Annotated in this window: 167 protein-coding genes, 6 riboswitches and 2 other annotated features; of the genes, 37 read left to right on the forward strand and 130 right to left on the reverse strand. The window is 29.5% G+C overall.

The window, feature by feature from the left end:
* Nucleotides 1-213: 213 nt before the first annotated feature.
* Entirely contained in the window at nucleotides 214-621 is a 408-nt protein-coding gene (locus tag B2694_RS09710; protein ID WP_346885557.1) for a hypothetical protein, read from the forward strand.
* Nucleotides 622-769: 148 nt separating this feature from the next.
* Here the strand turns inward: B2694_RS09710 and B2694_RS09715 are convergent, their stop codons facing one another.
* The 6 genes from B2694_RS09715 to B2694_RS09740 all read right to left on the reverse strand — a co-directional run bounded on the left by B2694_RS09715 (nucleotide 770) and on the right by B2694_RS09740 (nucleotide 8,798).
* Nucleotides 770-2,182: a DUF4179 domain-containing protein gene (locus B2694_RS09715; protein ID WP_346885558.1), complete on the reverse strand. Its 1,413-nt coding sequence runs from the start codon at nucleotides 2,180-2,182 to the stop codon at nucleotides 770-772.
* 18 nt (nucleotides 2,183-2,200) lie between these two features.
* On the reverse strand, nucleotides 2,201-2,737 hold the full coding sequence (locus B2694_RS09720; protein WP_346885559.1) for a sigma-70 family RNA polymerase sigma factor: 537 nt from the start codon (nucleotides 2,735-2,737) through the stop codon (nucleotides 2,201-2,203).
* Between the two features lie 294 nt (nucleotides 2,738-3,031).
* Complete coding sequence (locus B2694_RS09725; protein ID WP_346885695.1) at nucleotides 3,032-3,535, reverse strand: threonine/serine exporter family protein; 504 nt, start codon at nucleotides 3,533-3,535, stop codon at nucleotides 3,032-3,034.
* A gap of 5 nt (nucleotides 3,536-3,540) precedes the next feature.
* On the reverse strand, nucleotides 3,541-4,302 hold the full coding sequence (locus B2694_RS09730) for a threonine/serine ThrE exporter family protein (protein ID WP_035135828.1): 762 nt from the start codon (nucleotides 4,300-4,302) through the stop codon (nucleotides 3,541-3,543).
* Nucleotides 4,303-4,657: 355 nt separating this feature from the next.
* Complete coding sequence (locus B2694_RS09735) at nucleotides 4,658-6,544, reverse strand: ABC transporter ATP-binding protein (protein ID WP_346885560.1); 1,887 nt, start codon at nucleotides 6,542-6,544, stop codon at nucleotides 4,658-4,660.
* Nucleotides 6,537-8,798: an ABC transporter ATP-binding protein gene (locus tag B2694_RS09740; protein ID WP_346885561.1), complete on the reverse strand. Its 2,262-nt coding sequence runs from the start codon at nucleotides 8,796-8,798 to the stop codon at nucleotides 6,537-6,539. Before B2694_RS09740 ends, B2694_RS09735 begins: the two co-directional genes overlap by 8 nt.
* Before the next feature lie 341 nt (nucleotides 8,799-9,139).
* On the opposite strand from B2694_RS09740, the gene B2694_RS09745 reads away from it, so the two are divergent.
* Nucleotides 9,140-9,583, forward strand: coding sequence for a MarR family transcriptional regulator (locus B2694_RS09745; protein WP_346885562.1), 444 nt, complete (start codon nucleotides 9,140-9,142; stop codon nucleotides 9,581-9,583).
* Between the two features lie 75 nt (nucleotides 9,584-9,658).
* Here B2694_RS09745 and B2694_RS09750 read toward each other — a convergent pair whose 3' ends face one another.
* The 5 genes from B2694_RS09750 to B2694_RS09770 all read right to left on the reverse strand — a co-directional run bounded on the left by B2694_RS09750 (nucleotide 9,659) and on the right by B2694_RS09770 (nucleotide 13,274).
* The gene (locus tag B2694_RS09750; RefSeq protein ID WP_346849117.1) at nucleotides 9,659-9,964 is read right to left on the reverse strand and encodes a hypothetical protein; all 306 of its coding nucleotides are present in this window, start codon (nucleotides 9,962-9,964) and stop codon (nucleotides 9,659-9,661) included.
* A 37-nt stretch (nucleotides 9,965-10,001) separates the two neighbouring features.
* Nucleotides 10,002-10,793 carry a hypothetical protein gene (locus B2694_RS09755; RefSeq protein ID WP_346885563.1) on the reverse strand — a complete coding sequence of 264 codons (792 nt, stop codon included), beginning with the start codon at nucleotides 10,791-10,793 and terminating at the stop codon, nucleotides 10,002-10,004.
* Nucleotides 10,786-11,424 (reverse strand): HD domain-containing protein, encoded by a 639-nt coding sequence (locus tag B2694_RS09760; protein ID WP_346885564.1) that lies wholly within the window; start codon nucleotides 11,422-11,424, stop codon nucleotides 10,786-10,788. The genes B2694_RS09755 and B2694_RS09760 overlap by 8 nt, the downstream gene beginning before the upstream one ends.
* 121 nt (nucleotides 11,425-11,545) lie before the next feature.
* Nucleotides 11,546-12,235, reverse strand: coding sequence for an HAD family hydrolase (locus B2694_RS09765; protein ID WP_346885565.1), 690 nt, complete (start codon nucleotides 12,233-12,235; stop codon nucleotides 11,546-11,548).
* A 70-nt stretch (nucleotides 12,236-12,305) separates the two neighbouring features.
* Nucleotides 12,306-13,274: an NAD-dependent epimerase/dehydratase family protein gene (locus B2694_RS09770; protein WP_346885566.1), complete on the reverse strand. Its 969-nt coding sequence runs from the start codon at nucleotides 13,272-13,274 to the stop codon at nucleotides 12,306-12,308.
* A gap of 423 nt (nucleotides 13,275-13,697) precedes the next feature.
* On the opposite strand from B2694_RS09770, the gene B2694_RS09775 reads away from it, so the two are divergent.
* Both B2694_RS09775 and B2694_RS09780 read left to right on the forward strand, forming a co-directional pair.
* The gene (locus B2694_RS09775; protein WP_346885567.1) at nucleotides 13,698-15,254 is read left to right on the forward strand and encodes an ABC transporter permease; all 1,557 of its coding nucleotides are present in this window, start codon (nucleotides 13,698-13,700) and stop codon (nucleotides 15,252-15,254) included.
* A gap of 14 nt (nucleotides 15,255-15,268) precedes the next feature.
* The gene (locus tag B2694_RS09780) at nucleotides 15,269-15,919 is read left to right on the forward strand and encodes an ABC transporter ATP-binding protein (RefSeq protein ID WP_346885568.1); all 651 of its coding nucleotides are present in this window, start codon (nucleotides 15,269-15,271) and stop codon (nucleotides 15,917-15,919) included.
* A 185-nt stretch (nucleotides 15,920-16,104) separates the two neighbouring features.
* On the opposite strand, the gene B2694_RS09785 is transcribed toward B2694_RS09780, so the two are convergent.
* The 4 genes from B2694_RS09785 to B2694_RS09800 all read right to left on the reverse strand — a co-directional run bounded on the left by B2694_RS09785 (nucleotide 16,105) and on the right by B2694_RS09800 (nucleotide 21,156).
* Entirely contained in the window at nucleotides 16,105-18,114 is a 2,010-nt protein-coding gene (locus B2694_RS09785) for an ABC transporter permease (protein ID WP_346885696.1), read from the reverse strand.
* Nucleotides 18,104-18,871 carry an ABC transporter ATP-binding protein gene (locus B2694_RS09790; protein WP_346885569.1) on the reverse strand — a complete coding sequence of 256 codons (768 nt, stop codon included), beginning with the start codon at nucleotides 18,869-18,871 and terminating at the stop codon, nucleotides 18,104-18,106. The genes B2694_RS09785 and B2694_RS09790 overlap by 11 nt, the downstream gene beginning before the upstream one ends.
* A gap of 460 nt (nucleotides 18,872-19,331) precedes the next feature.
* Nucleotides 19,332-20,342: a sensor histidine kinase gene (locus B2694_RS09795; protein ID WP_346885570.1), complete on the reverse strand. Its 1,011-nt coding sequence runs from the start codon at nucleotides 20,340-20,342 to the stop codon at nucleotides 19,332-19,334.
* A 139-nt stretch (nucleotides 20,343-20,481) separates the two neighbouring features.
* Nucleotides 20,482-21,156: a response regulator transcription factor gene (locus B2694_RS09800; RefSeq protein ID WP_346885571.1), complete on the reverse strand. Its 675-nt coding sequence runs from the start codon at nucleotides 21,154-21,156 to the stop codon at nucleotides 20,482-20,484.
* 247 nt (nucleotides 21,157-21,403) lie between these two features.
* Between B2694_RS09800 and B2694_RS09805 the strand changes: the two genes are divergently transcribed.
* The gene (locus B2694_RS09805) at nucleotides 21,404-22,876 is read left to right on the forward strand and encodes a S41 family peptidase (RefSeq protein ID WP_346885572.1); all 1,473 of its coding nucleotides are present in this window, start codon (nucleotides 21,404-21,406) and stop codon (nucleotides 22,874-22,876) included.
* A 47-nt stretch (nucleotides 22,877-22,923) separates the two neighbouring features.
* Here B2694_RS09805 and B2694_RS09810 read toward each other — a convergent pair whose 3' ends face one another.
* Complete coding sequence (locus tag B2694_RS09810; RefSeq protein WP_346885573.1) at nucleotides 22,924-24,096, reverse strand: MalY/PatB family protein; 1,173 nt, start codon at nucleotides 24,094-24,096, stop codon at nucleotides 22,924-22,926.
* A 230-nt stretch (nucleotides 24,097-24,326) separates the two neighbouring features.
* On the opposite strand from B2694_RS09810, the gene B2694_RS09815 reads away from it, so the two are divergent.
* The 3 genes from B2694_RS09815 to B2694_RS09825 all read left to right on the forward strand — a co-directional run bounded on the left by B2694_RS09815 (nucleotide 24,327) and on the right by B2694_RS09825 (nucleotide 29,549).
* Nucleotides 24,327-25,478 (forward strand): double-cubane-cluster-containing anaerobic reductase, encoded by a 1,152-nt coding sequence (locus B2694_RS09815; protein WP_346885574.1) that lies wholly within the window; start codon nucleotides 24,327-24,329, stop codon nucleotides 25,476-25,478.
* Between the two features lie 179 nt (nucleotides 25,479-25,657).
* Nucleotides 25,658-27,826: a helix-turn-helix domain-containing protein gene (locus B2694_RS09820; protein ID WP_346885575.1), complete on the forward strand. Its 2,169-nt coding sequence runs from the start codon at nucleotides 25,658-25,660 to the stop codon at nucleotides 27,824-27,826.
* Between the two features lie 346 nt (nucleotides 27,827-28,172).
* On the forward strand, nucleotides 28,173-29,549 hold the full coding sequence (locus B2694_RS09825; RefSeq protein ID WP_346885576.1) for an MATE family efflux transporter: 1,377 nt from the start codon (nucleotides 28,173-28,175) through the stop codon (nucleotides 29,547-29,549).
* Between the two features lie 114 nt (nucleotides 29,550-29,663).
* On the opposite strand, the gene B2694_RS09830 is transcribed toward B2694_RS09825, so the two are convergent.
* The 4 genes from B2694_RS09830 to B2694_RS09845 all read right to left on the reverse strand — a co-directional run bounded on the left by B2694_RS09830 (nucleotide 29,664) and on the right by B2694_RS09845 (nucleotide 32,887).
* Nucleotides 29,664-30,185 carry a hypothetical protein gene (locus tag B2694_RS09830; RefSeq protein ID WP_346885577.1) on the reverse strand — a complete coding sequence of 174 codons (522 nt, stop codon included), beginning with the start codon at nucleotides 30,183-30,185 and terminating at the stop codon, nucleotides 29,664-29,666.
* 278 nt (nucleotides 30,186-30,463) lie between these two features.
* Complete coding sequence (locus B2694_RS09835) at nucleotides 30,464-31,063, reverse strand: hypothetical protein (RefSeq protein ID WP_346885578.1); 600 nt, start codon at nucleotides 31,061-31,063, stop codon at nucleotides 30,464-30,466.
* Between the two features lie 130 nt (nucleotides 31,064-31,193).
* Nucleotides 31,194-31,820 carry a response regulator transcription factor gene (locus tag B2694_RS09840; RefSeq protein ID WP_346885579.1) on the reverse strand — a complete coding sequence of 209 codons (627 nt, stop codon included), beginning with the start codon at nucleotides 31,818-31,820 and terminating at the stop codon, nucleotides 31,194-31,196.
* The gene (locus B2694_RS09845) at nucleotides 31,817-32,887 is read right to left on the reverse strand and encodes a sensor histidine kinase (protein ID WP_346885580.1); all 1,071 of its coding nucleotides are present in this window, start codon (nucleotides 32,885-32,887) and stop codon (nucleotides 31,817-31,819) included. Before B2694_RS09845 ends, B2694_RS09840 begins: the two co-directional genes overlap by 4 nt.
* Before the next feature lie 153 nt (nucleotides 32,888-33,040).
* On the opposite strand from B2694_RS09845, the gene B2694_RS09850 reads away from it, so the two are divergent.
* Genes B2694_RS09850 through B2694_RS09860 form a run of 3 tightly spaced genes read left to right on the forward strand, consistent with a single transcriptional unit; the run spans nucleotide 33,041 to nucleotide 36,250 of the window.
* Nucleotides 33,041-33,973, forward strand: coding sequence for an ABC transporter ATP-binding protein (locus B2694_RS09850; RefSeq protein ID WP_346885581.1), 933 nt, complete (start codon nucleotides 33,041-33,043; stop codon nucleotides 33,971-33,973).
* Between the two features lie 14 nt (nucleotides 33,974-33,987).
* Nucleotides 33,988-35,103: an ABC transporter permease gene (locus B2694_RS09855; RefSeq protein WP_346885582.1), complete on the forward strand. Its 1,116-nt coding sequence runs from the start codon at nucleotides 33,988-33,990 to the stop codon at nucleotides 35,101-35,103.
* Nucleotides 35,090-36,250 (forward strand): ABC transporter permease, encoded by a 1,161-nt coding sequence (locus tag B2694_RS09860; RefSeq protein ID WP_346885583.1) that lies wholly within the window; start codon nucleotides 35,090-35,092, stop codon nucleotides 36,248-36,250. Before B2694_RS09855 ends, B2694_RS09860 begins: the two co-directional genes overlap by 14 nt.
* A gap of 56 nt (nucleotides 36,251-36,306) precedes the next feature.
* On the opposite strand, the gene B2694_RS09865 is transcribed toward B2694_RS09860, so the two are convergent.
* From B2694_RS09865 to B2694_RS09910, 10 genes are all read right to left on the reverse strand, one after another.
* Nucleotides 36,307-37,119, reverse strand: coding sequence for an ABC transporter permease subunit (locus B2694_RS09865; protein ID WP_346885584.1), 813 nt, complete (start codon nucleotides 37,117-37,119; stop codon nucleotides 36,307-36,309).
* A gap of 1 nt (nucleotide 37,120) precedes the next feature.
* Nucleotides 37,121-38,008, reverse strand: a complete 888-nt coding sequence (locus B2694_RS09870) for an ABC transporter ATP-binding protein (RefSeq protein ID WP_346885585.1) — start codon at nucleotides 38,006-38,008, stop codon at nucleotides 37,121-37,123.
* A gap of 10 nt (nucleotides 38,009-38,018) precedes the next feature.
* Nucleotides 38,019-38,465 carry a hypothetical protein gene (locus tag B2694_RS09875; protein ID WP_346885586.1) on the reverse strand — a complete coding sequence of 149 codons (447 nt, stop codon included), beginning with the start codon at nucleotides 38,463-38,465 and terminating at the stop codon, nucleotides 38,019-38,021.
* 12 nt (nucleotides 38,466-38,477) lie between these two features.
* Nucleotides 38,478-38,915 carry a LytTR family DNA-binding domain-containing protein gene (locus B2694_RS09880; protein WP_346885587.1) on the reverse strand — a complete coding sequence of 146 codons (438 nt, stop codon included), beginning with the start codon at nucleotides 38,913-38,915 and terminating at the stop codon, nucleotides 38,478-38,480.
* Between the two features lie 273 nt (nucleotides 38,916-39,188).
* Nucleotides 39,189-40,478 carry a dicarboxylate/amino acid:cation symporter gene (locus B2694_RS09885; protein ID WP_346885588.1) on the reverse strand — a complete coding sequence of 430 codons (1,290 nt, stop codon included), beginning with the start codon at nucleotides 40,476-40,478 and terminating at the stop codon, nucleotides 39,189-39,191.
* 169 nt (nucleotides 40,479-40,647) lie between these two features.
* Nucleotides 40,648-40,882: a binding site (T-box leader), on the reverse strand.
* Between the two features lie 144 nt (nucleotides 40,883-41,026).
* Nucleotides 41,027-42,235: an AfsR/SARP family transcriptional regulator gene (locus B2694_RS09890; protein WP_346885589.1), complete on the reverse strand. Its 1,209-nt coding sequence runs from the start codon at nucleotides 42,233-42,235 to the stop codon at nucleotides 41,027-41,029.
* Nucleotides 42,236-42,252: 17 nt separating this feature from the next.
* Entirely contained in the window at nucleotides 42,253-43,806 is a 1,554-nt protein-coding gene (locus tag B2694_RS09895) for an amidohydrolase (protein ID WP_346885590.1), read from the reverse strand.
* Between the two features lie 143 nt (nucleotides 43,807-43,949).
* A complete protein-coding gene (locus B2694_RS09900; RefSeq protein ID WP_346885591.1) occupies nucleotides 43,950-45,158 on the reverse strand; it encodes an ArgE/DapE family deacylase in 1,209 nt (402 codons plus the stop codon).
* 16 nt (nucleotides 45,159-45,174) lie between these two features.
* Nucleotides 45,175-46,611: a Na+/H+ antiporter NhaC gene (nhaC, locus tag B2694_RS09905; RefSeq protein WP_150845757.1), complete on the reverse strand. Its 1,437-nt coding sequence runs from the start codon at nucleotides 46,609-46,611 to the stop codon at nucleotides 45,175-45,177.
* A 331-nt stretch (nucleotides 46,612-46,942) separates the two neighbouring features.
* A complete protein-coding gene (locus B2694_RS09910) occupies nucleotides 46,943-48,103 on the reverse strand; it encodes a GerMN domain-containing protein (protein WP_346885592.1) in 1,161 nt (386 codons plus the stop codon).
* 213 nt (nucleotides 48,104-48,316) lie between these two features.
* On the opposite strand from B2694_RS09910, the gene B2694_RS09915 reads away from it, so the two are divergent.
* On the forward strand, nucleotides 48,317-49,663 hold the full coding sequence (locus B2694_RS09915; protein ID WP_346885593.1) for a Na+/H+ antiporter NhaC family protein: 1,347 nt from the start codon (nucleotides 48,317-48,319) through the stop codon (nucleotides 49,661-49,663).
* A gap of 137 nt (nucleotides 49,664-49,800) precedes the next feature.
* Here the strand turns inward: B2694_RS09915 and B2694_RS09920 are convergent, their stop codons facing one another.
* Together B2694_RS09920 and B2694_RS09925 are read right to left on the reverse strand one after the other, a co-directional pair.
* Nucleotides 49,801-50,883 carry a hypothetical protein gene (locus B2694_RS09920; protein ID WP_346885594.1) on the reverse strand — a complete coding sequence of 361 codons (1,083 nt, stop codon included), beginning with the start codon at nucleotides 50,881-50,883 and terminating at the stop codon, nucleotides 49,801-49,803.
* Between the two features lie 147 nt (nucleotides 50,884-51,030).
* Entirely contained in the window at nucleotides 51,031-51,990 is a 960-nt protein-coding gene (locus B2694_RS09925; protein WP_346885595.1) for a ribonuclease Z, read from the reverse strand.
* Nucleotides 51,991-52,186: 196 nt separating this feature from the next.
* Between B2694_RS09925 and B2694_RS09930 the strand changes: the two genes are divergently transcribed.
* The 3 genes from B2694_RS09930 (at nucleotide 52,187) to B2694_RS09940 (ending at nucleotide 54,703) form a co-directional block, all read left to right on the forward strand.
* Complete coding sequence (locus B2694_RS09930; protein ID WP_346885596.1) at nucleotides 52,187-53,215, forward strand: GntG family PLP-dependent aldolase; 1,029 nt, start codon at nucleotides 52,187-52,189, stop codon at nucleotides 53,213-53,215.
* Nucleotides 53,216-53,438: 223 nt separating this feature from the next.
* Complete coding sequence (locus B2694_RS09935) at nucleotides 53,439-54,569, forward strand: sodium ion-translocating decarboxylase subunit beta (RefSeq protein WP_346885697.1); 1,131 nt, start codon at nucleotides 53,439-53,441, stop codon at nucleotides 54,567-54,569.
* Nucleotides 54,569-54,703, forward strand: a complete 135-nt coding sequence (locus tag B2694_RS09940) for an OadG-related small transporter subunit (protein WP_341349072.1) — start codon at nucleotides 54,569-54,571, stop codon at nucleotides 54,701-54,703. The genes B2694_RS09935 and B2694_RS09940 overlap by 1 nt, the downstream gene beginning before the upstream one ends.
* Before the next feature lie 57 nt (nucleotides 54,704-54,760).
* On the opposite strand, the gene B2694_RS09945 is transcribed toward B2694_RS09940, so the two are convergent.
* The 31 genes from B2694_RS09945 to B2694_RS10095 form a co-directional block, all read right to left on the reverse strand.
* Nucleotides 54,761-56,056, reverse strand: coding sequence for a TldD/PmbA family protein (locus B2694_RS09945; protein WP_346885597.1), 1,296 nt, complete (start codon nucleotides 56,054-56,056; stop codon nucleotides 54,761-54,763).
* A 1-nt stretch (nucleotide 56,057) separates the two neighbouring features.
* Nucleotides 56,058-57,440 (reverse strand): TldD/PmbA family protein, encoded by a 1,383-nt coding sequence (locus B2694_RS09950; protein ID WP_346885598.1) that lies wholly within the window; start codon nucleotides 57,438-57,440, stop codon nucleotides 56,058-56,060.
* Between the two features lie 76 nt (nucleotides 57,441-57,516).
* The gene (locus tag B2694_RS09955) at nucleotides 57,517-58,272 is read right to left on the reverse strand and encodes a nucleoside phosphorylase (protein WP_346885599.1); all 756 of its coding nucleotides are present in this window, start codon (nucleotides 58,270-58,272) and stop codon (nucleotides 57,517-57,519) included.
* A 106-nt stretch (nucleotides 58,273-58,378) separates the two neighbouring features.
* Complete coding sequence (locus tag B2694_RS09960; protein WP_346885600.1) at nucleotides 58,379-58,900, reverse strand: GNAT family protein; 522 nt, start codon at nucleotides 58,898-58,900, stop codon at nucleotides 58,379-58,381.
* A 24-nt stretch (nucleotides 58,901-58,924) separates the two neighbouring features.
* Entirely contained in the window at nucleotides 58,925-59,488 is a 564-nt protein-coding gene (locus B2694_RS09965; RefSeq protein ID WP_346885601.1) for a GNAT family protein, read from the reverse strand.
* Between the two features lie 141 nt (nucleotides 59,489-59,629).
* Nucleotides 59,630-60,391: a GNAT family N-acetyltransferase gene (locus tag B2694_RS09970; RefSeq protein ID WP_346885602.1), complete on the reverse strand. Its 762-nt coding sequence runs from the start codon at nucleotides 60,389-60,391 to the stop codon at nucleotides 59,630-59,632.
* Between the two features lie 64 nt (nucleotides 60,392-60,455).
* Nucleotides 60,456-61,025: a GNAT family N-acetyltransferase gene (locus tag B2694_RS09975; protein ID WP_346885603.1), complete on the reverse strand. Its 570-nt coding sequence runs from the start codon at nucleotides 61,023-61,025 to the stop codon at nucleotides 60,456-60,458.
* Nucleotides 61,026-61,142: 117 nt separating this feature from the next.
* Complete coding sequence (locus tag B2694_RS09980; RefSeq protein ID WP_346885604.1) at nucleotides 61,143-61,682, reverse strand: GNAT family protein; 540 nt, start codon at nucleotides 61,680-61,682, stop codon at nucleotides 61,143-61,145.
* 61 nt (nucleotides 61,683-61,743) lie between these two features.
* Nucleotides 61,744-62,241, reverse strand: coding sequence for a GNAT family N-acetyltransferase (locus B2694_RS09985; RefSeq protein ID WP_346885605.1), 498 nt, complete (start codon nucleotides 62,239-62,241; stop codon nucleotides 61,744-61,746).
* Nucleotides 62,242-62,251: 10 nt separating this feature from the next.
* Nucleotides 62,252-63,253 (reverse strand): S66 peptidase family protein, encoded by a 1,002-nt coding sequence (locus B2694_RS09990; protein ID WP_346885606.1) that lies wholly within the window; start codon nucleotides 63,251-63,253, stop codon nucleotides 62,252-62,254.
* Between the two features lie 59 nt (nucleotides 63,254-63,312).
* Complete coding sequence (locus B2694_RS09995) at nucleotides 63,313-64,164, reverse strand: DUF2268 domain-containing putative Zn-dependent protease (protein WP_346885607.1); 852 nt, start codon at nucleotides 64,162-64,164, stop codon at nucleotides 63,313-63,315.
* Nucleotides 64,165-64,267: 103 nt separating this feature from the next.
* On the reverse strand, nucleotides 64,268-65,116 hold the full coding sequence (locus B2694_RS10000) for a GNAT family N-acetyltransferase (RefSeq protein WP_346885608.1): 849 nt from the start codon (nucleotides 65,114-65,116) through the stop codon (nucleotides 64,268-64,270).
* A 59-nt stretch (nucleotides 65,117-65,175) separates the two neighbouring features.
* Nucleotides 65,176-65,538 (reverse strand): divalent cation tolerance protein CutA, encoded by a 363-nt coding sequence (gene cutA, locus B2694_RS10005; RefSeq protein ID WP_414632728.1) that lies wholly within the window; start codon nucleotides 65,536-65,538, stop codon nucleotides 65,176-65,178.
* Nucleotides 65,539-65,720: 182 nt separating this feature from the next.
* On the reverse strand, nucleotides 65,721-66,677 hold the full coding sequence (locus B2694_RS10010) for a serine hydrolase (RefSeq protein WP_346885609.1): 957 nt from the start codon (nucleotides 66,675-66,677) through the stop codon (nucleotides 65,721-65,723).
* A 76-nt stretch (nucleotides 66,678-66,753) separates the two neighbouring features.
* Entirely contained in the window at nucleotides 66,754-67,275 is a 522-nt protein-coding gene (locus B2694_RS10015; RefSeq protein ID WP_346885610.1) for a GNAT family N-acetyltransferase, read from the reverse strand.
* A gap of 30 nt (nucleotides 67,276-67,305) precedes the next feature.
* A complete protein-coding gene (locus B2694_RS10020; RefSeq protein ID WP_346885611.1) occupies nucleotides 67,306-68,103 on the reverse strand; it encodes a class I SAM-dependent methyltransferase in 798 nt (265 codons plus the stop codon).
* Nucleotides 68,104-68,173: 70 nt separating this feature from the next.
* On the reverse strand, nucleotides 68,174-69,055 hold the full coding sequence (locus tag B2694_RS10025) for an aminoglycoside 6-adenylyltransferase (protein ID WP_346885612.1): 882 nt from the start codon (nucleotides 69,053-69,055) through the stop codon (nucleotides 68,174-68,176).
* Nucleotide 69,056: 1 nt separating this feature from the next.
* Nucleotides 69,057-69,641: a 5'-methylthioadenosine/S-adenosylhomocysteine nucleosidase gene (mtnN, locus tag B2694_RS10030; RefSeq protein ID WP_346885613.1), complete on the reverse strand. Its 585-nt coding sequence runs from the start codon at nucleotides 69,639-69,641 to the stop codon at nucleotides 69,057-69,059.
* A gap of 57 nt (nucleotides 69,642-69,698) precedes the next feature.
* Nucleotides 69,699-70,526, reverse strand: coding sequence for a DUF2785 domain-containing protein (locus B2694_RS10035; protein WP_346885614.1), 828 nt, complete (start codon nucleotides 70,524-70,526; stop codon nucleotides 69,699-69,701).
* A gap of 48 nt (nucleotides 70,527-70,574) precedes the next feature.
* Nucleotides 70,575-71,126 carry a GNAT family N-acetyltransferase gene (locus B2694_RS10040; RefSeq protein WP_414632729.1) on the reverse strand — a complete coding sequence of 184 codons (552 nt, stop codon included), beginning with the start codon at nucleotides 71,124-71,126 and terminating at the stop codon, nucleotides 70,575-70,577.
* A 32-nt stretch (nucleotides 71,127-71,158) separates the two neighbouring features.
* Entirely contained in the window at nucleotides 71,159-72,349 is a 1,191-nt protein-coding gene (locus B2694_RS10045; protein WP_346885615.1) for a hypothetical protein, read from the reverse strand.
* A 104-nt stretch (nucleotides 72,350-72,453) separates the two neighbouring features.
* Entirely contained in the window at nucleotides 72,454-73,323 is an 870-nt protein-coding gene (locus B2694_RS10050; RefSeq protein WP_346885616.1) for a hypothetical protein, read from the reverse strand.
* Between the two features lie 94 nt (nucleotides 73,324-73,417).
* On the reverse strand, nucleotides 73,418-74,260 hold the full coding sequence (locus B2694_RS10055; RefSeq protein WP_346885617.1) for an MBL fold metallo-hydrolase: 843 nt from the start codon (nucleotides 74,258-74,260) through the stop codon (nucleotides 73,418-73,420).
* Nucleotides 74,261-74,271: 11 nt separating this feature from the next.
* On the reverse strand, nucleotides 74,272-74,703 hold the full coding sequence (locus B2694_RS10060) for a GNAT family N-acetyltransferase (protein WP_346885618.1): 432 nt from the start codon (nucleotides 74,701-74,703) through the stop codon (nucleotides 74,272-74,274).
* Between the two features lie 361 nt (nucleotides 74,704-75,064).
* Nucleotides 75,065-76,852 carry an ABC transporter ATP-binding protein gene (locus B2694_RS10065; protein WP_346885619.1) on the reverse strand — a complete coding sequence of 596 codons (1,788 nt, stop codon included), beginning with the start codon at nucleotides 76,850-76,852 and terminating at the stop codon, nucleotides 75,065-75,067.
* A 20-nt stretch (nucleotides 76,853-76,872) separates the two neighbouring features.
* Nucleotides 76,873-78,618: an ABC transporter ATP-binding protein gene (locus B2694_RS10070; protein WP_346885620.1), complete on the reverse strand. Its 1,746-nt coding sequence runs from the start codon at nucleotides 78,616-78,618 to the stop codon at nucleotides 76,873-76,875.
* A gap of 392 nt (nucleotides 78,619-79,010) precedes the next feature.
* Nucleotides 79,011-79,169 (reverse strand): hypothetical protein, encoded by a 159-nt coding sequence (locus B2694_RS10075; RefSeq protein WP_167403122.1) that lies wholly within the window; start codon nucleotides 79,167-79,169, stop codon nucleotides 79,011-79,013.
* Between the two features lie 262 nt (nucleotides 79,170-79,431).
* Nucleotides 79,432-79,938: a GNAT family N-acetyltransferase gene (locus tag B2694_RS10080; RefSeq protein ID WP_346885621.1), complete on the reverse strand. Its 507-nt coding sequence runs from the start codon at nucleotides 79,936-79,938 to the stop codon at nucleotides 79,432-79,434.
* A 97-nt stretch (nucleotides 79,939-80,035) separates the two neighbouring features.
* Nucleotides 80,036-80,449, reverse strand: coding sequence for a hypothetical protein (locus B2694_RS10085; protein ID WP_346885622.1), 414 nt, complete (start codon nucleotides 80,447-80,449; stop codon nucleotides 80,036-80,038).
* 154 nt (nucleotides 80,450-80,603) lie between these two features.
* Nucleotides 80,604-86,750 (reverse strand): S8 family serine peptidase, encoded by a 6,147-nt coding sequence (locus tag B2694_RS10090; RefSeq protein WP_346885623.1) that lies wholly within the window; start codon nucleotides 86,748-86,750, stop codon nucleotides 80,604-80,606.
* Nucleotides 86,751-87,012: 262 nt separating this feature from the next.
* Nucleotides 87,013-91,665, reverse strand: coding sequence for a cell wall-binding repeat-containing protein (locus tag B2694_RS10095; RefSeq protein ID WP_346885624.1), 4,653 nt, complete (start codon nucleotides 91,663-91,665; stop codon nucleotides 87,013-87,015).
* A gap of 516 nt (nucleotides 91,666-92,181) precedes the next feature.
* Between B2694_RS10095 and arsM the strand changes: the two genes are divergently transcribed.
* Nucleotides 92,182-92,973 (forward strand): arsenite methyltransferase, encoded by a 792-nt coding sequence (arsM, locus tag B2694_RS10100; protein ID WP_346885625.1) that lies wholly within the window; start codon nucleotides 92,182-92,184, stop codon nucleotides 92,971-92,973.
* Between the two features lie 95 nt (nucleotides 92,974-93,068).
* Here the strand turns inward: arsM and hisS are convergent, their stop codons facing one another.
* Both hisS and B2694_RS10110 read right to left on the reverse strand, forming a co-directional pair.
* Complete coding sequence (gene hisS, locus B2694_RS10105) at nucleotides 93,069-94,385, reverse strand: histidine--tRNA ligase (protein WP_346885626.1); 1,317 nt, start codon at nucleotides 94,383-94,385, stop codon at nucleotides 93,069-93,071.
* Nucleotides 94,386-94,737: 352 nt separating this feature from the next.
* Nucleotides 94,738-95,796 carry a P1 family peptidase gene (locus B2694_RS10110; RefSeq protein WP_346885627.1) on the reverse strand — a complete coding sequence of 353 codons (1,059 nt, stop codon included), beginning with the start codon at nucleotides 95,794-95,796 and terminating at the stop codon, nucleotides 94,738-94,740.
* A gap of 189 nt (nucleotides 95,797-95,985) precedes the next feature.
* Here B2694_RS10110 and B2694_RS10115 point away from each other — a divergent pair, with 189 nt between their 5' ends.
* Together B2694_RS10115 and B2694_RS10120 are read left to right on the forward strand one after the other, a co-directional pair.
* A complete protein-coding gene (locus B2694_RS10115; RefSeq protein ID WP_346885628.1) occupies nucleotides 95,986-96,210 on the forward strand; it encodes a DUF1659 domain-containing protein in 225 nt (74 codons plus the stop codon).
* A gap of 58 nt (nucleotides 96,211-96,268) precedes the next feature.
* Complete coding sequence (locus B2694_RS10120) at nucleotides 96,269-96,490, forward strand: DUF2922 domain-containing protein (protein ID WP_346878246.1); 222 nt, start codon at nucleotides 96,269-96,271, stop codon at nucleotides 96,488-96,490.
* Nucleotides 96,491-96,604: 114 nt separating this feature from the next.
* On the opposite strand, the gene lysA is transcribed toward B2694_RS10120, so the two are convergent.
* The gene (lysA, locus tag B2694_RS10125; RefSeq protein ID WP_346885629.1) at nucleotides 96,605-97,912 is read right to left on the reverse strand and encodes a diaminopimelate decarboxylase; all 1,308 of its coding nucleotides are present in this window, start codon (nucleotides 97,910-97,912) and stop codon (nucleotides 96,605-96,607) included.
* A gap of 140 nt (nucleotides 97,913-98,052) precedes the next feature.
* Nucleotides 98,053-98,224, reverse strand: a riboswitch (Lysine riboswitch).
* Nucleotides 98,225-98,467: 243 nt separating this feature from the next.
* Between lysA and B2694_RS10130 the strand changes: the two genes are divergently transcribed.
* Together B2694_RS10130 and B2694_RS10135 are read left to right on the forward strand one after the other, a co-directional pair.
* Nucleotides 98,468-99,202 (forward strand): DUF3784 domain-containing protein, encoded by a 735-nt coding sequence (locus B2694_RS10130; protein ID WP_346885630.1) that lies wholly within the window; start codon nucleotides 98,468-98,470, stop codon nucleotides 99,200-99,202.
* Nucleotides 99,203-99,316: 114 nt separating this feature from the next.
* A complete protein-coding gene (locus B2694_RS10135) occupies nucleotides 99,317-99,472 on the forward strand; it encodes a hypothetical protein (protein ID WP_167403121.1) in 156 nt (51 codons plus the stop codon).
* Nucleotides 99,473-99,542: 70 nt separating this feature from the next.
* Here B2694_RS10135 and B2694_RS10140 read toward each other — a convergent pair whose 3' ends face one another.
* The 10 genes from B2694_RS10140 to nrdD form a co-directional block, all read right to left on the reverse strand.
* Entirely contained in the window at nucleotides 99,543-100,853 is a 1,311-nt protein-coding gene (locus B2694_RS10140) for an ABC transporter permease (protein ID WP_346885631.1), read from the reverse strand.
* 8 nt (nucleotides 100,854-100,861) lie between these two features.
* Nucleotides 100,862-101,752 carry an ABC transporter ATP-binding protein gene (locus tag B2694_RS10145; RefSeq protein ID WP_346885632.1) on the reverse strand — a complete coding sequence of 297 codons (891 nt, stop codon included), beginning with the start codon at nucleotides 101,750-101,752 and terminating at the stop codon, nucleotides 100,862-100,864.
* 260 nt (nucleotides 101,753-102,012) lie between these two features.
* A complete protein-coding gene (locus B2694_RS10150; protein ID WP_346885633.1) occupies nucleotides 102,013-102,546 on the reverse strand; it encodes a DUF5317 family protein in 534 nt (177 codons plus the stop codon).
* A gap of 55 nt (nucleotides 102,547-102,601) precedes the next feature.
* Nucleotides 102,602-103,894 carry an HD-GYP domain-containing protein gene (locus B2694_RS10155; RefSeq protein ID WP_346885634.1) on the reverse strand — a complete coding sequence of 431 codons (1,293 nt, stop codon included), beginning with the start codon at nucleotides 103,892-103,894 and terminating at the stop codon, nucleotides 102,602-102,604.
* A 267-nt stretch (nucleotides 103,895-104,161) separates the two neighbouring features.
* Nucleotides 104,162-104,770, reverse strand: coding sequence for a hypothetical protein (locus B2694_RS10160; RefSeq protein ID WP_346885635.1), 609 nt, complete (start codon nucleotides 104,768-104,770; stop codon nucleotides 104,162-104,164).
* A gap of 222 nt (nucleotides 104,771-104,992) precedes the next feature.
* Nucleotides 104,993-106,177 (reverse strand): AI-2E family transporter, encoded by a 1,185-nt coding sequence (locus B2694_RS10165; protein ID WP_346885636.1) that lies wholly within the window; start codon nucleotides 106,175-106,177, stop codon nucleotides 104,993-104,995.
* A gap of 229 nt (nucleotides 106,178-106,406) precedes the next feature.
* Nucleotides 106,407-106,937 carry a hypothetical protein gene (locus tag B2694_RS10170; RefSeq protein ID WP_346885637.1) on the reverse strand — a complete coding sequence of 177 codons (531 nt, stop codon included), beginning with the start codon at nucleotides 106,935-106,937 and terminating at the stop codon, nucleotides 106,407-106,409.
* 89 nt (nucleotides 106,938-107,026) lie between these two features.
* Nucleotides 107,027-107,482: a dUTP diphosphatase gene (locus tag B2694_RS10175; protein ID WP_346885638.1), complete on the reverse strand. Its 456-nt coding sequence runs from the start codon at nucleotides 107,480-107,482 to the stop codon at nucleotides 107,027-107,029.
* A 37-nt stretch (nucleotides 107,483-107,519) separates the two neighbouring features.
* Nucleotides 107,520-108,014: an anaerobic ribonucleoside-triphosphate reductase activating protein gene (gene nrdG, locus B2694_RS10180; RefSeq protein ID WP_346885639.1), complete on the reverse strand. Its 495-nt coding sequence runs from the start codon at nucleotides 108,012-108,014 to the stop codon at nucleotides 107,520-107,522.
* A 14-nt stretch (nucleotides 108,015-108,028) separates the two neighbouring features.
* On the reverse strand, nucleotides 108,029-110,272 hold the full coding sequence (nrdD, locus tag B2694_RS10185; RefSeq protein WP_346885640.1) for an anaerobic ribonucleoside-triphosphate reductase: 2,244 nt from the start codon (nucleotides 110,270-110,272) through the stop codon (nucleotides 108,029-108,031).
* Nucleotides 110,273-110,644: 372 nt separating this feature from the next.
* Between nrdD and rbr the strand changes: the two genes are divergently transcribed.
* Both rbr and B2694_RS10195 read left to right on the forward strand, forming a co-directional pair.
* Nucleotides 110,645-111,253 (forward strand): rubrerythrin, encoded by a 609-nt coding sequence (gene rbr, locus B2694_RS10190; protein WP_346885641.1) that lies wholly within the window; start codon nucleotides 110,645-110,647, stop codon nucleotides 111,251-111,253.
* A gap of 100 nt (nucleotides 111,254-111,353) precedes the next feature.
* Nucleotides 111,354-111,512, forward strand: coding sequence for a DUF1540 domain-containing protein (locus tag B2694_RS10195; RefSeq protein WP_084178046.1), 159 nt, complete (start codon nucleotides 111,354-111,356; stop codon nucleotides 111,510-111,512).
* Between the two features lie 138 nt (nucleotides 111,513-111,650).
* Here B2694_RS10195 and B2694_RS10200 read toward each other — a convergent pair whose 3' ends face one another.
* From B2694_RS10200 to B2694_RS10210, 3 genes are all read right to left on the reverse strand, one after another.
* The gene (locus B2694_RS10200; protein WP_346885642.1) at nucleotides 111,651-112,520 is read right to left on the reverse strand and encodes a cation diffusion facilitator family transporter; all 870 of its coding nucleotides are present in this window, start codon (nucleotides 112,518-112,520) and stop codon (nucleotides 111,651-111,653) included.
* Nucleotides 112,521-112,756: 236 nt separating this feature from the next.
* Nucleotides 112,757-114,958 (reverse strand): type IA DNA topoisomerase, encoded by a 2,202-nt coding sequence (locus B2694_RS10205; RefSeq protein ID WP_346885643.1) that lies wholly within the window; start codon nucleotides 114,956-114,958, stop codon nucleotides 112,757-112,759.
* A gap of 314 nt (nucleotides 114,959-115,272) precedes the next feature.
* A complete protein-coding gene (locus tag B2694_RS10210; protein ID WP_150845699.1) occupies nucleotides 115,273-115,695 on the reverse strand; it encodes a carboxymuconolactone decarboxylase family protein in 423 nt (140 codons plus the stop codon).
* A gap of 137 nt (nucleotides 115,696-115,832) precedes the next feature.
* On the opposite strand from B2694_RS10210, the gene B2694_RS10215 reads away from it, so the two are divergent.
* Nucleotides 115,833-116,279, forward strand: a complete 447-nt coding sequence (locus B2694_RS10215) for a winged helix-turn-helix transcriptional regulator (protein ID WP_150845698.1) — start codon at nucleotides 115,833-115,835, stop codon at nucleotides 116,277-116,279.
* Between the two features lie 146 nt (nucleotides 116,280-116,425).
* On the opposite strand, the gene B2694_RS10220 is transcribed toward B2694_RS10215, so the two are convergent.
* The 5 genes from B2694_RS10220 to B2694_RS10240 all read right to left on the reverse strand — a co-directional run bounded on the left by B2694_RS10220 (nucleotide 116,426) and on the right by B2694_RS10240 (nucleotide 119,414).
* Complete coding sequence (locus tag B2694_RS10220; protein WP_346885644.1) at nucleotides 116,426-116,776, reverse strand: zinc ribbon domain-containing protein YjdM; 351 nt, start codon at nucleotides 116,774-116,776, stop codon at nucleotides 116,426-116,428.
* A 134-nt stretch (nucleotides 116,777-116,910) separates the two neighbouring features.
* Nucleotides 116,911-117,357: an MOSC domain-containing protein gene (locus tag B2694_RS10225; RefSeq protein WP_346885645.1), complete on the reverse strand. Its 447-nt coding sequence runs from the start codon at nucleotides 117,355-117,357 to the stop codon at nucleotides 116,911-116,913.
* Between the two features lie 18 nt (nucleotides 117,358-117,375).
* Nucleotides 117,376-117,855: a cyclic pyranopterin monophosphate synthase MoaC gene (gene moaC, locus B2694_RS10230; RefSeq protein WP_346885700.1), complete on the reverse strand. Its 480-nt coding sequence runs from the start codon at nucleotides 117,853-117,855 to the stop codon at nucleotides 117,376-117,378.
* Nucleotides 117,856-117,876: 21 nt separating this feature from the next.
* A complete protein-coding gene (gene moaA, locus B2694_RS10235) occupies nucleotides 117,877-118,887 on the reverse strand; it encodes a GTP 3',8-cyclase MoaA (protein WP_346885646.1) in 1,011 nt (336 codons plus the stop codon).
* Between the two features lie 23 nt (nucleotides 118,888-118,910).
* Nucleotides 118,911-119,414 (reverse strand): MogA/MoaB family molybdenum cofactor biosynthesis protein, encoded by a 504-nt coding sequence (locus tag B2694_RS10240; RefSeq protein ID WP_346885647.1) that lies wholly within the window; start codon nucleotides 119,412-119,414, stop codon nucleotides 118,911-118,913.
* A gap of 373 nt (nucleotides 119,415-119,787) precedes the next feature.
* Here B2694_RS10240 and B2694_RS10245 point away from each other — a divergent pair, with 373 nt between their 5' ends.
* Complete coding sequence (locus tag B2694_RS10245) at nucleotides 119,788-120,846, forward strand: hypothetical protein (RefSeq protein ID WP_346885648.1); 1,059 nt, start codon at nucleotides 119,788-119,790, stop codon at nucleotides 120,844-120,846.
* A 48-nt stretch (nucleotides 120,847-120,894) separates the two neighbouring features.
* Here B2694_RS10245 and B2694_RS10250 read toward each other — a convergent pair whose 3' ends face one another.
* Nucleotides 120,895-121,485, reverse strand: coding sequence for an MgtC/SapB family protein (locus B2694_RS10250; RefSeq protein WP_346885649.1), 591 nt, complete (start codon nucleotides 121,483-121,485; stop codon nucleotides 120,895-120,897).
* Nucleotides 121,486-121,626: 141 nt separating this feature from the next.
* On the opposite strand from B2694_RS10250, the gene B2694_RS10255 reads away from it, so the two are divergent.
* Complete coding sequence (locus B2694_RS10255) at nucleotides 121,627-121,881, forward strand: hypothetical protein (protein ID WP_346847504.1); 255 nt, start codon at nucleotides 121,627-121,629, stop codon at nucleotides 121,879-121,881.
* 66 nt (nucleotides 121,882-121,947) lie between these two features.
* On the opposite strand, the gene B2694_RS10260 is transcribed toward B2694_RS10255, so the two are convergent.
* The 4 genes from B2694_RS10260 to B2694_RS10275 all read right to left on the reverse strand — a co-directional run bounded on the left by B2694_RS10260 (nucleotide 121,948) and on the right by B2694_RS10275 (nucleotide 125,588).
* Nucleotides 121,948-122,589, reverse strand: coding sequence for an HAD family hydrolase (locus B2694_RS10260; protein WP_346885650.1), 642 nt, complete (start codon nucleotides 122,587-122,589; stop codon nucleotides 121,948-121,950).
* Between the two features lie 35 nt (nucleotides 122,590-122,624).
* Entirely contained in the window at nucleotides 122,625-122,951 is a 327-nt protein-coding gene (locus tag B2694_RS10265; protein WP_346885651.1) for a hypothetical protein, read from the reverse strand.
* Nucleotides 122,952-123,095: 144 nt separating this feature from the next.
* Nucleotides 123,096-124,742: a methionine--tRNA ligase gene (metG, locus tag B2694_RS10270; RefSeq protein WP_346885652.1), complete on the reverse strand. Its 1,647-nt coding sequence runs from the start codon at nucleotides 124,740-124,742 to the stop codon at nucleotides 123,096-123,098.
* A 471-nt stretch (nucleotides 124,743-125,213) separates the two neighbouring features.
* Complete coding sequence (locus B2694_RS10275; protein WP_035129974.1) at nucleotides 125,214-125,588, reverse strand: YbaN family protein; 375 nt, start codon at nucleotides 125,586-125,588, stop codon at nucleotides 125,214-125,216.
* Nucleotides 125,589-126,243: 655 nt separating this feature from the next.
* Between B2694_RS10275 and B2694_RS10280 the strand changes: the two genes are divergently transcribed.
* The 3 genes from B2694_RS10280 (at nucleotide 126,244) to B2694_RS10290 (ending at nucleotide 129,752) form a co-directional block, all read left to right on the forward strand.
* On the forward strand, nucleotides 126,244-126,870 hold the full coding sequence (locus B2694_RS10280) for a TrkA C-terminal domain-containing protein (protein ID WP_346885653.1): 627 nt from the start codon (nucleotides 126,244-126,246) through the stop codon (nucleotides 126,868-126,870).
* A gap of 181 nt (nucleotides 126,871-127,051) precedes the next feature.
* Nucleotides 127,052-128,176 (forward strand): ABC transporter ATP-binding protein, encoded by a 1,125-nt coding sequence (locus tag B2694_RS10285; RefSeq protein ID WP_346885654.1) that lies wholly within the window; start codon nucleotides 127,052-127,054, stop codon nucleotides 128,174-128,176.
* Between the two features lie 4 nt (nucleotides 128,177-128,180).
* Nucleotides 128,181-129,752, forward strand: coding sequence for a glycine betaine ABC transporter substrate-binding protein (locus tag B2694_RS10290; RefSeq protein ID WP_346885655.1), 1,572 nt, complete (start codon nucleotides 128,181-128,183; stop codon nucleotides 129,750-129,752).
* Nucleotides 129,753-129,869: 117 nt separating this feature from the next.
* Here the strand turns inward: B2694_RS10290 and B2694_RS10295 are convergent, their stop codons facing one another.
* The 5 genes from B2694_RS10295 to B2694_RS10315 all read right to left on the reverse strand — a co-directional run bounded on the left by B2694_RS10295 (nucleotide 129,870) and on the right by B2694_RS10315 (nucleotide 134,991).
* A complete protein-coding gene (locus tag B2694_RS10295; RefSeq protein WP_346885656.1) occupies nucleotides 129,870-131,015 on the reverse strand; it encodes a LysM peptidoglycan-binding domain-containing protein in 1,146 nt (381 codons plus the stop codon).
* 179 nt (nucleotides 131,016-131,194) lie between these two features.
* The gene (locus B2694_RS10300) at nucleotides 131,195-132,151 is read right to left on the reverse strand and encodes a siderophore ABC transporter substrate-binding protein (protein WP_346885657.1); all 957 of its coding nucleotides are present in this window, start codon (nucleotides 132,149-132,151) and stop codon (nucleotides 131,195-131,197) included.
* A gap of 181 nt (nucleotides 132,152-132,332) precedes the next feature.
* Nucleotides 132,333-133,088, reverse strand: coding sequence for an ABC transporter ATP-binding protein (locus tag B2694_RS10305; protein ID WP_346885658.1), 756 nt, complete (start codon nucleotides 133,086-133,088; stop codon nucleotides 132,333-132,335).
* A complete protein-coding gene (locus B2694_RS10310) occupies nucleotides 133,089-134,048 on the reverse strand; it encodes an iron chelate uptake ABC transporter family permease subunit (RefSeq protein WP_346885659.1) in 960 nt (319 codons plus the stop codon). It abuts the gene before it with no gap.
* Nucleotides 134,038-134,991, reverse strand: coding sequence for an ABC transporter permease (locus B2694_RS10315; RefSeq protein ID WP_346885660.1), 954 nt, complete (start codon nucleotides 134,989-134,991; stop codon nucleotides 134,038-134,040). Before B2694_RS10315 ends, B2694_RS10310 begins: the two co-directional genes overlap by 11 nt.
* 473 nt (nucleotides 134,992-135,464) lie before the next feature.
* On the opposite strand from B2694_RS10315, the gene B2694_RS10320 reads away from it, so the two are divergent.
* Nucleotides 135,465-136,391, forward strand: a complete 927-nt coding sequence (locus B2694_RS10320) for a DMT family transporter (RefSeq protein ID WP_346885661.1) — start codon at nucleotides 135,465-135,467, stop codon at nucleotides 136,389-136,391.
* 82 nt (nucleotides 136,392-136,473) lie between these two features.
* Here the strand turns inward: B2694_RS10320 and B2694_RS10325 are convergent, their stop codons facing one another.
* The 11 genes from B2694_RS10325 to B2694_RS10375 form a co-directional block, all read right to left on the reverse strand.
* Nucleotides 136,474-137,025 (reverse strand): GNAT family protein, encoded by a 552-nt coding sequence (locus B2694_RS10325; protein ID WP_346885662.1) that lies wholly within the window; start codon nucleotides 137,023-137,025, stop codon nucleotides 136,474-136,476.
* Nucleotides 137,026-137,241: 216 nt separating this feature from the next.
* Nucleotides 137,242-137,757 carry a hypothetical protein gene (locus B2694_RS10330; protein WP_346885663.1) on the reverse strand — a complete coding sequence of 172 codons (516 nt, stop codon included), beginning with the start codon at nucleotides 137,755-137,757 and terminating at the stop codon, nucleotides 137,242-137,244.
* A 1-nt stretch (nucleotide 137,758) separates the two neighbouring features.
* Nucleotides 137,759-138,160, reverse strand: a complete 402-nt coding sequence (locus B2694_RS10335; protein WP_346885664.1) for a DUF4430 domain-containing protein — start codon at nucleotides 138,158-138,160, stop codon at nucleotides 137,759-137,761.
* Nucleotides 138,161-138,513: 353 nt separating this feature from the next.
* Complete coding sequence (locus B2694_RS10340) at nucleotides 138,514-140,085, reverse strand: putative ABC exporter domain-containing protein (protein WP_346885665.1); 1,572 nt, start codon at nucleotides 140,083-140,085, stop codon at nucleotides 138,514-138,516.
* Nucleotides 140,085-140,792, reverse strand: a complete 708-nt coding sequence (locus B2694_RS10345; RefSeq protein WP_346885666.1) for an ABC transporter ATP-binding protein — start codon at nucleotides 140,790-140,792, stop codon at nucleotides 140,085-140,087. Before B2694_RS10345 ends, B2694_RS10340 begins: the two co-directional genes overlap by 1 nt.
* A 240-nt stretch (nucleotides 140,793-141,032) precedes the next feature.
* A complete protein-coding gene (locus tag B2694_RS10350; RefSeq protein WP_346885667.1) occupies nucleotides 141,033-142,013 on the reverse strand; it encodes a cation transporter in 981 nt (326 codons plus the stop codon).
* Nucleotides 142,014-142,296: 283 nt separating this feature from the next.
* The gene (locus B2694_RS10355) at nucleotides 142,297-143,544 is read right to left on the reverse strand and encodes a hypothetical protein (protein WP_346885668.1); all 1,248 of its coding nucleotides are present in this window, start codon (nucleotides 143,542-143,544) and stop codon (nucleotides 142,297-142,299) included.
* A gap of 65 nt (nucleotides 143,545-143,609) precedes the next feature.
* Nucleotides 143,610-144,332, reverse strand: a complete 723-nt coding sequence (locus tag B2694_RS10360) for an HD-GYP domain-containing protein (protein ID WP_346885701.1) — start codon at nucleotides 144,330-144,332, stop codon at nucleotides 143,610-143,612.
* 6 nt (nucleotides 144,333-144,338) lie between these two features.
* Nucleotides 144,339-144,665 (reverse strand): hypothetical protein, encoded by a 327-nt coding sequence (locus B2694_RS10365; protein WP_346885669.1) that lies wholly within the window; start codon nucleotides 144,663-144,665, stop codon nucleotides 144,339-144,341.
* A 675-nt stretch (nucleotides 144,666-145,340) separates the two neighbouring features.
* Nucleotides 145,341-145,517: riboswitch (cobalamin riboswitch) on the reverse strand.
* A gap of 168 nt (nucleotides 145,518-145,685) precedes the next feature.
* A complete protein-coding gene (locus B2694_RS10370; protein WP_346885670.1) occupies nucleotides 145,686-147,353 on the reverse strand; it encodes an ABC transporter permease subunit in 1,668 nt (555 codons plus the stop codon).
* 25 nt (nucleotides 147,354-147,378) lie between these two features.
* On the reverse strand, nucleotides 147,379-148,323 hold the full coding sequence (locus tag B2694_RS10375) for an ABC transporter ATP-binding protein (RefSeq protein WP_346885671.1): 945 nt from the start codon (nucleotides 148,321-148,323) through the stop codon (nucleotides 147,379-147,381).
* Between the two features lie 461 nt (nucleotides 148,324-148,784).
* On the opposite strand from B2694_RS10375, the gene B2694_RS10380 reads away from it, so the two are divergent.
* Together B2694_RS10380 and B2694_RS10385 are read left to right on the forward strand one after the other, a co-directional pair.
* Complete coding sequence (locus B2694_RS10380; RefSeq protein ID WP_346885672.1) at nucleotides 148,785-149,207, forward strand: hypothetical protein; 423 nt, start codon at nucleotides 148,785-148,787, stop codon at nucleotides 149,205-149,207.
* A gap of 304 nt (nucleotides 149,208-149,511) precedes the next feature.
* Nucleotides 149,512-150,939, forward strand: a complete 1,428-nt coding sequence (locus tag B2694_RS10385; protein ID WP_346885702.1) for an alanine/glycine:cation symporter family protein — start codon at nucleotides 149,512-149,514, stop codon at nucleotides 150,937-150,939.
* A gap of 150 nt (nucleotides 150,940-151,089) precedes the next feature.
* Here B2694_RS10385 and B2694_RS10390 read toward each other — a convergent pair whose 3' ends face one another.
* The 3 genes from B2694_RS10390 to B2694_RS10400 all read right to left on the reverse strand — a co-directional run bounded on the left by B2694_RS10390 (nucleotide 151,090) and on the right by B2694_RS10400 (nucleotide 153,507).
* Nucleotides 151,090-151,656, reverse strand: coding sequence for a folate family ECF transporter S component (locus tag B2694_RS10390; RefSeq protein WP_346885673.1), 567 nt, complete (start codon nucleotides 151,654-151,656; stop codon nucleotides 151,090-151,092).
* 57 nt (nucleotides 151,657-151,713) lie between these two features.
* A riboswitch (THF riboswitch) is annotated at nucleotides 151,714-151,809 on the reverse strand.
* A gap of 131 nt (nucleotides 151,810-151,940) precedes the next feature.
* Complete coding sequence (locus B2694_RS10395) at nucleotides 151,941-152,084, reverse strand: hypothetical protein (protein ID WP_156964350.1); 144 nt, start codon at nucleotides 152,082-152,084, stop codon at nucleotides 151,941-151,943.
* Nucleotides 152,085-152,190: 106 nt separating this feature from the next.
* Nucleotides 152,191-153,507, reverse strand: a complete 1,317-nt coding sequence (locus B2694_RS10400) for a nucleobase:cation symporter-2 family protein (protein WP_346885674.1) — start codon at nucleotides 153,505-153,507, stop codon at nucleotides 152,191-152,193.
* Between the two features lie 237 nt (nucleotides 153,508-153,744).
* Between B2694_RS10400 and B2694_RS10405 the strand changes: the two genes are divergently transcribed.
* Nucleotides 153,745-154,671 (forward strand): hypothetical protein, encoded by a 927-nt coding sequence (locus B2694_RS10405; RefSeq protein WP_346885675.1) that lies wholly within the window; start codon nucleotides 153,745-153,747, stop codon nucleotides 154,669-154,671.
* Between the two features lie 186 nt (nucleotides 154,672-154,857).
* On the opposite strand, the gene B2694_RS10410 is transcribed toward B2694_RS10405, so the two are convergent.
* Entirely contained in the window at nucleotides 154,858-155,712 is an 855-nt protein-coding gene (locus B2694_RS10410) for a DegV family protein (protein ID WP_346885676.1), read from the reverse strand.
* 119 nt (nucleotides 155,713-155,831) lie between these two features.
* On the reverse strand, nucleotides 155,832-157,220 hold the full coding sequence (locus B2694_RS10415) for a PLP-dependent aminotransferase family protein (RefSeq protein ID WP_346885677.1): 1,389 nt from the start codon (nucleotides 157,218-157,220) through the stop codon (nucleotides 155,832-155,834).
* A gap of 204 nt (nucleotides 157,221-157,424) precedes the next feature.
* Between B2694_RS10415 and B2694_RS10420 the strand changes: the two genes are divergently transcribed.
* Nucleotides 157,425-158,198: an ECF transporter S component gene (locus B2694_RS10420; protein ID WP_346885678.1), complete on the forward strand. Its 774-nt coding sequence runs from the start codon at nucleotides 157,425-157,427 to the stop codon at nucleotides 158,196-158,198.
* 136 nt (nucleotides 158,199-158,334) lie between these two features.
* On the opposite strand, the gene B2694_RS10425 is transcribed toward B2694_RS10420, so the two are convergent.
* The 14 genes from B2694_RS10425 to serS all read right to left on the reverse strand — a co-directional run bounded on the left by B2694_RS10425 (nucleotide 158,335) and on the right by serS (nucleotide 172,633).
* The gene (locus B2694_RS10425) at nucleotides 158,335-158,526 is read right to left on the reverse strand and encodes a hypothetical protein (RefSeq protein ID WP_035133786.1); all 192 of its coding nucleotides are present in this window, start codon (nucleotides 158,524-158,526) and stop codon (nucleotides 158,335-158,337) included.
* A gap of 28 nt (nucleotides 158,527-158,554) precedes the next feature.
* Entirely contained in the window at nucleotides 158,555-159,544 is a 990-nt protein-coding gene (locus B2694_RS10430) for a dipeptide ABC transporter ATP-binding protein (protein ID WP_346885679.1), read from the reverse strand.
* Nucleotides 159,522-160,544: an ABC transporter ATP-binding protein gene (locus B2694_RS10435; protein ID WP_346885680.1), complete on the reverse strand. Its 1,023-nt coding sequence runs from the start codon at nucleotides 160,542-160,544 to the stop codon at nucleotides 159,522-159,524. The genes B2694_RS10430 and B2694_RS10435 overlap by 23 nt, the downstream gene beginning before the upstream one ends.
* Nucleotides 160,545-160,553: 9 nt before the next feature.
* Nucleotides 160,554-161,471: an oligopeptide ABC transporter permease gene (gene opp4C / locus B2694_RS10440; RefSeq protein WP_346885681.1), complete on the reverse strand. Its 918-nt coding sequence runs from the start codon at nucleotides 161,469-161,471 to the stop codon at nucleotides 160,554-160,556.
* A gap of 14 nt (nucleotides 161,472-161,485) precedes the next feature.
* Nucleotides 161,486-162,469: an ABC transporter permease gene (locus tag B2694_RS10445; RefSeq protein WP_346885682.1), complete on the reverse strand. Its 984-nt coding sequence runs from the start codon at nucleotides 162,467-162,469 to the stop codon at nucleotides 161,486-161,488.
* 77 nt (nucleotides 162,470-162,546) lie between these two features.
* Nucleotides 162,547-164,274, reverse strand: coding sequence for an ABC transporter substrate-binding protein (locus B2694_RS10450; RefSeq protein WP_346885683.1), 1,728 nt, complete (start codon nucleotides 164,272-164,274; stop codon nucleotides 162,547-162,549).
* Nucleotides 164,275-164,779: 505 nt separating this feature from the next.
* A complete protein-coding gene (gene thiD, locus B2694_RS10455; protein WP_346885703.1) occupies nucleotides 164,780-165,559 on the reverse strand; it encodes a bifunctional hydroxymethylpyrimidine kinase/phosphomethylpyrimidine kinase in 780 nt (259 codons plus the stop codon).
* An 82-nt stretch (nucleotides 165,560-165,641) separates the two neighbouring features.
* On the reverse strand, nucleotides 165,642-166,283 hold the full coding sequence (thiE, locus tag B2694_RS10460) for a thiamine phosphate synthase (RefSeq protein WP_346885684.1): 642 nt from the start codon (nucleotides 166,281-166,283) through the stop codon (nucleotides 165,642-165,644).
* Between the two features lie 72 nt (nucleotides 166,284-166,355).
* A riboswitch (TPP riboswitch) is annotated at nucleotides 166,356-166,464 on the reverse strand.
* Nucleotides 166,465-166,722: 258 nt separating this feature from the next.
* Nucleotides 166,723-167,184, reverse strand: a complete 462-nt coding sequence (gene ribE, locus B2694_RS10465) for a 6,7-dimethyl-8-ribityllumazine synthase (RefSeq protein WP_346885685.1) — start codon at nucleotides 167,182-167,184, stop codon at nucleotides 166,723-166,725.
* A 128-nt stretch (nucleotides 167,185-167,312) separates the two neighbouring features.
* Nucleotides 167,313-168,515 carry a bifunctional 3,4-dihydroxy-2-butanone-4-phosphate synthase/GTP cyclohydrolase II gene (locus B2694_RS10470; RefSeq protein ID WP_346885686.1) on the reverse strand — a complete coding sequence of 401 codons (1,203 nt, stop codon included), beginning with the start codon at nucleotides 168,513-168,515 and terminating at the stop codon, nucleotides 167,313-167,315.
* 27 nt (nucleotides 168,516-168,542) lie between these two features.
* On the reverse strand, nucleotides 168,543-169,199 hold the full coding sequence (locus B2694_RS10475) for a riboflavin synthase (RefSeq protein ID WP_346885704.1): 657 nt from the start codon (nucleotides 169,197-169,199) through the stop codon (nucleotides 168,543-168,545).
* Nucleotides 169,184-170,293, reverse strand: coding sequence for a bifunctional diaminohydroxyphosphoribosylaminopyrimidine deaminase/5-amino-6-(5-phosphoribosylamino)uracil reductase RibD (ribD, locus tag B2694_RS10480; protein WP_346885687.1), 1,110 nt, complete (start codon nucleotides 170,291-170,293; stop codon nucleotides 169,184-169,186). The genes B2694_RS10475 and ribD overlap by 16 nt, the downstream gene beginning before the upstream one ends.
* Nucleotides 170,294-170,626: 333 nt before the next feature.
* A riboswitch (FMN riboswitch) is annotated at nucleotides 170,627-170,742 on the reverse strand.
* A gap of 191 nt (nucleotides 170,743-170,933) precedes the next feature.
* Nucleotides 170,934-171,164 (reverse strand): hypothetical protein, encoded by a 231-nt coding sequence (locus B2694_RS10485; RefSeq protein ID WP_035133802.1) that lies wholly within the window; start codon nucleotides 171,162-171,164, stop codon nucleotides 170,934-170,936.
* A 194-nt stretch (nucleotides 171,165-171,358) separates the two neighbouring features.
* On the reverse strand, nucleotides 171,359-172,633 hold the full coding sequence (gene serS / locus B2694_RS10490; RefSeq protein WP_346885688.1) for a serine--tRNA ligase: 1,275 nt from the start codon (nucleotides 172,631-172,633) through the stop codon (nucleotides 171,359-171,361).
* 80 nt (nucleotides 172,634-172,713) lie between these two features.
* Nucleotides 172,714-172,913 (reverse strand) — a binding site (T-box leader).
* A 211-nt stretch (nucleotides 172,914-173,124) separates the two neighbouring features.
* Here serS and B2694_RS10495 point away from each other — a divergent pair.
* The 4 genes from B2694_RS10495 to B2694_RS10510 all read left to right on the forward strand — a co-directional run bounded on the left by B2694_RS10495 (nucleotide 173,125) and on the right by B2694_RS10510 (nucleotide 175,969).
* Nucleotides 173,125-173,418, forward strand: coding sequence for a metallophosphoesterase (locus tag B2694_RS10495; RefSeq protein WP_346885689.1), 294 nt, complete (start codon nucleotides 173,125-173,127; stop codon nucleotides 173,416-173,418).
* Nucleotides 173,415-174,638 carry a bifunctional metallophosphatase/5'-nucleotidase gene (locus B2694_RS10500; protein WP_346885690.1) on the forward strand — a complete coding sequence of 408 codons (1,224 nt, stop codon included), beginning with the start codon at nucleotides 173,415-173,417 and terminating at the stop codon, nucleotides 174,636-174,638. The genes B2694_RS10495 and B2694_RS10500 overlap by 4 nt, the downstream gene beginning before the upstream one ends.
* Before the next feature lie 127 nt (nucleotides 174,639-174,765).
* A complete protein-coding gene (locus B2694_RS10505; RefSeq protein ID WP_035133808.1) occupies nucleotides 174,766-174,975 on the forward strand; it encodes a cold-shock protein in 210 nt (69 codons plus the stop codon).
* A 211-nt stretch (nucleotides 174,976-175,186) separates the two neighbouring features.
* A complete protein-coding gene (locus B2694_RS10510; protein ID WP_346879635.1) occupies nucleotides 175,187-175,969 on the forward strand; it encodes a 3'-5' exonuclease in 783 nt (260 codons plus the stop codon).
* A 3-nt stretch (nucleotides 175,970-175,972) separates the two neighbouring features.
* Here B2694_RS10510 and B2694_RS10515 read toward each other — a convergent pair whose 3' ends face one another.
* The 6 genes from B2694_RS10515 to thiS form a co-directional block, all read right to left on the reverse strand.
* Nucleotides 175,973-176,806, reverse strand: coding sequence for a deoxyribonuclease IV (locus B2694_RS10515; RefSeq protein WP_346885691.1), 834 nt, complete (start codon nucleotides 176,804-176,806; stop codon nucleotides 175,973-175,975).
* 159 nt (nucleotides 176,807-176,965) lie between these two features.
* Nucleotides 176,966-177,556 carry a thiamine phosphate synthase gene (locus tag B2694_RS10520; protein WP_346885692.1) on the reverse strand — a complete coding sequence of 197 codons (591 nt, stop codon included), beginning with the start codon at nucleotides 177,554-177,556 and terminating at the stop codon, nucleotides 176,966-176,968.
* The gene (gene thiH, locus B2694_RS10525; protein ID WP_346885693.1) at nucleotides 177,541-178,644 is read right to left on the reverse strand and encodes a 2-iminoacetate synthase ThiH; all 1,104 of its coding nucleotides are present in this window, start codon (nucleotides 178,642-178,644) and stop codon (nucleotides 177,541-177,543) included. The genes B2694_RS10520 and thiH overlap by 16 nt, the downstream gene beginning before the upstream one ends.
* Nucleotides 178,645-178,683: 39 nt before the next feature.
* On the reverse strand, nucleotides 178,684-179,454 hold the full coding sequence (locus tag B2694_RS10530) for a thiazole synthase (protein ID WP_346847546.1): 771 nt from the start codon (nucleotides 179,452-179,454) through the stop codon (nucleotides 178,684-178,686).
* 1 nt (nucleotide 179,455) lies between these two features.
* Complete coding sequence (thiF, locus tag B2694_RS10535; protein ID WP_346885705.1) at nucleotides 179,456-180,262, reverse strand: sulfur carrier protein ThiS adenylyltransferase ThiF; 807 nt, start codon at nucleotides 180,260-180,262, stop codon at nucleotides 179,456-179,458.
* 73 nt (nucleotides 180,263-180,335) lie between these two features.
* Nucleotides 180,336-180,530, reverse strand: a complete 195-nt coding sequence (gene thiS, locus B2694_RS10540) for a sulfur carrier protein ThiS (protein WP_346885694.1) — start codon at nucleotides 180,528-180,530, stop codon at nucleotides 180,336-180,338.
* A gap of 215 nt (nucleotides 180,531-180,745) precedes the next feature.
* Nucleotides 180,746-180,844, reverse strand: a riboswitch (TPP riboswitch).
* Nucleotides 180,845-180,932: the final 88 nt, after the last annotated feature.

The raw sequence follows: 180,932 nt of genomic DNA on the forward strand, positions 1-180,932 counted from the left end.
AACTTCACGTGCTAAACTTCTGTTAATTTATTATTATCCACATTTTTAATGGAAAATTTTTAATAACATATTTTTTCTTTCTAAGGATAAACTAAAGTCGAGTTTTCTTAAACCTTTTATTTTTCAATAGCTTATCCTTATTCTTGTTATTCTCATCAAATATACTCATACTTAAGAATTTAAGTAAATACTTTAAAAGGACGGTGTATTACAATGAAAAAATCTTTAATTATGCTAACATTAGTTGGTGCCATCATGACTTCTTCTACTATAGCCTTTGGATATGATAATATAGCAATGGATTCTAATAGTGAAAAAATGACTACTATAGAGACTCCAGCAGAAAAATCTAAGGATGAAAAACCCACTGAGGAAAAGAAACCAACTATGATTGAGGAAGAAGAAAAGACAAAAAAAACTGATGAAAAGAAGCAAACTATAAGTGAGTCTAAGCCTGAGAATGAAAAAGCTCCTAAAGAAGAGGAAAAGAAACCAACTCTAAACGAAACTGATGAGAAAAAACAAAATACAAAGACTCCTGGAAACCATATGAGAAAACCAGAGTGTGATGATAAGTGTAACCCTGAAAATAACAAGGCAAACGAAAAGAAGGCTCAATAATTAAGTATAAATTTAAACTTAATTTAAATATAGGCTATGTTTTAACAACAGTTTAAAACATAGCCTAAATATTCCCCTTATAATTTTAATGGCTACTAATAAATTTTGTTCTATAACAATCAAATTTTCAGCTAACTTTTATGTTAGCTTATTTTAATCTTACACTAAACTCTTCGGTTTTCATTTTATTGTTATACATAGAATCTATATTGATAAATAGCTTTCCTGCCTTTAAAGTATATTTATCAAAATATAGTGATACTTCTCCACCTGTTCCATCAGATCTTTGAGATGATGAGCTTCTTGTAGCATCTGGATGACTAATAGAAATATTCTCAATATCATATGGTGGTAAAACAGTGAACTTAACCTCCATTGCTTCATATACTATATCTTCAGTTGAAACCTCATCATTTTCCTCATCAGGGTATACTACCTTATAACTATTATCTTCATCTGGATTTTTTACCTCTTTATAGTCTTTTATATGCTCTAATTTAAGTCCAAACTCTCCACCTTGAAGTAATAATTCATTTCCAACATCAACTACAAGCTGCCTTTCTTTTATGGGATTATAAAATATTCCCTTACTATAAAGAGTTAATTCTTTAGATCTACCGTAAGCTCCTCCATTAAAAGTTAGTATATAATCTTCACGCCCTTCACCTTTCGATGTGCCTGAAGATAAAGTAAAGGTCCTTCCTTTTTCATCTTCCAAATAACAGTTATCAAGCCACCCAAATTTACTTTCCTTATCTACTAAATTACTCACAACTATTTCTGTACCCATTGGATAAATCCTCATTTCTTTAATAAAAAGACTTTGCTCTCCCAACTCTACATTTTTATTAATACTATATATCTCTGGTTCTACAGAAACAATTTTTTCATTTAGCTCTATAGGTATTTTTCTTTCTCCACTGCTTATTATGCCATCATATTTACTATGATTTACTACACCATTAAAGGTTAATATAAGATTTCTCGGAATATCTTTTACATTCATGCTTTCAATAGAAAAATATTTTTCTCCTTTTAATGGCTTTAATCCGTCCTTTTTATAGTCTCCATATCCATAACTGAGGATTCCTTCCATAAACTTATTTCCATTATAATCCTTAATTTCCCAATCTTTTAATCCATAGTAATCTTCTTTATTAATACCTTTTCCTTCTATGGTATACCCCAAAATAAGTTGTTTACTATCTCCTATAACTCTAGTGATTGTAACCTTAATTCCATCAATGTCTACTGATTTATTAATAGGTTGAATATATCCCTCTTTTAAAGCATATTTAATCCCTTCATTTATGATAACTATATCTGCAAAATCTCTAATTATAGGAATATTGTTTACAGCCTGTGCAAAAACTACCGAAGTATTTATACAAAGTATAAATGCAATAAACATAACTGTTATACTATATATTGGTCCTTTACTTCTTATTTTACGTTTTCTTATACCACTCTTCATTCCTATCATTAAATTTGTGTCTAAATCCTCTGGCATCACTATAGAGTTATACTGCTCTTTAGCTTTATTAAAATCTATATTACTCAAAGTCGTTCCTCCTTTTTACTATATTTTACTTAACTTTATTTCACAATTTAAGTTTGGCTCTACACATTCTAGTTCTATACGCAAATCTTTTAACCCTTTATGAAGATAATTCTTGACTCTACTTTCTGAAATATCTAATATTATAGCTATATCTATAATTCTATAATCTTCAAAATATTTTAATATAATAACTGTTTTTTCTAATCCTTGTAGCTTATCAACGGCTTCATATAAATCAATATAGTCTTCATCTGTAATAGAACATTTTTTTAATACGTCTTCACCTTCATATACAAATCTATTTTTCTTTTTTAAATGAGTCCTAGCTGTATTTACTAGAATTCTTGTAATCCAACTATTAAATTTTTCTACTTCTTTAAGCTTCTTTATATTCAAAAATCCTTTGTATATAGTTTCTTGAACAATCTCCTTAGCATCTTCCTCATTTTTAACATATACATAAGCAATCCTATAAAGTCTATCTTTATCTACTTCAATTAAGTTCAAAAGTTTTCTGTCATTTATTTGCTTTTCTCTGAAATTCAAAAATTTCATCCTCATCCCCCTTCCTTTTATCGAGTAATATCTATATTTTAATGAGAGCTTTATAAATCACAATTTACTATAATAAAATACTTATTATTCTATTAGCCTTTCTTAGTATATACCTTCTATATTCTATAGAGTATTTTCACATCATTTTTGTTTTTTGAAATTAATAAAATTACTTATTTTTTACTAAAAATATTCATTTGTTCCAGAGAACATTTTAAACCTTTTATGTTACATTTCACATTTTATATAGTAATTTAATATTAATATCTGATAAATAAAGGAGATGAACTCCATTTAGTTCATCTCCTTTATTTTATTTTGTGCTGCTTTCTTTATTTCTATATCTCTTTGAATTTTGCTAAAAAATTTATAAGTAGTTGAAGATAACATCATTCCAAAGGCAATAGCTCCACCTACTATAATAGTTTTCATTGCACTGCTATAAGCAAGGTCATAATTTTGAGCTACTATATATAATACTGTGTTGTAGGCCATAACTCCTGGTACTAACGGGAATATTCCTGGTATTGAAAACTGCATACTTGGAGCCTTTAACCTTCTTGCCATTACTTCACTATAAACTCCTACTACAAATGCCCCCATGAAAGTAGCAATAATTACACTTCCTCCATAGTTGAACACTATTAAATAGCTTATCCATGCAAGAGTTCCTGAAATCCCAGCCCAAACTAATTTTTTTCTATCTATATTAAATAATATGGCCGGAAATACACTTCCAAAAAACGCTAAAACAATTTGTCTAATCATAACATAGCCTCTACTTTCACTTAAATATATTATATCTAAAAGATTCCTAGAAAATTTCTAAAGGCTAATGCAGTACCAATTCCTGAACCAATTGCTGTAATTATTAAAACTGCCTCACCTACCTTTGAAATTCCTGATGTAAAATCACCATAAATTATATCTTTTATTCCATTAGTAAGGGCTACACCAGGTAATAGTACCATAATAGACCCTAGTATAATCTTGTCCTTGTTCACTATAGTTATAATATTTTCAAATAAAATACTTATACTAGCTATAAGAAATCCTGAGAAAAAGAAGATAAAAAATTGGAAAAATCCTACGTTGGATACCTTATCTACCATATAATATATTATCATACCAATAATCGCAGATATAAATGCTGCAAAAATTGTTCCGTTGAAAAATAATGAATAAATAAAACAAGTCATTCCACCAGCTAACACTCTAATAGGTAATTTAAAAGTAGGCGTTTTTCTTATATCTTCTAGTCTTTCCATTGCTTCCTCATAGGAAATCTTCTCTGACTCGATGCTTCGAGAAAAACTATTTACTAGCTCTATGCTATATAAATCAACACTCTTGCTTCTAACCTTTTTTAGTGATGTAACCTTTTCTTGATCCTCATCTAAAATAGATATAAAAATTCCTTTTCCTGTAGTTATGCATTCACTTTTATAATTATATGCTTTACATATCCTTTCAATAGTTTCCTCTACTCTATAGGATTCTGATCCATTACTAATAAGTAGTTCGCCTGCTGAAAGAGCTATATCTAAAACCTGTTTTGCTTTCATGATAAATCTCCTTCTAATATTCCATATATTTAATAAACATGAATTTTATTCAGTTTACTATAATTATTTTTTAGCATATTTAATATTACACATTTATTAATGGTAATTATATCATCTTTTTCATATTTGTCTATTAATTATTTATATATTAAATGAACTTATATTTATTATATATTTAATTAATTACTTTATTATTATTTCCTAAATACTAGGTTATACTTATCTCTAAAATAAAAAGAACTAACTCAAATTAATTTACTTAATTTAAGCTAGTTCTTAAAAACTATGTCAATAAACTTCAGATGGAATAAACTCTATCCTAGTCAAAAAACTCTACTTACTTTTTATTTAGTTATTAAACTATATCTTCTTTAATGTCTTCAAATTGACTATTATATAAGTTTGCATAAAAGCCATTAGCTGCAAGTAACTCATTATGATTTCCTTGTTCTACTATATCTCCATCTTTCATTACAAGGATTAAATCTGCATCCCTTATAGTAGATAATCTATGAGCAATTACAAAACTAGTTCTACCCCTCATCAAATTATCCATTGCCTTTTGTATTAAAACCTCAGTACGAGTATCTACAGAACTAGTGGCTTCATCTAAAATTAGAATCTTAGGATCTGCAAGAATTGCACGAGCTATAGTAAGTAATTGCTTTTGACCTGCAGACACGTTATTAGCTTCTTCATTTAAAATCATATCATATCCATCAGGTAAAGTTTTTACAAAGTGATCCACATTAGCAGCCTTAGCTGCAGCAATAACTTCTTCATCATTGGCATTTAATCTACCATATCTGATATTTTCCTTAATAGAGCCATTAAATAACCAAGTATCTTGAAGTACCATACCAAATATACTACGTAAATCTTGACGGTTGAAATCTTGAATATTATGACCATCTATTAAGATAGCTCCACTATTCACATCGTAAAATCTCATAAGCAATTTAACCATGGTAGTTTTTCCTGCTCCAGTAGGTCCAACTATAGCAACCTTCTGTCCTGGTTTTACATGTGCTGAAAAATCATTGATAATAATCTTATCTTCTTTATACCCAAAGTGAACATTTTCAAAGTTTACTTCACCTTGAATTTCTTCTCCCTCATCTTCTGACAATAACAGATTTTTTATTTTAACAGGGTTTTCTGCAAATTGCACTTCCTCTTCTTCTGCTAAGAATTCAAAAACTCTTTCTGCAGCCGCTGCTGTAGATTGCATTAGATTTGCTATCTGAGCTGACTGAGCTATAGGTTGATTAAAAGATCTTACATATTGAATGAAGGATTGAATATCTCCAACTTCAATAGTTTTCTTAATAGCCAGCCATCCACCTAAAATAGACACTACTACATAGCCTAAGTTTCCCACAAAGGTCATAATAGGCATCATCATTCCAGATAAAAATTGAGACTTCCAAGCTGAGTCGTATAATTTATCATTTAACTTATTAAATTCTCTAATTGCCTCTTCTTCTCCATTAAAGGCCTTAACTATATTATGACCTCCATAAACCTCTTCTACTTGCCCATTAACATTTCCTAAATATTTCTGTTGATTTCTAAAGTGTTTTTGAGATTTCTTAACTACTACCGATATTAAAAACATAGATATTGGCAATATAAGGAGAGTTGCCCCTGTCATGATACCACTTATTGAAATCATCATTATTAGTACTCCAATTAATGTAGTAATTGAAGTTATAACTTGAGTCATACTTTGGTTTAAGTTTTGACTTACAGTATCTACATCATTTGTTACCCTAGATAAAACTTCACCATGAGTCTTATTATCAAAATATTTAAGAGACATTCTATTAATTTTTTCAGAAATCTCTTTTCTAAGATTATATGAAACCTTTTGAGTAACTCCTGACATTATAAAACCTTGTACAAAAGAGAATAATGTACTAATTATATATAAAATCAAAAGTATTAATAAAATTCTTCCTATATATTCAAAGTCTATGCCTACTCCTGAACCTGTTATCTTACCTACAAGTCCCTTAAAAATGTTAGTGGTAGCTTTACCTAAAACCTTAGGTCCAATAATAGAAAAAGCAGCACTTCCAATGGCAAATATTATAACAATTATTATGGATGCAGTAAAAGGTTTAAGATAACTAATAAGCTTTTTCATGGTGCCCTTAAAGTTTTTAGCTTTTTCTCCAGGACCTCCCATAGGTCCTCCACCACCCATAGGTCCTTTTTTCATATTTTGCTCCTTACTCATTAGCTAACTCCTCCTTTGAAAGTTGAGATAGTGCTATTTGTTTATACACATCACAAGTTTTCATTAACTCATTGTGAGTTCCAATACCTGCAATTCTCCCTTCCTCTAAAACTATTATCTGCTCTGCATGTAGAATCGTACTTATTCTTTGAGCTACAATTAGAACTGTACTATTTAATGTTTCTTTTTTAAGGGCTTTTCGTAATGCCGCATCAGTCTTAAAATCTAAAGCTGAGAAGCTATCATCAAAAATATATACCTCTGGTTTTTTAGCAATAGCTCTTGCAATAGAAAGTCTTTGTTTTTGGCCCCCTGAAACATTAGTACCCCCTTGAGATATTTCAGTATTATAACTCTCCTTAGTACCTTTAATAAAGTCAGTGGCTTGTGCAATCTCTGCAGCCTTTATCATATCTTCGTCTGTAATACTTTTACCTGAATATTTTAAGTTACTTTCAATGGTACCAGAGAATAGCACTCCTCTTTGAGGTACATAGCCTATCTTTTCTCTTAAATCATGTTGACTTACTTTTCTAATGTCAATTCCATCTAAAAGTATTTCTCCCTCAGTCACATCATAAAATCTCGGTACAAGATTAATAAGGGTGGATTTACCGCTTCCTGTACTACCAATAAATGCGGTAGTCTCTCCAGGCATAGCAGTAAAAGTTATATTACTTAGAACATTTTCTTCAGCATTTGGATACTTAAAGGAAACATTATTAAATTTAAGAAATCCCTTTTTATCTTCTTCAAGTTTTATTGGAGCTACAGGATCCTTAACTACATATTCAGTGGATAATACTTCATCTATACGCCCAGCTGAAACTGTAGCACGAGGTAACATCACTGAAACCATAGATATCATTAAGAATGCCATTATAATTTGCATTGTATATTGAATAAATGCCATCATATCTCCAACTTGCATGGTTCCTGCATCAATGCTATGTGACCCATTCCATACTATTAAAATAGTAATTCCATTCATAATCAGCATCATAGTTGGCATCATTAAAGCCATAGTTCTATTGACAAATAAATTATTCTTAGTTAAATCATTATTTGCTTTATCGAATCTTTTTTCTTCATGTCTTTCTGTACTAAAGGCACGAATTACCATCATACCAGTCAAAATTTCTCTAGTTACAAGGTTAATCCTATCAACTAGTTTCTGAACCCTCTTGAATCTTGGCATAACTACTGTAAATAAAACAATTACTACTGCTGAAATAGCAACTACTGCAACAACAATAATCCAAGCCATTGAAGTTTCTGTATTTAAAACCTTTATTACTCCACCAATTCCTAAGATTGGTGCATAGAATACTACTCTTAGAAGCATTACCATAAGCATTTGAATTTGCTGAATATCGTTGGTACTACGAGTTATAAGTGACGCAGTAGAAAACTTGTCTAACTCTGCATTAGAAAAGCCTATAACTTTAGAAAATACTTTACTTCTAAGGTTTTTACCAAGGTTTGCCGCCACTCTAGCCCCAATAAATCCAACAGTTACTGTAGCAGCCATACTTAGTAGGGCTATAAGTATCATTAATCCTCCGGTATAAAGAAGATAGTTAGTTTGCATTTTGTCTATATTCAAACCAATATTATTATACTCATTTTTTACATAACTAATAGCTGCTTGGTCTATCATAGTATTAGGTAAGTTCTCAAAATTTTTATCTATATCTTTCATCATAGTATCTCGCTGTTCCTGCGGTAACTGTGACATCACTTCCAATATATCTGCATTTTCATCTATACCCATATTAGGAGGAAACTCCGCTATAATTGCAGCTTTCATAGCCTTACTTTCTTCACTGTCACTTTCAAAGCCTTGCACTACTAGCATTGGCCTTGCAAATATTCCATTTAACTTTTCAATGGTTTCTTTATCCTTTTTCTTAGTTGTAAGCTTATATACACCTTCATTTTCTAAAGAAGGATACTTCTTCACATATTTATTGTATTCTTCATCACTAAGAGAATCTTTATCTAACAAAGTATAATTACTCTTAATTTCTATTCTATCCTCTTCACTAATAAATAGTTCTAACTTTTCTAATTGACTCTTTCTAATTACTTCTGGTGTAACTTTTTCTACTCCCCCCTGCTGAATTCCAACATTTACTATATTAGAAGTATAGTCAGGTAAAGAAAGGTCACAGACTGCTTGAACAATTAGTAATCCAATTATGATGATAATTGGCACCACTGAGTTCTTTAAATATTTAATTAACTTGAACATATTCCTCTACTCCCTCTTATAATAATGAATCACTAAGAAATAAACTAAAAACAAAATACTTTATTACCTATGATATATGAACATAGATAACAATAGTATTTACGATTTATTAGTTTATTTGCAATTTAAAAAAAATTTATTTATAATAATCTTATAAAATACTTATTAATTTATATAAATTATGATATTATATTATTTATAAGTACATAACAGTTATAAACATATATTAATTATAGTTTCATAACTATTATAAGTCAATAACTATTTTATTGTGGATTTTTTAATTTTTAATTAACGATTTTAATATAGAAATTCAATACTACAGCAAAAGGAGATATATTATGGATGAAAAAAATTTAACTAAACTATCTGAGGACTTTTTCCTTCTTATGATGCTACTTCATAAAAAGATTGTAAAATTAGAAGACTTTATGAAAAATACAGTTGTTCCACCATCTCATGTAAAAGTGGTTTTTTACCTAGCTCAAAATGGACCTTCATCAGTGTCTAGTATAGCCAGAGACCTTTGTATATCTAAACCCAATATGACCCCAATAATAGATAAACTCCTTGAGTGTGGTTATGTTAATAGATATGAAGATCCAAAGGATAGAAGAGTTATTAGAATTGAAATAACAGAAAAAGCCCATGAAGTCTTTAAAATCAAAAAGGATTTAATGAAAAGCTTTCTTAAGGAAAAGTTATCTGTGCTACCAGATGAAGATTTAATTTCTCTTAGTGGTGCAATATCCGAATTTAAAAGAGTTATGTCTAAAATAAATTAAAATAAAAGGTATAAAGCTATCATAAAACTAGCTTTATACCTTATTAATACTATAAAATTTTTTACTTTAATATTATTATAGATTGTCTATTCTCTTCTCAAATACTCCTCTCTCAAAGATTATGTCATTAAGAGACAATAAAACTCCAATTAATATACCATACCAAATGTAATGTAGTTCAAAACTATCCTTAATTGTCAAAGCAATAAAAACAGCAATACCATACCCTATAGCACTCCATATTTTCTTCTTCTTAGATTTTGATACAAACTTCTGCATCGGTTTAAAAAGTCCAATAATGCTATCATTAACTCCTTTAAACAATATTGAACATATAAACTCCGCAACTATAACCCCTATAACAATATATAGAAAATCCATATAACACTCCCCCTACCCTTTATCTAAAGTTCATCCATTATATATTAATTTTATCATATATACATTTAATATTTCCCTTAATCTCAGGATTTTCTTTTAATATAGCACTTATTGATCTACTACCTAGCTCATAAAAGCTTACTCTACTAAAAGGTTTTTCTAATTTATTAGAATTTAATTTTACTTGTAACTTTTCTCTAATAAGATTTTCAATATATCTAGCAAATCCTTCTATAAACTCTTGCCATACCATATATTCAAAGTCTATTTGATTTAAATGTTTCTTCATAACTCTATGATAATCCACCATATCTTTATATTGTAGTTTTTTATCCACAAATTCTAATTTAAAAGTTTCATTTATCAACACCTTATCTTCATAAGGAAATGGATGATTTATCTCCCACATAAAATCTTTTTTCTCTTTAGCTATTTTAGCAATTTCTAGTTCTTCCCTAATTTCACTATTTCCTTGTTCCCATTGATAGCAGTGAACAAACTCATGAAATATAACTATATATCCCTCTAAGGTATTAAATGTATCCTTAGATACCACAGCTGCAGGCTTCATATCATAAAAATCTAGTGGAAAGGAGGCCAACACTTTTTCTGGTACAATCATAGGTGCTTTATATTCACCTTTAAATTCATAGCTCGTACCATTATCAGATAAATCAAAAATAAAAAAATACCCAGCTTCTACTACAGCTACTGTATAAAGCTTTAATAAAGATGTATCTATATCCTTTATTTTTTCATGAATTGAGAATATCTTATTTACCTTAGCTATGGTATCTACTATAAACTGATTCTTTTCTTCTTTATTCATAACCACTTACCTCCTTCCTTATATTACAATGCCTTTCTATCCATTGTTTTCCTTCTATAAACCATTTATGTGGATATAATATTAATTTATTATCTACAATATAATTCATATACGCTAAAGCTGCATGATATAATGACTTGTCTAATTCTTCTTTTACCAAATCATAAAAAGGAGGTCTTCCATCTTGATCCCATGAAAGTTTGTCAGCTATAAATAAAGTCATCTCATATGGTGTAGGATTTAATTTTAAAGTAGTATGACAACCTATTGCACCTAGTATATTATTATCTTCTATGTTAAAAACTTCCTTTGCTAATTCAACTGAACAACGTTGATGTAATAAAAATGGGTACTTTTCTTCAGCTTTATCTATATACCAATTATTATCCTTAGCATACTGTAGCATGTCTTCAGGGCTAATAATTGCACTAATGTCATGAAGATATCCAGCAATTTCACAAACATCTTTATCTAAGTTATATTTTTCTGCAATTATAATACTAGTTTTAGCAACATTAATACTGTGCTCTAAGGTCTTTTCTCCATTATTCCCCATGAATATTCTTTCAATATTTTCTTTTATTGCTCTAGACATATCTAAATTATTTAAATTTGTGTATTTTTTTATCATAGCTATCCTCCAATGTATTTTTAATTATCACAGTATAATAAATAGTTTTTCTAAATCTAATGATTATCTTATCGTGTATGAACTCAATAGCTTATTGCTAACCATTTTCAATATTAATTTTCTATACTATTATTTCTTTCACTCCTAATAAATCCTTTGAGTAATATCTAACATTTTCTTCTGTATTAGATCTTACTAATACTGCTTTAATTCCAACATGTTCTGGACCTCTTACATCAGCTAAAATACTATCTCCAACCATCCATATATCCCTATAATTGCAATGCTTTTTCAAAGCATAATGATATATTTTAGGATTAGGCTTCTCATATCCAACATTAGCAGATGATATACAATCGATTATATACGGTGATAATCCTAATTTCTCTACTATCTTAGGTAATTCAGGAATATGATTTGAGAGTATTACGTTTGAATAACCCTTTTTCATAAAGTACTGTAATACTTCTATTGTATCTTCATATAGTTGAAAACTTTCTCCTGATGCAAGTACTTGTCTAATTTCTTTTGAGTAGATAGCTGCTTTTTCTTCTGATATATTTAACTTTATATATCCCTTTATTAATATATCTTCAGCATGGTTCCACCAAGCATCACTAGAAGTGAGATTCACATATTCCTTTTCAGGTTGTTGCCAAGGAAATCCCACTAATGAGATTTTCTTAAAATCTTCAATATCTATTTCCGTATATGGTTCATACTTACATAAAACCTTATATAAGGCTTTACTAAACATCCACTCATTATGAGCTAATGTACCTTGAAAATCCCAAAATATTAACTTATCCATTTTAATCTCCATATCGTACTAAATAAATTACCAAATTCATAGTTATACATCCATATTATAAAACTATGAACTATTTTCCTAATAACTTATAAATTTCTTCTTCCTTTTCTACTACATGTTCTTTCATCATAACCATGGATTCATTATGAAGATACCATTGATAACACTTCTTTAAGCCTTCCTCCATAGAAGTTTCTTCTTTAAATACACTATGGATTTTTTTTACATCCAGCACATTGTCATAATTAAAGAATGAAAAGAAGTCTCTTTCATTATACCCCTTCTCCTCATAATAAAAATGATACTTTATTGCCTTTTTACCAGCAGCCTTCTCACATAATTCTATCCATGTATTAAAGGTCACTGCCTCACTATTCCCAACATTATAAATAGATAGATTATCTTGATTTGTCTCTAAAAATCCTTCTACTAAATTGCCTAGGTCATTAGAGTAGATAAATTGAATATTAGTCTCTCCATCATTAGGAATTAGGATAGGCCTATCATTGATAATATGATGGAAAATAAAGCCTTCCCTCGCTGCATAATTATTTTCTCCATAAACATAAGGAGGGCGTAGTATTATAAGTTGAACATTACTATAGTTATACTTATCCTCTAAAAACTCTTCACACTCTATTTTGTTTGTTCCATAATCTCCCCAATATTTATTTTTACCTAACATAAATGATTCCTTAAAAGGTATTTTATAATTTTCTACATCATAGACAGCACTTGAACTTATAAAAATATATTTCTCTAACTTTTCATAATTTAAGGCTTCATGAAGAATTTCTAACTGATTTACATTAAGTCCAGACACATCAATTATATAATTAAATTCATGCTCACTAAGACACTTTTTCATTTTATTTAAGTCTTCTCTGTCACAAATTATATTAGTAATTCTTTTATCTTCTGTTTTTCTGCTTCCTCTATTTAAGGTGTAAATTTCATAATCTTTCTGAGAACCTAATAAAGCTTCTACAATGGCTTTTCCTATAAAATAGCTTCCTCCAAGAACTAAGACTTTTTTCATTTTCTCCACCTCTGCATCTATAAATTAAAAGCTTTTATAAAAACTTTCCAAAAACCGCCTTAATATTTTTTTTAATAAATTTTTATATTTTCCATTTGGCTATTATAATATTATTTTACAGGATTAATCTGTATAAGTATATAATTAATGTAATATCATTTAAATATAAATAAATTTTATATTAGTTAAAATCTTTACTAGCTAATAATTTTTCAAGAATAGAGTGAAGCTAAAATTGGAATAAACTTTTTAATATTTTCGTTATAATAATGTTTCTATATTCTAATATATAATTAAACTATTAGAGTGTAGAAATTTTATTTATATATTACATTTTTAAGATTATTTTAAGGTAAGTATTTCATAATTAATCTCACAGGTAACCACTTAGAAAATTTAATCTCTGTTAGAAAGGAAGATTTTATGTACATCTTTAAAAATGCCTTAAAAAGTATTACAAGAGCAAAAGTTAGAAATATTTTAATTACAATTATAACAATAATTATTTCTGTTTCCGCTTGTATTGCCCTTAGTATTAGACAAAGTGCAGAAACTTCAAGGGAGGCCTCTCTTGATTCATTGGAAATTACTGCACAAATATCCGTAGACCGACAATCACTAATGAAAAATGCTGAATCCTCTAATGATAAATTAAAAACATTACAAGGTTCACAAAATTTATCATTAGAGGAAATGCAAATTTATGCACAATCTAAATTTGTAAATGATTTTTACTATACTATTACCTCTTCTCTTAACGGCGATATCACTTTATCACCCGTAGATACCTCTACTACAAATGAAGAAGATTCTATTAATTCAAATGGAATGCCAGTGAATAACGCAAATGGTAATAAGGGATTTGGTAAAATGGGGAGTCAGGGAGATTTCACTATTATTGGATACAGTTCCCACGATGCAATGACATCATTTAAGAATGGTACAAAAAAAATTACAGATGGAACTGTGTTTGATTCAGAGACAACGGAACCACAATGCATTGTTAGTGATGAATTAGCCATTCTTAATGAATTGAAGATTGGAGATAGTATCACATTAGTAAATCCAAATAATGAGGAAGAAAATGTAGCAATGACAGTTTGCGGTATATATAACAATAGTGAATCTTCTACCTCTCAACAAGGAAACATGATGGGTTTTAATGCTTCATCTGATCCTGCAAATCAAATTTATGTAAGTTTCAATGCCTTAAACTCAATTGTTGATAAATCTAAATCAAATGCAACAGTTGAGACTGATGAAACATCAGGAATAGAAATCTCTACAGCTTTACGTGGTCAGGAAAGTGGTACATACGTGTTCTCTAATATTGAAAACTATAAGGCTTTTGAAACAGACGTTGTTGCTCTTGGTTTAGATGATACAATCTATACAATTTCATCACAAGATGTTGATTCCTACGAACAAAGCCTAATACCACTAAATAACTTAAGCAATTATTCAGTGTATTTTCTTTTAGTTGTTTTAATAATAGGTGCAGCTATACTAATTATTTTCAACCTATTTGCTGCAAGAGAAAGAAAATATGAAATTGGGGTATTAGCTGCTATTGGTATGAATAAAGTAAAAATTGCAACTCAATTTATATCTGAAGCATTTATAATTACATTTATCTCCATAGTAATAAGCATTTGTATTGGTGCTACTATTTCTGTTCCAATCGCAGATAAGTTGTTAGAAAATCAAATTGCTTCTGTAGAAACATCTAACCAAACAACTAAAGAAAACTTCGGTGGTGAATTTCAAGGTAGAATGGACAGTAGTAAAGGTAGCATGTCAAGGCCGTCTAATAGTAAAACAAAAATTAATTATGTTAAAGATATTACAGCAAGTATAGATGTTGTTGTTTTATTCCAACTATTAGGACTAGGTATTTTACTTGCCTTGATATCAAGTGCAACAGCAGTAATATCTATTCTTAGATATGAACCATTAAAAATCTTAAGTAATCGTACTTAAAGGGGGCCGTTATTATGAGTTCTTTTATACTAAAAGATTTATGTTATTCTTATGACAATAAGCAACATGAAATTATAAGTCACATGAATTATGAATTTAAAGATAATAAAGTTTATTCTATTGTAGGAAAATCTGGCGCCGGTAAAACAACCCTTCTCTCCTTATTATCTGGACTTGCCAAACCAACACAAGGTTCCATTTTATTTGATGGAAAAGATATAAGCAAACTCAATTCTTGTAAATATAGAAGTAATTTTATTGGAGTTGTTTTTCAAAGTTTCAATCTCTTAACTCACTTAACAGCCATTGAAAATGTTATTCTTTCAATGGACATATCAGGTAAAAAAATATCAAATAAAAAAGAAAAAGCCTTAGAACTATTAAATAGTGTAGGATTGGATGAAACTACAGCTAATCGTAGAATATTAAAGTTATCCGGTGGTGAACAACAACGTGTTGCTATTGCACGAGCATTATCCTATGATCCTGCAGTAATCTTAGCAGATGAACCAACGGGAAATCTTGATGGTGAAACAGAAAATAGTATTATAAAAATATTTCAAAAATTGGCACATGATCATGGCAAATGCATAATTTTAGTTACCCACTCTCCAGAAGTTGCTAATATGTGTGATGTAGTTTATAAACTCTCATCTAAAAATTGATAGTAGTTATGTAATATAACCTTATATGTAAATATAAAGGTAGCTTTACGGCTACCTTTATTACTAAAAAATATATTCATTTCATTCCCTGGAGTAACTAACACTTAGCCAAATCATAGATTTGGAGTGGGAATAATGAAACTCCGACTCATTTCATTCCCTGGAGTAACTAACACTTAGCCAAATCATAGATTTGGAGTGTTAGTTACATTCTTATAGCCTATATAGGTGGCGTAGAAATAGCCTCCATATATAGCTATTATCAGTAGTGCTGTTATAGTGGCTGAAGCCCCTATCTCTGCATTGCCGTAAAGAGATATAAATTCATTAGCTACACTAATTCCAACTATGGAGTGAATTATAGCTAATACTAATGGCATTGCAAAGTATATTAAAGTTTGAATAAATATGGTTTTATTTATCATCTTTCTTGAAGCTCCAATCCTTCTTAGAGCTTTATATCTATCAATGCTCTCACTAGCTTCTGATAACTGTTGAAGAGCAAGGACTGCTGCACTAGAAATTAAGAATACAATCCCTATATATATACCTATATATAAAATTGTTGTAGTAGCTCCTTTTGTCATACTATATATGCCAGTCTTAGTATCACCTAATATTATAAAGTCTTTACCCGAAGCATTTTCATCTCTGCTGTTTTTGAATATTTCTCCTATTTCTGATTCTCGTTTTTCTCTATCTTCACCTACAAAGTTACAATTTAATATAGAGTCATAGGGCTTAAGGTTTTCTAAAGCTTTATCTGGAAGTATTACTGTAAAGAAATTATTAGCAAAGCCTGTGCTTTCATAAGCTTCTGTAATAAGCTCTTGATTTTTTATGTTATAGTTTATATTATTTATTTTAATTACTTTGTTTTCCTTCATATAGCTTTTAACTAAAGGCACTAATTTACTAAAGTTAGAGGTTATTAATACTTCATCTTCTTTTAAGTCTATGGAACTTTGTCCATTTAACTCTCTTAGTTTATTATAATCACTTATTTTTAGAGCTGACATGTTACTATAATCGTTATCAAGAAATTTATCTTCTTTACCGTATCCTTTTAATATATCACCATAACTTTCTTCTAGTCTATACTCTTGTAATACTACATACTTTTCTTTATCTGTGAAATTGAACCCTAATTCTTTAATGGCCTGTTCTATAGTTTTGTTTTCCGAACCTTCAAAATTTATAATTCTAGCTGAGACATCAAAAGGTACTGTATCCTTAAGACTACTTTCTAAAGAATTTTTAAAACTCAATCCCGTAGATAATATAGAAATAGTTATAAAGAGCATTAAACATATAACTGTTATAGATACAAAATTTGTGTTAATTTTACTACTTATCTGTCTAGTAACAAATATATTTAGTTTTTTAAGATATATATTTTTACTATTCTTGATTACATACAATATAAATCCAGCTAATCCATAATAAAATAATATAGTTCCTAGAATCCCCAGTATTATCGAAATAGTAAATCTAGAATCAGTTATGTTTAATCCTACTTCTATTATAAACTTATAAGCAGTTATAAGTATTCCTACTCCTAAAATAAAAATAATAATTGATACTATAGGATTTTTAATCTTTATATTTTCACTTTTCTTACTAGCATTTATCATATCTATAAGTTTGTATTTTGAAATTACAAAGGTATTAAATATCATTATAAGTAAAAACATTATTCCAAAATAAGCTATAGTCTTTACAGCAGCATTTTGCGAAAATACAAATTTGTATTCACTCATGCCTACCTGAAATAACTTCGCTGTAAAAAGAGATAATCCTTGTGATAAAACTATACCAAAGATTAACCCTGCTACTAAAGACATAAGGCCTATGAAAAAAGATTCAGACACTAAAATACTTGAGATTTTTCTTTTACTCATACCCAATGTCATATATACACCAAGTTCTTTTTTTCTTCGTTTTATCATAAAGTTATTTGCATAAACAATGAGTCCACCCAAAATTACTGACACAAATACAGATACCCAAGAAATAACTGTAGTTAACATATCTATAAAACTAGCTTCCTTCTTACTTATTTCAAACATTGCCTTTTGTGATTCTATAGAGTTAAAGCTATAAAATATACAAACGGCAAAGGTTAAAGTTAAAAAATATATGGTATAGTCTTTAAAACTTTTCTTTACATTATTTAATGCAATTTTAGAATACATCTCCACTGTCACCTCCAAGTAATGTCACTACCTCAATAATTCTATTGAAGAATTCTTTTCTACTATCATTTCCTCTAATTAGTTCATTAAATACTTTTCCATCTTTTATAAATAAAATCCTATGAGCATAACTAGCTGTAAACGCATCATGTGTGACCATAAGTATAGTAGCTTCTAGTTCTTCGTTTAATTTCTCAAAGGAGTCTAGTAATAATCTAGAGGACTTAGAATCTAATGCTCCTGTTGGTTCATCAGCTAAAATTAGTGATGGATTAGTAACGATAGCTCTAGCTGAAGCAACCCTTTGTTTTTGACCACCAGACATTTCATAAGGATATTTATTTAAAATTTCACTTATCCCTAATTTGTTTGCTACTGCTTTAATTCTTCCATCTATACTTTTAGGTTTTACATCTTGTATAGTAAGTGCCAATGCAATATTTTCACAAGCAGTTAATGTATCTAAAAGATTAAAATCTTGAAATATAAACCCAAGCTCATCTCTTCTAAACTTTTCAATATCATTATTCTTAAGACTAGTTATATCTTTATTATTTATAATAATATTTCCTGTAGTCACTGTGTCAATGGTAGATATACAATTTAAAAGTGTAGTTTTACCACTTCCAGAAGGTCCCATTATTCCAAGGAACTCCCCCTTATCTACCTCAAAACTTATATTATCAATAGCTTTAGTCACATTTCCCTTTCCACCATAATATTTTTCTATATTTACAACCTTTAAGACATTTTCCATAATTCATCCTCCTAAAATACATTTTAAGTTTTGCCTTAACTTTATGAGCTTATTATATATTTTTCTAAAAGTATGTTGTATTTAATTTCATGTCATTAATCTTTCATTTTCGTAAGATAATAATGAAAGTCTAAAAGTTAATCTATAAACTTAGGAGTAGTCCAGTTTATGAAACTATTGAAGCCCTAGGTATAAGTACATTGTAATCAAATGTTTATCCGATGACTACCAGCTCTAATACTCCCATCTTCTTCAAAGTGATAGTAAAGATCTGCTACGTCCCTGGATAACGATTTCCCATAAAGGACAACGAATTCTAAGTATCGAAAATACTGATACTTAGAATTTTGTTAGTAAGCTTCAGTAGGAGTAAAAACTTCCTCTGAAGCAAAGAACTCTGTTTACCACAAAAAAACTGATTGAGATTAATTTTTATCCAATCAGTTTATTTTAGCTATTATTAGAAACTAGTAAATCTTCCTAGGGGAAAATTTATATACACCTTAGTTCCATATTCTAACTTTGACTCAATACTTATCCCCAATCCAAGTCTATTACAAAGTTTTTTACACAGATATAATCCCATTCCTGTGGATTTACCAAACTTTCTTCCATTTTCCCCAGTAAAACCTTTTTCAAAAACCCTAAAAATGTCTCTTTCTGAAATTCCAACACCATTATCTTCTATAGTTAAAGTTATTTTATTTTCTGTAGAAGTTGAATGTATTTTTATTATTCCATTTGATTCCTTAGAGTACTTTATGGCGTTTCCTAAAACTTGATTTAAAATAAATTCCACCCATTTTATATCACTGAAAATTTTACCTCCCATCTCTCCTATCTCTAAGGATATTTTTTTATTTATGAAATCTCTAGAATTCTTTCTTAAAATCTCCATAACAGCTTCTTCTAAATTAAATTCTCTTATAATATAGTCTTTACTTACATCGTTGCTCTTTGAGTAATAAAGGACTTGTTCTATGAAATCTTCTACCTTCTTCAATTCATGTCCAATTTTATTTGTTACCGTACTTTCGTTATTATCTATAATAAGTCTAGCAGAAGCAATAGGAGTCTTTACTTCATGAACCCACATTTCTATGTATTCTCTATATTCTTTTTGGGTACATTCATACTTTTTTACATTTTCATGCATATTTTTATTACATTCCTTAAGAACTTGATAAACTATTTCACCTTCTAAAAAATTAGGCTTTTCCATAACCTCTGGAAGCAAATACTTTTTATCCAAGTTATCTATAGTTCCTGTAATATTGTCTAAAAATTTCTTATGTTTAATAACTTCAAGGGTTAAATATGTACTTAATGGAGTAAACCATAATATGAAAGATAAAAATATTAGTCCACTCCCTACATTTAAAAATATTAAAATAGATACAAAAATCATAAATAGGACTCCATTAATTATTAAAAAGCCAATTCTTGATTTAAGATAATCCCTAACTTTCATTTTATCTATTCCTCTCTACTATTTATAGTAGAAAACTCCTTCAAACCCGCATAAACAGAACAACTATTTAAATAGTTTTATTTTTCTATATTTAAATAGTTTTATGTATAAATAGTTCTCTACATAAATATTTATATATTTATGGCATTATATATCCAAGTCCCCTTCTTGTTTCTATAATATCCTTAATTCCAATTTCCTCTAATTTTTTTCTAAGTCTTGTCACATTTACTGACAAAGTGTTATCATCTACAAACAAATTAGACTTCCATAGATAATCCATTAGATCCTCCCTAGATACAATATTTCCTTTATTCTTTATAAGGTAATAAAGAACTTTTAATTCGTTTTTAGTGATTTCTAAAGCATTATCTCCACAGTTTATGGTTCCATTAGATAGGTTTAACTTTAAATCATTATACACTAATACTTCTTGATTCCCTTCATTCCCTTGATTTACTCTCTTTAGTACTGAATTTACCCTTGCTAAAAGTATTTGTGTATTATAAGGCTTAGTTATAAAGTCATCTGCTCCTAAATTCATACTCATTAGCTCATCCATATCACTATCTCTACTTGTAACCACAATTATAGGTACTTGAGAAGTTTTCCTCACTTCTCTACAAATGTAGAATCCATCAAATACAGGTAAGTTTATATCTAAGAGTATGAGATTGGGCTCTTCTTTTTCAATAATAGATATTATATTTTCAAAATTAGTAGGGGCTATGACCTCATATCCATATCTATTTAAAAATGTTGCAAGCTCCTGCCTAATAGTTTCGGTATCCTCTATTATAATAATCTTTGCCACTTTATCACTCCCAAATTTATTTTTTATATTATATATTTGCATTAATGTAGAATTAAGATTTATCTATGCTAAAACTAGTTGAAATACTTTTCCGATTCTTATTAATAACATTATAACCAAAACATAGTATAACTAAAAGGCCGTCAATTATTAATTTGTTTCATTTTTATTCATAAGGTCTTTATATTTTTACATTTTATGGTATAATAACCTTATTTAATAGAATTATAGGGAGGTGGATTTTAATTTGAAAAAAATTTTTAAAATTCTTTTTATTATAATTTTAGGTTTAATTTTAATTTATTTGCCTTATTATAAAAAAGATATTTCCTTTGAAAAAGCTTTAGAAAATATAAATCATAAAAATTTAAATATTCCCATATCTAAACTAAATATTAGAGAATTTATATCCGAAATTCCAAATGAAGATATACTAACTGCTAAAGAGCACACTCTACTATTTTTAACACCTCACGTAATATCTCCTACTGCTATAACCAGAAAAGAAGCTATTTATGATGTAGAACTATATTTTAAGGCTTTAAAATCTAGCTACGCACCATATAATTATTATGGTAGTGATAAATTGTTTTCACAGGCTAAAGAATCAGTTTTAAGTTTTATTGGTGATAATGATGTAATTAATGTAGCTGAACTAACAAAAACCTTAAAAGATAATCTTGCTTTTATACCTGATAGACATTTTTATATAGGTAACAATGGCTTTGACTTAGAAAATACCTCCAGATATTATACAAATTCAACTCTAGGAATTTTCAAAAACAGAATAGGGTATTATGTAGAATATGGAGGTGTTTTTTACTACATTAAATCTATAAATAAAGATGAAAACATCGAAAATTATTTATATCTTTCAATAAATACTGAAGGTAAGCTATTATACAATTTAGGTGTTTTAGAAAAATGTTCTGGACAAGCTTCAAGGAACATAAATGTTGTTTTTTATAGAGGTGAATCAGAATATACTAAAGATATTGAACTGAAATTATCAAATACTCTTTCAGATGAGTCTATTTCATCTTTAAACTACACAACTATAGATGATGTTCCTATAATATCTTCCAGAGAAGTTCCCTATAATATAGGTTTAGAAGGAATAGATTTCATTAATACTGCTTCTAAAGTAAAGGATTCTCCTGTAAGTATATTAGATTTACGTGGTAATAATGGTGGCGATATATTGACCGCTTTAAACTGGATAAATGAATATTTTGGAGTTTCATCTCAAGGGAAGGGTCTTTTTCTACTTCTTTATGGAAGATCTAATGATGCCCTGTCCTACTACGATTTTAACACCTTTCATAAGGACCTAAAAATTTTACAACTTAAAAAAATTCATGCTTATTATTATGAACATATACCTAAATCTAAAAAAGAGCTTAATAAAAATTTAAATACTATCTTTGTTCTTACAGATAAAAAAACCTCCTCAGCTGCTGAATTCTTTGTAGAGCATCTAAAGGATTTTGAAAATATTGTAGTAGTAGGTACTAATACTCATGGTACTCTTGAAAGTTCTAATGTAGAACTGGGTTATCTTCCCAATTCCCATATTGAATTTTCCTATGGAAACTGGTTAAGGCTATATGATGAAAATTTCTTTAAGGAAGGTGAAGGTATCAAACCTGATATATGGGTAAATGGAGAAGATGCTTTAAAACTAACTCTAAAACTTATTGAAAATTATAATTTAAAGTAACTATTTAAGAGGTTGCCTAATTTTTTAGGCAACCTCCTATTATAAACCTATAATTTATTTACTTCTCTTTCTATTCTTTCTAAAGCTTCTTGAAGAACAACTCTACTAGTTCCTATATTCATTCTTTGGAACATGGCTCCATCATGTCCAAACATGCCACCATCATTTAACCATACTTTACATTTTTTAAGGAAGAAATTACTTAATTCTTCTGGCTTCATATTTAATCCTGAGCAATCAAGCCACAATAAATAGGTTCCTTCTGGTTTTCTAATCTTAATTTTAGGAATTCTTTTATCAAAGAATTCTAATGTAAAGTCTATATTTCCCGCTAAATATTCCATAAGTTCTTGATACCATTCTTCTCCTCTAGTGTATGCTGCTTCTTGTGCTACTGCACCTAAAGTAGTTGCTCCTTCTATACAGTCTTTTTCCATTTGAAGTATATATTGATTTCTTAATTTTTCATTTTTAATAATTATATTTGCAGTTTTAAACCCTGCAATATTAAAGGTTTTATTTGGTGCTGTGCATATTATAGAATTATTAGCAAATTCTTCATTGATAGATGCAAATACTGTATGTATATTAGGTTTATAAACTATATCTGCATGAATTTCATCTACTACCACTAGTACATTATTCTTTATACATATTTCTCCAACCCTTTTTAATTCTTCTACAGTCCATACTCTTCCTACTGGATTATGAGGACTACAAAGAATTATCAACTTAGTTTTTTTAGTAATTATCTTTTCTAAGTTATCAAAGTCCATTTCATACCTACCATCTTTACAAGTTAAGGGATTTTCTACAACCTGACACCCATTATTTTTTATAATACTATAAAAAGGATGATATACCGGCGTTTGAATTATAATTTCATCTCCTGGTTTTGTGTAAGCAGCAACTATAGTTTTAAGACCTGGTACAACTCCCGGAGCAAACTTCATCCATCCCTTTTCAACTTTCCATTGAAATCTTTTATCAAACCAATTTATAGCAGCTTTATAGTATGATGGTGGTGTAAGGGAATATCCAAAAATAGGATGTTCTAACCTTTTTCTTATAGCATCTCCTATTTCTTCTGGCACTTTAAAATCCATATCTGCTACCCATAGAGGTATAATTTCACTATCATTGTATGTTCGATTTATTAAGTCCCACTTTAAACAGTTACTGCCTACCCTGTCCACTTTTTCATCAAAACTGTATTTCATTTTCCTTACCTCCTATAAATCCTAATAAATTAATAATAATTTTTACTACTTAAACTACTATATATAATATAATTTTATCACTATTTTTATCAATGTAGTATTATAACATTCTATAGATAGATGTAAATGTATAAAATAACACTATAATTCATAATATTACATAATTTCTATGTATAATCTTATTAGATAGATTATTTTTCAATACCACGTAAAATGATAGGAGAATTAAAATGAAAATAAGAAAAGAACTACCTGAAATATTTGAAGACTTTGCAGAGGCTAGGAGAAACTCCTTTATTGCAGCCAAAAAACTTAAAGATGAAAATATACCTTTAGTAGGAGTATTTTGTACTTATATGCCACAGGAATTACCTCTTGCCATGGGTGCAAGTGTTGTATCTCTTTGTTCTATGTCTGATGAGACAATTGCAGAAGCTGAAAAAGAATTACCGCGTAATCTATGTCCACTTATCAAATCAAGTTATGGATTTGCTAAAACAGATAAATGTCCATTCTTTTATTTTTCTGATTTAGTTGTAGGTGAAACTACTTGTGATGGAAAGAAAAAAATGTATGAATATTTAAGTGAGTTTAAGCCTGTTCATGTTATGGAACTACCAAACTCTCAAAGTGAAGAAGGTTTAAAGCTTTGGAAGAAAGAAGTAATAAAATTTAAGGAAGTTTTAGAAAAACAATTTGAAACTACTATAAGTGATGAAGATATTAAAAAGGCTATTAAATTAAAAAATGAAGAAAGAAAAGCTCTTAAAGCATTCTACAGTCTTGGACAACTTGATCCACCCGCGATATTAGGACAAGATATGTTTAAAGTTCTTTATGGTACTACATTTAAATTTGATAAAGCAGAGGTGCCAAAAGAAATATATGCCCTAAGTGAGAAAATTAAAGGTGAATATGAAGTAGAAAAAAAATATGAAAAGAAACCTCGTATTCTTATAACTGGATGTCCTATTGGTGGAGCTACAGAAAAAGTTATAAAAGCAATAGAAGATAATGGAGCTCATGTCGTGGCTTTTGAAAACTGTACTGGTGCTAAAGCTATCGATGAATTAGTAGATGAAAATAATCCTGATATCTATGATGCTATTGCTCGTAAATATTTAAATATTGGATGTTCTTGTATGACACCTAATCCTAACCGTACAGAGCTACTTAATAGAATGATAGATGGATATAAAGTTGATGCAGTTGTGGATGTAGTACTTCAAGCTTGTCATACTTATAGCGTAGAAACATTGCAAATTAAAAGATTTGTTAATAACACTAAAAAAATACCTTACATCAGTATAGAAACAGATTACTCTACTGCTGACATTGGACAACTTAACACTAGAATGGCAGCTTTTATAGAAATGTTATAGAGCCTTAAAATATTGCTTAGGTAAAAATTATCTATGCAAGTTCATAATAAATCCAAAAACCTCAAGAAAAATAGTTTCTTGAGGTTTTCCCCTTTCTCCCTTTTATTCTCCTAGCATGTTTTTTCTAATTAATGCTATAATACTATTAATACTGAAGAAACTGACAAGGAGAGTTTATAATGCATAGACAATACATTAACTATTCTGCAAATATGCCTATATCTATTTCTTTTAATACCATTAAAAACTATCCACTCCATTGGCATTATTGCATCGAAATTCTTTATGTTATAAAAGGCACAATCAATCTATATATAAATACTGAAAAATATGTAATAAGTGAAAATCAAATTGAAATTATAAATATAGATGAAGTTCATAGCATTGAAAGTGATGATCCTGACAATAAAGTACTCATATTTCAAATAGATCCCTACTTTTTTCAAAAGTACTATAACGATATTGAGAATATGTTTTTTTATACCAACTCTTCTAGTAAGGCTTCGCAATTAGGTGAAGAGTATGAAGATTTAAGAGTATTTCTTTGTCAAGTGCTTTGTGAAACAGTGCAAAAACAAGATAATTATGATGAAGAAATTGAAGATATTCTTGTAAAACTTCTTTATCATCTTATAAATAACTTCAACTATTTAATTCATGAAAAACAAGAGCTTAAAGAAAATAAAGATCAACTTCAAAGATATCATAGTATATCGAAATATATTTATAATAATTATCAAAACAATATAACTCTTAAAGATATATCAAGTAATGAATATCTAAGTACTCATTATTTATCAAGAGAAATAAAATATGCTACAGGATATTCCTTTACTGATTTTCTAAATCTTATTAGAGTTGAAGAATCTATAAAATTAATTTTGGATACAGATATGACACTATCTGAAATCTCTGAGGAAATTGGTTTTTCTCATACTAGATACTTTAATAAGCACTTTAAACTTCATTATAAGCTTACGCCTTTACAATTTAGGAAAAAATACAAATCTACTCCTGAAGTCCTAGAAAAGTTGACTAAATATATAACTCATCCTTTAGAAGAAAGTCTAGATGAGGTAATATATTATCTGGAGGACTACGATAGGTTTAACTATGAGGACAAAATTCACCAGTTAAATATTAATATGGAAAATTGTATAGGTGAATTTGATAAGAATTTTAATAGAATTATAACCATTGGTGATGCCTTTGACCTTTTAATTGAAGACAATAAAGATACACTAGAAGAACTTCAAAGGGAAATGGATTTTGAATATGGACGGATCCTAAATTTATTTAGTACTGATATGGCTATTTTCCCTGGCTCTAAATTTCATAACTGGAATAGAGCAAAGGACGTACTAGAGTTTATAGAACTTTTAGATATAGTGCCTATAATTGTTTTAGATATGGATAGCACATATGAAGAACATATAAATGACATTAATGATGAAAGCTATGAAGTTGCCTCTAAAAATATATTACCCCTTAAAAATTCTATAGATATACATGAAGACTTTAAAAATATTCTTCTATCCTTCATGGAATATTTCAGTGCAATAGAAACTCTTAATTACAAAAATTTTAGATTTGAATTTTCCTCTACCTTTCCTGAAACTTTAAGGACTTCAATTGAAGAAATATTGATTTACAATAAATTAGCTTTTGAAGAAGAACCTTTTATGATAAATAATGAAGTAAATAATATATATGATACAGCCTATATGATTCCATTTATTATTGATAATGTAGTAAATCATAAGGGAGATTTAAGCTTTATAAGAGCCTTTGACGTCCTTGATAAGCAAGTAAATATAACCAATGAACTATTCTTTGGTTATCCTGGTCTTATAAATGATAAGGGAATAAAAAAACCTGCCTTTTATGCCTATTCACTTTTAAATAAATTAGGTAATACATTAGTAGCTAAAGGTGATGGATATGTAGTTACCAAAACTAACAATCAATATGAGATTTTACTTTATACTTATCATGATAAAATCAATGATTTAATTTCTATGGCAAGTTTTTCAAAGCTTAGAGGTATAAAAAATGCGACTTCGAAAAAACTTTCTCTTAATATAACTAATATTCATTCAGATATTAATGTAACTACCTATGAAATAAATGAAAAGATTGGTTCATCCTATAACTATTGGATTGATATGGGGAGACCAACTAGACTTAACAAAGATGAAAATGGTATTCTTCATAAAGCTTCTTATCCTAATATTAGATTTAAATACTTTAAGAAGAGTACAGTTATAAATATTTTAGTTACCCTAAAAACCTATGGAGCTACATTAGTTATAATTAATGAAGTTCAGAAGCCTATTAAGATTAATTAATTTTACCTCAATTTATATGAATATAGGTATACTTTCAGTTAAAATATATTATGTTATGTATAAAATATATTGATTTTAAGTACAAAAGCATCCTAATTAAGGTGCTTTTGTGCTTTTTCCTATTTTTAACCAATGACTATTTGGGCAGAATAGTACTTTTTGATGGACACTTAAGTGAATGTTTATTTAATTGTTTTCAACTATAATATTAATATAAGATAAAATATTTTAATATTAAATTAAACATGAAGACAAAACGTATTTTTCTATAAAAAACAAAGAGAACTTTTTATAAAATAAACTCAAGAAAAATATGCAGAATTTTCAAATAAATGAGGTGAAACTAATGGGAATTAACCCTAAAATATTTTCGGATGGAAGGACATACAGAGTATTATTTAAATTTGCCATACCTGCAATTTTTTCTTTGCTAGTAGCAGAACTCTATAACATGGTAGACACAGTTTTTGTTGGTAGATATATTGGTCCTAATGCTATCGGTGCCTTAACAGTTGCGTTTCCAATTCAACGCTTTCTTATAGCAATCGCTTTCTTAATTGGTGTAGGAGCTTCAACCTATGTTTCAAGATATTCCGGTGAAAAACAACCTGAAAAGATTAAATCTACAATAATTAATTCAATATCTGTTACCATAGTATCTTTAACAATAATCCCTCTACTTTTATTCTTATTTAAAGGTGGATTATTATATAAACTTGGTGCAAGTGACGTTACTTTTGGGCTAACTAATGATTATATATCTATAATTTTTATAGGAGCAATATTTCAAGGATTAACTATAGTATGCTCTCAAGTAATGACAGCTTTAGGAAACTCTAAAATAGGTCTTTATGCTAACAGTATCGGTGCACTTCTAAATATTGTAGTTGACTACATATTAGTAGCTCATTTAAATATAGGTATAGCTGGTGCAGCTATTGCTACTGTAGCTTCTCAATTTGTAGGCTTAATTTTTGTTCTATACAAGTTTAAAGATGTAACTAAACACTTTAAAATTAAACTTTCAATAAATAATATTCTACCAAATATAGATATTACATTAATTAAAGGATTAATTGCTGTGGGATTTTCAACCTTTGTTATTGAAATATCAGATGCAATAGTTTCTGTAGTTTTAAATAACTTATTAATTTCTAGAGGTGGCAATGAAGCTATAATAATAGTAGGTGTTATTACTAAAATATCTATGTTTATGTTTATTGCAATAATTGGTATAAGTTCTGCTATGCAACCAATTGTAGCCTTTAACTTTGGTGCAAGAAACTTTGATAGAGTTAAAAATACAGTTAAAGCATCTATAAAAACTGTAACAATAATCTCTTTAATATTTGGAGTATTTATTATGTATTTTGCTCCAAAAATGATAGGCTTGTTTTTAACTGATGCAAAGTTATTACCTGAGGCTGTTAAGGCCCTTAGAATATGTATATTACTACTTCCTTTAGTTGGTTTATATTATATAGGTATATACTACTATCAAGCAATTGATGAAGCTAAAAAAGGATTTAGATTATCTTTATTTAGACAACTAATAGTATTCATTCCTTTAGCTATAGTTTTTGTAAATATTTTTGGTACCATAGGTGCATGGATTGCATATCCTGCTTCAGATTTAATTTCTGCAGTAACATCTTTTTATTTATTAAATAGTACTTGGAAAAAGGATGGAAAAGAAGAGACTACTAAAACCGTAATAGCTTAATAAAAAACTCCTTAGAAAATTATATTCTAAGGAGTTTTTGTACAATATTTATAATCCAAGCGCTAGGATGTATATCTTAGTGCCTTTTTCAATTTAAAGCTACTTCACCGTATTTTAAAATTGTAAGTTACAAGCGCCTATATAATTATCAATAATATCAATACCTATATATTGTCCAGAGCATAAAGGTTCTTTAATAGCTAATTGGAAATAAACCGTGTCTGTTCCACAATTTTCGCATCCTGTATACTTAGCAATTTTAAAATTTTCTGCAATAGGAACTTTAACCCATTTACAAGGCCAAACACAAACCCACTTATATAATACTACACCAACTATATATTCTTTATTTCTGCAAAGATTTTTAACTTTAATAGAAAACTTTACTATTCTACCTGCAGTTGTAGCATCTATTACCCCCACTTGTCCAAAATCTTGCGGACAAGTACATGGTATTAGAATTGGCCCTATTCCACACTTTGTAGCTTCACCTTTTGGACCTTTATCTTCTTGAGCTTCATATTTTGTAGGCATTTCAAAATCTTGACCTTCCTCTGGTATTGAATCCATATCTTTTGGTGTTGGATTAAAACTTTCATCTGCCATATCTCTTAATTCTCTCTCAATTGTATCCATATATTACACCTCATACACTAATATATTTTGTTTTAATTACAGTACTTCCTTCGATTATATATTTAATATCATCTGTAATTTTCGAATAATTTTTTATCCTTAATTTTATTCTATTAGTATATTATATGTATATAGAATTTCAATGTTACTCTATTTTTGTATAAATAGCATTTTAATATCATTAAACTAAAAAACTATCTCAAAATAAGCTAAACCTTAATGTAAAGTTTAGTAATTCATTTTGAGACAGTCCCTTTTTATTACCAATCTAATATATATTATTTATTAGTACCATTAGTAGTAGAATATACACCTCTATTTAAAGCATCATGTATAGCTGATGTCACCTTACCTACTTCAACTTTTTGATCCATATCCTTAACTATAGAAGAAGGGTTATATAAATCATTAAGGCTTTGTCTTATATCTTTATCCTTTAAATAGTTTATCAAAGCTTCGTAATGATTTTTCACATTCTTGAAATTACTATCTTTTAAATAATTATCATCATTATTAGATAATGCTATAAATTTAATATCCTTAATTTGATTATTAGCTAAAGTAAATTCAACTGTTAATTCGTCCTCATCTATATATGAACCACGATATATACCATTAGAATAATTATTGTTGGTTAAATCAATACCGAAGAGTGTATTGTCATTACTATTCTTGTCATTAATGCCTAAAACTCCACTATCATTAGTTCCATTCCCGTCTAAGGTTGTATTCTCACTATTTGCTGTTCCATTTTCAGTTTGATTTTGAGCAACTTCACTACCCGTATTTCCTTTATTACCTGCAGTGTCATTATTAGTACATCCTACAAGTCCTGTGGTTAATGCTATTGTTGCAATTAAAAGCGCTATTTTTTTCATAATAAACCTCCTGTGTACATTTTTATGATTATAGTATAAGCATATACACAGTTATTATTCTTATATTCACTTTCTTATTATTTTTTCTTTTTTCTTTCTACAACATACAAAAGTTAAATACAAAAATGCTTTACTTTATATTGTTAAAATAAAATATTGCAAGTTGTGTTCTATCTCTAAGATTTAATTTTTCTAAAATACTACTTATATAGTTTCTTATTGTACCTTCACTCAAAAATAATTTTGCTGATATTTCTTTATTAGAAAGCCCTTTGGAAACTAAAGTGATTATTTCAATGTCTCTATCAATTAAATCATACTTTGATATATCTTTTTTATTTTCAGTACTATTTAACATGGTAGGAATTTTAGATATAACTTCTTGTCCAAAAACACTTTGTCCAAGTTCTACTGCTTTTAAAGCAGGTACTATGCTTTCAAAATGTTGTTTTAAAATATATCCCTTAGCACCAACTTTTAATGCAGTTATAATATATTCATCATCCTCAAAAGTGGTTAAAAATAATATTCTCCCCTCATTATGAGATTTTAAAATTTTCTTTGCAGCCTCTAGACCTGATATTTCCCCCATACGAATATCCATAAGTAATATATCTGGAGTATACTTATTATACAGCTCTATAGCTTCTTCACCACTATATCCAAGAGATATAACTTTTATATCACTTGATGTCTCTATGATTGTCTTTAATGATGCTGCTATAAGCTTATCATCATCTATAATAATTATTCTCATAGTTTCCCCTCCTTCATAATAGAAATAAATATTTTAAACCCTTTTGAATTATCAAAATTCACAATACCATTTAAGCTATTTACTCTCTTTTCAATGCTTTGTAATCCCATTCCACCATCCATACTTGCCTTCTTTTTACTTCCATCATCTAAAATAATTACTTGATATAATTTTGGATGTTCATATAAACTTACAGTTACTGTGGTTGCATTTGAATGTTTTATTATATTAGATAGTGCCTCTTTTACAATAGCAATAATAGCATATTTAATCTTAACATCTGGATTAGAAGAAAACTCATAATTTAAAGTAGCCTTACAAAACTTAAATTCATTTATAAGCTTTGAAAGTTGTACATATAAGTCAATAGAATCTTCATGTAAATTATGAACACTACTTCTAATAGAATCCATACCTTGGTCCAAGGTAGATTTAATGTCCTCTAGAAGCCTTTTTGTTTGCTTCTCTTTAGTAATTGCCATAATAGCACCGATTTGCAATATAGAGCTAGTTAAAAGGTGTCCTACATTATCGTGAATTTCTCTTGAAATACGATTTCTCTCCTTTAATGTTGCAAAATTCACTTCAAAATCTTGTTTATATTGTAATTCCTTTACCTTCTCTTCCAATACTATAGATATCTCAGTTAAATCATCTCTTTGTTTTATAAATTTATCATGCAATTTTTCATATTTCACAGTATTAAACTTTAATATTGCTGACGTACTAAGAAGTCCAATAATCATTATACTAATAATATGTGAATATTTATGTATATTCATAAGGTACGGAATTAAAGTTAAGATGCATATATATTTATACTTTGAAAAAATAGTATCATAAAATATTATAGGAATGCCCATAAGAAATTCAGGATATAAAATGCAAAGGATACTATATATTATTAATACTATTACATTCAATTTATCCTGGCTAAAATATTCTAGAAAACAAGTTATTGCCACTGTAACTAAAATGGGTAAGATTGATTTTTCTATACTATAATTTTCTATAAGTAATAATGCCGAACCTATAAACAAAATAATTTTATTTAATATATTATTCATCTATACTCCCTCACTTTATATATCTATAATAACATATACAAATTTCTTAATGTGACAAATGTAATGTAATATTCATGACAAATAGCACTTACCTACAAAGAGATTCTCTAATAAACTATAAGTATAAACTAAATAAAGTAAGGAGTATTAACTATGATTGTAAAAATAGAAAACCTAGTAAAAAGATATGGTGAACTAATTGCTTTAGATCACTTAAATTTGGACATTAAAAAAGGTGAAATATTTGGTCTTTTGGGTCCAAATGGTTCTGGTAAAACTACTACTATAAACTGTATGCTATCTCTACTTAAATATGATAAAGGGACTATTGAAATCCTAGGAGAGGAAATGACTCCAACAACTTATAAAGTAAAAAAAGATATTGGAATCGTCATGCAGAATGTAGCCGTCTTTGATGAATTAACAGTGTATGAAAACATTGATTATTTCTGTGGATTATATGTAACCAATAAGAAGGAACGAAAAGTACTTGTGGAGAGGGCTATTGATTTTGTTGGTCTTTCAGATTACAAAAAATTTATTCCTAAAAAATTAAGTGGAGGACTTCTTAGAAGATTAAACATTGCTTGTGGTATAGCTCATAATCCAAAACTAATCATTTTAGACGAGCCAACGGTAGCTGTTGACCCTCAAAGTAGAAATCACATTTTAGAGGGAATAAAAAAATTAAATGCTGAAGGCGCCACAATTATATATACCTCGCACTACATGGAAGAAATTGAACAGCTTTGTACTTCAATCGCTATTATGGACAAGGGAAAAGTCATTGCTAAGGGCACAAAGGAAGAACTAAAGTCAATTATTGATTTAGGTGAGAAAATAACTATTGAGGCCTTTAATTTAAATGAAAATCATATAAAAAATATAAATATTCTCCCTAATGTTATATCAGTAGCCTATAAAAATAATTTACTAAACATTAGAACAAAAAGTGGACATAGTTCTCTTGGCGACATTGTTAGTTATATTGGAGATAATAAAATAAGTTATGGGAAAATTTACTCAGAGCAACCTACCTTAAATGATGTATTCTTGGAAATTACAGGTAAAGAGCTTAGAGATTAAAGGAGGAATATAGAATGTTTTGGCATATTTTTAAGTATCAACTTAAATGTCGTTTTAGAGATAAATTAAGTGTCTTTTGGACCTTATTATTTCCAATTGCATTAGCTACAATTTTCAATTTAGCCTTTTCAAATATACTCACCGGTGAAGAGTTTGAGAATGTTAATATTGCTCTTGTAAGTAATAGCAATATACCTGAAAGCTTTTCTACAGCTATGAAGGAAAGTGATTTATTTAATATAGAAAATACTGATGAGAATAGTGCGAAAGAATTGCTTTCTAAAGGTAAAATTTCAGGGTATATAACCTTTGTAAATAATATTGAAATAACCGTTGCAAAGTCTGGTATTAACGAGTCCATAATAAAAACCTTTGTAGATAGTTATAGTCAAAAGTATTCCACTATATCAAATTTAGTATCCATAAACCCAAGTATTATGAATGAAGATTTTATGAATAATATTGCTCTTTATAATAACTACACTAAAGATAAAGAATTGAATAGTTCTACAAACGTTGTTGTAATTTATTTTTATACCCTTTTAGCTATGACTTGCATTCTAGCTTCAACCCCTGGTTGTACTGATGTTATAAATATCCAAGGAAATCAATCTCAAAGAGCAGCAAGAATTAATATAGCTCCTGTGAATAAAATAAAAACCTTTTTAGCTGCAATAAGTGCTACTTTATTATTTTATTTTTCAACAGTGCTAATAGTTATACTATATATTTCTCAAGTTTTAAAAATAGACTTTGGTAACTCCATAGGTTATGTAATTTTACTTTGCTTTGTAGGCTGTTTTAATGGAATAACTTTGGGTGCCATGGTAAGTTCTTTAATTAATAAAAAAGCTAGCGTAAAAGAAGGAATTTTACTGGCATTTACAATGGTATGCTCTTTTTTGTCTGGAATGATGGCAATTCAGATTAAATACTTCATTCAAGATAAATTTCCTATCTTATCCTATATAAATCCTGTTAACTTAATTACTGACGGATTTTATTCATTATACTATTATAGTACCTATGATAGATATTTTCTTAATCTAGGTCTTCTATCCTTGTATGGAGTTATATTCTCAATAGTTACTTATCTAGTTTTAAGGAGGCAAAAGTATGCAAGTATTTAAACAGTATTTTAGAATAGTAAAAAAAAGTGCCTTTTCCTCTTTATTGCTTTATATGGCTATATTTATATTTATGACAATTATTTTTAGTAATGTTGGGAATTCTACAGATTCAACCTCTTTTGAAACTGAAAAATGTAAAGTAGCTGTTTTAAATAATGATAATTCCCCTCTTTCAAATAATTTAGAAGCATACATTGAAGAAAATTCTAAATTGGTAAAAATTAAAACTACCGATGAAGGAATAAGAGATGCATTATTTTTTAGAGAAGCAGAAATTGTAATCACCATCCCTAAAGGATTTGAAGATAGTTTTCTTAAAGATAATTCCTATACTTTAGAAACTCAAAGTATACCTAACTCTTCCAGTAGTATTTTTATAAAATCAATGATAAATAATTATCTTAACACAACCAAAGTTTACATTGATAATACTAAGAACTTAGACTTTCAAAAAATAAGTGATCTAGTAAATAAAGATTTATCTATAGATACAGAAGTTACTTTAGCAAAGGATAATAAAGAAGATACTAAAAGTAGCGTTACCTATTACTTTAACTATTTAGCTTATCCTATGCTATGTATGTTAATACTTGGAATATCTATAGTATCAAATATTTTCAATTCTCCAGACTTAAAAAGGAGAAATTTATGCTCACCTATTAATTCCTATAACTTCAACATGCAGATATTTTTAGGAGATATGGTTTTAGCATTATCTACTTGGACTATATTCATGGCACTAGCAATAGTAATGTATCCTAAAGACATGTTTTCTTTTAGTGGAGTGTTACATGGTATAAACTCTCTAATATTTACAATAACTTGTTTATGCCTTAGCTTCTTAATTAGCAATATATCCACTAAAAATTCCATAGGTCCAATTTCTAACCTTGTGTCTTTAGTTTGTTGCTTCTTAGGAGGTGCCTTTGTTCCTCAGCAACTTCTCAGCGAAACAGTAAAAAGTACTGCTATATTTAATCCAGTATATTGGTTTATAAATGTAAATGATAAACTTAATGCCCTATCAACATTTAATATGGATACTCTAACTCCACTCCTATTTGAAATGTTAATAATGTTAGCTTTTTCAGTAGCTTTCTTAGGAGTAGGTTTAGTTATCATGAAGCAAAGAAGAACTAAATATTAAATGAAAATAAATACCTAGCTCTTTAATTAAAGTGCTAGGTATTTATTTATATAAGTTTAGGCTAAATCCTTTTTATTATAAATAGCATAAGTAGTTACAATAGATATAGCAATTATTCCTAATCCTAAAAGTACATATTTCACTTCAAACCCATTCTTTAGCAGCTTAGCTGGAACTACATAATCAAAGGGTGATAAATATAAAAATCCTTCTAGTTCATCTTTCATCTTACCTATAATTCCAAATATATAAGTTGTAAAGAATACTCCTAGTGCAATGGATGTCCCTTGTTTGCTAGATTTTATTATAACCGATAATAAAAATCCTATGGCCATAAATATATATCCGAGAAAAGCCATTCCTATAAATAAAGTTTTTATATCCATTAATAGTGTCATAGTCTCAACCTCTTCTGGCTTTACAGCCATAGAAATTCCCATAGTTACAACTCCAACTATAACAATAAATAGGTAAAATATAATTGCTGAGGAAATTAATTTTGAAGTTACTATTTTTTTTCTCGTAATTGGCTTAGAATATAAAAACTCAATGGTACCTTCACTTTCTTCTTTTACTAAAGCAGATATTCCAAGAATTATTCCATATATTCCAGCTGCCATAGAAATATATTGAATTGCATAGGCTAAATAATCTGAAATGTTTCCAAAATCTACAGCATCTTCAAGATTAAACGCCTCTAATAGTGCAGGTGGCAACGCATCTAATTTTGTAGCAACAATTTCTTGCATTCCACTATCCTTCATGCTAGGGAATAATGCCATAAACATTATTACTAGTCCTACACATACCACAGACCAAATAATGGCAGATTTTAATAGTCTTCTAAACTCAAACTTGAATATATTCATCCTACTTCTCCCCTTCCCTCTTATAATAATCCATAAATGTATCCTCTAAAGTATGCTCACCTATAAGTAACTTCTCCACATTAAACTTAGCAATTTCTTTAATTAATTTATCAATATCTCCTATAAAACTAAAAGTTATTTCACCTTTATTATTTTCTATAACTTCTCCCCTAAACTCTTCAACCTTCTTATTATCAATCCCCTCAGCTTTTAAGGTAATTTTTACTCCCGTTTTTCTGGCAAGCTTATCTATTTCAATTACATCAATAATCTTTCCATCTTTTATTACTGCAACTCTATCACATAGATTTTCAACTTCAACTAAATTATGAGAAGATAAGAATATTGTAGTTCCCTTAGCTCTCTGTTTTTCTAGTATATTGAAAAGTTTTTTTTGTATAAGTGGATCTAGTCCATTAGTAGGTTCATCAAGAATTAAAAGCTTAGGATTATGAATAAGTGCTTGTACTATAGCTACCTTTTTCTTGTTTCCAAGACTCAATTCACTCATTTTTTTCTCTAACTCTACCTCTAGTTCTTTACATAGTTCATCAGTATCTTCCTTATTAGTGTTTTCGTAAAAACTCTCAGCATATCTTATAATATCTTTAACCCTTGATTCATCATAAAACTTTACTTCACTAGGTACATACCCAATATACTTTTTTATTTCACTACTTTCTTTAACTATATCCTTTCCAAGAATTGTTCCATACCCTGAAGTCGGAAAATTAAAATTTAAAAGAGTTCTAATAGTAGTAGATTTTCCTGCTCCATTTGGACCTACAAATCCAAAAATTTCTCCTTCTTTAACCTGCAAGTTCACATCTACTATTCCTCGATTTTTTCCATAACTCTTTGTTAATTTGTTAGTTTCAATTATATTCATTACTATCCCCCTATTTATCATCAAATTTTGAACTTTTATACAGTTTCAATTTTTCATTAAATCTTTCTCCTGAAACCTTATTGTATAATGCAATAGACCCAGTAAAGGAAATAAAACATACAGTAAATATACTTAATGCAATAGTAAAATTATTACCGCTACTTAAGTCAAACCAATTAAAGATTATAGCTAATATATAACCTATAAAAACAAGCAACAAATAATGAATAATTATCTTAATCCAAATCTTTACCTTCATAAATATATTAGATGCATATATAACATATTGGAGAAGAGTTAAAATTATAGATATAAATATCATCTGCCATATTAAACTTAAATGAATACTTTTTTCTCCTAAAAAAGGAGCAATAAGAGTATAAATAACAACCTGAGACGTAAAGAACATACATGTTATTATCTTTATTTCTAATGTGTTCTTAAAAAATTCTTTCATACAATACTCCTCCTATAAATCTAATTTATTTTTTAAGATAGGTACATACTGTCTTGAAACTACTAATTTTTCATCATTATCTAGAAGTATCTCTATTCGTCCTCCAAACATAGGGACTATATTTTTTACCTTTCGCAGATTTATAATAGTAGATTTAGAAGCTCTAAAAAAATCTGTATTTTTAAGTCTTTCTTCTAATTCATAGAGTCTTAAATGTGTCTGGAAAACCTCCTTATCCATATAAATAAAGGTTTTCTTATCAACTGACTCAAAGTAAAATATCTCACTTGTATCTAGAATAAATATCTTTCCATCCTTATTCCCTGTTATTTTTTCTTCTAAGGCTTTAAGTTTAGATATAATTCTTGTCACATTTTCATCTATTGTTTTGCAGTTAATTACTATTTCTACATCTTCAATATCTTCAACTTCATTTATTATAATCTTCATTTAATGCCTTCCTTTCTATTCAAATTCTTTAACCAGTTAAAAAATTCAAATTATCTATAATCTATAATTTAAGTATATTCTTTAAAATTTATTAAGACAATCATATCCTTCTAAGCTGCATAAATCCCATGCTAAGTTGCATATAAAAAACTTCATCCTAAAGCTAATTATCTTTAGGATGAAGTTATTTTGAATTTATTATTATCTGTTTTCAGAATTTAGTTTAACTCACTGTTAAAATGTGTTTAAATATTATAATGATATATTCGTTTACTATTTGTTCCTTTTGGCAACTTTTCTCTTTTCTGTTTCATCCACTACTAAAGCTGCCACTGCAGAGCCTGTAACATTAGTTGCTGTTCTCATCATATCAATTATAGAATCAACGGCAATTATCATTGCCATACCTTCTATAGGTAATCCTAATGTTGCTAATACTGCTGTTGTAGACATAGTTGCTGAACCTGGAACTCCTGCAATACCTATTGAAGATACTATAGTAGTTAAGACTATTAAAGCATATGAGTAAATTGTCATATCCACATTAAATACATTAGCAACAAATATAGCTACTATAGCTGGATATAATCCTCCACAACCATTCATTCCTATAGTCGATCCAAGAGGTGCTACAAAGCTAGCTATATTTTCAGAAACTCCAGCTCCTTCAACTAAAGATTTTATAGTTACTGGTAGTGTTCCATAGCTACTTTGACTTGTAAAAGCCATTGTTTGAGCTGGAAAGATTCCCTTGAAGAATTTTAAAGGATTTTTCTTCGCTACAAAAGCAATAAGTGGAGTATAAACCACTATAAACTGAAGTATAGCTGCTATATAAACTGCCGCAATAACCCATATTAAGGATTTAATAGTTTCTAATCCATTGCTTGCTACAGCCTTTGCAATTAAAGCAAAAACTCCATAAGGTATAAATTTTAATACTATTTGAGTTATTCTTGATACTATAGTATGAGCTGATAACACAAAATCTTTAAAAGGTTTTGCTTTAGTTGGATTTATATTATCTTCTGTAACTAAAGCTATAGCTACAAATAGTGAGAATATAACTATTGGAATTATTCTATTATCTACTATAGCTGCTATTGGATTTGATGGTAGCATGTCCACTAACACTTGAGTAAATGTAGGTATTTCTCTAGCTACAAAGTCTTCTGCTCCCGGAAAAGTTAATCCTTGTCCTAAGTTAAATACCTTAGCTACTACAATTCCTATAGCTGCTGCTATACCTGTAGTTCCTAATAAAATTCCTAGTGTTTTAATTCCTATAGACTTTAATGTATCTAAATTCTTTAGTCTAACTATACTTGTAATTAGTGAAACCATAACTAAAGGTACAACTATCATTTTAATTAAGGACATATATCCTTTTCCAACTATATCTAAAAACAAAATGTTTTCTTTAAATATCGCTCCTAAAATAACTCCTAAAGCAAGTGCTGTTAATGTAGTATAAGTAAATTTATTAGTCTTTTCTTCAACTGCATATATGGTAAACACTGCTAGTAATGATAGTATTACTGCTAATATTAAATTTATATTCATTTTAAAATCTCCTTTTATTTTTTATTTTGTTTAGTAATTTTGAATTTACTTATAAGCATTTTAGTAGAGCTTCCTTATTTCATTTGTTCTTTGCTGGCCAGCAAAATTCTATAAGCTACTAATTTTCCGCGTAAACTTATAGAACAAAAAACCTTCTGCCCCTGTAATATACAGAGGCAGAAGGTATACTTCCGCGGTTCCACTCTTATTAGATATAAAAATATCCATCTCATTTTAGGTACTACATACCATAACTCTGTAATGGGAGTTCCCATAAAAACCTACTTGCTTCGGCTTTTCTGCTCCAAGGGGCACTTCACTAATACTTATTATAGGTTATCTCAGCAAATTAACCCTCTCTGTAATAACTAATACTAATTACTTTCCCTTTTCGTTGCATTTGTAAATTCATATTTAACTGTTATCATAGTATCCTATTTTAATTTAATAGTCAACATCTTTTATTCATGAAATTTTTTCCTATAGATTTAAATATATCTGATAATACTCATTTTATTCTTCTTGTTAAAGTCTTATTTTGATTCTATCTATAATATAATTTTATTACCATCTACTAAGATTTTTATTTTACATTCTGGGTTTTTTAAACTAAATAATTTAAGTATATTGTGCGATACATCATCAATATTACTAACATTTTTAATATGAATTTCTATAGGATAAACTTTCTCAATATATAAAAGTAAACTTTCGAAAGAAAAATAAATTCTATTCTCTTCGTTATAATGGTTTAAATTATCTTCAATTCTTAGATTTTTATTTATTAACAAAACTTTTGGCTGTATTCTTAACAGATCCTTTAGAATAAACTCATCTAAATCCATTAACTGCTCAATTGAATACCTCTGCATAATTTTTTCCACTATACATGCTATACCAAAATATTTAATCTTATTTATAGGATAACACTGTACAATTATACTAGTTTTTTTAACGTTATTCACCTTAACTTTATCTACCCTATAAAAATTTGTTTTTGTATTTTCACTATTACAAATGATGTTTTTGTAATAGTTTATAACTTCTTCACTAGGACGTATGTTTAACTCTTCTCTTAAAATATACTCGCATTTCTTATACTCCTTTAAAGCAGCTTGTATATCATTAGTTTGTATATGTAAATTCATTAATTCCAAATAAATATCTTCTCTATAGGGGTTAAGTTTTAGTACTTCATTTAATACTATAATAGAATCATTATACATACTATTTTCTGAATATAGATTAGCTAATTTAAATAACAACGTGCTATAACACTCCTGATATTTTTCTCTCTCAAAGAAAATCCAATCATTAAAATCAGGACAATTCTTCAAATAAAATCCTTGAAGAAATTCACCATTATAAATATCTTTACATCTTTCTAAAGATAATATGGGATTTTCTTCATTGATTAAATTTTCCATTATAAAATTTATTTGTAGAACATCTATATAATAATCAAATTCTGGATTTATCATACAACTATCCTTTGAACTAATAAATAAATCACAATTTTCACGATTAAATATTTTACGTAATACCCAAAGGCTATATCTTAGATTATATCTAGCATTTTCAATAGTTGTATTATTCCAAAAAAACGTACAAAGCCTATCTCTAGTAAATTTTTTACCTTTATTAGCACATAAAAAACAAAGTAATCCTATAGCCTTATTGCTAAGCTTATCCGTTACACTTACACCATCTACTTTGATATCTACTTCACCTAAAACACATATATGAACTCTACTCAATATTTATCACCTACTAACTAATAAGTATCCGGTCTAAGTCGGCATTCATATAGTATGTTACCTTCTTTAATAGTTGCCACAACACCTATATCGTTAATTTCCTTGGAATCTATGCTAAGGGGATTTTTGTCTAATATAACTAAATCAGCATATTTTCCGACTTCTATAGATCCCTTTTTATCCTCTTCAAATACAGCATAAGCACTATTAATAGTAAAAATCTTTATAGCTTCTAACACAGTTATTCTCTCATTTTCATTAGGATGATTTACTGCAGAATAAATACCTAATAATGGATTAATAGGAGTTACATCACTATCAGAGCCTCCACAAACTATAAGATTATTATGAATCATAGTTCTATATGGATTTGTCTTTCTAGTTCGTTCTTTTCCCAATCGCTTCTCATACATCTTCCCTTTTCCCCCCCAAAAATATTCATAGGTAGGTTGAACAGATACAATCAATCCTAACTTTTTTGCACGATTAATATGCTCATTAGATGGAAGTTCAAAATGCTCTATTCGATGACGAAGATTTTTATTTGGATATATACTATTTGCAAATTCATGGGCAGAAATTATTTGTTCAATAGCTAATTCACCTATAGCATGAGTACCTAACTGAATATTATTTTCATAGCATTTCAATACAAATTCATTTAATTCTTCTTGGGTATAATATAATATACCTGATTTAGTAACATCATCCTCATATGGTTCACATAACGCTGCTGTTCTTGATCCAAAAGATCCATCTAAAAAAATACTTCCACCAATTCTATTTAAATTTTTCTCCATCACCTTATCTACATTAATAGTTTGATAAAATAATATAACATCTATTGGATAATCATCCTTTGTATCATAAATAAACTCTGCATCCTTATCATGGAAAGTATATCCTCCCTCCATGGCATTAATTGTAGTTACACCTTTAGCAATAGCAATTTTTAAAGTATTATTTACTGCAGAAAACCTTGCTTTATTACTAATACTTTCCAATATCTGCTTTCTAACTAATGCATTAGCAGTATGGGTAAGGACACCAGTTGGAATATTAGCTTCATTCTTTACTACACCTTTAAGATTTAAAGGTATAGTAAATTTATGTAATGCTAAGGAATTTAAAATACTAGTATGATACTCTTTTCTATTTATCCAAACTGGATGATCTGGAGAAACTTTATCAATTTCATATCTTGTTGGAAGTCTCTTCTCTTTAAGTTTAGTTTCATCTAGACCTGCTGCTCTAACTAATGTATCCTTTGGTGCAGTATCACAATACCTTTTAATAAGATTAAAAATCTCATCAAAACTTGTAGCATTGCTTAAATCAACACTGATAGAATTCAATCCTGTTTGAACAAGATGAACATGGCTATCATAAAATCCTGGAAGCACAGTCATTCCTTTTAAATCTATTAGTTCTGTGTTATTATCTGCTATATGTAAGTAATCTTCTTCAAATCCTATTTGTGTTATTATTTTATTTTTAATTGCAATCCACTGAAAGCATTGCATCTCTGAAAAAGTTATAATATTTCCATTATACAAAATTAAGTCAGCCATATTAACAACCTCGAATTCTCATTATATACTCCATTATAACACTTATAATTTTATTAATACATATTTAAAAGAGGCCGTTAAAATGTTTTGATAAAACTTTTAACGTTACCTCTCCTTAAAATCTTTTAACAATCTATAGAATTCTAATTACATAGAAGATTACATAAATAATTGTAAATAGACAAAGCTGTTTCTGTTACAGTATCTATTATCACATATTCATTACTTGTATGATAGTTACCTCCATCAGGACCAAATATTATAGTTGGAACCTTTAATCTTGAACCTACATAATTAAAATCTCCTATACTTTTAAAATAGTCAATAGTGCACTTCTTCTTAGAAGCTTCTTCTACGCTTTCTATGAATTTCTCAACATATGGATTATTTTCATCAATAGTATATGGAAGAAACCCCTTAGTCTCTTCATTAGGATGTTCTCTTAATGAATATTCGACCTTAGAACTAATACCAGCTCTTGCTACTGCATTAAATAATTCTTTCTTAACATAATCTTCATCCTCACCATTAACTACATGTCTAAATACTGTAAAAGATGCTTCATCTGGTACACTACAAGCTTCATTTTTGCTATTGCATCCTAAAATACATATTGAACCCGTTCCTAACTTTTCATCTTCAATAAGAGATGACTTTTCAAGCTCTATCATTAATTTTGCAGAATCCACTAATGCATTTATTCCTCTTTCAGGATTTGCCGCATGCGATGATTTTCCCTTTAAAGTTACAATATAATTGAATCCACCTCTTGCCCCTAAACAAACACATGGAAAAGGTTTCTTACAAAATCCACTACTAGGTTCTGTTACTATTGCCACATCAACATTGTCTGTAATACCATCCCTTATAACTGCATCTGTACCTAATCCGTATGGTCCTTCTTCATCAGAAACAATTGAATAAACAATTTCTCCACTAAAGTCATTATGAAGTGACTTGAAAGCTTCAATGGCAAGCATTATAGCTACTACTCCGGATTTCATGTCTAAAGCTCCTAATCCATAAAGCTTATCCTCTTTAATTACAGCTTTAAATGGATCTGTATCCCATCCATTACACTTATTCACAGTGTCTATATGTCCATTGAAGTAAACTTTAGGACCATGTTTTTTTCCCTTAATAGTACCTATAACATTTAGTCCTTGGAATTGAGTAATTTTCTTTTCATTGTAGTGATGAAATTGCGGGCTTAGGTTATGCTCTTCTAGCCAGGTATAAACAGTAGCCATAATTTCCTTTTCATGAAAGTAAGGACTCGGAATATTAACAAGTGTTTTTAAAAGACTTGTAACACTTTCTTTATTTATATAATCTATTGCTGTTCTTTTCATAAGTACATACCTCTAACTATACAGATTTATTTTCATAAGTGCTCGAAGATTTTATATCGCCTTCTTTAAATACAAATTTATTAGTATATGCATATATAATTGTAATTAAAGGACAAAGTAATGCTAAAAATACATAAGGTATATATTCAAGGGTAGAGACTCCTAAAACTCCTGAAAAATATACTCCGCATAATCCCCATGGAACCAATGGTGAAGTGACCGTTGCAGAATCTTCACAAGTTCTTGAACAAACTTGAGGAAGAATTTTAAGTTTTTTATAAGCAGGTACAAGCATTCTTCCTGGAATTATTAATGCTATATATTGACTTGCAGAGAATAAATTAACTGCAATAGATGAAATAACATGTGTAGTGATTAATCCTCCCTGTTTACTAACTAGCCCTGACATCTTTTCTAATAAAACTCCTAAAACTTTAGTCTTTTCTAGTAGTCCACCAAAACTTATTCCAATAAAGCCTAGAGATATTGTCCACATCATGCTTTGAAGTCCTCCTCGACTTAAAAGTGCATCGATCTCTGCAATTCCCGTGCTAGAAACGAATCCATCATTCATAAATCCAAGCATTTCTCCAATTCCAAACCCCTGAAATGCCACAGCAAATATTAATCCCACAATAGATGCTATAACCATTACTGCAAGTCCAGAAACTTTTTTTACTGCTAAAATAACAACTATAATTGGTGGAATTAACATTATTGGATTTAATGTAAAGTTATCTTTCAATCCGTTAAGTATAATATTAATTTGTGAAGCATCTATAGCATCCGCTTTAAATTGAAACCCTATAAATGCATAGAGCACTAATGATATTATAAAAGCTGGTCCTGTAGTATAACACATAGATTTAATATGATCAAAAAGGTTAGCTTCTGCCACACCAGCTGCCAAATTAGTAGAATCTGATAATGGAGACATTTTATCACCAAAAATAGCTCCTGAAATTACTGCACCTGCTGTTAATGGTGCTGGAATTCCTAATCCCATTCCTATTCCCATAAATGCAACTCCAAAGGTAGCTCCTGTAGTATAACTGCTTCCTGTTGAAACTGAAGCTATAGAACAAACTAATGCTGATGTAACTAAAAAGAATGATGGCGATATTATTTTTAATCCATAATATATAAGAGTTGGTATAGTTCCAGCTGCAATCCAAGTAGCAATAAGAACTCCTACAAGCATAAGAATAAGCATTGGTACTAATGCAATATTACATCCATACACAATTCCATCTTCTATATCCTTCCACGAAAATCCAGACATTAATGCTACTACTGCAGCAACAGCCGTTACTATTATAAGTGTAATATGGGTAGCATAGTTTTGTTTAAAAACAAAAATTTGTAAAGCCATTGCAATACATAAGAAAAGAATTATAAATATTGCTGCTCCAAAGCTAGGTCTTTTTTCCTGAGAACTGTTATTCGTTTTCATTATCTTTATATCCCCCTTGACTTATATAATAATTATCTTAATATCATCTTAACTTTTCTATGTTTATTTTACTGTTTGATATAATGTTTTATAATTTAATAAATTTTCTGAATTTATTAAATTGATTTTCTTTTTATAATAAATTATTATATTTATGTGTCTATTGTTGGTTTTTCTGTTGTTATTATATTTTACATAAAATAAACAATTCCACCTAAAAGATACCATTGAGTAATCTTTTAATGAAATTGTTTATCTAATATACTACTTTTTAAATAGCCTTTATATCATTTTAATATTCAACACATTTTTTATAAAATTTTTTCCTAACTTATTCACATGTTATTTTAAAATATTCACCCTTAGCTTTTACTATATGACCTGAACTATAAGGCTTATTATCTATAGTGATATAAACTTTATTAACTCCGTAGTATTTTCCTATAGTATTTACAATACTCTCTAAGATAGCACTTTCAAATCCTGAGCCTGCATTCATTTCTTTTACAAAATTACTGCTGAAATCTATATATACCATACCATCATCATTTAAATATAAACTATTTATAGTTACATTTTTCCCTAATAATTGACCCTTGTTATTTCCTGGAAAGTTCTTAAATAATTTTTGAATGGTAATTTTAGTTATATCATTAGTATAAAAAGTAAGAATCTTATCTTCATAATGAATTTTATAATTTTCATCTGGATAATAACATCTTATACTTTGATTTAATCTCATATTCTCTTCTATACTTTTTAAAGTTGAAGTAACTTTCATGGTTTTAATATCATAAATAGATTTGATTAACCCCTTGTTAACAGCGTAATACTGTAAATCAATTTGGCCATTTGTATTTTCTGTGGTAACTTCAATAGCACTACAATCTCCACTGCCTATTGAAATCTTTACATCTAACTTTGAAATATATCTTTTACTTCCATCTGATAATTTCCATGTAGTACCTACCACTAGTGGTTCCTTTAGTAATACTTCACTTACGTTATATGGTTTATTGGTGAAATTTTCTCTATAATAACACTCATTTCTTTGAAATATTTTTGCAATTTCTCCATTATTATTTTGTAAAACTGTGACCGTTTCTGTTCCTCCATTATTACTTCTTAGTTGAACCTTATTACCATTTATATAATCAACGTAGGTAACATATTCTGCATACTCTGAATTCGTACCAGCATAATTGTATTTTACATTCTCCTTAAATTTAAAATAGTCATCTATACTATAACTTGACTTATGGTTATTATTACTTTCCTCTGGTTTAGTAGTGCTATTCTCTTTAGTAGTTTCTTTAGAACCTGTATTTTTTTCTTCTTTTAAGGTATTATCAGTGTTGTTTGTTACAACATTATTATTATTTATATTAATATCAGCATTAGTATTCTTATTTTCTTCACTATTTTTATTACCACAACCTGTAAGAAAAACTGCTACTGTAAAAATTATCACAAGAATCACTTTTCTCTTCACAACAATCACTTCCTAAAATATTCTCTATATAATATACGTAAATATAACCAAATAATCTCATGAAATAAAAATAAATTTATCCCATAGAATCCCATTTTCTAAATTTGCTATATTTTTAAAATGAGTAGACTATAAATTTATCTCTTTTTATATTGTAAATTCATAATATTAAAGATAATATATAAGTGAAATTTATTTATATGGGGGGTTTTTATGGACGTGATTTTAGGGCTAATCATTTCTACAATTATATTTATAACAGGAGTAATTAGAAATATAGATACTGTTATATCTTTATTCATGGTACTATGTATATTCTTTATTATAGCAATAAAAAGAGGCGTCTCCATTAGGGATGGATTTAGATATTTAATTGAAGGAGGCAAAGAATCCTTAGGGGTATTAAAGATATTTATTCTAATAGGAGCAATCGTTTCTCTTTGGATGATTTCTGGTACAGTTCCTTCAGTTGTTTATTATGGAATTAATCTTATTCATCCAAGCTTCTTTGCTGTAAGCGCCTTTATTTTGTCAGCTTTTATATCCATGCTCCTTGGAACTTCCTTTGGTACCATTGGTACTGTAGGTATTTCTTTGATAGTAATGGCTAGAGCTGGTGGTGGCAATATCCTTATAATAGCTGGAGCAATTCTTTCTGGTGCCTATCTTGGAGACAGAGCATCACCTATGTCTTCCAGTGCAAATCTAGTTGCATCTATTACAAATACCAATCTCTACGATAATATTAAGAGAATGACTAAAACTTCTTTAATGCCCTTAATATTATCTCTAGGTTTATATTTAATTCTATCCTTATTCATGCCTGTAAATTATAGTAACTCAGATATATTATCTCAGATAACTGAAACTTTTAATATAAATATAATAGCATTGCTTCCTGCATTAATTATAATTGTACTATCATTCTTTAAAATTGAAGTGAAAATTTCTATGTTTATCAGTATAACTGTAGCTGCTATTATATCCTTCATTTTTCAACATGCTACCTGTAGTGAAATTATTAAAACTGCCATCTTTGGTTTCCAATTACCTATTGATAACCCTCTTTACAGCATCATAAAGGGTGGAGGTATAATATCAATGATAAAGTTAGCCTTTATAGTATTTCTCTCTTCAGCACTTACCGGAATATTTCAAGGGGCTAATCTGCTAGATTTTATAGAAGAATATTTAAATAAAATAAAAAGACCTGATACTTTATTTCTCACTACAATAATAACCAGTATCATTAGTTCCATGGTTGGCTGTACTCAAGTATTGGCAGTAATGCTTACAAAAATGACTATGAATGATACCTATATTAGATTAGGTTATGATAAAGAACACTTGGCACTTGATCTAGAAAATTCAGCTATTGTAATAGCTCCATTAATACCTTGGAATGTAGCTGTATTAGTACCTTTAACCACTTTAAGTGTAGATGCAAGGGCTATTTTATTCTCTTTTTATTTAATTTTATTACCACTAATAAGTCTAATGTCTACATATTTAAAAAGTCATAAAGAATTTAATTTTATGACATATAATATTGAAAAATAACTTAATAAAACAATACCTATGGACTAGGCACACAACAGTGTTTTAATCCATAGGTATTTATTATAATTATTATTAATATTTATTATTCATAAGTTCATCTTACATATTATTAAAATTTATTGAAATATTTTATTAACTTACTCCATAATCTCAATTTCTATTCCTTTTGCTTTAGCTGCTTCTATAAGCTCTTCATTAATACTAAGTGGTGAACATAATGATATTTTCTTCAATGTAGGTATACTAAGCAATTTATCATAATTCTCAATAACTTTGTCATGTAGTGTAATTTCTTTTAAATTAGTAAGGTTTTCTATACCATCCAAATTGGGAACCCCTGTAACAGATAGTGAAAACTTCTCAACTTCTGGGAAATTTTTTAAACCTGAAAGGCTAGTAGGCTTCTTAGTCTGAATATCAAGCTTTTTTACATTTGGAAAATATGGCATATCTTCTAAAGAACCTTTCTTAGGAAAAACAATTTCTAAGTCTTCTAATTTTCCAAAAGTATCAAGCTCTCCTAATTTATTTAAATATCCATACCAAATAGACATTCGTTTTAGATTTTTGCATTGCAAAAGAGGCCTATAATCCATAATAAAACCTTCATCATCTATAAAAAGTGTATTAAGATAATTCATATGCTCAATACCATTTAAGCTCTTTACCTTGCTAACAGTACTAATCCAAATACTTTCTATTTCATCTAATTCACGTTGATTTAAAGAAAGAAATGCAGGCTTTTTTATTTCCTGTGAACGTTTTATTTCTGCCTCTAAATTTCCATCCTTTATTATTCGATTAGAATAAAGATAGTAGTTTGTGGAAAATAACAATATACCTAGAACTATAACTAAAGCAATCTTTATTTTCTTTTTATGGGAATTCTCTTTAACTGCATAAAAAATAGTTAAAACTGATAATACCATAAAAATTATAATATAGTTAGGAATATAAATATAAAAAAATCTAAATATAAAATAATTTAATATTGGAAAAATCAATATCATATATTCCTTCCAATTCTTCCTATGAAACCCAATACCGCTTACCATAAGTATAATCCAAAACACTGGTGAATCATCATAAATATCATGAAATCCTGAAACAAATAATTGAAGAAATATAAATCCTATTAAAATACATATCCCTATTAAGTACTCCTTTTTATAGTTTTTAGGTTTATCTTTAATTTTATCATTATTAATAATATTATCCATTTTAGACCTCCAGCAATAATTAAAACTACATTTACATCAATTTCAACTTACTCATATTTACAGTTTATCTTTACGTAATATAACAGTATACTCTACATTTTACAATATATAGAGTTATAATACTATAAATTTAATGGATAATTCTTTTTAGTCCATATAAGTTAACGTCCTAACCATCCTATCTTCTCCTATGACACTATTATCAAATATCTCTTTAGCATTATCTATAAACTGTGCTGGTTCTCCCATAATAGGACTAAAATGAGTTAATATAAGTTCCTTAACTCTCCCTTCCTTAGCTAGTGTGGCAGATTCTCTAAAAATCATATGCTTATTTTTGATAGCCTTGTCTATATCCTCATCCTTACCATAGGTACCTTCACAGATAAACAAATCACTTTCTGCAATGAATTCTACCATTGAATCCATTGGTCTGCTATCAGTTATTAAACTAATCTTAACTCCTCTTCTCTCATCTCCTAATACCATATCTCCAGTATATGTTTTCCCTTCAAAAGCTACTTCTTCCTGCCTTTGTAGCTTACTCCATAGACTTTTAGGAATGTTATTTGCCATAGCCTTTTCTACATTAAACTTTCTTTCCCTTTTAAAATAAAAACTATATCCCTTGCAAGGTGATGAATGGTATACATCTATAGCATTTAATATTATTTCACTACTATGAATTTTTCTATGCTCATTATTCTCTGCCACATGTATCCCATCCTTTGATACATTAAGCTCCACCTTTGAGGGGGCTTCTATAATATTTACCTCATAGGGTAAATATTCTGCAACAACCCTTAGGCCATTTACAACCCTAGTAATTCCCTCAGGACCTATTATAGTTAAAGGCTCAGTTCTACCACTATTACCTATAGTTGAAAGAAGCCCTGGAAGTCCTATGACATGATCTCCATGGGTATGGGTAATACATATAATATCAATGGACTTAAACCCCCATGCCACCATCTTCATAGAAACCTGAGTCCCTTCACCACAATCTATAAGTATCTTTCTCCCTTTATAATTAATTAAAGTGGCAGAAAGATTTCTTTCCGGCATTGGCATAGAGCCTCCACAGCCTAATAAACACACCTCTATCATTGTTTTCCTCCGTTATTTTATAAGTTATAATCTAATGTAATTTAAAATCTATAATTGATTTTAAACCATATTAAGTATATTTACAAAAACTCCATAAATAATACTATAGTCTTAGATATTTATTTAACCCTTCACATATTCTAGACTTTTAATCCCTCTCATAGTACAATTTAATTATGACGTAGGGGGGATATGTATGAAATTTATCGATTTAAGAAGTGACACCGTAACAGAACCAACGGAAGCTATGAGAAAGGCTATGTACAAAGCTACTGTAGGTGATGATGTATATGGAGATGATGAGACTACTGTAGAACTTGAAAAATATGCTGCAGAACTTGTAGGCAAAGAAGCTGCACTATTTGTTCCTAGTGGAACCTTTGGTAACCAACTTTCATTACTTACTCACTGTAGACAAGGGAATGAGGTTATTCTAGGAAATGACTGTCATATAGTTTGTCATGAAGTTGGAGCAGCATCAATTATTGCTGGAGTTCAACTTAGAACCTTAAATAGCAATAAGGGTGAACTTTCACCTAGTGAAATAGAAGCAACCATAAGAAAAGAAGAAGATATCCATTATCCTGATACAGCCTTAATATGTCTTGAAAATTCTCATTCAAATGGAAGAGTTATTTCTCTAGAAAATATGGCTGAAATACGAAAAGTGGCTAATAAATATAATTTACCTATTCATTTAGATGGTGCAAGATTATTTAATGCTGCTGCTTATCTTGATGTAGATGTAAAGGAAATCACTAAAAATGTAGATACAGTAATGTTCTGCTTATCAAAAGGACTTTGTTCTCCTGTTGGATCTATTTTAGCAGGTAGCAAAGAATTTATTGATAGAGCTAGAAAATATAGAAAACTAATGGGTGGTGGCTTAAGACAATGTGGTGTAATAACTGCTGCTGGGCTTGTGGCATTAAAAGATATGAGAGAAAACCTAAAAGTAGATCATGAGAAAGCTGTATACTTATCTAAAGAACTAGCAAAACTTCCTGGATTTAAAGTAATGGAAGATAACCTACACATAAATATGGTATTCTTTGAACTACCTACTTCTATAAATTCTCAAGACTTAGTTCAATACCTTTTAGAAAGATGTATAAAGGTTTGTGATATAGAAGATGGCTTAATGAGATTTGTTACTCACTACTGGATTAGTTATGAAAACATAGATTTTATTATAAAAACACTAAAAGATTACTTAACTACTTAATGATTATATTTTAACCTAAGGTTGTAGGTTAAGTGCTTATTCTATTCACTTTTAACTATAACCTAGGTTGTTTTTATGTTATATAAATACAATTATAGAAATTATGTATACGTTGTAGTAAAATTATGTTGTTGTAATAAATATATTGGGGAATACTATTTTATTATAATTACACTCACTAACTTCAATGGCAAAATATTTAACTTATATGGGAGGATTAATCATGGAATTTCTACTGAAGGGCATAATGTCCCTCACCTGGCAACAACTAATAATGTGGTGTATAGGTGCAGGGCTAATATGGCTTGCTATTAAAAAAGGTTTTGAACCGGCACTTTTACTACCAATGGGGTTTGGTGCTATTCTTGTAAACTTACCCCTCTCTGGAGCTGTAACTCAACTTATTAATGGTCATGAAGAAATTGGTATAATAGATAATTTATTCAATATGGGTATAGCTAATGAATTGTTTCCACTTATTTTATTCATAGGTATTGGAGCTATGATCGACTTTGGTCCATTGCTTACAAATCCGAAAATGCTTTTATTTGGCGCTGCAGCTCAGTTTGGTATATTCTTTACCATTTCTTTAGCAGCGCTATTAGGGTTTTCATTAAAAGATGCAGCTTCCATCGGAATTATAGGAGCTGCTGATGGACCTACTTCTATCTTTGTTGCAAACTATTTTAAAAGCAACTACATAGGACCCATAACCGTGGCCGCCTATTCTTATATGTCTTTAGTACCAATTATTCAACCAGCTGCTATCAAGCTAGTAACTACTAAAAAAGAGAGACAGATAAAAATGAAATACAATCCTAAATCTGTTTCTAAAACTACAAAGATATTATTTCCAATAATAGTTACTGTTATAGCTGGTCTTATTGCACCAACCTCTGTAGCTTTAATAGGTTTCTTAATGTTTGGTAACCTAATTAGAGAATGCGGTGTTTTAGAGAGGTTATCCAGCACTGCACAAAATGAATTAGCTAACTTAGTAACCTTACTTTTAGGAATTACTATAGCTTCTAAGATGAAAGCTGAATTCTTTGTAACCTCTCAAAGCTTTATGATTATAGGTCTTGGTCTAATTGCCTTCATATTTGATACTATTGGTGGAGTTTTATTTGCTAAATTTATAAATCTATTTGCAAAGGATAAAATCAATCCAATGGTTGGTGCAGCTGGAATATCAGCATTTCCTATGTCCGCTAGAGTAATTCAAAAAATGGGTCAAAAAGAAGATCCTCAAAACTTTCTATTAATGCATGCAGTTGCAGCTAACGTATCTGGACAAATAGGATCTGTTATAGCTGGTGGATTAGTTCTCTTCTTAATCGGAGGTGGCCTGTAATGAATATAAATATAGAGGCATTCATGGAAAGTTTAATTGTAATGGGTAAAGGTATGGGCGGAATATTTGTAGTAATGCTTATAATATTTTTAGCTATTAAAGGATTAGGCTCCATATTTAAAGGTGAAGAATAAACAATATATAGCAAAGCTCTATGGCTAAAAATCTTCAGTCATAGAGCTTTTATGATTTTAATTTCCTGAAATAGTCACACCCTTAATCTTCATCCAAGGAGTTACGTATTCTCCAGTATTTAAAGTTTCTATAGAGATTTCTTCTATATTATTAAACATATCCTTTAAATTTGAAGTTATCATAGTTTCAGTTATGGCATACTTAATTTCTCCATTTTCAACATAAAAACTGTTTTTAGCTACTCCTGAAAAATCTCCATTTGATGATGGCATTCCCCCTGAAAACCTGCCTAGAATTATTCCTCTTTTAGTCGATTTTATTATATCTTCTATGGATTTATCTCCATTTTCTACAACTATGTTAAAGGAAGTTTTAGTAACAGGCCTTCCAGTTTTCTTTGCAGCGTATAAATCTATAATAAAAGATTTTAAAATCCCATTTTCTATGATACTTATATTCTCTGTTTTATATCCATCTGCAGTTATGAAGTTTTTATTAGCTATCTCATCACATAATGGCATACATTTAACCGTAAAATTATGATTAGCAACCTTCTCATTTAATTTATCCTTTAAAATACTTGTACCACTAATTAGTGATCTATCTCCAAGGAAACTTATATTATATAAGTATAACATTTCCCCAACTAACTCTGGAGTTAAAATTATATCTCCAATAAATTTACCCTTTATTCCATTGCAAGTAAGTTGACTAACTATATCTTTAAACCTTTGCCTAATATCAGCATACTCCATAAAATCTAAAGGTAATTCATTAAATACATAACTAAAACCTGTAAAAGATGTAGACTTTTTCCCCTCCTTTGCTAAGAAAATTATATTAGCTCTATAAATACCTTCTACTATTTTAAAATCTACACCGTTGGAATTTACAAAATTAGTTTCCTTACTATTAAACTCTAAGGTAGTTCCATCCATAAATTTAACCTGTGGAAACTCTTTCTTTAACTTCTTTAAAAAAGTACTTGTAAATTCATGCATTTTATCTAAGTCTGGCTCGGCATCTCCATTACTAAACTCTTCTTTCAGTTGATTTTCTGCAATATCATTACACTGATCACTCTCCGCCGACTCACACATTTCCATTAACTCTTTTATTTTCTTATTTATTTCATCTTCATCTATTTTATTTGAAGATATGGTAGATTTTTTATTGTCTTTTATGGCAACTAAATCTATATTCGTATCAATTGTTGTTCTTAAAAGATTAATGTCTTCATTTCCAAAATTCAATTCATATTTCTTACTATGAGTAAAAACACATTGAGCCTTATCAGCTCCCTGATTAACTATATTACTAATACAATATAAGGCTATTTCTCTATTTCCCATACTATTTTCCCCCTATATTTATCTTACATTTCATTGCTGGACCACCCATACCTACAGTTATAGGTTGTTTCTTTCCACACATTCCGCCATTTAACCATGTAAGGTCATCAGACACCATAGTAACAGTCTTTAACATATCGAAAGCAACTCCTGATATAGTGGTATCCCTTATAGCTTTACCTAGCTTTCCATTCTTTATTTCATAACCCATGGTTACTCCAAACATAAACTCACTAGTAGCATCAGCTTGACCATTACCAGGATTCATTAAATAGTAACCATCTTCTACAGATGCAATCATATCTTCAAGTTTATCCACTCCAGGAAGTATACATGTATTTCTCATTCTTATTATAGGCTCATCTGAAAACTCATAGGCTCTTGCATTTCCTGTTGGTGCTGCATTAAACATATTTGCACTTTCCTTATTATGCATATATCTCTTTAAAATACCATTCTCTATTATAGTTACGTCCTCAGCCTTGGTTCCTTCATCGTCTATATATATAGGTACTGGACATGTATTTCCAAAAGCCGTATTTGCATAGTCTACTAAAGTTACTAATGGACTAGCTACCTCCTTGTCCATATACTCACCTGCTATTGATCCAGATAACACAAAATCTGCCTCTGTAGTGTGTCCAACTGCTTCATGGGCTAGTATTCCAGCTAAATCTGGAGCTAATATACACTCTTTTAATCCACCACTTGCATATACGCCTTCGGCCTTTTGCCTTAAGCTTCCATAAATCTTATCTATTTTCTCATACAAACTCTGCGGACTCATAAAATTATCTTCAAATTGTCCTAATCCACCTATAACCTCATATAAATCAACTGGTATCCCATTATTATCATTAACCACTAACTCAACCATTATATTTGCTCTTGGTAAAAATGAATATAACTCAGCTCCTGAAGATGTAATAAGACTTTTTTCCATATTTAATTCATTAATTCTTATACTTCTGCTAATTAGATTGTTATATTTTTTTAGAATATAATTATCTATTTCTTTAGTAAATTCTATTAACTGTTTTTGAGTTAATCTTGCCTTCTTTGTAGCAAAAGATTTTTCTATAGAATAGTTTGAAGTTATTAACTCTCTATGCCTACTCACTGACTTAGAATTTAAAAATTCCCCATTTTGTCTTGCAATATTTAGTACTTGTCTAATACTTTCATCATTAACATTAGAATTAGAAGCAAATCCCCATGCTCCATTTACATTTACTCTTGCAGAAATACCACTAGAAGATGATTTAATATTCTGAATCAAATTGCCATTTGTCATCATTATACCTATGGATGAATTATCTTGGCATCGCAGTTCTGTATACCCCTTTAGCAAATTAGAATATTTACTGAAATTTGATATATTCATAAACTTCCCCCCTAAAATTAGCATTTTTATACTCATGTTATTATTATACATTAGTTACATTTATTTTGAAATGTTTTTATATATTACTTGCAATTTCAAAGGCTATCATCATATATCTTTCTCTTTCACTTAAGTCTAAATTACCAAGAATTCTTTTTTCCCACTTTTCACTATCTAAGTTATCTGCTGAGTATAGAAATTGAAAAAACTCTACTCCTCTAAACTTGCACATAGCTGCTAGTGATGCACATTCCATATCCACAGCAATACATCCTTCAGCCTTTCTTTTTTGCATATTTCCTATGGTTTCTCTATAAATTGCATCAGTTGTCCAAATCTTTCCTTTAACATAGGGAATTTTTAAATCATTTAATATACTTGCCAATTTATCAGCCTTTTCAATAGTAACATAATCACTCGGTTTCATATAGTGATAACTTACCCCTTCATCTCTGTATGCATCAGTTGGAACAATTAAATGCCCAGCTGTAATATTCTTATCTAATGAACCACAAGAGCCATATACTATAACCTTCTCTGCTCCCATAGCTATAATTTCTTCAAGGGTACCTGTTGCAAAGGAGCCTCCTACTGGAGTCATATAAAATCCTATATTCTTGCCCTTGTAATCCATTTTATAAATAATTACGTCACCATTTACTGACCTTGTAACTCCTACTTGAACTACACCTTCTAACTTTGAAAAAACATCCATTACTTTATGAGAAAAAGTGGCTATTACTACTTTAGGAAAGCCTTCAATTCTCTCTATTACTTCCTTTGGATTTATTATGGACTCCATGCACTCATCAAAACTATGAATTATACTCATTCCTTCATCTCCCTTACACTCTTATCAACTTTACTCACCATTCTGATTTTCTTTTAAATTCTTAAGAAGCTCATCTACGTCTCTTTGATTATTAAGCACTATACTATTAAATGCCCTTATCTAAGGATAAATAAACCAATTCTTTATCTTCTCTAACCTTAGTCATTCCAACCTTATTTAATAAGTTAATAGAGGGCATATTATCTCTTAAGCATTCTGCCGTAATTACCTTCACAGATTCCTGAGAAAATGCCCATTCTATCAAAGCATTAACTGCTTCATAGCCATACCCAAGCATTCTTTTGCTTTCAACTATGTTATAACCAATTTCAATTTCTCCAATATCATTTGGAGAACCTTTAAATCCACCATCTCCAATTATGGTATTGTCCGCCTTATCAATAAAAATCCAAGGTCCATATCCATCAGGAAGTTTCTTTTCTAGCTGAGCCTTAAATATTGGTAAAGCAGGCATTATATCGGAGCTTGGCCATTCTTCATTAAAATTTACACCTATATGATCATATGCATTTATATCATTTTTTAAGACTTCTGTTATAAATCTAAGTGACATTGTTCTAATAATTAATCTCTCAGTTTCAATTCCTATAACTTGGTTTAAAATCATAATTATCTCCTTCTGATGTATCTGTTACAATACTTCTTCTCTAATATCAATCCATTCCCTTTTCAACAAATCCATGTACATTACATCTGAAAACCTTCCTGTTCTACTATCAAAGAACCCTTCCCTTATAATTCCAATTTCTTTAAAGCCTAAAGCTCTATATAAACTGTGAGCGCGTTTATTATCTATCATGCTAGTAAGTTCAATCTTATTTAAATTTAAAAATCTAAACATAAAATCTATAAAATGACTTAAAGCATCCTTTCCATAACCCTTTCCTTGCTCTTCCTTCCAAATCTTTATTCCAAATTCGCATTTTTGTTCTCTTTTATCCCAGCCACAATAATTCATCTCACCTATAGGAGTCATATCCTCTTTTTTACAGATTATAAATCTTTTACTTGTAGCATATAACTGTGAATTTAAGACTTCCTTCTCTATACTATTTCTTATTGAAGTCTTACTCTCTAAAGTACCATAGACTAAGGCAGCATGAGACATAAAGCTTCCATCATTCCACCATTTATATAAAAATTCTTCATCACCTATTTCAAGTTGCCTTATAACTACATTTTTACCATCTATCATAAATATCTCCTTTAATACTTTATAAAATCAAAACCAAAAACTTCTATGTGCTCATTCTTATCTAAGGATTTATCATAATTTTTTCTAAGCTGTATCATGTTTAAGTGATCAAAACCACATTCCTTATATAGTTTAATATCACTAACTTTCCTTAGAATTACTTTTCGAATAAAGTTCTGCCCATGCTGGGAAAAATCCTGAATTTATAGCAATATTTTGTGAGTGAAAATGGGATTCTGCCGTTCCATAAAAAGGAACCTTTCCTCTCTTTAAAATTTCATTCTTTAAAAGTTTAACTAAGGTTGTTCCTATTCTCTTACCTCTATATTCTGGCAGAATATCAATACCTATTTGCCACATAGTTTTACTATCTGCACTTGCACCCGCCATGCCAATTATTTCATTTCCATCCCAAGCAGAAACTGCAAGCATATCTGGATGATTTTTATCAAATAAAAAAGCTTCTCCAAATCTCTTATCACCCTCAAACTTCAAAATTTCTTCTTGCTCGTACCATTTTATATCATAAATAGGTTTATCCATCTCTTGCACATCAGGATTTGGTAGATAATAATGGTGAGCATCTGCTATCTCATGTCCAACCTCCTGTAGCTTTTTATCAATAGCCCTAAGTTTAGGATATTCAAATAGCCATGCCGCACTTGCATTAATAAATTTTTCTTCAAACCATGGTATCAATGTAGGGGTTGTACTAATAATTGCTTTGTTTCCAAAACATAGTATCTTAAGAGCACATCCATCATTATCATAAATTCTTCTACCTTCAATAAGTTTATTCTCAACTATTGTATTTACTTCTTTTTCAAAATCAGATACCTCACAGTTATAATCCAGAGCTAGCTGAGCCTTAGCAATTTCTATAATTTCATTTTTTGTATACATATCATCTTCCCCTTTACTTTCCTTTTAGTATTGTTTTACTACCATAATATATAAAGTATAATTATTATGAATGACTATTATATAATTTATAATAATTAAACTTACACATTTCACCATCATATAGTACTACTCTGTCGTCAACATAATTAAATCCAAGTTTATTAATCACAGTTTTAGATGAAGTGTTCTCTGGCTTTACGATTGCAGTTAAAGACTTTAATTCAGTATTTTCAAAAACCCACTGAATTAGCGCTTTAGCTGCTTCTGTTGCATATCCATTCCCTTGGTAGCTATCAGAAATACCATATAAAATCTCAACTTCATTATCTATTTCAGCTTTTGCATGAACTCCCACAACACCAATGCATTTATGCTCCACCTTATATTCAATTGCCAATATTATAAAAGGCTCATTTATATTAAACTTTTCATTTAGCCAATTTATCCAAGAAAGTGCTTCTGACTCATTATGCAAAACCATATCAGACAGCCAGTAAGACACATTGGGTTGTTGACTATAATATACTGCATCCTTTACATCGGATGGTAAAAAAGGTCTCATAATTAGATTATCTGTTTCTATACTAATATTTATCATTTTAAAATCTTCTTTCTTTATTGTAATTCTCATCATTATCTTTAGTTGAACTTGTACAATAAGTGCATAAGCTTAACTAAAACTTATCTATTTTATTTTTTTACTACTCCATCCTTATAATTCGTCAAATAAGAATATTGTTTATTTATATGATTAACACTTGAAGTCATTCCAATTTACTGAGGTAGTTTTTCCATTTTGCCAATCTTCTCTTGTAATACCATAACCAATTGCATCATATAGTTTTCCATTTTTACTTCCCCATGCCTTTCGATAGTGTGCCTCTTTAACAAAACCGCACTTATGGAATACACATCTCATTGCATAATTATCTTGTCTTGTATTTCCCTCTATCCTTTCATTATCAGAGTAATTATTAAATATATAATCAACAAGCCAATTCACTGTAATTGTCCCGATTCCCATACCTTTGTACTTGCTCAAAATTTTTATGTCAAACAATGGGCTATCATCTTGTAAATCATAAATTCTTATCATTCCTACTTTTATGCCTTCATCTAAAATAACCCAAAATGTTTTGCAGTCATCCCCAGTATAATAATGGTTTTTATAGCTCTCTCTAATTCTTTCAGGGTTTTGGTTCGGTGTTCCATAAAATTCCCAAGTATCTGATGTTAAAAATCCTACAAGAGTATCAATTTCATCTTTAAATTCTTCAAAGCATATTTTCATGATTTTATTCCCTCCTTTAAATTTATTACAATTGAATCTTTTCTTTTAATCTCTCCTTTGGTTATTCTTCATTTATTTTTGCATAGAGCAAATTATCATAATAGTTATTCTCAAACTTCATAACCTTTTTTAATAAACCTTCTTTTTTGAAGTTATTCTTTATAGGAACTCTTTCACTCGCTCTATTTTGCGGATCCATACGGATTTCAAGTCTTATTAACTTTAAATCATTAAAAGCAATGTTTTCTAACTTCTTTACAACTTCTGTTGCAATACCTCTATTTAAAAATTTTCTATCTATAAAATAGCCTATTTCTCCAATGTGAGGACTTTCTTGAAATACTTTTATATTACATCCACCTATCACAGTACCTTCGTAGATGATTGAATAATTGTATTCAAGATTATTTTCTCTTTTATACTCTCGCCTCTTAATCCATTCTCTCTCCAATTCAATACTTTCTGGAATGGTAGCATAATAAAATTTAAACTTTCCTTCTGTAAGTATTCTAAAGAAATCCTCAGCATCTTCTATTATTGGATAACGCAGCTCAACCATAAAATTCCTCCTATAATCCCCATTCCTCAATAATGCTTACTTTCTTGTTTGTAGCATCAAGTTCAATCTCACATCCTATTGGTAGTGTAAACATAGGATGTGTATGACAACAATCAAAATCTGCAATGAATGGTAATTTTTTATTACCTAATACTTCTAACAATATTTCATATGGTTTTCTACCTGTATTTAAGTCATCAAACAACTCATGCTTTCCAAGGATTATTCCTGAAATTCTATCAAAAACACCATTTACTTTTAAAAAAGAAAAACTTCTTTCTATTGTTGCAGCATCTTTTAAAGAATCTTCTATAAAAAGTATGTCTCCATCCTTTATTTTAGGCATGTACTTGCTCCCCCATATACCTTGCATTGTATTCAGATTTCCACCTATTACTCTACCTCTAGCAACCCCTTCATAGATCGTAATCCATTTATTTTCTCTTTCTTCTTTACTTCTATCTTGTGTTTCCCAATTAACATATTCATCTGTCCAATATTGTGGAATTTCAAAAACATAAGGAATTTTTGTTTTATCAATTGCAATTTCTTTAAAATATCTATAAGTAGAATCAACAAAGGGTGATAATTCCCCAAATGAAGCTACCAATGCAGGTCCATAATAAGTACTTATCCCTGTTTGTTCATAAATAGCAAGTAGAATTGCTGTAACATCAGAATAACCTATTATTATTTTAGGATTCTTTTTAAATGCTTCATAATCTATATAAGGAAGGAGTGAATTTGAGTTCATTCCTCCAATAGTGGACATTATACATTTTACTTTGGGATCTCTAATTAAATTATTTAACTCCTCTGCCCTCTCTTTGATACTACCTGCCCTATAGAAATCGTACTTTCCTGTTAAGTTTCCTTCTACTATTTTAAATCCTTTATCTTGTAAATATCTCTTTGCTCTTTCAAATCTTTTAGGACATGAATATGTTATTGGTGATGATGGCGAAAAAATACCAATATAATCACATTTTTTTAATTTCTCTATCTTACTCATATAATTTCCTCTCATAATTAAATTAAAATTCATTTATTTTTCTATACATTTATTAAAAATTACTTATTATTGTGACCATACCCGCTCATAGCATAAATTTCATCTGAATTCATTTCAATCATTTCCTTTGCACTAGTAAGTGGATAGTTTCTTTTAAAATATTCAACAATTCTATATCCAAAGAAATATCCTGCACACCAAGGTATTCCCACTTCATCATCACCAAACATGTATTTACAATAATCTACATCCGTCTCATTTAACAATTTAGAATAATGCTTATTCCATAATTCTTTTTCTTGTTCTCTACTTATTTGAGAAATCCACTTAGGATTTAAAGACGGATTAAAACTTTTTGCGAAGGCATCTGCTTGCCCATCGATTAACATAGATTCTATAAACTTTCCTGTACGTCCTCCATGTACCACGTGCCAATAATTTCCCCACACACTATGATGATACTCATGAGCAAATACATAAGGTATCCACTCTAAATAATTTTTAGCTAATGGATTAATATTTAATAAAATGTTACCAAACACATTAACTCCCCACACACCATTTTGATTTTTCTTAACAATCAAATTGTCATCATCAACGGGATAGATGGCAATCACTATAGGATCATCATCATAATTAGGAAGTGCATTTACTATTTGCATAAATTTATGTTTAATATCATTAAGATCTATATTTCTCATTACTTCAATCTGTTGTTTTAATTTAGATATATCCTTGATTGGCCGTGGTTTTCTATCAGACATATCAAATGGTGCCCATTGGCTAATTTTATCCCAATAAGGCTGAATAGCATATTTATCCCATAACATCTCACAATCTGCATTTTCTTTTTCCATCTCTAACAAGTAGCCATCCAAATTTTCGTAAACAGCTATTATATCTAACTTCATTGCATTCTCCTTTTTAACATAATTATCATGAATTACCGTTATATAATTTATAATAACCAAACTTACACATTTGACCATCATATAGTACTACTCTATTGTTATCTTAATATTTAAAACAGTATTCCTTGTAATCGCATATTGGTTTATACCCAATCCTCATATAAATACTATTTGATATAGGATTTGATAAATCAGTAACTAGTGAACAAAACTTATATCCTGTATTAAGTAAATGCTGACTTAAGGACGCTACGCATGATGATGCATATCCTCTTCCTCTTAATTCTGGTGGCGTATACACCATATTAACAACGATACCATTATTGGTAGGGCGTGCAGTACAAGCCATTGATACTGGAGTTTTATCTTCCCATATATATAGTTCTCTATTAATTATCTTGTTTTTAGACATCTCGTATGCTTTCTCATATGTTATATTTGAACCTTCACTATTTTCTAGATTATATATCCATGTAGAAACAGTTTTTAAATCTTCTTCTTTTGCAACTCTAAAATTTCCATTACTATACTCTGGATGCTTGACTTTAGTCAATTCATATACTCTCATATCAATTCCATCCACAGTATTACAATTCTTCATTTTACTCCACATTAAGCTAAACACTTTAGCAATTTCTATTGGAGCTATCACACCGTTAACATCTATATTATTATTAATCAAATCTTTAATTAATAAATCTATCTCATTTTCAAGAGTTAATCTATTACCATATATGACAATGGGAAATGGTGGAGTAATCATTGCAACAAGTACTATATTTTCATTTTCTTTAATAGACACAAAATATGGATTATTTATACTATCAGTCTTCTTATTTCTAAGTCTTAAACTCGTACCTAAAATTATATTATTAGTAGATTCACTTTCTTCAAGGAACTTTTGTGTTTCAATTAAGAAATCATTTGCATTATCATATCCTTTTATTAACATTGTTACCCCTTCTCCCCTAAAATTATTTTCAAATTTCATGACCTTTTTTTATTTATTCTTTATTCAAATAATTCATTTATAATTGGAATTATATTAATTAGTGGTTCTTCATAGGGATGAATTTTTTTAATAACCTTAATAGCATCCCTAACATATTCTTTTTTACATCTTATCTCAATCTTACATTCCTGACCCTCACACACATTGTCTATTTCGCCATTAAAAGGATTTGACCCTTCTAACGGTCTCCAATATCCTCTGACATTTGTTATAGAGATAACATTATCATAGTTTCCAATCTTGCAAGCATTCACTTTATTAAGTTCATCTCTTAATTCTATTACATATTCTTCTGGAACATATATTTCGATTTTTGCTTCTTTAAATTCCATAATTATTGAACTATTATACACTTCACTCATATAAATTTTCCTCTCAAACTTTAAGTTTTCATAGTATTCTCATTATTACATTTGCTCCTGTATGCTGTTCATATTTATACCTAACTACTACGGTAACTGATTTACAACTGTTTACAGAATTCAACAAAATCTTTTGAAGGTAATTTCGTTAATATTTCAATAGAATATCCTTCACTAAGATATTAAACAATATACTTTTCCATAGCTATCTGTGGTAAAAAGAAATCTTCTCCAAAAGCTTCTCCTGTGAATACCACTACTAAATCTAATTCTGGAACTACAAACGTATACTGGCCTCCAAATCCATTAGCATGAAATCCTCCAAAATTATTTTTCCACCATAGGTATCCATATCCGGCTCCAAAATTGGTGACTTCATTTAAATTATTAGGGGTATCTATATGCTTAGCAGTTGAAGCCTTAGTCCACTGTTCATTAATGATTTCTTTTCCTTTCCACATCCCATTTTTTAGATACATATAACCCACTTTAGCCATATCTAGCGGTGCTATTTCTATACTTCCTAATATACCATTGTCTTCCTTTTCCCATAAAATATCTGATATATCTAAAGGATCAAATAATATTCTTTTACTAAAAGAAAGCACGTCCTCTCCAGTAACCTTTTCTAATATAAACTGAAGTATATGAACTACTCCACTACAATAATTAAACTTATTTCCTGGAATACACTCTAAAGGTCTACTAAAAAAATACTTCACAGGATCATCACTTTCCCACATTTCATCATAGTTTTCATTATCATACCACTTCAATCCTGTAGACATAGTTAAAAGATTTTCTATAGTCATCTTCTCTATATCTCTATTTTCCTTATTAATCATTATTTCTGGAAAATAGTCTAGTACCTTTTGATTAATATCTTTGATTAAACCTTGTTCAATCGCCTTTCCAATTAGTATGGATGTTATACTCTTAGAGCAAGAGTATATGGGATGTTTATCTTCATTGCTATATTTATTAAAACCTATATTTCTCACTAAATTACCGTTTTTTATAATTACTAAATCATGTATGGGTTGGTCTTCTGTTTCAATAAGATTTATAAATTCATTAATCTTACCTTCATCCATTCCTTCTTTTTCTAGGGTAGATAAATTCCAATTATGATTTTTCATTTTTCCATACCTCTTTCCTAGATATTAATTTATTTCTAGCAACCAACTTGATGTTATAGTAAATTACTTTAATATTCTAAATCTCTATCCAATATCTTAAAACTTCTTTACCTGACTCTTTTGAAATTATGGTATTCTCTAACCTTCCACCATTGTACTCAATTATCTTTTTAGAACCAATATTATCAAAGTCACATGTTACTAAAACTGTTCTATGTCCTAGCACCCTTGCTTTTTCCAATATTAAATTTAATATTAACTTTCCATATCCCTTTCTTCTATACCTTGGTGATATATCATAACCAATATGTCCACCTTCTTCATAGTTTATCTCATTAAGCTCATATCTTAATCTAACAGTTCCTAAAATATCCTTGTTTTCATTTAAAAGCCACCATTCTGATGATGCAACGTGTCCCACTTCTAGATTAACTCCCTTTTCCCTATTCTTAAGATAATCTAAATAACTTTTAAAATCATAATTTGCTCTAGAATACCTTCTCTCAATCACATCTTCGTCATTTTTATTATAGTCATTAAACATTTCAATAAATTTTTCCTCAAGACAGAGTTCTGGCTGTACCAAATCAATCATCATTTACACCTCAATTCACAATGAATTTATTATTTACTTCTCTGCTACAAACAAAAGGTGATTGCTTGCACCTAAGAATTCAGGCTTTTCACAGCAATAATAGTGATAGTTAAGCCACTTACTATAACTTTCTTCATCCATATTATTTATTTTATCTGCCAAAAGTTCACTTAATCCATCTGTAGCAATCTCTGACGTAATTTTTAAGTCAGATTCTATTAATAGCTTTCTACACTGGTCTACTGTATGGAAAACAAAAGGAAAGTCTACAACTTTAAAGGTGTCATGATTATAGTTATCTTCCTCTAAAAACCCCTCATCATAGAGCATGGTTTCCGTAGTAATCACCATGTCATTGGATATAAAGGCAAATAACATCTTTCCATCATCCTTACACACTCTTTTTACTTCTGCTATGCACTTCATTCTATCTTCAATACTGCTTAAGTGATATAAAGGACCAAAGCATAGCACTATGTCATATTCCTTGTCTTTAATCCAAGATATATCTAGAGCATTACCTTGAAATACTTCAATTGACATGTTACCTTTAACCTTTTCTTTAATTTGCATAACATGTTTTTCAACTAACTCAATAGCTGTTACCTGAAATCCCTTGCTTGCAAAATATAGGCTATACTCTCCTGTTCCAGCTCCTAAATCAAGTATTTTCATACCTGGCTTAAGATGTTTTTCAATCTGTCTTACTGTTGTTAAAAACTCCACTTGAGTTGCCTTTGTAGACAATCTTGATACTTCATTAAAAATATTATAAAGAGCCGAAACTCTATCATCTTCCTTTTCTATCTTTGAAATATCCTCTATCTTCATCTAAATACCACCTTACCTAAAATTGTGAGTCTGCCCCTTTGTGATTTTAAAAATTAAGGCTAACTTATAATTAATATATTTCTGCAGCATCCCTAGGTAATTCCTTGATATGCTTTATAAACGCAAAGCTTCTTTTAGCTTCATCATAATTATATTCATATCCAAATATTTTACCTACTTCAGGCGCAATCTCTTCAAACAATTGGCATGTTGTAATCAGCGCATTCCAAGAAAAATCATAATCACTCATATTAAAGGTACTCATTAGCCTTGTCCATACATCTAAATCTAAATATTCTTTTAAATGTTTATCTGCTTTTCCTATACTTACCTTAAATTCTGTTTGAATACCAACCTTCCAAGATAGCATGGTTAATAATTCTTGTCGTACATAACTATTCATTACTTCTATTGTAAAAAGAATTTCTTCCCTCCAAAGTCCTTTTGCACAGTATGGTGCTACCCACCAAAAATTATTACATCGACTAAAATATTGTCCATAGGTAGGTCTTTTAACCCAATAATCTTCATCAGTTGTTGCTGGTATTTGTGGTAAACAGTTGTCTTTATCAAGTAAAGGAACAGTTAACTTATCTTTTCCATATTCCTTTATTAGCATCTCCATAGGCTGAATATGCAAGTCAATTCTATTTCCATCTGTAAACTGTATTAAATAGGTGTAGCCATTTTTAAAATCAACATCTCTACCTTGCATTTTGTCAAGCTTATCAGGTTCTTGAAAAATAATTGGATCACCAAAAACACTTATCCAATCCTCATCTCTCAGAAAAGATTCTGTATCAGTAACTACATAAACAATGTCATAGTCCTGAAAAATGTCTTTTTTTACATTAGGGTTTGCCCGATAACCATTCATATAAACAGCTCTAATTCGGCTATCTCTATTTGCAACACTCAATATTAAATCAAACATTTCCTTTTCAGTTCTCATGTTACATCCACCTAATCTCTAATATTTTTTTAACAATATTAATAGAATTATTTGATACTGATATACAGTTATTTTCAAATACTTCTACACCACATTCTTCTTCCGTATCTGTTATGGACCTTATTGCTATGAATGGAACATTATTCACGTAACACACATGAGCAATACTTGCCGTTTCCATATCTACACAAAGTGGATGATATTTAGAAATTATTTCAGTACGACCATTATCACTTATAAAGGCTTCTCCAGTAACAATTCTTCCAAAGAATATTTTTTGAGTGAATGTATTTTTATCTATCACTGCTCTACATAATTCAACCAGCTTACTGTCTGCTTTAAAGTATATACTTTCCATCCATGGATGATATTCAGTCAAGATACCTTCATCCACATCATGATATGTTATTTCTGTTGAAATAACAGTATCTCCAATATTTAATATATTATCTATTCCTCCTGCTACCCCTGTCACAATAATATGAGTAACATTGAATTTATCTATTAATATTTGAGTTGCAATGGCTGCATTAACTTTACAAACCCCACAATACAATGCAACAACATTACTGTTTTTGTATATCATGGACAACATCTGCAATGTCGCTTGAAATCTGCATTACCTTTAGCATTTCTACTCCCCTTATTTAAATCTACTTATTTTATTCAATACTTCTCTAGCTGTATTTGCAATATTCTCATATTTAGGTATATCAATTAGTCTAAAGTACAGGCTTTTTAAGAACATATTCACATTAAATGCAATGACTAAATCTTCTGGATACTTTCCTACTTTTTCTATTTTATTAAAACTTTTTATCCATTCTTCAATTTCTTCTATTGGTATTATTTCTCTTTCCAATATAGATTTAACAGCTGTTATCATACGTTCATCTTCAAAATGAATGTATCCATAGTAATTTATATTTAACTTTTTATAAAATGCATCTAGTATGTTTTTTAATCTCTCATATCCAATTTCTTCACACTTAGCAAATTCATCTAGAGCATCAGCACCATGGGCAGCTCCATGAGCCCATCCTTTAACTTCTACATATCCTCTAATATCCTTATCTTCATTATAAAATTTCAAAAGAATATCAAAGGCCTTTTCAATATCACTTTTAGATAAGAACTTATCCATTCTATGTCTATAGATGCATGCTGCAACTATTTCACTTGAAAAGGTTCTACCGAAAACCGAATCATCAATGTTACCTAAACCCTTAAGAATATGATTTTCATCTAAAGCTATCCACAATAGCTCATTAACCTGCTTTTCTGATAGCTGATTTCCATCTATCCACGTAAATAAATTGGAAAGTATAAGATCATCACGTAATTCACTATCAATATCCCCTATATTGTCCATCATTTTCAAAGATAACTCATATGGATTTACCCCTTCTGGTACTTTATAATCATTTTCCTTTATACTCTTTAACAATTCTTTTAATTCTTGCTTTTCCAACTTATATTTCTCCCCTTTAACCTTTTATTAAATCCCCGTAATACGCCTTTATTCTATATATAAATCCATAAGAATTTCATCATCATAATTTCCATCTATGTTAAAGAAGTTTCTATGAACTCCCACTTTTTCAAATCCAAGCTTCTCATAAAGATGTTGAGCTTTTTTATTGCTAGCTTTAACACCTAAACTTATAGTTTTTATAGTTTCATGATTTTTAGCAAAGTCTATTAATACTTTCATAACTGTAGTGCCAATTCCCATGCTCCAGTATTCCTTTTTTACTGAAATAGCTAATTCACTATTATGGGCTATTCTTTTTCTATTCGGAGCACTAACTTGAGAAACACTAACTATTTGATTATCTATAATACCTAGGAGCATAAGAGCATTATTATTTTCATTTATATTTTTAATATATTCCCTCTCCTGTTCTACAGTAAGTCTAAACTCATTCTTACCAAATAGAAGGTTATCACTTTCTCCACCAACTATATTTAGATACTCAATCATAGCCTCTGAATCCTCTTCAGTTGGTTTTCTTAATATAAGCACCTTGCCATTTTCTAATTTTACTAGCTTTAATATGTCATCCTTCATACTCATCACTTCTTTCTATAAACCTATTTTTATTAATCATATACCCTCATGCTCTTTAAGTATCTTCCTTCTTTCTTACTCTCATATGGTTTAGCTACAATTCCTTCTTTTATTAATTCCTCATTGGCACGTCCAAATATTTGATGCCAAAGTTCATTTCCTACTTCCTTTATACTCACTTTATGCTTAATTGCCGTTAAACCCTTGGAATATTTCTCTATGCTACTTAAGGTATTTTTTACTGTTTCAAGGATCTCTATAAGAATAATTTCACCTATTTCGGTGACTATTTTCATATCTCTTTCTTGAAATATAGGTACATTACAATATAATTTATTATCTGTTTCATCTATGTTTATGTAGTCCATCTCTTTAAGAAAAATTGCTAACTCTTTATCTTCATTTGACAACTCATTATAATTAATTGCTTCACTAAAAATTCCCCACATTAGTTGGCCACATTTTTCCGCAATATTTTTATTAACCTTATCTATAATTTTTATATATGGTAGATTTAAATCTTGGAAAGGAGTTGAATTTCTAATACTCTGTTGTGTCATTCTAAAAAATCTATACATATCTTTACGTACTCCATTAGAATCTCCAAAACTATTAAAGATAAACTTATTACTTCCATAATTATTACTACTGCATAAAGGTTTATTGCTATAACTATCAACAATATAGCTGTCTTCATATCCAATTATCATATAATTCCTATTACCTGGCTGAAGCTTAGAGCTAGTAAATACATTTCTTTCTTCAAAAAAATCAAAGGCAATTCCATCAAAAATCATGTCGCAAATTATATGATATAGTAATCTTTCTTCATCAAAAATCTTATAACTTGATAAATTTTGAAGCTTCTCAACTACTAAAGGTTTTATCTTAATAATTCTATCTACTATTTGCTCTCCCACATTCTTTAGATATACATCCATGATTTCAATATCACTCTGTAAAAATATAGGGAAGTTTATTTTAAATTTTTCTTTATTTTCTTCTATTGCATTTATTCTTTTCAAATTACTTATAATACTATTTAACCTATGATTATCAATATCTATAAATTTACTTATATCCTCCTGTGTTAATGAAAACGCCTCATTTTCTGCAATGATATATAATATTTCTGATGCAAAATTTTCATCACACACATATGCAGGGTTATATTTATCATAAACTTCTATATCACCAAAATAATATAAGTTTAATCTTTTCATATTATTCCTCTTTTCTTTTACGCCTTTAATAAATCCTTATTTTTTACTTTTTAGCATATTGTAAAAGCTATTTCCTTCTCTTGTGATTGTTACTATTTAAAAACTTAACTTTTTAAATAGCTTAAAACTTCTTTTTCTATAAGATTAAAATCCATAGCTGCTATATCTTCCACGGTATATCTCTTACTTAACTCACCTATCAGCTTAGCTCCTAAGAAATACCCCACATCACTGATACCTAAAACTTTGAACCAATCACCATAAAAGTCTCTAGTTCCTTTTTCTTTGTCCTTTAAAGCTTCTACATATTTTAATTTAAGTTCTTTTTCTAACTCTTCACAGTCAATGCTCCACTGCTCTCCCCTAGAATCAAAACTACTCTCTCCTAATACTTGTTGAAAATATTGGGCAAAGCCTTCCTCATATATATTCCAGATTCCTTCATTATACTTACTCTGCTCTACCTGCTTTGGTAATTTTGATTCACCTCTTATTTGAAAGTGAACTACATGACAAAGTTCATGACAAACTAAAGCATCTATTTTCTCCTCCTGTTGCCATCCAAGCTTTGCAATCTTATCAACACCAAAGAGCATAGCTCTTTTCCCCTCATATTCATCTACCCATCCAGCAGAATTTAATAATCCCCTATATAACACTATATTTATATCCATTTCAATATGAAATATAGCCTTAACTTTTTCTTCTATACCATTAAAAGTCTTTAAAAGATTCTTATAGCCTTCTATCATATTAGGAAAGTCCTCCTCAGACCTATTAAATACCATAGTTAGTCCTATTTCCTTCCAGTTATACCCTTCTGATTCATAGTCTTCTTTACACTTTCTCCCCATCTCTGGAAAATTACTATTGTAAAACTTCTCCCATAACTCCATCTTTTCCTTAGGCTCTTTATTTAAGTTTTCTTCCATAAATCCATTATAATCCTTAAAAGTATCTATAATGTTTATCATCATAAGTCACCTAGCTTTCTAAAAATTCTAAAAATTACTCTTTCTCTTTAATCCCTACTGAACAATTCTATAATCAAAATTATCTTCAACAATTTTATAACTCTATTACCATTCCATCATAGGCAAAGCTAATATCTTCATAATGATTTTCTAGTTCTAAATAATCATCATAGGATTTTCCCCAATCTTCCTCAAGATGTGTCATTATAACCTTTTTTATATTATATTTATTCTTTAACTCCACTATCTCATCCATTACAAATAATTCTTCCCTTAAAGGATTGTCCTCTTCTAACTTAAAGTCACCCTTTAAGACATCACCAATAACTGTATTACCTATAATCATTACATCACCATCCTTAAAGATTCCATTCACTGGGAAAGGTTTTACATCACAAGGAGCATATATAAGCTTCTTTTCTCCTTCTTCAAAAACAAATACTGTAGCAGATTCAGCCTTAATTAGAGTTATTTTTATTTCTCCTATTTGTATTGAATCATTAATTACATGTCTTTTTATTAAATTTCTTATTTTTTCATAGTAGTGAAAATATGAGCCATGCTTTGAGCATATGGAATTTAAATCTTCCATTACATGATCCATAGCTATAACTTCTATGGGATTTTCACATTCTATTCCTTGGGAAATATTTAGCCAATTTAGTCGAAGCTGTTCAAATACCCTCATACCAAGGGTATGATCTGGATCCATATGACTATATAAAACTCTATCTATTTCCTTAATTTCTCCATAATTTAAGCTTTGAGCAATATCCTCTGGAGTATCTATTAGTAGCTTAGCTTCTTCTAGATATAAGCTACATCCAAATCTTGCATAAGGATTTCCCTTCTTTCTTGCCTCCATACATACTCTACAGCAGCAAAGTGGCTTTGGTAGAGCAACACATCCTCCACTACCTATTATTTTAAAAATCATAGTAATCCCTCCTATAGCTTCTTAGTTAAAAAATACTCCTTATGTCCTTTAGGGCTATCCTCTAAAATTCCAAAAACCTTATATCCATTCTTCATATAAAAGTCCGGGCCTTGAAAATCGAAGGTATCTAGATGTGCTATATGACATCCTTGACTCCTTGCTGCATCCTCTGCCTCTTTCAAAAGTATTGAACCATACCCTCTATTGCGATAATCATCCTTAACCCACAATGTGTCAATATAGAAAATGTGCCAAAACACAGAGTAAGCTAATATGCCTCCCATAACTTCACCCTTTTCATTTTTAATACAACGATTTATCTTAATGTATGGCTCCTCTTGTTCAAAGGGTTTAGACAGTTTGTTATGTTCCGTAAGCATTTCATCAATATAATCTATTTCTTCCTCATTAGGTATTTCTATTTTAATACTTTCTTCATTCATATTTATTTCCCCTTAATATACAAAATTGGAAATAAGATTAATTAATATTTATTCAATCTTATTTCCTAATTAAAGAATTTAATCCTTGTATTTTAATACCATTTACCATATAGAAAAATGCTGAAACCCGCATGAACAGAACAACTAGTTAACTAGTTAACTAGGAAACTAGTTAAATATACAAATAGTTTCCTATGAAGCTATATAACTATTTACATAGCTCATAGGTAAAATTTAATTTTAAATCATGCATTGAATCAGCAATAAATTTTATTTTCTTATATTATTCACAAGGAAACTCCTTTTCACTTTGTTCAAATGAGTAAGTTCTCAGATCTAAATCGTAGATTTAGATGGTCACTTATGCTCCTTCATTTAAGAAGCTGTACTGAGCCATGTATAAGTTATAGTAGAATCCTTTAAGTTTTAATAATTCTTCATGGGTTCCACTCTCTACAATTTCACCATCATCTACTACCATAATTTTGTCACAGTCTCTTATGGTTGAAAGTCTGTGGGCAATTACAAAGGAAGTTCTTCCATGAAGTAATTTATTTATACCTTTTTGAACTAATATTTCTGTTGCCGTATCTATATTAGATGTTGCTTCATCAAGGATAAGAATTCTTGGATTTGCAAGTAATGCTCTTGCAAAGGATATAAGTTGTCTTTGTCCTACTGAAAGCCTTGAACCTCTTTCGTTAACTTCTGTGTCATATCCTTTTTCTAATTTCATAATAAAATCATGGGCATTAACTGCCTTTGCTGCTGCTATGATTTCTTCATCAGTAGCATCTAATTTTCCATATCTAATATTTTCCTTAATAGAAGTTGAGAATAAGAAAGTATCTTGAAGCATTATTCCCATTTGGCTTCTTAAGGAATAAAGATTGACCTTAGAAACATCCTTACCATCAATTAAAACTTCCCCTTCAGTAGTATCGTAAAATCTACTGATTAAGCTAGTTATTGTAGTCTTTCCTGCCCCTGTTGGTCCAACTAAGGCGATATTTTCACCTGGTCTTATTTTAAAGTTTACATTGTGAAGTACCTGAACATCTTTCTCATATTCAAAGGAAACATTTTTAAACTCTACCGCTCCCTTAATAGTTGGCATATCTTCACTTCCCTCCATCTCATCAATGGTTGGTACTACATCCATAATTTCAAATATTCTCTCTGCTGCTGCAAAGTTAGTAACTAATGTATTGTAGTAAGAAGCTATATTTATGATTGGTCTCCAGAACATACTTGTATATGATATAAAAGCTATTATGGTTCCTATAGAAACTTCTCCACGTCTAGTTAAGGTTGCTCCATACCAAAACACTATGATGGAACTTATTCCAAAGGACATATCTATAAAAGACCAAAGCCAGTCATTATATTTAACTGCTGATAAAAATCCATCTCTAACCTCACCTACAGCTTTTTCAAATTTCTTAGTAGTTTCTCCTTCAAAGGTGAAGTTTTGAATAATCTTTATCCCTGAAAAAGATTCATGGGTAAAGCCATTTAAATTAGAACGTTTTTGTCTAAATACCTGCCATTTAGCTCTAGCTTTTACCATCATTGTAGATACTACAACTGCAAGTACCGGTAAAATTATTATAGAAACTATAGCCAATTTTGCATTCATTACAAAAAGTATTACTCCTATAGCTATAAGATTTAGTGCCTGTGGTATAACTGTAGTAACAGATTTTGAAAACAGCTCTGAAAGAGAGTTTACGTCTCCAACAACTCTCGCTAAAATCTTTCCTACTGGTCTATCGTCAAAAAAGGAAAATGAGAGTTTTTGTATATGAATATAAAGCTCTTGCCTTATAGTATGCAGTATACTGTGAGTGGTTTTATTCATTTGATAGGTAGATAATTTACTAGCATACATACCTATAACATTTATTCCTACTAACCCTAGACTTATAACTATAAGTCCTACTACATCTTTTACTTCAATATAATTATCTATAGCAATTTTTAAAAGCATAGGGCTTAAAAGCCCTGTACCCATTACTATAAGCATAAGAAAAAGTACTAAAGATACTTTTAACTTATAGGGTTTTACATATTTCACTAATCTTAATAGTATATCCCGACCCTTTAAACTATTAATTTTTTCGTCTTGATTAACTGAATTTTTAGCCATTCTAGCACCTTCTTTCTCTCTTAAAAGTTAGCCACATCTTCATCTGACAACTCTAAGAAATCTTTAAATTGAGTTTGATATATCTCAAAATACTTACCTTTTTTATTTAAGAGTTCTTGATGATTTCCTCTCTCTACTATCTTTCCATCCTCCATATATAAAATCATATCTGCATTTTTTACAGCTGATATTCTATGGGCAATGATAAAGGTAGTCTTCTTCGTGTCTCCATGATATAGATTTTTAAGCAATTGATACTCTGTTTCCATATCTAAAGCAGAAGTTGAATCATCTAAAATTAAAATTTTGCTATCTCTTATCAAAGCTCTAGCTATACATAATCTTTGCTTTTGACCTCCTGAGAGTCCAAGACCTCTCTCACCGATTAATGTGTCATATCCATCCTTAAGTCCATCTACAAATTCCTTTGCACATGCAAGCTCTACAGCCTTTTCTAGTTCTTCTTTAGTAGCATTGTTCTTACCATATCTAAGGTTATTCTCAATGGTATCAGAGAATAGAAAAGAATCCTGTGGAACTATAGAAATACTATCTCTTAAGGCTTTTAAGTTTACATCCTTAAGATTTATACCATCTAAAGTTATTTGTCCCTCTGTAGCATCATAGTTTCTTCCTAAGAGTGCCATTAATGTTGACTTTCCTGAACCTGTAGTACCCATAATAGCTACTGTAGATCCAGCTTTAATATTAAGATTTATATTATCTAATACATTCTTTTCTCCATAGGTAAAAGATACATTTTTAAGGGATAATTCACCTTCTATATTCTGTGGAACAATTCCCTCTTTAGAATTTTCAATAGTAGTGCTTACCTCTAAAATGTTGTTTATCTTTCCTGCTGAAGCCTTAGTTCTAGAGAATAGATTCATAAGCCATCCAAATTCTCTCATTGGCCATATAAGCATCCATAGATAACTAGTGAATGCTACCAATTGACCTACAGTAATCTTATTGTAGATTACTAAAATACCACCTACACAAGTTACAAGAACTACAGAAAGATTCCCTAAGAACTCCTCTAATGGGAAGAACTTAATCCATATCTTTGTATGTTCCATTTGTAAGTCAAAGTTTTTAGAATTGTATTTTAAGAATTTAAGAATTTCATGTTTTTCTCTTCCAAAAGCTTTAACTAGCTTAACTCCAGCAATATTTTCTTGTGCCGTAGTATTTAGCTCTGCAATGTGGTCACTTATTCTGTCATATACATCATCAATCTTCTTTTCAGATTTTATGGTGATATATGCTATTATTGGCATAGTAGAAAGAGCTACTAAGGTAAGTGTTGGACTTATCCTTAATAATAGAACTGAAGCTATACCAAAGTAGGCTATATTTTCTATTAAAAGTCTAAATCCAAAGCCCATAATGTCCATTATATTATCTGCATCTTCCCCAACCCTTGACATTAATTCACCGGTGTTTACTTTGTCAAAGTAAGAGAAGGACAGTCCTTCAATATGCTTAAATAAAGTTTCTTTTACTTCCTTAGAAATAGTTATTCCTAAATAATCAAATAAGTACTCCTTTAAATATCCAAAGAAAAACTTTATTAATGATATACATCCTATAATAAACAATATTTTATTTATAATTTCATAGTTTTTACCACGAAGTACATCATCTATAAATATTTCAGTTACATAGGGAATTGTTAAATCTGCTGAAATTACCAGAATCATTGAAACTATACCAAATATAGCTACCCCTAAATGATTTTTTACATAGCTCAAGATTTTTTTCACTTGAATCCCTCCTTCAATGTGGTTATTATTATTAACCTCTTATGTTTTAATGTGTAAAATTAGTATCTGCAAGCCACCTCTTAGTCATAATACTTCCTCCCTTTTGTCATATAATCCCCAATCATGTTAAACTCTGCTGTCTATAAATTTGCTATAGATATAATTAAAAATAAAAAAGTCATAGTCCTATACCTCTTGGTATATAGGACTATGACTTAAATCATCTATAGCGTGAATAATACTAAGGATTTAATCCTTAAATATTAAAATTCATTTTAGGCTTATGTATATCTTACTTATCTTAGTATAAATAATTGTATTAAAAGCCTTATAAATATATAAAAAGTCCCGGGTTACCCTAGGACTTTTCTCACAAAATAGTTTGTTAAAAATCAATCTTTTAAACCTATATTCTGAGGCAGGGTAATATTCCAAATATTAAATTGTAAAATGTGATTATATGCACCATTAATATTGCCAGCGCCAACATTGACTCTAGCATTAACTCTATTTCTATTCATTTCACTGATTACTAATAAATTGTTTAACATTTTCCTACCTCCTTTTTTAAAATTTATTTTCTAGTTTTATTTAGTTTTACTAATTTTTACTACCCTTTTATTATATACAATTACTATAAATAATGTCAATAACTTTTTCTAAATTTTTTGAATTTATAAAATATAACCTCTATTCAATATAACCTTATGAAAAATAGCCACTATTAAATAGTGGCTAAGAAATCAAAATTTTAAATGTATAAACCATATTATATATTAAAATTTTACCTATCATTTAAAATACAATTATAAATTAAAATTCTGATGCTAAATCAGTTAATGCTTTATCACATACTCTATATACAGTCCATTCATCCATTGGTATTGCACCAAGCTGCTTATAGAATTTTATTGATGGTTCATTCCAATCAATACACCACCATTCAAATCTACCACAATCTCTCTCTACAGCTAATTTAGCTAAGAATGAAAGAAGTGCTTTTCCCATTCCTTTTCCTCTCATTTCAGGTCTCACATATAAATCTTCTAAATATAAACCTGGTTTACCTGTGAAGGTTGAGAAGTTGTGGAAAAATAATGCAAAACTTACTGGTATACCTTCATACTCACCAATTACTACTTGAGCTGCCTTTCTAACAAATAATGATTCCATTAAAATTTCTTCAGTAGCAACTACTTCATTTAAAAGCTTTTCATAATCAGCTAATTCCTTTATAAATTTTAGAATTAAAGGTATGTCCTTCTCTTCAGCAAATCTTAAAGTATAATTTTCTACTTTAGTTTTTATTGTACCTTCCATGTTAAAAATCCCCCTATAATACATCTTTGTATTTTGAAAGTTAATAAACCTTCTATAATTATATTAACCCTTTACATAGGAGTTTGTAAATATGCTTTTATTTATACTTAGATAAGTCCCATTTGCTTGTAGTAGGTCTTTCCCTTATTTCTTTTGAAATATTCTTTGTTAATAACACAAAGAATACAAAGGATATTCCTGAAATTAAAAAATATTTCTTAACATATTTTTTATCTTCTTCAATAGTTGATTTAACAAAATTTACATCTAATTCTTCATATTCCTCTTTTTCATTATTAACCATGTACTCTAAAGTATCCTCTGCCTCTATTATTTTTATACCAATAAGTGCTCCATTTCCAGCAAACCATACCATTATACAAATAAGTATTGCAATACATCCATTTTTTAGTCCACTTTCAGATAATCTGTAGTTAATAAGTATATTTTTCACCATATAAATTACCGCTATGAAAACTAACAATATATTTAGTCCTGCTATTATATACATGATATCCCCCTTAACATTTTAATACAATTATACCATATATATAATAATATGAATATTAAATCATATTAAAAGACTGAAATAGTTAATTTGTCTATTTCAGTCTTTTGGTTTTATATTATAATTATATCTTCTTTTGTTTATTAGTTAATTTTAATTATTTTTTTCTTTTTAAAACTAGTGACCCAATTGCAACGGTAATTATACCTCCTAATGCCATTACACCACTTCCAACCATACCACCTGTTTGTGGTATCTTACCTGTTGGTTTGCTTGGAGTACCTGGATTACTTGGTTTTCCTGTACTTGGATTACTTGGTTTTTCTGGATTTTCTGGATTCTCTGGTTTTTCTGGTTTTTCCGGATTTTCTGGCTTTTCTGGTTTCTCTGTCATTTTATATTCTACTACTGCACTTACATTACCAGCTTCATCTATAGCTCTTACATAAATTGTTGCCTTTTCCTCAACCTTTACTGGTTCTTTATAGATAGTCCAAGTTTTATTGTTTAAGCTATATTCCATTTTTGCTGTATCTTTATCTGCTGCTGTTAATGTTACTAACCCATCCTTCTCTGTTATAACTGGAGACCTAGGTGCTGTTCTATCTGGAACTGTATACTGTGCTAATTCACTTATATTACCTGATTCATCTACAGCTCTTACATATATTGTTGCTTTTTCATCAACTTTTACTGGTTCTGTGTAAATAGTCCAGTTTTTGTTGTCTAAACTATATTCTATTTTTGATGTATCTTTATCTGCTGCTTTTATTGTTACTACACCTGATTTTTCAGTTATAATTGGAGACTTAGGTGCTGTTACATCTGGAGATGTATAGGATACTATGGCACTTACATTACCACTTTCATCAACAGCTCTAACATATATAGTCTCTTGTTCTTTTAATTCTACTGGTTCTGTATAGGTATTCCAGTTTTTATTGTCTAAGCTATATTCCATCTTCACTGTATCTTCATCTGCTGCTGTTAATGTTACTAAGCCATTCTTGTCAGTAATAACAGGAGCTTTCGGTGCTGTTATATCAGGCATTGTATAAGTTATTACCCCACTAATATTACCAGCTTCATCTATAGCTCTTACATATATAGTTGACTTTTCCGGTACCTGTACTGGTTCACTATATTCTTTCCATTCCTTACCATCTAAACTATATTGTATAACTTTAGTGTCTTCATCTGCTGGTGTTAATGTTACCAAGCCTTTTTCTTCTTTTATTTTTGGAACTCCTGGTGCTGTCCTATCTGGTACTGTATACTGTGCTACTTCACTTATATTTCCAGCTTTATCTATAGCTCTTACATATATTGTTGCTTTTTCATCAACTTTTACTGGTTCTGTATAGACAGTCCAGGTTTTATTATCTAAACTATATTCCATTTTTGTTGTATCTTCATCTGCTGCTGTTAATGTTACTAACCCATTCTCTTCAGCTATAGTTGGAGTTTTTGGAGGAGTAATGTCTATTTCTTCAACACTAGTCTTACCATCCTTTACTGTTACAAGGAACATCTTATTTACACCATCTGCTAAAACTTCTACTTTGTATGGCTCAGTTTTATCTACTAGATATAAATAAATATTTTCGTCTTCTTCATGTCCTTTTGTTATATTCCAATCCACACCATCAACCTTAACATTTGTTACATTAGGTGCTGAAATTGTTGCTATATAAGGAGTTAAGTCATTTATTCCTTTTAATGTGCACTCTTCTCCACCTTCACCTTTACCTATTGCTTGTCCTTTATCTGTTGCTGTAGCTTTTATTGTACCTTTTAATATGGTTATATCTTGTTTCTTACCACTATAACCACTACCTATAGCTGCACCATAACTACTTGAAGTTGCAGTAATGGTACCACCTTCAATATTTATAGTTCCAGCTTCACTTTTAGAGCCTCCACCTATGGCAGCACCTCTACTTGTAGTTGTAGCATTTACTACACCACCTGAAATATTTATTGATATTTTACCTTTAGCTGAAACACCTGAACCTATGGCTGCTCCAGCAGTTAAGGTACTCTTGCTATTTGATTCAGCGCTTAAACTACCACCTGAAACTAATATATTGTAATCTGTCTTACCCATACTACAATCACCTATAGTCGCGCCATTACTACAGTTAATTGCTTTAATTTCACCACCAGTAACTTTAATTGTTCCAGGTAATTTATCAATATTTTCAGCTCCTGATCCACTACCTATAGTTGCTGATCCATTATAGCTCTTAACATCTGCAATAGCTGTTACCTTACCACTACTTATATTTATATTAGTAGCAATACCTCCATATCCACCGCCTATGGCTGCACCTACTCCATAGGTAGTAGCATTAATAACACCATCACTTATATTTATTGTACCAGAATCCATAATTTCCTCTGAACTTCCGCCACCAATACATGCTCCATAATTATTTTTTGATGCTATTACGTTTAATGTACCCTTACCTAATATTTCAAGCTCTGTACCATAAGCTGCACTTATAATAGCTCTATCTGAGTACTCAGATACACTTGTAAGGGTATTATCACCTTTTAATGTTAAAGTATTCTTAGCTCCTTTAAATTCAATTGCATTTTTAAAGAATGAAGTTACTTTTGTATTGAAATTATTTATTACAAGGTCTACATTTCCCTCACAGCTTATGTCTACGCCAGAATATGGATTCATATTTGTATTTGTATTATTTCCAACAATAGATACTGATTTTGCTGTATCTTTTATTACAACTGTTTTATCTAATAAATCTACTGGAAGTTTATAATTACCATCATTATAAATTATATATGGCGCTTTTAATTCAGTAGTGAGTTCATCTTTATCTACAACTTTTAATGTAGTAGAATCTGTTTTTCCATTTACTGTAGAAACTGTAATTGTGGTTTCACCTTTAGTCAGAGCCTTAACATAACCAGTTTCACTTATTGTTGCAACATCTTCATTAGAAGAGGACCATGTTAAAGTCTTATCCTTTGAATTATAAGGATTTACTTTAGCACTCATTTGAAATTCTGAACCTTCTGCCAATTCAAGATTTCTATCCTTCAAGGTTACACTTTCAGGGGCAATATTTCCCTCAGATAATGCAATAGAATCAGTTTCTAGGAAATTCATAGCATAATCCACGGCTACGACTTTTACTGATTCCATATTTAAGTCACCTATCTTAAATATTTGTTCATATTCACTTCCTGTTTTATCTTTATCTAACACAATAATTTCTGTTAAAGGATCTCCTTTTTCATCTACTAATTGCATACCTTGTAAGTAATGATTATCTTTTAAAGTTATAGTTAGATATTTTACTCCATCAATTATTTGAATTTTTGTATTTATCAATTCTGGTTCTTGTGTATCAATTGTAACTGGGAATTTAATCTCTTGTAAATCCTTTTCATCTCCCCCTACTGGTATTCCACTTATTTTATAAGTATAAACTCCATCCTGAAGAGGCTTATTTCCCTTACTATTCATACTATCCCAACCAGCACCATCTACTGCATAGGTAATGCTACCACTATTTCCATCGTAGAAGGATTTAGTTTCTTTTCCAGCCTTATTTTTATAAACTTCATTGCCTTTGCTATCAGTTACTGTGTAACTTACTTCTTCTGCATTTCTCAATAATCCAACTACTGCATTTACAGAATAAGAGCCGTTAATATTTGGTCCTATAGCAATCTTATTTTCATCAGCTATTACAGGTTTATCCTTCCCATTGAAAAGATTTACCCCTAGGTAACTTCCTTTCCAAGTAGTTCTATTGAAATATCCAAGAGTAGTTTCATACATAGCTGCTGTTTCATCATCGTATAAATCGTTATCAAATATTGGTATAGCTTGCCAATCTCCATAGAAACCTACAAATGGCAAATTCAAATTAATCTTATCCGCATTTTCAGATATAAGTGTAACAAAACCATCAATGAAAGTTCCATTATTACAGACTTTTAAATCTTTCTTTGCACTATCAGTAAGTTTTAAAGAAATACTTATAGATTCTGTTTTTCCTCCATCTACTGTTATAATATTTCCCTCTACTCCTTCTAATGTAACACTTACCTTAGATGCATCTAATTCTTCAGAAGTTTGTGCAAAGAATTTCCCTTCATCTGTAGCCAATATTTTTTCTGTTAAAACTGTAGTATCTACAGTATACTTAACTGGCAAATCTGATGTGTTCTTTACACTAAATTTGAAAGAATATTCACCAGATGTACTATCACCCAATTCAGCCTTTGGTTTTCCATCACTTTCAATTAAGTATGCTGATGTTTTTACAGCACTATAAATATTAGCAACTCCAGAACCTTGTTTACGTGGTGAATATGCAACGCCATCTGGATCAGTTGCAGGAATTGCTGTACTCATCAACAATTGTGTTGCTAATAATTCTTTCTCCTTCATTGTTAAAGAAGGAAATTTTTCATTTATATATTGTCTCACTAAGCTAGAAGCACCAGCCATATGAGGGGTAGCCATTGATGTACCACTCATTGAACCATAAACTCCTCCTGGTAATGTAGAGTATATGTCTCCTCCCGGAGCTGTTATTTCTGGTTTTAATTTCAAATCTGGACTTACACCCCAAGATGAAAAGTCAGACATTTGACCTTTGGAAATTGAATCAAAGGCTTCCTTATATGATTTTGATATGGAAATGTTTTTTACTAACTGATTAACGAGAATTTCACCATGTTCCTTTGAAATAAAAATAGCTGGTATTTTACCATCAGTCTTCATATTTAATAGGTTTCCTGGAGCATTATCATAAACAATAATTCCTGATGCTCCTGCGGTAACAGCATTAGTCTCTTTCTCTGTAAAAGTTACGGTTCCACGTTTTACTAAAGCTATTTTACCCTTTACATCAACATTTTTAAAATCATCTACTGTGCCAATACCTGGAATAACTACATATTCTCCTGATTCGCCTTCAAGAGAATTAAATTCTTTACTATTTCCCTCATTTGCATCTGTATATCTTATTTTTGTTTCACCTGCTAATATATATGCTCCAGTTATTTTGCTGTTATTAATACTTGCAACTGATGTGGCAGCATTATAGGTTGATGGAGATCCCACCATAGAATTATCTGGATTAGATACTAATGGAAGATCTATTCCTAAATTAGAATTATAACTTGAGCTATAGTCATTTCCTGCTGCACACATTAAATTTATTCCTGCTTCTGCTACTCTATCATAGGTTTTATTAATTACCTCTTCAGCTTCTGCTGTAAATCCAGCCCCTGAGCCAAGACTCATATTAATTGCATCTGCACCTAATGCTACTGCATCGTTTAATGCTGCTAAAATATCACTATCTCTTGCCCCACTAGACTTATCACTAAATACTTTCATAATCATAAGTTGTGCATCTGGAGCAACTCCAGTTAAATTTTCACCATTAGCCCCTACTGTTCCAGCTACATGAGTACCATGACTTTGTAAATCCTTTACATCATTATCTTTATCTGCATAATCATAGGCAAAAGGAATCTTCTCACTTTTATATATCTTACCCTTTGCATTTGTATATTTAGAATTCATAAGGTCAGTAATTTCAGTTTCTGTGTACTTTATGTCTTCTGGACTATTTTTAAAGGCTTCGTGATTAACATCTAGTCCAGTGTCTAACACTGCAACAATTATATTTTTACCTGTATATCCTGCTTTATTAGCCTCAGTAGAACTAATAATTTCACTACTATTTTTCATAGTTGGTTCATGCCCAACTTCTGGTTCTGGTAAATAGTGAATTGTTGAAACAAATGCATTTTTTACTCCTTTAACTCCCTTAATGGTATCTAAATCACCGTATTTAGCAGTTACGGAAAATCCATTCATTACCACAGTGTATTCTTGTTCCACAACTATAGGAACTTCTTTCAAAATTCTTTTCGTTACAACTTCTTGTTCTTTCAATAATTTGTTATTAATTCTTTGAGATTTTGCTGACGTGATAAAAGATGATACATTATCAGATGTCTTCTCTGCTGAATAATATTCAATTAAAGGCTTGTCCTCTAATTCAACAATAATAGTTACCTCATCATCAGATTTATATAGTGAATTCAATTCACTGCCTGACTGAGAATCTGTTATAGTACTTAATATTGTTTTTTCCCCTCTAGTAATTGAATGCGCTCTACTGACATCAATATGCAATTCATTATTATCTGCATATGCTACAAATCCATTTGTAGTAAATACAGAAGTGGTCATTACGCTAATAGTAAAAATTCCTGCCATGATACGCCTTAACCTATCACTTTTCATACATATCCCCCCTATACATTTTTAATGTAAATTTTTAAACTTACAAGAATATTTTAACATTTTATTCATTTATTTCAAGAAGATTATTTCTTTGTATTTCTCACTTTTACTACAAAAAAATATTTATATCTTATGCGATTTATATTTTGAGATTTTTAAACATATATGTGTACTAAAATATAAATAATTGCAATATATTCATATTTTACATAAAAAATATCCTAGGCATTACTACCTAGGATATTTTACTATTATCTTTATTTTACTTATTATTTATTCTATTTACTAAATCTTGCACAGCAGTTTTACTAACTTCTCCACCAACTTCTACTACTTTCTTAACTAACATCTTATCTGCTAAAGACTTTTGTTTATCAGATAAATTAGAATTAGTTATTATAACTGGTGAACCTGTTTTAGCTGCTAGAGGTGCAACTACTAGAGAATCTACTAACTTCATACTTTCAGTTACATACATATTTTTTTGCTCTTTTGCAAATAATTTTTCTGTAACTAATGCATTAGTTTCGTATCTATCTGCTCCTCCTATTCTATTTTTAGCTATATCCTCAGATGTGATTTTATTTAAATCTTTCATAACTGAGTTCTTAACTACACCTTCTCCACCTATAACATAAGCTGATTTAAGTTTCTGATTTTTAAGCCATGATAATACTTTCTCAGGAATCTTTTTAGCTTCAACTAATATTATTGGAGTCTTATCTGTAGCTGCTTTAGATGAAATAGTTAATGCATCTGCTGGAGCATATCCACCTACTACATAGATATTTTCAACATTCTTTTGTCTATCTATCTGTGTAGCCACTGCTAGTGAAGTTTCATATCTATTTGCTCCACCTAATCTTACTACATCAATTCCCATCTTAGCCATCTCTTTAACTGTAGCTTCAGATACAACACCTGTTCCCCCTACTACATAAACCGTTTTAACACCTAATCTCTTTAATTCAATCTTTGTAGCTTCAGTTAATTTACTAGCTTCAGTTAATAGTATTGGTGCATCGTAGTTTGCTGCAAGAGGTGCTGCTACTAAAGCATCAGCATATGCTATTCCATTAGCTATTACAGCCATATCAGACTTTTTCCAACCAGTCTTACTAACTTCTACTGCTGTTGCATATCTATCTTTTCCATATAATCTACCACTAGACTCAACAATCTTTTTAACCTTTTTAATAGTTATTTCCTTAACGGTTGTATTTCCTGCATCATCTATAGCTTCAACAGAAATTTTATTTTCACCTTCAGCTAATTTTACTTCATAAGCTAAATCATATTTAGCACTTTCTAAATCATTAAAGTATGACCAATCTGGTGCTATTGTTTTAACAACATTACCATTTACCTTAACTTTTAAGCTTGGTAGGTTATCGTTTATTTTACCAGAAATAATTACTGAATCTTTAGTAGTTTCAGATGGTACAGCTTCAAGGTTAACTACTGGTGCTGTAGTATCTACAAATATTTTATGAGCAAATTCTATTTTATTATTTGCAGCATCTCTAGCAGCAACCATAATGCTATGATATCCATCTTTTAATTCTACTTCAGTTGAGAAATTCCAAAGACCACTATGAGTATCAAAGGTTAATGGTACATTCTTTCCATTTACAGTAAACTCTGCTATAGCTGAAGCATCCTTTACAGTACCTTCAACAACTACTTTACCACTCTTTGATACTCCAAAGAATTCTGGTCCTTCAACCATCACTGTAGGAATTGTAGTATCTCCTTGTGCTGCTCCTGTAGGCTCCTTATATTCTCCTGTAGTTGCTTCTGTTACTTTAGTAGACGTTTTATTTTGTGCATAATCATAAACTTCTACAGAACACTTTTTATAATCCAACTTGCTTAAATCAAATTTTCCTGTTGCATTTTCTTCTACTGCTTTACCATCACTAATAAGTACATATTTATAAACATGTCCCTTATTATTATCTTCTGCAATTACTTCTAGTTGTTTAGTATCTTTATCATAATTAACTTTATTAACTGCAGGTGCCTTTGTATCAACATTTACCTTAAAGTCAAAGTTTTGCCATTTAGCATTATCATAATCTACTTTTGCTTTAACTCTATAAGTATATGCACCATCTGCAACTACCTTATTGTTAACAGTTCCATCCCAAGTAGCATCTTTGCGGATACTATACTTATCGTATTTTCCATCATGGTAATGCTTTCTTACATTGAAATCTTGAGTTAAATTTCTTATAACTTTTCCATCTTTATCTAATACTTCTATATCTAATTCCTTCATATTTCTTAAATAAGAAATAACAGGTAATATTGCATCATTTGCACCATCACCATTTGGTGAGAACGCAACTTTATTACCATCTGTATTTTTACCTGATAAATCTACACCTAGGAAATCTAAATCACTATTTACTATAGATGTAACTCCATAGAAAGAATCTCTTTTTGTTTCATAGATTGATGCATCTATAGCTGGAGCTTTATCCCACGCTCCCTTAAATCCTAGATATGGAATACTTAAAGTTGGGTTTGTATCTGTAGGATCAGATAAAGTTACAAATCCCTCAACATATCCACCATTTACAAAAACATCTTCAATGGATGCTTTATTAAATGCTGTTATAGTATTGCTTAAATCCACAGTAGCAGTAAGTTGAGCTTTTCCATTTTTAGCTACTTTAATTGTATTATTACTAAAAGATATTGGGAATTTTTTAGTATCTTTATTAATTATATTTTGTGCTTCTAGAAGTGTATATCCTTTATACATTAAATCTGTTTGAACAGTACCTGCCACATTATAAGTTAATTCTTTGTCACTAAAGTTCTGAACTTCTATAGTAAATGTAGCTTTATTATCTTTAATTTCTTTTAAATTAACCTTACATTCACCAGTAGTTGTATCTGTAACTATAGCTGGTGTAGTAGTAGACGCTTGAAGATCCATAATTCCAGCACCCTGTCTTCTAGGTGATGTATAGTTAGGTCCTGCAACAACTCCTTCTGCCTGATTTGCTCCATTGTCTACATGAGCTACAGCTGTACTCATCATTAACTTTTTAGCCATTTTAGCTCTTGCTTCACCAGTTAATTTAAAGTCTTTATCTACTCTTTGAAGTACTAATGCTGATCCACCTGCTACATGTGGTGAAGCCATAGATGTACCACTCATGTTTCCATATTTATTATTATTAAGTGTTGACCATATATTACCACCAGGTGCAGTAATTTCAGGTTTAAACTCTAAATCTGGAGTAGTTCCCCAAGATGTAAAGTCTGACATGCTTCCTTTAACTGTATTAGGAACTGATATAGTATTACCATTTGCTACAACCTTAACTTCTGAAGTTTTTAGTTGTGTAGCAATTTTAGCACCAAATGAATTTCCTATAAACAACGCTGGAATTGTACCACCCTCTGGATACATCATGCTTATAAGTCCTTCTCCACCACTAGCATTATTATAAACTATAACCGCAGTAGCACCTGCTGCTTCAGCATTAGCTATTTTATCTGTAAAATTATAACCACCACGCTCGATCAAAGCTAAATTACCTTTTACTTCTGCTGGGAAGTGTTCTGGTAATCCCCCTAATCCACAATCTACAGCTTTAAGTTCTTTCCCTTTAAATACAGATAAAATATCTGTTCCTGATGAAGTATATGGAGCTATATTCTTTTCTCCACCAATTGAAAATTCTAGTCCATATCCAGTAACAACATTGTTTTCTATAGATGCAACTTGAAGAGAATCTGTCGCTAACCCTGGAGAACCAACAACACCGTAATCAGGATTCTCAGCATATGGATTATCATGCCCATTTCCAAATACATTAGAGTTTCCTGCTGATATTGCCATAACTACACCATTATCTACAGCTCTATTAACAGCAACTTGTTCTAAATCTGTATCATCTACAAAGGATGCTGTTGAACCTAAGCTCATATTAATAACATCTGCGCCAAGAAGTACTGAATCATCTATAGCCTTAACTATAACATCACCAAAAGTAGAAGCCATAGCTGGGTCATTACCAAATACCTTCATAGCAAGAATTTGTGCTTCCGGAGCAACTCCCTTAATTCCATCCTTGCTAGTATCTCCATTAGCTCCTACTGTTCCTGCAACATGCATTCCATGCATTGAAGCATCTGGACCTAAATCTAAGATTTCTTGATTATTATCCATGTAGTTGTATCCATAAGGAACCTTTGAGGTTCTATAGGTACCTGGTAATTTCTTTTCCTTAGATATAGCTTGTACTTCATCTGCTTGAAGTTCAGCTTTATTTTTATCTGTAAGAACCATATCTTTATGTGTTGAATCCACACCAGTATCAATAACTGCTACTACTGTACCTTCTCCATTGTATCCACTAGCCCAGGTTTGCTCCGTTTTTATGATTTCACCACTATTATTCATCATAGGCTCTGGTCTTTCATATTCATTAGCAATAGTAACTGACTTAATTCCAGCCATACTTTCAAGATTTTTAGCTTGTCCTAATGTAGTTTTCATACTAAATCCATTAGCTACATTAGTAAAGCTATTTATAACTTCAAATTTAATTCCTTTAGAACTGATTTTACTTTGTAATGATCGTTGTTCTTTTAAAACTTGGCTTTGAAGTTTACCAACTTCAAATTTACTCATTTCATCAAGTTTTATCCCCTTTTTAGTAGCCTTTTCAAGTACTGCCTCACTGTCTAACTCTACTATAACTCTAACTTCATCAGAGTCTTTAATTGTTTGAAGTGCTGGCTCTTGTTTTATCTGAGCCTGTAATACCATTAGTTTTTCTTTACTTTCTCCCAAAGACTTAACTAGTTCATTAGGAGCAGCAAACGCTGTCATTGTTGAACCTAACACTAAAGATAGAGCTAGTCCAACAGATATGCCCTTTTTAAAGTTCATTAAATTACCCCCTTGATATATAATTTTCTTAACCTTATGTGATATGTATATAAACTTATTAACTTATGTTAATTATTTTATATACTTTTAAGAATATATTAACAGTATAAGAATTTATTTCAATAAAAAAATTATCTGATTTTTCTTCCATAAACACTAATATATTACATAAAAATACTTTTTATTGATTTTTTATCCATATACTCTGTATTTTTTCAACATGTAAATCCATAATAATCCAAATATCTACATTATTTCAAAAATAAAGTATAACAAAATTTTTAATTTCGTATACCTAATTATTCTTAATTTTATTTAAAATTTATATTTTGTTAACTATATATTCATTGATTTTATAATCAAATTATGATTTAAGATCACATTGATTTATTATATATTAATCCATTTTATCTACTACTAAGTATAAATAAGCCATTTTATATAGTATAATAAAATGCATAATATACTAATTATTGCTTACCCTACTATTTAATAAATAATTAAGGAGAGTTTTATATGAATCCAAGTAAAAACCTACTAATAAAAAATGCTGTTCGTGAAAGCTATAAAAACATAGCTCTCGGAAAGACAGATAAAAATAGTTGCTGTAGCACTAGTAAAATATCTCTTAAAAAGTCCGCAGTAGAAATTTCAAATAAAATAGGGTACTCTGAAGAAGAAATAAACTCTGTACCTTCAGGAGTAAATATGGGACTTGGCTGTGGTAATCCTCTTTCTATATCTAACTTAAGTCCTAATGAAACTGTTTTAGATTTGGGAAGTGGCGGTGGATTTGATTGTTTTCTAGCTTCAAAAAAAGTTGGTCCTACTGGTTTTGTAATTGGAGTTGATATGACTCATGAAATGTTAAGAAAAGCTCGAATGGCAGCCTCTCAAAACGGCTATAAAAATATAGATTTTAGACTTGGCGAGATTGAAAACTTACCTGTAGCAGACAACATTGTGGATGTAGTTATTTCTAACTGCGTTATAAATCTATCTCCAAATAAACAAAGGGTTTATGATGAAATATATAGAGTTCTAAAACCTGGTGGACGTATTGCAATTTCTGATATAGTTTTAATGAGGGAACTTACAGAGGACATGAAGGCGGATGAATCCTTATATTGCGGGTGAGTTACCGGTGCTTCTTCAGTTGAAGAATTAGAAGTATACTTAAAAAACTCAGGTTTTAAAGAAATTAATATAACTACTAAAGCCGTTCCTAAGGAATATGAGGAAAAGTGGGGACATAATCTTAAAGTTGGAGAATACATAATGTCTTCATATATAAAAGCATTTAAATAATACTTAAATAAAAAATGATTAGAGTTAATTGACTCTAATCATTTTTATACTAAAAATGTTATATCATTTATTAGATTTTAATACCACCATTATAATTATCTACTATTTAAAATTGAAATACATTCTTCTATAGATACTAATTGTTGCTCACCATTTTCCATATTTTTTAAAAGTATTTTATTAGATGTTTTCTCATCTTCACCAATGATAATAACATATGGTATAGCTAATTTATTTGCATATTTCATTTTTTTAGCAAACTTTCCACCTTCAAGGTAAATATCAACTTTAATCTCAGATTGTCTTAATTGATTACAAACTTCAATACCATAATCAAAATCTTCGTCCATTGGTATCACTAAAACATCTATAAGTGAATTACTATTTAAATCTATAATATTGCTTTCCATAAAACTCCAGAATAATCTTGTTAATCCAATAGATATACCAACTCCAGGAAGCTTCTTATCCGTATAGAACTGGGCTAAATCATCATATCTACCACCTGAACACACTGAACCAAATTCTGGATAATCATCTAAGAATGTTTCATATACTGTTCCAGTATAATAATCTAATCCTCTAGTTATCTTAAAGTCAACTACATAATTTTTATCAGGAATTCCAAAAGCTTTTATATACTTATTTACAGTTTCTAATTCTTCAACACCTTCTAAAAATCTTTCGTTGGTCACTGAACTATTTTTTAAGAACTGAATCTTCTCCTCATTGCTACCTTCTATAGTTATAAATTTAATAACCTCATCTATTCCTTCACTGGTTTTTATATATTCCTCTAATTCTTCTCTGACCTTGGCTTCTCCAATCTTTTCAATTTTATCTACAACTCTTAATACCTCTATATAATTATCTATATTTAAACTTCTTAAAAATCCATCTAGGATTTTTCTATTATTAATTCTTATTTTAAAGTTATCAAAGCCTAACTCTTTAAATATTTTATATATAGTACTAGGAATCTGAGCATCATTTACTATGCTTAATGCTCCATTTCCAATTACATCTACATCACACTGATAAAATTCTCTAAATCTACCCCTCTGATTCCTCTCACCTCTATAGACTTTTCCAATTTGATATCTTTTAAATGGAAAGGCTATTTCTTCCATGTGTTGAGCTACATAACGTGCAAGTGGTACTGTTAAGTCAAATCTTAATGCCATCTCTGTACTACCCTTAGTTAAAGTATATATTTGCTTTTCTGTATCTCCACCAGTTTTAGCAAGTAGTACTTCACTTTTTTCAATTATAGGAGTGTCTATAGGTAGAAATCCAAAAGACTCATAATTTCTTCTAATGACATCATAAACATTATTAAAGGCTACTTGCTCTCTTGGAGTAAGCTCCATAAATCCTGGCAATATACTAGGCTTTGTTATTTTTGTACTCATATCAATCTCTCCTTAATTTATAAAACTTATATAATATTCATCTGAAAATCTGAAGCTTTCATACTATAAAAAAATCTCTAAAGACAACTAGTATCCTTAGAGATATAAACTCAATAACTCCATAGATACAATTGCCTTCGCACAAATAGGCCCTATCTATGGCTTAATTTTAAAACCATAATTATAAGACCTTGCATCTATGATGATGTTCATATTTTCTATTTGACAAGTATTTCACTACAACCATCTCCTGTGTAAATAAATCCTATTATAAATAATTTATCATTTAATATATTTCATGTCAATAATTTTAAGTGACTTATGCTCTAATTCTTATATACAATCCTGTTTATTAATCTAAAGATTTAGACAATCCATCTCTTCTATTTCCATTTCGACCAATAACTGTGTCGGCTGTAATTAGAGAATTTAGAACTGACTCCTCTACAGCTTCTGCAGCTGCTCTAAAAAAGAAATCGATATAATTTTCATTAATTACTTTAACTTTACTAGTTACACATTCCTCATAATGTTTAATTTTATTAGCTGTACTAAAAGCAATTGCTATATCACCACTTCCATTTCCAAGATAAGAACCTAATCTTGTTATACCCACAATACTTCTCTTTGCCACTCTTTTCAATTGTCTTGGGGATAGCGGAGCATCTGTAGCTAAAATTATCATAATAGATCCCTTTTCCAAATTATCTATATTACAGTTTGAGTTAGTCACATTTATATCTATGTTATTACCATATAACATGGATATTATATCATTGTTATTAAGTATAAAATCTTCCTTGATTCCAAAATTGGATAGTACCAATACACCTAGTGTATATTCTTCATCTTTTATATTTATTTTTCTAGAAGAAGATCCTATGCCACCCTTATACCCAAAGCAACTCATTCCAGTTCCTGCTCCTACTGCTCCTTCTAAAAAATCTGTAGATGCATTATTTATACTTTCAAATACGTGCTCTTCTTTAACATGAAGTCCTCTAATATCATTTAGATATCCATCATTACATTCTCCAACTATAGGGTTAATAGTTCCTGTTTCAACACCTATATCAGTGTTTATTGAAAGCATATATCTGACTAATCCTTGACTTACTGTCCCTACATTTAAAGTATTTGTAAGCATAATTGGTGTTTCAATTGTTCCAAGCTCCTCTAATTGTATGGTTCCTACAGTCTTTCCAAAACCATTTATTACGTGAACAGCTCCATATACTTTATCCTTGAATAGATTTCCATCATGGGGTAATATAGCTGTTACTCCTGTGTTTACATCTCCATCTTTTAATGTAACATGACCTACCCTTACTCCTTTTACATCAGTAATTTTATTTTTTTCTCCCCTTGGTAATTTTCCTACAGTAACTTCATAATCTCTAATTCTCTTCATTATTTCCTCCTAAATTCAAATCACTTATTATAACACTCTATACACTTATCTATATATTTTTAAATAATGACTTATTAAATATTCATCTTCTTAATTTTACTATATTATGTTTCTAAATTTCAAAGTTTTATAATTATTTTCCACTTTTATCTTCAAATGCATATATGTTCATTGAAAGGAGTTGATACTATGGCAATAACAAATACTAAAAATAATACAGCCTTAGTTATTAAATATACAAAGGGACAAAACCAGGATGGTAGTCCGAAAATTCAAAGTCAAAAATTTTCAAAGGTAAGTGGATCTGCTACTGATGAAGAGGTCTACAATTTAGGCATAGTAATTGGATCTGTACTAATAAGTCAACCTACAGAAATTAAAAAACTAGATGATTATACTTTGAATGAAGGCTAAAGATAAAAAATTTCTACTCTCTCATAATTATAATTCTAAAAAATAAGGAGGATTAATAATGGAAAAAAAATTAGTTATGACCTTTAAGGATGAAACGGAAAATAAATTTAATCTTACAGTTAACTCTGTTAAAGATAGTATATCACCTACAGAAATTAACAATATAATGGACTATATTATATCAACTGAAATATTTAAAAGCAAAAATGGAAAATTAGTTTCTAAAACTTCTGCTGTAACTGTAGATACTAGCGCTACTGAACACCCAGTAGGTAACTAAAAAGGAGTGATAAACACGAGGATACTTTTTTAGTATCCCCGTGTTTATATCACTCCCTTTTTATATTTTCATTTCCTTTCACCTGTATCTCTTGTTATAAGCTAAAATTAATTACTATATAATGTCTAAATCTAATTCATTTCTTAACATATCTTCGTAGGTTTCTCTTTTACATATGAGCCTTGGTCCTAATTTTCCAACTAAAACCACTGGTGCCTTAGGAATCTTATTATAATTACTACTCATGGAATAGCAATAGGCTCCTGTAGAAAGCACTGCTAATATATCACCTTTTTTTACCTTTGGAAGACTTATATCATTAATTAATACATCTCCTGATTCACAACATTTACCAGAAATAGTAACCATAGCTTCTTCATTATTTTCTACATTATTGGCTATTAATCCTTGATACTGTGCACTATATAATGATGGTCTTATATTATCTGTCATTCCCCCATCTACAGATACATATTTTTTAATATTAGGAATTTCTTTAACTCCTCCAATAGTATATAAAGTGATTCCACTATTTCCAACTATACTTCTACCTGGTTCTATTATTATATTAGGATTTTTCATCTGTAATTTTCTACTACAACTCTCTACTTCATTTAAAATTCCAGCACAATATTCCTCTATAGTTTTGGGATCGTCACCTTCACCATAATATATACCAAAACCTCCACCTAGGTTAAGTTCTGTCATAGTAATTTCAAAATGATTATTAATATTATTCATTAAATTAATCATAATCCTTACAGCTTCTCTATATGGTTCTATATCAAATATCTGAGATCCTATATGACAGTGAAGTCCTTTTAAATTTATATTCTCAAGCTCACTTATACTCTTTACTACTCTAAATATATTATCCTCCAAAAGAGTAAATCCAAACTTAGAATCAATCTGTCCAGTCTTGATATATTCATGAGTATGTGCCTCAATTCCCGGAATTATTCTAAGTAATATATCCTGAGTTTTTCCATAAACCTCACATATATTATTAATATTCTCTAATTCCATCATATTGTCCACAATAAAGGTTCCAACACCCGCTTTTATTCCTAGTTTTATCTCTTCCATAGTTTTATTATTTCCATGAAAATATACTTTATCCATAGGAAATTCACTGACTATCGCAGTGTAAATTTCTCCTCCTGATACAACATCCAAGCATAGTCCTTCATTCTTCATAACTTGAACAATAGCCTTAGTTAAAAACGCCTTTCCAGCATAAGCTACTTTGTTATTATTTATTTTTGCACCCATAGCTTTCATATATCTTCTACAGTTATCTCTAATTTGCTCTTCATCCATGACGTAAAGAGGAGTTCCAAATTTCTTAACCAGCTCTAAAGTATTAATTCCACCCACAAAAAGATTGTTTTCTCTAACATTCATTGTTCCAAATAAGTTCATAGTAAATTCTCCTTTCAGCTCCCCACTATAAGTTTATGAGAGTAATATTTATTTGGGTACTTATGTACCAAAATAAAAAAAGGCGGACAAAGGAACACCTTTGTCACGCTCATTTTAATTCACTATGAACACAACAGGTGTTACTTTGTAGCTCTCCACTATTTTCATAGTGGCAGTATAGCACATATTTTGTACTATCCCAGAGAATATCCTTGCCAGGTTATTTTCTTCGGCTTTTCTCCCCTTTCCTCTTGTATCATCGTGTGCCCACTTCTCAAGAATACTTTTGGTAAAAGCTCCTCTACCCTAAATAACATCTCTTAATTATCTAAATTTAATTTTAATACTTATTGGGATAAATATTTTAATTTTCTTAATAATATAATACTCAACAAACATAGTCAATACTTATTTAACATATTTTTTAATGTAACATATACATTTTAAATTCTACTTCTCATATTTTGTAATTATTACATTATTTTCTTGATATAATTCTTAACTAATCATATAATTTGTATATAATATTATATACTATATTTAGGAGGTGTTTCTATGGGAATAAGTATTGCACTTTTAATTGTTGCATCCTTATTCTTTGGTATTGGAATATGCATAAGTAAATTAAAGTGGTATTGGCTAATCTCAGGATACAACACTATGAATAAAGAAGAAAAAGCAAATGTGGAAATTGAAACCTTAGGAAATTATATGAGTAAAACATTCTTTTTTATCTCTAGTTTGAATATTATTGGATTTCTATTAAATTATTTTTTTAATATTTCTTTAGCTATTTTTATAGTTCTAACTGTAATTGTACTACTGCATTCTATTTATTATTGTCAACGCTTTGACCATAATCCAAACTCTAGTAAAGAAACAAAAATTGTATTAGTAATAGTTATATTTATTATGCTGATAACTTGTATACCTATAATGGCTATTGGTTATTTCTCAACTAAAGTAACAATCACTGATACTTCTATAAAAATATATAGTGGAGTTAATGCTTCAATTCCAAAGGATAAAATAAAAAGTATTTCTCTAGTAAATGAAATGCCTAAAACTCTTATTAGGACAGGCGGCATAGGCATGGGTAGAATCCAAAAAGGAAATTATAGTCTAGAAAATAATATTAAAGCTAAGCTATTCTTAGCTAGCAAAGAGGGTCCCTTCATTGAAATCATATTGGACTCAAGCCCTTCCCATTATTACATTAACTACAAACATTCAAAGAATACTAAGACAACCTATGATGATATTATAAATAAATTAGACTTAGATAAATAATACAATAACATGAATTTTTATTATAACACTACTACCATATATACAATATATTACTAGTATTATTTTATGTAATTCTACAAATGATAATATTACTTATATTAAGGAGGAAGTATTATGTCTAAAAATTCTTGTAAAACTAAAAATAAAAAAACCACTTCACTAAAATCTGATCCAATATCCCCTAAATACCAAGAAGGTGTTAAAAATAAAGCTAATGAGCATTCTCCATACGGAGAAAATGAACCGTCTACTCATACTACATTTAGATAAGATAAGCTAACTAGGAATAATCTTTTACAATTTTATTCTTAGTTAGCTTTAAACTTATAATTTTGTTATATTATTTTTCATTATTAAATATGGTGAATAGATCTTTTATTTTTAGTCTATTACCTGTATGAAGTATTACTACAGAGTATACTCTAGCTGTAAATAGAGTCAACACTATAATTGTTGCTATTAATATTAATAATGAAACTCCCATTTGAACTATACCTACTGTTTCTGACAAAATCATAGATGGTATATAAAATGGTGCTGAAAATGGTACATAGGTTGCAATGGTTCCTATCACTGATTCTGGTGACATTATTGCTGCATATGCTAGGTAAAAACCTATTATTGAAATAAATGATACTGGCATTATAGCTGTATTTAAATCTTCTAACTTACTTATAGTTGCACCAACTAAAGCATTTATAATAGCATACAATACATATCCTAATATGAAGAACAGTATTATTAATACCACTTGTATCACCGGAATTTTTCCAAGTACTGCTGATATATCAAATATATTTGCAGATGTATCTATAAACTTCTTAACTATAGCTCCACTTCCTACAAAGGATATATAGGCAGTTAGTAATATAGATGCAAACTGAGTTATTGCTAAGAATCCCATACCAACACACTTACCTACAACAAGTTCCATTGGTTTAGTTGATGTAAGTAATAATTCCATTACTCTTGAGGTTTTCTCTGCAACTATAGAGCTGGCAACCCAATATCCATAAAAATAAATTATATAGAATAGTAGCATACATGCTACCATAGGAAATACCATTTTTATTATCATATCTTCCAAGGTATCATCCTCATCACCTGCAGTAAATACTTGAGTGTTTATAGGTGTAGATAATTTTCCTAGCTCTTCTTGTGATACTCCAGCCTTAATTAATCTACTATTATTTAAAATACTAGATATAGTTTCCGCTAGTATTTGTCCATCATCTGAAGACACAGCATCACTAGTGGGTGTTATTACCTCCACGTAATATCCTATGTTTTCATTACTAATAGAAACTAAAACCATCTTATCTTCTAAAGTTTTAAGTTTTTCTAATATAGCCTCTCTACTTTCTGTAGCCTTTTTAAATTTTAAATTTGGAAAAGCTACTTTTAATCCTGACTCTAAATCTACCTTCAGGTCAGAGTCATCCATATAATAAGCAGTCTCTATTCCTATTTCTTTGCTACCATTAGTTGCCTCTTTACTGTCATCATCCTTACCAAAAATTGCGGGAATAAAGTTTACTAATGATGTTAATATAAGCACCGCTATCAATATTATGGTGGTAGAAATCTTAAATGCCTTACCCTTAACTTGTTGAGCTACAGTGAATTTTGTAACCTTCCAGAAATTATCCATACTCAATTCTACTCACCTACCTTTTCAATAAATATTTCATGAAGAGTTGGTTCCCTAAGCTCAAATCTAATAACTTGAATATTTCTACTTAATATTTCTTTAAGTAAACTCGTAGCTTCATCTTCACTATTAATACTTAACTCTATATAATCTTGATTTTCATTTAAAATTTTCATATTAGCTTTTTCCAATAGTTCTTTTATATCTCCATCACAACTTAAAATTAAGTGATTTCTTCCATAAGTTTTTTTAATCTCTTTTAAGTTACCACTTAACACAGTTTTGCCTTTATTAAGTATAACAAGATTCTCACAAAACTCTTCTATAGTACTCATTTGGTGACTTGACATTATTATATATTTACCTCTTGCTATTTCTTCCTTAATTATATCTTTAAACAAATCTGTATTTACTGGATCAAGTCCACTTAAAGGTTCATCTAAAATTAGTACTTCTGGATTAGATATTAAGGCTGCAATAAATTGTATTTTCTGCTGATTACCCTTAGATAATTGCTCTGCTCTTTTATTTCTATATTCAGTAGCTTCTAATCTTTCAAGCCAATATTCAATACTTTTTAACGCCTCCTTGCGAGTCATTCCTTTTAACTCACCAAAGTATATTAATTGATCTAACACAGTAAATTTTGAATATATACCACGCTCTTCTGCTAAATACCCTGTTGAAACTTCTTTAGAATTATACGATTTCTCATTCCAAGTAATGGTACCATTATCTTTTTTCAACATTCCTAGCATCATTCTTATGGTAGTAGTTTTTCCTGCACCATTAGTTCCTAATAATCCAAAAACTCCCGGTTCTTCTATGGAAAAATTTAAATTATCAACTACCAGTTTATCACCATAGCTCTTAGCAAGATTATTTACCTTTAACGCCATATTTCATCCCCCTTATCAATTTTCTCAATTGAGTTATGTTATAACTTTATGTAAATCCTTTTTTACCCATGGTATAAATATATATTATTGTTAATTTGTAGTCAATACACTTTTTTAAATATAACTTGAATTTTACTTGAAACTGCTTGAATTTATACCCATTTTCTTCTTCAACGATTATATTTTACTATTCTATGTAATATGCAAAAAACACCTAAAAGGTGTTCTATAAGAATTAAATATATAATTTTATATTTATTTTAATCTGCCCTAAGCTTCATTCCCTTTACTATAATACCAATGATACCTATAGATAATACAATATCTCCAATACTGGCTATCCCCCCATACTTCCATAACTTATATGGTATTACATCTGCTAGAAATTTAAACTTTGTTTCTGCACTAATAATAGAATATAAACCTTTAGTTTCTACTGGTCCACTTACATTTAATATATCCATAGCCTTTGTACTAATAGGCATAGTACATCCATTTCCGAATATAACCACTATATTCAATAAAAGTCCTATCCCAATCACTAAAATCATTTTATATTTTCTATTGATATATATAAATGCCATTATACAACTATACATTACTATATTTAAAACATAAGTTAAACTTCCAATTTGAAGGTTTCCTGATTTAAGAAAAATCTTCATTATAAATTCCACTAAAAACCCTAGGGCTATAAGCCACCATCCTTTAATTTCGAGATTATTTAAATTTTCTATATTTCCTTTTAGCAAATATCCTAATACTACTCCAAGAATCACTGAAAATAAGAACATAGCTATCCCCCATATATGTAAAATATTTTAAGTTAAATTATTTTTAATTATTATATTAAGGCAACTTTCCACCATTCTTTTCTACAATTCTTAAATAAGTTTCTGCCACCTTAGGATGAAATTGAGTACCTGAATATTTTTTAATTTCCTCTAAAATAATACTTTCCGAAAGTCCTTTCCTATAAGGCCTATCAGATGCCATAGCATCCACCGTATCTGCTAGTTGAACTATGTAAACATTTAAAGGTAATTCATTACCTTTTTTACCATCTGGATATCCTTTTCCGTCATACCTTTCATGATGGTTTCTAACTACAGGATAAACATAATCAATATTTTTAATATCCTTAATTATTTTAATTCCTATCTCCGGATGCTCCTTTATTGCATCAAATTCCTCATCCGTTAACTTTCCTGGTTTATTTAAAATAGCATCACTAACTCCAATTTTACCCACATCATGCAGCATAGCAGCTATATTTAATTCTTCAATACTCCACTGATTATATTTTAACTCTTTTCCAATGGCTACAGATATCTCTGCAACCCTTCTAGAATGTCCTTCTGTATATTGATCCCTAGCATCAATTGCATTCATTAAGGCTTCAACAGTATCAATAAACTGAGATTTTGAATCTGAATATAGTAATAGAGTATATCTAATTAACAATAATGGAAATGTTATGAATGCTATGCCTAAATAACCATACTTAATAAATACTAGTGCTAATAAAATTCCTACTGGAATCATAACTACAGAATTTAATATTCCCATTCTTATATTACCCGTAAAACAGAATACTACATTCTTATTTGTAACTATAGACATTAATATAGACATTATTAAACTATTAACTATTATGAAAGCAAAACAAAATACTATCAATGGTCCTATATTTCTAACTATAAAGCTTAGACTAAATTGTCCACCTAAGGTTTTATAAAAAAAATTACCAACTACAACTGGTAATATTAACGCACAACAATTAAATATTGTTCCATATAATGGAGTATTAAATACATGTTTATATTTATATCTATATATATTTTCATCAACCTTAATTACTCTACATAAAAATCCTAATATAAGAATTATAATGCATTCAAACGTTCCAAATAACACAAAGGAAGCTATAGTTACAGCAAAACTTGTACTAAAAGACATATTCTTAAATGATACTGTAAATGATTCTGTAATTGCTGTTAAAATTATGAATACTATAATATTTGTAAAATTACCAACTTCAATTTCCATTTTCCCATTCATTATAGGAATTATAAAAGAAATTACAGTAACTAAATAAATTAAAATAAAAAATCTTTTTTGTTTTAAAGATATACTATTCATCTTATTCCTCCGATATATTTAAGGCCGATTATTTATTAATCTTAACTATTAAAATATCCAAGTGATAGTTGAACCACCACCCATTGCTAAAGCTATTAAAGCTATTAAAGCTGGCATAACTTTTTTCATGTTTTTCATTATAAAATCCCCCTTATATGCAAATTAACAAAGATCCGCTAAAAATCTGTCATAATTTCCACTCCGCTAAGGGAAGATAAATAAAACTTAAATATAATTTAAATATAATCGGCCATTAAACCAGTTTAACTATTTTTCTATTCTTCTGTTTATTGCATCAAGAGTGGCCTTTGCTATTGCCTCATTTACATCATTTCTTACAATGGCAGTTCCTATAAGAACTTCTTCTGCAATGTCATTTATCATATTTACAATAACGGTTACATAGGATATATTTCTAATTGAATTTACTACTATATCCTCTACATCAAAAACAGAGACTTGTCCAATTATTTCTTCTACAGCTGACACAGTAGCTTTAGCTACTACCTTAAGTCTATTAATACTTGTTCCAATTGCAGTTTGCGTAGACGTATACTCATCATCATCCATATTTAATCTAATTTCACATCTTACGTTATTATCTTTAACTTCTAAAGAAATACCTTCATATCTAATTCTCTTTATAGACTTCGTTTCCCCAGTATCTATTTGAGCTATACTAATTAATTTTCTATCTATTCTATAATTAAATATCGCAAGAAGTGCTGATTCGATGTCTCTTACAATCTGTTTAGGTGATCTTGTAGTATTTGCAATTATATGAACCTCTTCTACTTCATCCTCATTATATACTACTTTACTATGAGTTACACCTTGAATTTTAGCTATAACATCTTCAAAGGACATAAAATCCATAATTAACACCTCATTTTTATATTTTCAGTTAAATTATACATCATATTTCCTTTATTAACAATATTAATATCTGTAATTATTTTGAAATGTGTTCTTTACATTATATTATTATTGAAATATGGATTATTTTTCACTAGAATTTGTAACAAACTTAAGACTATAAAATAAAAATATGTTGAGATGTAGATCTACCTCATATCTCAACATATTAATGTACATTTTCTAAAATTTAATTTTATTTTCTGGAGCTGCATACTCCTTAGCTTCTACTGGCAATCCCTTTTCCTTTAGTGCATTATTAATTACACTTACTATAATTGAATAAATCACAGCAAATGTTGGAACTCCTAATATCATTCCTACCACTCCAAATAATCCATTTCCTAAAAGTATGGCAAACATTACCCAAAATGCAGTCAATCCTGTGGAGTTTCCTAAAATCTTAGGCCCTAATATATTTCCATCAAACTGTTGAAGCACTAAAATAAATAATATAAACCATAATGCCTTAATTGGACTAGCAATAAATATAATTATAACACTAGGAACTGCTCCTATAAATGGTCCAAATACCGGGACAATGTTAGTTATTCCTATTATAAAGCTTACAAGAAGTGGATATGGCATTTTAAATATCTTCATACCCACAAAGCATATGATTCCTATAATTAATGAATCTAACAACTTACCACCAAGAAAACCTATGAAAGTTTTATGACTAGACCTAGTTAGCTCTATTACATATTTTACAGGTTTCTCCGGTAACATAGCATATAAGAATTTTTTAATCTGTGCAAAAAATTTTTCTTTTCCTGCTAATAAATAAATAGATATAATTGTTGCTATAAATATGTTTAGTATATATTGAGTAATATTAGCAGAGAATTGGAATAAATCTAACACTGCTGTGCCCGCAATACTTGTTATATACTTAGATATGCTATTAAAATCTTTTACTATATCTTCTACCATATCACCATTTAAATTTAAAGCTATAACTATATTATTTATGTATTCCTCTAGAGCCTTAATATAGTCAGGTATATTTTCTAAAAGTGTATATATACTACGACTTAGCTCTGGAACTAATATAGAAAATACAATACTAATTAATATAGCTGCAGATATATAAGTAATAGTTATTGAAATAAACCTTTTTGCTTTGTACTGATTTTTCTTGTCCATAAATTTAAGAACTTTATTTTCTAAAAACTTTAATGGTATAGCTAATAAATATGCCATAGAAAAACCATATATAAATGGCATTAATAATTTAATTACTTCTCCTACTTTATTAAAAATACCTCCTAGATTTTTTATTATAAAAAACAGTATAATCCCTACTGAAACTACAATAATATTAGATATAGTTCTTTTAGCAATATTGGAGTTTAGTTTTATTTTCATAATTATCTCCCTTATTTTACATTTTAAATTTTTCTATGTTCTAAATTATATATCAACATTACTTATTTAATACTTAAGTTTATTGTTTATTTCCACATTATTAACTTATGCTACACAATTATACTATTTTTTAAGCTTATTTACTACAATAAACCTCGAAACAAAAGAAGTTCTTATATATCGCCATAAATAAGAACTTCTTTATAATATATTTAGCTACAAAGTTAATCTACCTTATACTTGAAATAGCCCATTTATTATTATTATTATTGTACATTATAGTTAATGTGTTATAGACTGGTTTCTCATTGCCCTCTGCTGTAGTTAAATTGAATTTTATCTTATACAATTTAACCTTGCTACTTACATCAACTTGGTCTATGATTTCATAGCTAGTAATCCATGGACTTGAAGTCCCTGTTACCCATGATGTATTATTTTCATTAGAAAGATGATTTTTAAAATCTTGCTGAAGTTCCTCATTCATAACAGCGTATTGAAGTACTCCATTTCTAGTCATCATTCCCTTTGCCCAAAGCTTTGCAGCTTCTTCACTACTCATAGCCCCGAACTCCCTTAAAGCTTCTTCTGCTAAGCCTATATGCTCAATGATTTTATTATTAACTAATAAATTATCACTTACCATAGCTTCTACAAATGGTTCATTTTCTTTTTTTTCAATAATGTTAAAAAAATATACCATAGAAATAGCTGAAATAATTAAAGTCCAACTTACTACTGTTATCATAGTTCTTTTCATTTACTATATCCCTACCTTTATAAGCGTTAATAAAAGATTAAGAATATAGTGCCCTTGTTCTAAAAAATAAATACACCAATTAAAACTTATTATTTACCTGTACTACCAAAACCTCCAACTCTTTCCTCTTCAGTATTACAGTTATCACTTACTAAGAAAGGTATAAACATAGCTTGAGCTATTCTATCACCTTTTTTAATTATATAAGGCTCTTTTCCTAGATTTAAAAGATTTATTCCCAAATTTCCATCATTCTTAGGATTGTTATAATAGTCACACTCTACCCAGCCTTGAGCATTAGCCATTAAAACTGGATGACTTCCCATAGAACTTCTAACATTAATAATCAAAGCTTCCCCTGGTTGAAAATATGACTTTACATCTGTCCATATTAATTGCTTACCCATAGGCTCTATAACTACATCTATAGGTGAATATATATCATAGGCTATAGCATGCTTGCTTCCCCTTGTTGGTAACTGTATGTCTTCCTGTGGATGCTTTCTTTTCTCACCTGTAACTATTTCAAATCCTCTTGTTCTCATTGCGTCTCTCCTCTTTCTAATGCTCTTATATTAATTTTTATAACTTAAATTCTTTAACATTATTTTCCCTAAGGCTTTCTTTAACATCTATAATTCTTTGTGAGCTACTTCCTCGAAATTTTAGAGTTACATCCCTTTCGCTTATTTCAAATCTTCCATCTACAATTACATCTATATATTTTAAAACTTCAGCTTTATTCAATGAAAATAACTGCTCCCAAGTATATCCTGTATATAACCATATATTTTTATTACATTTTTCTTTTAACCTCTTAAGTAATTCTAGAGTATTTTCATACTGGACAGTTAGCCCATCTCCACCACTTATAGTTATATCTGTAATTGGATTTTTAGTAAGCTTATCTACAACCTCATCTATTTTATATAAATCTCCCTCTTCATACCAATACTTTTCATTATGGCATCCGGGACACTTATGAGTGCATTCCGCTATATAGCATACTTCCCTAAGACCTACTCCCTCATTTAAAGAACAAGAATTATATCCTATTAATCTTATAGTATCAATCAATTTTATTTTCCTTCCTATAGCTTAGTTATAGTACTATGTTTAAATCTTTCTTTAACTTCAGCTTGCTTAGCTTTATTAAAGTTGCGATAATCTGTAGTTAAATATCCTGTAACTCTTCTAAGTTGTTCTATTTCTTCGCTATGGCAAATTGGACATCTATCATTAAATTCTCCTTGATAGCCACACTTTAAGCAAGTATCTATAGGAAAATTGAAAGCTAAATACGGAATGTCTAAGCTAAAGGCATAATCTATGATTTGCTCTATTGCTTTTGGATTTTCTACTACTGAACTATCTAACTCTACATAAGTTATACATCCTGAAGTAGGGTACTTAGTAAATGGAGCCTCAAGTTGTAACTTAGTAAATACATCTATATTTTTCCAAACTGGTATGTGATGTGAATTAGTTATCCACTCCCTGTCCGTTACATTTTTTATAACTCCAAATTCATCCCTTAAACCTTTAATTTCTCTATTTCCTGTTATTATAGTTCCACAAGTAGACTCAATTGGCGCTGCATAACAACCAAAGTTTAAATTGTATCTTTCTGAAGCTTCCTCTGCAAACCTTGAAATTCTTTCTACCACTGATAATGCAAACTTATGAACATCCTTATCATCACCATGATCTTTTCCAAAGAGAGCTTGACACATTTCTGCAATACCTGCATATCCTATAGCTTGGCTTCCATGTTTCATTACATCATAAATACAAGTGTCTGAGTCATATTCTCCACCTAACATACTTTTGTTTCTATACATGAAAGGGGCTGATTTAGCACTTTGTGAACATATATATTTAAATCTATCTACTAAGGCTGTAGCTGAAAGTTCTAAAAGCTCATTTAATTCATTCCAAAAACCTTCAAGATTAGCTTCTTCTCTTTCTCCTAAACATATCCCATGTTTTATACCTATTTTTACCAAATTAATTGTTACTGGAGTAACATTTCCTCTTCCTACCTTTGAATATCCCATACCATGTCTATCAAATCCAACTAAGGTTCTACATCCCATAGTTGCCATAGCTGTATCCGGATTACTTAAATCTTCTACATTCTTACTCCAATCACAGTTTACCCAGTTAGGATATATTCTTTTAGACATAGATTCTATAGCTAACTTCTTTAAGTCATAGTTTGGAGTTTCTTCTGTATCATTAACCCCTTTTTTATATTGGAAGATTGCTATTGGGAATATACTTGTTTTATGATGTTTTCCTATTCCATCTATACTAGCAAGCATAAGCCATCTAGTAAGCATTCTACCAGCAACTGTAGTTCTTCTTCCTAAATTTATAGATGTAAATGGTACTTGGGAACCTGGTCTCGATTCTAGTGTATTCAGATTATGGTATAAGCCTTGAGCTGACTGCATACCCTCTCTATCTAACTCTCTTAATGCAAAAGCTGTTAGCTTAGTATATTTCTTCTTTAGCTCTTCTTTATTTTCTACGCATATTTCAGAATCTAACTCTTTCCAGCTTACTTCTTTATTTTCAAAGTAAAAAAGTGCATCAGAAAAATGCTTTTTGAAAGATATATCAACCTGCTCTTCTAAATCATAATCTATATGGCAACTGCCTGTACCTCCAAATTGTTCCTGGCTTTGTATTTGGAATATTACTGCTACTAATTGAAATGCTGTAGATAGTCCATTAGCTCCTCTTACATCCCCATTTCTAGTAATAAATCCATTGTTAACCAGCTTCTTTATATCTGGGAAACTACAATTATGCATTCCCGTAGCATAACTATCTAAGTCATGTATATATAATCTATTTTCAATATGCGCCCTTGCTATTTCAGGCTTTATTACCTTATCTAGGGTATACCTTTTTAATATTACATTTGCACTTTCAAATTTACGACCACCAAAACTATGCTCGTCCACATTAGCATTGGAGTTCATAATATCAGAGCATTGAAGTACCTTATCTAATTTTTTATATGTATCACCATTAGTATCTCTTGCAATTCTACGCTTTTCACGATAATCTTCATAGGCCTTTGATACAGTTTTATCTTTATTATTTAAAGCCTTAACTACTATGTCTTGAATTTCTTCAATAAACAGCTCTTCTTTTCCTAACTCTATAATAGTTTTTTCTATGTTAATTTCTAAGTCACTCCAATGTTCTTTAAACACAAAATCATTTCCATGGACTTCTTCATAAGCCTTTTTAATGGCTATATGTATTCTCTCCATATCAAAGTCTTTAACTCTTGAATCCCTTTTAATAATACTTAATTTCATATTATTCCTACCTTCCCTGAAATTTTTAATTACTACTTTTGTCCCTCAGTAGTAAATTTTTCATATTTTCATTGGCTATGAAAATATAAAACCACAGATAGATTTATTATATCTTTCACTCTATTTTAAATCAATGTCTATAAATTGAAGTAATGTACATATATCTACTGTATTAACATTTAATTCTACTTCATACTCTCTTTATCTTTATCAGATTCTAAGTACATACTATTTCAACTTATATAATCTAACTCTGATAATGTTCTCGTATCAATTTAACTCTTGATTTAACTTACTTTTAAAAGTTATGAATAAAATTACTCTACTTTTGGAAACTTAGTAATAAGATTTAAAAATTTGGAGGTAATAAAAATGAATTTTAAAGATAGTGAAACTCGCATTAATTTAATGAGATCCTTTGCTGGTGAAAGTCAAGCAAGAAATAGATATACTATTGCTGCAAGTTTTGCAAAAAAAGAGGGACTTTATATAATTGAGCAAGTATTTAATTATACTGCAAACCAAGAAATGGCTCACGCTAATCAATTCTATCAAAAATTAAAAGAAGAAGCTGGAAATAATATAGAAATAGGAAATGGTGCATATCCTGTAGACTTATATGATTCAACTCTAAAGCTATTAAAAGCTGCTCATCACAATGAGTATGAAGAATACGATGATGTTTATAGTAATTTTTCTAAAATTGCTAAAGAAGAAGGGTTTAATGCTATTTCCACATTATTTAGCAACATAGCTTCTGTAGAAAAAGTTCATGGAGATAGATTTAATTATTTTGCTAAGCAATTAGAAGAAGATACTTTATTTAGACGTGATGAATCAATTCAATGGTTTTGTACTAATTGTGGATATATATATGAAGGGAAGGAAGCTCCTAAATCCTGTCCTGTTTGTCTGCACCCTCAAGGCTATTTCATAGAATTCTGTCGTTCTCAATTTGGTTCTAATTACACTACAAAATAAATTTTTATATTTTTAAGAAACTTTACAATGAATAATAACAAATATAAAAGCCATACTAATTTTGTAGTTAATACAAAAACTTTTTAAGGAGTGAATTAAAATGGATAAAAATGAATCTATTAAATGTACAATCAACAACTGCAAGTACAACAATCGTAACGAAAACTACTGTACATTAAATCAAATTAAAGTAGGAACTCATGAAGAAAATCCTACAGTAGTTGAATGTACAGACTGTCAATCTTTTGAACTTAAATAGAATATAATTAAACGTAACCCTTACTAAAAAATACTATATGCAATACAAAATTATATTGCATATAGTATTTTTACTCTTATTTAAGCAAAAAAATTATTTAAGTTAAATATAATTCATTCTTTTAGTTTAATGTTCATATTAATTATACTTATAAGGATTAATATGAACCATACAATGCTTAATATTATGATTTTTTTCGACACCATGGTGTATGTTTATTGCTATGTCATGTCCTTCTTCTACTGTAAGTTTTGAATCTACAGACACTTCTACATCTACATATACTCTATTTGCATGTTGTCTCGTTTTTATACTGTCAATATGTCTTACGCCCTCAATAGTCTGAAGTTTTTCATTGATATCACTTATAATTTCTTCATCTGCAGAAGTATCTATTAATTGATTTACACTTTGCTTTAATACATCACAAGCTACTTTTATAATTACAACACAAATAACTATGGCAACTACTGAATCTAAAGTTGGGCATCCCATTCTAGCTCCAATTATTCCAATTAAAGCTCCCACTGAAGAAAAAGAATCTGATCTATGATGCCAAGCATCTGCTCTGAGAGCAGAACTATTTATTTTGTTAGCACATTTTATTGTATAAAAATACATCCACTCTTTAACGATAATAGACAATATAGCAGCCCAAATAGCAAGGATTCCTGGATTTTTTATTTCTCCTAAAACAATATTTTTAATACCGGAATATCCTATAGATATAGCAACCACAAAAAGCATTATAGATAAAAACAAAGAAGAAATACTTTCAATTCTTTCATGTCCATAAGGATGGCATTTATCATCAGGTTTATTAGAGAGCTTTAGTCCTATTATTACTCCTATAGTACTAATTACATCAGAAAAAGAATGGATACCATCTGCAATCATAGCATTACTACTAGACATAATCCCTGCCAATAATTTGATTATTCCTAAAATGGCATTAACTAAGATTGTATTTTTACTAACTCCTACACCTATACTTGTTCTTTCCTCCATAAATTTCCTCCATTATCAATTGACTTTAGTCTAATGTTCAACCACTATTATCTTTTTCCTTAATATCCAAAATCAACAATAATATGGCCATACACCAGATAAAATATATTATTATAATACTCAGTTACCCTTAATTTGTGAGTTTTCTCAATAACTTTATTGCACAATGTATTATCAATTGATAATTAATCTACTTTAATTATCTGTAGTTTAAATATAATTTCTTGTTTATCTTTTTAAATAAATTCCATCTTCCAACTTAAATAACCTGTTTCTTCATTCTTTTCATATCTAAGATAAGCAGCAAAGGTATTTCCTTTCTTACTTCTCAAATTTCTAAATCCTACTTTGCCATTTTTAAGAAGTATTTCTACCATTTCTTTTGTAACCTTCTTACCATAGTATTCAATGTATTTATCATTCTTCCAAATAGTGAATTTACAACCATTCTTCCAGTTACTACATCCAAAGCCTTTTTCTCCTTCCACTACTGGATTTCCGCATATAGGACAATTACCTACACTGACCGTCCCAGGAGAAAGCTCTATCTTTATTTTAGATAACATTGATGTATCCTTTTTTATAATTTCCACAGATTTACTAGTAAAATCATAAATATGCTTAATAAAGGTGTCCTTTTCTACAGTTCCTTTTTCTATATCCGATAGAGTTTTTTCTAGCTTACCGGTGTATTCTAAGTCAAACAAATCCCTTACAGGGAACATCTCTACCATTGTCCTACCTAACTCTGTACAAGTTAGGTTTTTTCCTTTAGTAGTAATATATCCTATATCTTTAAGTTTTTTAATAGTTTCAGCTCTAGTAGCTGGTGTTCCAATACTAAAACCACTTAATATAGATTTCATTAATTCTTCTGAAGTTTCCTCTGAATTATCTTCTGTTGAGTTTTCATCCTCATCATTATTTTCTTCTTTTCCTAAACTCTTACCACAGGTTTCCATAACCCTTAGCAAAGTCTTTTCTGTATGATTTTTAGGTGGCTTCTTTGTTACGGTATTAACTTTATTTCCTACAATATCAACTACTTCCTTTTCCATAACTAAAGGAAGTATAGTGTCCTTAGTTTCTATCTTTTCTACCACACGCCAGCCTTCAACAATTTGAACTTTACCCTTGGAAACAAATACGCCTTTAATATTTTCATCATAAACCTTAGCCTTAATTTTTGTTTCCTCAAATTCAGCAATAGGCATAAATTGCATTATAAATCTATTTTTCACTGCATTATAAACAATTGCTTCATCAGCACTAAGGCCGCTTGGTTTTATATAAGTTGGAACTATAGCACTATGACTCTCCACCTTAGAATTATCAAAAACCCTTTTAGTTTTTGCAAATTTTATTTGATTTTCGTATGGTAGACCCTTTTTAAGATTCTCCAAAACCTTCCTTGTTCTATCCTCTAAGCTTTCTTCTAGGACAATACTGGCAGTTCTAGGATAAGTAATAAACTTTTTTTCATAAAGAGACTGGGCAACCTTTAAAACCTTATCCGAAGTCCACCCTTTAAATTTACTAGTAATATGACCTTGAAGATTTGATAAATTGAATAGATAAGGTGGATATTCTCTTTTCTTCTCTGTTTGCTTATCAACTATCTCCGCTCTTTGTCCTTGTAGTAATTTTCCTATATTACTTAGATAAGACTTTTCCTCAAATTTTTCTGAATCATTTTCATAATATAGACCTTCGTACTCTTCGTTAGCCTTAGTCTTAAAGGTAGCCGATAACTTATAATAAGTAGTAGCCACAAAGTTTTCAATTTCCATATCCCTATCATATATTATCTTTAGAGTTGGCAATAACACTCTTCCTATGTTTAGCATCTTAACATCTTCAAATTTATATCTCAAAGTTGCCACAGATGTAAGATTTATCCCAATAACCCAATCTGCCCATTGCCTTCCTATTCCAGCATCTTGTAAGGACTTCATTTCTATATTAGGCTTTAAGGCTTCCATACCCTTTTTTACTTCATCTGGAGTCCACTCATTTAAAAGAAGTCTATATACAGGCTTTTCTTCATTGAAATATATAAATAATTCATCTGCTATAACCTGACCCTCTCTATCAAAGTCTGTGGCGGATATTATTCCATCTACATTCTCTCTATCTATAAGTGATTTAATAATGCTAAGCTGTTTCTCAGCTCCCTTATCAGTAACATTTCTATTAAGGGAATCACTTTTTATCTTATATTTAAACTTCTTAGGTATAAATGGAAATTTAGAAAATTCCCATTCTTTCATGCTTTCATCATAATCTTTAGCATCATATAGTTGTAATAAGTGACCAAACGCCCATGTAACTAAATAATTCTCACCCTCAAAGTATCCATCTTTTCTAATTTTTATATTTAAAGCTTCTGCAATATTCTTTGCCACGGATGGTTTTTCCGCAATAATAACCTTAGCCACGTCTCTCACACCTTACTTATTTTCTCTTACTTAAATAAATTTACTTATATCTATAGTTATTTTTAATTCTTAAAACTTTCCACTTAATTATACAATAAAATAAAACTTTATTAAAACTAGACATTTATTTTACAATATAAACTTTTTTTTGACTAGACCCTAAGGTAGGAGACTATGATTTGTATGAGGTGATAATATTTAGATTTTTATATATTAATATATAAATATTTTCATAGATAAATATGGGGCTATTTATAATTTAAAATAGCCCCTTTGTCAATACTTATCGGCTAACTTATCTTGAACTAGCCCTTCTAAATATATATTGCACAGCTAGGTTCCAAATCAAGCAATGCTCCGAATCTTTGAGATGCTGTAAAAAAGCAAATTAGTGCAAAAAGCTCTGAGATTTCTTTTTCACTGAATAGTTCTCTTAAACTTTTAAAAGTCTCCTCTGTTAAAACTATATTCTTTGAAATCATATCTGCAATTTTCGTTGCCATCCTTATGTTTTTATCCTCTATATCTTCAGAAGGCTTTCCCTTTGCCATACAATATTTACATCCATTGTTAAAAGCAAGAGTACGTCTTACTTCTTCTTTTAATTCATAACCAAAAGTTTTAGATTTTAAAAAACTTATTTCTAAATTAGTCCAACCTTTCATTATCTCACTGTTATATCCAAGTAGTTGTTCAAATGGCGTTATCCCCTCATTTGAAAAATTTATTTTTGTCATAATATCTCTCCTTTATTAATCAAATCTAATTTTATTAATATTATATATAAATAAAATTGAATTTTGTATTTCATATGACATATAATAAAACCTATATATATATCATACAAAATATTAAAAAGGAGAAAATATTTCAAATGAAATTTGACGAAATTGATGTAATGATTCTATCCGAATTAGAAAAAAATAGTAGATTATCCATAAGAGAGTTGTCAAAGCGAATTAACCTATCTCCATCCTCTGTTACAGAGAGAGTAAAAAGACTTGAAGATAACAGAATAATAGAAGGCTATACTATTACTATAAATAAAAAGAATCTTGGTCTATCCATTGATTGTATAATAAAAATCACCATGAAAAATGGTGAATATGAGCGATTCAAAAATTATATTAAAAACTATAATCATAGTGAATGGTGCTATAGAATTGCTGGGGATGGTTGTTTTTTAGTTAAACTTTCAGTTAAAGATTTAAGTGACATTGAAGAATTTATTAATGAAGTATCTCCATATGCAACAACTAGTACTAATATTGCATTCTCAGAAGTAGTCATAGAGAATTCTATAAATAAGTTTTTAATATAATCTTTTTATTCTGTCCATAGTTCCCATGTTAAAATACTCTGATCATAATCCTGTTACCGTAGTATTTAGATTAAAATAAAAAAAAGAAAGCCTCCATGAACTACATATAATTCATGGAAGTTTCCTTTTGTAGAGTTAATTATAGCTTATATTTTTTTAACGAATTCGGATTTTAAACTCATAGCTCCAAAACCATCAATTTTACAATCAATGTTATGGCCATCAGATGCATCACGAACTAAACGTATATTTTTTACTTTCGTTCCTATTTTTATTGATGATGAAGCACCTTTTACTTTAAGATCTTTAATTATTGTTACAGAATCACCATTTTGTAACACATTTCCATTTGCATCTTTTATAACATTAATATATTCATTATTTTCATTTTCAGCTTGTACTCCCCACTCGTGAGCACATTCTGGGCAAACAAAAATACTTCCATCTTCGTAAGTGTATTCTGAATTACATTTTGGACAATTAGGTAAATTACCCATAACTTCATTTCCTCCATTCGTTACTATAGTTCTGATACATAAGATTCACTTTATAAAATAATATATACAGCTTCTTATGTTCTTATATACTATCATAGTCTTCCTATATTGACAAATTCTATTTATAATTTAACTCAAGCTTTCCAATACTTAATTACAGAAATCTCATCACCAGGTTCTATCCATCCTTCTTCTAATACTTGAGCAAAAATTCCTTCTCTAGGCATAACACACTCACCTGTGGTCTTCATTATTTCACAGCCCTTATGACATTCTTTTCCAACTTGTGTCACCTCCATAATAACTTCCCCAATGGAAAGCTTTGTTCCTATGGGTAGTTCATATAAAGTTATTCCTTGTGTTGTTATATTTTCTGCAAATATTCCTGGGACTAATTCTTTATTTATTTTTCCTCTAAGCTTATCTATGCTTTCATCTCCTAACAAGCTAACTTGTCTATGCCAATTACCACCATGAGCATCTCCTTCTAATCCGAAGTCGATCTTAAAGAAACCTCTTTTTATAGGTGTTTTTATACCCCCTTTCTCAGTACTTATATTTATACTAATAACCTTTGCCATATCCATCTTCTCCTAACCTTAAAAATAATTAATCTCTCCAGATTTTCCACCAATCTTTCGAAGTAGTCTAATATCACTTATAACCATTGATTTATCTACTGACTTACACATATCATATATAGTTAATGCTGCTATGGATACCGCTGTTAAAGCTTCCATTTCTATACCGGTTTCCCCTATTGTTTTAGTTGTAGCTATTATATCTACCTTACTTTTATCATGATCTAGCTGAAAGGTAATATCACACCCTGACATCATGATAGAATGACACATGGGAATTATATCTGAAGTTTTCTTTGCTCCCATTATCCCACCCACTTGAGCTACAGAAAGTACATCTCCCTTTATAATTTCCCCTTTGTCTATTTTTTCTAAAGTAGATTTCTTCATATAAATAGAACCACAGGCTATTGCCTCTCTATCTGTCTTTTTCTTTTCACTAACATCTACCATTCTAGCTCTTCCTTGCTTATTTATATGAGTGAATTCTTCATCTATTTGAACATCTTTAATCATAAGTTATCCTCCTATTTGAAACATTTGCTTATTGCTTCTACTTTTTCCTTCCATAGATAGTCTATGTCCTAATGGCTTATTATACATAGCTCCTAAAATCTTTTTCTTAAGAATACTATATTCTCTACTCTCTCGTAAATCACAGTATGATAAATTATGTTTTTTAAATAAATCTCGTACATCTGATATAATATTAATTTCCTCTTCACCATGCAAACAAGACTTAATTCCACCTTCAGCAGTTAATCTAACCCTATTACACTCACTACAAAAATTACAACTTATAGGACTAATAAATCCAATTCTCCCTTTTCCCTTACTACTTTTATAAAGTTCTGCCGTTGAAGATACTCTATGATCTTCAGGTATAAGATTAGGATGTGACTCTACTATATCCTTATAGGGTATAAAATGATTTTTAAATAACTCTGTACCTGCTCCTATAGGCATTAATTCTATAAACCTCACATCTATAGGCATTTTCTCTGCAATTTTAATAAACTCATCAACCTCGTCTAAGTTTATACCTTTCATAAGCACCACATTAATTTTCACCGGAGTAATGCCATTATCTAAACATACTTCTATACCTTCTTTAACTTTTTTAAGATATGATCGTCCTGTTATTCCTTCATACTTGTCTTCCTTTAATGTATCCATACTAACATTTACTCTATTTAACCCTGCCTTCTTTAATTCATCTATTTTATCCTTCAAAAATATGCCATTAGTAGTTAAAGATATATCTTTAATTCCTTTAACTTGGGATGCATTATATATAATCTTAGAAATATCCTTTACAATCAACGGTTCTCCACCAGTAAATCTAACTTTCTCAACACCACATTCAGCAAATATTCTAATAATTAAATCTATTTCTTCTATAGACATTTTCGAACTAACATAATTTTGATTGCACTTTCCTTCTGGCATGCAATACATACATCTTAAATTGCACATATCCGTAAGAGAAACTCTTAAATAATTTATGTTACGTCCATGGGAATCTTCCATAAATACTCCTCCCTTTATACTCCCTATAAATCAACTTCACTCCTAGCACATTCTGAAGTTTCTCCAGATAAAATCTTTAGTCCATGATCTAAAGATGGTAAAATAAATTCTATATTCTCTTTAGCACCTCTAGGACTTCCTGGTAGATTTATAATTAGAGAATTCTTTCTAATGCCTGCAATTCCCCTAGATAGCATAGCTCTTGGTGTAATTTCCATAGACTTCATTCTCATAAAATCTCCAATACCAGGTACATACTTTTCTATAACTTGTAAAGTTGCCTCTGGAGTTACATCCCTCTTTGAAAATCCAGTTCCTCCATTAGTAATTACCAAGGGTATATTTAATTCATCACACACATATATAAGTTCTTTTTTTATATCTACAACTTCATCAGATATAATTTTATAATAATGGACTATATATTTATTTTTTTCTAAATACTCCCTTAACACTTGCCCTGTCTCATCTATACGCTGTCCTTCAGAACCTTTATCACTTATAGTTAAAATTGCAGTTTTTTTCATACTATAACCTCCATAAAGTTATTGTTAATTCAAATATTTAGATAAATATAATTTTTATAATAAACGCAAAATTATATCCTGACAATCTCTCAGTTTTTATTAATATCAATTATATCACATTTATTATATTTTATGTAAATATATTCAATTATTTTTTTCAAATTGTACATTATAAAAATAATTAGTTTCCCGACTTTTCTTTTCTATAACATACCTTTTAATACATAAATTCAATTACAAATTTTATGTATTTTTACATTTATTCCTTGATGCAAACCTTCTACAAGTGTAGAATATAATTATATACTACATTTGTAGAAGTGATAATAATGGTTAATACTTTTTCAACCAATTTTAATGGAGGGTAGATAACATGAAAAAAAGATTTGAAAATATTTTTGATAGAAAGAAAAAGCTTAATGGTATCTCCTTGTTATGTATTATACTTTTCTTTAGCATAGTTATATCATCCCTAATTGCTTGTGAAAGAGTAAATCCTTCTCCTGATAAAGCCGTTGCAGAATCTTTCATAGAAAATTACTATAATATTTCAGACCGCACTTTAGCAGATCAACTTTCTAAACTTATTGAAAGTTCTCTTGAAGGACGTGCTCCTTGTAATGGGGAGACAGGTATTGTTACACTTTCTCCTGAAGATGAAACTAAAATTAGAGAAGCTTGTTTAAAAAATATAGGTGATTCTATTACTTCTCAATTAGGTGATGAACTTATTTTAAATAGATTTCCCCTATCTTCTATAAAAATGGCTAAGGACTATGAATACACCACTACCATATCTAACATTATTCTTGATAAAATTTCTAGTGATAATGATACCGAAGCTTACTACAAATATAATGCTGATATTAATATAATATATAATGATGGATACAAGGAAAAGCAAAATCTAGAAGGAAAAATTAAGCTAATAAATAAAAATAAAAAATGGCTTGTTTCTATTTTTACTCCACTGACAGAAATATTACCAAATAAAAAATATTATAATCCACAAAATTTAGATTCTCATTCACTACAAACTAATGATTCTACCTCTATAAACCATGATATTAGCTCCGCTGAAGAATTTTGTAATTTATATATGAATGCTATGATAAACAAAGAATATTCCTTCATTTACAATTACACAGTTAATTCTTCTAAAAGTGCTACTTTGGAAGAAGGTCAAAAAATATGGGATGAAATAGATATTGACTATGTAAAAATACGTAATGCTGAAGTAAGAAATAATAAAGCTTATTACGAACTAGAAATAAACGTTAAAGAACCAGGAAATTCAGCCTTCGATAAAGGTGTAACCGTCAGGTGGCTATATATATTTTATAGTAAAAAAGGTAATACTTGGGTTGCAGAGGGACTTATGTCTGATTGTAAACCAGATGAAAGCTGGTGGAATACTATTTATGGTGGTTAATACTACTTATGGTGGTTAATACTAATATTATAAGCCAATAAGTAGAGACTACTCTCTACTTATTGGCTCATTTACTTTCTCGTATAAAGTTATAACATCCTCACTATTTTTTCCTTCAGTAATATTATAATCTTCATCAACTTCATCTTCTTTTTCTTTTTTCCTAAACCTTATTCTCCACTTTGTATCTTTTTGTATAACTCTATCAGCTTTTTTAAATAAGCTTAGTATTATAAATATGATTACGGCTGCTGTTAAGGATAGTGCATAAAGTCCTCTTCCTACCGCTAAACCTAAGCATGCCACAATCCAAAGAGTTGCGGCAGTAGTTAACCCTCTTACCGATCCCTTATCTCTTAAAATAGTACCAGCTCCTAAAAATCCAACACCACTTATAACCTGAGCTCCTAATCTAGCTATATCAACTTTTATAACTTCAGCATACATAGGATTTTGAGCGATAATCATCATTTTTTCTATATCATACTCTGTTATTAAAGAAATAATTGTAGCTCCTAAGCATACTAATATATGAGTTCTAAATCCTGCTGGACTATTTTTAAATTCCCTTTCATATCCAACAAGTCCCCCTACTATAACGCCTACTATAAGCCTTTCTAACACTACTATATAATCCATAATTCCCTCCCCATCATAGTATAATTACTTATATTATATTCATAGGTTTAATATTGTTTAAAAAAATGTTATAATTATTTTACAACTTAAAGGCAAGGAGGATTTTAGATAATACTTTAAACTTATCTAAATAACAGTTATATGAAAAGAAAAGAAAATTTAATTCGTATAATTACCGGAATAATCTGTGGATTATCTGTATTATCTCTAATAGTTACCATCGTCTCATCTATTTCTATGCTTTTAGGATTTGACGTAAATATTCAATCAAAATTATTAACTTTAATAAGCACATCTGATATTATATCTACTGAAATATCATCTTTACTCATACTTATTTGTATGTCCATTGGAGTTATTGTTTGCTTAAATATAAATAAAAATTCAACTAATTAGAATAATAATATTAAAAACTAATCCCAATGAAAAAATTATATATTTTCATTGGGATTATATATTTTTTTATTGTCTAAAATACATGTCTACTAGTTCTGGAAACCTATCTATTTTATAATCATAATCTTCCACATTCCCAAATCCATAAGATGCATACACAAAAGGTATTCCTGCTAACCTAGCTGCATTTCTATCCCCTTGTGTATCACCAACATACATAGGATTCTTTAAATTATTTCTCTTAATTATGAGTTTTATATTTTCACCCTTTGTAAGTCCCGTTCTTCCTGGATGTTCAAAATCTATAAAATATTTTTTCATGTTATGAGCATGAAAAAAAGCTTCTATATAACCGTGGTGACAGTTACTAACTATAAATAGCTTATATTTTTGTGAAAGCTTCTTTAAGGTTTCTTCTAAACCTTGAAAAAGTATTCCTCCATGAAGCGGTAAATATTCATTTTCTTTCTTACAACAATAATTCATAAATTCAATTGCTCGCTCCTCTTGTAAATTTGGAAGAAGAGTCTTTACTATGTCTATAACTGGTGCCCCTACTACTGATTTTAATTTTTCCTTTGTAATTATTGCATCTATATCATTAAAATCCTTTATAGCTTCATTCCATATTTCTACAATCGCATCTAATGAATCCCACATAGTTCCGTCTAAATCAAATATAATGCTATCTACTTCCTCTAATAACATAAACTCACTCCTAAATATCTTATTTTCATTAGTAATTATTCATAATTAGGCTCCAAATAAACTATTTTTTTGCCATGTTCCTTCGCATATTTAATTTCACTTCTAGTGCTAGAGCCTATATACCCATTCTTATTTATAACAAAGATTTCATCTGCCATATCAATTTTTCTTTTATGAATATCATCTAGCATGATTTTAATTTCATCTGTAATTATAGTTCCAAATTCACCATCTGCGTGGCCGAATAATCCTACTGATATTACAATTATCCCCAGAAGAGTTAACTCCTTTTGAACTTTTATAAAATCCTCTTTAAACTTCGTACTTCCACATAAAGTTACTACTTTATATTTACCCACCATTTTATCCCCACTTCCCAACTCATAAATATAAAACTATAGCAAAATATAAGTTACTATTCTTACAAAAGAAGTTATCAAAAATTTTAATAATACACTAACATATAAATTATATCATAACATTCCAAAATGTTTTGCTAATGGACACTAAGTGGATTTAATATCTTTGCCATGTTGTTCTAATTTACTTAATTCTTCATCAACAATACTCTTATCTAGTCTTTCAAATAAAACATGAAAATTACTTATATTTACTCCTGAATTTAATTGAATCTCTTTCCACCTATTTTCTTCACAATAAAACCAACTTTTAATCTTTTCTGAGGACTCTGGCAAAAATGGATTTAGAAGATTTGCTAGGTTTACAATAGCATATAAACAATTATAAATAGTATTTTCACATTGTTTACTATCTTGTTTTATGGTAATCCATGGCATTTCTTCATCAAAATATTTATTTATACTTCGTATAAATGTAAATATTCTTTCTATGCCAGATTTTAAATTTCCTTCTTCTATATTTTCCCCAATATTTTTATATAATTCTTCTATAGTACTTTTAATTGACTCTTCAACTTTTCCTTTTGGTACCTTGCTATTAAAATTCTTCTTAACAAATACCAAAGTCCTATTAACTAGGTTTCCATAAGCTCCCAATAATTCACCATTATTTTTATTTATGAACTCCCTCCAAGTAAAATCAGCATCTCTTCTTTCAGGTCCATTTGCAATAAAGAAATATCTTATTAAGTCACTATTATATCTATCTACTATATCTGGTACCCAAATTGCCCAGTTATTACTTGTTGATATTTTCTTTCCTTCTAAAGTCACATATTCACTAGAAATAACCTTATCTGGATTTCTTTCTGGTCCTGTTCCTCTTAATAATGCTGGAAGTATGATTGTATGAAATGGTATATTATCTTTTCCATGAATATAATATGAAATACTGCTACTATTCCAATAATCACTACAATTTTTATTATTTTCTTTTCCCCACTTCTCACTTACAGTTAAATATCCCAATACCGCATCAATCCATACATATACTTTCTTATCTTCAAATCCTTTAATTGGTATATCTATTCCTATATCTAAATCCCTAGAAATAGCTCTATCTTTCAAACCTTCATTTAAGTATCTTTCTGTACTATTTACTGCATTTATTCTCCAGTTTTTTCTAGACCTTTCTAAATGCTTTCTAAGTCCTTTTTCAAAAGTAGATAATGCAAAGTATAGTTGTTTAGTAGATTTTACTACTGGCTTACTACCACATAATTTACACTGTCTATCCTTTAACTCTAAAGGATCTAGAAGTGTTGAACAATTTTCACATTGATCACCTCTTGCAATACTATTGCAATGCGGACATACTCCCTCTACATATCTATCAGGTAAAAATTGTTTGCATTCCTCACAATAAACTTGACTTACTTTTTTTTCATATATTAAGCCTTTTTCATATAGACTTATAATTATCCTTCTTACTTCTTCTTTATGCTGATTATCATCAGTTCTTGAATAGCAATCATAGCTGAAATTTAACTTATCAAAGCAATACTTAAATTCCTCATGATATCTATTAGCTATAACTTCTGATAATACACCCTCTTTTTTTGCTCTAATAGAAATAGGGGTTCCGTGACAATCACTTCCTGAGATATATAATACATCATCCCCTTTTGCTCTATAATACCTAGCTATAACATCTCCAGGCAATAATGCTGCAATATGTCCTATGTGCAATGAACCATTGGCATATGGCCATGCCCCTCCAATTAAAATATTCATTCTACTCTCCTCCTCTTATACTATTTAATTTTCACTTCTCCAAATTATAAATTTGGAGTAAAACTAAAAACTCCCGCTCCTAAGAAATTAATCTTAGGAACGAGAGTTAAAACTTCGTGTTACCATCCTACTTCATTTACATTTCACAATATAAATCTCTTCAAGTACGCTATAATTAAAATTGCTTACATGAAATTTATTCCACGACTAGTACATAGATAAAATTTCTCATAAAAATCCTGTTTATAGTTATACTCTATCACTATTACGGGTGAACCCGTTGCAGCCTTAATATTAAATCTCGGTGCACTGCTCCAAGGCCATTTTCTCTTTAATATCCTTTGCTTCTTCTCACCAATGAAAGCTCTCTGTATAAGTATTCTTAAAGTTACTTTCCTTTTCTTTGCATTTAGCTATTATACTTATAATTATATATATATTTACCAACTTGTCAATTGAAGTTTAAAACTATTAATTATTAATAGTTTTTATTACAAATAGAAAATAGTAATATTTAATTATTATCATCAAAACAATAATGCATTTTATAACTAAACTATCTAAAATTATAAGTGGAAATGCCATCATAAAATCAGCAAATAACAATATAGTCATCTTTTGTTTTAAAGTCATTGCTTTTTCCTTTACAAAACTATCTAGGTGTTTTTTATATATCTTTGTGTTCTTGAACCAAATATCAAATCTCTCAGACCCTTTTACAAAGAAAAAAGAGGCTAACAGCAAAAATGGTGTTGTGGGGAGTATAGGTAATATAATCCCTATCGCTCCAAGTGTAAAACATATCAACCCTACAGATACGCATATAAACTTTTTACACTTATTCATAGTAACTCCCTTCCTAAATCCTTATAGAGATAATCATTTTAATATGTATACATTATAATAACCAACAATTAATTTCAATATATTTTATCAATTATTTTTTTCTATTTTAATAATTTAAATCTTTATCTTTAATAAACAAGACAAAAACAGAAAAAGCCTACCATCTATATGGTAGACTTTTTCTGTCTGTGTCTTGTTTAATGTCTAGTTCTTTTAAAATTATAGGGAAATTTTAAATGAAACTAATTATATATTAAATTGTTAATATATAGCATAAAAAATTTGTTCTATAATGTTATTATAATACAAAATACTAAAATTTCAAAATATATTTTCTACAAAATTTTAATTTTTTATTAATTCTAGTCTTTTATTCCAATATATTAGGATATACTCTATAATAATATCATATCTAAAAATATTAAAATTAATTTTAACATATTCTTTAAGATATTATTACTTTTAAAAGTAGCTTATTTCCTACAAAGTGTAAACGTTTATAGGTGGTATTAATTAAAGTATATCACTATTATATTCTATGTCAATTCATTATAATAAAGTGAAATACTAATTTTATTTGTACTAATATATACTAATTTAAAATTAAATATGATATATTTAATTTTGTTATTATTATAGTTATAGGAGAATTATTATGGAAAATAAATTTAAAATAACAAGCCCTAGATATCAACAAATAGCTGCCGATGTTGCAGCCAAAATCGTTGATGGTCATTATAAAATTGGTGATAAGATTTACGCAAGATCTTCTCTTGCAAGTCAGTATGGTGTCTCATCCGAAACCGCAAGGCGTGCTATTTGTGTATTATCAGACTTAAATATTGTGGATACTTCCAAAGGTAGTGGAGTTACTATAAAGTCCTACGAAAATGCTATAAAATTTGTTAAACAACATGATGATATTAATACTATAAGTAATCTAAAACAAGATATTATTGATAGTGTTGACAGACAAAAAAAAGAAATAAAATTCTTATATGGATGTCTTTCTGATTTAATAGATAAAACTGATAGATTGCGATCTGTAAATCCATTTACGCCATTTCAAGTAGAAATAACATCTGCTACACCTTATATTAATAAATCTGCATCTGATATAAACTTTTGGCATAATACCTCAGCAACAATAATAGCAATCAGAAGAAACGACTCTTTACTTATGTCACCAGGACCATACGCAGTTTTTCGAGAAAATGATATATTTTATTTTGTTGGAGATGAAAATTGCATTGAGCGTGTTAAAAAATATCTATATCCCTAATTTAAATTGTGTGTAATAAACTTAATATAAATTAATTAAACTATCAGAAAATAATTTATTAATCTTTGCTAGTATATGAACTAAGATTAAGATATTTTTGCGGTAGTTTATTTTTTTGAATTTGACAAAGTAACAACTTGCATTTATAATTAGGTTGTTACTTTACAAAGGAGGATTTACATTGATAAAATTCGAGAATATTTCAAAAAAATTTAAAAATACTACTGTTCTTTCTGATGTCTCTTTTGAGATTGAAAAAGGTAAATTAGTAGCTATTATAGGTGAAAGTGGTTGTGGAAAGACAACTACACTAAAAATGATAAATGGTCTCATAACACCAACTTCTGGTAAAATCTATATTAACAATGAAGATATTAGCACTAAAAATGTAATAGATCTTAGAAGAAATATGGGTTATGTTATTCAACAAACAGGTTTATTTCCTCATATGACCATAAGAGAAAATATTGAACTAATACCAAAAGTTCAAAATGAAAATCCTAAAGATATTACACAACAAACATATAATTTAATGGATATGGTTGGACTTGATTGTGATAAATTTCTTAATAGATACCCTGTAGAACTAAGTGGAGGGCAACAACAAAGAGTAGGTGTCGCAAGAGCCTTTGCCACTAATCCAGATATAATATTAATGGACGAGCCATTTTCAGCTCTTGATCCAATTACACGTTCAAGTTTGCAAGATGAACTTGTGAATTTACAATCAAACCTAAAGAAAACTATTATATTTGTAACTCACGATATGGATGAAGCTATAAAAATATCAGATAAGATGTGCATAATGGATAAAGGTAAAATTATTCAATACGATACACCTGAAAATATATTAAAAAATCCTGTCAATGATTTTGTATCACAATTTGTTGGTAAAAAAAGAATATGGACATCTCCTGAATTTATTAAAGCTGAAGATATTATGATAGAAAATCCTATAACTTGTTCTCAGGACCTATCAATATTTAAATGTATAGAAAAGATGCGTTCATACAAAGTTGATAGCTTAATGGTTGTTGATAACAAATCAAAAAAACTGCAAGGAATAGTAAAGGCAAAACAAATGCGATCAATTGATGATAAATCAATTCAAGTCAGTTCTATTCTTAACAATAATTATATTTATGTTTCTCCAAATGATACTATTATTGATATTTTAAAAATTGTAAATGAGAATAATATTTCAACAGTTCCTGTTTTAAATGATAGTGGCAGTCTTATCGGATTGATTACTGAAAGTAGTCTTGTTACAACGCTAAGTCAACAATATATAGAAGAGGAGGCGTAGTAATATGAATATTTTAGAATACATTTTACAAAATAAAACACAAATTATATCATTATTGATTGAGCATATCAGACTTACTTCAATTTCAGTTGGCCTAGCAATTTTAATAGGTGTTCCCCTAGGAATTCTAATTTCCTATGTCAAAAAGTTAAATAAACCAATTCTTGGAGCAGCAAATATTATTCAAGCTATACCTAGTATGGCTTTATTAGGATTTTCCATACCATTTTTAGGTATAGGAACTCGCCCTGCAGTTACAACAGTAATTCTATATTCCTTGTTGCCTATAATCAAAAATACTTATACTGGGATTTCTAATATTAACCCACAGACAATTGAAGCCGCAAAAGGAATAGGATTGACAAAATTTCAAATTCTAACAAAAATTCAAATTCCATTAGCTCTCCCTGTTATAATGGCTGGAGTTCGAATTTCTTCTGTTACTGCTGTTGGCTTAATGACCATTGCTGCCTTTATAGGTGCCGGTGGATTAGGTTACCTTGTATTCTCAGGAATAAGAACTGTGAATAATAATCAAATACTAGCTGGTGCAATCCCAGCATGTATACTAGCTTTAGCTGTAGATTTTCTAGCTAGTATTGTTGAAAAACTAACAACTCCAATCAGTTTACAAAAGGTTAAGTCTAATACAAAAAAAGATTTCATGAAAACTCGTAAAATGCAAAAAGGAATATTAGCAATCTCAAGTATTTTTATTATTCTAATATTTATATTTTCTGCAATTACTAATGTTAATACTAACTCAAAAGTAATTACTGTAGGGAGTAAAGATTTTAGTGAACAAATGATATTAGGCCACATGGTTTCAGATTTAATTGAAGAAAATACTGATATTTCAGTAAATCGTAAAATAAATCTTGGTGGCACTCAAGTATGTTTTTCTGCTCTAAAATCTGATGACATAGATTTATATATTGAATATAGTGGGACAGCTTATGGAGATACCTTAGGCAATCCTCCTATAAGTGATATGGAAAAAGTATATGCTACTGTAAAAAATGATTTCAAAGAAAAATTTGATATTGAAGTTTTAAAACAAATGGAGTTTAATAATACTTATACCTTAGCTGTTGAACAAGAAACAGCTGAAAAATATAATTTAGAAAGTATTAGTGATCTTTCACTCATTGCTACTAACCTAAAATCTGGAACTACCTTAGAATTCTTAAACAGGGATGATGGTCTTCCTGGACTAAGCAAAAAATACAATTTTTCATTTAAAGATTCTATAGGCCTTGATGGTTCTCCACGATACACTGCTTTAATCAGCAAAGAGATAGATGTGGTAGATGCCTTCGCAACAGATGGATTGCTAAAGAAATTTAAATTAAAGACATTAAAAGATGATAAGAACTTTTTCCCACCCTATTATGCTATGCCTATAGTTAGAGGTGAAACTCTTAAAGAGTATCCAGAAATAATTCCTCTATTGGAACAATTATCAACTATCCTTAATGATGACATCATGATGGAACTTAATTATAAAGTTGATGAACTACAGATGGAACCTAATGATGTATCCCGAGAATTTTTAGAAAAACAAGGTTTAATATAAATATAATAACTTTTTATTCCAACTAATAAGTTATAGATTAAATTTCAAATACAAGAGACTGTGCAGAATAGATTAAAAATCACTCTGCAACAGTCTCTTTTTCTCATTAAGGGTGTTTTACTTTATTTTTATCACTTGTCCTGGGTATATTAAATTTGGATTTGATATATTATTAAGCTTAATAAGAGTTGAAGTAGTAGTATCAAACCGCTGTGCTATCTCACTTAAAGTATCTCCCGATTTTACAGTATAATAGGATGAACTACTAGTATTACCTTTAGATGAAGAACTACCTGATGGTAATACTATTTTTTGTCCTGGATATATTAAATTTGGATTTGATATATTATTAATACTAGCTAGAACTTTAGTTGTAGTTCCATATTCTTGTGCTATACCGCTCAAAGTATCTCCTGATTTTACAATATAATAGGATGAATTACCGGTATTACCTCCTGTTGAAGAACTACCTGTTGGCAATATTATTTTTTGTCCTGGATATATTAAATTAGGATTCGATATACCATTAATAGATGCCAATACTTGATAGGTTGTATTATATTTTTCTGCTATTCCACTTAAAGTATCCCCTGATTGTACTGTATAGTATTTATCATTTTTACTATTATCATCTGTACTTGGACTTTCTGGTATACTTTGTCCATTTAATAATATTCCCTCATTGAACTCATTTAGGTCACAATTTCCACTTACACCGGGGACTTGTCCAGTACTTGAAAATTGAAAACCAACCCATTGATTCCATATTGGATTACTAGCAGGTTTGCTTACCCCATATTCAGCAATCCATAAAGGATATATTCCTAACCTACTATCTAAACTAGTTCTTGCAAAATTAGTATAGGTATAAACTACGATACCCTTACTAGTTAGTCTCTTAACCTCTTCTAAAAATATTATTGCTGCACTTGTTAAAGATGTCTTATTTAAACCATTTGTCTGTTCTATATCTATAGCTAGTCTACAATCAAATTCTCTATTTCCAATGGTATTTACAAAATGCCTAGCTTGAGCTTTAGGATCTATTCCTCCTAGAAAGAAGTGATAAAATCCAACCTTCAAACCATGCTCTTTAGCATTTTTATAGGATGAAGAAAAATAATTATTAACATAGCTTATACCTTCCGTTGCTTTAATATAAACTATTTCTATCCCACTGTCTTTTACTTTTTTAAAATTTACATTTCCTTGCCAACTACTTATATCAATCCCCTTATAATTACTACTATTTCTACTTTCCATAGAAACACCTCCTCTCTATATAAATATGCTCTTTATTAATTTATTCTACTCTATATTATAATTTTTACATTATATAACTAACTTTAATATGATGACAGTATTATAACAACTAAACACACTATAAAAATAGCTATTTGACTTTTAGAATGTCAAATAGCTATTTTCTATTTTACTAATTATTATTTTGTGATACCTTCCATATCCTCTATAATTAAATCTGCTGCTTGAAGTCCAGCTCCACCCACATACCAAGCTTGAGCATTTAGATAAACTATATTTCCATTTTTATATGTGTCTGTAGTTTTTACTAATTCATTCTCTATTACTTCTTTAGCTGCTGAATAATCTTCTGATCCACTTGTTCCTGCTGACTTATCAACTACAAAAAGATAGTTTGGATTTTTAGCTAACAAGTACTCATAAGTTATATTTTGACCATGCTTTGATACTTCTATATTCCCATCTGTTGGAACAAAGCCGAACTTTTCAAATATAATTGAAAATCTTGATCCTGCTCCGTATACACTCATAGAACCATCTGTAATTATAGTAGCTAAAGCATTAAAACCTTGCTCTTTTATTTTTTTGCCTACTTCTTCAACTCTTTTATTAAGTTCTTTTAATTTAGATGTTGCTGCATCTTCTTTCCCAAATATTTGTCCTATTATGTTTACATTTGACTCTAATGACTCTAAATACTTTGTAGTATCTGTTCCTAATTGTATTGTTGGAGCTATAGCAGAAAGTTCCTCATAATAATCAGCTTGTCTACCTTCAATTATTATTAAATTCGGTTTGATCTCATTGATTACTTCTAGACTAAATTCTTTTAATCCACCTAAATCTGTATATTTTTCTTCCTTATATTCTGAAAGATAAGTTGGCAGGTTTTTCTTTGGTAATCCTACTAATCCTTTTATATCTAATGAATCCATAATATCTAAAGATGCATAGTCTAATACTACTACTTTTTCTGGATTCTTAGGTACCTCAGTTTCTCCAGCAGTATGTATTATTTTTATAGTTTCGCCTTTTTCCCCTTCATTATCTTTGTTACCAAGTTTTGTAGCTGCAAACACACCAATTAAAGCAACTATTGCAACTCCTACTATTATATTGATTTTTTTCTTATTCATTTGTTTCACCTATTCCTTTCATCTATATCCAATTAATATTTTCCTTATATATTAATATTTATTTATAATAAATTTCTTTAATTTTTAATTTAAGAAGAAATTATACTTTATTGTTATAGAAATCATAGATTTAAATGGTCACTTAAGTTCGACCAGCCAAATCATAGATTTTGGGTCTCACTTAGAAATATACGCAGATGTTGTTTCCGTTTATATTCTTTATGTGAAAATCTATTTCATATACGTCTTCTAAAACATCTTTTGATATTATGGCATCAGTTATATCATCCTTAACTATCTTTCCATCTTTAAGAATAACTATTTTATCTGAGTAAACTGATGCAAAATTTATGTCGTGCATAACTATCACTACAGTTTTCCCAAGATCATCCACTAGTCCTCTTAATACTTTCATCATCTGTACTGAATGTTTCATATCTAAGTTATTTAATGGTTCATCTAATAGTACATACTCTGTATTTTGAGCTATTACCATAGCAATATATGCTCTTTGTCTTTGTCCACCGCTAAGCTCATCTAAATATCTATCTTCAATATCCTTAAGTTGCATATATTCTATGGCTTTATCTACATACTTTGTGTCTTCCTTTGTCAGTCTACCTTCGCAGTGAGGATAACGTCCAAAGCTAACTATTTCCTTTATAGTTAATCTTACATTTATATTGTTAGATTGTTTAAGTATAGCTATTTTTTTAGCTAGTTCCTTAGTGTCCCATTTTTCTAACTCCCTACCATCTATAATAACTTCGCCTTCATCTTTCTTCATAATACGAGATATCATTGATAGTAAAGTACTCTTTCCTGCTCCATTAGGTCCTATGAAAGAAGTAATCTTACCTTTTTCTATGTTTAAAGATACATTGTCTACTACTGGATTATCTCCATATTTTTTAACTATACCTCTAACTTCTATCATTTATTTTCCCTCCTTCATTAAAAGATATATAAAGTAAATTCCACCAATAAAATTAATTATTATACTTACTGTACTTCCAAAATTTAATATTCTTTCAACTATGAATTGTCCAGCTATTAAAGCAATTATACTTATCAATATACTTCCCGTTATTTGATAACTATGTTTATATGTATTAAGAAACTGGTAAGATAGATTAACCACCAATAATCCAAGGAATGTTATTTGTCCAACTAAAGCTGTAGATATTGATACTAATACTGCTACAACTATTAATATTTTTTTAGAAAATCTATCAAAATCTATTCCTAAGTTTATAGCTTGATCTCTTCCCAAAAGCATAACATCTAATTTTTTTACATCATCATAAAATAATACAAAAATGATTAGTAAGGCTATTACTGATATTAACAATATATCCGTATTAACATTAGCAAAGCTAGCAAACATTTTACTTTGTAATGTTTCAAATTCATTTGGATCAATTATTACTTGCATAAAAGATGTCATACTTTTAAACAAGGTTCCCAATACTGTTCCCACCAATAGCAAAAAGAATATATTACTATTTCCATCTTTCTTAAATAATATTTTATAAAGAACTAAAGTTCCAACTAACATTATGGTAACTGAAACCATAAAATTCACATTTCTGTTTATCATAAATATACTTGATGCTCCGAATAAAAACACGGATATGGTTTGTACAAACATATATAAGGAATCAAGTCCAAGTATGCTTGGCGTTAGGATTCTATTATTTGTTACTGTCTGAAATATCATAGAAGAAAAGGCTATTGACCCTCCAGTAATTGCTATAGCTATAACCTTAGGTATTCTCTTTGATAGGTTGTAATCCCAGTTTCTACCATTTAATCCTTCAAATAAAAATAAGCCAATAACAAATAATGCAACTATTCCAAGTATATATAACTTCTTTTTATCTATATTATCCTTCATTTCTATTCCTCCTAAATATCAGGTAAAGGAATATAATACTTCCTGTAACTCCTACAGTAAGACTTATAGGTACTTCATAGGGATGAATTACAAGTCTACCTATAATGTCACATGCTAGTACAAATATTGCCCCAAACAAAGCTGTATCCCAAATATTCTTACTAAGATTGTCCCCTTTAAATATAGATACTATATTAGGAACTATTAATCCTATAAAAGGTATATTCCCAACAGTTATTACTACTAAAGCTGAAATCAATGCAACAATTATAACTCCAATATTGGCAACCTTATTATAGTTAATCCCTAAATTTGATGAGATATCCTCTCCCATTCCTATAATAGTAAATTTATTAGCATACAAAAGTGCTAATATTAATAATGGTATAGTCAAATAGAGCAGCTCATAATTTCCCTTTATAATCATGGAAAAATCTCCTTGGAGAAAAGTTCCCATACTTTGAATTAAATTGTTTTTATAAGCAAAGAAATCTGTCATAGACCCTATAACATTTCCTACCATTATTCCCACTAAAGGTATGAATACAACATTTTTCATTTTTATGGTTTTAAGTATTTTCATAAATACAAATGTTCCCAAAAGGGCAAATATAAATGCTGTTATCATCTTTTGCATCAAAGTTGCTGATGAAAATAGTAGCATAGAAACTAGTACCCCAAGCTTTGCTGAGTCTACGGTAGCTGCTGTACTTGGAGAAACAAATTTGTTATTACTAATTTGCTGCATTATAACTCCACCAACGCTCATTCCTACTCCAGCTACCACTATACTAATAAGCCGCGGCAATCTAGTTAAAATTATTATATTCATCTTACTGTAGTTCCATTGCATTATATCTGTAATACTTATATTTTGAACCCCTATAAATATTGAAGACATACACAGTATTATGAATAAAGGAATTAAATATTTCTTTTTCATATTTCCTCCAAAACTTTATTACGTATCCTAAATATCTTTATGTATTAAATTATGTGATATTCTTAAACACTTATATATACTTGATGTAACAATAAAGCTGCATTATTAATTGAAATATAATTTTAATTGATAATACTTATCGCAACTTCATAATAGCTTAATTGATAATCATTTTCAACTTCTTAAAGCTTAAATACACTTGATTAAATTACTCAAAATTCTCCATTCTCCATTTTTCTGTATTTCTCTTATATATTTGTATTGAACTTTTATATTGAAATTTCGCTTTTAAATTTTAGATAAGATGAATTTTATTGTTAAAAATAACAAATAATAATGCTCATTTACATTGGTTTCATATAATAGTAAAATTCTAATTGAGATAATTAGATATTTAAAACTATATTCACAATAAACATAAGTTAATTTGTAATTATTTAAGTTTTAAATGTACAGAGGGGATTATTTAAATTATGAGTAAAAAAGATGTTTTTCAAAAAAGTGGTGTGATTTTATTATTAGCTTTACTATGTACCTTACTATGGGGAAGTGCCTATCCATCTATAAAGATTGGCTACTCTTTATTTTCTATAGGCGAAAATGATATTTTTAGTAAACTTCTCTTTGCAGGCAATCGATTTGCTTTAGCAGGTCTTCTAGTAATTTTATTAACTTGGATAATTCAAAAGAAATTTCCTATTCCTAAAAAAGAGGCCTTAAGTCACATTTCACTACTTGGGTTTATTCAAACTACTTTAGAATATTTATTTTTCTACATAGGACTTTCTCATACTACGGGTGTTAATGGGTCCATATTAAACGGTACTGCAACCTTTATGGCTGTAATTCTTGCTCATTTTATATATTCAGATGATAAATTAAATTTCCAAAAAGTTTTAGGATGTATTGTTGGATTTATTGGAGTAGTTATAATTAACTTAGGTGGTAAAGTTGGAAGTGGTTTTACCTTTACTGGTGAAGGATTTATTATTCTTGCTGCTGCTTCCTTTGCAATTGGATCTCTTATAAGTAAAGAAGCAGCTAAGAGAGAAGATAGCATGATAGTCACAGGATGGCAACTACTCTTTGGAGGTGCTTTACTTATAATTGTAGGCGTACTTGGAGGTGCACGAACCTCCATACCTTCTACTGAAGCTATGCTATTACTTTTATATCTCTCCCTTCTTTCTTCAGTAGCTTTTACAATATGGACTATCTTATTAAAACATAATAACGTTGGTAAAATTTCTATATACAATTTTTTAACACCTGTGTTTGGTGTTTTTCTTTCTGCTATATTTTTAAAAGAATCTATTTGGCATTGGAAAAATCTGTTGGCACTTGTATTTGTATGTGTTGGAATATATATAGTAAATAAACCTAAAGTTAAAAATAGTTAACTAAAATTAATAGACTCTACGAACTAATTATTCATAGAGTCTATATTTAAAATCTATTCAATCTATAATTATTATACTTTACCTATAAATATTTAATTTTATATTCATCACAATACTCCATTTTAGTTATGGAGTAGCATAGATCATCATATATTCTTCCATCATAAGTTTCGCTAGCCATTCTTAATGTTCCATCATATTTAAATCCACACTTTTCTATAACCCTTTTAGATTTATGGTTTCCGTGATAATGATAACAAGATACTACTTCACATTTTATTTCTTCGAACAAATATTTTATTACCCTATTTACTGCTTCAGTCATAATTCCTTTTCCCCAATATTCTTCTGAAAGTACATATCCTATCATTCTTGCCTTTAATAAATTTCTTTTCACATCTCTATGATTACCAATTGACCCAATTACCCTATTATTTTTCTTATATACAATTGCCCATACCTCATCATTCTTTATAAATGACTGAAGTATACCTTTAGATATTTCTTTATTCTTATGGGGTTTCCATCCTGCCATAGGACCAACATTAGGATTTTTAGAATACTCATAAAAATCATCCAAATCCGCTATTTTCCAACTTCTCAAAATCAATCTTTCTGTTTCTAACAACTTCATAATCCACCTCTTAACTTTTACAATTCATTCTTTAACCTTTTAGTTTATGTTTTATATAAATTATATGTTTTGGCAATGACACTATATGATAAATATACCATAGATACATTTTTATTACTTTATGTATAGACTTAATTCATTAATCTATTCCTAAAAATATAAAAAAGAACTTTGAAATTTCAAAGTTCTTTTTTATATTTTAAAATCTATCTATCCTCAAAATTTAGTGCCTAAATTATATTTTGCTACTAAATTCTTCAATAAATTATATACCCTTTTTCCAAGCATTAACATAATAAAATAATTACCTACCATATGAATTAAATCATAGGGTATTCCATTTATCCAATAAGTTAAAGCAAAGGTTGTAGATACTGTAAAGATATATGGTATTGAATACAGTGCTCCAAAAAACATTCCAAACATACCAGATATTATACTCCAGCCTAAAAAATTTTCTTTAATTATTTTTCTAAATAAAAGCACTACTAGTACTAGCATAGGCCAAACAATCCAGTATCCAAACCACCAAGTTCCCATTCCACTAACAAGACCTAGCAAAAAATTAAATACCACTACAACTACCAACGCTCTTCTGCCTAATACTAAAGTATATATTACCAGTAAAAAAGATACTGGTTCTATATTAGGTATTCCACTCATCATAACTTGTAACACAAGCATTAGCGCTCCAAGTAATGCTAATATTATCAAATCTTTAGTTTTATACATATTACCAACCTATTGTAAGTATAAGTTCTATCTTATCACCATCTTTTATAGCAGTATCATCTATACCAGTTTGAGAATTTTCTCCATTTATTTTTAGATTCCACCACTCTTGCTTGTTAGCATCTGCATTTAGTCCATCTACTCCAGTTATAAATCTAGTAGCTTGAGATGTATCAGCTACAATTATCTTCATTTCATCTAGTGCTTTTCCTAGAGTTTCTGCATTGGTTTTATGTGTATAAGTTTTTTCATGCTTATCCTTTTCACTTATAACAGTAACTTCTATAGTTTTATCTCCTTCAACTTTTTGTTTTGCATTAAAGTTTTTGTAGATAAAAAATCCACCAAATGCAATAATTATAACTATTAAAGAAATTATTATTGACTTCATATTTTTTTTCATAGCTTCTCCTCCTAATAAATAAAATAACTCTCCTTCATTAGAGAAAGAGAGATTTTCATGACTACTATTAGCCTTATCTCTATGTAAAAACTCCATCTCCATGCTATCATATATGTTTTATAAAATCAATGTATTTGATATTTTATAATTGCCTTATATTCTTAAAACTTTTCATAAATATACATGTATCACTTAAATAAGTACTGCATTATTCTATTCAGATTACATGATTATTATGATAGAAACTTTATTATAATTATACTTTCATACTTTTCAAAAATAGTTTTTAACAGAAATCTAACATTTATCATATCTTATATATACCTGAGTAAATTGAACAATTATAAATTTGCTTATACTAAATTCTGTTCTATATTATTTAATATATTCTTACATAGCCATATAATTATAAAAGATATGAGCATATTCCATACAAATGTAATTATTATTGAAATTGTTCCTACATCAAAGATAATAGCTACAATTATAGAACCTATAATTCCTGGTAGTGCAATTATTATCAATGCAAGTATTGTTAAAAATATTAATAAGCCTTTCCCTGTAACTTGTTTGAATATTTTTTGAGACAATACATCTCCTGCTATAAATAACATTCCAAATCCCAATCTTGCTATTATGCATACTAATATTTCTATAGGTGAAGAACCTAATATGATTCCCGCAATAACAAATAGTATAATTCCATCTATAAAACACTTTATTAAGTTTTCAGAAACTATATACATCAATTTTTTAAGTGGACTTTCAGGAATTAAATATACGTAATGCATTTTTAGTTCTCTAACCCAGCGCCCTGCAAAAGTCATAAATAATTGAATATATGTGGCCATAGCAAAGGTAGCTATTATACTTCCTATGTCTTTCATTGTTAATGTAAATATGACCACAACTACTATTTGAATTAAAGTAGTATTGTCTAAAAAGAATTTTCCTGCTCTCCTATTTTCTAACATATGCTTAAAAAAGAATACAGAAGCTCCTCTTCCTTTATTTATTCCAACATTTTTTAATTTTATCTTCTTAGTATCTTTAACTTCTACTATTCGGCCTTCTTTTGCATCTTCCACGCGTTTATGCATAGTTTCTGTAGCTTGAAGTACGTCTTCATAATATTCATTTTTACTTTTCATAAGAATAACTATAGTTAATACTACGCCTATAAGTGTTGCTAAAATGTACATTAACGCATTAGAGGTTTCGCCTATCAAAATACCATAAATTACTCCTTTTATCCACCCTACAAAAGGAATAAATTCTAGATAACTTACATTTATTCCACTAACTAGAGCTCCTATACCTCTTCCACCTTCTTTTATATTAAATAGAATAGAAATTATTAAAGGTAATATTAGGATATAAATTAAAATCTTTACTGCTTTCTTTTTACCTTCATCTCCGCTAGTAATTGAATAAATAGCCATAGATATGATACTACTTATGAAAACTAACATAAAATATCCTAGGAATATTACTATTGCACCTAGCGGATTTACTCCATACCTCTGTTTAAGTACACCAGCTTGAAAGAGTATAAAGATGGATATAAATAAAGATGTACCTAACTGTCTTATAAGTCCATATATAAGTACTTTTTTAGATGATATAGGAGAAACAAAGAGCAAGTTTACATCAGACATTTTAAAAAATGTAGCTCCTGATGATAATCCTTGGATGATTTGAGTTGTAAATAAAAACATAAATAGTGCATATATTATTGCTCCTAGCTCCGCCATTGGACTTAAGCTATTTACATCAACATTATTGGAAGTTTTAGCTGAGGTTATAAAAACAAAAACCATTAAAGCTATCAAAATTATATATCCTATTAATCTACCAGGATGATTCTTTAAATCCCTTATTCGATTTTTTAAGGTTGTTATCCATAGATAAATTATTCCTTTCACTACTGATCACCCTTTCCTTCAGTGATATGAAAGAATAATTCTTCTAATCCTTCATTAGATTTTTCAGCATCTTCTTTTACCCTTGTTGCCGCAATTTTTCCATTCATCATGATATGTGCTACATCCCAGAACTCTTTCACACTATCAATCATATGAGTACTTATTATCATTGCTGCGCCTTGATTTTTTAATTTCATTATTAATTCTTTTAATGCTTTAATTCCATGGGGATCAAGACCTACTAAAGGTTCATCAAAAATTATAACCTTAGGTTTTGGTAGTAATGCACAACAAATACTTACCTTCTGCTGCATTCCTTTAGAAAGTTCTTTCCCAAACTTTTGTTTTTTGTCATCTAGTTCAAATATCCTTAACAGTTTTTCAGCATATTCTCTCCAGTCAGTAAGATTATAGCCTCTTGCAATAAATTCTAAATGCTCTTCCACTGTTAACATATCATATAGTACAGGTACTTCTGGTATATATCCAATCATTCTTTTAGCTTCTATGGATTTATTATCAAAACCTTCTATGGATATATTTCCTTGAAATCTTAATAGTCCGCATATACATTTAATAATAGTAGATTTTCCTGCACCATTAGGCCCCAAAAGTACTGCTATCTCTCCATCGCCAACTTGAAAACTTATATTATCATTAGCAACAAATTTTCCATATTTCTTCATGACATTATTTATAACTAACATCAAAATCACCATCCTTTAAAGTTTAACTTAATACTAGATTTTTTACCAAATATAGTTATCCATATTTGTACTTGAGTTTAATTACCAATATTAACATTTTATACAATAACCATTGTAATTACAAGTATAGAGAATAAAATGTTAACAATTCATTCTAATACAACTAATAAAGTGGCTTTGTTGAAAATTTCAGTAATAAAATAATAGGTTTTAAAAGCAGAGCTTCTAAAACCTATTATTTTATATTGACATTGTTAAATATGTTACATAACTAGCCACTATTGCCATACTCGCTAATATATAAGGTAACGAACTTGATACCTTATGTATCTCCTTTGCTTGTTCTTTTTTTATCTTTAACATACCATAAGCAACTACAGTACATATAAATCCAAATATTATTAATAAGTATCCTTGGTTTGATGCTTGATAAATAGATCCTTTTATATATAGTATATCAGCTAAAAACAATATGCAAAAATTAAATAAATTACTTCCTACAATGTTTCCAATCATAGCATTAAAATTACCTTTTTTAGCTAAAGATATAGAAGATGTTAATTCTGGAAGAGAAGTTGCAACTCCAAGGAACAATGCCCCCGCCAAGGTAACCCCTAGGTTTAACTCCTTTGCAATCATATCTGTTACTATAGTAATACCTATACTAAACACAATTAATCCTATACTTAATAGTGTAAATCTCACATATATTTGCTTTACTGTAAGATTGCAATTACTTTCTCCACTATCTTCTGCAGATTCATCCCCAGACATAGCCTTAACACCAAAGATATACAATAGCATAATTGCTATAGAGAATATGCTTACACTAAAAAATGAAAATTCTCTTCCAATATAATTAGCAACAAACACTATTACATAAATCACCATTAAAAGTTTCAGTGTATTCCTATGGCTTGATGTTACTACAGAGCTTTTGAATCTCTTAACTCCTACTAAAACTAATACTGCTAAAATAGTTAAGTTAAACACATTACTACCAAGAATATTACCTGAAACTAATTGTACTTCATTCAAAAATATAGTAGATGAAATACTTGTAAATAACTCCGGAAGTGAAGTTACTGCTGCTAACATGACACCTCCAATAAAAGCTCCTGATAAATTTGTTTTTTTATCAAGCTCATCTACATAATAAGACAATTTAATTGAAAAACCAATTACAAATGCAGCAAAAATTCCATATAAAGCATATATCATTTTCATTCCTCCTATGTATTTTAACAAAATAAAAGAGACTCATATTCTGATATAAGAATATAAGTCTCGTATTTTAAGATTAAACCAGAATATTAAATATCCAAGATGTTGACCTAATCCCACGAAGTCATTTAATACTTCCTGCTAACTACTCCCTTAATATATAAATTATTATATTATAACCTGTATAACGTTTTAATCATACCATTTTTTTAAAGTTATATCAACTAAAAAGTTTTATAGATTTCGTGAATTAAATTAAATTTAACCTTTTATAAATCCTTTATTGAATTAAGTAATAAATTATATCTTCTAATGAAATGCCATGATAAGATTTTTTAATATTTTCAAACTTTCTTCGTAAATTCCCCTTAATATTTTCAATATATGATATAGTAAAAGGCAAGTATTTAGAAATTTCTTTTACATACTCCTTTGAAAAATAATTTTTGTTCATAACAATAGCAAAGATTATCATTAAAATACAATTATCTTTTATTAATTTTTTCAAATCTTCAATATTTTCCCCTTTAAAACACGTTGCATCATCTAATACATGGATAGTTAGATTAATAAGTTTATTAACAATATTATCTAGATGATATTTTCCTGCTAGTTGAGACATTATAGTCATATGTTTATTCTCATAATCTATCCTTACATCTTGCAAATCATCGCATAATTGAAGCAGAAATCCATACCCATAGGTAAAAATCTCCTCTTCTTTGTTTAAGCTTCCATTTATAAGATAACCATCCACAATAACAGATGCTCCCCCCTTTTCAATAGATATATCTAGCATATCTCTTTCATAGGGGTTACTTATACCTTCTTGCTGAATTAGGCTTTTTACTTGTCCTTCATGAATTAATAATAGACCTTGAAAAACTTTTGGATAATCATTTCTATTAAAAACAGATTCTATATATTCAACTAACTTAAACACTTGCTTTTCATGAGAATTTCTCCCCTCTATCTCTTCACCACATAGTCTTTTATAAAACCTGTTATTAAATTCTTTCTTTTCTTCTATTGATATATCTAAATTATCTAAATAATTGTCAGTATATGGATATAGCATGCTATATCCAAAAATAGCCATGGTAAATGATATATCCATATCCTTCATCTTTTGAAGAAGACTAACAATCCACACATTTCTCATAGCTTGACCAATATCTTCATAATTCATTTCTTTATCAAAGATCTTACATTGATTTATAAATACTTTAGTGGTTGCAAAAAACTGATCCTTCATTTTTTTATTTATGGTTCCTAGCTTAAATAATTCTTCTCCCAATATCATATTTTCAAGATAAGAGTTACTATTTTTCTTCCATAATTCTCTATTCTCTTCTTCCAAAGGAAACCTTTCAATAATTTTAATAAATTCATCAATAAATTTCTCAAACTTTTTCTCATTTTTCTTCTTCTTAATATATCCATTAGCTTCTAAGGGAATATCTACACATGTAGGCATACTCCACCATATTTCTTTATATAAATTTTTTAAAACCTTAATATTTCCCATATAGCTTTCACCTACATTACTATTTATGATAATCATCTCCTTAGATACCATTTACTTTACAAATACTACACTATAGTGCTTATGATTGTTAAATTTATAATATTCTTTAAATCAATCTCATAAGGACTAATTTTATTATTGTATTCATCTTTCACAATTCTTACTACTGGTCTATCTGGGAACCCATTATTTTGAATTACCACATACCCAAATAAATTATTTGATAGATATACAGGACATCCTAATGGATAAACTGCAAATGTATCTTTAAACAACTTAATTATTTCAGGATCAAAACTTGTATATGTCTCTGCTAAAATTAATTCATAAGCTTCTCTAGGGTCAAATTTTTTTCTATAGCATCTATCTGATGTTATGGCCGTAAACACATCACATATAGAAATGATTTTTGCAAATTGTGATATTTCATTATCTTTTAATCCATAAGGATAACCTGTACCATTATACTTTTCATGATGTTCTATTACTCCACCTATTATCTCTTCATTTATTATAGGATTACCAAGTAGTATATCTCTACCGTATAATGGGTGCATCTTAATTTGCTTGAACTCATCTTCAGTTAATTTATCTGGTTTATTTATGATTCTACTAGATATTTTCGTTTTTCCTATATCATGAAATAGAGATGATATGGCTAAATCACGTAATCTTGATTTCGAAAAATTCATATTTACTCCTAGAAAAATTGCCATAATACTAGTATCCACAGAGTGTATGTATGTATAATCATCATATAATTTTACTTCATATAAATTTAGATTTATGTAGTTTTAACTCTGTATATATTCAACTAAATCATCAACCATAGTTAGAGATTTACTTAAAGATTTATTATCATAATTTATTAAGTCACTAAACATATTAGGTATGGTTTGAAGTATATTCTTTTTTAGATTTATAAGTTTACTATCATCTTTTATATCTTTTAAGTCATCGTCTTGTACATACAGAAAAAAAATCCCTTGCTGTTCAATACTATTTTTTACTTGATCAGTAATTATAATACCTTTTTTTAACAAAGTCTTACCCGAGCCTGTAATAATGTCCTTAGCAAGTATTTCATTTCCCTGCAAATCCTTAAGCAATGTTAATTTCATATAATCCCTCTCCATAAACATAATTATCTGTATTTTATTACTTTATCATATCATATCTATAAATTATATGATACTTTAATTTTATTATTTATACATATACTGTATATTATGAAAATAACTTGATAAACCAATGTTGGTAGAAAAAATTAAGACTATATCATAAATTTTCGATATAGTCTTAATTTCTTTTATATTTAATCATATATTTATCCAATTATAGGGTTATAGGATGTAACCACTACAAATTATAGTGGTTACATCCCTGTGTGAAATTAGTTGGTTTTATCAAAACCACTAAGAGGGACATAAGTAGAAAATTTACATTTATATTGACTAAAGTTTTGGGTTGAAAACTTTAAGTTAATAACTAAAGTAACAATTAAAATATAGTTACTTTACTTGTATATTTTATATAGGAGAAAGCCACGCCTTTGTGGCTTCATAGTTTATTTAAACTGTAAAATAGCTTATATATTCTACAATCCACATCCTTGTAAATTCTCCTAGAAATATAAAAAAAGATAGATATCATTGATACCTATCTTGGAATATACTAAATTTAAATAAGTGAAAGCTTTTGCAATTTAATTTATAGTTTAAATCTATAAATATAAATACTATATTTTACCTAAACCATCACTGGATAAATCTTTTAACTCTTCCTCAGAAAGTATCAAATTTCATAATCCTATGGCAGGTCTCCTGGCTTGTGAATCATACTTCTTAGCGCCTTCCCAAAATAAATTAGTGGCTTTTGCTAAGTCGTCCTCACTTACAGTTACTGGGATAGCTTTGGATTTTCACCAAATTCCCTATTAAGTACTTAGTACACCTATCGGACTCTATATATTAAATTTTATTTTTAATCTAATAAGTTTAAAATGTAAGTTGTAGTTATTTTATAAAATTAACTTTCCATTCCCCTTACAATTATTATTCTACTGAACTAGATTAATATTGTCAACCCCACTTTTTTAAATAAATATAGAAATATTTTCACTTAGAATTTCATTATATAAATTAATTCATTACATCTCTCTTTTGGAACACTAAGAATGAAGCTATAATTAATATTGTAGCAAACACAATCAATTGAATTGCCCCCATAGTTGAACTTAAAACTATACTATATTCACTTTTAAACATTTCAGCATATTGAGAATTTGTAATGAAAGTTGATAAATTCATGTAAGGTAATATAGTTTTACCTACCCATCTCATACCTAAGCTTGCCATAATCATTGTAGCAACTGAGCTACCTAAATATGCTACAGTAGTAAGACCAACTGCTAAAGCTGTATTTTTTATAATAGTTGATATTGCAAATACTAAAGCTATTATAAATATTAAGCTAATGCTTGAGAATAAAAGCTTAGGTATAATTGAAATTACAAAGCTTTGCTGAACTATATTTTCTCCACTGAAAGAAATTACTTTTGTAGCAAGTCCTCCAAAACCATTTACAATTCCACTTGATATAATATTTAATATAACTGTAGTTAACAGTACCCCATACCCAATTATAAATACTGATACTAATTTAGAAAATAAAATTTTCCATCTAGATACTGGTCTAATCATAAGTAATCTAACTGTACCTGTAGAATACTCTGAAGAAACTATACCTCCTCCAATTATTATGCATAGTATAATTGAAACACTAACATACATTAAATAAGTTCTATCTACAGAATTTCTAATATCATTATCAAATTTAACTTGTGGTATATTATTTTCAAGACTATACCAATCAAGAGCTATATCCTGCTCTATAGATTTACTTTTCTTCTCATAATCTTTTTTGTACTCCTCATAAGTATACCCTTTTACTATCTTCTCGCTATTGTATTGTGTAAATTCAGTTTCACTAAGCAGTCTCTCACCATTTTCATCAATCTTATAGGAAATATCCCTAATAGTGTTGTTTTTCCAATTCTTATTGTCATAAGGAATTTTATTATTATATCTATATTCAGTTGCCTTAAGTCTTTTCTCCAAAGCATCAAGCTGAATTTTAGAATTCTCTAGAGATGTAACAAAATTTTTATTATTAGGATTTTTCTTCACTTCATCTTCTGATGTTTTAATCGTTGACTTTAAATTTTTAATTTCCTCCTTAGAAGATTTAATATTCTTCTCCAAGTAAACTAAGTAATCATTTTTTATAACAGAATCATATAATTCCTTACTTTCTTTATTTTTAGAAGCTATTATCTTTTGAAGTTCATCTTTACTCATTTCTAAATATTCATTAAACATATTTACATCAAATTCATGTATATTAAAAAATAATTCTTCACCTACTAATCCATCTGAAATTCCTGATAGAATAATAGCCTCTTTTGATTTGTTAGAAGCCTCTCCAGCTACTTCATTTCTCCAATCATCCCAAGAAACATTATTATCTATTAAAATTTGTGACTTTTTGATATTTTCTTCAAAAACTTTCTTCTGAATGTCTTTATTTTTCTTACTTGAATCAATATTAGTTATTTCTGTTTGTTGCCATTGAATTTCCTGATTATAGCTATTTATATACCACTTTGACTCATCTCTATTCTGTAAAAATTTTAAAGCTACTGGTAACATTATGCTAGCTAAAAGTATTAAAATCACTATTACTTTAACACTAGTTTTTTTATATTGCTTTATCAATTCATTTTTTATTAGTCCACATACTTTACTCATTAAACTCTGCTCCTTTTCTACTATATTACACTATTTGCATTTTAGATCCTGTTGTTACCTTCATAAATTCATCTTCAAGAGTGTTATTAATAGGCTTAATAGTGTAAACTAATATATTCTCCATAATTAAAGCTTTATTAACATTGGCAATTTCATCACGAGAACAAGAAATTAATATTTTATTTTCTTTGAAGTCTACAGTAATTTCTTCAGATATTTTGTTATAATCATTTTCTATAATTTTTCTCGCTAAACTATAATTACTTACTTCTAATTCATAGGTTATCAAGCTTTCGATATTTTGCTTTTTAATATCTTTTAATGTTTTAATATCTATGATTTTTCCATTATCTATTATTCCAACTCGATCACACATAAGCTCCATTTCACTAAGTAAGTGACTTGACACTAAAACTGCTAGTCCCTCTTTTTCTGCCAAATGTCTTAGTGTATCACGTAACTCTTTAATTCCCATTGGATCTAATCCATTAGTAGGTTCATCTAAAATTAAAAGCTTAGGATTGTGTAATAATGCTTGAGCAACCCCAAGTCTTTGACGCATTCCAAGAGAATATTTTTTCACTTTATCATTAATACGATTTTCAAGTTTCACTAATTTTATAACTTCATTAATACGTTCTTTAGAAATATTACCATGCATTCTTCCATATATTTCTAAATTTGTACATCCTGTAAGATATCCATACATCTCTGGATTTTCAATAATCCCCCCTACTTGAGAAAGAGCTTTTTCAAAATTTTTCTTTACATCATTATTACTAATTAAAATATCTCCTTCATCAATTTTTAAAAGTCCTGTAATCATCTTAATAGTAGTTGTTTTACCTGCACCATTTGGTCCTAAAAATCCAAATATTTCTCCTGAGTTTATTTCAAAACTGACATTGTCAACTATTTTACGATTACCCATAATCTTAGTAACATTTTTTAATTCTAGAACTTTAGACATTTCCTCACCTCATAATCTTTGATGATGTTAGCATACAATACCTTTAATACTTTGAAAATAAGTTTCCTCTAATTGTAAGAAAGATGTAATAATCACTTAAATTTTTCTATCAAAAGTAATAATTTCTTAAGAATTAAATTCTGATATAAGTAACATTTATAAATAACATCTAAATAATTATCTTAAAAGCTTTACTCTTTTAGCCATGATATTTTAACCGAGTTTCATACTTTAATTGACTAATTTTTAAATCTATATCATAGATATAATAAATATTTAACCTTTTAAAAATCCTATTTCATAAAATATTAAAATTCTTTCCTCATAAATCACTTTAAATAAGTTGTCCTCTTGTACTATAATATAGTACAAGAGATATGTAGAAACTATATATTTAAAACATATTTTGATATTTTAATGTTTCAATAACTATTAGTTATAATATATTAAGAGGTGATCAAATGAATTTTTTCAACGAATCCTATGGAATTGACTTATTTTCATTATTTCTTATTCTAGTATCATCTATATTAAATTTATTTTCTATTACTCGTCTTTTAGCGGGAGTTATTTTATTTTATGCATTATACAGAGTTTTCTCAAGAAATGTTGAAAAACGTGAGCAAGAACATAGAAAGTTTTGTATGTATGCCAATAGATTTTTAAGTAAATTTAATAAAGCAATTCCTAGCAACCTACCTGTGTTCCACTTTGGTGATTGCGCTCCTATTTTTAATAATTTCAAAAGATGGTTTAATGAAAAGAAAAATTATAAAATAGTTAAATGTCCAAAGTGTGGACAACTGCTTAGATTACCTAGAGGTAAAGGGAAAATTACTGTTACTTGTAAGCGATGTTTCTATGAGTTTAAAATGAAAAGCTAAAACCTAATACAATTCCACAGACTATCAGTATGAATTATTTACTGGTAGTTTTTTCTTAATATTTAGCTTTTTTACATTCATCTTTAATTAAATTTAATTTTCAACAAATATTATTGATTTTCTTTGCAGTTCCATATAATATATAAATAATACGATAAATTATTCGGGAATTTTATTTCCTATGATTCTTGTATTTTAAGAATTATTGTAATTTTTCATAAACTTTTATAATTAAATAAAAAATTAGATAAGGAGATGAGTTATGGATTTTTTAATTTCTACAAAAGATGTATTAATTAATTTTATGAATTTTTTAACTGACAAAGTTAACACTATTAACACCTTTATGTGGTCTTACGTACTTATTGTTTTACTTATTGGAGTAGGAATCTACTTCTCTTTTAGAACAAAGTTTGTTCAATTTAGATTTTTCAAAGAAATGTTTAGACTTTTAATGCCTAATGATCAAGATAATAAAGATGGAGTTTCATCCTTCCAAGCCTTTTGTATAAGTACAGCTTCTAGGGTTGGTACTGGTAATATTGCAGGTGTTGCCATGGCTGTGGCAGCTGGTGGGCCTGGTGCAGTATTTTGGATGTGGCTTATTGCTTTAATTGGAGGAGCTTCAAGCTTTGTAGAAAGCACCCTTGCTCAAATTTATAAAACAAAAGACAAGGATGGAAACTTTTTAGGGGGACCTGCCTACTACATTGAACGAGGGCTAGGTAAGCGCTGGCTTGGTGTAATTTTTGCCATCTTAACTACTTTATGCTTTGGACTAGTATTTAATGCAGCTCAATCTAATACAACCACTTTAGCATTTACAAATGCCTTTGGTATTAACCCTATAACACTGGGTATACTTTTATCAGTTTTAACTGCCCTAGTAATCTTTGGTGGGGTTAAGAGAATTGCAAAGGTTTCAGAGGTTATAGTTCCAATCTTTGCAACTGCTTATATTTTAGTTGCAATTATAGTTATAGTCCTTAACTTCAAAACTATTCCTAGTATATTTGTATTAATATTTGAAAACGCTTTTGGTATAAAACAATTTGCAGCTGGTGGCCTTGGATTCACAATAATGCAAGGTATTAAAAGAGGACTGTTCTCTAATGAAGCCGGTATGGGTAGTGCTCCTAATGCAGCAGCTACAGCAACAGTTTCTCACCCTGTAAAGCAAGGTCTTATTCAAACTCTAGGTGTTTTTACTGATACAATAGTAATCTGTACATGTACAGCCTTTATCGTGTTAATTTCTGGTAATTATACAGGGACTACTTTAACGGGAATTGAACTTACTCAAAGTGCACTTAGTTCACAAATTGGAGTCGTTATTGGAACTTATTTCTTGGCTATATGTACTTTCTTGTTTGCTTTTAGCTCTATAGTAGGTAACTATTACTACGGACAAACTAACATTGAGTTCATAAGTAATAATAAAGGGATACTTAATATATTTAGATCCTTTGTCGTTCTTACTGTATTTATCGGTTCCCAAGCTTCTATAGACTTGGTATGGAATCTAGCAGATTTATTCATGGCTTTCATGGCAGTTATAAATCTAATAGCTATATTATTCCTTGGAAAATATGCATTTGCTGCTCTTGATGACTATTCTCGTCAGAAAAAAGCTGGCAAAGACCCTATTTTTAAGTCATCAACAATTCCAGGGCTTAAAAATACTGAGGCTTGGAATGATAACAATGATATAGCTGACGAAGAAATAGATTAATATAAATTTAAGACTCAATTAACTGTTTAATAGTTAATTGGGTCTTTTGGTTTAAATCTAACAATTAATATGTACTTTAATTATAAAAAATTAAAACCTTGATATTCTTTTAAGGGAATTTAAAAGAATATCAAGGTACATTTTTATATGTTATTTAAAACTTGGAACTCTTCTTGTCTTTTCAGCTGTTTTTAATACACTATATAAAACTATAGTTTCTATAGGTAACAGAATAAGACTTTTAACTATACGTACTGAGTAAGCTACAAATATTCCTTTTCCATACATAATGGATAACCATATTGGTGTAAGTACTAGGTTTATTACAATCATTATTACTAATCTAGTAATAAAAATTCGCTTTATACTTACAGACTTTTTATATAATATTAAACCTGTTATAAAACCACCTAGGAATTCATTGAAAGTAAATCCAATGAAAAACGGACCATTAGGGCGTATCATATACTTAATTACATCTGTAACTACTCCTACAAATCCAGTGGCAACAGGTCCATAAAACAAAGCACTTATTCCTACTGCAATAAAGGAAAATCCAATCTTAAGAATAGGGCTTAATTGAATAGATAATGATCCAAGAATAATGTTAATGGCTGCAATTAATGCTAGTCCAGTTAATGATGAAGTCTTTTTTAAATGTGCTGAGGACTCCTTTAATAAACTCAGCATGTCATCTTTTTTTTCTGAAAAAATCATAAAAAAACCTCCTTTTTATAATAGCTACATAAAAAAGGAGAATTCCTATTAATATGTAGCAGTGGGAATCGAAGTAAGTACCGCAAGTTTCCTTTTCGTCTGGTGACAATTCCCTGTTCACCCAGCACTTAACGCACGAACTTCTAATCTGCCTCATAATCATAGTATATCATACTTAAATTTTATTTCACACATTTTTTTAAATTATATATACAAATATACAAATATTATCCACACAAATATATAAATATAGATTTAATTACTGAACCTAAATAAAGCCGAGATTAACTCTCGGCACTTTTGTTCTCATAGGCTATTAAAACTATTTTACTATTTTCATCCTTTGACATACTTTGTTCAAGATCAGTTAACCTTCTTCTTTCTTCATCTGTTACATTTGCAAATTTATATTCATTGAATGATTGCATAATATCACCTCCTGTGCAGATAGTATTAGCATTTGTATAAGAAATATGTATAAGAAGTACTTACTGTTCTTTAAAAGTGGGCTAAGAGCCCACTTTTAATTCTATATTAAGCTGATTTATCCTTCGGTAAAACTAAATTTAAAATAACAGCAATGATTCCTGAAACGACAATTCCAGAACCTCCAAATACAAGACTAACCCATTGTGGCATATGTTGTAATGCTTCTGGTACTGATCCTAACCCAAAACCTAATCCTAAGGCAATTGCAACTATCATCCCATTTCTTCCATCTAAAGATTCACTAGTTATAAGCTTTATACCACTAATAACTATCATAGCAAACATCATAAGTGCGGCTCCTCCAAGGACACTCTGAGGCATTATAGCAACTACCGCTCCTACCTTTGGAAAAATTCCTGCTATTATCAAGAATATAGCTCCAGTGGCTATAGCAAACCTGTTAACTACCTTTGTTATTCCGACAAGCCCAACATTCTGACTAAAGGAGGTATTTGGAAGAACTCCAAATAATGCCGCAAATGCACTTCCTAATCCATCAGCCATAACTCCACCTGATAACTCATTATCTGTAGCAGGTCTATTCAATCCCCCCATAGTGATTCCTGAAATATCTCCTACTGTTTCCACAGCTGTTACAATATACATTATTAACATCGCTACAATAGCATCCCAATGAAATGAGAGACCATATTTAAATGGCATTGGTAAAGTAATCCAAGGTGCATTTCCCACTACTAAAAAATTTACTTTTTTCATAGGAATTGCCACTAAATAACCTACTATAATTCCTATTATTATTGAAGATGCACTAGTCATTCCTTTAGTAAACTCTTTCAATATTACTATTACTACTAAAACTATCGTTCCCAATAGTAAGTTAGATGGTGAACCAAAATCTTCTGCTCCAACTCCACCTGCAAAATACTTAACACCTATAGGTATCAACGAAAGTCCTATTGCTAAAACCACCGTTCCTGTAACTACTGGAGTAAATATTTTTTTTAAAGGTTTAATAAATAATCCAAGTATGGCTTCAAATAACCCACCTATTAAAGATGCTCCTAAAATTCCAGTTAATCCATATTTACCTCCAATAGATACACAGGTTGCTATAAATCCAGAGCTTGTTCCCATTACTATTGGTAATTTACCTCCAACCCTCCATATTGGATAAAGCTGAACTAAAGTTACCACTCCTGCCACAAACATAGCACACTGAATTAGAAATGTTTTATCTTCTATAGGTAAATTTACTACTCCAGCTATTATAATAATTGGAGTTATATTCCCCGCAAACATAGCTAGTACATGTTGAATCCCAAGTGGAATTGCTTCTGTCAATGGTGGTCTTCCGTCTAACTCATAAACACTACCTTTTTTCTTAATAATTTCCTTTTTCATAATTCCCCCTAATATATTAACTAACTAATTAGTTAATTAATACATAAAATTTATTTACTTAATATATATTAAAAGCTTATGAAAAAATTCCTTATACTTTTATAAACTTTATTATTAAACTAAGTTTCATCGATAATTCTAATGCAATTTATTTAGCATACATTTTCCTCTCTATTATTCACATTAATATGAATTCATAATATATTAACTATATATCAATAATAGGATAGATATAAAATGCCAGCTGAATTATATACACCAGTATATCTAAATCAAGATGAAATTCAAAATCTATCCTCAATCCTAATTGATGGATATTTTGAAAGTATAACCATCAAGCAAATTAGCGATAACACTGTTACAGGAAGATATCAACATAATAATAAAAGCCAATGCTCCAATGACTATAAAAACACCAAAGGTGATAAGGATGATAATACAGTCATAGGCAATAGCTGTTACAATTATGGTGATATTTTTAGATATTTAGAGGGTAGAAATTTTGATAGAAATGATGTAACTCTAAAAAGAGTATATGCTTCTTTTAGCTATTACAATAATTTAAGAAATAAAATGAATACCTTGGGGGTTATAAAATATATTAATAATTCAAGCCCTTCAATTAATAATATTTATTCTGGAGATTACGTAGATTTAACAGGATGTTTAGAAGTTAATACTATTTCTAACTGCATAGATAACTGCATATTTATATTAAACAATTATGGAACTTCACATTTGGATAATCTATTTGATACTAAACATATCGGCCCATTAACCTATACAATGATATGTGAATTACTAAAAACCATACAGAAAGAATTAAATAAAGGAGCTACTTTTGATATAATAATTAACTGCTTAGGAATTAACTGTGTTTTACCTATAAATTCCACATATACATCGAAACATTCTTATATATATGATGATGCCTCTTGTGATTGTTGTATACTTGGTAAAGTATCTAAGGTGGCTTACACTCCTTCTGAAAGCATTGGAATGCTTAGAAAAACAGGCTTAGATTCCTACTATACAAAACTTCTCAATTCTTTCATTCCATATTTTCATTTCTTAAACAATAATGGGTTTTTAATTCCCGGGGAATTTATAACTAGTATAAATGGGCCTGCTCTCGAAATCATTCCATTAAGTATTTGCATGTAAAAGCGTCATATTACTATAAGTAGAGTTCTTAATGTTTTGATGGCATTATTAAATTTCTTAGATTTTTAGTCCTTACAAATTATCATTCCTTATGATAAATATAATAGTATTTCACGCTATAGGCACTAATTGTATAAACTTTACTAAAATAAAATCTCATGAGTTTATACCCATGAGATTTTTTTGTTACTTATTCTTTATATAAAATATAGCTATTGCACTTGCCCCTGAATGTGTACCAACTGCTGTACCAATTTCATTGATAAGTATTTTATTTATGCCTAGTTCAGCTTCTATTAACTTAACTGTTTGATTTGCAGCTTCTAAATCATTTGCATGAGAAACAACTATATCATATTGAGGATCTATCTCTCTAGTATTCATTATATCTATTACATGCTTTAAAGCCTTATTTCTACCTCTTGCCTTTCCACAAGGTTCAAGAGCCCCATCTTTCACTGTTATAATTGGCTTAATTCCAAGAACATGACTTACAATGGCTTTTCCTGTAGATATTCTTCCTCCCCGTTTTAACATGTCTACAGTTTCCATTACAATTAAAGTTTCTAATCTTCCTATTAAGTCATTTATTTCATCTAATATTTTATCTACTGTATATCCTTTATCTCTCATGTCTGCTGCTACAGTAACTAAATATCCAAAGCCCCCAGATGCTACAAGTGTATCTACAACAAAAATATTTTCACTACCCTCTTTTAAATGCATCTTTGCTATATTGGCTGAGCTATTTGTACCAGATAATTTACCAGAACAAGTAAGACAAATAACCTTATTTCCACATTCTAATTCTTTCTTAAAAAATTCTTGAAACTCATAAGGAGTAACTTGTGAAGTTTTAACTGTAGTTTCTTTATGCTTTATAGCTTCATAAAATTCCTTATTTGATAAATCTACCTTATCCTTATATACATGTCCATTTAAATCAACTAACAGTGATAGAAATTCTATACTTCTCTCTCTCATAAATTCTGCAGTTAAATCTACAGAACTATCACATACTATTGTTATATTATTTTTCATGATATACCCTCCTGAATACACTTTAATAATAAAAGTGTATTCGGATTATATCATCTATTACTTCTCAATACAACAAAAACTCAAAAAAATTATGAGCATAATTATCATGTAATTTATGGCTATTTTTTCTTGAAGAATTCTTTTTTTAATAGTCTTAAAGCGTCTTGAAAATTTTCTTCAGCAACTCCCGAGCAAGATAGTAATAATCTAGGATAATCATTCTCTTCTTCTGCTTCAAAGGTACGTAGTAAAACACCTACATCTGCACCTCGTTTTGCTAGTTCTTCTGAAGATAAACTACTTTTTACTTCTAGTTGTACTAAAAATCCCCCTGAACCTGGTATAGCTGTTGCTTTCTCTTCAAATACATTATTTATTGCTATACAGAGTTGTTGACTTTTAGCCATATACAGCTTTCTAGCTTTCCTAATTTGTCTTCCAAGATGACCATCACTAATAAATTTACCTAAAGCAATTTGTTCAGTTTTTGATGCTGTTTGATTATATACTCGCCCTCTTCTTTCATATATTTCTGTTAATTCTTTAGATAGTACCATAAAACTAATTCTTAAGGACGGCATTAATAATCGTGAAAATGTTCCCATATATACTACCTTATCTCCTCCATCTAACCCTTGTAGAGACGGTACTGGACGAGTATAATATCTGAACTCACTATCATAATCATCTTCAATTATTAAACAATCTTCTCTTTGTGCAAAGGCTAATAATGCTAATCTAATTTGTATTGGCATTACATCACCCCAAGGCGTTATATGAGAAGGTGACGTATAAATCATTTTAATTTTATCCTCCTTAAATTTAGATAAATCTCTATTAATATTCTTATAGGTTAAAGTTTTAAACCCTCTATCTTGAAATACAGCCTGTCCCTGTTCAAAGCTAGCTCCTGTAAAAGATATAGGCGATCTAACTCCTGTTAATGAACACAATATTTGTAATAAACTTTGCACACCTGCTCCAACTACTATCTGCTCTGGAGTACAAATCACTCCCCTTCTATCAGCTACGTACTTGGATAACGCTACTCTTAAATCATATTCTCCTTGTGGATCCCCATATGATAAAAGCCTTTCTTCATTACGAAGTGCACTCTTTATGTATCTACTCCACAAATCGAAATCAAAACTCTTATAATCTACTGCATAGGTAGCAAAGTCATATAATGGTTGGCTTTGTATTATGTATTTATTATGTTGTAATTTTTCTACCCTTTGGATATCCTTATAATTTAATTCACTTACAAAAAAGCCACTTCCAAGCCGAGATGTAACATACCCTTCAGCTACTAACTGCAAATAAGCAGCTTCAACCGTTGTCCGACTTATCATTCGCTCTTTTGCACATCTACGTATAGACGGAAGCTTACTTTCAGCCTTTAGAGTTCCTGAGGAAATCAGGTTTCTATAATGATTATATAGCTGAATATATAATGGTGTATTTGGCGAATCCTTTGGATTAATTATATTTCTTTTAACTTCATTCATAAAATCCTCCTTCAACTGTCCCTATTAAAATTATGTATTTTGTGTATTTCAACAATGACAAACCCAATGTATATTATATATAAAGACACCAAAATATTCAATTAATTCTAAAAGAAGATAATAACTTCACATTACTTATTTTCTAAATTTGTTATTATGCAAATTATTTATAATAATTTAAATCAATAGTATGGAGGTATATTAATGGAAACTAAAACACACTCTAAAATTTCTACTCGTACCATGGTTCTAATTGGACTCTTTGCTGCTTTATGCTACGTGGCATTATTTTTCAAGATACCTATTCCCTCTCCTGTAGGAAATCCATTCTTGCATATGGGAAATATGTTTGTTATATTAGCAGCATTATTGTTCACTGGTACCATTGGTGGTCTTTCTGGCTCTATAGGTATGGGCTTATTTGACTTAATGAATGGTTATGCATCAAGTGTTCCTAAAACTGTGATTTTGAAATTTGGTATTGGAGCAATTGTAGGATGTGTTGCTGCAAGAGGGAAAAATAAAAATGCAAAGTCACCTATAAAGTGGATAAGCATTGCTTCTGGAATTTTAATCCTAATTGGTATAGTGCTATTCTTTACTTCTACTTCTTTAGGCAATGAAATTGTAGTAACAGGTATCGAGAAAAAACTAGTAATTAATCCAGTATTATATATTTTTTCTCTTATTCTTGGGTTAGGCTTAGCTTTGGTATGTACTTTTGCAAAAAAATTATCTATTGAAATTCAATATGCAGTATTAGGTGCTGTAGCTGGTATAGCCTTTAATTTAGTTGGTGAGTTTTTATTTGGAGTATTTAAATTACTTCTTGTTGGAAGTGGATTCCTACCGGCAATATTAAGTTCTGCTGTGAGTTTACCTGCAACACTTATAAATGGCTCCTTCTCAATCTTTGTAGCTGTTACCCTATATGTTCCATTATCTAAATCACTATCAAATAAAAAATTTAATTTGTAATTTGCTAACCAATAATTTCACATATGAACTCTGGTATTTGATTATCAGGGTTCTTTTTTTGTTATATAAATACCAAAAAAGTCAAGGCCTATACTAAGCCTTGACTATATTATAGAGTAGATGGGGATTATTCATACTACCTATAAAACATGATAAATATTATAAGTGCAATTACTGCAAATACAATCAATAAAACTGGGACAATCACCGATGCTGTTGCTAAAACTAGGGCTAGTAAATCATTTTTCTCTAGCTCTACTTTACCAATCATCTCGGGATTTACTTCTCTTTTCTTAAATACTACTTTATATGCCTCTTTCATCTTCATAGCATATCATCTCCTTTTATGTCCTTTACTATATCTCTCCTGCAAAATGACAAGCACAGAAGTGTCCCTTTTCTATTTCTCTAGTTTCTGGTACCTGTTCCTTACATATCTCCTTAGCAAAAGGGCATCTAGTATTAAATTTACACCCCTTAGGTAGGTTAACATTACTTGGAATTTCACCTTTTATTATACTCATATCACTTTTATAATCTGGATTTGCTACAGGTATAGCTGCTAGCAATGCCCTTGTATATGGATGTATTGGATTATTATATAAATCTTCCTTATCTGCTAACTCTACTATAGAACCTAGATACATTACCCCAACTCTATCGCTAATATGCTTTACTACACTTAGGTCATGGGATATAAATAAATATGCCAATCCCATTTTTTCTTGTAAATCCATCATAAGATTAAGTATTTGTGATTGAATAGAAACGTCAAGAGCTGATACTGGTTCATCACATACTACAAACTTTGGTTTAAGTGCCAAGGCTCTTGCTATTCCTATACGTTGTCTTTGTCCACCAGAAAACTGATGAGGATATCTATATATATGGTATGGAGAAAGTCCACACTGTTCAACTATTTCTAATACTCTTTTATTAAGCTCTTCACCTTTCTTATATAGCTTATGCTCTACTAAAGCTTCACTAACAATTGAATGTACATTCAGTCTTGGATTTAAAGAACTATATGGATCTTGAAATATAATTTGCATATCCTGCCTTAAAGGTTTCATCTTTTTTTCATTATATTTTACAATATTTTGATCTCTATATAGAATTTCTCCTCCAGTTGGTTCATAGAGCTTTATTAATGTTCTACCTAATGTAGATTTTCCACATCCTGATTCTCCAACTAACCCTAAAGTCTCCCCTTCATATATTTCAAAGGAAACATCGTCCACAGCTTTTACACAGAGTTTCTCTCCAGTGGCTGATTTACCCTTAACCGGGAAATATTTTTTAAGATTTCTTATTTCAATAATCTTATTTCTTTCCTTTTCCATCATGGATTCCCTCCTCTTTATGATGTTTCTCATCTATTGCTTCATTATATAGGAAGCATCTTACCTGATGTTCATCTGAAATATTAGTTATAGCAGGCATCTTGCATTTACATTCAGCCTTTGCAAATTCACATCTTGGTTCAAAATAACATCCCTCAGGAAGGTGAAATGGATTTGGTACTACTCCATCTATAGAGTATAATCTTTCCTTATCTTGATCTAGACTTGGTATTGATGCTAAAAGTCCCTTAGTATAAGGATGCTTTGGATTATCAAAAAGTTCTTTAATTGGAGCTGATTCAACCACTTTTCCAGAATACATAACAATTACATGATCTGCCATTTGAGCTATTACTCCCAAATCATGGGTAATTAGCATTATGGCTGTATTTGTTTTTTCCTTTAAATCATTCATTAATGTTAATATCTGAGCTTGTATAGTTACATCAAGAGCAGTGGTAGGCTCATCAGCAATAAGTAATTTAGGCCTACATGCAAGAGCCATAGCTATCATAACTCTTTGACGCATTCCACCACTTAACTGATGTGGGTAATCTCTTGCCACTTGCTCTGGCCTTGGTATTCCAACAAAGGCAAGCATATCAATAGCAATTTTCCTTGCTTCCTTTTTATCTAACCCTTGGTGAAGCATTACTGCTTCCATTATCTGATCTTCAATTCTAAATACAGGATTTAAAGAAGTCATAGGTTCTTGGAAGATCATAGATATATCATTTCCTCTAACTTTTCTTATATCCTTATCATCCATAGGTACTATATCTTTACTATCAAATTTAATAGTACCATCTACAATCTTACCTGGTTTATCTATAAGCTTTAAAATCGACATTGATGTTATACTTTTACCACAACCAGATTCTCCAACTATACCAAGAGTTTTTCCTGGTTCTACATCAAAGGAAACTCCATCTACAGCTTTTACAATACCATTATCTGTATAAAAATATGTTTTTAAATCTCTTACTTCTAATAAATTCTCCATATATCACACCTACCTTATCTCTTTTGGATCAAAGGCATCTCTTAAGCCCTCACCAAGAAGATTTATACTAACAACGGTTAATATGATTAAAATTCCAGGCGGTATCCAAAGCCATGGATTATTCGTAAATATAAATGAGTCTCTAGCTCTTTCAATCATATTTCCCCAAGTTGGTGTTGGTGGAATTACTCCTAATCCTAGGAAAGAAAGTCCTGCCTCTGTTAAAATTGCACCTGCCATTCCAAGAGTAGCATTAACTATGATATATGCAAGGGTATTAGGTAAAAGATGTCTTACTATCTTAGATCTATTAGATATACCTAATGCCTTTGTAGCTACTATAAAATCTTGTTCTCTAAGAGATAAAATTTGTCCCCTAACCATTCTAGCAAGACCTGGCCAAGATATTATGGCAAGAATAAACATAACCACATACATCTTCTGGGTACTACTTACCCTCCACATCAATGCAAAGGACAAGGATATCATTAATGGCATAAATGGAAGAGAGCTAACTACTTCTGTGAAACGCATAAGAATGTTATCCACCCATCCACCATAGTAACCTGCAATGCCACCTATAGTAGCACCAATAAGTACGGTTATACCTGCTGTGACAACTCCAATAAACATAGATATTCTTCCACCATAAAATACTCTCATAAGTACATCTCTACCTTGTTCATCAGTTCCAAGCCAATGCTTTGCTGATGGTGGTTTAACTTTATTAACAAGTTCAAACTCATTTAAATTATAAGGTGATATTATAGGAACTAATATTACTAACAAAACTATAATCCCAAATACTATACCACCCGTAAGAGCTATTTTATTCTTTCTAAATCGCTCCCATGCAACCCTCCATGGTCCCATAGCTTGAAGGTCTTGTTTCTTTTTTTCAGCCTTAGCCTTTTTTACTTCTAACATAATAAACTAACCTCCTATTCTACTTTTACTCTAGGATCTACCAATGCATAGGACATATCTGATACCAGATTCCCTAAAACCATTAGGACTGCATAGAATGTATTAGCTGCCATTACAACCCAAATATCTCTACCCATAACTGATGTATATAGTATATTTCCAATTCCTGGCCAAAGAAGTACTGTTTCTAATAATATTGCTCCTCCAAAGAGAGATGGAATATACATTCCTACAAGAGTTACTATTGGTATTAATGCATTTCTAAAGGCATGACGATAAATAACTACCTTCTCTTTTAATCCTTTAGAACGTGCTGTTCTAATATAATCTTGATTAATTACTTCAATAACACTATTTCTAACATATCTTATAAGCCCAGCTAGACTTAAAATAGTTAAAATTATTACTGGTAAAATCATATGTTTAGCTACGTCTATTACTTCAGCCATGAAGCTATCATAACCAACAGCTGCCATTACTGGAGTTCTCATACCATTAAGTGGTATTGCTCCATTACTCGGTACTGCTATAAAGAAAATCATAAGTAATGCAAAGAAAAATGAAGGCATTCCTACTCCAATTAAAGAAAACACAGTCCAAAAATTATCAAATGCTCCATATTTCTTTACTGCAGATTTTATTCCTACTGGAATTGCAATTGCAAAGGCCAATACCATAGATACTATATTTAATATAAATGTATTCCAAATGTAATCCCCTATAACATCACTTACAGGTTTTCTAAATTTTAATGAAGAACCAAAATCTCCTTTTAAAGTTCTTCCCAACCAATTAAAATATTGTGTAACAGGTCCTTTATCTAAGCCTAATTGCTCTCTAATCATCTGTTGCTGCTCTGGAGTAGTCTTAGAACCTTGTCCTAAATATGCACTAACTGGATCTCCAGGCATTAGTCGTAATAATATAAATAGTATTATTGTTATTATTAACATAACTGGGATTAAATTAAGTAATCTTTTACCTAAAAACTTTAACATTTCATCACCCCTAAACTTATTTTAATAACGCCCTGCAATTTTATACAGGGCGCCAATAGCCTATATGAAATTTAAAATTATTCTTCTATATAAGCATGTTTTAATGCTTTTACCCAATCACAGAATGGGCTTGTTTCTAGGCCTTTTATTTTCTTGTTATACATGTCAAAATAAGTATTTGCATATACAGGAACTATAGGTGCATCCTCATTAAGGATTTTAGCTATTTTATTATAATATGGTTTTGCTTCTTCCTTATCTACAATACTCTTAGCTTCATCTAACAATTTATCAACTTCTGGATTACTATATCTAGCTGTATTATCTTTACCAGTACCAATATAATCTGAGTGAATTTCAGAATATAAACTATGTGGGTCTGGTGTAGTTATAGATGTTGCCATGAAGTATATACTCCATTTATCTACGTTTTCATCAGAGTTATAGATAACATAATCTAATAATGTATTAAACTCAAGATATGCTATATTAAGTTTAATTTTTAAACCTTCGCCCCAGTCTCTTTGCCACATTGGAATAAGAGTATTTAAAATATCATGATCTGGCATAGCAGCTATATTAAGCTCCATAACTTTTCCATCCTTTTCACGATATCCACTTGAACCAACCTTCCAGCCTGCTTCATCTAATAAAGACTTAGCTTTATCTAAATCAAAATTATACTCAGTCATTTCACTAAGTAATTTATCATCTATACCCCAAGAAACTTGAGAGAATGGATGATATTGAACTGATGCAAGTACATCTCCAGTTGCTTCGTCTTTATAGTAGCTATCTACAAACTCTTTAATATTAAAACCATAGTATAAAGCTTGACGTACTTTTTTATCTGCTGTTGGACCTGATTCACAGTTAAATTTAGTGTAACCATATCCACTTCTATCATAACTATTGAAAGTCATGAAATCCTTAGACTTAGCTTCATTTATTTTCTCTGGCTCAATAACTCCTGGAAGTAAATCTACCTCTTGAGATGTCAATTCAACTATATCAGTAGTTTGATCAACAAATTTACATACTATATTTTCAATATAATATCCTTCGCCATAATAGTTTGGATTTCTCTTTAGAGATGCAAATTCCTTTTCCTGGAATTTTTCTAAAGTATATGGGCCTGAACCAATTGGTTTTGTTGTTATAGCTTCTATAGATGATGTATCTCCAACCTTCCAATTTGCACCATAATAATGTTCTGGCATGATTGACATAGTACAATTGGCAAGATTTGTTCTTAGTGGCTCAGCAAAACTAAATTTAACTGTATACTCATCTACAGCAACTACACCTTTGAACTCTTCAGTCTCACCCTTTGAATACTCCTTATACCCAACTAAATCCTTAACAACAGATCCATATCTACCAGTATAAGATTTATCTGCTAAAAATCGATAACTGAAAACAACGTCATCTGCTGTTACCTTTTCACCATCAGAGAAGGTCATATCCTTCTTCAATTTGAAGGTTATTTCCTTGGCATCATCTGAAAATTCCCAGCTTTCAGCTGCCGATGGTTGATATTCTCCATTAACATCCATTACAATAAGTTGGTCAAATACCATCTCAACTACATTAGCATCATATGCAGATGAATAATAACCTGGATTAAAGTTACCAGACATTTCTGTTATTCCAGCAACTAAAGTACCCCCAATTTTCTTCTCTGATTCTTCAGTTTTTGGTGTATCCTTTGATGTGTCTTCTTTTTTATCTTTATCACCACATCCAACTAATGAAAAAGCTAAAATACTTGACAACATTAAGGCCATTAATTTTCTTTTCTTCAAAATCTATTCCCCCTTAAAATAATTAAGTTATAAATAAATACAAAGATATATTTTAAAAATATATACTTGTATAAATTCCTATCCCCATAGATAATACAACTTTAAATTTAGCTTTTAATTAAGCTGATTATTCCATTTTTATGCCATGTATTTAATTTGATATATTGTATATTTATTACTATTAAATATATATATTACAATTTTGTAAATTCATTATCCTAATAATACATATATTTTTTACTTTTGTAAATACTTTTTTGGAAATTTTCAGAATTTTCTTTATATTGTTTAGAATTTAAAAATATTCGGTATTCTAATATTTCGTTAAATACAATACTTTCATAATATTATATATATGGAATTTAAATACATTATTTTATCTTCGTAAAAAAATAAGAGACTATTTTTTAAAACAGTCTCTACCTTTACATATTATTCATATATTAAAATTTTATATTTATTGTAAATTAGTTGAAACAACTTAATAAGTATATAATTACTACTATTACAAATTCCAACAATGATTAAGAGGTCCATTGCCTTTTCCAAGATTTAAATTATCCCTTAAAGCACCGGTTATATATTTTTTTGCCCTTAAAATGCTTTCATCTATGCCGTAACCTGCTGCTAAATTACAAGCTATGGAAGATGATAAGGTGCAACCTGTTCCATGGGTATTTGAATTATCTATTTTTTCTTCATGATACCAAGTTATTTTCCCATTTTTATATAATAAATCGTCAGCACAATTTTCCAAGTGACCTCCTTTAATAAGAACTTTTCCTTTATACCCCTTTGAAATTTTTTCTGCTGCTTTTATCATATTTTCTTTACTTAAAATTTTAAATCCACAAATACATTCTGCTTCAGGAATATTAGGAGTAATCACATCAGCTATAGGTAAAAGTTTTGTAATCAAAGCTTCCATGGCATCCTCTGAAAGAAGCCTACTTCCACTGGTAGATATCATAACTGGATCAACTACAATATTTTTAGCCTTATATTCTAATAATCTTTCAACAATCTCTTGAATAATCTCCTTAGAAGATACCATTCCTATCTTAATGGCATCAGGGAAAATATCTTTCATAATGCAATGGATTTCTTTATTTAAGAACTCTCTTGGTACATTTAAAACATCATAAACTCCAGTAGTATTTTGTGCTGTTAAAGCTGTTATAGCACTCATTGCATACATTTTATGGGCTACGATAGTTTTTATATCTGCTTGTATTCCAGCTCCTCCACTGCAATCCGATCCTGCTATTGTAAGTATCTTTTTCATCATAAATCAATCCCCTCTATCAATGTATATATTATATAAAATATTTTCCATCTAAAATGCACACCTATTTCCCATGTCTAATCTATTGAGTTAGCATACATTCAGTTAACTCTAACATTTGTTTTGTTGCTAATAGCACATCTTCTTTAGAAAATATTGAAGACACTAAAGCAACTCCATGTATTCCTAAGCCTTTTAGGTTCATAATATTATTCTCATCTATACCTCCAATAGCCACCACTGGTATAGCTACAGATTTGCATATATTTTTAATGGTTTCAAAGGTTATTACTCTAGTATCTAATTTAGTTGAAGTTGAAAAAGCTGCTCCAACTCCAATATAACTTGCCCCATCTTTTTCTGCTTTAATAGCTTGTTCCACAGTTTTTGCTGTAACTCCTAAAATTTTATCTTTACCTATCCACTTTTTCACTTCTGCTGCATCCATATCACTTTGACCTATATGAACCCCAGATGCATCAATACTTATAGCCATTTCCACATTATCATTAATAATTAAAGGAATATTATATTTATCTGTAATCTTCTTTATCTCTTTTCCTTCCTTTAGAAATTCATCATAGGATAAATTTTTTTCTCTTAGCTGAATTAATGTAGCTCCTCCTTGTAAAGTTTTTTCGATTTCTTCAGTAAATAATTTTCCATCTAACCAACTTCTATCCGTTACTACATATAACTTCATTTGACTTTTACTTATACTCATTTCATACACTTCCTTAACAGAATTTTGTAGAATCTAAAAAAATATGGGACATACCAAATAGTATGTCCCATTAATATTTTTAATGTAATTCCCTACGTTGGCATTATCCAAATCAGGTTATAGGTCGAAGCTACTTTTTGCTTCCTCTCAGCCTGTTATACAAGCTCCCTAAATATTTAATTTCTTAAAGCATAGCATTGATTACATCTTTTGTCAATTTTCTCTGCTTTCTGTGTAATTTAATTACACCCTTTAGATGAGAAATCATCTGAACCCCGCACGGATAAAACAACTTCCTAGTTTAATAGTTAAATAGTTATATATATAACTATTTAACTATTAAAATATATAGCTATTTATATATTTTTATAGGGAATTTTATCATATACTGATTACTAAATTAAATAATTTTATTATATTTTCATAATCAAACTTTTAATTAGAAACTTTTTAATAAATTTGCCATTTCTATAGCTGTTACTGCTGCATCGTAGCCCTTATTACCTGCTTTAGTTCCAGCTCTTTCTATAGCCTGCTCTATAGTATCCGTTGTTAAAACTCCAAAAACAACTGGTTTCTCTGTACTAAGAGATACTGATGCTATTCCTTTTGAAGCTTCAGCACAAACGTAATCGAAATGTGGTGTAGAGCCCTTAATAACTGCTCCAAGGCATATAATTGCATCATAATTTTCATTTTGAGCCATTTTTTTTGCTACAAGTGGTAATTCAAAAGCTCCTGGCACCCATGCCACTTCAATATTATCTTCTTCTACTCCATGTCTTTTAAGTCCATCAATGGCTCCACCTAAAAGTTTAGATACAATGAACTCATTAAATCTTCCTACTACTATCCCAACTCTTAATCCTTGCGCAACTAAATTTCCTTCAAATATTTTCATCATTATTCCTCCTAGATTATATTATAATTTGTACTAAATCATAGATTTAGAGTAGCTTTCAATATGAAGCTCCTTTTCACTTCGTTCAAATGAGTAAGTGCGACTAACTAAATCATAGATTTAGAGTCTTACTTATAATTAAGTATGTGGTCCATTTTATTTTGTTTAGTTTTTAAATAAAATTCATTATCTTTATTGTAATTGATTTGGATTGGTACTCTCTCTACCACCTCAATATCATATCCATCTAACCCTTTAATTTTCTTGGGATTATTAGTCATAAGTCTAAGTTTTTTAGCTCCTAACTCTCTAAGAATTTGAGCTCCTATTCCATAATCTCTAAGGTCTGCTGGAAATCCAAGCTTAATATTTGCCTCTACTGTATCATATCCATGGTCTTGTAAATCGTAGGCCTTTAATTTATTTATAAGTCCTATGCCTCTTCCCTCTTGTCGCATATATAAAAGTATCCCGCAACCTTCTTCTTCAATTCTCCTTAAAGCTTCCGCCAATTGCTCTCCACAATCACATCTATTAGATCCAAGGACATCTCCTGTTAAGCATTCAGAATGAAGTCTTGTTAGAATTGGTTTATTCTCATCAATATCTCCTTTAACTAATGCCACATGATGTTCCCCATTCAATTTATTAATAAAACCATACATTTTAAAATTCCCGTATTTTGTAGGCATATCTACTGCTACTGCTCTTTCTACTAGTATTTCTGTCTTTCTTCTATATCTTACTAAATCTGCTATAGTTATTACTTTAATATTATGTAGTTTACCGAATTCTAAAAGTTCCTCAGTTCTAGCCATAGTTCCATCTTCACTCATAATTTCACAAATTACTCCTGCTGGCTTTAAACCTGCCATTTTGGCTAAATCCACTGCTGCCTCAGTATGTCCTACTCTTTTTAATACACCTCCATCTCTAGCTTGTAGAGGAAAAATATGCCCTGGTCTTCTAAAGTCTTTTCCTATGCTATCTTCATCTAAAATCTTCTGAATAGTTAAAGCTCTCTCGTAGGCAGATATTCCTGTAGTTGTACTAATATGATCTACGGATACTGTAAATGCAGTTTCATGATTATCTGTATTTTTTTCAACCATGGGCTCAATTTTTAAATCTCTAAGTCTTTCTCCCTCCAATGGCATACATATAAGACCTCTCCCAAACTTAGCCATAAAATTTATAGCTTCTGGAGTAACCTTTTCAGCAGCCATTAATAAATCTCCCTCATTTTCTCTATCGGGATCATCAATAACTATAACCATCTTCCCTTCTTTAATATCCTTAATTGCTTCTTCAATCGTGTAAAATTCTGACATGTTTAACCCTCCCTATTTTATTTAATCTTATAAGAATCCATTTTCTTTAAGAAAGTCTTCATTAATGGAATCTTTTTTTTCTATTTTTTTATCACTTTGAAATGTTAAAAGTTTTTCTACATATTTACCTATAACATCACATTCAAGATTTACAGTATCTTCAATGGTTTTAGATAATAATATAGTTTCTTTTCCAGTATGTGGAATTATAGATACTTTAAATACCTTATCATCTACATAGGCCACAGTAAGACTTATTCCATCAATGGCAATAGAACCTTTTTCAACTATATACTGTAAAATGTTTTCCTTAGCCTCTATGGTGACCCATATTGCATTATCTTCCTTTTCCAGGGAAACAATTTTCCCAACGCCATCTATATGTCCACTTACTATATGTCCTCCAAATCTTCCTTTAGCACTTAAGGCTCTTTCTAAATTTACTTTGCTTCCAACCTTTAATTCCCCTAAATTACTTCTTCTTAAAGTTTCAGCCATAACATCAGCATCAAATATATTTCCATATATATTTGTTACTGTTAAGCATACTCCATTGGTACAAATACTATGTCCTAACTTTACATCTTCAATAACATTATTAGCTTTAATTGAAAGTATGGAAGATTTTTCTCCCTTTTTTATTCCTCTAATTTCTCCTACCTCTTCAACTATTCCTGTAAACAAGGCTTCCATCTCTCCTTCATGTATCCTTCTATTAAAATATCTTCTCCTATAGTACCTACCCTTATACTCTCTACTCCATAGGCTTCTTCTAGAACTTTTATTCCCATTCCCTCTACTGGAGTTTTAGACCTTTCTCCTCCAATAAATTTTGGTGCAATGTAAATTTGAATTTTATCTACTATTCCAGCTTTTAGGGCTTCGAAGTTTAAGGTTCCCCCTCCTTCAAGAAGAATACTATCAATGTTCATTTCTCCTAAAGTCTCCATTAATATCTCCAAATTGACTTTTTCTTCTTTAGAAGGAATGACCACCACCTCTACACCCCTCTCAGTGTAAATAGATATTTTTTCCTTTGAAGCTTTTTCCGTAGTTACTATAATAGTTCTTGCCTTTTTATCTTCTATAACTTTAGAATTTAAAGGAATTCTAAGAGAGCTATCTAAAATTATTCTTATAGGGTTTTTCCCTCCTAGTACCCTACAAGTCAACTCTGGATTATCCTTAATAACCGTATTAGCTCCAACCATTATTCCCATTAGGTCATTTCTCAAATTATGCACATTTTTTCTTGAAGCTTCTCCAGTTATCCACTTTGATTCCCCATATTGAGTAGCTATCTTACCATCTAGTGACATGGCAGTTTTCATGATTACAAAGGGTTTCTTTGTAGAAATGTACTTCATAAATATTTCATTTAAAGCCGTACATTCCTTTTCTAAAACACCTATATCTACAATTATTCCAGAGTCTCTAAGCTTTTCAACTCCTCTACCCGCCACTAATGGGTTTGGATCTAAAGCTCCAATTACTACTCTCTTTATTTTTTTCTCTATGATTTTATCTACACAAGGTGGTGTTTTCCCATGATGAGAACAGGGCTCTAAGGTCACATAAAGAGTTGCTCCCAAAGTATCTTCTTTAGCATCTTTAAAGGCATTAACCTCCGCATGGTTATGTCCATAGACCTGATGATATCCTTCACCAATAATAGTTCCATTTTTAACAATTACAGTACCTACCATTGGATTAGGATTAACCCTTCCCCGTCCCTTCTCTGCTAATGTCAAAGCCAATCTCATATAATTTTCATCCATAAAATCACATCCTTATTTAAATAAAATAAAAGCCCCAAGTATAATACCCTGGGGCTAAATTTTTATTCATATTTCTAGTAAATTTTAGTTTATTTTATAATTAATATTAANNTTAATATTAATTATAAAATAAAAAAACTCTGAAATATATATATATTTCAGAGCACATAAACTAACAATTATAGTTATATTAATAGAGTTCTTAGCTTCTCTGAAGCTTTAGAAACCGTTATCCAGGGACGTAATAGCTCTTAACTCCCACTTTAGAGAAGATAGGAATATTAGAGCTGGTAGTCATCGGATAAAATAACTATAGTAATTACTATACTTACAAATAATTTTCTCACATCCAGACTTTACTGTCGGCCTTGGAATCTCACCAAGTCATGCCAAAATGGCTCGCGGGCTATACCGCCGGTAGGGAATTTCACCCTGCCCCGAAAATTGTTATTAACTTGTCAAACTCATAATATCATCTTACATAAATAATTTCAATATATTCTTACAAATCTTTTTAATTAAAATTTTATAAACGATATTTAGTGTTATTTATCCAATAATATTTCTCGGAAAATAAACCAGAGATATTGTAATATCCCTGGTTTAATTCATTAAATATTTTCTTATTTAATTTAAACTATTACATATTCAATAAACTTAATATTTCTTGAACAGCTTGCTTAGCTTCTCTAGGTAATTTTTCTATTGCTGCATCTTGAGCCTTTGGATCATTAATCTGGGCTATCCTAATTATCTCTTGTTGTAGTCCTGGTATATTATTTACTACATTGGCTGCATTATTAAATCTAGCTGCAAAATTAGGGTCCTTCATTTTTCCCTTAATCTTCGTTATTAGCTCATAAGGATTCATTAAACTTTCCTCCCACCATCGAAATAATTCATTATAATTACATAATATTCAATAGTTGCTTAAAAGTTCTTATCTTATATTTCTTTAATTATAGTTTTAGCACTTTTAATAATTACAACCTTTTCTTTATAAGGCTCTATATCCTTAAAAATTTGATAATTATATTTTACTTATTATATATATTGTAAATCTTTCTATATTTTTTCTTTACCTATCCACTTTCTCAATATTTCTGGTACTGTAACACTTCCGTCCTCCCGTTGATATTGTTCTAGTATTGCAGGTAATAATCTGCTTGTAGCTAACCCTGATGCATTTAAGGTATTTAGATATTCTACCTTATTACCATCTTCTCTTCTAAATCTTATCATACCCCTTCTTGCCTGATAATCTCTTGCATTAGAAGCTGAACTTATCTCTTTATATTCATTCATACTCGGTATCCATACTTCTATATCATAGGTCTTCGCCATAGATGCACTACAATCTTTAGCTGCCAGCTTTACTAATCTATAATGTAGTCCTAAGCCTTTTACCAGAGCTTCAGCTTTTTTAATTAATTCTTCTAAAGCTTCATCTGAATCCTCAGGTTTTGTATATTGAAACATTTCTATTTTATTAAACTGATGTCCTCTTATCATACCTCTTTCAGATTTTCTATAACTTCCAGCTTCAACACGATAACAAGGAGTATAAGCAAACAATTTCTTCGGTAATTCTTCTTCTTTTAAAATTTCTCCTCTATAAAGATTTATTAAGGCAGTCTCTGCTGTAGGAAGCATAAATTGCATACTTTCTTTATCTTTTTTGTCCCCTACTGTAAATACTTCATCAACAAATTTAGGAAACTGACCTGCTGAAAGACCACATTGATAGTTTAATATATGTGGAGGCAGGATAAATTCATATCCGTCTTTTATATGCTCTTCTATAAAATAATTAAGTAAAGCCCATTCTAACATAGCTCCTACACCTTTATATACCCAAAATCCATTACCTCCAAGCTTAACTCCTCTTTCATAATCAATAAGCTCATGAACTTTAGCAAGTTCTACATGATCTTTAATTTGGAAATCGAAATTAGGCTTTTCTCCAAATTCTCTAACTACCTTGTTATTTTCTTTTCCACCTGCTACTACATCCTCATCGGGTATATTCGGAAGGCTTTCCATAAATGTATTTATCTTTTCTTCCATCTCTTGAAGTTTCTCATCATATTCCTTTATCTCTTTGCTAACTACTTTCATTTCTTCATATAAATCTTCTACATTTTCTCCCCTTTTCTTAAGAATAGGAATCTCTTTAGAAACCTTATTTTTGTTGCTTTTAAGCTCTTCTACCTGTATTAATATTTTTCTTCTTTCTTCATCCCACTGTAAAAGCTCTGAAAAATCTACACTATCCATTCTCTTTAAAAGTGCAGCTTTAACCTTCTCAGGATTTTTTCTAATTAAATAAATATCTATCATTTTTATTCCTCCTCTAAATGAATTCTTTAATATTAAATCTTTTTATTTTGCTGTAAATTAAAAACTCCCGCCTCTATAAATATAGAGACGAGAGCTATTATATCCCGTGGTACCACTCCAGTTGTCACATTAGTGACCTCTTTACTGTGCTTTAAGGAGCACTCCCCTCTGATTCTTCATCAGTAACTCCGAAGTGGAAAGACTATATAATATACTGATTTTCACCTATCATCAGCTCTCTAAAATATTTAAATAGTCGTAGCTTCATCATTGCTATATGATATTTAATATATATTAAACATTATTCTAGCACCTTATTCTTTCAATGTAAATATTTCTATATAATATAACTTAATAAAATTACCTTTAAATTTTACTTTTACTAGATATTTTATCTACGAAAATGATTTTATATATAAATACCATATATGTTATAGTAATATTGATGAAAATTTATAAAATACAGTTTTTTAATATAATGAGGTGACAAAATGAAAAAATTAAAAATATACTTTACATCTGATATTCACGGATACATATATCCTACAAATTATAGAGATGATACTGAAAAGAATATGGGTATATTAAATATAATTAATCAGTTTGAAAAAGATGGAAATACCCTAATCATAGATGGTGGAGATACAATTCAAGGTTCTCCTTTAACTAATTATCTAAGTAATAATGAATTTGATATACATCCACTTGCAACTGTAATGAATGAAGGTCAATACGATTATGTAACTCTTGGAAATCATGATTTCAATTATGCTATGACTATTTGAAAAAATATCTTAGCAATTTAAATGGAAAATGCCTATGCACTAATGTAGATAATATAACAAAGGAAATATGTATTTTGCCTTATGATATTAAAACTATGGAAAATGGGTTAAAAGTAGGCATAATGGGATTTACCACTGATTTTATAAACAGATGGGAAAGGCCTTTAAATATAAAAAATTTCATTATTACAGATACCTTTAAGTCAGTAAAAAAATATTATGTAGAACTTAAAAAACAATGTGATTTAGTAATAGGAGTTTATCATGGTGGATTTGAAAATGATTTAGAATCCCATGAAAAACTAAGCAACACTAATGAAAACATAGCATATAAATTGTGTCAAGAATTTGATTTTCATATTCTTTTAACTGGACATCAACACATGGAAATTCCAGGACAATATCTACATAATACCTACATAGCTCAAACCCCTCCCAACGGAACAAAATTTTTAGAACTAAACTTAGAGTTTCATGATGATTTAAGTAAAAATATAAGTTCTTCATTAAAAAAAGTAGAGCTTAATCCTAATAATGCTATGTATTATAAATTCTTAAATTTAGAAAAACAAGTTCAAAAGTGGTTGGATACACCTGTAGGATTTTTAGATATAGAACTTCAACCTAGTACTCACATAAACATGGCTACGAATGGCTCTTATTTAGCTAATTTCATAAATCAAGTACAGTTGGATGCAAGTGGTGCTGATATTTCAGTTACATCCTTTGCTAATTCAATAAAAGGTTTTAATAAAAATGTAACAGTAAGAGATATAACTTCTACATATATGTTTCCTAATACCCTAACTATCATTGAAATAGATGGGAAAACTTTAAAGCTTGCCCTTGAAAAATGCGCTAGTTACTTTGATAATATTGATGGTGAATTACAAGTATCTACCCGCTTCTTAAAACCTAAGGTAGAACATTATAACTATGACTATTTCTCAAATTTGAGTTATATCTTTGATATAAACAAAGAAGTAGGAAATCGTGTTGTTTCAATGAAATTTAAGGGTAAAGACATTTTTGATAATGATACCCTTACCCTTGCCATGAACAACTATAGAGCAACAGGTGCAGGTGGTTATGATTTCTATAGAAATTGTAGAGTAGTAGGTGAAGTCTTAAATGAAATGCCCGACATTATCATTGATTATTTTAGAGCTCACAAGAAAGTTGTAGTAGATAAAAATCAATATCTAACTGTTATTAAATAGCTTACAATCATTAACAATAAATTTATTCATCTCTTTTTATTAAGATTTATTATTATTATGTTTAAAAATCATAAATTTTTCAAATACTACACTATAAGTTAATTTACTGTTTAAGGAGGAATAATTATTGTCTAGTATAACTGGTATTGTTAAATGGTATGATGAAGGAAAGGGTTATGGATTTATTTCTTGTAATGAGGGCAATGATGTATTTGTACATCATTCTCAAATAAAAGAAAAAGGAACTAATAAAGATTTACATGAAGGTGAAAGTGTAACTTTTGATATTACTGATGGAGCTAAGGGACCCATGGCTGTGAATGTTCAAAAGCTATAACTTGAATTTAAAGGGTTATCTTAGGGTTAAATTATTTAATCTTAAGGTAGCCTATTTTTATTCTTTTTAGATAATAAAAGCTATATAATTGCTACAAATTCTGTTATTATAAATAGTTGTACGGTATTGGTTACTCTATGTTTTTTAATAATTAATCAATACATAACCAATACTAAGATAATTGATTTTATATGTTAAAAGTGGTGATATAATGAACTATATAATATTTGACTTAGAATTTAATCAAAAATATGAAGATAAAAAAGAACATTGTTTAGAAAAAAATCAATGTGTAGAAAAGAGCAATAATTTAAGTCTCCCCTTTGAAATTATTCAGATAGGAGCTTTAAAATTGAATGAAAATTTCGAAAAGATATCCACATTTAATTTTTTAATTAAGCCAACTATTCACACGACTCTACATCCTTATGTGGAAAACCTTACTAAAATAAGTAATAATGATATAAATTCTTCAGAAACCTTTCCTAATATTTACGATAAATTTACTAAATTTATTGGTGAAGAAGAAGCAGTTCTCTGTGTATGGGGGATAGTAGATATAAAAGAACTTTTACGAAATATAAAATTTCATAATATATCTACTACCTCTCTTCCACTTAAATATATCGACGTGCAAAGCCATGCATCAAAATATTTTAATAGTAAAAAAGGTATAAAAATTGGGCTTAAAAATGCAATTGAGCTTTTGGATATACCCCTTCATGGTGATTTTCATGACGCGAGTAATGATGCTTATTATACAGCAGAAGTATTAAAGATGATTTTCAATAAAAATATAAAGCCTTTATTATATACTAACCCTTCTAGAAGTACCTCTTCTGTTAAAGAAAAAGTTGATATGAATGGAGTATTTGATCAATTTAAAAAAATGTACAAGAGAAGTCTAACTAAAGAAGAAAAGTCTATGATAAGCCTTGCTTATAACATGGGTAGAACAAAACAATTTGTAATTATAAGAAAAGAAGACTCTTAGCTGCTAGCTAAGAGCCTTTCTTCTTAATATTTCTATTTCCTTGCCATACCCCTCAAGGTCATTTGGGGTTTCAAGGAAAAATGGTAAGTTGCATAATTTAGGATGATTAATAATATTAGTAATGGCTTCAATTCCTAAAGAACCTTCACCAATTTTTTCATGTCTGTCCTTATGACTTTCAAAAGGATTTTTGCTATCATTTAAATGAATTGCCTTTAATTTTTCTAATCCAATTATTCTATCAAACTCTTCTAAAACTCCATCTAAATTATTAACTATATCATATCCTGCATCATATACATGACAGGTATCAAGACACACTCCCATATGCTCCTTTAGCTCTACTCTATTAATAATTTCAGCTATTTCTTCAAAATTTCTTCCTACTTCTGTCCCCTTACCTGCCATGGTTTCTAATAACACAGTAGTAGTCTGCTGCGGCTTAATAACTGCATTAAGCATATCTACAATATAATTAATTCCAACTTCTACGCCTTGTTTAACATGACTACCTGGGTGAAAATTATATAAATTATTAGGTAAGTACTCCATTCTTAATAAATCATCTGTCATCATTTCTAATGCAAATTTTCTAGTGTTTTCATCTGCTGAACAAGCATTCAATGTGTAAGGTGCATGAGCCAATATAGTACTAAATTTATTTTCTTCCATTATTCTTAAAAGGGCAGCAACATCTTTTTCATCTATGGCCTTTGCCTTTCCACCCCTAGGATTTCTAGTAAAAAATTGAAATGTATTAGCTCCTATTGAAAGTGCTTCCTTTCCCATATTTTCAAAACCCTTGGTTGTAGACAAGTGACATCCTATATTTAACATTTTCATTACCTCCATCTTCTATTATTACAAAACTTCTAATTTTGTATTCTATTTCTATATCCCTTGTAATTTAAATTTCAATAATCTAACTTTAATACAATGATACTATAATAGAAGATATATTTGCAATGGATAATTTTTATTATTTAGAAATAGTTATTAGTATTTTAAGATTCTAACTAGATCATATACGTCTTCACAATAAAAAAATGTAGACATTAATGCTACTCCATCAGCTCCTACTTCTATAACCTTGGAAGCATTTTCTGTTGAAATTCCACCTAAAGCTATGATAGGACAAGTAACTACTTTCTTTAATTCTTGAATAAATTCAACACCCTTAGGTTTTAATCCTTCTTTACACTTGGTAGAAAATATATGAGATGCTAGTATATAGCTACACCCCTTTTTATCTGCCCTTATACCTTCTTCTAAAGAATGTACAGAAACTCCTACATTAAATTTCTTTTTATTATCTAAATTCATAAAATCTTTAAAAGATAGATGAACTGTTCTTTCTTTTACTCTTTCAAAAACTTTCATATTAGAATTTATTATTATCTCAGTACTGCCAATTACTAGCTCCTTTATTTTATAATAAAGTCTTTCTAATTCTTCATCATCTAAATCTTTTTCTCTTAATATTATTCTATCCACACCAGCCAGTGAAGCTTCTTGCAGGGTTTTAAAATATTTTTCTTCACTAACTAAATGCCTATTTGTTATTAGGTAAATCAAATTCTTTCCCAATCCTTAAATATTGGTTGAAACCCTGCTTCTATTATCATTTCTTTTATTTCTTCTACTGAACCTTCATCATTTATGGAAAATTGTGATGTACCTTTAGTTTTTAATGCATGACCTCCAACCTCTGTAGACACACCTGCACTCATCTTGGTAATTCCTAAAGGTATAAGGTTTTTTCTCATTTCATGATCTTCTCGTGTAGAAACATTTATTCCACTTTGCTGTGCAAAGATTTTATAAGCTAACATAACTTGTACCATTTTTTTATCTTCCACTGGATTTAACTCCTTTAATCCTCCCTCACAAGGTCTGATTCTTGGAGGTGAATAAGTCACTTCTACATGGGGATATTTCTTTCTAATATACTCTCCATGAAGAGCTGTGAAAAAGGCATCTCTTCTAAAATCACCTAGTCCAAGAAGAGCTCCTATACTTATACTTCTCATTCCAGCTCTTGCTCCTCTTTCTGGAGTATCTAATCTAAATTTATAATTCTTTTTAGGTCCTGATAAATGAACTCTATCATAAATTTCTTCATCATAGGTTTCTTGGTATACAGTAAGACCTTCTGCTCCCACTTCTACAGTTTTTTTATAATCCTCTTCACTTAAAGGCTGTACCTCTAAGGTTATAGATGGAAAGTATTCTTTCATTACTTTTATAGCATCTACTATATACCTAGTTGGGGAATGAATTTGACTTTCTCCTGTTAATAGAATAATGTGCTTAAATCCTTGTTTAGCAACTTCTTCTGATTCTGATTTTATTTCCTCCAAAGTTAGCTTTTTTCTATTTATAGAATTTTCAAGATTATATCCGCAATAAGAGCATTTATTAACACAATAATTTGAAATATAAATTGGAGTATATAATAAAATAGTTCTTCCAAAGTGTCTTAATGATAATTCCCTTGCCTTTACTGCCATATCTTCTAATACTTTTTCTGCTACTGGTGATAATAAATTAAGCAAGTCCTCATAATTTGGATTTTTTTCATTAATACTTCTCTCTACATCTTCTACTTTTACCCTACTCCAATATCTATCAAAGTCAAAATCCTTAAATTTTTCTATGGTACTATAAAAACTCATTTTTTCATCTCCTCAAATTTTCCGTTAGTGTAAAGTTTTTTACTCTCCTAAAAATCCTGTGAGTGGTGAGGATGCATTTCCACTTTTAGAAACAGTCCCAAATTTTGATAAATAAGCAAGTCGTCCACCTTCTACCGCCATACTAAAGGCTTTTGCCATATTAGCTGGATTTTTTGAAGAAGCTATAGCTGTATTAACAAGACATGCCGCTGCTCCCATTTCCATAGCTTCCATTGCTTGTGATGGCTTTCCTATTCCAGCATCAACTATAATTGGAATATCTAGTTCATCTATCATTATTTCAATAAGTTCCTTAGTTCTTATACCTCTATTACTTCCTATAGGTGCTCCTAAAGGCATAACCGCCGATGCTCCCGCTTCTATTAATCTTCTCCCTGCATATAAATCTGGACACATATATGGGAGTACTGTAAATCCTTCTTTAGCTAATATTTCTGTAGCTTTTATAGTTTCTTCATTATCCGGAAGCAGATACTTTGAATCCGATATAACCTCAATTTTTATCCAGTTACCACATCCCATAGCTTTGGCAATTCTTGCAATCCTAACTGCCTCTTCTGCATTAGTTGCCCCTGATGTATTGGGCAATAAAATAACATCCTTAGGTATATTAGATAAAATATCTTCTTCCTTATTATCTAAATCTATCCTTCTTAAGGCCAAGGTAATAACCTGTGAATTACTTTCACTCAAGACTTCCTTTATAAGTTTATTAGACGGATACTTACCTGTACCTACAAATAATCTATTTTTTAATTCTACTCCACCTATTTTTAACATATCTTCCATTTTAACTTTCCCCTTCTTTCAACATAATTCTAAGTGCCATATTTGCCATATGATTTGCACATATTGCTACCCTTGGTGCCATGAGTCCAGATCCTTCTTTAGCTTCATTTACTCCATCTCCACAAATATAAAACCTATCGTTTATCTTTTTAGTTTGTATATCATTAGAAGAATAAAAACCTGCCATACCTGATGATGCTATAAGGACTGATTCCTTAACTTTAGTTAATATCTCATTACACAACATTGCTTTATAATTTGCACTATCAAAAGCTTCTAACACAATATCTACATCTTCAAATAATTCTTTTATATTCTCCTTTTCTATTTTCTCAATTTTTTCATTTACCTCTATAAATGGATTTATGTCTAAGAGTTGTTTTTTTAAAGCAATAACCTTATATTCTCCTATATCTCTTATTAAGTATTGCTGTCTATTTAAATTTGATGGTTCTACCACATCAAAATCTATTATTCTTATAAATCCCACTCCTAACCGAGCTAAGGATATAGCAATATTGGACCCAAGGCCCCCTACACCCGCAATGGCTACTCTTGCCTTTGATACTTTTTCATGTACCCCTGGTGTATGCCTTGCCATCATAACACCTCTAAGTTCACTTTTACTTGGAACTTGTCCTCTCTTTATAAAAACAATGTTGTCACCTTCCTTTAATATCTTATCTTTAACTAAAGGAAATCCATTTAGTATCACCACATCACAACTAGGATTAAGCCTATCCTTTAAACCAAGACATGTTTCACCCTTATTAACTTCTTCTATGTTTTCATTAACTTTAATTTTAATTTTCTCATTCAAACAAATCCACCACTCTACATCTTTCTGTAAAAGTCTTTTGAAATATATTTATAATTTCTCTTTAGCCTCCCCCTACAAAAGATATAACTTCTATAATATCCTCCTCTTTTAAATATATTTCCCAATAATTTTCTCTTGGTACTATTTCTTTATTTAATTCCACTACTACCTTTTCTTCATTAACATCTAACTTACTTAGCAAACTGCTTATAGTAGTTATTCCATTCATATCTATGCTTTTTCCATTAACCTTCATATTTTCACCTTCTTTCAATACCTATGTACATTAACTAACTTATTTTTACAAATAAAAAACACCTAACAAATGCTAGGTGTTGAGAATCTCAATAACTCATATAACAATATCTTCTTATTTAAGTTTAGATATTAATAATTAAAATTATATCTTTACTTAAGCTTTTATAAAAATACTAATTTTGCATAAGCAAGACTTTTATTTTATATAAAAATAAGACTTATTATTTGCTTCCCTCCGATGGTACTAACCATATCAGGTTCTTAGAGTTAGGACTTTCCTTCTCAGCCAAATTGGCACCCCTAGCTATCTATTAAATTATATTTATTATAACATTGCGGATTTACAAATTCAACTATACCATTCAATAAATACCTAATTGTCTGATCGATTTTTGATAAT

It is taken from the genome of Clostridium sp. UBA4395, from assembly GCF_002390995.1.
Classification (GTDB): domain Bacteria; phylum Bacillota; class Clostridia; order Clostridiales; family Clostridiaceae; genus Clostridium_J; species Clostridium_J sulfidigenes.

Excerpts from the sequence above, each read along its gene's own strand:
- B2694_RS09710 (WP_346885557.1), top strand. The coding sequence starts at position 214 with ATGAAAAAATCTTTAATTATGCTAACATTAGTTGGTGCCATCATGACT.
- B2694_RS09720 (WP_346885559.1), bottom strand. The coding sequence starts at position 2,737 with ATGAAATTTTTGAATTTCAGAGAAAAGCAAATAAATGACAGAAAACTT.
- B2694_RS09730 (WP_035135828.1), bottom strand. The coding sequence starts at position 4,302 with ATGAAAGCAAAACAGGTTTTAGATATAGCTCTTTCAGCAGGCGAACTA.
- B2694_RS09735 (WP_346885560.1), bottom strand. The coding sequence starts at position 6,544 with ATGAGTAAGGAGCAAAATATGAAAAAAGGACCTATGGGTGGTGGAGGA.
- B2694_RS09740 (WP_346885561.1), bottom strand. The coding sequence starts at position 8,798 with ATGTTCAAGTTAATTAAATATTTAAAGAACTCAGTGGTGCCAATTATC.
- B2694_RS09745 (WP_346885562.1), top strand. The coding sequence starts at position 9,140 with ATGGATGAAAAAAATTTAACTAAACTATCTGAGGACTTTTTCCTTCTT.
- B2694_RS09750 (WP_346849117.1), bottom strand. The coding sequence starts at position 9,964 with ATGGATTTTCTATATATTGTTATAGGGGTTATAGTTGCGGAGTTTATA.
- B2694_RS09755 (WP_346885563.1), bottom strand. The coding sequence starts at position 10,793 with ATGAATAAAGAAGAAAAGAATCAGTTTATAGTAGATACCATAGCTAAG.
- B2694_RS09760 (WP_346885564.1), bottom strand. The coding sequence starts at position 11,424 with ATGATAAAAAAATACACAAATTTAAATAATTTAGATATGTCTAGAGCA.
- B2694_RS09765 (WP_346885565.1), bottom strand. The coding sequence starts at position 12,235 with ATGGATAAGTTAATATTTTGGGATTTTCAAGGTACATTAGCTCATAAT.
- B2694_RS09770 (WP_346885566.1), bottom strand. The coding sequence starts at position 13,274 with ATGAAAAAAGTCTTAGTTCTTGGAGGAAGCTATTTTATAGGAAAAGCC.
- B2694_RS09775 (WP_346885567.1), top strand. The coding sequence starts at position 13,698 with ATGTACATCTTTAAAAATGCCTTAAAAAGTATTACAAGAGCAAAAGTT.
- B2694_RS09780 (WP_346885568.1), top strand. The coding sequence starts at position 15,269 with ATGAGTTCTTTTATACTAAAAGATTTATGTTATTCTTATGACAATAAG.
- B2694_RS09785 (WP_346885696.1), bottom strand. The coding sequence starts at position 18,114 with ATGTATTCTAAAATTGCATTAAATAATGTAAAGAAAAGTTTTAAAGAC.
- B2694_RS09790 (WP_346885569.1), bottom strand. The coding sequence starts at position 18,871 with ATGGAAAATGTCTTAAAGGTTGTAAATATAGAAAAATATTATGGTGGA.
- B2694_RS09795 (WP_346885570.1), bottom strand. The coding sequence starts at position 20,342 with ATGAAAGTTAGGGATTATCTTAAATCAAGAATTGGCTTTTTAATAATT.
- B2694_RS09810 (WP_346885573.1), bottom strand. The coding sequence starts at position 24,096 with ATGAAATACAGTTTTGATGAAAAAGTGGACAGGGTAGGCAGTAACTGT.
- B2694_RS09815 (WP_346885574.1), top strand. The coding sequence starts at position 24,327 with ATGAAAATAAGAAAAGAACTACCTGAAATATTTGAAGACTTTGCAGAG.
- B2694_RS09820 (WP_346885575.1), top strand. The coding sequence starts at position 25,658 with ATGCATAGACAATACATTAACTATTCTGCAAATATGCCTATATCTATT.
- B2694_RS09825 (WP_346885576.1), top strand. The coding sequence starts at position 28,173 with ATGGGAATTAACCCTAAAATATTTTCGGATGGAAGGACATACAGAGTA.
- B2694_RS09830 (WP_346885577.1), bottom strand. The coding sequence starts at position 30,185 with ATGGATACAATTGAGAGAGAATTAAGAGATATGGCAGATGAAAGTTTT.
- B2694_RS09835 (WP_346885578.1), bottom strand. The coding sequence starts at position 31,063 with ATGAAAAAAATAGCGCTTTTAATTGCAACAATAGCATTAACCACAGGA.
- B2694_RS09840 (WP_346885579.1), bottom strand. The coding sequence starts at position 31,820 with ATGAGAATAATTATTATAGATGATGATAAGCTTATAGCAGCATCATTA.
- B2694_RS09845 (WP_346885580.1), bottom strand. The coding sequence starts at position 32,887 with ATGAATAATATATTAAATAAAATTATTTTGTTTATAGGTTCGGCATTA.
- B2694_RS09850 (WP_346885581.1), top strand. The coding sequence starts at position 33,041 with ATGATTGTAAAAATAGAAAACCTAGTAAAAAGATATGGTGAACTAATT.
- B2694_RS09855 (WP_346885582.1), top strand. The coding sequence starts at position 33,988 with ATGTTTTGGCATATTTTTAAGTATCAACTTAAATGTCGTTTTAGAGAT.
- B2694_RS09860 (WP_346885583.1), top strand. The coding sequence starts at position 35,090 with ATGCAAGTATTTAAACAGTATTTTAGAATAGTAAAAAAAAGTGCCTTT.
- B2694_RS09865 (WP_346885584.1), bottom strand. The coding sequence starts at position 37,119 with ATGAATATATTCAAGTTTGAGTTTAGAAGACTATTAAAATCTGCCATT.
- B2694_RS09870 (WP_346885585.1), bottom strand. The coding sequence starts at position 38,008 with ATGAATATAATTGAAACTAACAAATTAACAAAGAGTTATGGAAAAAAT.
- B2694_RS09875 (WP_346885586.1), bottom strand. The coding sequence starts at position 38,465 with ATGAAAGAATTTTTTAAGAACACATTAGAAATAAAGATAATAACATGT.
- B2694_RS09880 (WP_346885587.1), bottom strand. The coding sequence starts at position 38,915 with ATGAAGATTATAATAAATGAAGTTGAAGATATTGAAGATGTAGAAATA.
- B2694_RS09885 (WP_346885588.1), bottom strand. The coding sequence starts at position 40,478 with ATGAATATAAATTTAATATTAGCAGTAATACTATCATTACTAGCAGTG.
- B2694_RS09895 (WP_346885590.1), bottom strand. The coding sequence starts at position 43,806 with ATGGCTGACTTAATTTTGTATAATGGAAATATTATAACTTTTTCAGAG.
- B2694_RS09900 (WP_346885591.1), bottom strand. The coding sequence starts at position 45,158 with ATGAAAAGAACAGCAATAGATTATATAAATAAAGAAAGTGTTACAAGT.
- nhaC (WP_150845757.1), bottom strand. The coding sequence starts at position 46,611 with ATGAAAACGAATAACAGTTCTCAGGAAAAAAGACCTAGCTTTGGAGCA.
- B2694_RS09915 (WP_346885593.1), top strand. The coding sequence starts at position 48,317 with ATGGACGTGATTTTAGGGCTAATCATTTCTACAATTATATTTATAACA.
- B2694_RS09920 (WP_346885594.1), bottom strand. The coding sequence starts at position 50,883 with ATGGATAATATTATTAATAATGATAAAATTAAAGATAAACCTAAAAAC.
- B2694_RS09925 (WP_346885595.1), bottom strand. The coding sequence starts at position 51,990 with ATGATAGAGGTGTGTTTATTAGGCTGTGGAGGCTCTATGCCAATGCCG.
- B2694_RS09930 (WP_346885596.1), top strand. The coding sequence starts at position 52,187 with ATGAAATTTATCGATTTAAGAAGTGACACCGTAACAGAACCAACGGAA.
- B2694_RS09935 (WP_346885697.1), top strand. The coding sequence starts at position 53,439 with ATGGAATTTCTACTGAAGGGCATAATGTCCCTCACCTGGCAACAACTA.
- B2694_RS09940 (WP_341349072.1), top strand. The coding sequence starts at position 54,569 with ATGAATATAAATATAGAGGCATTCATGGAAAGTTTAATTGTAATGGGT.
- B2694_RS09945 (WP_346885597.1), bottom strand. The coding sequence starts at position 56,056 with ATGGGAAATAGAGAAATAGCCTTATATTGTATTAGTAATATAGTTAAT.
- B2694_RS09950 (WP_346885598.1), bottom strand. The coding sequence starts at position 57,440 with ATGAATATATCAAATTTCAGTAAATATTCTAATTTGCTAAAGGGGTAT.
- B2694_RS09955 (WP_346885599.1), bottom strand. The coding sequence starts at position 58,272 with ATGAGTATAATTCATAGTTTTGATGAGTGCATGGAGTCCATAATAAAT.
- B2694_RS09960 (WP_346885600.1), bottom strand. The coding sequence starts at position 58,900 with ATGATTTTAAACCAAGTTATAGGAATTGAAACTGAGAGATTAATTATT.
- B2694_RS09965 (WP_346885601.1), bottom strand. The coding sequence starts at position 59,488 with ATGATAGATGGTAAAAATGTAGTTATAAGGCAACTTGAAATAGGTGAT.
- B2694_RS09970 (WP_346885602.1), bottom strand. The coding sequence starts at position 60,391 with ATGTATACAAAAAATGAAATTATAGAAATTGCTAAGGCTCAGCTAGCT.
- B2694_RS09975 (WP_346885603.1), bottom strand. The coding sequence starts at position 61,025 with ATGATGAGAATTACAATAAAGAAAGAAGATTTTAAAATGATAAATATT.
- B2694_RS09980 (WP_346885604.1), bottom strand. The coding sequence starts at position 61,682 with ATGAAAATATGCTTTGAAGAATTTAAAGATGAAATTGATACTCTTGTA.
- B2694_RS09985 (WP_346885605.1), bottom strand. The coding sequence starts at position 62,241 with ATGGTTGAGCTGCGTTATCCAATAATAGAAGATGCTGAGGATTTCTTT.
- B2694_RS09990 (WP_346885606.1), bottom strand. The coding sequence starts at position 63,253 with ATGAGTAAGATAGAGAAATTAAAAAAATGTGATTATATTGGTATTTTT.
- B2694_RS09995 (WP_346885607.1), bottom strand. The coding sequence starts at position 64,164 with ATGAAGTTAGATATAATAGCTGTTTACGAAAATTTGGATGGCTACTTG.
- B2694_RS10000 (WP_346885608.1), bottom strand. The coding sequence starts at position 65,116 with ATGTTAATAAAAGGATATGATAATGCAAATGATTTCTTAATTGAAACA.
- cutA (WP_414632728.1), bottom strand. The coding sequence starts at position 65,538 with ATGAGTGAAGTGTATAATAGTTCAATAATTATGGAATTTAAAGAAGCA.
- B2694_RS10010 (WP_346885609.1), bottom strand. The coding sequence starts at position 66,677 with ATGAAAAATCATAATTGGAATTTATCTACCCTAGAAAAAGAAGGAATG.
- B2694_RS10015 (WP_346885610.1), bottom strand. The coding sequence starts at position 67,275 with ATGATGATTGATTTGGTACAGCCAGAACTCTGTCTTGAGGAAAAATTT.
- B2694_RS10020 (WP_346885611.1), bottom strand. The coding sequence starts at position 68,103 with ATGAAGATAGAGGATATTTCAAAGATAGAAAAGGAAGATGATAGAGTT.
- B2694_RS10025 (WP_346885612.1), bottom strand. The coding sequence starts at position 69,055 with ATGAGAACTGAAAAGGAAATGTTTGATTTAATATTGAGTGTTGCAAAT.
- mtnN (WP_346885613.1), bottom strand. The coding sequence starts at position 69,641 with ATGATATACAAAAACAGTAATGTTGTTGCATTGTATTGTGGGGTTTGT.
- B2694_RS10040 (WP_414632729.1), bottom strand. The coding sequence starts at position 71,126 with ATGAAGGATGACATATTAAAGCTAGTAAAATTAGAAAATGGCAAGGTG.
- B2694_RS10045 (WP_346885615.1), bottom strand. The coding sequence starts at position 72,349 with ATGAAAAGATTAAACTTATATTATTTTGGTGATATAGAAGTTTATGAT.
- B2694_RS10050 (WP_346885616.1), bottom strand. The coding sequence starts at position 73,323 with ATGATAAACATTATAGATACTTTTAAGGATTATAATGGATTTATGGAA.
- B2694_RS10055 (WP_346885617.1), bottom strand. The coding sequence starts at position 74,260 with ATGATTTTTAAAATAATAGGTAGTGGAGGATGTGTTGCTCTACCAAAG.
- B2694_RS10060 (WP_346885618.1), bottom strand. The coding sequence starts at position 74,703 with ATGAATGAAGAAAGTATTAAAATAGAAATACCTAATGAGGAAGAAATA.
- B2694_RS10065 (WP_346885619.1), bottom strand. The coding sequence starts at position 76,852 with ATGGCTAAAAATTCAGTTAATCAAGACGAAAAAATTAATAGTTTAAAG.
- B2694_RS10075 (WP_167403122.1), bottom strand. The coding sequence starts at position 79,169 with ATGTTAAACAATTTATTAGTAATCAGTGAAATGAATAGAAATAGAGTT.
- B2694_RS10080 (WP_346885621.1), bottom strand. The coding sequence starts at position 79,938 with ATGGAAGGTACAATAAAAACTAAAGTAGAAAATTATACTTTAAGATTT.
- B2694_RS10085 (WP_346885622.1), bottom strand. The coding sequence starts at position 80,449 with ATGTATATAATAGCAGGACTAAATATATTGTTAGTTTTCATAGCGGTA.
- B2694_RS10090 (WP_346885623.1), bottom strand. The coding sequence starts at position 86,750 with ATGAAAAGTGATAGGTTAAGGCGTATCATGGCAGGAATTTTTACTATT.
- B2694_RS10095 (WP_346885624.1), bottom strand. The coding sequence starts at position 91,665 with ATGAACTTTAAAAAGGGCATATCTGTTGGACTAGCTCTATCTTTAGTG.
- hisS (WP_346885626.1), bottom strand. The coding sequence starts at position 94,385 with ATGAGTACAAAAATAACAAAGCCTAGTATATTGCCAGGATTTATGGAG.
- B2694_RS10110 (WP_346885627.1), bottom strand. The coding sequence starts at position 95,796 with ATGAAGAGAATTAGAGATTATGAAGTTACTGTAGGAAAATTACCAAGG.
- B2694_RS10115 (WP_346885628.1), top strand. The coding sequence starts at position 95,986 with ATGGCAATAACAAATACTAAAAATAATACAGCCTTAGTTATTAAATAT.
- B2694_RS10120 (WP_346878246.1), top strand. The coding sequence starts at position 96,269 with ATGGAAAAAAAATTAGTTATGACCTTTAAGGATGAAACGGAAAATAAA.
- lysA (WP_346885629.1), bottom strand. The coding sequence starts at position 97,912 with ATGAACTTATTTGGAACAATGAATGTTAGAGAAAACAATCTTTTTGTG.
- B2694_RS10130 (WP_346885630.1), top strand. The coding sequence starts at position 98,468 with ATGGGAATAAGTATTGCACTTTTAATTGTTGCATCCTTATTCTTTGGT.
- B2694_RS10135 (WP_167403121.1), top strand. The coding sequence starts at position 99,317 with ATGTCTAAAAATTCTTGTAAAACTAAAAATAAAAAAACCACTTCACTA.
- B2694_RS10140 (WP_346885631.1), bottom strand. The coding sequence starts at position 100,853 with ATGGATAATTTCTGGAAGGTTACAAAATTCACTGTAGCTCAACAAGTT.
- B2694_RS10145 (WP_346885632.1), bottom strand. The coding sequence starts at position 101,752 with ATGGCGTTAAAGGTAAATAATCTTGCTAAGAGCTATGGTGATAAACTG.
- B2694_RS10150 (WP_346885633.1), bottom strand. The coding sequence starts at position 102,546 with ATGTTCTTATTTTCAGTGATTCTTGGAGTAGTATTAGGATATTTGCTA.
- B2694_RS10155 (WP_346885634.1), bottom strand. The coding sequence starts at position 103,894 with ATGAATAGTATATCTTTAAAACAAAAAAGATTTTTTATTTTAATTTAT.
- B2694_RS10160 (WP_346885635.1), bottom strand. The coding sequence starts at position 104,770 with ATGGATTTTATGTCCTTTGAAGATGTTATAGCTAAAATTCAAGGTGTA.
- B2694_RS10165 (WP_346885636.1), bottom strand. The coding sequence starts at position 106,177 with ATGAAAATAAAACTAAACTCCAATATTGCTAAAAGAACTATATCTAAT.
- B2694_RS10170 (WP_346885637.1), bottom strand. The coding sequence starts at position 106,937 with ATGAAAAGAACTATGATAACAGTAGTAAGTTGGACTTTAATTATTTCA.
- B2694_RS10175 (WP_346885638.1), bottom strand. The coding sequence starts at position 107,482 with ATGAGAACAAGAGGATTTGAAATAGTTACAGGTGAGAAAAGAAAGCAT.
- nrdD (WP_346885640.1), bottom strand. The coding sequence starts at position 110,272 with ATGAAATTAAGTATTATTAAAAGGGATTCAAGAGTTAAAGACTTTGAT.
- rbr (WP_346885641.1), top strand. The coding sequence starts at position 110,645 with ATGAATTTTAAAGATAGTGAAACTCGCATTAATTTAATGAGATCCTTT.
- B2694_RS10195 (WP_084178046.1), top strand. The coding sequence starts at position 111,354 with ATGGATAAAAATGAATCTATTAAATGTACAATCAACAACTGCAAGTAC.
- B2694_RS10200 (WP_346885642.1), bottom strand. The coding sequence starts at position 112,520 with ATGGAGGAAAGAACAAGTATAGGTGTAGGAGTTAGTAAAAATACAATC.
- B2694_RS10210 (WP_150845699.1), bottom strand. The coding sequence starts at position 115,695 with ATGACAAAAATAAATTTTTCAAATGAGGGGATAACGCCATTTGAACAA.
- B2694_RS10215 (WP_150845698.1), top strand. The coding sequence starts at position 115,833 with ATGAAATTTGACGAAATTGATGTAATGATTCTATCCGAATTAGAAAAA.
- B2694_RS10220 (WP_346885644.1), bottom strand. The coding sequence starts at position 116,776 with ATGGGTAATTTACCTAATTGTCCAAAATGTAATTCAGAATACACTTAC.
- B2694_RS10225 (WP_346885645.1), bottom strand. The coding sequence starts at position 117,357 with ATGGCAAAGGTTATTAGTATAAATATAAGTACTGAGAAAGGGGGTATA.
- moaA (WP_346885646.1), bottom strand. The coding sequence starts at position 118,887 with ATGGAAGATTCCCATGGACGTAACATAAATTATTTAAGAGTTTCTCTT.
- B2694_RS10240 (WP_346885647.1), bottom strand. The coding sequence starts at position 119,414 with ATGAAAAAAACTGCAATTTTAACTATAAGTGATAAAGGTTCTGAAGGA.
- B2694_RS10245 (WP_346885648.1), top strand. The coding sequence starts at position 119,788 with ATGAAAAAAAGATTTGAAAATATTTTTGATAGAAAGAAAAAGCTTAAT.
- B2694_RS10250 (WP_346885649.1), bottom strand. The coding sequence starts at position 121,485 with ATGGATTATATAGTAGTGTTAGAAAGGCTTATAGTAGGCGTTATAGTA.
- B2694_RS10255 (WP_346847504.1), top strand. The coding sequence starts at position 121,627 with ATGAAAAGAAAAGAAAATTTAATTCGTATAATTACCGGAATAATCTGT.
- B2694_RS10260 (WP_346885650.1), bottom strand. The coding sequence starts at position 122,589 with ATGTTATTAGAGGAAGTAGATAGCATTATATTTGATTTAGACGGAACT.
- B2694_RS10265 (WP_346885651.1), bottom strand. The coding sequence starts at position 122,951 with ATGGTGGGTAAATATAAAGTAGTAACTTTATGTGGAAGTACGAAGTTT.
- metG (WP_346885652.1), bottom strand. The coding sequence starts at position 124,742 with ATGAATATTTTAATTGGAGGGGCATGGCCATATGCCAATGGTTCATTG.
- B2694_RS10275 (WP_035129974.1), bottom strand. The coding sequence starts at position 125,588 with ATGAATAAGTGTAAAAAGTTTATATGCGTATCTGTAGGGTTGATATGT.
- B2694_RS10280 (WP_346885653.1), top strand. The coding sequence starts at position 126,244 with ATGGAAAATAAATTTAAAATAACAAGCCCTAGATATCAACAAATAGCT.
- B2694_RS10290 (WP_346885655.1), top strand. The coding sequence starts at position 128,181 with ATGAATATTTTAGAATACATTTTACAAAATAAAACACAAATTATATCA.
- B2694_RS10295 (WP_346885656.1), bottom strand. The coding sequence starts at position 131,015 with ATGGAAAGTAGAAATAGTAGTAATTATAAGGGGATTGATATAAGTAGT.
- B2694_RS10300 (WP_346885657.1), bottom strand. The coding sequence starts at position 132,151 with ATGAATAAGAAAAAAATCAATATAATAGTAGGAGTTGCAATAGTTGCT.
- B2694_RS10305 (WP_346885658.1), bottom strand. The coding sequence starts at position 133,088 with ATGATAGAAGTTAGAGGTATAGTTAAAAAATATGGAGATAATCCAGTA.
- B2694_RS10310 (WP_346885659.1), bottom strand. The coding sequence starts at position 134,048 with ATGAAGGATAATATAGATAAAAAGAAGTTATATATACTTGGAATAGTT.
- B2694_RS10315 (WP_346885660.1), bottom strand. The coding sequence starts at position 134,991 with ATGAAAAAGAAATATTTAATTCCTTTATTCATAATACTGTGTATGTCT.
- B2694_RS10320 (WP_346885661.1), top strand. The coding sequence starts at position 135,465 with ATGAGTAAAAAAGATGTTTTTCAAAAAAGTGGTGTGATTTTATTATTA.
- B2694_RS10325 (WP_346885662.1), bottom strand. The coding sequence starts at position 137,025 with ATGAAGTTGTTAGAAACAGAAAGATTGATTTTGAGAAGTTGGAAAATA.
- B2694_RS10330 (WP_346885663.1), bottom strand. The coding sequence starts at position 137,757 with ATGTATAAAACTAAAGATTTGATAATATTAGCATTACTTGGAGCGCTA.
- B2694_RS10335 (WP_346885664.1), bottom strand. The coding sequence starts at position 138,160 with ATGAAAAAAAATATGAAGTCAATAATAATTTCTTTAATAGTTATAATT.
- B2694_RS10345 (WP_346885666.1), bottom strand. The coding sequence starts at position 140,792 with ATGTTAGTTATAAATAATGTCATGAAGAAATATGGAAAATTTGTTGCT.
- B2694_RS10350 (WP_346885667.1), bottom strand. The coding sequence starts at position 142,013 with ATGATATATGCTTTATATGGAATTTTTGCTGCATTTGTAATTGGTTTT.
- B2694_RS10355 (WP_346885668.1), bottom strand. The coding sequence starts at position 143,544 with ATGGGAAATATTAAGGTTTTAAAAAATTTATATAAAGAAATATGGTGG.
- B2694_RS10365 (WP_346885669.1), bottom strand. The coding sequence starts at position 144,665 with ATGAAATTAACATTGCTTAAGGATTTGCAGGGAAATGAAATACTTGCT.
- B2694_RS10370 (WP_346885670.1), bottom strand. The coding sequence starts at position 147,353 with ATGAGTAAAGTATGTGGACTAATAAAAAATGAATTGATAAAGCAATAT.
- B2694_RS10375 (WP_346885671.1), bottom strand. The coding sequence starts at position 148,323 with ATGTCTAAAGTTCTAGAATTAAAAAATGTTACTAAGATTATGGGTAAT.
- B2694_RS10380 (WP_346885672.1), top strand. The coding sequence starts at position 148,785 with ATGAATTTTTTCAACGAATCCTATGGAATTGACTTATTTTCATTATTT.
- B2694_RS10385 (WP_346885702.1), top strand. The coding sequence starts at position 149,512 with ATGAATTTTTTAACTGACAAAGTTAACACTATTAACACCTTTATGTGG.
- B2694_RS10390 (WP_346885673.1), bottom strand. The coding sequence starts at position 151,656 with ATGATTTTTTCAGAAAAAAAAGATGACATGCTGAGTTTATTAAAGGAG.
- B2694_RS10395 (WP_156964350.1), bottom strand. The coding sequence starts at position 152,084 with ATGCAATCATTCAATGAATATAAATTTGCAAATGTAACAGATGAAGAA.
- B2694_RS10400 (WP_346885674.1), bottom strand. The coding sequence starts at position 153,507 with ATGAAAAAGGAAATTATTAAGAAAAAAGGTAGTGTTTATGAGTTAGAC.
- B2694_RS10405 (WP_346885675.1), top strand. The coding sequence starts at position 153,745 with ATGCCAGCTGAATTATATACACCAGTATATCTAAATCAAGATGAAATT.
- B2694_RS10410 (WP_346885676.1), bottom strand. The coding sequence starts at position 155,712 with ATGAAAAATAATATAACAATAGTATGTGATAGTTCTGTAGATTTAACT.
- B2694_RS10415 (WP_346885677.1), bottom strand. The coding sequence starts at position 157,220 with ATGAATGAAGTTAAAAGAAATATAATTAATCCAAAGGATTCGCCAAAT.
- B2694_RS10420 (WP_346885678.1), top strand. The coding sequence starts at position 157,425 with ATGGAAACTAAAACACACTCTAAAATTTCTACTCGTACCATGGTTCTA.
- B2694_RS10425 (WP_035133786.1), bottom strand. The coding sequence starts at position 158,526 with ATGAAGATGAAAGAGGCATATAAAGTAGTATTTAAGAAAAGAGAAGTA.
- B2694_RS10430 (WP_346885679.1), bottom strand. The coding sequence starts at position 159,544 with ATGATGGAAAAGGAAAGAAATAAGATTATTGAAATAAGAAATCTTAAA.
- B2694_RS10435 (WP_346885680.1), bottom strand. The coding sequence starts at position 160,544 with ATGGAGAATTTATTAGAAGTAAGAGATTTAAAAACATATTTTTATACA.
- opp4C (WP_346885681.1), bottom strand. The coding sequence starts at position 161,471 with ATGTTAGAAGTAAAAAAGGCTAAGGCTGAAAAAAAGAAACAAGACCTT.
- B2694_RS10445 (WP_346885682.1), bottom strand. The coding sequence starts at position 162,469 with ATGTTAAAGTTTTTAGGTAAAAGATTACTTAATTTAATCCCAGTTATG.
- thiD (WP_346885703.1), bottom strand. The coding sequence starts at position 165,559 with ATGAAAAAGATACTTACAATAGCAGGATCGGATTGCAGTGGAGGAGCT.
- thiE (WP_346885684.1), bottom strand. The coding sequence starts at position 166,283 with ATGAGTATAAGTAAAAGTCAAATGAAGTTATATGTAGTAACGGATAGA.
- ribE (WP_346885685.1), bottom strand. The coding sequence starts at position 167,184 with ATGAAAATATTTGAAGGAAATTTAGTTGCGCAAGGATTAAGAGTTGGG.
- B2694_RS10470 (WP_346885686.1), bottom strand. The coding sequence starts at position 168,515 with ATGTCAGAATTTTACACGATTGAAGAAGCAATTAAGGATATTAAAGAA.
- ribD (WP_346885687.1), bottom strand. The coding sequence starts at position 170,293 with ATGGATGAAAATTATATGAGATTGGCTTTGACATTAGCAGAGAAGGGA.
- B2694_RS10485 (WP_035133802.1), bottom strand. The coding sequence starts at position 171,164 with ATGAATCCTTATGAGCTAATAACGAAGATTAAGGGAAAAATGAAGGAC.
- serS (WP_346885688.1), bottom strand. The coding sequence starts at position 172,633 with ATGATAGATATTTATTTAATTAGAAAAAATCCTGAGAAGGTTAAAGCT.
- B2694_RS10495 (WP_346885689.1), top strand. The coding sequence starts at position 173,125 with ATGAAAAAATTAAAAATATACTTTACATCTGATATTCACGGATACATA.
- B2694_RS10510 (WP_346879635.1), top strand. The coding sequence starts at position 175,187 with ATGAACTATATAATATTTGACTTAGAATTTAATCAAAAATATGAAGAT.
- B2694_RS10515 (WP_346885691.1), bottom strand. The coding sequence starts at position 176,806 with ATGTTAAATATAGGATGTCACTTGTCTACAACCAAGGGTTTTGAAAAT.
- thiH (WP_346885693.1), bottom strand. The coding sequence starts at position 178,644 with ATGAGTTTTTATAGTACCATAGAAAAATTTAAGGATTTTGACTTTGAT.
- B2694_RS10530 (WP_346847546.1), bottom strand. The coding sequence starts at position 179,454 with ATGGAAGATATGTTAAAAATAGGTGGAGTAGAATTAAAAAATAGATTA.
- thiS (WP_346885694.1), bottom strand. The coding sequence starts at position 180,530 with ATGAAGGTTAATGGAAAAAGCATAGATATGAATGGAATAACTACTATA.